211 protein-coding genes, 5 pseudogenes and 1 riboswitch (2 of these 217 cut by a window edge) are annotated in these 230686 nt (G+C 49.1%); of the genes and pseudogenes, 64 read left to right on the top strand and 152 right to left on the bottom strand.

Annotated elements, in window-relative coordinates; translation table 11 throughout:
• On the top strand, positions 1-616 hold the 3' end of the coding sequence (locus tag PDUR_RS03220; protein ID WP_042205074.1) for a glutamate-1-semialdehyde 2,1-aminomutase. It extends 701 nt beyond the left edge of the window; the window shows 616 of its 1317 coding nt (coding positions 702-1317); its start codon lies beyond the left edge, outside the window; the stop codon is at positions 614-616.
• Between the two features lie 325 nt (positions 617-941).
• Here PDUR_RS03220 and def read toward each other — a convergent pair whose 3' ends face one another.
• From def to PDUR_RS03175, 9 genes are all read right to left on the bottom strand, one after another.
• A complete protein-coding gene (gene def / locus PDUR_RS03215; RefSeq protein WP_042209011.1) occupies positions 942-1508 on the bottom strand; it encodes a peptide deformylase in 567 nt (188 codons plus the stop codon).
• 104 nt (positions 1509-1612) lie between these two features.
• Entirely contained in the window at positions 1613-2890 is a 1278-nt protein-coding gene (locus PDUR_RS03210) for a stalk domain-containing protein (RefSeq protein ID WP_042205073.1), read from the bottom strand.
• Positions 2891-3146: 256 nt separating this feature from the next.
• Positions 3147-3464, bottom strand: coding sequence for a hypothetical protein (locus PDUR_RS03205; protein WP_042205072.1), 318 nt, complete (start codon positions 3462-3464; stop codon positions 3147-3149).
• A gap of 27 nt (positions 3465-3491) precedes the next feature.
• Positions 3492-4370: an inositol monophosphatase family protein gene (locus tag PDUR_RS03200; RefSeq protein ID WP_042205071.1), complete on the bottom strand. Its 879-nt coding sequence runs from the start codon at positions 4368-4370 to the stop codon at positions 3492-3494.
• 83 nt (positions 4371-4453) lie between these two features.
• Complete coding sequence (gene fabI, locus PDUR_RS03195) at positions 4454-5224, bottom strand: enoyl-ACP reductase FabI (protein ID WP_042205070.1); 771 nt, start codon at positions 5222-5224, stop codon at positions 4454-4456.
• A gap of 98 nt (positions 5225-5322) precedes the next feature.
• The gene (gene uvsE / locus PDUR_RS03190; protein WP_042205069.1) at positions 5323-6330 is read right to left on the bottom strand and encodes a UV DNA damage repair endonuclease UvsE; all 1008 of its coding nucleotides are present in this window, start codon (positions 6328-6330) and stop codon (positions 5323-5325) included.
• A complete protein-coding gene (locus PDUR_RS03185) occupies positions 6327-6644 on the bottom strand; it encodes a hypothetical protein (protein ID WP_025688501.1) in 318 nt (105 codons plus the stop codon). The genes uvsE and PDUR_RS03185 overlap by 4 nt, the downstream gene beginning before the upstream one ends.
• Before the next feature lie 42 nt (positions 6645-6686).
• On the bottom strand, positions 6687-7778 hold the full coding sequence (locus PDUR_RS03180; RefSeq protein WP_042205067.1) for a D-alanine--D-alanine ligase: 1092 nt from the start codon (positions 7776-7778) through the stop codon (positions 6687-6689).
• A 19-nt stretch (positions 7779-7797) separates the two neighbouring features.
• Entirely contained in the window at positions 7798-8808 is a 1011-nt protein-coding gene (locus PDUR_RS03175; protein WP_042205066.1) for an amidase domain-containing protein, read from the bottom strand.
• A 361-nt stretch (positions 8809-9169) separates the two neighbouring features.
• Between PDUR_RS03175 and acnA the strand changes: the two genes are divergently transcribed.
• On the top strand, positions 9170-11908 hold the full coding sequence (gene acnA, locus PDUR_RS03170) for an aconitate hydratase AcnA (protein ID WP_042205065.1): 2739 nt from the start codon (positions 9170-9172) through the stop codon (positions 11906-11908).
• A 235-nt stretch (positions 11909-12143) separates the two neighbouring features.
• Here acnA and PDUR_RS03165 read toward each other — a convergent pair whose 3' ends face one another.
• The 8 genes from PDUR_RS03165 to PDUR_RS03130 form a co-directional block, all read right to left on the bottom strand.
• Positions 12144-13088 (bottom strand): serine O-acetyltransferase, encoded by a 945-nt coding sequence (locus PDUR_RS03165; protein ID WP_233277471.1) that lies wholly within the window; start codon positions 13086-13088, stop codon positions 12144-12146.
• A gap of 94 nt (positions 13089-13182) precedes the next feature.
• Positions 13183-14772, bottom strand: coding sequence for a family 2A encapsulin nanocompartment cargo protein cysteine desulfurase (locus tag PDUR_RS03160; protein WP_042205064.1), 1590 nt, complete (start codon positions 14770-14772; stop codon positions 13183-13185).
• A complete protein-coding gene (locus PDUR_RS03155; protein ID WP_042205063.1) occupies positions 14759-15712 on the bottom strand; it encodes a family 2A encapsulin nanocompartment shell protein in 954 nt (317 codons plus the stop codon). The genes PDUR_RS03160 and PDUR_RS03155 overlap by 14 nt, the downstream gene beginning before the upstream one ends.
• A 202-nt stretch (positions 15713-15914) precedes the next feature.
• Positions 15915-17375 carry a molybdopterin-synthase adenylyltransferase MoeB gene (gene moeB / locus PDUR_RS03150; protein ID WP_081949368.1) on the bottom strand — a complete coding sequence of 487 codons (1461 nt, stop codon included), beginning with the start codon at positions 17373-17375 and terminating at the stop codon, positions 15915-15917.
• Positions 17376-17379: 4 nt separating this feature from the next.
• Positions 17380-17808, bottom strand: a complete 429-nt coding sequence (locus PDUR_RS03145; RefSeq protein ID WP_156130257.1) for a M67 family metallopeptidase — start codon at positions 17806-17808, stop codon at positions 17380-17382.
• The gene (locus PDUR_RS03140; RefSeq protein WP_042205062.1) at positions 17805-18734 is read right to left on the bottom strand and encodes a PLP-dependent cysteine synthase family protein; all 930 of its coding nucleotides are present in this window, start codon (positions 18732-18734) and stop codon (positions 17805-17807) included. The genes PDUR_RS03145 and PDUR_RS03140 overlap by 4 nt, the downstream gene beginning before the upstream one ends.
• Before the next feature lie 314 nt (positions 18735-19048).
• Complete coding sequence (locus PDUR_RS03135) at positions 19049-19309, bottom strand: hypothetical protein (RefSeq protein WP_042205061.1); 261 nt, start codon at positions 19307-19309, stop codon at positions 19049-19051.
• 179 nt (positions 19310-19488) lie between these two features.
• Positions 19489-20235: an IclR family transcriptional regulator gene (locus tag PDUR_RS03130; protein ID WP_042205060.1), complete on the bottom strand. Its 747-nt coding sequence runs from the start codon at positions 20233-20235 to the stop codon at positions 19489-19491.
• A 250-nt stretch (positions 20236-20485) separates the two neighbouring features.
• On the opposite strand from PDUR_RS03130, the gene PDUR_RS03125 reads away from it, so the two are divergent.
• Positions 20486-21517, top strand: coding sequence for an alpha/beta hydrolase (locus PDUR_RS03125; RefSeq protein WP_042205059.1), 1032 nt, complete (start codon positions 20486-20488; stop codon positions 21515-21517).
• A 71-nt stretch (positions 21518-21588) separates the two neighbouring features.
• Positions 21589-22755 carry a Fe-Mn family superoxide dismutase gene (locus PDUR_RS03120; RefSeq protein WP_042205058.1) on the top strand — a complete coding sequence of 389 codons (1167 nt, stop codon included), beginning with the start codon at positions 21589-21591 and terminating at the stop codon, positions 22753-22755.
• A gap of 121 nt (positions 22756-22876) precedes the next feature.
• Here the strand turns inward: PDUR_RS03120 and folE are convergent, their stop codons facing one another.
• From folE to PDUR_RS03100, 4 genes are all read right to left on the bottom strand, one after another.
• Positions 22877-23470 carry a GTP cyclohydrolase I FolE gene (folE, locus tag PDUR_RS03115; protein ID WP_042205057.1) on the bottom strand — a complete coding sequence of 198 codons (594 nt, stop codon included), beginning with the start codon at positions 23468-23470 and terminating at the stop codon, positions 22877-22879.
• Between the two features lie 51 nt (positions 23471-23521).
• Positions 23522-23776, bottom strand: a complete 255-nt coding sequence (locus PDUR_RS03110) for a YneF family protein (RefSeq protein ID WP_042205056.1) — start codon at positions 23774-23776, stop codon at positions 23522-23524.
• A 117-nt stretch (positions 23777-23893) separates the two neighbouring features.
• Positions 23894-25078 (bottom strand): tRNA epoxyqueuosine(34) reductase QueG, encoded by a 1185-nt coding sequence (queG, locus tag PDUR_RS03105; protein ID WP_042205055.1) that lies wholly within the window; start codon positions 25076-25078, stop codon positions 23894-23896.
• A 225-nt stretch (positions 25079-25303) separates the two neighbouring features.
• Positions 25304-25723, bottom strand: a complete 420-nt coding sequence (locus PDUR_RS03100; protein ID WP_042205054.1) for a GNAT family N-acetyltransferase — start codon at positions 25721-25723, stop codon at positions 25304-25306.
• A 495-nt stretch (positions 25724-26218) separates the two neighbouring features.
• Between PDUR_RS03100 and PDUR_RS03095 the strand changes: the two genes are divergently transcribed.
• Positions 26219-26827, top strand: coding sequence for a superoxide dismutase (locus tag PDUR_RS03095; protein WP_042205053.1), 609 nt, complete (start codon positions 26219-26221; stop codon positions 26825-26827).
• Positions 26828-27055: 228 nt separating this feature from the next.
• On the opposite strand, the gene mutY is transcribed toward PDUR_RS03095, so the two are convergent.
• The gene (mutY, locus tag PDUR_RS03090) at positions 27056-28333 is read right to left on the bottom strand and encodes an A/G-specific adenine glycosylase (protein ID WP_407944277.1); all 1278 of its coding nucleotides are present in this window, start codon (positions 28331-28333) and stop codon (positions 27056-27058) included.
• Positions 28334-28367: 34 nt separating this feature from the next.
• Complete coding sequence (gene acpS / locus PDUR_RS03085; protein WP_042205051.1) at positions 28368-28766, bottom strand: holo-ACP synthase; 399 nt, start codon at positions 28764-28766, stop codon at positions 28368-28370.
• A gap of 233 nt (positions 28767-28999) precedes the next feature.
• Between acpS and PDUR_RS03080 the strand changes: the two genes are divergently transcribed.
• Complete coding sequence (locus tag PDUR_RS03080; RefSeq protein ID WP_042205049.1) at positions 29000-29824, top strand: alpha/beta hydrolase family protein; 825 nt, start codon at positions 29000-29002, stop codon at positions 29822-29824.
• A gap of 98 nt (positions 29825-29922) precedes the next feature.
• On the opposite strand, the gene nadE is transcribed toward PDUR_RS03080, so the two are convergent.
• The 4 genes from nadE to PDUR_RS27035 all read right to left on the bottom strand — a co-directional run bounded on the left by nadE (position 29923) and on the right by PDUR_RS27035 (position 34999).
• The gene (nadE, locus tag PDUR_RS03075) at positions 29923-30732 is read right to left on the bottom strand and encodes an NAD(+) synthase (RefSeq protein ID WP_042205048.1); all 810 of its coding nucleotides are present in this window, start codon (positions 30730-30732) and stop codon (positions 29923-29925) included.
• 107 nt (positions 30733-30839) lie between these two features.
• Positions 30840-31274 (bottom strand): BrxA/BrxB family bacilliredoxin, encoded by a 435-nt coding sequence (locus PDUR_RS03070; RefSeq protein ID WP_042205047.1) that lies wholly within the window; start codon positions 31272-31274, stop codon positions 30840-30842.
• Positions 31275-31386: 112 nt separating this feature from the next.
• On the bottom strand, positions 31387-33108 hold the full coding sequence (locus tag PDUR_RS03065; RefSeq protein ID WP_233277470.1) for a two-component system sensor histidine kinase NtrB: 1722 nt from the start codon (positions 33106-33108) through the stop codon (positions 31387-31389).
• Between the two features lie 298 nt (positions 33109-33406).
• Positions 33407-34999 carry a DUF262 domain-containing protein gene (locus PDUR_RS27035; RefSeq protein WP_052409971.1) on the bottom strand — a complete coding sequence of 531 codons (1593 nt, stop codon included), beginning with the start codon at positions 34997-34999 and terminating at the stop codon, positions 33407-33409.
• A gap of 137 nt (positions 35000-35136) precedes the next feature.
• Between PDUR_RS27035 and PDUR_RS03055 the strand changes: the two genes are divergently transcribed.
• Positions 35137-36417: a BaiN/RdsA family NAD(P)/FAD-dependent oxidoreductase gene (locus tag PDUR_RS03055; protein WP_042205046.1), complete on the top strand. Its 1281-nt coding sequence runs from the start codon at positions 35137-35139 to the stop codon at positions 36415-36417.
• Positions 36418-36532: 115 nt separating this feature from the next.
• Here the strand turns inward: PDUR_RS03055 and PDUR_RS03050 are convergent, their stop codons facing one another.
• From PDUR_RS03050 to PDUR_RS03040, 3 genes are all read right to left on the bottom strand, one after another.
• Positions 36533-37795: an ABC transporter permease gene (locus PDUR_RS03050; RefSeq protein ID WP_042205045.1), complete on the bottom strand. Its 1263-nt coding sequence runs from the start codon at positions 37793-37795 to the stop codon at positions 36533-36535.
• 19 nt (positions 37796-37814) lie between these two features.
• Entirely contained in the window at positions 37815-38531 is a 717-nt protein-coding gene (locus PDUR_RS03045; protein WP_407944309.1) for an ABC transporter ATP-binding protein, read from the bottom strand.
• A 203-nt stretch (positions 38532-38734) separates the two neighbouring features.
• Complete coding sequence (locus PDUR_RS03040) at positions 38735-40042, bottom strand: MFS transporter (RefSeq protein ID WP_042205044.1); 1308 nt, start codon at positions 40040-40042, stop codon at positions 38735-38737.
• Positions 40043-40359: 317 nt separating this feature from the next.
• On the opposite strand from PDUR_RS03040, the gene PDUR_RS03035 reads away from it, so the two are divergent.
• The gene (locus tag PDUR_RS03035; RefSeq protein WP_025691115.1) at positions 40360-40827 is read left to right on the top strand and encodes a MarR family winged helix-turn-helix transcriptional regulator; all 468 of its coding nucleotides are present in this window, start codon (positions 40360-40362) and stop codon (positions 40825-40827) included.
• 222 nt (positions 40828-41049) lie between these two features.
• Here the strand turns inward: PDUR_RS03035 and PDUR_RS03030 are convergent, their stop codons facing one another.
• From PDUR_RS03030 to PDUR_RS03020, 3 genes are all read right to left on the bottom strand, one after another.
• Complete coding sequence (locus PDUR_RS03030; protein ID WP_042205043.1) at positions 41050-42561, bottom strand: MDR family MFS transporter; 1512 nt, start codon at positions 42559-42561, stop codon at positions 41050-41052.
• 26 nt (positions 42562-42587) lie between these two features.
• Positions 42588-43148 carry a GNAT family N-acetyltransferase gene (locus PDUR_RS03025; RefSeq protein ID WP_042205042.1) on the bottom strand — a complete coding sequence of 187 codons (561 nt, stop codon included), beginning with the start codon at positions 43146-43148 and terminating at the stop codon, positions 42588-42590.
• Between the two features lie 151 nt (positions 43149-43299).
• Positions 43300-43599 carry a hypothetical protein gene (locus PDUR_RS03020; RefSeq protein WP_042205041.1) on the bottom strand — a complete coding sequence of 100 codons (300 nt, stop codon included), beginning with the start codon at positions 43597-43599 and terminating at the stop codon, positions 43300-43302.
• Between the two features lie 224 nt (positions 43600-43823).
• Between PDUR_RS03020 and PDUR_RS03015 the strand changes: the two genes are divergently transcribed.
• On the top strand, positions 43824-44303 hold the full coding sequence (locus PDUR_RS03015) for a GAF domain-containing protein (RefSeq protein ID WP_042205040.1): 480 nt from the start codon (positions 43824-43826) through the stop codon (positions 44301-44303).
• A 135-nt stretch (positions 44304-44438) separates the two neighbouring features.
• On the opposite strand, the gene PDUR_RS03010 is transcribed toward PDUR_RS03015, so the two are convergent.
• Genes PDUR_RS03010 through PDUR_RS03000 form a run of 3 tightly spaced genes read right to left on the bottom strand, consistent with a single transcriptional unit; the run spans position 44439 to position 49207 of the window.
• Positions 44439-46871, bottom strand: coding sequence for a glycogen/starch/alpha-glucan phosphorylase (locus PDUR_RS03010; protein ID WP_042209003.1), 2433 nt, complete (start codon positions 46869-46871; stop codon positions 44439-44441).
• A 44-nt stretch (positions 46872-46915) separates the two neighbouring features.
• Positions 46916-48019 carry a glucose-1-phosphate adenylyltransferase subunit GlgD gene (gene glgD, locus PDUR_RS03005; protein WP_042205038.1) on the bottom strand — a complete coding sequence of 368 codons (1104 nt, stop codon included), beginning with the start codon at positions 48017-48019 and terminating at the stop codon, positions 46916-46918.
• 24 nt (positions 48020-48043) lie between these two features.
• Entirely contained in the window at positions 48044-49207 is a 1164-nt protein-coding gene (locus tag PDUR_RS03000; protein ID WP_042205036.1) for a glucose-1-phosphate adenylyltransferase, read from the bottom strand.
• 631 nt (positions 49208-49838) lie between these two features.
• Between PDUR_RS03000 and PDUR_RS02995 the strand changes: the two genes are divergently transcribed.
• From PDUR_RS02995 to PDUR_RS02985, 3 genes are all read left to right on the top strand, one after another.
• On the top strand, positions 49839-50525 hold the full coding sequence (locus PDUR_RS02995; RefSeq protein WP_042205035.1) for a response regulator transcription factor: 687 nt from the start codon (positions 49839-49841) through the stop codon (positions 50523-50525).
• Positions 50522-52186, top strand: coding sequence for a sensor histidine kinase (locus PDUR_RS02990; protein ID WP_042205034.1), 1665 nt, complete (start codon positions 50522-50524; stop codon positions 52184-52186). Before PDUR_RS02995 ends, PDUR_RS02990 begins: the two co-directional genes overlap by 4 nt.
• Before the next feature lie 167 nt (positions 52187-52353).
• On the top strand, positions 52354-52920 hold the full coding sequence (locus PDUR_RS02985) for an FAD-dependent oxidoreductase (protein ID WP_042205033.1): 567 nt from the start codon (positions 52354-52356) through the stop codon (positions 52918-52920).
• Between the two features lie 179 nt (positions 52921-53099).
• On the opposite strand, the gene PDUR_RS02980 is transcribed toward PDUR_RS02985, so the two are convergent.
• The 3 genes from PDUR_RS02980 to PDUR_RS02970 form a co-directional block, all read right to left on the bottom strand.
• Complete coding sequence (locus PDUR_RS02980; RefSeq protein WP_052409969.1) at positions 53100-53657, bottom strand: GerMN domain-containing protein; 558 nt, start codon at positions 53655-53657, stop codon at positions 53100-53102.
• A 13-nt stretch (positions 53658-53670) separates the two neighbouring features.
• A complete protein-coding gene (locus tag PDUR_RS02975; protein WP_407944308.1) occupies positions 53671-55212 on the bottom strand; it encodes an N-acetylmuramoyl-L-alanine amidase family protein in 1542 nt (513 codons plus the stop codon).
• Between the two features lie 197 nt (positions 55213-55409).
• Positions 55410-55844 carry an Lrp/AsnC family transcriptional regulator gene (locus PDUR_RS02970; RefSeq protein ID WP_042205031.1) on the bottom strand — a complete coding sequence of 145 codons (435 nt, stop codon included), beginning with the start codon at positions 55842-55844 and terminating at the stop codon, positions 55410-55412.
• A gap of 379 nt (positions 55845-56223) precedes the next feature.
• Here PDUR_RS02970 and PDUR_RS02965 point away from each other — a divergent pair, with 379 nt between their 5' ends.
• Positions 56224-56676, top strand: a complete 453-nt coding sequence (locus PDUR_RS02965) for a VOC family protein (RefSeq protein WP_042205030.1) — start codon at positions 56224-56226, stop codon at positions 56674-56676.
• A 4-nt stretch (positions 56677-56680) separates the two neighbouring features.
• Here PDUR_RS02965 and PDUR_RS02960 read toward each other — a convergent pair whose 3' ends face one another.
• On the bottom strand, positions 56681-57058 hold the full coding sequence (locus PDUR_RS02960; protein WP_042205029.1) for a winged helix-turn-helix transcriptional regulator: 378 nt from the start codon (positions 57056-57058) through the stop codon (positions 56681-56683).
• A gap of 122 nt (positions 57059-57180) precedes the next feature.
• Between PDUR_RS02960 and PDUR_RS02955 the strand changes: the two genes are divergently transcribed.
• Complete coding sequence (locus tag PDUR_RS02955; protein WP_042205028.1) at positions 57181-58224, top strand: zinc-binding alcohol dehydrogenase family protein; 1044 nt, start codon at positions 57181-57183, stop codon at positions 58222-58224.
• A gap of 90 nt (positions 58225-58314) precedes the next feature.
• Here PDUR_RS02955 and PDUR_RS02950 read toward each other — a convergent pair whose 3' ends face one another.
• Both PDUR_RS02950 and PDUR_RS02945 read right to left on the bottom strand, forming a co-directional pair.
• On the bottom strand, positions 58315-59055 hold the full coding sequence (locus tag PDUR_RS02950; RefSeq protein WP_052409967.1) for a DMT family transporter: 741 nt from the start codon (positions 59053-59055) through the stop codon (positions 58315-58317).
• A 372-nt stretch (positions 59056-59427) separates the two neighbouring features.
• On the bottom strand, positions 59428-60354 hold the full coding sequence (locus tag PDUR_RS02945; RefSeq protein ID WP_042205027.1) for a LysR family transcriptional regulator: 927 nt from the start codon (positions 60352-60354) through the stop codon (positions 59428-59430).
• 133 nt (positions 60355-60487) lie between these two features.
• Here PDUR_RS02945 and PDUR_RS02940 point away from each other — a divergent pair, with 133 nt between their 5' ends.
• A complete protein-coding gene (locus PDUR_RS02940; RefSeq protein WP_042205026.1) occupies positions 60488-60871 on the top strand; it encodes a tautomerase family protein in 384 nt (127 codons plus the stop codon).
• Positions 60872-60935: 64 nt separating this feature from the next.
• On the opposite strand, the gene PDUR_RS02935 is transcribed toward PDUR_RS02940, so the two are convergent.
• The 4 genes from PDUR_RS02935 to PDUR_RS02920 form a co-directional block, all read right to left on the bottom strand.
• Positions 60936-61535: a TetR/AcrR family transcriptional regulator gene (locus tag PDUR_RS02935; RefSeq protein WP_042205024.1), complete on the bottom strand. Its 600-nt coding sequence runs from the start codon at positions 61533-61535 to the stop codon at positions 60936-60938.
• Between the two features lie 61 nt (positions 61536-61596).
• Complete coding sequence (locus PDUR_RS02930; protein WP_042205023.1) at positions 61597-62649, bottom strand: alpha/beta fold hydrolase; 1053 nt, start codon at positions 62647-62649, stop codon at positions 61597-61599.
• Between the two features lie 200 nt (positions 62650-62849).
• Positions 62850-65453 (bottom strand): phosphoenolpyruvate synthase, encoded by a 2604-nt coding sequence (ppsA, locus tag PDUR_RS02925; protein WP_042205022.1) that lies wholly within the window; start codon positions 65451-65453, stop codon positions 62850-62852.
• A gap of 394 nt (positions 65454-65847) precedes the next feature.
• Complete coding sequence (locus PDUR_RS02920) at positions 65848-66834, bottom strand: phosphotransferase (RefSeq protein WP_042205021.1); 987 nt, start codon at positions 66832-66834, stop codon at positions 65848-65850.
• Positions 66835-67382: 548 nt separating this feature from the next.
• On the opposite strand from PDUR_RS02920, the gene PDUR_RS02915 reads away from it, so the two are divergent.
• From PDUR_RS02915 to PDUR_RS02905, 3 genes are all read left to right on the top strand, one after another.
• The gene (locus PDUR_RS02915) at positions 67383-68264 is read left to right on the top strand and encodes a GNAT family N-acetyltransferase (protein ID WP_156130255.1); all 882 of its coding nucleotides are present in this window, start codon (positions 67383-67385) and stop codon (positions 68262-68264) included.
• 208 nt (positions 68265-68472) lie between these two features.
• Complete coding sequence (locus tag PDUR_RS02910; protein WP_042205019.1) at positions 68473-69210, top strand: glycosyltransferase family 2 protein; 738 nt, start codon at positions 68473-68475, stop codon at positions 69208-69210.
• Entirely contained in the window at positions 69210-69929 is a 720-nt protein-coding gene (locus tag PDUR_RS02905) for a glycosyltransferase family 2 protein (protein ID WP_042205018.1), read from the top strand. The genes PDUR_RS02910 and PDUR_RS02905 overlap by 1 nt, the downstream gene beginning before the upstream one ends.
• 445 nt (positions 69930-70374) lie before the next feature.
• Here the strand turns inward: PDUR_RS02905 and PDUR_RS02900 are convergent, their stop codons facing one another.
• On the bottom strand, positions 70375-71157 hold the full coding sequence (locus PDUR_RS02900; RefSeq protein WP_052409966.1) for a nitrilase-related carbon-nitrogen hydrolase: 783 nt from the start codon (positions 71155-71157) through the stop codon (positions 70375-70377).
• A gap of 129 nt (positions 71158-71286) precedes the next feature.
• Here PDUR_RS02900 and tlp point away from each other — a divergent pair, with 129 nt between their 5' ends.
• Complete coding sequence (tlp, locus tag PDUR_RS02895; RefSeq protein WP_042205015.1) at positions 71287-71511, top strand: small acid-soluble spore protein Tlp; 225 nt, start codon at positions 71287-71289, stop codon at positions 71509-71511.
• Between the two features lie 114 nt (positions 71512-71625).
• Here tlp and PDUR_RS02890 read toward each other — a convergent pair whose 3' ends face one another.
• On the bottom strand, positions 71626-72105 hold the full coding sequence (locus PDUR_RS02890) for a DinB family protein (RefSeq protein ID WP_042205014.1): 480 nt from the start codon (positions 72103-72105) through the stop codon (positions 71626-71628).
• Positions 72106-72117: 12 nt separating this feature from the next.
• Positions 72118-72660 carry a hypothetical protein gene (locus tag PDUR_RS02885; protein WP_042205013.1) on the bottom strand — a complete coding sequence of 181 codons (543 nt, stop codon included), beginning with the start codon at positions 72658-72660 and terminating at the stop codon, positions 72118-72120.
• A 99-nt stretch (positions 72661-72759) separates the two neighbouring features.
• Here PDUR_RS02885 and PDUR_RS02880 point away from each other — a divergent pair, with 99 nt between their 5' ends.
• The 4 genes from PDUR_RS02880 (at position 72760) to PDUR_RS30255 (ending at position 75930) form a co-directional block, all read left to right on the top strand.
• Complete coding sequence (locus PDUR_RS02880; protein WP_042205012.1) at positions 72760-73674, top strand: phosphatidate cytidylyltransferase; 915 nt, start codon at positions 72760-72762, stop codon at positions 73672-73674.
• Positions 73675-74652: 978 nt separating this feature from the next.
• Entirely contained in the window at positions 74653-75228 is a 576-nt protein-coding gene (locus tag PDUR_RS02875; RefSeq protein WP_042205011.1) for a hypothetical protein, read from the top strand.
• An 8-nt stretch (positions 75229-75236) separates the two neighbouring features.
• A complete protein-coding gene (locus PDUR_RS02870) occupies positions 75237-75722 on the top strand; it encodes an AAA family ATPase (protein ID WP_042205010.1) in 486 nt (161 codons plus the stop codon).
• Positions 75709-75930, top strand: a complete 222-nt coding sequence (locus tag PDUR_RS30255; RefSeq protein WP_042205009.1) for a nuclease-related domain-containing protein — start codon at positions 75709-75711, stop codon at positions 75928-75930. The genes PDUR_RS02870 and PDUR_RS30255 overlap by 14 nt, the downstream gene beginning before the upstream one ends.
• A gap of 303 nt (positions 75931-76233) precedes the next feature.
• Here the strand turns inward: PDUR_RS30255 and PDUR_RS02860 are convergent, their stop codons facing one another.
• Positions 76234-76596: a MerR family transcriptional regulator gene (locus PDUR_RS02860; protein ID WP_407944276.1), complete on the bottom strand. Its 363-nt coding sequence runs from the start codon at positions 76594-76596 to the stop codon at positions 76234-76236.
• 117 nt (positions 76597-76713) lie between these two features.
• Here PDUR_RS02860 and PDUR_RS02855 point away from each other — a divergent pair, with 117 nt between their 5' ends.
• Complete coding sequence (locus tag PDUR_RS02855) at positions 76714-77352, top strand: nitroreductase family protein (RefSeq protein WP_042205008.1); 639 nt, start codon at positions 76714-76716, stop codon at positions 77350-77352.
• Positions 77353-77718: 366 nt separating this feature from the next.
• Here the strand turns inward: PDUR_RS02855 and PDUR_RS02850 are convergent, their stop codons facing one another.
• Together PDUR_RS02850 and PDUR_RS02845 are read right to left on the bottom strand one after the other, a co-directional pair.
• The gene (locus PDUR_RS02850) at positions 77719-79920 is read right to left on the bottom strand and encodes a CocE/NonD family hydrolase (protein WP_052409964.1); all 2202 of its coding nucleotides are present in this window, start codon (positions 79918-79920) and stop codon (positions 77719-77721) included.
• A gap of 23 nt (positions 79921-79943) precedes the next feature.
• Entirely contained in the window at positions 79944-80723 is a 780-nt protein-coding gene (locus PDUR_RS02845; protein WP_042205007.1) for a TetR/AcrR family transcriptional regulator, read from the bottom strand.
• Between the two features lie 268 nt (positions 80724-80991).
• Here PDUR_RS02845 and PDUR_RS30250 point away from each other — a divergent pair.
• A pseudogene (locus PDUR_RS30250) lies at positions 80992-81117 on the top strand (transposase); the annotation flags it as partial.
• A 578-nt stretch (positions 81118-81695) separates the two neighbouring features.
• On the opposite strand, the gene PDUR_RS02840 reads toward PDUR_RS30250, so the two are convergent.
• The 6 genes and pseudogenes from PDUR_RS02840 to PDUR_RS02815 form a co-directional block, all read right to left on the bottom strand.
• On the bottom strand, positions 81696-84230 hold the full coding sequence (locus tag PDUR_RS02840) for a glycoside hydrolase family 31 protein (protein ID WP_081949361.1): 2535 nt from the start codon (positions 84228-84230) through the stop codon (positions 81696-81698).
• A 93-nt stretch (positions 84231-84323) separates the two neighbouring features.
• Positions 84324-86960 carry a glycoside hydrolase family 31 protein gene (locus PDUR_RS02835; protein WP_042205006.1) on the bottom strand — a complete coding sequence of 879 codons (2637 nt, stop codon included), beginning with the start codon at positions 86958-86960 and terminating at the stop codon, positions 84324-84326.
• 400 nt (positions 86961-87360) lie between these two features.
• Positions 87361-88617, bottom strand: coding sequence for an ABC transporter substrate-binding protein (locus tag PDUR_RS02830; protein ID WP_042205005.1), 1257 nt, complete (start codon positions 88615-88617; stop codon positions 87361-87363).
• On the bottom strand, positions 88565-89821 hold the full coding sequence (locus PDUR_RS02825) for a response regulator (protein ID WP_081949360.1): 1257 nt from the start codon (positions 89819-89821) through the stop codon (positions 88565-88567). Before PDUR_RS02825 ends, PDUR_RS02830 begins: the two co-directional genes overlap by 53 nt.
• Entirely contained in the window at positions 89799-91589 is a 1791-nt protein-coding gene (locus PDUR_RS02820; protein ID WP_042205004.1) for a cache domain-containing sensor histidine kinase, read from the bottom strand. The genes PDUR_RS02825 and PDUR_RS02820 overlap by 23 nt, the downstream gene beginning before the upstream one ends.
• A gap of 217 nt (positions 91590-91806) precedes the next feature.
• Positions 91807-92085 (bottom strand): annotated as a pseudogene (locus PDUR_RS02815) (glycosyltransferase); the annotation flags it as partial.
• Between the two features lie 428 nt (positions 92086-92513).
• Between PDUR_RS02815 and PDUR_RS02810 the strand changes: the two are divergent.
• On the top strand, positions 92514-93656 hold the full coding sequence (locus tag PDUR_RS02810; RefSeq protein ID WP_042205002.1) for a Fic family protein: 1143 nt from the start codon (positions 92514-92516) through the stop codon (positions 93654-93656).
• Between the two features lie 134 nt (positions 93657-93790).
• On the opposite strand, the gene PDUR_RS02805 is transcribed toward PDUR_RS02810, so the two are convergent.
• The 3 genes from PDUR_RS02805 to PDUR_RS02795 all read right to left on the bottom strand — a co-directional run bounded on the left by PDUR_RS02805 (position 93791) and on the right by PDUR_RS02795 (position 98014).
• Positions 93791-94417: a hypothetical protein gene (locus PDUR_RS02805; RefSeq protein ID WP_042205001.1), complete on the bottom strand. Its 627-nt coding sequence runs from the start codon at positions 94415-94417 to the stop codon at positions 93791-93793.
• A 107-nt stretch (positions 94418-94524) separates the two neighbouring features.
• A complete protein-coding gene (locus tag PDUR_RS02800; RefSeq protein WP_042205000.1) occupies positions 94525-95511 on the bottom strand; it encodes a glycosyltransferase family 2 protein in 987 nt (328 codons plus the stop codon).
• Between the two features lie 91 nt (positions 95512-95602).
• The gene (locus PDUR_RS02795; protein WP_042204999.1) at positions 95603-98014 is read right to left on the bottom strand and encodes a glycosyltransferase family 39 protein; all 2412 of its coding nucleotides are present in this window, start codon (positions 98012-98014) and stop codon (positions 95603-95605) included.
• Positions 98015-98213: 199 nt separating this feature from the next.
• Between PDUR_RS02795 and PDUR_RS28500 the strand changes: the two genes are divergently transcribed.
• Entirely contained in the window at positions 98214-98441 is a 228-nt protein-coding gene (locus PDUR_RS28500) for a hypothetical protein (protein ID WP_042204998.1), read from the top strand.
• A gap of 451 nt (positions 98442-98892) precedes the next feature.
• On the opposite strand, the gene PDUR_RS02785 is transcribed toward PDUR_RS28500, so the two are convergent.
• From PDUR_RS02785 to PDUR_RS02775, 3 genes are all read right to left on the bottom strand, one after another.
• Positions 98893-99438, bottom strand: a complete 546-nt coding sequence (locus tag PDUR_RS02785) for a DUF1697 domain-containing protein (RefSeq protein WP_052409961.1) — start codon at positions 99436-99438, stop codon at positions 98893-98895.
• Between the two features lie 27 nt (positions 99439-99465).
• Positions 99466-99762, bottom strand: coding sequence for an antibiotic biosynthesis monooxygenase family protein (locus tag PDUR_RS02780; RefSeq protein ID WP_042204997.1), 297 nt, complete (start codon positions 99760-99762; stop codon positions 99466-99468).
• A gap of 130 nt (positions 99763-99892) precedes the next feature.
• Complete coding sequence (locus PDUR_RS02775; protein WP_052409959.1) at positions 99893-100522, bottom strand: hypothetical protein; 630 nt, start codon at positions 100520-100522, stop codon at positions 99893-99895.
• A gap of 280 nt (positions 100523-100802) precedes the next feature.
• On the opposite strand from PDUR_RS02775, the gene PDUR_RS02770 reads away from it, so the two are divergent.
• On the top strand, positions 100803-101120 hold the full coding sequence (locus PDUR_RS02770; protein WP_042204996.1) for an MGMT family protein: 318 nt from the start codon (positions 100803-100805) through the stop codon (positions 101118-101120).
• A 90-nt stretch (positions 101121-101210) separates the two neighbouring features.
• Here PDUR_RS02770 and PDUR_RS29640 read toward each other — a convergent pair whose 3' ends face one another.
• The 5 genes from PDUR_RS29640 to PDUR_RS02745 all read right to left on the bottom strand — a co-directional run bounded on the left by PDUR_RS29640 (position 101211) and on the right by PDUR_RS02745 (position 108311).
• Complete coding sequence (locus PDUR_RS29640; protein WP_233277467.1) at positions 101211-101540, bottom strand: hypothetical protein; 330 nt, start codon at positions 101538-101540, stop codon at positions 101211-101213.
• Positions 101541-101761: 221 nt separating this feature from the next.
• Positions 101762-103021: an extracellular solute-binding protein gene (locus PDUR_RS02760; RefSeq protein ID WP_042204994.1), complete on the bottom strand. Its 1260-nt coding sequence runs from the start codon at positions 103019-103021 to the stop codon at positions 101762-101764.
• A gap of 22 nt (positions 103022-103043) precedes the next feature.
• A complete protein-coding gene (locus PDUR_RS02755; protein WP_042204992.1) occupies positions 103044-104606 on the bottom strand; it encodes a response regulator in 1563 nt (520 codons plus the stop codon).
• A gap of 19 nt (positions 104607-104625) precedes the next feature.
• Positions 104626-106422, bottom strand: a complete 1797-nt coding sequence (locus PDUR_RS27030; protein WP_052409955.1) for a cache domain-containing sensor histidine kinase — start codon at positions 106420-106422, stop codon at positions 104626-104628.
• 86 nt (positions 106423-106508) lie between these two features.
• Positions 106509-108311 carry a glycoside hydrolase family 66 protein gene (locus tag PDUR_RS02745; RefSeq protein WP_052409953.1) on the bottom strand — a complete coding sequence of 601 codons (1803 nt, stop codon included), beginning with the start codon at positions 108309-108311 and terminating at the stop codon, positions 106509-106511.
• A gap of 648 nt (positions 108312-108959) precedes the next feature.
• On the opposite strand from PDUR_RS02745, the gene PDUR_RS02740 reads away from it, so the two are divergent.
• The 3 genes from PDUR_RS02740 (at position 108960) to PDUR_RS02730 (ending at position 114083) form a co-directional block, all read left to right on the top strand.
• The gene (locus PDUR_RS02740) at positions 108960-111509 is read left to right on the top strand and encodes a glycoside hydrolase family 31 protein (RefSeq protein WP_042204991.1); all 2550 of its coding nucleotides are present in this window, start codon (positions 108960-108962) and stop codon (positions 111507-111509) included.
• Between the two features lie 126 nt (positions 111510-111635).
• Positions 111636-112472, top strand: a complete 837-nt coding sequence (locus tag PDUR_RS02735) for a hypothetical protein (protein WP_156130252.1) — start codon at positions 111636-111638, stop codon at positions 112470-112472.
• 42 nt (positions 112473-112514) lie between these two features.
• Entirely contained in the window at positions 112515-114083 is a 1569-nt protein-coding gene (locus PDUR_RS02730) for an alpha-amylase family glycosyl hydrolase (RefSeq protein WP_042204989.1), read from the top strand.
• Positions 114084-114647: 564 nt separating this feature from the next.
• Here PDUR_RS02730 and PDUR_RS02720 read toward each other — a convergent pair.
• From PDUR_RS02720 to PDUR_RS02705, 4 genes are all read right to left on the bottom strand, one after another.
• Positions 114648-115364, bottom strand: coding sequence for a DUF1361 domain-containing protein (locus PDUR_RS02720; protein ID WP_042204987.1), 717 nt, complete (start codon positions 115362-115364; stop codon positions 114648-114650).
• A 220-nt stretch (positions 115365-115584) separates the two neighbouring features.
• Positions 115585-117345, bottom strand: a complete 1761-nt coding sequence (locus PDUR_RS02715) for a SulP family inorganic anion transporter (protein ID WP_052409951.1) — start codon at positions 117343-117345, stop codon at positions 115585-115587.
• 168 nt (positions 117346-117513) lie between these two features.
• On the bottom strand, positions 117514-117840 hold the full coding sequence (locus tag PDUR_RS02710) for an ArsR/SmtB family transcription factor (RefSeq protein ID WP_042204986.1): 327 nt from the start codon (positions 117838-117840) through the stop codon (positions 117514-117516).
• Between the two features lie 170 nt (positions 117841-118010).
• Positions 118011-118388: a hypothetical protein gene (locus tag PDUR_RS02705; protein WP_042204985.1), complete on the bottom strand. Its 378-nt coding sequence runs from the start codon at positions 118386-118388 to the stop codon at positions 118011-118013.
• A 154-nt stretch (positions 118389-118542) separates the two neighbouring features.
• Here PDUR_RS02705 and PDUR_RS02700 point away from each other — a divergent pair, with 154 nt between their 5' ends.
• Complete coding sequence (locus PDUR_RS02700; protein WP_042204983.1) at positions 118543-119322, top strand: carbon-nitrogen family hydrolase; 780 nt, start codon at positions 118543-118545, stop codon at positions 119320-119322.
• A gap of 112 nt (positions 119323-119434) precedes the next feature.
• Here the strand turns inward: PDUR_RS02700 and PDUR_RS02695 are convergent, their stop codons facing one another.
• Together PDUR_RS02695 and PDUR_RS02690 are read right to left on the bottom strand one after the other, a co-directional pair.
• Positions 119435-119725 (bottom strand): putative quinol monooxygenase, encoded by a 291-nt coding sequence (locus PDUR_RS02695; protein ID WP_042204982.1) that lies wholly within the window; start codon positions 119723-119725, stop codon positions 119435-119437.
• 54 nt (positions 119726-119779) lie between these two features.
• On the bottom strand, positions 119780-120418 hold the full coding sequence (locus PDUR_RS02690; protein ID WP_407944307.1) for a nitroreductase family protein: 639 nt from the start codon (positions 120416-120418) through the stop codon (positions 119780-119782).
• A gap of 209 nt (positions 120419-120627) precedes the next feature.
• Between PDUR_RS02690 and PDUR_RS02685 the strand changes: the two genes are divergently transcribed.
• Positions 120628-121176: a sigma-70 family RNA polymerase sigma factor gene (locus tag PDUR_RS02685; RefSeq protein WP_081949359.1), complete on the top strand. Its 549-nt coding sequence runs from the start codon at positions 120628-120630 to the stop codon at positions 121174-121176.
• Positions 121151-122212: a DUF4179 domain-containing protein gene (locus PDUR_RS02680; protein ID WP_042204979.1), complete on the top strand. Its 1062-nt coding sequence runs from the start codon at positions 121151-121153 to the stop codon at positions 122210-122212. Before PDUR_RS02685 ends, PDUR_RS02680 begins: the two co-directional genes overlap by 26 nt.
• A gap of 481 nt (positions 122213-122693) precedes the next feature.
• Here the strand turns inward: PDUR_RS02680 and PDUR_RS02675 are convergent, their stop codons facing one another.
• The 4 genes from PDUR_RS02675 to PDUR_RS02660 all read right to left on the bottom strand — a co-directional run bounded on the left by PDUR_RS02675 (position 122694) and on the right by PDUR_RS02660 (position 126791).
• Positions 122694-123251 (bottom strand): SRPBCC family protein, encoded by a 558-nt coding sequence (locus PDUR_RS02675; RefSeq protein WP_218918435.1) that lies wholly within the window; start codon positions 123249-123251, stop codon positions 122694-122696.
• 82 nt (positions 123252-123333) lie between these two features.
• Positions 123334-124302 (bottom strand): SDR family NAD(P)-dependent oxidoreductase, encoded by a 969-nt coding sequence (locus PDUR_RS02670; protein WP_179945178.1) that lies wholly within the window; start codon positions 124300-124302, stop codon positions 123334-123336.
• Between the two features lie 618 nt (positions 124303-124920).
• On the bottom strand, positions 124921-125829 hold the full coding sequence (locus PDUR_RS02665) for a lipoate--protein ligase family protein (protein WP_169744884.1): 909 nt from the start codon (positions 125827-125829) through the stop codon (positions 124921-124923).
• Positions 125826-126791, bottom strand: a complete 966-nt coding sequence (locus PDUR_RS02660; protein ID WP_042204977.1) for a copper amine oxidase N-terminal domain-containing protein — start codon at positions 126789-126791, stop codon at positions 125826-125828. The genes PDUR_RS02665 and PDUR_RS02660 overlap by 4 nt, the downstream gene beginning before the upstream one ends.
• Positions 126792-126954: 163 nt before the next feature.
• Between PDUR_RS02660 and PDUR_RS02655 the strand changes: the two genes are divergently transcribed.
• Positions 126955-127839, top strand: coding sequence for a CHAD domain-containing protein (locus PDUR_RS02655; protein ID WP_042204976.1), 885 nt, complete (start codon positions 126955-126957; stop codon positions 127837-127839).
• A gap of 60 nt (positions 127840-127899) precedes the next feature.
• Here the strand turns inward: PDUR_RS02655 and PDUR_RS02650 are convergent, their stop codons facing one another.
• The 4 genes from PDUR_RS02650 to PDUR_RS02635 form a co-directional block, all read right to left on the bottom strand.
• The gene (locus tag PDUR_RS02650; protein WP_169744883.1) at positions 127900-128583 is read right to left on the bottom strand and encodes a TetR/AcrR family transcriptional regulator; all 684 of its coding nucleotides are present in this window, start codon (positions 128581-128583) and stop codon (positions 127900-127902) included.
• A gap of 109 nt (positions 128584-128692) precedes the next feature.
• Positions 128693-129511: an SDR family oxidoreductase gene (locus PDUR_RS02645; RefSeq protein WP_042204974.1), complete on the bottom strand. Its 819-nt coding sequence runs from the start codon at positions 129509-129511 to the stop codon at positions 128693-128695.
• 297 nt (positions 129512-129808) lie between these two features.
• Positions 129809-130132 carry a thioredoxin family protein gene (locus PDUR_RS02640; protein WP_042204973.1) on the bottom strand — a complete coding sequence of 108 codons (324 nt, stop codon included), beginning with the start codon at positions 130130-130132 and terminating at the stop codon, positions 129809-129811.
• Positions 130133-130137: 5 nt separating this feature from the next.
• On the bottom strand, positions 130138-130530 hold the full coding sequence (locus PDUR_RS02635; RefSeq protein WP_042204972.1) for a MerR family transcriptional regulator: 393 nt from the start codon (positions 130528-130530) through the stop codon (positions 130138-130140).
• 566 nt (positions 130531-131096) lie between these two features.
• Between PDUR_RS02635 and PDUR_RS02630 the strand changes: the two genes are divergently transcribed.
• On the top strand, positions 131097-132314 hold the full coding sequence (locus tag PDUR_RS02630) for an MFS transporter (protein ID WP_042204971.1): 1218 nt from the start codon (positions 131097-131099) through the stop codon (positions 132312-132314).
• Between the two features lie 112 nt (positions 132315-132426).
• On the opposite strand, the gene PDUR_RS02625 is transcribed toward PDUR_RS02630, so the two are convergent.
• The 4 genes from PDUR_RS02625 to PDUR_RS02610 form a co-directional block, all read right to left on the bottom strand.
• Positions 132427-132615, bottom strand: a complete 189-nt coding sequence (locus PDUR_RS02625) for a hypothetical protein (protein ID WP_042204970.1) — start codon at positions 132613-132615, stop codon at positions 132427-132429.
• A gap of 11 nt (positions 132616-132626) precedes the next feature.
• Complete coding sequence (locus PDUR_RS02620) at positions 132627-133007, bottom strand: YidH family protein (protein ID WP_233277466.1); 381 nt, start codon at positions 133005-133007, stop codon at positions 132627-132629.
• Positions 133008-133080: 73 nt separating this feature from the next.
• A complete protein-coding gene (locus tag PDUR_RS02615; RefSeq protein WP_042204968.1) occupies positions 133081-133527 on the bottom strand; it encodes a MarR family winged helix-turn-helix transcriptional regulator in 447 nt (148 codons plus the stop codon).
• A 77-nt stretch (positions 133528-133604) separates the two neighbouring features.
• The gene (locus PDUR_RS02610; protein ID WP_042204967.1) at positions 133605-134948 is read right to left on the bottom strand and encodes a voltage-gated chloride channel family protein; all 1344 of its coding nucleotides are present in this window, start codon (positions 134946-134948) and stop codon (positions 133605-133607) included.
• 67 nt (positions 134949-135015) lie between these two features.
• A riboswitch (Fluoride riboswitch) is annotated at positions 135016-135075 on the bottom strand.
• Positions 135076-135211: 136 nt separating this feature from the next.
• Between PDUR_RS02610 and PDUR_RS27025 the strand changes: the two genes are divergently transcribed.
• On the top strand, positions 135212-136558 hold the full coding sequence (locus PDUR_RS27025) for a C40 family peptidase (protein WP_081949356.1): 1347 nt from the start codon (positions 135212-135214) through the stop codon (positions 136556-136558).
• Between the two features lie 391 nt (positions 136559-136949).
• Here PDUR_RS27025 and PDUR_RS27715 read toward each other — a convergent pair.
• Positions 136950-137339, bottom strand: a pseudogene (locus PDUR_RS27715) (RNA-guided endonuclease TnpB family protein); the annotation flags it as partial.
• An 82-nt stretch (positions 137340-137421) separates the two neighbouring features.
• Positions 137422-137931, bottom strand: a complete 510-nt coding sequence (locus PDUR_RS02595) for a MarR family winged helix-turn-helix transcriptional regulator (protein WP_042204965.1) — start codon at positions 137929-137931, stop codon at positions 137422-137424.
• 157 nt (positions 137932-138088) lie between these two features.
• Between PDUR_RS02595 and PDUR_RS27020 the strand changes: the two genes are divergently transcribed.
• The 4 genes from PDUR_RS27020 to PDUR_RS02575 all read left to right on the top strand — a co-directional run bounded on the left by PDUR_RS27020 (position 138089) and on the right by PDUR_RS02575 (position 141365).
• On the top strand, positions 138089-138847 hold the full coding sequence (locus PDUR_RS27020; protein WP_052409945.1) for a flavodoxin family protein: 759 nt from the start codon (positions 138089-138091) through the stop codon (positions 138845-138847).
• Between the two features lie 113 nt (positions 138848-138960).
• Positions 138961-139347 carry a helix-turn-helix domain-containing protein gene (locus tag PDUR_RS02585; RefSeq protein WP_042204964.1) on the top strand — a complete coding sequence of 129 codons (387 nt, stop codon included), beginning with the start codon at positions 138961-138963 and terminating at the stop codon, positions 139345-139347.
• An 81-nt stretch (positions 139348-139428) separates the two neighbouring features.
• A complete protein-coding gene (locus PDUR_RS02580) occupies positions 139429-140631 on the top strand; it encodes an MFS transporter (RefSeq protein WP_042204963.1) in 1203 nt (400 codons plus the stop codon).
• A gap of 17 nt (positions 140632-140648) precedes the next feature.
• Complete coding sequence (locus tag PDUR_RS02575) at positions 140649-141365, top strand: SDR family oxidoreductase (protein WP_042204962.1); 717 nt, start codon at positions 140649-140651, stop codon at positions 141363-141365.
• Between the two features lie 144 nt (positions 141366-141509).
• Here PDUR_RS02575 and PDUR_RS02570 read toward each other — a convergent pair whose 3' ends face one another.
• From PDUR_RS02570 to PDUR_RS02540, 7 genes are all read right to left on the bottom strand, one after another.
• The gene (locus tag PDUR_RS02570; protein WP_042204961.1) at positions 141510-143093 is read right to left on the bottom strand and encodes a response regulator; all 1584 of its coding nucleotides are present in this window, start codon (positions 143091-143093) and stop codon (positions 141510-141512) included.
• Between the two features lie 27 nt (positions 143094-143120).
• Positions 143121-144866 (bottom strand): cache domain-containing sensor histidine kinase, encoded by a 1746-nt coding sequence (locus PDUR_RS02565; protein ID WP_042204960.1) that lies wholly within the window; start codon positions 144864-144866, stop codon positions 143121-143123.
• A 76-nt stretch (positions 144867-144942) separates the two neighbouring features.
• Entirely contained in the window at positions 144943-145776 is an 834-nt protein-coding gene (locus PDUR_RS02560) for a carbohydrate ABC transporter permease (protein ID WP_042204958.1), read from the bottom strand.
• Between the two features lie 2 nt (positions 145777-145778).
• Entirely contained in the window at positions 145779-146660 is an 882-nt protein-coding gene (locus PDUR_RS02555; RefSeq protein WP_218918433.1) for a carbohydrate ABC transporter permease, read from the bottom strand.
• A gap of 82 nt (positions 146661-146742) precedes the next feature.
• On the bottom strand, positions 146743-148104 hold the full coding sequence (locus tag PDUR_RS02550; RefSeq protein WP_042204957.1) for an ABC transporter substrate-binding protein: 1362 nt from the start codon (positions 148102-148104) through the stop codon (positions 146743-146745).
• Positions 148105-149580 carry a glycoside hydrolase family 32 protein gene (locus PDUR_RS02545; RefSeq protein ID WP_042204956.1) on the bottom strand — a complete coding sequence of 492 codons (1476 nt, stop codon included), beginning with the start codon at positions 149578-149580 and terminating at the stop codon, positions 148105-148107. It lies immediately after the preceding gene.
• 194 nt (positions 149581-149774) lie between these two features.
• Positions 149775-150758 carry an aldo/keto reductase gene (locus PDUR_RS02540; RefSeq protein ID WP_042204955.1) on the bottom strand — a complete coding sequence of 328 codons (984 nt, stop codon included), beginning with the start codon at positions 150756-150758 and terminating at the stop codon, positions 149775-149777.
• 190 nt (positions 150759-150948) lie between these two features.
• Between PDUR_RS02540 and PDUR_RS02535 the strand changes: the two genes are divergently transcribed.
• A complete protein-coding gene (locus tag PDUR_RS02535; RefSeq protein ID WP_042204954.1) occupies positions 150949-151866 on the top strand; it encodes an AraC family transcriptional regulator in 918 nt (305 codons plus the stop codon).
• 118 nt (positions 151867-151984) lie between these two features.
• On the opposite strand, the gene PDUR_RS02530 is transcribed toward PDUR_RS02535, so the two are convergent.
• Genes PDUR_RS02530 through PDUR_RS02520 form a run of 3 tightly spaced genes read right to left on the bottom strand, consistent with a single transcriptional unit; the run spans position 151985 to position 154505 of the window.
• Positions 151985-153157 carry an MFS transporter gene (locus tag PDUR_RS02530; protein WP_042204953.1) on the bottom strand — a complete coding sequence of 391 codons (1173 nt, stop codon included), beginning with the start codon at positions 153155-153157 and terminating at the stop codon, positions 151985-151987.
• A gap of 22 nt (positions 153158-153179) precedes the next feature.
• Positions 153180-154163, bottom strand: a complete 984-nt coding sequence (locus tag PDUR_RS02525) for an aldo/keto reductase (RefSeq protein WP_042204952.1) — start codon at positions 154161-154163, stop codon at positions 153180-153182.
• Between the two features lie 12 nt (positions 154164-154175).
• Positions 154176-154505, bottom strand: coding sequence for a carboxymuconolactone decarboxylase family protein (locus tag PDUR_RS02520; RefSeq protein ID WP_042204951.1), 330 nt, complete (start codon positions 154503-154505; stop codon positions 154176-154178).
• Between the two features lie 183 nt (positions 154506-154688).
• On the opposite strand from PDUR_RS02520, the gene PDUR_RS02515 reads away from it, so the two are divergent.
• From PDUR_RS02515 to PDUR_RS02505, 3 genes are all read left to right on the top strand, one after another.
• Positions 154689-155234, top strand: coding sequence for a TetR/AcrR family transcriptional regulator (locus tag PDUR_RS02515; protein WP_042204950.1), 546 nt, complete (start codon positions 154689-154691; stop codon positions 155232-155234).
• A 132-nt stretch (positions 155235-155366) separates the two neighbouring features.
• Positions 155367-156407, top strand: a complete 1041-nt coding sequence (locus PDUR_RS02510) for an NAD(P)-dependent alcohol dehydrogenase (protein WP_042204949.1) — start codon at positions 155367-155369, stop codon at positions 156405-156407.
• 1051 nt (positions 156408-157458) lie between these two features.
• Complete coding sequence (locus PDUR_RS02505) at positions 157459-158904, top strand: radical SAM/SPASM domain-containing protein (protein WP_081949354.1); 1446 nt, start codon at positions 157459-157461, stop codon at positions 158902-158904.
• Between the two features lie 78 nt (positions 158905-158982).
• On the opposite strand, the gene PDUR_RS02500 is transcribed toward PDUR_RS02505, so the two are convergent.
• The 7 genes from PDUR_RS02500 to PDUR_RS02470 all read right to left on the bottom strand — a co-directional run bounded on the left by PDUR_RS02500 (position 158983) and on the right by PDUR_RS02470 (position 165595).
• Complete coding sequence (locus tag PDUR_RS02500; protein WP_042204946.1) at positions 158983-159738, bottom strand: MurR/RpiR family transcriptional regulator; 756 nt, start codon at positions 159736-159738, stop codon at positions 158983-158985.
• A 114-nt stretch (positions 159739-159852) separates the two neighbouring features.
• Positions 159853-161538: an alpha-glucosidase gene (locus tag PDUR_RS02495; RefSeq protein WP_042204945.1), complete on the bottom strand. Its 1686-nt coding sequence runs from the start codon at positions 161536-161538 to the stop codon at positions 159853-159855.
• 1 nt (position 161539) lies between these two features.
• A complete protein-coding gene (locus tag PDUR_RS02490) occupies positions 161540-161962 on the bottom strand; it encodes a PTS sugar transporter subunit IIA (protein ID WP_042204944.1) in 423 nt (140 codons plus the stop codon).
• A gap of 31 nt (positions 161963-161993) precedes the next feature.
• Positions 161994-162812 (bottom strand): PTS system mannose/fructose/sorbose family transporter subunit IID, encoded by an 819-nt coding sequence (locus PDUR_RS02485; RefSeq protein WP_042204943.1) that lies wholly within the window; start codon positions 162810-162812, stop codon positions 161994-161996.
• Positions 162805-163608 (bottom strand): PTS mannose/fructose/sorbose/N-acetylgalactosamine transporter subunit IIC, encoded by an 804-nt coding sequence (locus PDUR_RS02480; RefSeq protein WP_042204942.1) that lies wholly within the window; start codon positions 163606-163608, stop codon positions 162805-162807. The genes PDUR_RS02485 and PDUR_RS02480 overlap by 8 nt, the downstream gene beginning before the upstream one ends.
• A 22-nt stretch (positions 163609-163630) precedes the next feature.
• Positions 163631-164107 (bottom strand): PTS sugar transporter subunit IIB, encoded by a 477-nt coding sequence (locus PDUR_RS02475; protein ID WP_042204941.1) that lies wholly within the window; start codon positions 164105-164107, stop codon positions 163631-163633.
• A gap of 789 nt (positions 164108-164896) precedes the next feature.
• Complete coding sequence (locus tag PDUR_RS02470; RefSeq protein WP_042204940.1) at positions 164897-165595, bottom strand: DUF4386 domain-containing protein; 699 nt, start codon at positions 165593-165595, stop codon at positions 164897-164899.
• Between the two features lie 77 nt (positions 165596-165672).
• Between PDUR_RS02470 and PDUR_RS02465 the strand changes: the two genes are divergently transcribed.
• The gene (locus tag PDUR_RS02465) at positions 165673-166542 is read left to right on the top strand and encodes a helix-turn-helix transcriptional regulator (RefSeq protein WP_042204939.1); all 870 of its coding nucleotides are present in this window, start codon (positions 165673-165675) and stop codon (positions 166540-166542) included.
• A gap of 249 nt (positions 166543-166791) precedes the next feature.
• On the opposite strand, the pseudogene PDUR_RS29635 reads toward PDUR_RS02465, so the two are convergent.
• A pseudogene (locus tag PDUR_RS29635) lies at positions 166792-166980 on the bottom strand (MFS transporter); the annotation flags it as partial.
• Between the two features lie 179 nt (positions 166981-167159).
• Positions 167160-167954 carry an N-acyl homoserine lactonase family protein gene (locus PDUR_RS02455; RefSeq protein ID WP_042204937.1) on the bottom strand — a complete coding sequence of 265 codons (795 nt, stop codon included), beginning with the start codon at positions 167952-167954 and terminating at the stop codon, positions 167160-167162.
• A 218-nt stretch (positions 167955-168172) separates the two neighbouring features.
• Here PDUR_RS02455 and PDUR_RS02450 point away from each other — a divergent pair, with 218 nt between their 5' ends.
• Positions 168173-169360, top strand: a complete 1188-nt coding sequence (locus tag PDUR_RS02450; RefSeq protein ID WP_052409943.1) for an MFS transporter — start codon at positions 168173-168175, stop codon at positions 169358-169360.
• A 60-nt stretch (positions 169361-169420) separates the two neighbouring features.
• Positions 169421-169852 (top strand): SRPBCC family protein, encoded by a 432-nt coding sequence (locus PDUR_RS02445; protein WP_042204936.1) that lies wholly within the window; start codon positions 169421-169423, stop codon positions 169850-169852.
• 42 nt (positions 169853-169894) lie between these two features.
• On the opposite strand, the gene PDUR_RS02440 is transcribed toward PDUR_RS02445, so the two are convergent.
• Positions 169895-170440 carry a TetR-like C-terminal domain-containing protein gene (locus PDUR_RS02440; RefSeq protein WP_042204935.1) on the bottom strand — a complete coding sequence of 182 codons (546 nt, stop codon included), beginning with the start codon at positions 170438-170440 and terminating at the stop codon, positions 169895-169897.
• A 185-nt stretch (positions 170441-170625) separates the two neighbouring features.
• Between PDUR_RS02440 and PDUR_RS02435 the strand changes: the two genes are divergently transcribed.
• Both PDUR_RS02435 and PDUR_RS02430 read left to right on the top strand, forming a co-directional pair.
• Positions 170626-171570, top strand: coding sequence for an alpha/beta hydrolase (locus tag PDUR_RS02435; RefSeq protein WP_042204934.1), 945 nt, complete (start codon positions 170626-170628; stop codon positions 171568-171570).
• A gap of 73 nt (positions 171571-171643) precedes the next feature.
• Entirely contained in the window at positions 171644-172816 is a 1173-nt protein-coding gene (locus PDUR_RS02430) for an MFS transporter (protein WP_042204933.1), read from the top strand.
• Positions 172817-172991: 175 nt separating this feature from the next.
• Here PDUR_RS02430 and PDUR_RS30395 read toward each other — a convergent pair.
• A pseudogene (locus PDUR_RS30395) lies at positions 172992-173682 on the bottom strand (transposase); the annotation flags it as partial.
• Positions 173683-173931: 249 nt separating this feature from the next.
• Here PDUR_RS30395 and PDUR_RS02420 point away from each other — a divergent pair.
• The 3 genes from PDUR_RS02420 to PDUR_RS02415 all read left to right on the top strand — a co-directional run bounded on the left by PDUR_RS02420 (position 173932) and on the right by PDUR_RS02415 (position 176338).
• The gene (locus tag PDUR_RS02420; RefSeq protein ID WP_042204932.1) at positions 173932-174885 is read left to right on the top strand and encodes a V-type ATP synthase subunit E family protein; all 954 of its coding nucleotides are present in this window, start codon (positions 173932-173934) and stop codon (positions 174883-174885) included.
• A 539-nt stretch (positions 174886-175424) separates the two neighbouring features.
• A complete protein-coding gene (locus PDUR_RS29440) occupies positions 175425-175556 on the top strand; it encodes an IS110 family transposase (RefSeq protein ID WP_218918480.1) in 132 nt (43 codons plus the stop codon).
• A gap of 401 nt (positions 175557-175957) precedes the next feature.
• Positions 175958-176338 carry a transposase gene (locus tag PDUR_RS02415; protein WP_156130250.1) on the top strand — a complete coding sequence of 127 codons (381 nt, stop codon included), beginning with the start codon at positions 175958-175960 and terminating at the stop codon, positions 176336-176338.
• A 311-nt stretch (positions 176339-176649) separates the two neighbouring features.
• On the opposite strand, the gene PDUR_RS02410 is transcribed toward PDUR_RS02415, so the two are convergent.
• The 6 genes from PDUR_RS02410 to PDUR_RS27005 all read right to left on the bottom strand — a co-directional run bounded on the left by PDUR_RS02410 (position 176650) and on the right by PDUR_RS27005 (position 183314).
• On the bottom strand, positions 176650-177984 hold the full coding sequence (locus PDUR_RS02410; RefSeq protein ID WP_042204931.1) for a radical SAM/SPASM domain-containing protein: 1335 nt from the start codon (positions 177982-177984) through the stop codon (positions 176650-176652).
• Between the two features lie 15 nt (positions 177985-177999).
• On the bottom strand, positions 178000-179091 hold the full coding sequence (locus tag PDUR_RS02405; protein ID WP_042204930.1) for a radical SAM/SPASM domain-containing protein: 1092 nt from the start codon (positions 179089-179091) through the stop codon (positions 178000-178002).
• Between the two features lie 36 nt (positions 179092-179127).
• Complete coding sequence (locus PDUR_RS02400) at positions 179128-180243, bottom strand: S8 family serine peptidase (protein ID WP_042204929.1); 1116 nt, start codon at positions 180241-180243, stop codon at positions 179128-179130.
• 179 nt (positions 180244-180422) lie between these two features.
• A complete protein-coding gene (locus tag PDUR_RS28495) occupies positions 180423-180566 on the bottom strand; it encodes a hypothetical protein (protein ID WP_156130249.1) in 144 nt (47 codons plus the stop codon).
• Positions 180567-180606: 40 nt separating this feature from the next.
• Positions 180607-182172: a B12-binding domain-containing radical SAM protein gene (locus PDUR_RS02395; RefSeq protein ID WP_042204928.1), complete on the bottom strand. Its 1566-nt coding sequence runs from the start codon at positions 182170-182172 to the stop codon at positions 180607-180609.
• 11 nt (positions 182173-182183) lie between these two features.
• On the bottom strand, positions 182184-183314 hold the full coding sequence (locus PDUR_RS27005) for a radical SAM protein (protein ID WP_052409939.1): 1131 nt from the start codon (positions 183312-183314) through the stop codon (positions 182184-182186).
• A gap of 206 nt (positions 183315-183520) precedes the next feature.
• Here PDUR_RS27005 and PDUR_RS02385 point away from each other — a divergent pair, with 206 nt between their 5' ends.
• Positions 183521-185302, top strand: coding sequence for an ABC transporter ATP-binding protein (locus PDUR_RS02385; RefSeq protein ID WP_042204927.1), 1782 nt, complete (start codon positions 183521-183523; stop codon positions 185300-185302).
• Between the two features lie 408 nt (positions 185303-185710).
• On the opposite strand, the gene PDUR_RS02380 is transcribed toward PDUR_RS02385, so the two are convergent.
• Positions 185711-186484: a PhzF family phenazine biosynthesis protein gene (locus tag PDUR_RS02380; RefSeq protein ID WP_042204926.1), complete on the bottom strand. Its 774-nt coding sequence runs from the start codon at positions 186482-186484 to the stop codon at positions 185711-185713.
• A 109-nt stretch (positions 186485-186593) separates the two neighbouring features.
• On the opposite strand from PDUR_RS02380, the gene PDUR_RS02375 reads away from it, so the two are divergent.
• Complete coding sequence (locus PDUR_RS02375) at positions 186594-187988, top strand: aminotransferase-like domain-containing protein (protein WP_042204925.1); 1395 nt, start codon at positions 186594-186596, stop codon at positions 187986-187988.
• Between the two features lie 116 nt (positions 187989-188104).
• On the opposite strand, the gene PDUR_RS02370 is transcribed toward PDUR_RS02375, so the two are convergent.
• The 8 genes from PDUR_RS02370 to PDUR_RS02340 all read right to left on the bottom strand — a co-directional run bounded on the left by PDUR_RS02370 (position 188105) and on the right by PDUR_RS02340 (position 194076).
• A complete protein-coding gene (locus PDUR_RS02370) occupies positions 188105-189385 on the bottom strand; it encodes an ABC transporter permease (RefSeq protein ID WP_042204924.1) in 1281 nt (426 codons plus the stop codon).
• A complete protein-coding gene (locus PDUR_RS02365; RefSeq protein ID WP_042204923.1) occupies positions 189378-190280 on the bottom strand; it encodes an ABC transporter ATP-binding protein in 903 nt (300 codons plus the stop codon). Before PDUR_RS02365 ends, PDUR_RS02370 begins: the two co-directional genes overlap by 8 nt.
• 3 nt (positions 190281-190283) lie before the next feature.
• On the bottom strand, positions 190284-191204 hold the full coding sequence (locus PDUR_RS02360) for an ABC transporter ATP-binding protein (protein WP_042208983.1): 921 nt from the start codon (positions 191202-191204) through the stop codon (positions 190284-190286).
• A 13-nt stretch (positions 191205-191217) separates the two neighbouring features.
• The gene (locus PDUR_RS02355; RefSeq protein ID WP_042204922.1) at positions 191218-191625 is read right to left on the bottom strand and encodes a GntR family transcriptional regulator; all 408 of its coding nucleotides are present in this window, start codon (positions 191623-191625) and stop codon (positions 191218-191220) included.
• A gap of 35 nt (positions 191626-191660) precedes the next feature.
• Entirely contained in the window at positions 191661-192392 is a 732-nt protein-coding gene (locus PDUR_RS02350; protein WP_042204921.1) for a hypothetical protein, read from the bottom strand.
• A 203-nt stretch (positions 192393-192595) separates the two neighbouring features.
• Positions 192596-193105, bottom strand: coding sequence for a DUF4367 domain-containing protein (locus PDUR_RS29625; RefSeq protein WP_233277465.1), 510 nt, complete (start codon positions 193103-193105; stop codon positions 192596-192598).
• Positions 193106-193223: 118 nt separating this feature from the next.
• Positions 193224-193580, bottom strand: coding sequence for a hypothetical protein (locus PDUR_RS29620; protein WP_233277464.1), 357 nt, complete (start codon positions 193578-193580; stop codon positions 193224-193226).
• A gap of 4 nt (positions 193581-193584) precedes the next feature.
• Entirely contained in the window at positions 193585-194076 is a 492-nt protein-coding gene (locus PDUR_RS02340) for an RNA polymerase sigma factor (protein WP_233277463.1), read from the bottom strand.
• A 270-nt stretch (positions 194077-194346) separates the two neighbouring features.
• Between PDUR_RS02340 and PDUR_RS02335 the strand changes: the two genes are divergently transcribed.
• The 3 genes from PDUR_RS02335 (at position 194347) to PDUR_RS02325 (ending at position 198430) form a co-directional block, all read left to right on the top strand.
• A complete protein-coding gene (locus tag PDUR_RS02335) occupies positions 194347-195153 on the top strand; it encodes a class I SAM-dependent methyltransferase (protein WP_042204920.1) in 807 nt (268 codons plus the stop codon).
• 274 nt (positions 195154-195427) lie between these two features.
• Positions 195428-196720, top strand: a complete 1293-nt coding sequence (locus tag PDUR_RS02330; RefSeq protein WP_052409938.1) for an ABC transporter substrate-binding protein — start codon at positions 195428-195430, stop codon at positions 196718-196720.
• Positions 196721-196732: 12 nt separating this feature from the next.
• Positions 196733-198430 (top strand): methyl-accepting chemotaxis protein, encoded by a 1698-nt coding sequence (locus tag PDUR_RS02325; RefSeq protein ID WP_042204919.1) that lies wholly within the window; start codon positions 196733-196735, stop codon positions 198428-198430.
• 89 nt (positions 198431-198519) lie between these two features.
• On the opposite strand, the gene PDUR_RS02320 is transcribed toward PDUR_RS02325, so the two are convergent.
• From PDUR_RS02320 to PDUR_RS02280, 9 genes are all read right to left on the bottom strand, one after another.
• Positions 198520-198984 carry a DUF420 domain-containing protein gene (locus PDUR_RS02320; RefSeq protein ID WP_042204918.1) on the bottom strand — a complete coding sequence of 155 codons (465 nt, stop codon included), beginning with the start codon at positions 198982-198984 and terminating at the stop codon, positions 198520-198522.
• 36 nt (positions 198985-199020) lie between these two features.
• Positions 199021-199929 (bottom strand): cytochrome c oxidase assembly factor CtaG, encoded by a 909-nt coding sequence (gene ctaG, locus PDUR_RS02315; protein ID WP_042204917.1) that lies wholly within the window; start codon positions 199927-199929, stop codon positions 199021-199023.
• A gap of 82 nt (positions 199930-200011) precedes the next feature.
• Positions 200012-200266 (bottom strand): hypothetical protein, encoded by a 255-nt coding sequence (locus PDUR_RS02310; RefSeq protein WP_042204916.1) that lies wholly within the window; start codon positions 200264-200266, stop codon positions 200012-200014.
• Positions 200267-200372: 106 nt separating this feature from the next.
• Complete coding sequence (locus tag PDUR_RS02305; RefSeq protein WP_156130246.1) at positions 200373-200540, bottom strand: hypothetical protein; 168 nt, start codon at positions 200538-200540, stop codon at positions 200373-200375.
• Between the two features lie 495 nt (positions 200541-201035).
• Positions 201036-201359, bottom strand: a complete 324-nt coding sequence (locus PDUR_RS02300; protein WP_042204914.1) for a cytochrome C oxidase subunit IV family protein — start codon at positions 201357-201359, stop codon at positions 201036-201038.
• A gap of 3 nt (positions 201360-201362) precedes the next feature.
• Positions 201363-201989: a cytochrome (ubi)quinol oxidase subunit III gene (locus PDUR_RS02295; RefSeq protein WP_042204913.1), complete on the bottom strand. Its 627-nt coding sequence runs from the start codon at positions 201987-201989 to the stop codon at positions 201363-201365.
• A gap of 7 nt (positions 201990-201996) precedes the next feature.
• Positions 201997-203835, bottom strand: a complete 1839-nt coding sequence (gene ctaD / locus PDUR_RS02290; RefSeq protein WP_042208980.1) for a cytochrome c oxidase subunit I — start codon at positions 203833-203835, stop codon at positions 201997-201999.
• Positions 203836-203955: 120 nt separating this feature from the next.
• On the bottom strand, positions 203956-205002 hold the full coding sequence (coxB, locus tag PDUR_RS02285; protein ID WP_042204912.1) for a cytochrome c oxidase subunit II: 1047 nt from the start codon (positions 205000-205002) through the stop codon (positions 203956-203958).
• Between the two features lie 342 nt (positions 205003-205344).
• A complete protein-coding gene (locus PDUR_RS02280; protein ID WP_025691166.1) occupies positions 205345-205533 on the bottom strand; it encodes a hypothetical protein in 189 nt (62 codons plus the stop codon).
• A gap of 585 nt (positions 205534-206118) precedes the next feature.
• Between PDUR_RS02280 and PDUR_RS02275 the strand changes: the two genes are divergently transcribed.
• Both PDUR_RS02275 and PDUR_RS02270 read left to right on the top strand, forming a co-directional pair.
• Positions 206119-206457 (top strand): DUF4870 domain-containing protein, encoded by a 339-nt coding sequence (locus tag PDUR_RS02275; protein ID WP_042204911.1) that lies wholly within the window; start codon positions 206119-206121, stop codon positions 206455-206457.
• Positions 206458-206552: 95 nt separating this feature from the next.
• The gene (locus PDUR_RS02270) at positions 206553-207473 is read left to right on the top strand and encodes a diacylglycerol/lipid kinase family protein (RefSeq protein ID WP_042204910.1); all 921 of its coding nucleotides are present in this window, start codon (positions 206553-206555) and stop codon (positions 207471-207473) included.
• A gap of 213 nt (positions 207474-207686) precedes the next feature.
• Here PDUR_RS02270 and PDUR_RS02265 read toward each other — a convergent pair whose 3' ends face one another.
• From PDUR_RS02265 to PDUR_RS02250, 4 genes are all read right to left on the bottom strand, one after another.
• Positions 207687-208265, bottom strand: coding sequence for a xanthine phosphoribosyltransferase (locus PDUR_RS02265; protein WP_042204909.1), 579 nt, complete (start codon positions 208263-208265; stop codon positions 207687-207689).
• Positions 208266-208364: 99 nt separating this feature from the next.
• Positions 208365-208670, bottom strand: coding sequence for a hypothetical protein (locus tag PDUR_RS02260; RefSeq protein ID WP_042204908.1), 306 nt, complete (start codon positions 208668-208670; stop codon positions 208365-208367).
• 44 nt (positions 208671-208714) lie between these two features.
• The gene (locus PDUR_RS02255) at positions 208715-209557 is read right to left on the bottom strand and encodes a TrmB family transcriptional regulator (protein ID WP_042204907.1); all 843 of its coding nucleotides are present in this window, start codon (positions 209555-209557) and stop codon (positions 208715-208717) included.
• Between the two features lie 36 nt (positions 209558-209593).
• Entirely contained in the window at positions 209594-210331 is a 738-nt protein-coding gene (locus tag PDUR_RS02250) for a zinc ribbon domain-containing protein (protein ID WP_042204906.1), read from the bottom strand.
• Positions 210332-210874: 543 nt separating this feature from the next.
• Here PDUR_RS02250 and PDUR_RS02245 point away from each other — a divergent pair.
• Complete coding sequence (locus tag PDUR_RS02245; RefSeq protein WP_156130655.1) at positions 210875-211486, top strand: GTP pyrophosphokinase; 612 nt, start codon at positions 210875-210877, stop codon at positions 211484-211486.
• Between the two features lie 98 nt (positions 211487-211584).
• On the opposite strand, the gene PDUR_RS02240 is transcribed toward PDUR_RS02245, so the two are convergent.
• The 9 genes from PDUR_RS02240 to PDUR_RS02200 form a co-directional block, all read right to left on the bottom strand.
• On the bottom strand, positions 211585-212370 hold the full coding sequence (locus tag PDUR_RS02240; RefSeq protein ID WP_042204904.1) for a hypothetical protein: 786 nt from the start codon (positions 212368-212370) through the stop codon (positions 211585-211587).
• Positions 212371-212422: 52 nt separating this feature from the next.
• Entirely contained in the window at positions 212423-215509 is a 3087-nt protein-coding gene (locus tag PDUR_RS02235; protein WP_042204903.1) for a DEAD/DEAH box helicase, read from the bottom strand.
• A gap of 373 nt (positions 215510-215882) precedes the next feature.
• Entirely contained in the window at positions 215883-216692 is an 810-nt protein-coding gene (locus tag PDUR_RS02230; protein ID WP_042204902.1) for an alpha/beta hydrolase, read from the bottom strand.
• Between the two features lie 84 nt (positions 216693-216776).
• Positions 216777-217364 carry a TetR/AcrR family transcriptional regulator gene (locus PDUR_RS02225; protein ID WP_052409937.1) on the bottom strand — a complete coding sequence of 196 codons (588 nt, stop codon included), beginning with the start codon at positions 217362-217364 and terminating at the stop codon, positions 216777-216779.
• Between the two features lie 186 nt (positions 217365-217550).
• Positions 217551-217931: a RidA family protein gene (locus PDUR_RS02220; RefSeq protein WP_042204900.1), complete on the bottom strand. Its 381-nt coding sequence runs from the start codon at positions 217929-217931 to the stop codon at positions 217551-217553.
• Between the two features lie 56 nt (positions 217932-217987).
• Positions 217988-218698, bottom strand: a complete 711-nt coding sequence (locus PDUR_RS02215) for an NAD(P)H-binding protein (RefSeq protein ID WP_042204899.1) — start codon at positions 218696-218698, stop codon at positions 217988-217990.
• A 50-nt stretch (positions 218699-218748) separates the two neighbouring features.
• Positions 218749-220023 (bottom strand): MFS transporter, encoded by a 1275-nt coding sequence (locus PDUR_RS02210; protein ID WP_042204898.1) that lies wholly within the window; start codon positions 220021-220023, stop codon positions 218749-218751.
• Between the two features lie 97 nt (positions 220024-220120).
• Complete coding sequence (locus PDUR_RS02205) at positions 220121-221536, bottom strand: sensor histidine kinase (protein WP_042204897.1); 1416 nt, start codon at positions 221534-221536, stop codon at positions 220121-220123.
• A gap of 117 nt (positions 221537-221653) precedes the next feature.
• Positions 221654-221926 (bottom strand): hypothetical protein, encoded by a 273-nt coding sequence (locus tag PDUR_RS02200; protein WP_042204896.1) that lies wholly within the window; start codon positions 221924-221926, stop codon positions 221654-221656.
• Positions 221927-222524: 598 nt separating this feature from the next.
• Between PDUR_RS02200 and PDUR_RS02195 the strand changes: the two genes are divergently transcribed.
• From PDUR_RS02195 to PDUR_RS02185, 3 genes are all read left to right on the top strand, one after another.
• A complete protein-coding gene (locus PDUR_RS02195) occupies positions 222525-224408 on the top strand; it encodes an FAD-dependent oxidoreductase (protein WP_042204895.1) in 1884 nt (627 codons plus the stop codon).
• Positions 224409-224637: 229 nt separating this feature from the next.
• On the top strand, positions 224638-225084 hold the full coding sequence (locus PDUR_RS02190) for a hypothetical protein (RefSeq protein ID WP_042208979.1): 447 nt from the start codon (positions 224638-224640) through the stop codon (positions 225082-225084).
• A gap of 21 nt (positions 225085-225105) precedes the next feature.
• Entirely contained in the window at positions 225106-226086 is a 981-nt protein-coding gene (locus PDUR_RS02185; RefSeq protein WP_042204894.1) for a polyprenyl synthetase family protein, read from the top strand.
• 314 nt (positions 226087-226400) lie between these two features.
• On the opposite strand, the gene PDUR_RS02180 is transcribed toward PDUR_RS02185, so the two are convergent.
• The 5 genes in view from PDUR_RS02180 to PDUR_RS02160 are tightly spaced (at most 49 nt apart) and all read right to left on the bottom strand, a layout consistent with a single transcriptional unit that may run on beyond the window.
• Positions 226401-226898, bottom strand: a complete 498-nt coding sequence (locus tag PDUR_RS02180; RefSeq protein WP_042204893.1) for a PsbP-related protein — start codon at positions 226896-226898, stop codon at positions 226401-226403.
• A gap of 20 nt (positions 226899-226918) precedes the next feature.
• Positions 226919-227626, bottom strand: a complete 708-nt coding sequence (locus tag PDUR_RS02175; protein ID WP_042204892.1) for an ABC transporter permease — start codon at positions 227624-227626, stop codon at positions 226919-226921.
• A 49-nt stretch (positions 227627-227675) separates the two neighbouring features.
• Positions 227676-228590 (bottom strand): ABC transporter ATP-binding protein, encoded by a 915-nt coding sequence (locus PDUR_RS02170; protein ID WP_052409934.1) that lies wholly within the window; start codon positions 228588-228590, stop codon positions 227676-227678.
• Positions 228578-229873: a radical SAM protein gene (locus tag PDUR_RS02165; RefSeq protein ID WP_081949345.1), complete on the bottom strand. Its 1296-nt coding sequence runs from the start codon at positions 229871-229873 to the stop codon at positions 228578-228580. Before PDUR_RS02165 ends, PDUR_RS02170 begins: the two co-directional genes overlap by 13 nt.
• A gap of 7 nt (positions 229874-229880) precedes the next feature.
• A protein-coding gene (locus PDUR_RS02160; protein ID WP_042204890.1) for a radical SAM protein crosses the window boundary here: on the bottom strand, positions 229881-230686 show its 3' portion. The gene runs 697 nt beyond the window's last position; 806 of the gene's 1503 nt are visible here — the last part of the coding sequence; its start codon lies off the right edge, out of view; its stop codon occupies positions 229881-229883.

Below are 230686 nucleotides of genomic sequence, written 5' to 3'. Positions count from 1 at the left end.
CTCGCTCGTCATTTACGACGAGGTAATTACCAATTTCCGCTTCCATTACGGCGGCGCGCAGACCTACGCCGGACTTGCCAACCATGATCAGATCATCCCCGATCTGACGGCGATGGGCAAAATCTTCGGCGGCGGCCTGCCGATCGGCGCTTACGGGGGCCGCAAGGAAATTATGGATCAGGTCGCGCCGCTCGGACCGGCTTATCAGGCCGGCACGATGGCGGGCAATCCCGCATCCATTTCGGCAGGCATCGCCTGCCTGGAAGTTCTGCAGGGTGCAGGCGTATACGAGGAAATGGAGCGGCTGGCGATCCGCTTGACGGACGGACTGAAAGAATCGGCGGACCGTCACGACATTCCGCTGACAATCAACCGCATCCGTGGCGCCTTCTCCACCCATTTCTGCGATCATCCTGTCACCAACTACGACGAGGCTCAAGCTACCGACGGCGAAGCATTCGGCAGCTTCTTCCGCCATATGCTGAACCGCGGCATCAATCTGGCGCCTTCGAAGTTCGAAGCGTGGTTCCTGACCACGGCGCACACCGATGAAGACATCGATGCTACCCTGGAAGCGGCGGAAGCCTCCTTCCGTGCGATGAAGGAAGAAAGATAAGCTGACGCGAAGCTTATACAGTCTTATATTTCAAGAATATACGCCGTTCAAAGACAGACACTGTCGTCCTTGAACGGCTTTTTGGCGTGCGGTGGGGTAGTCAGTCCTAAGCCAGCGCACCGCTAACGGCTCACAAGGCCGGGGACAGTCTTGTTGAAGCGGATGATCCGATGGGGATATCCTTGCAAGCAGCCCTTTTTTTCCGCCGAAATAACGCAGAAGAAAAGCGGCCGACGCTTTCGGTTACGCAAGCTGCAGCCGCCTTGATTCATAATGTACGCTTGTTTGCAGAAAATCATTCATTTCCAGATCATTTGTTTCAGTGTTATTCCCCGTCCCGGTCATACAGACTACGGATCGGAACGCCCTGCGGCAGCTTGAACGGATTCTCTTTATCGATCCGGTCGTAGAACATGATTCCGTCCAGATGGTCCATCTCATGCTGAAAGACAATCGCCGTATAGCCCTTGAAGCGAAGCTGGACCTCTTTGCCCGCCGCAAAATCATAAGCTTTTACCTTGACCGATTCATATCTTGGAACAAAGCCCTGAACCGGACGGTCGACCGACAGGCAGCCTTCGCAGTCCGGCAAATAGACCATCGCCACAGAATGGCTGACGGTTTTGGGATTGACGAGGGCATGCTCGATCAGGGCGCCATGCTCATCCTGGGTAAACATGACGAACATCCGCTTACTCAGCCCAATCTGATTGGCAGAGAGCCCCACTCCTGAGCGCAGCTTATACTTGGCCGCCGCCTCCTCATCCTGGCTGTTCTTCAGGAACTGTAGCATGCACAGCAGCGTTTCGCGGTCTTCCTCTGTCAAAGGCAGCTTAATCGGCTCCGTGACAGTCCGAAGCGCCGGATGCCCCTCTCTTACAATATCATCCATCGTAATCACATAATCTTGCGTAAACTTTGCTTCGGACACCGTATTCTCCACCTTTGCTTCACTTGATGAAATTTTAATACGCGCTTGCTTAATTATTATTATATTTAAGGATTGATAAAAGCGGTACGCAGCTGCGCACTGTACTCCACATCGAAGCCCAGACCCGTGGCCAGCGCGGCCAGCGGCAAATACGTCTTGACTTCCTTGCCTGTCTTCTGTAAAAAGGCCGGGTTGTCTATCGCGATCTTTTGCCCGTTCACCTGTATCGTCTTGGAGCCGATCGTAATGACCACTGTCCGGTCTCCGTAAACAATCGTCGCGCTTGCGGTCTTGTTGTCCCATTTGCCGCTTGCTCCCATCGCCTTCAGCACATCCGCCAGCGCAAGGAAATTCTGGCTGCTGCGGACGATTGGCTTGTTGGGCGTATTCAGCTCCGTGCTGTTAACGACAATCGTCATCGGCCGCTGCGAGGCGGAGGGGGTCAGGAACGTGCTCGGCACACGGTAATCGCCCCATACCATTTCAGAGAACACCTTGGCAATTGTCTCGTAGCCAAGCTGGGTCGGATGGAAATCGGAGTCTGAGATAATATGCGTCAATGACCCCTCCTGGCCCGCAAACCGCGAGGCCGCATGAGCGACCAATACGGGGGCGTCTGCGCGCGTTACGTTAGCGGCCAAACTGTCGGTGGCCTGCGTAAAGCTTGCGGCAGCGCCCATCAGCTTCGCATAGCTCTGGCCGGCATAAAGCTGCGGAACGGGCTGATATTGGTCGGCAATGATAATCGTCGCGTTCGGATTCATCGCTCTTATGTTCTCCAGCGCAGCGGTGGCATTAGCTGTATAAGCGTCCAGCAGCTCTTGCACGCGGGCCTTTAGATCGGCATCCGACATATCCTTGGCCTGCTGCAGCAGACTGCTCACATCATTGCCGCCGATGGTGATCATAATCAGTTTCGCTGCGGCAATATCGGCCTTGGCCTGCTCGGCTTTGGCCGCAAACGAATCCAGGCGCGGATCGGCAATGCCGGGCTGGATGCTGTCAGCGGTAATGGATGTGCCGTCCTTGATCGCTGCCGTGTAATTTCGAAGTCCGGCAGTCGTCAGCCCTAAGATGCCATAGTTGCCCAGCGTGGCGCGCTTGCCGTGAAACCACGCCTGCTCCAGCAGGCGTTCCGCGTAACCGTAAGGCTGGGAACTCAGATTCATGCCCGGCTCATAGCCGGCTGTGATGGAGTCCCCCAGCGTCACGATGCTGACAACATCCGGCTGCGCCGCTTCCACAGCGGCTGCCGAAGCGTCTTGGACTCCCGAGCCAAGCAGCATGGTTACGAGCAGTAAGCAGATTACGGCGGCTGTCCATTTGTTCCGCAAATCAATCATTATATCCCTCCAAGTATGTATTGATTCTTCCATTTATTTCATTCTATCATTCATTCGGATACCCATAAAGGTATACTTGGCACCCCCGCTCCAAATATGCCGCAAGCGAGCTTCGGCTTCACAGGACGCTTCTACCAGAACTCTGTATGTTAAAAAGAGCCCGGGTCCGCTGCAACACGTCCCTGGACTCCTGTTATGTTATAAATGCACCGGCTAAGGTCCCGCATATCCGTTCACCGCCGTGGTTCCGGCCATTCTATCCGCCGCCTTCGGAAAGCTCCTTCCCGTCCGCCGGCGTATCGGAAGCCGTGCTGGAAATCGGATCGGAAGAGGCATCCTTCCGTTCTTTTGTCCGCGCCCGTTCCAGATATTTGTCATATCTGTCGTCCAGTTCCCGGGCCATTTCCCGATAACGGTAAGTCTCCTCCACAATCGGATCAAGCGCGGTCTGAATGCGTATTTCGTATTTCGGCGATATGGAATGGCGCTGTCCCGCTTCGCGGCTGCTTTGCTCTAGTTCGCCTTCGGTCAGCATTTCGCTTAAGCGACGTTCCAGGTCTTCCTTCCCGTTCATCCTAAGCCCTGCCTCCTTCTGTATATGCTAGAATCCGGTCGCTCCCGCTTCTTTCAGGGAAGATAGAATGTCTTCGTGAATATGCCCGTTGGAAGCCACAATGTGGCGTGTGCCGATATGATACGGCTCACCCCGCATATCGGTAACCACTCCGCCCGATTCCTTGACCAGCAGCACACCGGCGGCGCAGTCCCAAGGGCTTAGACCCGCTTCATAGTAAGCGCTGACCCTTCCTGCGGCCACATAAGCCAGATGCAGAGCGGCGGAGCCCCCGGCGCGGACGCCGCGTACTTTCGGCAGGATGTTCTGGAAGGCAGCCAGATTAGTCGGTTGGGCAAACTGCCGGTCCGGCGGAAAGCCAATAGCAATCAAACTATCGTCAAGCGCGGCTTCCGAAGAGACGGCAGTCTTGACGCCATGCACGTAAGCGCCTTTTCCTTTTTCAGCCACAAACATTTCATCGCGCACCGGATCGTAAATAACGCCAACCGTCAATTCGCCGCGTACGGCAAGTGCGATGGATACCGTGTAGAAGGGAAAACCGTGGACGAAGTTGGTTGTTCCGTCCACCGGGTCGACGATCCAGAGATACTCGTTGTCTTTCAGCTCCTCCAGTGCGGCGGTTACGGCATTGGCTCCCGGTTCGACTCCTTCCTCACCCAGAAAAGCATGATCGGGATAGTGCGTCATCACAAGTCTGCGGATCATCTGCTCTGCGCCTTTATCCACTTCCGTCACCAGATCACGCGCCGATGACTTCGTTCCCAGTTCCTTTACCGTCCCTTGTCTGCTCTTGATATATTCTCCGGCTTTGGCAGCCGCATTGATGGCTACCGCCGTATAACCTTTGCCGGATACGACATAAGGTTCCCGCTCTTTACTGCCATTAGGATTTAAAGAACTCATCTCTTCACTCCGCTTTCTTCAACTTGATAGCCGGGTCCAGCGATCCTTCGCAGCTCGCGGGGACCTGCCGTCCGGCCCGCTTGCTAACCTCCGATGATGTGATATCCACCGTCCACATAAATTACTTCTCCGGTAATCCCGCGTGACAGATGACTCATCAGGAACATCGCCGTATCGCCGACCTCGGCGGAATCCGTACTGCGCCGAAGCGGCGCCTTCTCTTCCACGATACGCAGAATCGAGTTGAAATCGCTGATGCCTTTGGCAGCCAAGGTGCGGATCGGTCCGGCCGAAACGGCGTTTACCCGGATGTTATCCGGACCCAGGTCACTCGCCAGATAGCGCACCGAAGCCTCAAGCGCCGCTTTTGCCACACCCATTACGTTATAATTGCGCATGACGCGCTCCGAGCCCATATACGTCATAGTGATAATGGAGCCGCCCTCGGTCATGAGCGGATGCAGCCGCTGGGCGACCGCAACCAGCGAGTAGGCGCTGATATCATGCGCCAGCGCAAAGCCCGAGCGTGAGGTGTCGGCAAAGCGGCCTTCGAGGTCCTCCCCTTTGGCGAAGGCGATGCTGTGAACAATGCCGTGCAGCACGCCAAAGCTCTCTTTCAGTTCCTCTGCCAGCTTGTCGATTTCCTCATCAACCGTAACGTTGCATGGCAGAATCACTGAACCGGGAATGGTCTCGGCCAGCTTGCGCACCCGTCCTTCCACACGTTCGCTCTCATATGTAAAGGCAAGGCGCGCTCCCTGTTCCGACAGGCTTTTGGCAATCGCCCAGGCGATGCTGCGATCGTTCGCCACACCCATCACAACAATGTTTTTTCCGGTCAGCAGTTCTCCCATTTTATATGCTCCTTTAATTGTTAAGTTTTGCGGGTAAACCAAAGTTTCCTTCAAAGTACCTCATTTGCGGCCACTTATCAAGTCAGACAGGCTATAATTTATGCCTCGATACCGATGCTCGCTCCGTCCAATACAGCGATTCCGCTTTCTGTGCCTTCCTGTCCTTTCAGCGTCTCCATCAGCTCAAACAGCGCCCCGTCCTTCGCCTTAGCTTCAATCATCACATCCACCGCCGGCGTACAAGGCGCGATCCGTTTCAGAAAAGCAAGCAGCGGCCCCGGCTCAACGCCATCGGCATGGCTCCGGGGATCGGAAGGGCTGCGGGGACTGGACACGTGGATCTTGGGCGGAAGCGGCTTATCTGTTGCAGCGTCCTTCTGGGCCAGCGGCGTCTGCCAGGTCCGGCTGACTTCCGGCCACAGCTCCCAGGGAGATTCCCCCTCGTTATTCACCCATTGATGATGGATATCCAGCACCATCGGCAGGCCGAGCGTCTTGCAGACCTGAAGCGTCTCCACTGCATTGAACGTCTTGTCGTCGTTCTCAAGCGTGATTCGTTCCTGCATTTCCGGCACGAGCTCCCGGAAGTGCTCCGCGAACCGCGCCGCCGCAGAAGATTTGTCCCCGTAGGCTCCTCCAATATGAATATTGTTCTTGGCCGTGGCCGGAAGATTCATTGCGAAGAGCATGTCCGTATGATGCCGCAGGTCTCGGACGGAACTGGCAAGCACCTCGGGACGAGGAGTACTCAGCACAGTAAAATGATCGGGATGGAAAGACACCCTTATCCCGTTCTCCTTGATATAACGGCCAACCTCGGCAAAATCATCGGCCAGCGCGGCAAACGGATTCCAGTCCCGCAGCTCCGGGTGGGTAGCCAGAGGGACCAGCTTCGAGGTCATCCGGTACACCTTTATGCCGGACGCCCGGTTATGTCTCAGCAGCCTGAGCGTATTATGCAAATTGCCTCTGGCAATCGACTCAAGGCGGCGAATCGCCGCCTCGCGGTCTTGCAGCTTGCTGAATGAAGCCATCGTCATCGTCTTGGATGGTGAACAATTTTTAATGACGGTGGACATCGCGACATAGCCGAAGCGGACGATCATTCCCGTTCCCCGAAGAACATCTCGTCAGCCAGCGCCGTCTGTACTCTGGATTCTTCGTCGTTCAGCTTGCGGACAAGCTCCATCTCGACCGCGGTGACTTCATGGCCCTGGAAGTTGATCTCCGCGATAGACGCCGAGATTTTCACGATAGCCACGGCAATGTTGTCCGGCGTATAGGCAATAACCTTCTGTCCGGTCGGAAAGATGCGGAACCCCTGCTTCAGCATTTTACAGCGTCCGTATTCCAGCAGTTCGTACAGCTCCTGCTCATTCTTGAATTTGCATACCGAATTAAACTCCGTTTGAAATCCCATAATCCCTTCTCCTTTCCGGCCGGATGATCCGCCTATTGTTTATTATTGCTCGTTATCGTATTTCAAGCCCTGCTTGAGCTGATAACGCTCGAAGGCAAGCGCGATCATGCGGTCCAGCAGCGCCTGGTAGGATAGGCCCGTCTCGCGCCACAAGAGCGGATACATGCTGAACGGCGTGAAGCCGGGCATCGTGTTGACCTCGTTGATCAAAATTCTGCCGTCGGATTTACGAAGGAAGAAGTCGACCCGCGCAATGCCGCTGCCCTGAATAGCCCGGTAAGCAGCCAGTGCCAGCTCCCGCAGACGGTCGGCCGTTTCGGGATCGACGGAAGCCGGAATCAGCATCTGCGATTTGCCGTCGATATACTTGGCCGCGTAATCGTAATATTCTCCGGAGGAGACGATTTCGCCGGGAACGGATGCTTCCGGCTCGTCGTTGCCAAGCACGCTGACCTCCAGTTCGCGCCCTTCAATGAATTCCTCGACAAGAACCTTGGTATCGTAACGGAAGGCGGTCTCAACCGCTTTGATCAGGCTCTCCTTATCTACGGCTTTGGAGATACCGACGCTGGAGCCCAGGTTGGCCGGCTTCACGAATACCGGATAGCCGAGCTTATCTTCAATTCCGACAATCAGATCATGGCTCTTGCTCTTCCAGATGGCGGCATTAAAATAACCGTACCGGCACTGCTCAAGCCTCATTTCCGCGAACAGCTTCTTCATGACGACTTTGTCCATGCCCACAGCCGAGGCCAGCACGCCCGCGCCGATATAAGGAATATTAGCCATCTCGAACAAGCCTTGAATCGTTCCGTCTTCACCATTCGTGCCGTGAAGCAGCGGGAACATCACGTCGACCACGCTTTCACCGCCGAGACCGCTGAATACGGCGTTCAGCGCCTTGCCCGTGTCTGCGGACACTCCTTCCAGCTTAAGCTGCTCCAGATGGCTGAACGGAGCTTCAAGCTTCTCACCGATCTTCCACAGCCCCTGTTTCGTAATATAAAAAGGGAGGATTTCATATTTATCGTAGTCGAAAGCGTTCATCACGGCAAAAGCAGTCTGCAGCGATATTTCATGTTCTCCCGATTTGCCGCCGTACACCAGACCCACTGTCAGTTTTGCATTGTCCATTCCTTAACCTCTTTCCGGATTATAGATAATCGTAAATGTGAAAAAAACGGTACGCCGTCCTGTCGGTCCAGGCATAGGAATCGCGATAATCCCAGTAGCGATGGCGGCTTGGCACCGTATGCGCATTGACAAGCGGCATGCCGCCTGCGTCAAAGGCCGTAACGATCGTGCTGTGCTGAAAGCGTCCGTCTCCGTCCCAGTCGTACTGGATGACGTCACCAAGCATCAGCTGTTCGGGCCGCTCCACGGTTTCCGCGCGAAGGCCGTAGCGGCGTTCCCCGTCCAGATAGCGGCGCAGACTGTCCGAGACAGCCCAACTGAAGCTCCACTCCTCCTGCTTGCCGACGTAGCCTTTATACCACCAGCCCGTTTCTCTTTTACCAGTATAGTTGATCGGTGCCCCCCCTGCAAAGAGACATTGGGAGACATAATTCGTGCAGTCCACGGCGAATGTTTCAAATTCCGGATTGTTCTCATTCCACCACCGGTCCGCGTACGCCGCCGCATCTTCCCGGCGGTACCGGACATCGCGGACGGAAGGGCCTATCACCCTGCGGCTTAGCAGCGGCCCCGGAAAAGGCGGCGCTTCAAGGCCGGAGAGTTCCGCCGGAGACACTCCGGCACCTTTCCGGGGAACCTTCTCCGCAATATCCCGCTCCACACCGGCGACAGCCCACCCGGCATTCCCGTTAGCATTCGCAAAGGTCAGGCGCTCCCGCTCCACTTTGTCTTCGCGGTGCGTGACCCCGCCTTTTTCATAATAAAATGCGCTGTGCAGGGCAACTTCCGCTACAACGTCCCCCGAATCTCGCTGCGCCGTCCGCAGCACCTTGACCCCCGTCTCGCAGCGCCGGGGCGTGATCCCTCTATCGCTGTACCATTTCGTAATCCTCCGGCCGTGCTGCTGCTGCCCGAGCCGGATGTCCGGTTCGCTCAAAGCGCCGGTGAAGACTTCCTCTTCGGGAACCACCCGGCTCTTGTTGCATGAATCGACATATACATACAGGCTTTGCTTCCATTTCTGATCCATTGCCCATTTTCGCCCCTTCCCGCACAGATACATGAATCTGCCGAACTTACGCGTTACCCGCAAGAAAATCGCCTAAAGCAAATTCCCGGGCCAAAGGCTGCGCTTCGCCAGGACAATATGCTGCTGTACTATGTATATGAGGCAGAGCGGGCGGCTATACGGACAATAACTCCGCAAAGTGCTGTGTTGGCCTTGAAGTTTAATTCAAATATTTGACTTGGGATTCAGGGCCGGAAGAGGAGCGGATTTTTCGAATAAAATGAAGGAAAAAACTTTACTCGACCTCCTGTAACCGTTATACTAAATAGACAGAGTTGAATATGAAATGGAGTTTCAACAGATGAAACAAGGAGGCACATTCATGCCAAGCAAGGATAATTTCAATCTGGTTCGCTCGTTCACATCGGGCGGCCAAACGTACCGTTATTACGATCTTCAATCCCTTGAACAGCAAGGACTCGGCAGCATCTCTTCCCTTCCTTTTTCCATTAAAGTGCTGCTTGAGGCCGCCGTCCGCCAGTTCGACGGAAGAGCTATTACGGAAGAGCATGTCAAACAGCTGGCCGGATGGGCCGGCGACATCGACCGCGGCAAGGAAATCCCATTCATTCCGGCGCGGATCGTGCTGCAGGATTTCACCGGCGTACCGGTGGTTGTAGACCTTGCGGCCATGCGGGATACCGTGAAAAAAGCCGGCGGCGATCCGAAGCAGATCAACCCGCTCGTGCCGGTCGACCTCGTTATCGACCACTCGGTTATGGTCGACGCCTTCGGCACCAAGGATGCGCTGGAATACAATATGAACGTTGAATTCGAACGCAACGAGGAACGCTACCGCTTCCTGCGCTGGGCGCAGACGGCATTCAACAATTTCCGCGCCGTTCCTCCGGCGACCGGCATCGTGCATCAGGTCAACCTGGAGTATCTCGCTTCGGTAGCAGCCACGAAGACGGCTGACGGAGAGACGACCGTGTATCCGGATTCGCTGGTAGGCACGGACTCCCATACGACGATGATCAACGGTCTAGGCGTCGTAGGCTGGGGCGTCGGCGGTATCGAAGCGGAAGCCGGCATGCTGGGGCAGCCGCTCTATTTTGTAACCCCTGACGTTATCGGCTTCAAGCTGACGGGCAGTCTGGTGGAAGGCGCTACGGCAACCGATCTGGCGCTGACCGTTACCCAATTGCTGCGTAAAAAAGGCGTGGTCGGCAAATTCGTCGAATTCTACGGCCCTGGCCTTGCCAATATCAGCCTGGCCGACCGGGCGACGGTCGCCAATATGGCGCCTGAATACGGCGCGACGATCGGCTTCTTCCCGGTCGACGACGAAACGCTTTCCTATCTGCGCAGCACGGGACGTCCCGATGAGCTGGTGGATCTGGTTGAGACGTATTACAAAGCCCAAGGCATGTTCCGTACGGCGGAAACGCCGGACCCGGTATTCAGCGATACGATCGAGCTGGATCTTGCCTCGGTTGTGCCGAGCTTAGCTGGACCGAAGCGTCCGCAGGACCGGATCGAGCTTACTCATATGAAAGAGAACTTTGAAGGCATTATCCGCACCCCTGTAGACAAGGGCGGCTACGGCCTCAGCGACGAGAAAATTGCGCAAAAGGTCGAGCTTGTTCACAAAGACGGCAGCAAAAGCGAGCTCAGCACGGGCGCAGTCGTCATCGCGGCGATCACAAGCTGTACGAACACTTCCAATCCAAGCGTTATGCTTGGCGCGGGCCTGCTCGCGAAGAAGGCTGTGGAACGCGGCCTGACCAAGCCGGGCTATGTCAAGAGCAGCCTGACGCCGGGTTCGCTGGTCGTCACGGAATATCTGGAGAAGGCGGACCTGCTGAAGCCGCTGGAAGCGCTCGGTTTCTACGTGGCCGGCTACGGCTGCGCCACTTGTATCGGCAACTCCGGCCCGCTGCCGGATGAGGTTGCCCAGGCGGTTGCCGTAAACGATATGACCGTTGCGTCCGTCATTTCCGGCAACCGGAACTTTGAAGGACGTGTGCACGCCCAGGTTAAGGCGAACTATCTCGCTTCCCCGCCGCTGGTTGTAGCTTATGCGATCGCCGGGACGGTCAATATCGACCTGCAAAACGATCCGCTCGGTTACGATCCTCAGGGAGAGCCTGTATACCTGAAAGACATCTGGCCGACCAGCGCCGAGATCAGCGAAGCGATTAAATTGTCCGTCAGCCCGGAAATGTTCCGCCGCAAATACGAGCATGTGTTTACGGCCAATGAGCGCTGGAACGCGATTCCCGTGCCGGAAGGCGAATTGTACGAATGGGACGAGAATTCGACGTATATCCAGAACCCGCCGTTCTTCGAGAATCTGGCGGACGGTCTAGGCGACATCGAGAATATCGACGGCGCGCGCGTACTTGCCCTGCTGGGCGATTCCGTAACCACCGACCATATCTCGCCTGCGGGCAATATTACGACATCCGGCCCCGCCGGCAAGTACCTGAGCGAACATGGCGTGGAGCGCAAGGACTTCAACTCTTACGGTTCCCGCCGCGGCAACCATGAAGTTATGATGCGCGGAACGTTCGCCAACATCCGGATCCGCAACGCGGTCGCTCCGGGAACGGAAGGCGGCGTCACCACCTACCTGCCGAGCAACGAAGTTATGCCGATCTATGACGCTTCCATGCGCTATCAGGCGGCTAAGCAGAATCTGGTCGTCATTGCAGGCAAGGAATACGGCACGGGCAGCTCGCGCGACTGGGCAGCCAAGGGCACGTTCCTGCTGGGCGTCAAAGCCGTCATCGCCGAAAGCTTCGAGCGGATTCATCGCAGCAATCTTGTCGGCATGGGCGTGCTGCCGCTTCAGTTCCAGGAAGGTCAGAGCTGGAGCAGCCTTGGACTGACGGGCCGCGAAATCTTCGACTTCACCGGCCTCAGCAATGACGTGCAGCCCGGCCAGGAGCTGACAGTTACTGCCACCCGCGAGGACGGCACCCAGTTCGAATTCCGGGTTACCGCACGGCTCGACAGCATGGTCGATGTCGATTACTATCGCAACGGCGGCATCCTGCAAACGGTGCTCCGCCAAATGCTGGCGGACGCGTCTCCTACTGCTACGACTGCGGAATAATATAAGGAACGGCGCGGGGCATATCCCGTGAGGCCATTCCGGGCATAACCCGCTTTAGCTGCTAAACAAGAAGAAACGGCTTCGCCGTCCTTTTAGGGACGGCACCGTTTCTCGTAGAAATATAAGACAAAATAATAAGCGCTCAACTTATAATTTCTAATATTTTAAGAAATGAACCCGTCCTTCCACCGATTATTAAGTGGAAGCCGGGTTCATTTTTTTGAGCAACAGGACTTCAAATCACCCAATCCCAGGTAAATTCCTGCGGGAACTCTTGCGGCGCTTGGCCTTTGATGATAAGTTCCGGGTTCTTTACAGTTACTTTCGCGCCGGCAGGCACGGACTTAAAGATGGAAACATTGCTGCCGATCACGACCCCTTTGCCGATAACGGTATCTCCGCCCAGAATGGATGCGCCGGAATACACCGTCACATCATCCTCAAGCGTCGGATGGCGCTTTTTCCCATACATCGAATGACCCTCCCTGAGCGATAAGGCTCCCAGCGTCACCCCGTGGTAAATCTTCACCCGATTCCCGATCTCCGTCGTTTCTCCGATCACCACCCCGGTACCATGGTCGATAAAAAAGGAACTGCCGATCTTCGCCCCGGGATGGATATCAATACCTGTGACGCTGTGCGCATATTCGGTCATAATTCTGGGAATGAGCGGCACAGACAGCACTTCCAGTTCATGGGCCATACGGTAGATCCCCACCGCGAATAAGCCGGGATAGGAGAAAATGATCTCGCTCAAATCATTGGCCGCCGGATCTCCGTCGAAAGCGATTTGGGCATCGGTGGCGAGCACGTTCCTTATCCGCGGAATTTCCGCCAAAAATTGATGAATGATTTCCTCCGCCTCCGGCTTTACCTCTTGGGAGGAATGGGAATCCTGCCCTCTTCGGTACAGCAAAGAGCGGCCAATCTGGTCGGACAGCTTCTCCTGAATCTGTATGAGAACAGAGCCAATATGATACTCCATCGTCTCGTCATTCAAGTCCTGCTTGCCGAAATAACCGGGAAACAGCAGTTCCCAAACCAAATGTATGCTCTCAATCACCCGCTTGCGGCTCGGAAGCAGCGAATAATCCAGCAAAGGATTAATCGGCCGTTCCCGGTAGCTGGCCGCAATCTCCGCAACGAGACGATTCATTCGGTTGTCATTAATGCTGCTCAAGACTCACCCTCCTTTACCCCTGCTTCAATGGCATCGTACTGCGCCGGAAATGATAGGGGTTTGACTCCGGTTGTCCCCCGTTTCCCGGTACGCTTCAGCTATGCTTCAGCTTCAAAAGCACTGACGTCAAGGCGTCAATTTCCCCGCAGGTGTTATAGAGTGCCAGCGATGGTCTTACCGCGCTCTCAAGCCCGAATCTGCGGAGAATTGGCTGGGCGCAATGATGGCCGGAACGAACGGCGATCCCTTCATGGCTAAGGGCCTTGCCGACCTCCTCCGTCGTAAACCCTGAGAGAATGAAGGACAGCACGCCCGCTTTTTCCTTTGCCGTACCGATGAGCCGAAGGCCAGGGACGCGTGAAAGCGATTCTATGCCGTACTCCAGCAGGAAATGCTCATAGCGGTTAATAACATCCAGACCGATCGAGGAAACGTAGTCCAGCGCCGCGCCAAGCCCGACCGCGTCCGCAATATTACCGGTTCCCGCTTCAAAACGGGCCGGGGCCGGGTGAACAATGGTCTTCTCGAATGTTACATCCACGATCATATTGCCTCCGCCCTGGTAGGGACGCATGGCTTCGAGCGCTTCAGGTTTGCCGTAAAGAACGCCGATTCCCGTGGGACCAAATACTTTATGACCCGAGAACACGTAAAAATCGGCATCCAGCGCCTGCACGTCCACTTTCAAGTGGGAGACGGCCTGCGCGCCGTCGACCAGCACTTTGGCGCCGTAACGGTGGGCCAGACTGACCATCTCCGCCACCGGAGTAACCGTACCAAGCGCGTTGGACACTTGGGTCAGGGAGACGAACTTCGTCCGGGAACTCAGCAGCTTCGCATATTCGTCCAGCAGGATTTGTCCGCTCTCATCGACAGGCGCGACACGGAGCTTCGCCCCGGTCTCCTCGCAGACCAACTGCCACGGTACGATGTTGGCGTGATGCTCCAGCCACGTAATGAGAATTTCATCATCTTTCTGCAAATGATGTCTGGCGTAGCTGCTTGCGACCAGATTGATTCCCTCGGTCGCTCCCCGGACGAACACGATTTCCTGCGCCGAAGGGGCGTTCAGGAACCGGGCTGCCTTCTCGCGGGCGCCCTCGTAAGCGTCCGTAGAGCGCGCAGCCAGCTCGTGAGCGGCGCGGTGCACATTGGAATTCTCATGCTCATAATAGTACTTGATCCGCTCGATAACCTGCCGGGGCTTGTGGGTCGTCGCGGCATTGTCCAGCCACACCAGATTTTTGCCGTTCACCTTCTCCGCCAAAATCGGAAAATCATTCCTAGCGGCGTTTACATCAAACGACCCGAAGGATAGCGAAGGTGCCGAAACGGCGGAAGGAACTTGGCTGCTGGGCAAGAACTCGACCGACGGTGCATAACTGCCCGGCAAAGAGCTTGTCCCTAGATTGTCTAATTCAAAAGCACCCGGAATCGCCCGCAGAAAGTCCGCCTCGGTCCATAATCCATTGTACGATTGCGCCGCCGGAGGAGTCTCCTGTAGTACGGACGGTGCAAAGGCTGGAGGCGAAGGAACCGTGTTCTGAACGGATGGTGCAAATTCCGGAACGGCGGAAGCGGCTTCAGCCGCTTCCCCAGATGAAAATTCCGGAAAATATGCACTCGCCAGCGCCGCCAAGACGGATGGGTCCGGAAGGGATGGATGGCTGCTATTCGTAGTCATAGTAGTTACCTACATCCACATCTTCCAGTACGCCTACCGCATCATCCGCAAGAATCGCCACGGAGCAGTACAGGGAGAGGAGATACGAGCCGATGCCCTGCTTGTCGATGCCCGTAAACCGGACCGAAAGCCCGCGTGACTGCTCGCCCGGAAGACCGGTTTGGTACAAACCGAGAACACCTTGCTTATTTTCTCCTGTGCGCACAAGCAGAATATTTGTTTTGCCCGCCTGGCCTTTCGGGTTCTTATGACCGTCGACGAACAGCTTGTCCGTAGGAATAATAGGGATGCCTCTCCAGGTTAAAAAGTGTGAACCAAAGATTTGCACCGTTTGCGGCGGAACGCCGCGTCTTGTGCACTCCCGGCCGATGGCAGCGATGGCCCGCGGATGAGCCAGGAAATAGGAAGGCTCTTTCCATACCTTGGAGATCAATTCATCCAGATCATCCGGCGTCGGCGCACCGTTGCGTGTCTGGATGCGTTGGGAAGGCGCCGCATTTTTCAAAAGACCGTAGTCATCGCTGTTGATGAGCTGGCTTTCCTGTCTTTCCTTGACACTCTCAATAGCAAGGCGCAATTGTTCTTGAATCTGGTTGAAGGGGCTGCTGTATATGTCCGATACGCGAGTATTGACGTTGATAATCGTCGAAATGGAGTTCAGCACGTATTCGCGCGGGCTTGTACTATAATCGACAAAGCCTTCGGTAATATTCGACGTATCGCCGGTGCTGCACAAAATATCAAGCGGCGTATCGCCTTCCTGTACTTTGTTAAGCCGGTAAATCCCGGTTTCAAGTCCCTTCCATTCGAACAGCCTTGTGATCCAGCGCGGTGTAAGTGAATCGAATTGCGGTGCAGATTTAGTAACATTTGCCAGTTGATAAGCTGCCGACGAACCGAGCGCCGGTACGGCCAGATTGCCATTGTCTTGTTCGGCCATAGTAAATCCCCCTTAAGTAATATAATGGTGAAAAATATATAATAAGGCCCATCGCCGGAACGATATGTACTTATCTTCATAAGCGATGCGGCAAAGTCCGCGCCAAACCACCCGGTCCGGTGACCTTCCATGCTCGCGTGCATCATGCGGTAGCGGTTCGGCAATGGGCCTACTATAATGAGGTTTATAAGTCAGACATGCATCAGTACTGCGCAATCCGGGGATCTATTTCCTGAGCCCATGCGTTCATGCCGTCTTTTAAATTCAGCAGTTTGCCGGTATAACCGGAATCCCGTAAAGTACGAATCGCCATTACGCTGCGCTGCCCGATTTTGCATATGACAACCGTATCGCGCCCTGGATCAAGCTCCGCTTTGCGGCGAACGATCTGGCCGAAAGGAATGGCTTTTGTTCCGGGCAGCTTCCCAATCGCAAGCTCATGAGGCTCCCGGATATCAAGGATTTGCACCTCTTCCCCGTTATCAAAGCGTCTTTTCAGCTCGGCAGCCGTAATCACCTCGATTGGCTCTTCTTCATCAGGCTTCTTCAAACCGCAAAATTCTTCATAGTCAATAGGGGATGTAATTGTAGGATGTGTTCCGCAAATGGGGCAGTTCGTGTCCTTGCTGAGCTTAAGCTCCCGAAACTTCATCTTCAACGCATCGAACAGCAGCAGCCGATTGACTAGAGGTTCACCTTTGCCAAGGAGCAGTTTGATCGTTTCATTCGCCTGAATGCAGCCGATGATACCGGGAAGAACGCCGAGTATCCCGCCTTCCGAGCAAGTGGGGACAAGTCCGGCTGGAGGCGGCTCCGGATACAGACAGCGGTAACAGGCCCCTTCCTGCGCATAGAACACGCTGACCTGCCCCTCAAACCGGAATACGGAGCCGTACACGTTCGGCTTGCCCAATAAAACGCAGGCGTCATTGACTAAATATCGTGTCGGGAAATTATCCGTGCCATCCACGACCACATCGTAATCCTTGATAATGTCGAGGGCGTTCTGACTAGTCAGTCTCTGTTCGATGGCAATGACGTTTACTTTCGGGTTAATGCTCTTGATCCGGTCCTTTGCGGACGCGATCTTCGGTCTGCCGATATCGCGCGTGCCGTGAATGATCTGGCGCTGCAAATTCGTCTCATCCACGAAGTCAAAATCGACAATGCCGAGCGTCCCGACACCGGCAGCGGCCAAATACATAGCGATCGGCGCGCCAAGTCCTCCGGTTCCGATCAGCAGAACCCGGCTCTTTTTGAGGATGCGCTGCCCTTCCACGCCGACCTCCGGCAAAATAAGGTGTCGGCTGTACCGGGTAATTTCGTCTTTGGTCAGTTCGGGAAGCCCGTTAAGGTCCGGGCTCTGGGCTCCTTCCGTTTCAGTCGGCGAGCCGCCGGCAATGGAAGGCACAAGCATTACGTCGTCTCCATCCGACAAGACCGTCTGCAGGCCGTTCTTTTGCCGGATATCCTCTTCATTCACATAGATGTTCACATAGCTGCGCAGCTGGCCCTGATCATTAAACAAATGCCTCCGAAGATCGACAAATTGTTCGGTTAGAGCAGCCAATGCCTCTTCAACCGTGGCCGCTTCCACACCAACTTCCGACAAACCGTCCGTAAAAGAGCGCAGGGCGGTAGGAATAAGTAAACTTACTGTCATACGGCTAATCCTCCCTATTAATGGTTTCAGAATGGAACGCGGAACGGTCACTGTTCAGCTCCCAGGAAGTCAATTCTCCCGCCCGCCTTTGTGCAACCGCGACAATCAGATAGGAGTAGGTCGGCCAGGCATGCTCCAAGTCGAACGCGGAAGGACGCGCGGGATGATCGGGATGAGAATGATAGAAGCCGAGAACATCCAGCTTATGCTTTCGGGCGTACAGCTCGCTTCTCATAATATCCTCCGAGGTGATCAGGAAGCGGTTATGCCTGGCCTGCTCTTCCCGCGAGTTGGAAATCGGAAGCAGTTCGCTCACTGCCTTCGACTGGTCCTCGCCCAATCTCCCGAACACAATCCCACAGCATTCATGCGGGTAATCCTCCTCGGCGTGTTTATTGATTTGGTCAATATGCTCCTGCTTCAGATGGATCATGTGGCATCTCCCCTTGTCCACAGCTCGTCGCTTAAATACCGAAGCCCGCTGTCGCATAAAATGGTAACGACGACAGATCCGGGAGGGACGGTCGCAGCCAGCTTCAGCGCGGCATGCACATTGGCCCCGGAGCTGATTCCGACCAGCAGCCCTTCTTCCCGCGCCAGCCTGCGCGTCATGGCGTACGCTTCCTCAGTTTCAACCTCAATCAGCCCGTCGGCTACCGTCTGGTCGTAAATCCCCGGCTTAAGCGTCGTTGCCAGATGCTTCATCCCCTCCAAGCCGTGCAGAGGCGAATCCGGCTGCATCGCAACGGTTTGGATCGCGGGATTCAATTCCTTCAATCTTCTGGAGGTTCCGATAAAGGTTCCCGACGTACCCATGCCGGCGATATAATGAGTGACCTTATGATCTGTCTGTTCCCAGATTTCCGGTGCGGTCGTCTTGTAGTGCGCTTTCCAGTTCGCATCATTGTTGTATTGATCGGGATAAAAATACCGGTCGGCCTCAAGCTCCGCTATCCGCTTGGCTTCAAGCTGCGCGCCATCCGAGCTTTGCAGCGGGTCTGTCTCGATAATTTCCGCATGATAAGCCCGTAGAATCCGCTTGCGTTCGATATTCGCGTTACCCGGAAGGCAAAGGGTCACTTTGTACCCTAGAGCCGCGCCGATCATTGCGTAGGCAATGCCGGTATTGCCGCTCGTCCCGTCGATGATGGATTTCTCCTTGGTCAACTGCCCCGACTGGATTCCCTGCAAAATCATGGCCTTTGCGGCGCGATCCTTGACCGAACCGCTCGGATTAAGCTGCTCGGCCTTCACATACACGCTCACGTCGGTTCGCCCCAAATCCTTCGTCACATTCACAAGACGTATAAGCGGTGTATTGCCGATAGAATCAATAATCCCGTATTGGTTATTTGCCAATGTGAAGTCCCCTAACCTGCTGGCACTTTCGCCAGTTTTTACACAACAACATCATGTCCAACTATTCCGAGCAATATTGTAGGAATAACTTGATTTCATTATAGCAGTTCGACATTTTTCTGTCTAGCCGCTTCTTTAAAAAAAGACATTTTCTCCTTGGAATAGACAAGCTGCACACCTCTCCTGTTGAATTGATCTGTCACGGCCGGAATCCTCCGCTGCTTGATGTCAAGGGCCAAGATAAAGCATCGCACACAAAAAGGCGCGGGATTCCGATGTTCGGACCCACGCCTTTCTTTTTTAAGTGACATATATTAATGAACCGGATAAGCAGCAATTGAGGCTTTGCCTGAGTGATATTCCAAAAAGTAGCTTATCCCCGCCGCCGCGTTATAACCTGCAAACTTGGAATCGCTATTGCCCGGCCAGGCTTGTTTCGTTACAATCGCCGCTCCATTTGCCGAATACAATGACCAGGTATGCTCCGCCAAGTCTCCTACAAATAACTGATTATTAATGAGATCCGTCCGCCACCCCGAGTGATCGCCCTTGTCGGCAAAAACTCCTTCCAGCACCTTGCTCTTGATTCCCTTATCCACATTAATGATTTGATAATACGACGCAAATGCACTATATAACGCTGCATATGTGAGAATATAGCTGATAAGAACTTGCTAGATTTTAAAAAAGCCGGCGGCATTCCAGGACTTTACATTCACGTCCATGACTGCCGCCGGCTTTTATATTAGATGAATCAGCTTACCATAAGTCCCATTTCCACTGCCGCTTCCTTCAGCACATCCGCGTATTCAACCAGCGTCTCGCGGGACAGCCTGCTGACCGGCCCGGACAGCGACAGGGCTGCGGCCACCTCGCCGCTTCGCCCGATGACGGGTACGGCGACAGCAGCCGCGCCTGGCTCGCGTTCCTCAAAGCTGGTCGCATAGCCGGCACGCAGCACTTCTCCCAATTGATCCGCGTACCGCTGGCGGTCAATCGCCTGCGGCCAGTCCTCCCCTTTCAGCAGTTCCTTTTGGACCTCTGGAGGAGCGTAGGCCGCCAGCACCTTACTGGAAGCTCCGACCGACAGCGGCAGCCTTGCGCCGATCTGCGCCACGCGCCGGATGGCCTGGTTGCTCTGCACCGCCTGAATCCGCACCCGCTCCAGTCCATCCCGGAGGTACAGGCTGACCGTCTCCCCGAGCCGGTCGCGCAGCCGCTCCATTGCCGGCAGCAGCAGCGTGCCCGGGTTCTCCGAGACCGGCAGATGGGTCGATAACTCCCAGACTCGAATGCCTAGCCTGTATTTTTCCGTAGCCGGGTTGCGGGTGATGAATCTTCTATCCTCAAGCGTAGTCAGCAGCCGATGCACCGTGCTCTTGTGCAGGCCAATGCCCGCGGCAATCTCAGTCAGGCTTAGATCACTGTCTCTTGTAAAGCACAACAGAATATCGAGCGCACGCTCCACGGCGCGCACCGTCAGTTTACGGTCGTCATCCACGGGTCTCTTCCTTTCATGTTTCACCAAATGAAACACGGTTACAATATTTTCAGTCATTTATATCTTAGCAAAAGTCTGTGAAAAGTCCAGCAGATTCACCCCGTCAGGCAGAGCTGGGCGGTACTTTACAGTTACATTACAAAAGGACCTGATTCGTTGACTTTGCGGTAACATCACCATACGATAGATTACAAGTGCAAACGAATTCACTTATCCAAAATGACTCACAAAACTTTGAGGAGGGGACCACATGGATCTTACACATCCACGCGCCGGCACGACGGTCTCCCCAAGGCCGCAAGACCGTCATCCTGGTACGACGACGCAGCTATCGCTGTGGAAGATTCGCATAAAGCATGTTATTGTGGCGCTGCTGCTGTCCGTTTTCTTTTTTCTCGTGTTCTGCTTTATCTCGCTGCATGCTTATATTACCTGGGTGCTGTCCAATCCGACGGTCGCCCCGCTGTTCTCCAATCCGGCATTGTCCAAAGGTCTGAAATACGAGGATGTGACCTTTCCGGCGAGCGACGGGAGCCGCAATATCCAGGGCTGGTACATTCCCTCCAAGAACTCGGCCAAGACGATCGTGTTCAGCCACGGCTATGGCGCCAACCGCGAGGAATCCTGGGTTCCGATGTACGATCTCGCCCATTTTGCGCACCGCCTGAATTTTAATGTCATAATGTTCGATTACGGCTTCGCTTCCCACAACAACAAAGACGTTGCGACAGGCGGCAAAAAAGAGTCCCGCGAGCTGCTCGGAGCCATCCAGCTTGCCAAGCAGCGCGGAGCGAAGGAGATCGTTGTGTGGGGCTTCTCCATGGGCGCGGGCACCGCTCTGCAGACAGGGCTCGTTACCAAAGATGTGGATGCGATAATTCTCGACAGCACCTTCCTGCTGGAGCCGGACACGCTGTACCACAACATCCGGCAGAACATTGATCTTCCGCGCCATCCTTCCCTTGAGATTATGGAAATGCTCTTTCCGGTTCTGAACGGCACAGGCCTGAATCAGATTCCTTATGCCAAAGTGCAGGCCGAAGATTATCCTTATCCGATTCTGTTTATGCATGGAACGCAGGATGACAAAGCGCCTTATCCGATCGCCGAGAAGCTGGCCGCCAATCAAACCAATCCGTATTCCGGCTCCTGGATTGTGGAAGGCGCCCATCATGAGCTGCTGTTCCGCGAGCACCCCCGCGAATACCTGCGCCGGGTTTCCGCTTTCCTAAGCAATGTTCCGCTGGCGAAAGCCGCTGAGAAGAAACGGCAGATCAACTAACACCTCACATAGTACAACCCTCTCCGCTCATACCCTATAGAGAAAGACATATTACGGGAGGGTTGTACGCCATGCTGTATCCATATGGGCCACCATCATCAGTACGAATATTGGAGGAAGTCAGGTTTTGGAAAAATCAGGAGAAAGAGAATACAACGCTTATCAAATTCGCCTTTCCTGAACTGGAAGCGCCTTATGTGAAGCTGATGGATGATTGGGCCGCCGTCTTCGCTGCGACCGGGAATGCTGCCCGGAGCCTGCTTGAGACACCGCCATCCACAGCTGTGCCGAGCGGCGCGGATCTGGCCGAGGTTGACCGTCTGGCGGCAGCTGCTTGCGAGCAATCCCGGGAATTTATCCGCCAGCTCAATGCCATTCATGAGCAGAACCCCGCTCTCAGAGGAGATGCGGAGGAAGCCTTCCTGCCCCATGTTATCCGCGAGACGGAATATTTCCTCGGTGTTCTTAACCGGCCGGGGTATTCCGGCGCGCTCTTCGGGACTGCCAGGGATGCTTCCGCAAGACTTGCTGAAGGAGCGTCCCCTGAGTTCCCCCCCTCTGATACGGGCGATCAAGAACTAGCGCCTCCCCCCGCCCACCGGGATCTGGCTCCCGTACCGATTGGAGGGCATAAGCTCCCGCCGCTGCCGTATCCCTACAACGCTCTTGAACCGTACATCGATGAGAAGACGATGCGGATTCATCACGACATACATCACAAGAGCTATGTGGACGGCTTGAACAAAGCGGAGAAAAAGCTGGCGGACGCCCGAAAGAGCGGAGATTTCGATCTGGTCAAGCACTGGGAACGGGAGCTAGCCTTTAACGGCGCCGGCCATTATCTGCACACGATATTCTGGGACGAAATGTCCCCGAGTGGCGGCGGACGCCCTACGGGAGCTCTCCTGGCGGCCATAGAGCGGGACTTCGGAAGCTACAACGCCTTCAAGAAGCAGTTCAGCGAAGCCGCCGAGAAAGTGGAGGGCGGCGGCTGGGCCATACTCGTCTGGAGCCCGCGCAGCCATAGGCTGGAAATCCTGACGGCGGAGAAGCATCAGAACCTGTCCCAATGGGATGTTGTCCCGCTCCTTGCTCTCGATGTGTGGGAGCATGCCTACTATTTGAAGCACCAGAACAAGCGCGGTGATTATATCCAGGACTGGTGGAAAGTCGTCAACTGGCCTTATGTATCCGAGAGATATGCTCAAGCAACCAAGCTCACCTGGAAACCTTTCTAGAAATCCCCCACAAATTGAAGCCTTAACTTCGAAGCTTATTCCAAGTACTTTGCGGGGACCCCGATACTTAAATAAACCGGCCCCCTGAATAGCTTCAGGGGGCCGGTTGGTCCAGGAACCGTTATTCCTTGATTAATGACAGAAATTCCGCCCGGGTGGCCGGGTTCTCACGGAAGATCCCCCTAACAGCCGAGGTAACCGTCTTGCTGCCAGGCTTCTTGACGCCCCGGGCGCACATGCACAGATGCTCTCCTTCAACAACCACCATTACACCATTCGGATCCAGCACTTCGGTCATGATATCGGCGATTTGCGAGGTGATGCGCTCCTGCACCTGCAGGCGGCGCGTCACGGCTTCCACCAGCCGCGCCAGCTTGCTTAGCCCCGCAATGCGTCCGCTTGGAATGTACCCGATATGCACCTTGCCGAAGAAAGGAGCCATATGGTGTTCGCACTGGCTGTAATAGACGATGTCCTTGACAATAACGAGCTCTTCATGGGACTCATCGAAGGTAACACCAAGAACTTCTCTAGGGTCGACGGAATATCCGGCGAAAATCTCCTCGTACATCCGCGTTACCCGGGCAGGCGTCTCCAGCAGCCCTTCCCTTCCGGTATCCTCGCCGATCAGCTCCAATATTTTCTGAACATGATACTCTATCTTCTCACGGTTGGCCGACACGCTGCCGTTCACATAATCTTTGACTCCGCCCATGAAACTTCCTCCTTCAGACCGTCCCCGCTAACAAGCGGAAGCCCGGTCCGGTTACTTGCTCTTTCTTTTGGGTCCTTTATTTCCGCCGGACGGACCACGTCCCGGCATGTTCTGGTTCTTCATCATTTGCTGGGCGCGCTGCATTTGCTTACTGTTCAAATTATATCCCATCTGCTTGGCAACCTTTTGCAGCATCTCCGGATCATTCTGCATGTTGGTCATTTGCCTGCGCAGATAATATACACCGATAAAAAAGCCGCCGAGCAGCCCCACAACCAGCGTAATAATAGGAAGTGCAATATTCATCCAAAAACCCACCTCTGAGTTGTAATATGGCGCGCAGCTTAACGCACGCGCATCTATCATAGCATTTCAAGAACTGGACAGCAATTGGAAATCCCAAACTGTCTGCCCTCTTCATTCTTATGACTCCTTAGGGTCTGCCAGCCTGGCCTTAGCCCGGCGCAAACGTCGGGTGACTTCCTCGTCCTGCTCACTTTCAAGCGCAAGCTCCACAGCCGCAAGCGCCGCTTCGCCGCCGATGGCGCCAAGCGCCCAGGCAGCCGCGCCGCGCAGCTCGGGACGCGGGTCCTTGAGCAGCACTTCGGTCAGCTTCGGCACGGCAGCCGCGTCTTTGAAATTGCCGAGCGCGATGACGGCGTTGCGCTGGATGGGCTTTTTCCCTCTCCAGGCGGCGGCGCTGCTCCCGAATTTCTCCTTGAACTCGCGGTTGCTAAGGTCAAGAATCGGCAGCAGCAGCGGTTTTGCCTGCTCGGGATCGGGCAGCAGCTCTTGACGGTGGTCCCAGTTCTTTCCCCGGTTGTGGGGGCAGACAATCTGGCAAGTATCGCAGCCGTACAGGCGATTGCCGATTTTGGCCATGTACGTCTCGTCCAAAAAGCCTTTGGTCTGCGTCAGGTAAGAGATACAAGCCTGGGCGTTAAGCTCTCCGGGCCCGACAAGCGCCCCCGTAGGGCAGGCGTCGATGCATTTCGTGCATGTGCCGCAGCCTTCAGTTACAGGCGTGTCGGGCGGAAAGGGAATATTCGTGACCATCTCGCCGAGGTAAATCCACGAGCCCCATTTCGGAGAAATGACCGAGCAGTTTTTGCCGCTGAAGCCGATACCCGCCCGCTCCGCTACCGCCCGGTCCACCAGAACGCCGGTATCCACCATACTCTCCATTACCGCATCCGGCACCCGCTGCCGGATAAACGCTTCCAGACGTTCCAGCGCCTCGCGGAGCACGAAATGATAATCCCGGCCCCAGGCGGATCTCGCCAGAATGCCCCTGCGCTCGCCCGGCTCGGACTTTGGAGGATTATCCATTTTGGACGGATAGGCCACCGCGATGGCGATGATTGACTTCGGCTGTCCTTCCCGCAGAGCGGGAATCGTCCGCTTGTCCAAATCGGGCTCCTCAAAGCCGGAATCATAACCCTTGTCCCGGTGCTCCTGCAGCAGATTTTTCAAAAAAAGAAACGGCTCCGCCGTCGCAAACCCGATATCGTCAATACCTAGCGCCTGCGCCGCCTCCTTGATTTCTTTCTTCAGGCTCTCCCACCTTGGGGACGGGGGTGCATAAGATGTGTATTCCGGGGTGTTCATTACCTCCGCCTCCTTTCAGGTCAGCGTGTACAGCCAATCTCATAGTTTACCCCTGATCCTGTGATCGGTTAACGCCCTGACAATAGAAAAGCATATCTCCCGGCCGTTTGCAGGCGATAGGGATGATATGCTGAAGTGGAAAAGGAACCGTCTGCCGGCTCCGGTGGTGCTGCTCTTATATGGTTAATGTTTCCGCTTTCGCAATGCCGGCTAACCTGTCCTTTATCACCCGACGATGCTCAGCTTTCGCACCGATTTAAAGATCTGGTTCTCGCCATAACCCATCGCTTCGTACAGCGGGAGGGCAGCCTCGTTATGCTCGTCGCCGACAACGTAAATTCCGTTGACCTTGCGCGCTTGAAATCTACTCTCCATAGCGGATACAAGACTTCTGCCGATTCCTCTGCGGCGATAACTGGGATGAACGGCAATACGGAAATAACAACCATAATTTCTCTCAATCGTGCCAATCAGCGCTCCGACAATTTCCCCTTCATCCTCCGCAACAACAATGAGATTGGAATCCCATGAAAGCTGTCTGGACAAGGGTTCGATGGTGTTCTCGAAACATTCTTCAGATAAGGCGGCTTGCAGCAGTTCAGTCACTGGACTTACGTCGCTTAATTGAAAGGAACGAACGTGCATTCTTTACAGTCTCCCTTTTCTTTAGCTTTGGATTTTACAAAAAGAAGGAGTTCCCTTTATAATCCGGAGGGCATAAAAAGCATCAACTAACGAGGAATGCCTGCTTTTATTTCTATTAAAGCACATATTTCGGGCGATATCATTACTTTTATCGTGTAAGCGCTTGTAAGTAAGCGGATACATCGCACTTTATGCAAATTGTTCATCTTTCAGGAAAAATTTAGTGTATAGGTTTCTTTTTTCAGGAAAAATTAACGTAGTTAACATCGGGTTTACACAAACTATGGCTATTTTAGGTCGGGAATTGCAACTGATTCACTTTATAAACTATTTAGTTTGTTTAGTGTTGCATTCGTATCATATACGGTTTAATATTAATGTGAGCTTGGAAGCAGGCCCTATAATTGACATTGACATAAAAGATTATGGCGCCACGTAAGCGGCAGAGTCTTTTATCTATACAAATTCCAATTACAATTCAGGAGGGATTTTTCCATGGCATTTGAATTACCGGCACTTCCTTATCCAAATGACGCTCTCGAACCGCACATCGATGCTACAACGATGGAGATTCATCATGACAGACACCACAACACATATGTGACCAACCTCAACGCCGCACTGGAAAAGGCACCCGAACTGCAAGGCAAAGGTCTTGAAGAACTGATTTCCAATCTGGATGCCGTACCGGAAGCGATCCGCACCGCAGTACGCAATAACGGCGGCGGCCACGCCAACCACTCCCTGTTCTGGGAAACGATTGGACCGAATGCCGGCGGCGCTCCAACCGGAGCATTGGCCAGCGCTATCGACAGCGAACTGGGCGGATTCGAGAAATTCAAGGAAGACTTCGCTGCGGCTGCAACAACCCGCTTCGGCAGCGGCTGGGCTTGGCTTTCGCTCAAGGACGGCAAACTGGTTGTAACCAGCACGCCTAACCAAGACAGCCCATTGATGGAAGGCGCGACTCCGCTGCTCGGACTTGACGTATGGGAGCATGCCTACTACCTGAAATATCAAAACAAACGCCCTGACTACATCAAAGCGTTCTGGAACGTTGTAAACTGGGAAGTTGTCGGCAAACTCTACGACAGCGCGAAGTAAACCGCTGAACAGCTTTGCCGATCCCGTGTAATGGCAGCGGCTTATATTCTTTGTACCGCATAATTGGAACCATATGGAAAAAGGGATTGCCCTGCGCGGGCAATCCCTTTTTTGTGCGTTCACTTTGCTCCCTCATTCTGCCGAAACGGCGCATATGCACCAGCGAACCGGGCCTTGGCAATCTCACTAAAGCCGCCCTGTGGCGGCAGAACATTCTGGCTAGGCATCCTACCGGCCGGATGCTTCGGCATCCCTTCCATCGAAATAAGCATTCAGCAGCTTAAGAAAGATGTTCGGAAAAGCGTACTGCGCCATGTCCCCGCGCCCGATCCAGCGCATTTCCGCCCGTTCCGCGGATTGCCCGCTCTCGTCGGCGAAGAGCTCAGGCGCCTCGTCCGCCGCGCCTGAGCCGGGCTCCGCTGCGGCTGTACGCTGCGCAGCGTACGGCGCCTGCGCTTCCGCCGCCACAGGCAGCGGAAGCGCCTCCTCCCTGCAGCGGTACACCTGCAGGGTCCAATGGATATGGCTGAACGTATGCTCGGCAGCCATAAAATGCTCCTCCGGCCGGGCGGCGATCCCGGCCTCGGTCAGGGACCGGCGCAGCCGGTCCAGCGCGGCCGCGTCTCCCGGCCGCGCGGCGCCGGCGCCGGGAGCCTCCGGCGCCGGCCAGTGCGGCAGCTCCCACATGCGGGCCAGAAGCCCGCTGGACGGCCGCTGCCGGATGAGCACCCGGCCCGCGTGCTCGCCGCGGCCCTCCACCAAGGCCGTGAGCCGCGTTTCCGGGCGCGGCGGCTTGGCCTTGGTCTTGACGGGCAGCGAGGTCTCGCGGCCCGCGAGCCGCCCGGCGCAGCGTTCCATCACCGGGCAGACGAGGCAGCGCGGCGATTTCGGCGTACAGACCAGCGCTCCGTGTTCCATCAGCGCCTGATTGAAATGGGACGCTTCGCCGCTAGGAATAAGCTCCTTCGCCAAAACTTCCATTTTGACCCGGGTCTTGGCCTTGGCGATATCGTCTTCGATCAGAAAGAAGCGGGACAGCACCCGCATGACATTCCCGTCCACCGCCGGCTCCGGCCGGTTAAAAGCGATGCTGAGAATCGCCCCCGCCGTATAAGGACCTACGCCCTTCAACCCGAATACCGCTTCGCGGTCGTCCGGGACCTTGCCGCCGTAGGATTCCTTCACCTGCCTTGCGGCATGCTGCAAATTCCGGGCTCTGGAGTAATAACCGAGTCCTTCCCAGCATTTCAGCACCTCTTCCTCCGGCGCATCGGCCAAAGCCTCAATCGTGGGAAACTTCCCGATAAAGCGGTTGAAATACGGGATGACCGTATCCACCCGGGTCTGCTGCAGCATAATTTCCGATACCCATATATGATACGGGTCGCGGGAGCGCCGCCACGGCAAATCGCGCTTCTGCCCGTGGTACCACTCCAGCAAATGGCGGCTGAAGAACACCATGTCCTCCCGCCTCTCCATGTCCCGCCGTTCTTCATCCTGTGCCATGTTTACGCTCCTTGCTGTCCAAATTCTGAATAGGCTAATGCGCCCGCTGTTCAACAACGGCAAAGGCCGATGCCAAATCCCGGGTATGCGTGATCGTAAGATGAATCATGTAATCGTATCCTTCCGGCAGATTCAGCCTCGCCCAGGCTTCGTCCGAAATGGCCGCTTCCGGCCTGCCCAGCTTCCCCGGGAGTATTTCAATATCCGTAAATCCCAGCGCCGCCCCGATTCCGCAGCCGAATGCCTTGACGATGGCCTCCTTGGCCGCAAACCTGCCGGCGGCATACTCCGCTGTGAGACCGCCCCGGCTTCCCGCCACGGAAAGCTCGCCTTCGGTCAGAATTCGGCGCGCAAACCTGCCGACGAGCCGCCCTTCCAGCAGAACGGTGATCCGGTTAATCTCCAGCACATCATGCCCGATTCCGTATATCAAGGGTACACGCTCCTCAATTCTTCTTTTCCCGCAAATTCATATGGGAAATGATATAGATGGTATAGTTTTGAGGCAGCCTTTCTGCTATCTTAAGAAGAAACAGCTTTTGCCGCGCTTATAAATTCTTATATTTTAAAAGAAAACAGCGCCGAAGTCCATGCGCTGTTCCCGCCAGCAGCTTCGGCACACGCAATGGACTTGCCACCTGGCATACAGAGAGGAGACATTTTCTGATGAGTCGAAGCATCAATTTTGAAATCCCCGCAGGGGATGACTCCGTTCTGCGCTGCACCCGCTTCCCTTCCCGGGGGGAGGCAGACAGCCTGATCGTAATCGCACACGGCTATAAAGGGTTCAAGGATTGGGGAATGTTTCCTTATGTCGCGGAATCGCTAAGCGGCAAGCATGAGGTCGTGACATTCAATTTCTCTCATGGCGGAATCGGCGCAGATCTTCAGAATTTCACCGAGCTTGAGAAGTTCGCCCGCAATACATACCACCGTGAGCTAAAAGACCTGAATGTTCTGCTCTCCTATCTCAGCCAGCATCCCAAGCTCGGCGGACTGCCGCTCTTCCTTCTGGGGCACAGCCGGGGCGGAGGCGTCTGTCTGCTGCATGCCCTTGATTCTCCTGGCGAAGTCGCCGGCGTCATTTCCTGGAACGGCGTCACCGATCTGGACCTGTTCACAGAGGATCAGAAACAGGACATGCGTGAAAAAGGCCGCGCCTATGTCCTGAACGGCCGGACCGGACAGCAAATGCCGCTGGACGCCGTCATTTTGGAGGACTTGGAGCGGCAGAAAGAGCGTTACAATATTATCGAACGGATGCGGACGGCCAAATTTCCGGTTACGCTCATTCAAGGAAGCAACGACGTCGCCCGCCTGCGGCAGGGATCGGAGAAGCTGACCGCCCTAAGGCCGGACATCGACTGGGTGCAGATTCCGGGGGGAGATCACACCTTCGGAACGGTCCATCCGTTCGCCGGGCCTACTCCGCAATCGGAGCAGGCAATCGCCGCGACCGAAGCCTTTATCGGCCAAGTGCTGCGCTCCTAGCGGCCTTGTGACCGATAGAGCTAATACCGCTGCGGGCCGCCCGCGCATCTAGCGCAGGGACGCCGCGGCGGTGCGGTTAACATCGCACGTGGGCCGATTCAGATTCCGGGAATGGCGCTCCGCTTATGCGACCCTTTGCGGTAGAAGCTCTCCAGCAGCTCCGCCGCTGCAGGCTCTACCTTTTTCCCTTCCAGGTAATCACTGATTGCTTCTTCTGTAATGCCCCGCTTGGCTTCATCTGTCTGTCCCGCCCCCTGGTCTGCTGCCTTCGCTGCTGTGATGATTCCGTCCGGCACGCCGAGATAAGAGGCCAGCTCGCGAATCTGCCGATGATTCAGGGAACGGAGCGGCTCAATATAGGCGGCTCCGCCTTCCCATTTGGTGCAGCTGCCGGTAATTGCTTCAGATGCATGGCCGGTACCGGCCACCAGCAGGTTGTTCTCCAAGGCGAGCGCATGCTGGAACACCATCCGTGCTCCCGCTTTAATCTCTCCCTTGCCCTGATGCGTCATATGGCGGTGCTGTCCGATAGCCTTCAATGCATACTCTGTTTCAAGCGCAATCTCGTCAACCGCATCCCCGATATTCGTCTCCACCGTATACTTAAGCCCGAACGCTTCGGCCGCCTCGTAGGTGTGCCCGATATCCTCCTGCTCCCCATAAGGCTGGAATACGCCGAGCGTGATATATTCCTTGCCTTGCTCAGTGCTCAGCTCATCCGTCGCGCGCTTGCACAGGCCCGCAGCCACCACGCTCTCCACACTCCCGCTTATAGCGATCAGCAGTCCCCTGGTTCCCGATTCCAAGATATACGCTTTCAGAAAATCGGCTCTCTGCCGCACTTCAGCTTCCGCCGCAATCGCCGGTTTTACGCCGAGGGCGGCAATGATCTCTTCCTGTATGCTCAATGCAGCTCACTCACTTTCATCGCTTTAGCATCTTTTATCAAAAATAATCCCGCAGCACCCAAAAGAACGGCACGGCGGGACGTAATCGCATATTAGATTATTTAGCCTTATTTACAGTAACGATCGAATATTTCCTTCAACTCGTCCGCGATTTCCCCAGCCGAACGGTTCTCCACGCCTTGGCGCTCGATAAAATGCACCAGTTCCCCGTCCTTCATCAGAGCAATCGAAGGCGAAGAGGGCGGGTAAGGAGCGAAATACTCGCGCGCTTTGGCAGTCGCTTCCTTTTCCTGGCCGGCAAAGACTGTGAATAACTGATCCGGCAGGACTTCGTTCTTAAGGGCCTGGGCAACACCGGGACGGCACTGGCCGGCGGCACACCCGCATACGGAGTTGACAACGACAAGCGTGGTTCCCTTGGCGTTAGGCAGCGCGGTCTCTACTTCCTCCGGAGTTTTCAGCTCCGTGAAGCCGATACTGGTCAGATCGTCGCGCATCGGTTGAATCGAATCCCTCATATACTGCTCAAAAGACATGGACATGGTTCAACACTCTCCTTTTCACCTAGGTGTTAGATAGCTTAATAGCGAAACTTACTAACTTTATTATACATTCCAACTCGATGAAAGCAAGCCGCCGCCAGCTTTGAAATCTTTAACAGACGGCCGTTTCTTTCTCCTCCTTCTCATATGGAAAGGAGACGGTGAACACTGTCCCCGCTCCCAGGCGGGAATCGACGGCAATCGATCCGCCGTGCCGTTCGGCGATGCTGAGACAGAGCGGAAGGCCCAGCCCGGTTCCCTGTTCTTTAGTGGTAAAGAATGGGATAAATAATTTTTCCAGCTCTATGTCCGACATTCCGCTTCCCGTATCCTTTACCAGCAGCTCTACCTTTTCGGGGACACAACGGGTCTCCAGCGTAAGCACTCCCTTCGGCTCCATCGCTTCCATGGCATTGCGTCCGAGGTTCAGCACAAGCTGCTTGATTTCTTTAATATTGAGCCGCAGTACGGGCAGCTTGTCGCACAGCCTGATCTCGACGCTTTGCCCGCGAAGATTCGCGTCGGCCCACAGCAGCGGAGCCAGATCTTCAATCACATCGTGGAGATTGCTGTCCTCCTTGCCGGAGAGCCCGCTCTGCGCAAGCGACAAAAAGTCGTTAATAATACTGTTGGCCCGATCCAGTTCATCCATGACAATCCGGTAGTAGGACTCCATGTCCGAAGGACTCTTTTCTCTCATCAGCTGCAGGAAGCCGCGCACCACCGCCATCGGATTGCGGATCTCATGGGTAATTCCCGCCGCCATCCGGCCTACCAGCGTCAACCGCTCGACATGGCCCAGCTCGCTTCGGATATTCTCTTCCTCCGTCATATCCTGGATGATGAGAACCATTCCCTGTTGCTGTCCCTGTTCTTTGTGAACCAGAGGGGCGGCCAGAACATACAGAACTTTCCCGAGGCAAGTTACTTTTCCCATAAACCTTTGCTTAAGGATAATGCTGTCCAGCAAGTGATCCAATTCCTGGTTATCGTTCAACTTCAGCCGATGCGCCAGGTCGAATAATGTACAGTTTAGAACATCGGTCCTCGTTATATGCGGAATTACAATTTCCAGCTTTTTCATCGACGTTTCGTTAATACTGGTAATCCTTCCGTTATCATCAATGGAAATAATGCTTAACGGCACCATATCGGTAATCTGCTGAAGATCGTCTATTTCCCGTTTGAATTTCTCCGACATATTAGCGATGCGCTCCTCAATCTCGCGCTTGTTCCAAGCTGATTCAAGCATATAAATCAATACGCCGCCAAGCAATGGGTTTAAGAACAGCATGCAGAGGATAAGCGCCATTTTGTCATCCTGCAATCGGGAGAAATCATTCCCGTCAAACAACGGTGTAAGCGCTATAAATAACATAGACGGCACCAGTACGATCCAGAGTATGGCGATCTTTTTCACGACCGTTCCAAGCTTGAACCTATTGGCCATGCCAAATACCAGCGGATACATGAATAGCCCGGAATCAAGCAGCACATGGCTTTGCGCCGCCGGATAGGAGAATACATAAGTGCATACCGGCAGCATTACGGCAAGCAAGGCGCGGGAGCGGAAGCTTCCATACAACATACCGATAAAGGCGGGCAGTATTCCCCAGTTTAAATAGATCATCCCGAACAGGCTGCAAGACAGCAAAGAGCAAAGAACAAGACTCAGCCCGCAGGCCATCACGAGAAAGGCATAATCATCCGAACACCGGAGATTCCTGCGCGGTATATGAATTTGATTCAGTCTCCACTGAAACAGCACTAAAAATGAGGAGGCAGCAGCCATTTGCAATAAAATTTCTTTCACCGCAGTTGTAATTGTGATCACCGTCCGACTCGTAAATTGCTCTGCAAACTTAGAATTAAGCATACTCCGTTTGCTGACAATAAGGAAGGATAAGAAGAAACAGCTTCACCGTCCTTAAATGCGGAAATTTAACGGCCGGGTTCAGTAAGCAACACTTGTACAAGTGGGTGGGAACTCACCTTCTATTACTTGACGCGCCTACGCGACCGTAGATACTCCCTCGACGCTGCGGGGTATACAATCTTGGCTTTGTGTATAATTTAACAGAATGCAGCAAAAAGAAGGAGACCTCTTTCTCGTCTCCAGTGTAAGTTTTTATTTATATTCCACAATTCAACTTGGCTTGTTCTATAATCTTTGCTGATCTTGATCTTATAAAAGTTTCATAGTCATTTCTTAAAGCAGCATTGTAAGCTTCCTCATCAATTAAATGAGTCTGTAAAACACTTTCTAACTTATCTCCAAGTCTTTCTGTTAGCTCAGAAAAATAAAGTGAAGGTTTAGTATCCGATATTTCTCTGTTGTTTCCAAGATTCAACAAACATATGTTTGAATGACTGTTTATTAAACTCGATTTTGTACCCATGACTCTTAAAAAAGCTTTAGGAAAAATATGATGGTACTCATGTCGATTTACTACAGATAAAGCCGACTCAATGTTTACAGGAGTTCCATCCAATAAACTTTTAGGTTTTTTATTAGCTAACAAGAGTCCCAATGTCTTACTACTCGCTTTATTTAATCTAAAATCATCGAATGCAAAGCCTTCAAAGTGTATACTTTTCTCAAATCTTGGTTCTATGAGTAGACCATTTGCAAAATCTCGAAAATCACTAAGATCGAGAGATAACTGAGCAGAATTGAATGATGCAAAGCTCTTTCCAATTGCAGTCCGCCAAAACCATTTCTTTAATTCATCTCTTTGATGAATATTTGGTTTAGGACATACGTTGAAAAAATCAACCAAAAAGGCAATCTGAAGTGAATACGGTAAGTAATTATAGGAACAAACAGGGAGTTCAGTCGTTATAAAATCGACCGCAAGTTCATACGCTTTTTTGCACTTTTCACTTGCCTCTATTAAGTCTGTTGGTACCTTCTTTCTTAGTTTGTCGATATCCTCTCGATTAATACCTACTCCAGAACAGGAGGATATATTTCTTAATATTTCAGTCTCTGAAACATCCTCAAATCTCTTGTTTGACAAAGAGTCTCTTACCGAATTAATCGTATCATTTAAATCGAATTCTCCACTCCAAGTTGCAGCTCTCATAAGATCAACCATAGTTAATCTTCTTCCGGTTGAATTGATACGTTCAAAAATTGGAGCAACCTCGTCTATACTCATGTCACCAATGCTAACTGCTGCGATTTTGTAATCTTTGATGGTTTGCAGTAACCTTCCTGCATTTGCCTCATACTTATCTTTGTTTTGATGATATTCAAATTTCTTGCATTGACCTATAAAATCAAACGTTCCTAATAGCTTATTCAAAGGAAAATAATGAGGTTTTTCTTCACCATTAGGATATATGAATTCCTCTCTTTCTAAATCAAAAGAAATATTCCACATGCTTTTTGGGTTATCCCCATTCCAATAAAGGGCACCGCACAAAGTAGATAATCTTTGTTGACCATCTAATAAGTAGTTCGTTGGATATTCCTCTGGTCGTTCATTTATATCTAAATCCCCAATTTTTCTCTCGCTTGCCAACTTTTCCTTGGTAAGCCATAAGAGAATGCTTCCTATTGGGTAACTATTATATATACTATCTAACAATGCAAGTATATCATCTTTTTTCCAGACAAATGGTCGTTGGAATTTCGGAAGCTTGATATCCCCTGTTTTAACTTTTAAAACCAATTCTTCAATGCGAAGTATGTCAGGCTTTGGATCATTTTTAACTTGCACAGTTTATACCCTCTTTCTATATGTATACTAAATTCCGGTTACTAATTATACCATATTATACCTATTCAAATGTGAATATTGTCATATTGGCTCGTATTTTGGGTTATAATAAAAAAAAAGTATGGGAGTTTTGACCTATGTTTGATGTAATCGTAATAGGCGGTGGTTCAGCAGGTCTAATGGCAAGCGTGGCGGCAAGCGAACATGGCGCAACTACTTTGCTGATTGACAAGGGAGACAAGCTTGGACGCAAGCTGGGCATCTCTGGTGGTGGACGCTGCAATGTGACCAACAATAAAGAAGTGGACGAACTTATCAGGCATATTCCTGGGAATGGTCGTTTTCTTTATAGTGCATTTGCGAACTTCAGCAACAAAGATATTATCGCCTTTTTTGAGAACCTTGGAATACATTTAAAGGAAGAGGACAACGGACGTATGTTTCCTGTCTCAGACAAAGCAAAAACGGTTGTTGATACTCTTGTAAAACAGGTTAGAAAACAAGGCGTTGAAGTAATGGTCAATAGCCCTGTCTCAGAGGTTCTCTACAGCGATGGGCATGTCACTGGGGTCAGGTTGAAAGCTGACAAGATTTTGCCATGTAAATCCGTTATTATAGCTTCTGGGGGTAAGTCTGTGCCTCAAACAGGCTCGACAGGGGATGGGTATCGATGGGCAGAACAGGCAGGACATTCAATTACACCTTTATTTCCTACCGAAGTGCCTTTAACTTCAGATGAACCATTAATTAGAAGTCGTGAGTTGCAAGGGTTGTCTTTACGGGATGTTTCGCTTTCTGTTTGGAACACCAAAGGAAAACGTATAATTTCGCATCAAGGAGATATGATATTTACACATATTGGAATATCTGGACCTATTGCTTTAAGATGTAGTCAGTTTGTTGTGAAAGAATTGTTAAAAAGCCCTACTCATCAAGTAAAAACAACCATAGACCTCTTCCCAGATAAGACAATAGATACTGTCTTTGAAGAAACCCTTTCTTTATGTAAGATAGAACCAAAGAAATCTATAAAAAATGTGTTGAAGGCATACTTTCCAGAACGTCTGATTACTATACTGCTTCAAAAATCGGAGTTAGATGAATATCTAACATATGATAATATTCCTAAACAAAATTGGATTGACTTGAGCAGAATTTCTAAAGAGTTCCCTATTCAGATAAGCGGAACACTATCCATTGAAGAAGCCTTTGTTACAGGAGGTGGAGTTAATTTAAAGGAAATTGACCCTAAGACAATGGAATCCAAATTGATGAGCGGCCTGTATTTCTGCGGTGAAATTCTGGATATACACGGATATACGGGCGGGTACAATATTACCGCAGCTTTCTCAACAGGGTATACGGCCGGAATGCATGCCGCGCAGCAGGAACCTGAAGGTGGTTCTCCCAATTTTTGAGAGCAATTCCACTTACCCCATCAAACGAAAAATGAAACAGCATTTTCCGTAAATCAAAACCAGCGCGAACGAAGAGCCCCTCGGCGTTCACGCTGGTTTTCGATTCTATGCGAATTTACCGGGCCAGCCGAAAGGCTGTAAACACTCTGGCAGCCATAATGCCGATCGCTGCGCCAGCGGGTATAAATACCGCAAGCCCCCACCAGCCGTACAGCGGCATCGAGACGACCGCCGCGCATAATATGGAGAAAGGAAGCAGCAGAATCGGAACCGCCAGACTCCCCGCGTCCGCTTTCCGGTCTTTGCTGAACGGGAGCAGCGCGATAAATTCATCGCCGGCGAATACTTTCCAGTAAGAGACCAGCCACGAGGCCATCAAAAAGACCAGCACAACACAGATAGCCCATTTCAGCATTCCCGGAACGATCAGAACGGCCACGGCACCCACTCCAGAAAACTGAAGATACAGCTTTAAATGTCCCGGATTACGTATAAACGCCTTAATGGAAGCTCCGGCCAGCCGGCTTTCCGGGGAACTGGGGCGCAGCAGCGGCCGGGATTTACGGAAGATCCAGGGCTTATGCCGGGTCGGACGCGGCTTATCGATGACGCCTCTCAGCAGCAGTCCGGCTATCTTCATCCGCTGCTTGAAATCCTCGCGCACGTCGCCAAGGAACGTGCCGCGCAAGGCCAGCCTTGACCGCAGCCCGGCAGCCGCCACCGCCGCATACACGGCAGCGGCAAGCAGCAGCAGCGCCGGATGGGCGCTCCAGGCGACGGCGGCGCGAATGTACAGCCCGCTGGGCAGCCATGCGGCGAGCAGCATCCATAGCCACCTGCGCCAGCCCTGCTTCTGTACCTTTACATTGTGCGCAAGCAGCTTGACGCATGTCCCGCAGCATAGACTCAGAACCAGCAGCGCTCCCGCGCCCATCCCGCTTAGCCCGTAGCCGCGAACGAGAAACGGCAGCAGAAGCAGAAAGCCTGCCGTAATTTTCAGCGCCGTCACCAACAGGCTGTACAAAATTCCGCCAAGCATAACCGTGCGTATCCAATTCTTGCGCTGCCGCAAAAATAGCAGGTCACCTTCATGCAGCAGCAGCAGAATGCCGCCCTGCATCAGAAAGGCCAACAGCGCCGGCAGGACGGCATAGGGAAGCAGCGTAACCCATGCCGGAAGCGGCTCATTCCAGAACCCGTAATAAAATCTTCCGCCAAGCAGCCCGCCCGGGATAAGGATGTATAAAAATACCGTCCAGTCCGCAGCGGTGCGGATGATGCCCCATTGTTCTTTCCAATGGTGGCCAAGCCGCCTTCTCAGCAGGCTGCCGGGAGTCCGGATGTCATAGCCCCGGCGGGTTTCGTCTAAGTTGCTCATGGCTAACGTCTCCCTCCCATCATGCCAGCGCATCGAAGCAGTCGAACAGCGAGGCTTCCGGCAGTCCCGCTGCCGCGCGTATATTTTCCAGCGTGCCGGAGGCCGCTACGCGACCGGAGGATATGAGTACAAACGAATCGCAGATCTTTTCCGCCGTATCCAGAACATGCGTTGACATCAGCACTCCCGCCCCCCGCCGCCGCTCCGTCTCCAGCAGACGCAGGAAGTCTTTGGTCGCACGGGGGTCGAGTCCGATAAACGGCTCGTCTACGATATAGACGTCGGGCTGTACAAGAAATCCAAGCATCAGCATCATTTTCTGCTTCATCCCTTTGGAGAAGCCCGCCGGCAGATCGTCGCGCACATGCTCCATGCCGAACTGGCGGAGCAGCCGCTCCGCCGCCTCCTTGAAGCTCCCGTAGTCCAGTCCGTAAGCGGCAGCCGACAGGTCAAGATGCTCCCACAGCGTCAGATCCTCATAAAAGACCGGCTGCTCCGGCACATAGGCGTAAGAACCGCCCCCCGAACCGCCGATCGCAACCTTAGCCTTCGCATGCTTCAGCAGCCCGAGCAGCGTCTTGATTGTCGTACTTTTACCGGCTCCGTTCGGACCGATCAGCCCAAGCAGCTGACCGCGCCGGACCTCAAACGAAATATCGGCGATGCGGACATCCCCTTCCTCATACCCCGCCTCGGCTATGGAAACATCCAGTACAATATCATCCCGCTCCGGCATTTCCCGTTCCTGCTCCTGCTCCATTTCCCGTTCCGGTAAATCTATTACCGCTTCCGGCTCTACCATTCGTTCCATCTCCCAAAAACATTATAGATAAGGTCTAATATCGGTTTCATATCTTCTACTCTATGATTACAATCCCGCTCCAGACACTAATACATATCTTACCATCCGATCACGGCTTTTGCAGCGATTCTTTAAGATTACACGGCAGCCGGCTCTTTGGAGCTTCCCGCTTCAGCCCCGTGATCCCTGCGTTCGATCAATCCCCGCAGCGCCAGCATCGCTGTGCCTAGCAGCAGGGTAAGCAAGCCGGAGACGATAAAGGCAACTACCGGACCTGACGCCGTAACCAGCGCTCCGCCGGCCACCGGTCCCAAAATGACGGACGTGCTGGTCAGACTGTTTACTGTTCCGAAGACCCGGCCGGTGTAGGCTTCAGGCGTCCGTTTCTGCAGCATCGACTGAAACGGAATGAAGACAAACCCGGCTCCGGCTCCCGCCACAAGAAAAGCGGAAAACAAAATAATATAAATCACTGCCCCCGGTCTGCCGTTAGCGGTCGCCACGGCCGCGCCGGCAAATACCGCTCCCATCAATACCGCGCCAAGGCCCATGAATAGAAGCGGATGCCGGGAGCTGCCCATCCGCCTTGCCAGCAGCGCAGCGATCAGCGTGCCGAGCCCGCTTGCCCCTACGCACCAGCCGAGCAGATCGCCGCTGACGCCGGGAATGATCCGGAACAGCGTCACGAGCTGCGAATCGGCGATATTCAGCACGAGCAGCACCAATATGAGCATGAGAATGCCACTGAGCACGGCGGGCATTCCGGCAATCATCCGCAGGCCTTCGGCCATTTCCCGGCGGAAAGACCGCCGATCTCCGGGGCGTCCTTCCGTCCGGGCCGAAGCCCCCGCTCTGCGGTCCCGCGGCAGAGCGATCAGAATCGCGGCCGATACCAGAAATGTTGCCGCGTCAATCAGATAACAGGCGGAGATGCCGAACAATGCCACAAGCAGACCGCCGAGGGCGGGGCCAAGAATCTTCGTGATCTGCTCTATGGAAGAACTCATCGCAACTGCGGCATCCATTTGGGAGACAGGAACCAGCTCCTTGAGCTTGCCGCTCTTGGCCGGTGAGAAGATCACATCCATCGTTCCCTTGAGCAGCAGCAGCACATAAACCTGAGTCAGCGATCCGGCGAATACGAGCAAGGCCACAATAACCGTACGGGCTATATCCGATCCGATCATCAGCGCCTTGCGGTTCAGCCTGTCGGCAGCCACGCCGGCGAAAGGTCCGCCGAGCAGCATCGGAGCAGCCATACAGAGCGAGATGGCGGTAATCTCCCAAGGCGTCGCGTTCCATTTCAATCCGACCATCGTCAGCAGCGCGAGCACATGGAGCCAATCGCCTATATTGGATATGAGCTGCGCCGAGAGCAGCAGCACCAGCGGGCGGCTCAGTGTCAGTTTGCTTTTTTCTTCATTGTCAGAATTCTGATTACTCATTGCTATACCACTCCCATCGTCCCTTTGCTTCATAAAGCCATATTAAGATAACAGGAAACTTTATCCATCCGTCCCGGGATGTAATCGCCGCTACCCGCCCAGGCTGATTTAGGTCTCGGTATAGGGACTGAAAGCATTTTGATTTTTAATAATTAAAAGTGTACTCATTGTGACAAATCACATGTTTTTCTGCCATTTATTCACGTATTGTAAGAATATATACAGGTTCGCTGCACAGGTCCCTTGCTTTCAGGATGAGATTGTTCAACCCTGCGGGCGGCCCGCAAGAAGAATTAATAACAAAGGGTGAGAGATGCATGATACAATCCTATGAACGCGATACCCAGTTGACGCTGCACTTGTACCGGGTGTTCGCCAAGTCTTTCAAGAGTATCAATGAACATGCCGTAATCGGAAGCAAGATCGAAGGGTTCAATCCGACGGCCTTTGCCGTCATGGAAGTGCTTTATTATAAAGGACCGCAGCCAATCCAGCAGATCGGCGCCAAGCTGCTGCTGCAGAGCGGGAATGTTACTTACGTCATCGACAAGCTCGAAGAGCGCGGTTACTTGCAGCGGAAGCCCTGCCCTACCGACCGCCGCGTTATTTTTGCGGAGCTGACTGCAGAGGGCGAGCGTCTGATGAACGATATGTATCCGAAATATTCGGAGCGTATCCACCTTGCATTCAGCGGACTGAATGACGAGGAGAAAGAACAGATGATCGTTCTGCTGAAAAAGATGGGGCTGCAGGCTGAGAAGCTGTCTCCCCTTCCTCGGAAATAGCTCCCTGCAGTTTAGGGACCACAGGCGATATTTAAAGGTAACCGGTTTTGCCTCACAGGCTTCTTTAATTTGGCGCGAAGCTAATAGAGCCTTATATTTCAACAAAAACGGCTGCACAGCCCATAGAGGGCGCGCAGCCGTTTTTTTGCAATTTCATTTCCCGCTCCAAGTTTCTCGCGCGCTGTCCGGCTGCATCCATCTCCGCCGTAACCGTACAGCCCCTTATTGCGCTTTCTTAAAAGCGATGCTCTCCTGTTCCGCCACCGGAACGCCGCTGCGGAGGCCCGCCGAAATCAGCAGGGACAGCGCGGCGATAACCGCCATAACGATAAAGAGCGAATGCAGCCCGCCTTCGAGCGCGGTCCGCAGAACGCCGCCAGCGGTACCGGATAGCTCAGCTCCGGCCTGGGGATCGAGCAGCTTATTAATATCCTCTCCTGTAATCCCGCCCGAAGATAAGCCCTTCAGCAGCTGGTCGATCCGCAGATTCAGCCATGAACCGAACACGGCTACCCCGACCGTCTGCCCCAGCGAGCGGGTGAACGTGTTCAGTGCCGTTGAAGCGCCGCGCATGCTATGTCCCACAGAAGACTGGGCGATAATCGTAAAGACGGTCGAGCAGTAGCCAAAGCCTATGCCGCAGAGCAGCATCAGGGCAAGCAAAGGTAAAGAGTGTGAGCCTCGGGACAGTAGCGCAAGGCCTAAGGCTCCGGCGAAGATCAGCGCAAGGCCCAGCATCGCTGTTCGGCGCGAGCCCGCGCGCAGGATTAGGCGTCCGCCAGCCACGGAGCCGAATATCCAGCCGACCGACAGCGGAGCAATCAGTAGGCCGGACAATGCCGCGCTGCCTCCGTTCACCCCCTGTACCCAGAGCGGCACATATGTAGACAGCCCGATAACCAGCGTGCTGATTAACAGGTTGGAGCCCGTCGAGAAGGCGATGTTGCGGACCCGGAACAGACCGAGCGGAAGCATCGGCTCCAGGACGCGCCGTTCCACTGCCCAAAAGGCGGCCAGCAGCAGTACAGATGCCGCAAGCGTGGCGATCAGCAGCGGCGAATTCCATGAAAAGTTCTGTCCGCCGGTGGACAAGCCGAACAGCAGCGCGCCCATTCCTGCCGCGAACAGCAGGACGCCGAATATATCGATCTCCGTCTTGCGGCGTATCCGGTCTTCCTTCAAGTACCGGGCGATAAAGACAATCGCCAGCAGGCCAAACGGCAGATTAAAGACAAAGACCCAGCGCCAGCTCAAATAATCGACCACATAACCGCCAAGCAGCGGGCCGACCAGCGAAGAAATTCCCCATACCGAACTCAGCATGCCTTGAGTCTTGGCCCGCTCTTCAATGCTGTATATATCCCCAATGATCGTAAATGTAACTGGAATCAGAGCTCCTGCACCCATCCCCTGCAGCGCGCGAAAGGCCACAAGCTGCTCCATACTCTGAGACACTGCGCACAGCAGCGAGCCGGCGAGAAATACGGCAGTCCCCCCTAAGAATACGGGCTTCCGGCCGAACAGATCGCTGATTTTGCCAAAAATCGGCGTAGTTACCGCCATTGCCAGCAAATAAGCGGTGAAGATCCAGCTGAGCCACTGCATGCCTTTAAAATCACCGGCTATGGCCGGCCCGGCAGGTCCGGTAACAGTGCCTTCAATCGCGGCCAGAAAGGTTGCCAGCAGCACCCCCGTCAAGATCAGCCCGCGTTCTGACGTTCCTCGCAGCATCATGAATGATTATCCTTCTCTCTCTAGGATTATAAATCGCGCCAATCCCGGCGCAGCAGCGCATATAAATCTACGTCCTGAAACCCGGACGGTGTATGGCGGTACTCGCGCAGCGTTCCCTCCCTGCGGAACCCGAGCGAGGCAAACATCCGGCCAGACCGGAGGTTGGCCGGAAGGCACTGCGCCTCCACCCGGTTCAGCTTCATCTCTTCGAAGCCATACCGAAGCGCCAGCGTCAGCGCTTCGCGCATATACCCCTGGCCCCAAAATGCCGGCGATAACTCGCAGCCCACCTCGCCGCGGAAGGCTCCCGTCAGCTGCCAGTTGTTATAACCGCAGCTGCCGATCACCTCCCCGCTGGTGAGCTCAATGCTCCAGCGCAGGCTCTCCTCTTCACGCTCCATTTCCAGGAGCAGCCGGATGAGTTCTTCCGCTTCCGCCTTGGAGACCAGCGGCTTGATTCCAAGCCAATAAGCCGCCTCCGGATGGGACCAGCAGTGAAGAAGCGCGCCGGAATCCTCCTGTCTTAAAGCCCGCAGCTTCAGTCTGCGGCCAGCCAGTTCGGGCGCTGTTTCGCTGTGCTCCTCCATCCCCTCGCCCCCTTGTAATCCGTCCATTATACCTTATTTTGAAGCCAACAAAAATAGCGCCCGTACAGGACGCGGAATGCATCCCTACTGGCGCCAAAATAATAATTCATTCCATTTGGGTATGGGCTCGGGCGAAGCCCGCTCCCTTGGTTCAGCCCGCCGTATCGGCAGTCTTAAATGGTTTCCTAGCCTCGCTAAGCAGCAGCTCCAGCTTGGCCAGAATTTCCTTGTACTCCTCGATTCCCGTACCCGTAATGCTGTACTCCTCGCCATGGGCGGTCAGGAAGTTATCCTGCGTCAAACGCTCCAGCTCTTGCTTGACTTCACGCTCACCTATCCTGTATCCGTAATTCTCAAGCTTAGTCTGCATATCGGTCACCGTCAGGTCCCGCTCGCGGGCATTATAAAGCATGTGGATTCCTATGAACATATTCTGTACATCGGCTCGCATGTTTCACTCCTTCCGGCCATTAAGCCTTCCTTGGTCTATAGAGTTATTACCCCCTAACCCTCGGGCGGAAACACGCATGGGTTCGGGGGAGGCAACAGCAACCGGTTGTATAAATTTGACAATACTGCGCCAAGGCTTGACGACTGCTTGGCGGCTGTACTATGTTGTTAGATACAACAGTTGCTCATTCAAGATTGACTTCATGTATAGGAAGGTGATGCTCCATGTTTCAGGCTATGCCCTATGACGGAACGCGCAGCGAGCGGTTTGAATCCGTTCTAATTCAGCTTGGGGCCTTGATGAAAGACGAACCGAATGCAATAGCGAATTTGGCCAATGCTGCGGCGCTGCTTAAGCTCTCTCTCACGGACACGAACTGGGTCGGATTCTATCTTTATGACGGCAAGGAGCTTGTGCTCGGCCCTTTCCAGGGTCTGCCCGCCTGCATCCGCATCCCGCTGGGCCGGGGCGTCTGCGGCACGGCGGCTAACGAACGCCGGACACTAGTCGTGGACGATGTGCATGCCTTTCCGGGACATATCGCCTGCGATCTCGCCTCCAACAGCGAAGTTGTCGTTCCGCTGATTAAGGACGAACGGCTTCTGGGCGTGCTTGATGTTGACAGCCCGCTCAAACACCGGTTCGACGACGAGGAACGACGGTTTCTGGAGCGCTTTGCAACCATGGTCTCCGAGGTTCTTTAACCATATTCAATTGTGCCTGCCGCATGGCGATATTCCGTATTCATACATGAGCAAAAGCGGCTGCGCTCCGAATCTTCGGGGCACAGCCGCTTGCCGTTATATTTCTTTTTCTGCTGCCGTTCGTTTCATATGGCTTCAGAGCGGTACAGACCGGATATTCCAAATTTCGGACGCGTAACGGCTAATCGTATTGTCGCTTGAGAACTTGCCGGAATGGCCGATATTGATAATGGACTTCTTCAGCCATTCGCTCCGGTTGCGGTAAGCGCGGTCGATTTCCACATGCGTCTCCACATAACTCGGAAAATCCTTAAGCACGAAGAATTCGTCGTTATTATCGAGCAGTGAATGGAAAATATTCTCGAAATCCTGATGGTAGCAGCAGATCGGCCCCGGTGTAATAAGCTGGTCCAGAACTTCTTTCAACCGGCTGTCGCTGTTGTACATATCGCGGGCATAATATCCGCCGTACTGGTAATAATCCATTACCTGCTCTGCGCGCAGTCCGAACAGGAACATATTATCGTTGCCGATCATTTCATTCATCTCGACATTGGCTCCGTCCATCGTTCCGATGGTCAGCGCGCCGTTCATCATAAACTTCATATTTCCGGTGCCGGAAGCTTCCTTGCTCGCCGTCGAGATCTGCTCGCTGACATCAGCCGCCGGGATAATCTTCTCTGCCAGGGATACTGAATAGTTCTCCAAGAAGAAGATACGGATTTTGCCCTTCACGTCAGGGTCTTTGGCCACGATATCGGCAACGGTATTGATGAGCTTGATAATCCGTTTCGCCAAATGATAGCTCGGAGCCGCTTTAGCGCCGAAAATAAACGTGCGGGGCACCATGTCGAGATTCGGACTCGCCTTAATCTGATTGTACAAATGCATAATGTGCAAAATATTAAGCAGTTGGCGCTTATAAGCATGCAGACGTTTGACCTGGACATCGAAAATGGAGTCCGGATCGATCATGACGTTATGCTTGCTCTTGATGTATTCCGCCAGACGCAGCTTGTTCTTCCGTTTGATATCGGATACCTTTTGCTGGAACGAAGCATCCTCGCAGTATTTGATCAGGCCGATCATTTCCTGCGGATGGGTTATCCAGCGCGGACCGATCGCCTCAGTGATTAGACCGGCCAAATCCCGGTTGGCATGCATCAGCCAGCGGCGATGAGTGATCCCGTTCGTCTTGTTGTTGAACCGGTTCGGGTACATCTCGTCGAACAATCTCATTTCCCGCTTCCGCAAAATTTCCGTATGCAGCGCGGCTACGCCGTTGACACTGTGGCTGCCCACAATCGCCAGATGCGCCATCCGGACCTGGTCGTCATAAATAATCGCCATTTGCGCGATCCGGTTATGGTCTTCGGGATACCGCTTCATTAGCTCGCCGCAGAACCTTGCGTTAATCTCTTCGATGATGAGATAGACCCGGGGCACCAAATCCCGCACCATATTCACCGGCCACTTCTCCAGCGCCTCGCTAAGAATCGTATGGTTGGTATAGGAAACCATGCGCGTGGTTAAGTCCCAAGCTTCATCCCATTCCAGACCTCTGTCATCCATGAGAATCCGCATCAGCTCCGGAATCACCAGCGTTGGATGCGTATCGTTAATATGCAGCGCCACCTTATTCGGAAGCTCCGACAGCGGAAGCCCGAGTTTCCAGTAAAAGCGCAGGATGCTCTGCAAGCCGGCGCTGCAGAGGAAATACTGCTGTTTCAGGCGGAGCAGCTTGCCCTCGTACTCGGAATCATCCGGGTAGAGGAATTCCGAGATGGATTCCACAGCCCGCTTGTACTCGAGAAATTTGTGATAATCGGTGCCCGTGTTCGGGCCAAAATCCCTGTTCGGCTGGAGAATCGACTCGGCGCTCCAATTGCGCAGCGTATTGACATGCCGCCGATCGGCGCCGATGATCGGCACATCGTACGGCACCGCACGGACCGTCTCGTAATCCTTGTGCCGGAACACGAGCTTTTCGCCTACAGTTTCAGTCTCGACGCGTCCCCAGAACCTTACCTCCACACTCTTGTCCTCACGGCGCACTTCCCACACGTTGTCTTTTTGCAGCCAGTAATCGGGCAGCTCCACCTGGTATCCGTCAACGATCTTCTGCTCGAACAAGCCATATTTGTAGCGTATGCCGCAGCCATGTCCCGCATATTGCAGGGAGGCCAGGGAATCGAGAAAGCAGGCCGCAAGCCGCCCTAATCCGCCGTTGCCGAGACCTGCGTCCGCCTCCTCCTCCTCGACCTCCTGAAGGGAGAAGCCCAGCTCATTAAGACCGTCCCGCACCATCTCCAGAACGCCCATATTCAGCAGATTATTGCCCAGAAGCCTGCCGATAAGGAACTCCATCGAGAAGTAGTAGACCTGCTTTTCCTTGCCGTCTTTGTATTTCAAGTTGGTATTCGCCCAGTTCTTACCGGCCTGTGCGCGGACCATACTGCCTAGAATGTGGTAAATGTCGGCATTAGAGGCTTCCTCCAGCGGCTTACCCAGCTTCCCGACCAAATCTTCGACAAATGCTTTTTTGAATGCTTCTTTATCGGTAAACAACAAACAGGTTCCTCCTGACAATAACGTTTTCGGTTAAAACCGTTTTACATTTTGCTGCTCTTGGCAATGACGAACGGCCGCTTGCTGTCGCCGACGAGAATCCGCTCCCGGCTGAGCTGTACGTCCTTATCCAATATAACATTCTCAATAACAGCATCTTCTTCAATGACGCACTTCTGCATGACGACGGAGTTCACAACCCTTGCTCCCTTACGGATCTGGACACCGCGGAATATGACGCTGTTCTCCACCGTGCCGGCGATGATGCAGCCGTTCGCCACCAGCGAATTGCTGACATTGGCGCTTTCCAGATAGCGGGTCGGGGCTTCGTACTTAATTTTGGTCTGAACCTGGTTGTCGTGGAACAGGTCGGTATACTCATCATGATTCAGAAGCTTCATGCTGCTCTTGTAATAGCTGGCCACAGAGTTAATGACGGCATGATAGCCCGTGTATTCAAAAGCGGCAATTTTGAGCTTGTCGCGTCTTTTTTGAATAGCGTCCCGGAAAAAGAAGCTCTCCCCATGGGCAATGCAGTATTCCACCTGTTCCAGAAACAGCTCTTTTTCCATAATAAACATTTCCATATAGATATTCGGATGGTTCTTCTCATGATGAATATTCAGCACATGGCCATCCTCATCCACTTCAAGGCGCAGGCAGGGATCATGCTCCGGCTCGAGATGGTCGATTTTTTTGTATACAAGGGTGACATCGGCCCCCTTTTCCAAGTGATAGCTGTACAGCTCTTGAAAATCGATCGTGTTGATATGCTGGCTTCCGGAATGGACGATGTATTTGGCGGATGACCGTTTGAAGAAATCCAGGTTATTGTGAAAATGCTGCAAATCCCCAAGAGACGTATCTGTCGGATCATTCCAATCGGGAGGCAGGATAAACAGTCCGCCATGCTTGCGGTTCATATCCCATGATTTCCCATCTCCAAGATGGTCCATCAGAGAACGGTATTTGCGGCGGACGAACAGACCCACGCTTTCAAGCTCCGCGCGCATCATATTGGACAGGACAAAATCGATCAGACGGTAGCGGCTGGCAAAAGGCACGGCCGCACCGCAGCGGAAATACGTTAGTTCATTTAAATGGTCCAATTCATGATCAAGATTGATTACTCCCATGAGCTGTTTCATCGAGTTACACCGTCCTCTTTAAGATTATATGGTTTTCGCCGGGACCGATTTCCGTTTTTTGCTGCGATTATCGATTAACAATATTTCGTCCTCGTTTTCCCGGTCCGTACCGATTTCCATATAATCCTCGATTACCGTATTCTCACTGATGATGGCTTTGTGGATACGGACATTTTTGCCGATTTTTACCTTGGGCATGATGACGGAATCCGTGATTACGCTGCCCTCGCCAATTTCGACTCCATAGAAGAGTACGGAATGCTTCACTTCCCCGCGAACGATGCAGCCCTCATTGATAAGGGAGCCCGATACTTTCGCACCCGGAGCCACATACTGTGCCGGCTGGTTCGGGTTGCGGGTAAAGATTCTCCACGAAGGATCATTAAGGTTAAGCGGCGGATTGTCGCTGAGAAGGTCCATATTGGCTTCCCACAAACTGGTCACCGTGCCGACGTCTCTCCAGTAGCCCTCGAACGGATAAGCATACAAGGATTTGCCCTTCGACAGCAGCGTCGGAATGATGTCTTTGCCGAAGTCATGGGAAGAATCCGATTCCTCTCCATCATCCAAAAGCGCACGACGAAGAACATCCCATTTGAAAATATAAACCCCCATGGAAGCTAAAGTGCTCTTAGGCTTTGCGGGTTTCTCCTCGAATTCATAAATTCTGAGATTTTCTTCCGTATTCAGTATGCCGAAACGGCTTGCTTCCTCAAGCGGAACGTCTATGACCGAAATGGTGCAGTCGGCCTTTCTTTCCAAATGATATTGAAGCATGGCGTTATAGTTCATTTTGTAAATATGATCGCCGGAAAGAATGAGCACATGCTCAGGATCGAATTGATCGACAAATTTAAGATTCCGGTAGATCGCATCAGCCGTTCCCCGGTACCAGTTGCTGCCGTCTTCGCGTTCATGAGGAGGGAGTACGAATACGCCCCCATTCTTGCGGTTGAGGTCCCAGTCGCTGCCAATGCCGATATAAGAACTCAGCACAAGTGGTTCGTATTGAGTTAACACACCAACAGTGTCTATTCCGGAGTTCGTGCAGTTGCTGAGCGGAAAATCAATGATCCGGTAGGTGCCCCCGAAATAGACAGCGGGCTTGGCAATCGATTTGGTCAGGCCCTTCAATCTTTTTCCTTGACCACCAGCCAAAAGCATGGCTACCATTTCTTTTTTCTTCATTGGAAAAGCCTCCTTGACATAGGGTAGTAAAGCTTCTTCCATAAATAAGATAAAATGATTGGTGCGTAGCAAAGACAGCGTGTAAAAACGCTCTAATGAATAATACGGGATGACAGGGCATTTTAAACCGGGTGTTACTGAACTTTTTGAATAGAGTTGGAAGCTTGAAAAAGTCTTGAAAACGGGGGAAGTCTTGAATGGATCTATGCAGCCGGAGCTAAACGGGGAACACTTCGGTTCCGGCTTTATATCCTTATTGTAAGTGTTCGGATACCCTTCGTCAAAACCCTTTCCTAAATAAAAAAACAGTTGGAACACCGCAGCTTTCCGCCATCCCTTCTCGTCGCCACCCCTTTTTTTGTAATCGTTTCCTTATCACCGTTCTGTCGGCATAAGGGATGGAAAACGAAAATGTCCTCCATACTTTAGATTAACCATTTTGAGGGCCTGTGAAAGATTTTTTCGGATTAAATATGTAAGGTAATTTTCAGCAAACGTTCAAGTTCCTATGGCATAATATAACGAGCCCCACAAAGTGAAGCCTTGCCTTCGCAGCTTATTCCAATTACTGTGCGGGGACCCCGAAATTCATAAAAAAAGCATGTTAAATATATGGCATGGAGGGATATCCATGAAAGCTCACCAAGGCGTCCGTCTGCTGCTGGTAGACGATGAGCCACACATCCTCCAGTTTCTTGAGCTTGGCCTCATTAACGAAGGATTTGACGTAAGAACGGCGCCGGACGGATTATCCGCTCTGGCGGTTGCCGACGAATTTAAACCTCATGTAGCCATCCTCGATATTATGATGCCCGGCATGAATGGCTTTGAAGTGTGCAGGCATTTCAGGAATGAGGAGGCGGAAGTCGCCGTGATTATGCTGACGGCCAAGGATGAAATCAACGACCGCGTCAAGGGCCTGTCTATCGGGGCCGACGATTATATGGTTAAGCCCTTCAGCTTCGACGAGCTGCTGGCGCGGATTCAGGCGCGTCTGCGCAACCAGTTCCCGGGGCTGCTCGGCGAGGTGCGCTGCGGTCCCTTCGTCATCGACAGCCGGCGCAAGGAAATCCGCTTCAAGGAAACGGTCCTTGAGCTGTCTCCAACCGAATACGAGCTGTTGCAGCACATGGTCATCAATCACGGGCTTGTGCTGAGCAAGCCCATGATCCTTGATAAAGTCTGGGGATACGACTTCGGGGGAGAAGAGAATATCGTGGAAGTATACATCCGTTCTCTGCGGGAGAAGCTGGGCGATAAAGAGCACCGCATCATACGCACGCTGCGCGGCGCGGGCTACCGGTTGGACCTGATATGACTCCCGGCTTGCCCTTCTTCCGGCGGCGGCTGCATCCTCCGCGCTCGCTCCGGGGGCGGCTGCTCGCCGTCTCGCTGCTGATTTTGTCAGGGCTGCTTCTGCTCATTGGCGTACTTCAATATGTGTTAATGCGGAACTTCCTCTATGCCAGCAGAGCGGAAGCCATGCATGCACAGATCATGTCGGTGCCGCGCGAGTTCTATTCCGAGCTTGCGGAAGACCGCGAAGGCAGCATTGCCCCTCCATTCCCGGGAGCCGCTGCGGAAGGCCCGCAGGACGGTAGCGGTCCGGGTGTGAGCGGCGCAGATCCCGAAGGCGGAAGTCTAGTGTCCCCTGGCGCCATTTCCGACAACGGCAGCGCTGCATCGGGCCAAGCCAGCGGCGGAGGCGGTCCGGGTGTCATACGGGGTGAAGGACGGCGCCCCCTGCTGCTGGATGCCCATACGATGATCGCCCTTTATAGGTCCGACGGTACCTTCACCGATCTGCAGGCGGAAACGGCGGACGAAGCATCTGCTCCCCGTATGACCGATGAAGAATACAATCAGCTGCTTGCGCATCCCGTGTATAGAGTGACTCGCGATTACAAGCTCCTGACCGCAGAGGACGGAACCGAGCATCTGGCCGTGTTCATGATTCTCGGCCGTCCTTTTCATCCGACAGGCGTCCTGCAAATGACGACGGATACGGCTTCGCTGCGCGACGTTATTATGCGTCAGCTGTTGATTTATGCCGCTCTGTCCGCGGCAGCTCTGCTGGGCGGCTCTCTCTTGTATCTGCCCGCGCTCCGCAAGACACTTGGGCCGCTGTCCAATATGGGCAGGACCGCCCAGGTGATCGACGCCGGAAATCTCGATGTCCGGTTCCTGGCCTCGCAGGGCCAGACCGAAATCGACCAGTTGTCCCATTCCTTCAATGCCATGCTGGAGCGGCTTGAGACATCGTTTAAGAACGAGCGGGAAGCCAAGGAGCAGATGCGCAGATTTGCGGCTGACGCCTCTCATGAGCTTCGGACGCCGCTGACCTCCATTCACGGTTTTCTGGAGGTGCTGCTGCGGGGAGCCGCGGAGAACAAGGAGCAGCTGTATCACGCGCTGCGCAGCATGCACGGCGAATCGAAGCGAATCAACAAGCTCGTGGAGGATCTGCTGCTGCTCGCCCGAATGGACGGCGCCCCGCAGCTTCAAGCCAAAGAGCTTCGATTGGACGAAGTGATTGGCGAGATGCATCCACAGCTAGAGATGCTTGCCGGAGACCGCGAGCTTGTCTTCGATATCTCCTGCGGCATAATCGGTATTTACGATCCTGACAAGATCAAGCAGGTGGTTCTTAATCTGTTCCAGAATGCGGTACAGTATACCGACCCCAAGACAGGCAGAGTGACTGTCTCCTTGCAGCCTATCGGCTCCCGCGCGGAGCTGACCGTGCGGGATAACGGAATCGGCATCCCTGCGGAGCATATCCCCCATGTGTTCGACCGATTTTACCGCAGCGACCCTTCCCGCGCCCGCAGGTACGGCGGTTCAGGGCTCGGACTGTCCATATCGAAATCGATAGCTGAGGCGCATGGCGGAGAAATCGGCGTTACTAGCACGCCGGGCATAGGCACGGCCTTCCGGGTGTTCCTGCCCTGCTTGCAGGCATTGGCAAAGGACCAGTAACTAACGATATAATAGATAGCAGCAATAGAATACAAATCAGCTTATGCTGCGCCGACATTTCAAGGAGCCTATGCTCCGCAAAACTTAGCCCACGCTTTCGATGCGAGTTTTGCTGCGTTGCCATTCAAGGAGCTTATGCTCCGCAAAACTTTTAGGAGGTAAATCATATGTACGATGTCGCTGTAATCGGAGCCGGCCCTGCCGGTGCAAGCGCTGCGCTGTTCACTGCCAAGGCGGGTAAGAAAACGCTGCTTATCGACAATGACAAAGGGATGACCCGCAGAGGCTGGTATGAGAATTATTACGGCATTTCCGAGATTGGCGGACCCGACCTCGTGGAGACCGGGCACAAGCAGGCGGTGAAGTTCGGAGCGGAGCTGATCGCGGGACAGGCCGTTTCCATCGCTAAAAGCGGCGAAGGCTTTACCATTGAAACCGAAAGCGGCGCGGCCTATGAAGCGAAGCATGTGATTCTGGCTACCGGTGTGCTGACGGATCTTGCCGCCAAAGCAGGCGTTGAAACGAAGGACGGCACGGAGCCGAGAATCAAGACCGTTGTCGCCGTGGACGCTTCCGGCAAGACCAACGTTGAAGGCATCTGGGCCGCAGGCACCGTTGCCGGAGTCAGCGTGCATGCCGTCATTACGGCAGGCGACGGCGCGAAGGTGGCGATTAACGTCATCAGCGAGCTGAACGGCGCGAGATATGTGGACCATGATGTACTGAAGGCCTGAGTGAAAAGCTCTCGGGACCAAGAGCCCCGCAGAATCAATAGATACATTAGGTTGACAAAAAGAACGTCCTCGGGCCTTTTTGCCATAGCGACGTTCTTTTGCGCTTTAATGGATTTCCCAGCGGTCCAAGTCTGCAAAATGAGTTCATTAGTCGTTTATTCCCATATTGCTCTCTTCTTTTAATTCTCGCTGCGTGTAAACGGAGAAGGCAAATCAAAATGCCCCATCAGTGATTCGACTTGATTTCCATCCACCAGCACTTCAAAGGTTTCGACCTCTTTAAATTGGAACAATGTATTACGTAAAGCTTCCAGCAACAATTCTTCTCCGGAAGCCCCCAGCCGATCCTCGTCCGGTAAATGCAAATCAACAGTCAAATTGCCGGAGTTCAGTCCGGCAGACAGGAAGGTAGTATTGGGGCATAACGAAACAATATTATCCTCCGGGCTTGTTTTAAGAGCATTCAAAGCAGCCAAATATTTATCCGTTTCCCTGGAATAACGAATAACCGACTCCTTTGGGACGAGACCAGTCGCATCGGCGTTCCCGTAATACGTTGCAATCGTTTCTTCCTTCTCAGCAGCTTCAGTAGGTGAAGCTGAAGGAGCCGCCGTAGCGGAAGAAGAAGCTGCCGGATCGTGAGAACCGCCGGTACCTGTTTTTCTATCCCCACAACCCGTTACGCTTAAGGTCAAACCAACGGCGAAGCACAGCAAAATGATTTTAATCATACGCATTGTGGACCCCTCCTCATGGAACCTGCAGATATTCTTTAATCCCGGCTGCTATAGCCTCAGCCACCCGCAATTGGAATTGTTCATCCCACATCGTCCGTTCTTCCTGCGGGTTGGACATAAATCCAATTTCACACAGCACCGCGGGCATAACTGTCTCCCTGGTCACCTGAAAGTTCGACTTGCGTACTTTTCGGTCAATGAAACCGGTAGCCGGTACAATATGCCGATGGAGCACATCAGCCAGTTCCTTGCTGTCGTCTCGCGTATAGTGAGTTTCCGTTCCGGAAGCAGACTGCTTCCTATAACTGTTACCGTGAATAGAGATGAATATATCCGCTTTAAGATTATTGGCAAAAGTTGCACGATCTGCCCGTTTCACAGCAGTGTCGTCTTGTCTGGTCAAAAAGACGGAAATGTTGGGGTCTTCCTCCAGAACCTTGGCCAGCTTCAAAACTATGGCGAGATTAAATTCCTTCTCGTAGCGTCCTCCCACCGACGTATTTCCTGGATCTGTTCCCCCGTGACCAGCATCAAGAACAACCTGATATTGCTTCGTATCTGTATACATTGGACCTAATTGTAATGTCCATTCTCCCGATTCTTGGCTTTCCAGCAAATTGTACTGTATCTTTTGCTTCAGGTCGACTATGATCCTGACGCCGGAAGAATTGCCCTGGAAGAGAGTGTACCGGATTTGGTTTATGTACGAATCGTTGACAGGAATTTCTCCGTTCTGTACCATGTTCTCTCCATTCATCATTAGACCCAGGGTTGCTCCGGGAACATCAATTACAAGCCGCTCAGGATCGGACAAGCCGCTAACCTCAGGTTTGATGCTGCCTCCCTCTGCCGCAATCTTCAGCCCGTCTTCGCTCCGTTCAATCCGGTTGACCACCGGAAGATTCCCGTTAGTGCCGTCATCTGCTGGCGATGCAGAAGGGCTTGAGGAAATTCCCGGCTTTGTTGTCTCCGAAGGCTGAGAGGAGAACATTCCAGCGCTTGGGCTTGGAGTCGGCTTGGGGGAACTGGGACTAGTGGAAGCTGCCGCAGAGCTTGACAGGCCGGGCGCCTGGGCTGCTCCGGCAGGAACCGGCGAAGACGTTTTATCAGGAAGGTTCCCCGAAACGGCGACTTCCCCTGTATTGATGAGACTGACAGAGCGAGTTGATTTATCCCAGATAACCTTCAGCCCCAGATTTTCAGTGACAAAACGAACCGGAATCAACGTACTTCCCTTTACCAGCAACGGAGCTGTCTCCAATAGATAAGAATCTCCGTTCACAAAGGCTTTGGTTTTATCAATGTAAAGCCGAAGCACCCGTTCATCCTTTTTCACGGTTATCCGCTTGTCAGCCTGATTCCAAGACACCTTTGCGCCAAGCTCTTCCGATACGATCCGCAATGGAACCATTGTAGTGTTCCCCACCAACCGGGGTGGAACTTCCGGCTGAAGTAATTTGTTGTCCAAGTAAAGGCGAATGGCAGTATCTGCATTGGCCTGTCCAACGCTCACACTTGCGAACAAAAACAAAAACGTTATACAGGCAAGAGCCATAACGAGCTTTTTCATAATTCACCTCTCAATGATTTGTGCGACAAATGTCGTTTGGGGTCCCCCTTTTATACTATTTATAGACGCAGATATTCGCTGTTTGTTATGGAATTTTCTAAATATTCACAAATATTTACATAGTATTCTTTAGTTTTATTCACAGTTGGGAAGTAAAGGACCTGTTACCAAACCTCGCAGATTTAGAGTAAAACCCTATTTTCCAATATATTTTTCATGCTGATATGCGACTTGGAAGGTCCGAGTTTAATAAGAGAGTCTTGGAATTCGGCAAGCTCTTCGATCGATGCAGTTTGCACTTTAAGCAGATAATTATATTCCCCGCTGATTCGATATAAATCGGTTACTTCCCTAGCCTTGCTGCAAAAATCAACGAGTTCCTGGCAATGTTCAGTTTTTAGCAGGATAAAAGTCGTCGTTCCCCGATTCAGATTGCTTAAATTAAGTTCTGTGGAATACCCGGTAATAATCTTTTTGTCTTCCAGCTTCAAAATCCTTTCTTTAACAGACGGCTGGGACATGCTGATTTCTTTACTGATTTGCGAAATGGTCATTCGCGCATTGTGCTGAAGCAGCTGCAAAATCTTCCTGTCAATATCATCGATCGGATGATCCATATCCGTAAGCCCCCTTGATTCAATTATGTAAATAAATTAAGCCATATCTATCGAATTAACTTATATTTCATAACTATTTTATCAATATACTCTTATTTATCATATGTATTTAACACATTTAAATTTCTATACTATATAAGATGAACTTGAAAAATGTAATCAGTGTAAGGAGTAACGAAGGGGAAGTTTGGAACTGTAGGAGCGATAGCGATCGCCTTTGTCTCCGGATTTCAACCGCGAAGAGTGGAATAAATCAAGAAATCTGGAGACAACAGCGGCCGGAAGTCCAAACGTTCCTCGTAGTTGCGACTGGTATCTGATGGGAAAATCTTTAGTTCAGCTTATATATGAACAACTTACAGATAAGGAGCGATATTGAATGAGCGTAAAAGGTCTTTCCCATGTGGCGATCCAGGCCAAAGATTATGAAGGGACTATTGCCTTTTATACTGAGGTTTTAGGATTTAAGGTAGGGCACTCTTGGAGTCTGCCTTCCTTTCATATCAAAGAAGCTTCCATGCTCGTTTCGCCCGATCGAAGAACCTGCATCGAAGTTTTTGATAATGAAGCCGTCATTCCAGCCCAAGGCAAAAAAGCCTCGTCTGAGGAGGATGTAGCTTACGGAGCGCTGCTGCATTTTGCTTTCTATGTGAGTGATGTAGACGATACATATCAAAAAGCCATTGCTCATGGAGCAAAGGCCTGTGTAGAACCGAGTCAGATGTCTCTTGGCGAACCGCCGCTTGTGGTGAAAAATGCCTTGGTTTACAGTCCCAACGGTGAAGTGATCGAGTTTATTGAGGATATTGATTTCGACAGGTCTTCCGTCTGAATACTCACTTATCTTCCTCTTGCCCTGCTCTAATATCGTTAAGCCTGATTTTGTAGGACTCCCCCCATGCTTTCATAGATACGATAATCGGCTCAAGCGTCCTGCCAAAATCGGTCAGAGAGTATTCCACTTTTGGCGGAACCTCTTTATACACTTCTCTGTGAACGATGCCGTCCCGCTCAAGCTCCCGGAGCTGCAAGGTAAGCATAAACTGCGTAATCCCCGGATTGAGACGCCGGAATTCATTAAATCTTCTTGTTCTGCCAATGAGCTGGTAGAGAATAATCCCTTTCCATTTGCCGCCGATGACATCGAGAGTGGTTTCCACAGGACAGCATTCCATGTTTGGCTTAGCCCCGTACTTGTTTCTCCGGTCTCCCATTAAGCATCTCCTCCAATGGTATGATTTTTAATACTATATAATAAAAATATGCGTACTTATTTAATGTAAGTATACAATATATAATTCGGATGTACGATAAACCATTTTGAAAGGAGAAAGAAATGAGCAATCTCCAAAAAATGAAAGCAGTCGGCTCTTACCGATATCTCCCTTTGACCGATCCGGAAAGCCTTGTTGATCTGTATATAGAAAAGCCGGTGCCTACAGGCCGCGATCTGCTTGTCAAAGTCAAAGCCATCTCTGTTAACCCTGCCGACCTGGATATTCGTGAGAAAAATAACTATGAGGCAGAATCACCCAAAATTTTGGGTTGGGATGTATCCGGGATCGTGGAGCAGGTTGGACCTGAGTGCCAATTGTTCAAGCCAGGAGACGAGGTGTTTTATGCGGGCAGTGTCACTCGTTCAGGTGGCAACAGTGAATTTCACCTGGTTGATGAACGAATTGCGGGATACAAGCCGAAGAGTTTGGATTTCGCCCAAGCCGCCGCCCTGCCGCTAACCTCGCTTACTGCTTGGGAGGGCTTATTTGATCGTTTGGGAATCAGTCATAGCTCAGAGGAAAACGAAAGCATACTCATTATCGGGGCCGCAGGAGGAGTAGGATCAATAGCTGTGCAGCTTGCCAAATTAGCAGGACTAACTGTAATTGGTACCGCTTCGCGTCCGGAATCCGTACAGTGGGCCAAAGATCACGGTGCGGATTTTACAATCAACCACAACAGCCCTTTTGCACCGCAGCTCAAGGAAATTGGGTTTGAGACCGTAGATTATATATTTTGCCTGAATGATACGGTACAGCATTTTGCGAATATGACGGAAGTTATCGCCCCCCAGGGCAAAATTTGCTCAATCGTTCCTGTAGCGAAGGCTTCCCAGGCGGGAAGTTTGGATATGGACCTGCTTTTTTATAAAAGTGTCACGTTTGTATGGGAGCTCATGTTCACCCGAGCCATGTTCCAAACCAAAGATATGAGCAAGCAGCACGATATCCTGAAACAACTCGCTGAACTAATCGATAATGGCAAGCTGAAGACGACTCTGGCCGAACGCTTGGAACCAATCAATGCGGTAAACCTGCGTCTAGCCCATGAAAAAATGGAGACCGGAAGATCGATAGGAAAGATTGTTCTGGAGAATTTCTAAGCTAATCCATCCACACATAAAAATGACCGAGCAAGTAGAAGCTTGTTCGGTCATTGTGTTGATTGCTCGCCTGCTAAGTATAGACATGACTTATACATTCAACTGAGGCGCCATACTCTTTTCGGGAGAAACTTGTTTCCGTTTTAATGAAGTTAATATCATACCGGCAATCGTAAGGAGTCCCCCGACAATTTGTGAAATCACCAGACCCTGACCCAAGATAACGGCAATTATAGCTGTAAAGACAGGCAGCAAATTCATGGTTATGCCAGCTTTACCCGCTCCCAGCATCTTAATGCCTTGATTCCAAAAGATAAACGAGCCGACTGCCGGGAACACACCCAAATAAACAATTCCTATAATACCGAAAGAAGTTACTTCCTTATACTGAAGAGGTTGCATGAATAAAAAAGGAATCAACAGAATAGTGCCAACAATCGCTATCATCGCTACCAATGTAATGGGTGGGATACCCTTTGCTTTTTTTACAACCAATGAATAGGCAGTCCAGCATAACACGGCCAAAAACATGAGTGCATCGCCCTTGTTATAATGGGTCAAAAACAATTGAAGCAGGTTTCCTTTAGTCAAAACAATCAGGACACCAATAAATGAAGTGATTAATCCCAAGAACTGAAAGGTACTTACTTTTTCTCTAAGGAATATCAACGAAAAGAGCATAATCAAGGCTGGGGTGAGCGTGTTAATTAGTGCACCGTTCGCTGCAGATGTGAACTGTAGTGAAGCATACATGAGATAGCTATAGACGACAATGGCTAAAACAGCTAACGAAATGATAATCCCCCGGTTTTTTTCCATATTTGTAACCACGAAGGTTTCTCCACAATTTGGGCAATGGGAATAAGGAGAATCAATGCAACAACCCATCTTAGAAAAGCTGTCCATACAGCAGGAAATTCAAGTTTAATTGGCTTTGCTTGATTGATCCGTTGCTTGCCATAATCAGATGATACAACAGGGTTTAACATAAGTAAAATGAATATATATAATGGTTGTCATAACAAAATTGTTATGTATAAAACATATACTCGCCAGCAGTAAGCCGTGCCGTCCGCGCTTGAGTCCGAGCCTGGGGTAACTCTTTTAACCCGCAATCGTCGTCAAGGAGTCATGCTTACGGATGATTTTAAGCCAATCAAAATAAAAATGACCGAACAAGTTGATACTTGTCCGGTCATTTTGTTAATTGCTGTCTGTATAGGCAACGTTCATATTCTCAGTATTTGCAAGCATCTCACGAGCAAGAGTCAAGAACGCTTCAAGAGATGGAGACAACCATTTATCTTTGTGCCAGACCAGATGCGTCTTAACCGTAAGATCAGGACCTCTCCAGGGCAGCTTTACGAGTTGTCCACGAGAGATTTCTGCGGAGACGGAAACAGCCGTCAGCAGTGTTACCCCTAATCCATTTATGACGCATTGCTTGACAGCCTCGATACTATTAAACTCGAGCACCGTCCTCGGGTAAACACCCTTCCGGTTTAATATCCGCTCAAAATGGCTGCGGTAGCAGCAGCCAGCCTCCGTTAAGAGCAGATCCATCTTCGAAATATCCGCCGGAACAACCGTCTGATTATTTGCCAGAAGATGATCAGGAGCAGCCACTACCCAAACGGGCTCATGTGCAAGCAGTTCATCCCCCGGCCCCCCACTATGATCTGCCTCATCGAATACAAAGGCCACATCAAGCTCACCTGAATGAACGAGACGCCGAAGTTCCGTTACGGGACTGGGACGAAAAACAACCTGAACCCCAGGATACATAGTCCGAAATCTACGTAATAGAGAAGGGAGACGATAAATGCAGAGCGTTTCCGTTGCTCCAATCCTCAGCGTTCCCTGCGGCTCTCCCTTCACTGAGACCGTTGCCTGTGCCTCTTCCGCAAGTAATAGCAATTGCTCTGCATATTGCAAAAGCCTGCATCCCGCGTCGGTCAAGACTACCTGTTTGCCCCCCAGACGGTCGAATAAGGGCACGCCCAGTTCCTTCTCCAGAGCATGAATCTGTGTTGTGACATTGGATTGGACATAGTTTAAGCTGGAGGCCGCCTTGGTAAAACTCAGATTTGCAGCTACCGCTCGAAATATAGTCAATTGTCGTAAATCCATTCGCAGCACCATCTCTATTAGTGATTATAATAATCAATTATATTCATTATTATTAATAATATCAGAACTATATAATTAATACAGCACATCATCATCGATTCAAAATACACTTTCATTGCAGGGAGGCATAATCATGGCGCTGACAAGAGTTTCTTTACTGAAAGGAAAATCCGCTGAGTACAAGCAAGCGATACTTAAAAATCTGTACACTGCCATGCGTGAGGTTTTTGACGTACCGGATGGCAACGACTTTATGGTCATTCACGAACATGAACCCGATGGATTTGTCTACGGAAAAAATTACTGGAACATTGAACGTACCGACGATTTGGTTATCATTCAAATTACAGCAAACGATACGCGTACAATGGAGCAAAAACGAACGCTTTATTCCCGGATTACCAAACTCCTGCAGTTGGAACCGGGAATTCGGCCAGAAGACGTCTTCATAAGTCTCATTGAGATCAAAAAAGAGAATTGGTCGCTTGGTTGCGGTCTGGCACAATATGTTGAATAAAATGGACAGGTGCCCCAGCCCCTTCCTTTTACTTTGAGGAGGGGGTTTAATTTGAAAGATTGAGCTAGCTTTTCCCGTTTGTCAATAATCGCATTAAGAAGTCCACATCCGGTAACCCGTACTCTTCCATCTCAACTTCCTCCAAAATAAGACAATTGATGATGTAAAAGTACCAGGCCAACAGCTTCCGTGGATCTCCCGAGGAGAATTCTCCAGCTTGCTGCCCTTGAACAAAGATTGGAATCAGCCTGTCGAGTACAACATCCACTGAATGTTGTTCCAGAATCCGTGCTGCAGCCTCTGGAATTTCACCCGTCTTACGTGCCCTTAGAATGAACATAAATGCATATTTACTGCTCTCGTCCAGCATGCCTTGGGTTAAAGTCTTGATTTGTTCATAGGGAGAGCCGGACAAATATTGAAGGTTCTCGGTTTCCTTCTCCGCTTCTTCCATTAACTCTTGAACGAGCGTAGTGAACAGCTCTTCTTTGGATTTGAAATACCGGAAAATAAGGCCTTCGCTGATACCAGCTTCCGCAGCGATCATACTCGTCTTCGTTCCCGGGTATCCGCGCCGGGCAAATAGTTTAAGCGCCGCTTGCTTAATCTGTTCTCTGCGCTCGTCGCGGATCAGATTCAGCTGGTGTTTATTTAATGGGGACAATGAGCCTCAATCTCCAATCTTATTAAGAAATTATCCTCATAGTACCACGAAATCTCTACATTTATACCATCTGCAATTCGTTCTCTGTTCCGGCCGCTAGAGGACGTACCCGCTTCATAAGTTCCTCTAAGAATTGCTCCGGCCGGGCAAAACAAGCAAGATGACCGGCATTCCGAATCCGAACATATTCTTTGAAAGGAGCTTCAATCTTGGCGAAGTATGCTTTTGCCGTTGCAGTTGGCGTTATGATATCTTGATCGCCATGCATAATAAAGAAAGGCAATTCAAAGCACAGTCCAACCTTGTCGAAGTCAAAAGCCACTAACTCGTCAAACAGGTGGCCAAGGGTGTAATTCATCCCTTTAAAAATATGGATGAGATCACTGAACTTGTGTTCCGGGGAAGAGAGCATAGACGGCAGTATGAGGTCCATAATCATATTTGGCACATCGTTGATCACTTTAACCAGATACTGATTCCTCCGTTCGAAATCTTTGCGGCTCCATTGCGTGGGATCCGGCCCCATTTTCTCGACCAAATGAACTCCCTTCGCATGGCCAGCATTGCGGAAAGCACCTAGCGTCACTTTGTACGTTTGATGCTGAGGATCCGGAGCATTTTGATCTGTACCGACATACGCGTAAAACAGGTCGGGACGCTGTTTAGCCATCATAATTCCAATCAGACTGCCTACTGAACTGCCGATGAGAATCACTTTCTGATGCCGGAGTTTGCTGCACAGATATTCCGCCAACTCGATGCCGTCCTGAGCAAGGCGGTCGAAGGTGATCGTACCGCTTCCGTCTTTTCCGTTCCTGGTGAAGGTTTTGCCAGCGCCTCGCTGATCCCATTGAACGATTGTGAAATGCTTCTCCCACGAACGCAATAACGGGCTGAAAATGGAATACGGGGAAGCTGGTCCGCCATGGATGAACAATAGAACGGGGTTATGGTAATCCTCTCCCCGTATAGTTACCCATTGGTCGATACCGCCGATTTTCACGTAACGACTTTCAACGATTCGATTCGGCGTATGAATCTGAAGCAGCCTGGTGTTCTTACGCCGATTGTGTTTTCGCAGTAATAAATCCGGCAGGATGTTCTTTTTACTCATCTTTTGCAACTCCTTCAGAGGCTGAATTTAATGAGTGAGTGAGTAACTCACTCATTATTAAAGTATAACTTTTCCCGCTTATTGTCAATCCCGTGAATTAGCAGCACTGTGTTTCCCGTTACGAAGAAGTCTGCGGCTTCCGTAACAGCAAGTTTTAGGGCCGCCCTTTGTAGGATGGCCCTTCTTCAACCTCATTTTGCTCAATGCCGTTCTAAAATTTCGATATACCCTTCTGTTCCATTCACGCGAATTCGTTGCCCGTCTTTGATCAGTTTGGTTGCATTCTCCACTCCGACAACTGCCGGCAAGCCATACTCACGCGCGATAACTGCTCCATGGGTCATCAGTCCGCCAACTTCGGTGACTAGACCTTTTATGGATACAAATAAGGGTGTCCAGCCCGGGTCAGTAAAGGAGGTGACTAATATATCTCCATCTTCCAGATCGGCATTTTCCATGTTTAAAATGACACGCGCTCTTCCTTCTATCACTCCGGAAGAAACAGGTAGACCTACAATCGCATTAGCCGGCAAATTTTCTCGATTGTACTCACCCGTAATGATTTCACCGTCAGACGTGATAATACGTGGAGGAGTTAGCTTTTCATACAATTTGTACTCGTCTATTCGTTTGGTGATGATCTGATAATCCACTTTATTGGTGCGTACGGCTTCGTGAAGTTCTTCAAAAGTGAGATAGTATATATCTTCTTTGTCATGGATAACGCCAGCTTGAACGAGTTGTTCGGCTTCTTTCAGTAAAGCCTGCTTATAAACGAAGTAGCGACTTACTTTGCCGTATTTTGGATATTCCCGGTAGCCGATGAAATTCCGGATGAGGTCGATCATTCGTTTGGTTTCTTTGGCTTTTTGTTCACCATCCGGTAATTGCTTCAATCGATCGATTAACTCTTGTTCTTTTTCTAAAGCAACGCGCCGCCCTTGCTCAAATTTCCGATTGCCGGCATTTGGCTCAAAGTTTTTGATGTTACCAAGAATCATGGGAACAAGTGTGATTGGTTTTTCACTCCAACGAGTTTTCGTAATATCGATTTCTCCGGCACATCGCATTCCGTATTTGCTGAGATAATCATAGATAGCGTCTTGGGCTTCACTTCCTCCATCAAACTTAACCAGTTCATCCAGAAAGTTATCTTCTTTTGCATGCTGCAAATAGTCAATGACTTCCGGGTATGGACGAATCACATCCGCGACCCCCAGTAGCGCCAGACCCATTTCTGAAGTAATATTGTTTGATACAGATTGAGAAAGCGTATCTGCTGCGTTTTTTTCGCCTAACCACTCGTTCATGTTTTCATTGATCCATGATGTAGCATTTATAGCAGCCATAAACACAGCCGTACTTTGCGGGTCAAATAAGATCTTCTTTAATTGCTGGATATCTTCCAGAATAAAATCAAATAAATCGGATCCCGATTTCGCTTGGATGTTTTGTTTTAACTCTTCTATCGATGCTTGACTACGCTTAATCAAATCAGAAACGATTGTCGGATCGTTCTCGAATTGTGCCAGCATATCTGTATTACTTCTGCCCAGAATCTGTGCTGTTTGATCATTTGGTAACAATTTTATAAAATCTCGCTCTATTATGGTCATGAGTGCGCCTTTTATGAGCGGATCGGATGCCAGGGTATTTAATAAAGCTTCCCGGCCGACAGATGTAGCCAGCCTAGGTGCAACATCAACAAACAACCTCCCACCGGCTTTACGCATAGGTGCAGGAGTAATTAACAGGTAAAAAGACAATCCCAATGGTTTTATGGGATCTGCCATCATTTGTTGATGACCAACAGAGATATAGACGTGATTTTCTTGATCATTCGCTTCAGGGATCGGGTATAAAGTAGTGATTGGCCGACTCTGGACAATATAAAAGGTATCATCAGCCAAACACCATTCGATATCTTGCGGGCAGCCAAAATAAGCTTCGATTTGTCTTCCGATGTGTGCCAGTTGTAAAATTTGCTGCTTAGAAAGGGTTTGAATCTTTTGCCGATCGGGATCGATCTGCCGGGTCTCGGTTCCGCCTTCCTTTAGTCCATAGATAGCCAATTTTTTGGTTGCGATCCTCTTCTCGACGATTTCCTCTTCCCGCACTTTATAACAATCGGCAGATACCAAGCCGGAGACCAGTGCTTCTCCAAGCCCAAAACTGGCATTGATGGACAGCAGCTTTCGGTTGGAGTTAATCGGATCAGCGGTATATAAAATCCCTGAGGCCTGCGGGAAAACCATCCTTTGAACGATAACGGATAAATAAACCTGGCTGTGGTCGAATCCATTCTGCATACGGTAGATTACCGCGCGCTCCGTGAACAGGGAAGCCCAACATTTACTGATATGCTGCATAATTGATTCTTTGCCGATGATATTTAAATAGGTGTCTTGTTGACCGGCAAAAGAGGCATGCGGCAGATCTTCGGCAGTCGCACTAGAACGCACCGCATAAGCATGTTCATCACCAAACCGGGAGAGATATTGAGTAACTGCTTCCACAACATCGGAAGGAATTGTTGCTTCCATAATGATTTGTCGGATTTCCCTGCTGATTTCGCCAATTTGATCTCGATCCTCCACTTTTAGCGGGGTTAGTCGATTGAGCAAAGCATAATAAGTTTCGTTATGTTCGATGGCTTCTTGATATGCCGCCGTTGTAACACAGAAGCCTTCTGGTACTTGTATTCCTTCCATTTTTGATAACTCCCCTAAATGCAGCCCTTTCCCGCCAATGAGCAAAAGCTGCGTTTCATCCATTTCCTGAAAATCAAGAACCAAACAACTCATTCAACATCTCTCCTAAAATTAAATTGAGAAAAGCATTTGACAAGAGTTTAGGGGCATGGTACAATTAAATTGTAAGATGAGTTAATTCTGAATATTTTTATCAAAAAAATTGCAATTTGATTATATCATTGTGTCTGTATATAGGCAATATAAAAGAACCTGATAAAGCAGGTTCTTTTTTTATGAGTCACGCTTAGTGACCAACCCCTTAATAAAGGGGTTATTTTCATTTCTGTCCGGCAAAGTGCTCATCAACATCCGGAACTTGCCGTTACTTATGATACGGTTCATCGCGCTGTCTGTAACGGCAAGTTTATTAGAGGCCATCCGGATGGATGGTCCTCTCTTTTCAAAATGAACGACAAGTTGGGCTTCACCAATGGCCTTGCTTCTCCTATAAATAATCTGTAAGAATCTGAAAGGCACTCTGCGTATTAAACTCCATGATTTGTTTAACTAATTCTGCGTCCGGATATCCTCTTTGAAGCAACCGGTGGGGACCGGCACTGTAGGAAATATGATGATACAGCTTATAGAAAGCCATTCTATGGGGGTCCAGCTGAGTATGCTTCAAGTAACGTCTGTAGTTGTCGAACCGGAACTCCATGAAGCTGTGTTCATATTCAGGATCGAAAAACAAGGCACCTTCGATATCGATCAGCCACGGACGCAACTGATCGTCCACGAGAACATGGTTCGGTCCCAGCTCAGCATGGATAAAGCTGTAACACGATCTTGTTACGATTTTTGCAGCTAAATCTTCTATTACTTGAACAAACTTGCCGTGATGATTCTGAAATTCCGAAATATTAGCGGACAAATATTCCAGCTGCCGGTAAGCATTTGTCAACATGGGTAAATGACACCCGGAAGGCGCTTCCGGTATCGGTTCATGTAGTTTCCCCCAATGTCCCCTAGTTTGTTGATGCATTCGGTTCAACATCCCGGAAAGAGGTTCGAATACTTGATCTTGAATTTCGGGATCAGCTTGAAAGAAATCCGAGGCTTCTTTTCCATCGATGTACTCGACAAATGCGAAATCCGCCTCGCCCTCAAGACCTCCCGGTGCAAAGTGATAGAGTTCCGGTGTACGAACCTGAAGGTTCCTCAGATAGGCGTTAACCGTTTGAAATTGTTTCCCCCCGTAACCGGATATGGGTTCCGATTGTTCCTCTTGCTCCAGCTCTTCCCGAAAGTAGTTCATCCGCAAATCCCAAACATACAGAATAAAACGAAAGCCGTTCGAACAACGAACCAAATAAACGACTTTCTGCGCTCCGCCGCGCAGCTGCACTACCTCTTCCGGATGATAACCCCTTCCAAAAATCCTTTTTACCCAAACCCCGAGTTTTCCCTGTAATAAATGACTCCATCCGTCCATATTCCACTCTCCTTCTATTGAATTATTGCATGATCAATATAGGTGATTTGGAAAAAAAAGTATAGACTGTTTCTTGGCGATTTGTTATGATGTTGAATAAGGTCTTTGCAAAAATAGCCATATGAAAAGCCCAAGGAATTTGATTCCCGGGGCTTTTTTGGATATTATTTCTATATAACCGCTGAGGGAGGTAATATAAGTTGATAATTACTACTTGCTAATCCATTGATATTCGTACATCAAAAAGGATACAAAGAAGGGTACCATGCCTATCTTGTTAGGTTGCTTGGTGTGCTCTTTTAGCAGGTAGAAGAGTCAGCTTATAGAACTGGAATTTCATACGGCCGATTTCGGATGACGGATAAACAACATTCGTTTTATTTGTACTGTCATGTCCGAGGCCAAGTTGAAATAAAGGACTGTAAGAAGGCACTGCCTTCTTGCAGTTTTTTTGTTCTTCAGGCAGCCCTAACGGGATAGGCATATCTGAAATGCCAAGGAAAGAAAGCTGAACCGGTCAACAATACGCGTATTGGGAGGATAACGAATTGAGCATCACATTTAGGAGATATAAATTGCTGTCGGATTTTGAGCGTGTCAATGAATTCATTCGGCGCAACTTTCAGCGATACCAACTGGGCGGCAATATCCCGCAACCGTTCTGGGAATATGCTCATACCCATCCTTACTTTAATCATAATCTGACACACCGATTTGGCATTTGGGAGGATAACGGGGAGATCGCTGCTGTCGCCTGTTATGAACTGGATCTAGGGGAATGTTACTTTCTAACCAAAACCGGATACGAGTATATGAAGCCGGGCATGATCGATTATGCGGAAAAAGAGCTGTCCAAAGTCGCCAATCATCAAAAAAGCCTTGATATTTATGTATTTGACTATGAAGATCAGCTAAAGAAAGCACTCTTACAAAAAGGATACGGCAAAGATTGGAGCGCGCCCATTACGGTCTTCAAATATGAAAATGGATTTCATGAAAGGGTATTGCCGGAGGGATTTTCAATCATAACCTTAGAGGATGAAAATGATTTTCGCAAAATCCATGATGTGTTATGGCGGGGTTTCGATCATGAGGATGAACCTGATGATGATTTGGATTGCAGAATGCTCATGCAGAGCGCACCCCATTTCCGAAAAGACCTCACCACCATTATTAAGGCGCCAAACGGAGAATATGCCTGTTTTGCAGGCATGTGGATGGACGAGGTTAATGATTTTGCTTATATCGAGCCGCTTGTGACTGATCCGCGGTACCGCAGAATGGGGCTTGCAACCATTGCAATAACCGAATCGATGAAGCACACACACAAATTTGGAGCCACATATTGTTTTGGCGGTGCTCCCGAGTTCTACACCAGTATTGGCTTCGAAACCGTTTGCTATCGCGAGAAATGGTCAAAAGTATGGTAGAACGCTGGCACGGGTAATGTGACAGGATAAGCGTCCGAACAGTAGGCATAGCCGAGCAGTTCGGCTTTAATATCGGCGCCTCGCAGCCGCTGCCTGTACCGTCTATTTTTGTGCTTATACGCCATGGTGGATATGCCGTTACCCTCGTCTAGCAATTACATATTGTATAGTGAGATATTCTAGTATCACGGATAAGGGGAGCGATGTGATGGAAGCCAGCCCAAGAAAATCTATCAAACAGCAGGGAGTTTCCATTATTACCTGCACGAATCGCCAAGGTTATATAGGAAACATTATTAATAATTACATTAGACAGCGTCATCCACGGAAAGAACTCATCATTATTGTCAACAACGATAAAATACCGCTTGCACCCTATCAGCGCTTAGCGAAAAAGCATAAAAACATACAAGTTTTCCGCGTTCCGGGACATCAATCTCTCGGTGCTTGTTTAAACTATGCCGTCCGGAAAGCGAAAAACAGCTACATTGCCAAGTTCGATGACGACGATTATTACGCCCCCTATTATTTGACCGACAGCTTGCAGGCATTTAAAAGAACTAAAGCGGATATCATAGGAAAGCGCGCACATTATATGTATCTGCGTGGATCAAAGACTCTTATTCTTCGGTTTCCCCAAGATGAAAATCGGCCCGCAACCAAGCTTCCAGGCGCGACGCTCGTTATTAAGCGGGACGTATTAAACAAGGTGAGGTTTCCCAATCAAAGCGTTGGTGAGGATGATCTGTTTTGCGTAAGAAGCAAGAGGAAAGGATACAAGGTGTATTCTGCAGGAAGATTTAACTTTGTGGCCATCCGCAGGAAAAATTCATCCAACCATACCTGGATCATCAGCGACAAAGAACTGATCGCCCACCATAGAACAATCCCTAATGTTAAGAATTACAAGCGATTTGCACAAAGAAAGCCAAAGGGCGTTCTCTAATGGCGGGACCCGATATCTCCCGTACTCAGAATGCGGTTTCCATCATTACTTGCACCAAACGGCGGCAATGCATGGACACCCTTTTTCATAACTACAGCAGACAGAATTATCGGAATAAAGAGCTTATCGTCATATTAAATCATAACAACCTGAAGATGAACGAGTATATAAATGCGGCAAAATCATATAAGAACGTAAGGATTTACAGCTTGCCGGAGCATGTATCGCTTGGTCAATGCCTGAATTACGGAGTTAAAATATCTAAATACAGCCTAATAGCCAAATTCGATGATGACGATTATTATGCTCCAGGCTATTTAACAGATAGTGTGCGAATCTTGTTAAAGACAAACGCCGATATTGCAGGCAAACGAGCCCACTATATGTATTTGAATGGTAAAAAAACTCTTCTGCTTCGTTACTTTAATATGGCTAATAAGCATGTTCCCCTTGTTCAAGGAGCGACCCTGCTCGTAAAACGGCATGTGTTCAGCAAGGTTCATTTTCCCAATCGAAATCGGGGCGAATGTGTAAAGTTTTGTTCCGACAGCCGGGCAAAAGGCTTTAAGATTTATTCAGGAAGTCCACACAACTTCTACGCGATCCGCAGAAGGAACTCTATAGATCATACCTGGATCGTAAGCGATAAATCTCTCTTAACAAGAAATGTTAAAGTGCTGAAAGTGAAAAACATTAGAAAATTTGTATCCCGAGGCTAAGCTTCTTTAGCTATTAAAAAGGCCGCAAGCTCCTCCCAATTGTCTCGCCAAGAGTGTACAATGAGCGGATTTTTCCCGCCCAGATTTTCTCAAAGCGACCCAATTCGAGGAGCTCGCCTTGTTCTAACAGCCCTATAAATCAATCGGCCCTTCCCAATGCTGCGGTCCGGTCCACATCACATTTACATAACCCTGATTTCCACGACGAACAGGTCGATCTGGTTCATCGTCTGGCGTTCAGCTGCTAAAGCACTGTCCCCAAGTTTAGAACAAAAAAACCTCCAGATCACCCAAATCTGGAGGAAAAGAAAAGGTTATGAAGAAAATTACAAAGATTATACTAACATAGTAAATAAAAATAATCCGCGAAATTACCATTATTCTGGAAGTGTAAGTAATGGATAAGCAGGAAATAAGTAAATACCAAAAATTGTCGGTTTATATATTAGTATGTATGCTTTTTAACTTCCGCAATCAAATCCTTACAGTCATCCAAATCTTTACGAATCGTATGTTCTTCATTTACTTCTACTGTGATTAGTTTCTCTTCTTGTCCTGCATTGACCAAAATATTTCCATCATAATCGATTACTCTGCTGTCTCCTCTAAAGGTGATGGCCTCCTTATTAAGATACTCGGTGCTTATACTATTGGCTAAAATCAAATACGCTTTGTTTTCAATCGCCCGGATTCTCATGATATCCAGTGTTCTTTCCTGACAGGTTAATGCGGAATGACAAATGATTTGTGCCCCTTTTAGCATTAATTCTCTTGAGCTTTCCGGGAACCACCCTTCGAAACATATTACAACTCCTATCTTACAACCATTGATATCAAAGACATTCGAGTCCTCTCCACAAGAGAAAAATTCTAATTCATGATCTGTAAGATGTCTCTTCCTTTGCTTTCCAATATAACCTGATGGGCCTACTACGATTGCAGTAATATAAAGATGACTCTTTTCTTTTTCTACAATAGCTCCAACGAAATGACAATTTGAACTTTTAGCAATTCCACTAAGCCTGTTTGTTGTATATCCGTTAGGAATTTCTTCTGCGATTTCCATCAATTCGCTTGCTGAGTCAAAAAAATAACCTGTTGAGAATAGCTCAGGCATGACAACCAAATCAACCGAATCTACCGAATGATTGATTAGCTTCTCAATTGTGTTTAAGTTTTTTATCTTATCCTTTTTTTCTACATTCATTTGTAATGAACCAATGATCATATCATTAACCTCCCCCACAATCTTCTTCTCTTATCTGGATACCTGTGATTTGCATAAAATCCTCCAATCGCGATCAAGCTACCTGTTAGTGCTCCAATAAGCACTTTAAACTCCAGGAGGCGATAACGAATGGCAAAACCGGATAATCGGGCGGATAATGTCGAGCATTTACAGCAAAGTATTCAGAATACACAGAGAAATCTTCATGAAGCTGAGGACTATTTAAATGAATTTGCCTCGGAAATCAGCAGCGAGGAACGTAAGCAAATCGAAGACAAGAATGAGCGCCGTAAAGAAAGCATTAAAGGCTTCCGGGAAGAAGTGAAGGACGAAGCGGCGCATTCGAAAGAGTAGTTAAAAACAGCAGATCCGGCCAGAAATTCAAGCGAGGCCGGATCTGCTTTTTCGTGAGCCCATAACCCGGTACGGATAACTAGGTTACACGGTCCGCAATCACTACCCCGCACCCTATTCCCTCATATTCGCCTTCCACAGCTTACGGATATAGACCATTTGCCCAATATGATAGGCATTGTGGGTTGCTGCATTGCTGATGATCTCCCACCATTTAGCCGGCGCTGGAAATCCTGTCACCCCGGTTTCGAGGCTTTCATCGGTCAGCAGCTCCTGCCACCCTAAAAGCACCTTCAGTAGCTCTGCACTCAAGTCGCGAAATGTAGTGTTCTCCGGTATGACAAAGCTGTCGTTGTTATCTCCAACAGCGGGCACAGCGTCCATCCGGCGCTGCTGGTACCTGATCTGCCACGTTTCATTCCAATACAGCAGATGCTGGGTAAGCTCAGCGATACTGCTGCTGTTTGGGTCAGGCTTCCAAAAGGCTTCTTCCTCCATAATGTCCCGAGCCGTCTGCATGAACGGGATATACCAGCTCGGGTCATTAGCATTGGCTAATAATTGATTGCTAAGGACATCCTTCGCATGAACCATTTTCTCCCCTCCTCAGAGCCCCGGCTCGTACTCGCTTAATTTCCCTTCGTAGATCAAATGCAGCCGGTCGTTTTGCCGAAAATCGTCCGGTGTAACGAGCGCAGGCAGCTTATTCCATAGCTTTATACCGGACCGTTCCAGAATTTCCGCGACGAATTGCGAACAAAAGTAGGAGTTGCTGAATTCGACCGGTTCTTTTAGCGCGATGCCGATCACGCCCAGAATGTTATAGAGGTACTTTTGGCGGCTTCGGATAAAGATTTGCAGAACCCGCTTCATTTTCTCAACTTCCCGGCTTGTTACTTGAAGCTCGTAGATAACGCACGTCGTATTCGGATACTTGCTGAATGTGCCTGTCTTGAGATCCTCCTTCACAAATCCGCCATTCAGGGGGTTGCTCGGATGCTTTCTCCCGAAGCTGTACAGCTCCGAAAGCTCCCGGTTGAAGGAAATCGAGGCGTGATTGTAGGGTGCTTTCGTGTAGCCTTGAATGAGTTTCGTAAAAAGTGTTCCGGTATTCGTTAGCAGGATATAAACCGATTGATCAGCTGCCATTTACAAATTTTCCCCTTATCAAGTGTGAACGTTTCCTTCATAATAGCATAAGATCCCTTTACTGGAATCCTACCCTGCAATATAAGTTGGTGATTGGCAATGAACAGTTCGCTATTAACGATGGTCCTTATTTTTGCAGTCTTATCCGTCATCCATCTCCTGTATTATGTAATGGGCAGAATACAGCCGGACAAAGACTATTCGGGCCTTGGCTTTCGCATCAAAACCTGGTGGGGCATGTTTCTCATTTTTTGCTTCGCCACCTTTTTCAATCCGGTCGTTTCGCTCCTTTCCCTTATGGTGCTTGCCTTCTTCGCGCTCAAAGAATACTTTTCCATGATCAAGTCGAAAAAAGCCGACCGCAGGCTGTTTCTATGGGCGTATTTGTCGATTCCCGTGCAGTTCTATTGGATTTATATCGGGTGGTACGGGATGTTTATTGTCTTCATTCCTATCTATGTATTCTTGTTCCTGCCGCTCCCGAGATTGATCAACAAAGGAACGGTCGGATTTCTGCGAAGCGTCAGCCGGGCCCAGTGGGGACTCATGCTGATGGTCTTCGGACTTAGCCACCTGGCCTATTTCCAAATTGCTTCGCCGCAGTACGGAGCCGGTCTTGTGCTTTTTCTGGTGGTGCTGACGCAGCTTGGCGATGCTGTACACTATCTCGCATCCATCTATTTCGGCAAGCGGAAGGTGGTCCCGACCGCCAACCCGAATTTAACCTGGGAAGGCTTCGCATCCGCATTTCTCGTAACGACAGGGGCATCGTATCTGATCTACCCCTACCTGACGCCGTTTGACCTGACATTTGGTATCTTTTCCGGTATGCTGATTAGCTTGAGCGGTTTCTTCGGCAGCTTAACCGTTTCTGTACTGAAGCGGGATTTGCTAATCGGCGATGGCGATAAGTTCGATGCGTTGAAAAAGAGCTACTTAAGCCGGGTCGATAGCCTGACCTACACCACGCCGGTCTTTTTCCACGTGATCCGTTATTTTTTTGATTTTATGTAGGTGGATGCCATCGAAACTAGATGCTTTCGGAGGGAGGCTTAGGTAGACCCCTTCCTCCGAAGCCTTTTCCACGATTTTTGCGAAGTTTCCCATCCAAAAACTTGCCACTGTTTGTGATACTGTTTAGCGCGCTGTCTGTAACGGCGAGTTTATATTGCACCTTATTGGATGCCCTAAATACTGAAATTCAGACCATAAGCTATATCGCTGTTAACGGTAAATAGCAATACAACTAATCCATGTTTCTCTGCATAAAGTTTACTCCACGTGATTCTTTTCGCATTTGATAGAGCTCCCCTCGAGGCTGCATTGCCAAGACGTCCGTTTTTCTTTACCCCAAGCATGGGTCACCAGAGGCCCCCTCTTAAGAGAAGAGAATGGGAGAGAAAAAAAAGTCTATTTTTTCTTTAGCAGTAGGGAAAATAGTATCGTGAAGGAGTATGTAACTTTTTGTGGAATATTATCAAAATAACTTCTAAAATAAACTTACCCATATAGAGAACGGAAGTTAATTATGGCCCGTCAAATGAGTTTAACCTTACCCTATCTCATATCTAAAGGATACTTTCCTGCGGAACTCTACCATTCACTCCTAAACCTAAACCAAAGTTAAAGCCAAACATAAATCCAGGTAGGAATATAGATATTGATGATATACCCAATTGGCTATCAGCCGTTTTGGGAAGCGGTGGGTACTAATATTTCCCCTTACATAATTAAGTAAGCTTGATAAATGATCGAGCAAATACGCCGTTTCTAAAAAACCTTGCTCTACTTGTGGTACGGTTCTCCGCGCTGTCTGAAACGGCAAGTTTTAATTCTACCCGTTCTAAGATAAGACATGCCCGACACGCCCCCTGAATGAATGCAAACTCTCATTCTGTGGTTTATAATAGAATTTATCTGAATCTTTTTGCTTAATCACAATTAAAGTTGGATACACTAGAGGTATACAATTAATTTAATGGGGGGCTTGATATGTCAGATAATCGAAGTATTACAGAAATTGAATTTACCGATTTCACATTGTTTTCAGATATCACAATTCCCTTTGCTAGACATATTAATATAATTAGCGGAGAAACTAGTGTTGGTAAAACCAACATTATGAAGGCACTCTACAGCTATGGAAAAACGATAAACGAAGTTAATGATTTGCACGACCCGATCTCAGTTGAAAGAATTAGCGAAATGATCGCTTCAAAATTCCTTGGTGTCTTTCGACCAGATGATAGAAAGATTGGTAGACTGGTAAAAAGAAATAGGGGAAGAGGAACAGCTATATGCAAAATCTCCTTTGATAAAGATCATGATATAAAATTATCATTTACAAATTTAGCCGTCAAAAACATTAAACTTGAGGGTTACCAAACTACAGAGAATTGGCCCCGATTTGTCTACATACCAGCTAAAGAAATAATCTCATCTACTGAAAATTTCTCTGCTTTGTACGAAAAATATCATATTGCTTTTGAAGAAACCTATTACGATCTCAGCAAGCTCTTGTTGCTTCCCACGAGAAAAGGCCCTTTAAATTCCAACCAAAAAAATTAATTAAAACCTTGGAAAAGATAATTGATGGGAAAGTTACTCTAGAAAGCCAAAAATTCTACTTGAAAACTAAAGAATTAGGTAATATTGAAATGGGTCTTCTTGCTGAGGGATACCGCAAGCTTTCCACTCTATTGCAGCTTATTTCTAATGAAACATTAAGCGAAACCACTATTCTTTTTTGGGATGAGCCTGAGTCGAATATTAATCCCAAAATGATTCCTGCTCTTAAAGAAATGTTAGTAGCTCTTGCTAAAATGGGTGTTCAGATATTTATTACGACTCACAGCTATTTTCTTCAACAAGAACTTTCTCTTTATGCCCAATATAATACTAACGATGATCTTGATATTCGCTTTATTACCTTGTATCAGGAGGAAGGCAACATTAATTTTGAATCGCAAAAACTCATTTCAGATTTACTACACAATCCAATACAACAAGAATTTATGGATTTATATAATAGGGAGCAGGAACTATTCTATGACCATACTTAGCCTAGATGAGAGCAATCTTCGTTTTCAATTTAAAGAGGGCCTCTTGCCAATTAAATTCGATGAAACCAGTTTTTATACGAATCGATTTAATACTCTCCAAGGTTCCAAAGGTGTGGATTTTATAGTATTCGATAATGAAACTTTATATTTCATTGAAGTTAAAAACTTCAGCGGATATGAAATTGAAAACAAAAACTGTAGACATTAAAGTCATATTATTTCTAGAAGGTAGATTCCATAATGAAGCAGTCGTTTTTAGGACGATAACTGATGAAATGAAATATCGGATGAAATGGCTGACAACGAAAGTTATTGTAGAAAATATTCGATTAGCAAAAGATCATATTTATTCCATTCATAGATTATCGAACGATTAGCAGCCCTTCTTTAACAATTCATGAAACCCTCATAAACGAACGTCTCCTTGTTATTTCGCTGTTTTCTTACAGCAATCATTAAAACTTGCCGCTACTTATGATAAGGCTCTCCGCGCTGTCTGTAACGGCAAGTATTAACACTTTGTTTGAAAATTTGCTTTTCCTTCCAAGATTGCATGCAAGAATTTCTTCGACTTTTTCAATCGCTTCTGGATATCTTCAATTTCTTTGATTTTTTGTTCAACTATTTTTTTCTTTACCTCGTATGATAAATTAAGTTGTTGATTTACTAATAAACTTAACTCTTCTACAGAAAAGCCTACGGATAAAAGTGCCTTCACATCTTCTAGAAATTCAACAATCTCTTCAGAGTAAATGCGATAATTATTTACATCTCTTTTAACAAATGTGTCCGGAATCAGGTGTTTACGTTCATAGAATCTCAATGTTGATATTGGCAGACCCGTTAATTTTGAAACATCATTTATTTTCATCATATAGCCTCTCTTTATTTATTTGCTATAAACCTCGGTTTATAGTTCATAATACGACTATGATAACGAACGACATACACAATGTCAAAAAAATCTTACGTTATCAAAAGGAGAGATTCTATGTTTAACCATATTCTAAATAACGATTTCGCCGGTATAGTCAAGGGACGACGTTCTGTGCGTAATTATGATGAGAACATTAAAATATCGAAAGAAGAGATAAGCGAAATCATTTCGGAAGCCAGTCTGGCTCCGTCCTCTGCAAATATGCAGCCTTGGCGCGTAATTGTGGTTGATACTCCGGAAGGAAAAGAGAAACTAAGACCTCTTGTGCGTTTCAATACATTACAGAACGATACTTCCTCTGCCATGTTATTAATTTTTGGTGATATCCAAAGCTATTTATATGTTGAAGAAATTTACAATACAGCCGTGGAACAAGGAAAAATGCCAGCTGAAGTACGAGATAGTCAACTCGAAACCATTCTATCAATGTATCCAACTCTACCAAAAGAAATGAAAGTTGAAGTTGCAAAGGTCGATAGCAGCCTTTTTGCAATGCAGTTAATGTTAGTAGCTCGTGCACACGGGTATGATACGAATCCAATGGCAGGCTTTGAAGTTGACCAGGTTGCACGAGCATTTGATCTAGATGAAGAACGCTATGCTCCAGTAATGATTATTTCAATAGGAAAAGCCAAGGAAGAAGGGTATGAGTCAGTTCGATTAAGTTCTGACAAGATTACATTTTGGAGATAACCATTTATCCGTAATGTATTAATTATTAACAGGAAGCAATAGTTCAATAAAAACAGCGGCAGCCTAGGACTTTATTTTCTCGTCCATGGCTGCCGCATTTTCTTTCATTGGGATTATTCTAATACTTATCATCCAAGTCTATTGTTATAGCCCATGCCTGGTAAAGCGCCTTTCCAAACCTGCTGCGTGATTTTCCGAAAAAACATGCCCCTACTTATGATACGGTTCAGCATATCATCTGTAGGGCAAAATTTAAGGGCGCCCTATTGGACGCCTTCTGTTATTGAGAAACCTTCATTTCTCTCTATGCGTTTATGGTTCTGGACCAAGCCTTCACGGTGCAGCATGACATACAGCCCGGGCATTTCACTTTGTGTGCCGTTTGGCAGTGACTTCTGCTTTCATCGGCATCGCTCCCACCTTGACTTTGCCTGTCATCGAGTCACCGTCAAGAATCATGTCGAATCGGGAGTTCGTACGGATGGGCTGGGTGACCGTTTGAGACCATGTTAGCCGATTGCCGTCGAGCTGAAGATCGACAAGCGGTGTCTCCTCTCCGTTTGCCGGATTACGGCTAATGCCCTTCAGCATACCTCCGACAGTGGAGAATTCGATTACAGGATGCTGTTTCCCAATAGGCGTCTTGATGGTGAAGTCCCATGTACCTTCAACCGATAACGCGGTTTGGGGGACAGGACGCGATGCATATTCGATAGTGGACTCTGCGGCAAGCCCAGGGCCCGCTGTGGAATCCGATGTCTCGGCTGCGTTATCCAAGCCCGACTGAACGCTGCCGGCCTTTGGAACGATGACACTTGGTGCGGTCATTAACGGCAGGATCAGCCTGGTTGGATATTCGCCGCCCGTGTGGATTACATGCCGACCCGTGTTGCGAAGAGTCAGCGGTGCCGCTCCTGGGAAGGCAAACGGCGTAAGATTGGTGCCGGATATGATCAGGCGCAGAGTCTCGCCAGGATGGACAAGCATTGCCGTTGCAGAGAAGGTGATGACGAGTTCAACCACCTCGCCCTTTGACAGCCGCTGCTCGGAAGCATAGACGGGCTGCTTCCGGGGATCGGTCGTCATGCTGCGGCGCGAGGCGCGCATGCGCCCCCACGGACCGTCATAGAGGAAGCCTGCGCGGCCAAAACCTTCGGCGAGTTCCACGATGTCATCCCATTCCTTTTCATATTCAGGTTCGTCCTTGGGAATCAACACGCGCCCCAAAACCTCTCCGTTACTATCAAGCTTGACCAGTTTGACGAAGATATCAGCGTCATCGGAACCATCAGCCTCGATCCAAAGATGCGCCTGAACGTAACCTGTCAATTCGGTCGTCTTATCGAAGGTGATCTCAAAAGCAGTCTGTCCGCTTTCGGCATCATAGGCTGCTTGTGCAGCGGCAGGCGCATGTTCCGCCATCCTCCCGGTCGCACCGTCAAGATGGAACACATAGTCTTTCGTCCGGGCCGGTGGAAATTCGTTCTCCGCCCGGTCGAAGAGGTCGCGGTTGCCGAAATCGCACACGGTCAGGCGCACACGGGGGGTATCGCGCCAACCATTATCCTCCCCACGCAGAAAGTAGTCGAAGAAGCGGCGAAGGTCTTCCTGGTAAACGTTATTGTAGAAATCAGGCCACTCAAGGCCATTGTTGAGCCGGAGCCAGCGATCCTCCACAGTTAGGCGGTGCCAGCCTTCCATCGTTCCCTTGTGATGGAGCTTGCCTCCCCAGCTCTGTACAACATAAGTTGGTATATTGATCTTCTCGACTGCAGCACGCTTAGCCGCCCAGTACGAATTGAATTCAGGATACTTGTCAAGCATTGTCGCGACGTCCTCGATGCCACCCTCCGATGGGGCGTTCCCCAACAGCCAGTTGATGAATCCGGCGTAAGGAATTCCTCCATCAAAGAAACAGAAGCGGTAAGCGTCGGCCATCCCCTCCCAGGGAGCGATTGCGGCAAGATGCGGCGGACGCTCGGCTGCAACGAACCACTGGGCGATGCCAAGCCACGAAGTGCCTGCCATTCCTACCTTGCCATTGCACCAGCTTTGCACTGCAACCCACTCCACCAAATCGGCCCCGTCCTTGCCTTCCTGCGCGTTCCAAATCTGTGTCTTGCCATCAGAGCGATACGCGCCGCGTGCATCTGGACTTACAACGACGTAGCCTTGTGGGCACCACCAATTGGGGTCTATACCCTCAAACTTGTCCAATCCCGATATGAGACGCTGGGGAACTCCTGAGCGGAAGGGGAAATTGTCGAAAGTGATGAAACCGTCGCGCTTGCCGTACGGGCTCCAGCCAATAATCGCCGGAAGCGGCCCCGCGGCGTCGGCCGGGCGGTACACATCAGTATAGATTATCGTGCCATCGCGAAGCTGCACCGCCACGTCACGATCGAGTAGGAGATCGTGAGTAATCGCAGGTGCGCCTTCCTTCACGACCGTCCCCGCCTTGATGACAGTTCGGCCCGGCTGAAAACCAGGATAGTGCACATCCGGATTGGAGACATCGAGGCCTTCACGATAGATCACGGGAATGTTGATTTCGTCTTCTCTTTTCACAAATATTCTCCTTTACATGTTGGTTATTCTTTGGAAAATGCTCCGTACCGAAAAATTCGGACGGCGTTCTTAACAACGTCCTGATAATCATACTTCTTGCTTTTCGCAGGAATCATTTCTTGCAACATGACGAAAGACCAGAGGGAACCAATGAACAATCTGACGACAAGGACAGGGTCCATTCCGCTTGGCACATGAAGTTTTAGCAGTTTGCCCAACCTTTCTGCCGCTTCTTCGACTACCCCATGTAAAAACAGTTCTCCTATTTCCGGAAAATTCGGCGATTCTCCAATGATGACCCTAACAAGTTTTATCTTCTGCGGATCTTTGAATATGGATAAGAACGTCATTCCGATTCCTGTCAACACGTCTTCGATCGTTGCCTGTTCAGTCCCATTTTCAGTCCGGTTAAAAATCGTCTGCATTTGGGCAGATTCCTTAATCATGGAGATAAAGAGCTTGTCCTTACTCTCAAAATATTGATATATCGAGCCTTTTGACATGCCTATTTCTCTTGCAATGTCCTCCATATTAGTGCGGGTGTAGCCCTTTGTTCCAAACACATCAAGAGCAGCCTCCATAATTTGCTTTCTCCGCCTATCTTGAGAATAAGAAACATCTTTCAAGTCCAATCTACCCATATCCGTAAGAATTTCATCCTTGCTTTTGTAATAACGATAAATCGTTCCCACAGCCACTTCCGCGCTTTTTGCAATGTCCTTTACGCTGGTATCCTTGTATCCCTTCCGGGTTATCAGTTCCTCAGCGGCGTTTTTAATTTTTTCTTTTGTATTATCGCTCATTGAATCACTCCTTGTGGCGTTTGATAATGAATTAATACCATCCAGTCATTATGTATTCATTATATCCCGATTTTTTCACCTGTCAATAGATCTGTTCTCTTCCTTCCTGTCGCGGTTAAATACATTTATCTCATGCCAATAACTACTTTAGGGTCAGTATGCCAACTACTAAAGTAAGATAACTCATGGTAAATTAAGTACATGAAGAGACTATACGAAACACGTGATGATCAATGGGATTAAATCAAAGACTTGTTGCGCGCCGGACCGCAAACCCCAGGGAGGGCGACCTCCTAAAGACCATTGTATTATGTTGAACGCCATGCTTTGGGTGGCTCGCACCGGGGCCCCTTGGCGGGATTTGCCGGAATATTACGGCTCGTGGTCCTCGGCCTAAAGCCGTTTCCGCCGTTGGCAATAAGCGTGAATCTGGGATCATAGGAGCCGGGGTAAAAGGGGGCAGCATTTTCAGGCCATCGGAAACGCAGGCATCCTAGCTACAGGAGGGCTTGACCCCTCCCGTGACCGGACTTTCACCGGCTAGAAGGGTGCGTGCTTCTGGGCACGCTAATGAAAAAAGCTCAAGCTACCTATTAGCTTAAGCTCCCCTTTGCCTCAAAATAATGCCTTTTCTCTATTTTAAGCACCTACCGCTTGCAAACTAAGCATAGTGGCATCGACTTTCAACTCAATTCTTTGCTTTACCACTATTTGTGATACGGTTCACCGCGTTGAATCTTAAACGCGCGGTACGTACGGAGACAGCCGTTCAAATACTTCTGGAAGGGTGTATCCAATTCTTTCAGTTCTGAAGCCGAAATTGATAACGCGATATCGAGAGAGTAATCTTTTCAGCTCTTTCGTTACCAAGTTAGGCTTAACATAAAAAACGGGTTGGAGCGACAATGTCTCCAACCCGTTTTTCATTTCATTCGATATCATGGTTTACTTCGCTTGAACGTTGATAGTCGATTAATCGATTTTTACTTTGTGGCTTTCGTTTGCAGGGATTTTAACATACAGAACTTTCGCTGACGCATCGAAGTAATAGCCGCTTGCTTGTTGGTTCAGTTCGTCAAGGCTGCTTGCTTTGCCGTATTTGTTCTCAGCCGCCTGCACTTTGTTCGGCTCTTTGGCATCATGCAGCTTTAGCGTATAGGACTGGATGTCGGATTCATAGCTTTCCGTCTTTTTGTCCTGCTCGAATTCGATGTGATTTCCTTTCTGCTCTACACGGAAGTCGGTAACATTGAATTCGCCTCTCGTGTAATCCTCTGTATTTGCATCGTCTTCATAGAAGCTGTAGGAAGCCTGGCCTGCAAGGTAAGTGTCTAGAATCAGATTTGTCAGCTTTTTCTCGCCGGTGTACTGCTGAACTTCGCGGCGAGGAATGATCGAGTCCTGTTTCACATAGATAGGAAGCGTGCCGAGATCGGCTTGTTTCGTGATGGTTTGGCCGCCCTCAAACTCTTCACCTGTCCAGTAATCGACCCATTTCACGCCAGCCGGCAAGTACACACTGCGGGACGTTGCTCCTTGATTCACTACAGGTGCGATCATTAGCGAATCGCCGAACATGTACTGATTGTCGTTGTTATAGGTATTTGAATCATACTGAAAATGATAGACGAGCGGCTGCTGTACAGGCTGACCGCTTTCCTGCGCACGCTTGAACTGGTTGTACAGGTAAGGCAGTAATTCGTAGCGCAAGGAAATATATTTCCGGCTGATGTCCTCTACTTCCTTACCGAATGCCCACGGCTCCTGCTCCTTATCCCAACTGTAATGGTCCCTGGAGAAAGGCACAAAGGCGCCGACTTCGATCCATCGGGCAAACAGTTCGGGCGTCGGCACGTCCTGCGAAGTCGGTTTGGCAAAGCCGCCGATGTCGTTGCCGACAAATGCTGCGCCTGATAATCCGAGATTCGAATTCATCGGGATTGTCATGCGGAGATGATCCCAGTTGCTCGTATTATCGCCGGTCCAGATGGCGGCGTAACGCTGGGTTCCCGCATACGCAGCACGAGTAAGCACGAACGGGCGAATGTTCGGCTTGTTCACTTTGAATCCTTCGTACGTCGCTTCATTTTCCAGATGGGCAAAGATATTATGAATCTCTTTGTTCTGTTTCTTACTTCCGTCGTCCGCCTCATAAACGGTATCGAGCGGCATGGACCAGCCCGGACCGCCAAACACGGCCGGTTCGTTCATGTCATTCCAAATGCCGGATACGCCTTTGTCAAACAGCGCTTTGTGTTTTTTCGCCCACCAGTCGCGGACATCGGTCTTCAGGAAGTTCGGGAAAACAGAGTTACCCGGCCATACATAACCGACATAGGGGCTGCCGTCGGCATTTTTAACCCAGAAGTTGTTCTTGGTTCCTTCCTGATAGGTATCGAAGCTTTCGTCAACTTTGACACCCGGATCGTTGATCGTAACATATCTGAAATTCAGGTTATCCATATCTGCCTTCAGCTTGTCCGGATCGGGATACTTCGGCCCCCAGGTAAATACACGGTAGTCATTCATATAATCGATGTCCGCGTACATCGCATCGGCGGGGATTTGCTTGTCGCGGAATGTTTTGGCCACCCTGACCAGATCATCCTGCCAATACCCCCATTTGCTTTGCTGGAAACCGAGAGACCATTCCGGCGGCAAATTGATCTTGCCGGTCAAATCGGTATACCGGTCAACGACGTCTTTAATTTCCGGACCATTGATAAAATAATAGGTCAGTTTTCCGCCATCGGCGTAGTAATAATAGTAATCGTCGCTTTCCTTAGCCATGTTGAAATGGGAACGGTACGTATTATCGAAGAAGAGACCGTAGGCCTTTTGATCCTTCAAACCGATAAAAAACGGAATGGTGGCATACACATATTTCGTGTCTTTCGTATAGGAGTATGCGTCCGTGTTCCACATACCGATATCATAGCCGCGTTTGTTCAAACCGCCGGTTTGCTCGCCGAAACCGTAAAAGTTCTCGGTCTTGTCCGTTTTTTTGAACACGTATGGCTTTCCGTCTTCATAACCGGAACCTTTAATGTCGTCTTCATTAATAACATTCCCGCTTTTATCCAGATATTTGATTCCAAACGGGCTTTTATTGATGTCTACCGTTAAGCTGTCGGTAGTGATGACGATTCTCTTGTCGTCTTCCTTCACTTTGAATTTGGGAGCTCCCCAATCCGTCTTAGCAATCCCAGGAGAGACAAACTCTTCCTCACCTTTGTTTAAGATCGACACCTTGGCCATATCGGAAGTGAGCAAACGGATATAAGCTTCCTCAACGCCCAAATCAAGCTTTACGCCATTGTCGAGCTGCCGGAAGCTTTGCACGGCCATCGGCTGCTGCAGTTTGTTTTTATCCAAAGGTGTATCGGGAGCCGGCTGCTGTACTTCCGCATAGGCGGTTTGGGGAGAATAAAGCTGGGAAAGAGCATTGCCTGAGAGAAGGACTGCACCTGCTAAAATTAATGGCACCCATTTCTTTTTCGGCTTCATTTGGTTTCTCTCCTTCATAATGACATTGTAAACACGGGTTGGAGACAAGAGTCTCCAACCCGGTAATTGATAGTTGCAATTCCAGCAGCGATATTATTTGCTTCCATCTATATCGTCTTGAGTTTGAATCTTCACTTTCTGTTTCTCGTCTACCGGGATTTTGACATACAGCACATGTTCATTCGCATCGAAGTAGTAAGCTCTTTCCTGCCCATTCAATTCTTCGATGCTGCCTGCTTCGGCATACTTGTTGTTAGCGGCTTGTACTTTCTTCGGTTCTACAGCGTCATGAAGCTTCAGCGTGTAGGACTGAATGTCGGAAGTGTAGTTCTGAACTTTTTTGTCCTGATCGAATTCGACGTGGTTTCCTTTGTTTTCCACATGGAAGTCGGTTACGTTGAATTCGCCTCTCGTGTAATCCTCTGTAGTCGCATCATCCTGATAGTAGCTGTAGGAAGCCTTGCCGTTAAGATAGGTGTCGAGAGTTAGATTCGTCAGCTTTTTCTCGCCGGCATACTGCTGGACTTCGCGGCGCGGAATGATCGAGTCTTGCTTCACGTAAAGCGGAAGCGTGCCAAGATCGGCTTGTTTTGTGATCGTTTGTCCGCCCTCAAACTCTTCGCCGGTCCAGTAGTCGATCCATTTTACCCCGGCTGGCAAATACACGCTGCGGGACGTTGCGCCCTTCTCCACAACCGGTGCAATCATCAGAGAATCGCCGAACATGAATTGATCTTCGTTGTTATAGGTATTCGGGTCATCCTGGAACTGGAACACGAGCGGCTGCTGAATCAGGTTTCCGGTTTCATGCGCTTGTTTGAACGCGTTCTGCAGGTAAGGCATCAGTTCGTAACGCATGGAAATGTACTTGCGGCTGATATCCTCAACTTCCTTGCCGAATTGCCACGGTTCTTGTCTATTAATGTTCTGTTTAACCGACGGGCTGTCACCGTCATTATTGTAGTGGTCCCGAGAGAACGGAAGGAAGGCGCCAAGCTCAACCCAGCGTGCGAACAGTTCCGGCGTGCAGATTTCGCCCAATTGTTTATTTTTGGTGAATCCGCCGATGTCATTGCCCACAAACGGGTGACCGGCCAATCCGACATTGGAATTCATAGGAATCGACATTCTGAGATGTTCCCAAGTGCTGTGGTTATCACCGGTCCAGGTTGCAGCGTAACGCTGAGTTCCCGTGTATCCGGCACGCGTCAACACGAACGGACGGACGTTCGGTTTGAGTTTTTTGAATGCGTTGTAAGACGCTTCTTCCTCCAAATGCGCATAAATGTTATGGACCTCTTCATGAGCATGTTTGACTCCGTTATCATCCTCATGCACAGCATCCAGCGGCAGCGTCCAGTGGTCTTTAGCTATAAAACTGACCGGTTCGTTCACGTCGTTCCAAATACCGTCTATGCCTGTGTCAAAGAACGGCTTGTACTGCATCGACCACCAATCACGGGTTTCCTTTTTCAGGAAATTGGGATAAACGGAAGAAGGCGGTGCCGAAGGGTTCCAAGGCCAAAGCTTGCCAAGGAAGTTGGTGCCATCGGGGTTTTTCACCCAGAGATCCTTCGCGGTCCCTTCATCATAAACACTGTAGCCTGGCAAGGCCCTGATCGCGGGATCGAAGATATTCACTTGATGGAAACCCTGCTCTTCCATACGTTTGCCCAGCCCTGCAGGATCGGGAACTTTTTTCCCCCACGTAAAGGCTTTATAGTCGTCCATATATTCGATATCAAAAAACAATCCGTCCGCCGGAATTTTCTTTTCGCGATACCCTGCGGCTACTTCTTCCATGTCGTTTTGGGAATACGCCCAGCTGGATTGATGGAAGCCCAAAGACCATTCAGGCGGCAGGGGGATTTTACCGGTCAAATCGGTATAACGGTCTACGACATCTTTGATCTGCGGCCCATTGAAGAAATAGTAGGTCAGTTTGCCGCCGTCGGCATAGAAGTAATAGTAATCATCGCTTTCCTTGGCGAAGTTGTAGTAAGTGCGGTACGTATTGTCGAATAAAATGCCGTACGCCTTTTTATCTTTCAAGCCGATAAAGAATGGAACCGATTGGTAAATATATTTCGACTCATACGGGAACGGGTCCTGATGCCATATGCCTTCTTCCTTGCCGCGTTTGTTCAGACCGTCGGTTTTCTCGCCTAATCCGTAGAAATTCTCGTTGTTATCGGTCTTTTTGAACACGTAAGGCTTCCCGTTTTCGTAACCTATCCCTTGATCCCCGTCCTCGTTAATGACGTTTCCGTCTTTATCCATATATTTGATTCCAAACGGGCTTTTCTTGATGTCTACGGTTAAGCTGTCGGTAGTAATGACGATTCTCTTGTCGTCTTCCTTCACTTTGAATTTAGGAGCGGACCAATCCGTCTTAGCGATCCCCACAGAGGTATATTCCTTGTCTCCTTTGTTCAAGAGCGACACTTTGGCCATATCGGATGTAAGCATCCGTATGTAAGCCTCCTGTGCGCCTAAATTAAGCTTTACGCCATTGTCCAACTGCTCGAAGCTTTGCACCGTCATAGGTTGTTGCAGATGGCTTTTATCAAGCGGCCTGTCATCGGTCGGTCTAAATGCTTCTACCGGGAAAACCAAATCGTCCGCAAATACAGGTTGAGCGAGATAGAACTGTGAAACGGCATTGCCTGAAAGTAGAACAGCAGTTGCTAATAGTGCGGTTACCGCTTTTTTCGTTCTTTTTCGTTTCATTAGGTTTCTCTCCTTGTTAATGAATTGGTCATGCTTTGCCCTTTCTTAAGCTCTCCCCCTCTCCGCTAAAGGCTAATCCTCTTCCGGATTTCATGTTTCATGTTAGGTTAACGAGCGGATTTCGAGCAATAGCGACAAGGACTCAAATCGTCAACGCATGTTACAGGAGCGGCGGGACGTATCTAAATTGATATTGTCCTCTATATGGACATCACAAATCATCCGGTAAAAGGGCCAACATGAACGCGAAATCAAGGCTTTTAACCTCCATGCGAACAAGTGAAGCTGCATCAATATAAATATAGGTCTTGGATAAGGGAATCCAACTTCATGCTTGAAATGGTGTTATTTTACAAATAAAAAAGGCTTAAGAATTTGTTAATTCTCAGCCCGTTTCAACTTATTTTTCTGAATATCTGTTCCACGATTTTTGGAATTCCTGCAGAAGTTCATCCCTGTTCATTTGTTTATTGATATAAGCTTGCATGGCAGGCCCAAACTCATCGCTCACTCCGGCAGGGTATTTGAACCAGTTCCATGATAATGTTTTGCCTTCCTTTACGTATTTGATAATATCAGCGGCAAGCGGACCCGAATTTTTGATCTCTATATTGGAAAAGGCGGGAACAAACTTGAATTGCTCGGTCATAAATCTTTGACCTTGTTCCGAAGAAACCATCCAGTTTAAGAACTTTTTAGCCTCCGCTTTCTTCACAGCGGTTGTTTTTTTGTTTACGACCCAATTGTTGGGAATGCCGATCGCGAGTGCATCGTTTTTCGCCGCATCGTCGCTAATCGGCATTGGGAAAAATCCTATATTCATGTTCGGTGAGATTTTGTCCAACATCGGCTGTACCCAGTTTCCTTGCAGGATCATCGCAGTTTTACCCTTTGCAAATCCGGTGACTGCCGCATTGTAATCTATGGTCAGCGAATTCTTGCTGCCATATTGTACGGTTAGATCAAGCAGTCGGAGCATTCCTATAAATGGTTCGTTTCCTTTAAACTTTTGCGTTCCGTCCGTCAATCCCTTAATAAAAGCATCTGGGTTGTCCTGATGCGCAAATGCGATGTTTAACATGAATACGCCAAGGAGCCATTTTTCCGCGTACCCGATCGAGAAAGGAGTAATATTCATGGCCTTAAGCTTTTCCGACATATCCTTTAATTCGCTCAGTGTTCTCGGTGCTTCCTTAATACCCGCTTTCGCTAACAATTCTTTATTGTAAATAAAGCCGTAGCCCTCCACATTCATCGGCATGCCGTAGATCTTACCGTCCATTTCCATCGGTTCTAATGCGTGTTTATACGCATGTCGGACCCAAGGCTGATCGGACAAATCCTCCAGGTAATCTTTCCACAGTCTGGCTTCCTCATATCCGCCGTTTGTATAAATATCCGGACCTTTCCCGGCAGCAAATTGGGTCATCAGCATTGCACGGTCATCAGCGCCCCCGCCAACCGTCCGAATGTGAATATCCACTTCAGGGTGTTCCCTCTCGTATTCTTTGACCAGCCGCTCAAACTGGGAGGCAATCTCCACCTTGGGATTGAATACGCTCAGAACGATCTTGTGAACTTTTTGTTGACCGGTTTGCCCTTCCTCATTCCTTTCCCCGCACGCTGCAAGCGATACTACCATCACCGCTATCAACATTATTTTCGTAACTTTGTTCACCAATTTCCCCTCCCTTCTTTTTATTTTGTTTTCCGTAAAGGCTGCGATATTGGGCCGGGGTCATGCCTACTTCTTTCTTAAATAATTTTGAAAAATACTTTTCATTCTGATACCCGAGGTTCACCGCAATCGAGTACATTCTTTCTTCCGTTTGACTAAGCCATCGTCTGGCTTGTTCAATTCTTAATTGGATTAAATAATTGGAAAGGTTGATCCCTTGCTCTTGTTTAAACCGGCGGCAAATATGCTCCCGGCTTAGAAAGAAACGATTGGCCAATTTATCCAAAGAAAGCTCCTCCGTGTAATGCTCCTCCAAATAGGTGACGATGTCATTCATTCGCCGCGCGTCATCCAAATCGCTTAGCCGATGAATGGTCCTGAAATTCTGCAGCTCCATCGCTTTTTTGGCCGATTGATACGCATTCGGAAGATCGTTTAAGGACGTTAGCGGATCGCCGCCGGCCAATCGTACGGGAATATCAAAATGGTTGGAAATCCACTGCTCTACCGGGAACTTGCTGCCTCGCGGACTGATCAACAGACCGGTGCAATCCTCATTTTGCAGAACAAACGCATTGCCCCACTCCTGTGCCGTCATCTCCTCGGCGAGCCGATTGATGTAAGTTTCGGCAGGGTGAGCATGGTAAAAATAGACTAGGGTCAGATCATAGGCATCCGCCTTCGGAAGGTACCCCGCCAGATCCTCCCTATTCCAAGGCGCTCCTTCACAAGCTGCCGTAATTAACCGGTTACTGTGCAGCCTTTCGGCTTCTCGGGCAACGACAGAGTCGCTTCGCCGTTCGGCTTCCTCACGGTTCCAGGCCAATATGGCGCCCTCCAAGACCGTATTTAAGGCATCTGCTTCAACAGGCTTCAATAAATAATCAAAGCTGGAGCATTGTATGGCTTTGCGCATATAAGAGTAGTCATCATATCCCGAGACAATAATCACTTTTCCCGGGTAATCTTGCTGGTTTAACCACTCCAAAAGCTGGATACCGGTAACTTTGGGCATTTTGATGTCGGCAAATATGATTTCGGGCCGCTCCCTTTCGATAATGGTTTGGGCCTCTTCCCCATTGCCGGCTTCCCATATTTCCGTCACGCCCAGTTGATCCCATTGTCCCAAATACCGGATCACATCGCGCACATTGAATTCATCATCCACAATAAGAGCTTTCATGATTATCGTCCTCCTTTGATTGGGTTGGAATCGTAATAAGGACGGTAAATCCTCCGCTGGGATTCGAATCCACCTCCAGGCCTCCGCGAGAACCGTAGTTCAAGATTAACCGATCATGTATATTTTTCAGACCGATCCGGTTATCGGGTGATGCTGCATCATGACCTACTGCGTTTAATTTCCTTCTCAGTTCATTCAACTCTTCGAGTGACAAGCCGGGGCCATCATTCGCCACAACCAGTTTCACATCTCCGTCATCAAGCCATCCCCGAATGCTGAGATGCGAACCGTAATGCCCTTCCTCAAAACAATGCTTGAAGAAGTTCTCAACGAGCGGCTGTAAAATCATGACCGGGACCGACATATCCATTATGGACTCTTCTATAGAGATGGAGTGGCGTAATTCCACCCGAAAACGTTCTTTTTGCAGATCCAAGTATGCTTTCACGTAATCCACTTCACTGCGTATCGAAGCCCAATTATCCATTCGGATCGTATACCGCATCATTTTCGACAAGGAAGTCACCAATTGATAAATTTGCGGAGTTTGAGAACGAAGGGCAACCGCACCGATGGATTGTAAAGCATTATGCAGAAAATGCGGGTTGATTTGCGATTGAATCGCCCGGTATTGGTTCGTTTTGTTCTCGAGTTCGAGCCGATATTCCCTATCAATATACAAATTGATTCGTTCCATCATTTCCTTAATGTGCCTCTCCAAATGACCGATTTCGTCACGGCCGTTATCATTAAACCATATATTCGTATGCCCTCCTTCAATCTTTCGGACTTTCTTACTTAATAATTGAATAGGTCGAGTGATCTTATTTGAAATAAAATGGACCATAATAAGCCCCAAAAAAACGACACCTACACCAAAAAAGGCGCTGATATACGCCGTTTGCCTCACATCGCGGTATAAGTTGCCGCTCGAAGTCACCTTGATCAAATGCCAATCCCCAAATTCACCCGGAAGCGGTTTGGACATCGTAATATCGCCTGATCTTCCACTCGTGAGAGACAATCCGGAACCAGGTCTCCACTTTTTACCTATCATCGTTTGATCGGTTGAATAGACGACAGCTCCATTCCCATCCGTAAGGATAACCAACTCACCTTCCTTCAGAAAACGGTTGGAAATGGTAGAAAGGCGGCTTAGGTCGATATCCATAGTGACAACACCTAAAAATTCGTTGGAGAGTATATTCTTGATTTTATGATGAATCGTCATCACCAGCGTCCGATCCGACATTGGCATCACGGCAGCTCCATTATAATTCCGGATCAAATGCGGCGGTTCAATCAAAAAATTGGAGCCGGATTGAATCAACTTCTGAATGGGAGGACTTTCTGATAGATCAGGCCGCTTCATACGGGCGCTCACCTTGGCATCGTAAACGGTAAAAGAATCCCCGTCTTTCACCATAAAAAACCGAACTTGATGAATTTCTCTGCGCATCAGATAAAAGGCTTGAAACCATTTATCAACTTCAAGCTGATTCGAGTAAATTTCTTTATCAAAGCCTCTTTCGAATATCCGGAATAAACCGGGATTAAGGTATAAAATATACGGCAAATTGACCATATCCTGAAAGTATTGCCCGAGCTCTTCACTGCCCTTTTGAAGCTGTACCTCGCTGATCCGATATTCGTGCTGCTCTACCTTTTGTTTAGTATGAAAATAGATGACCAGTACCGAAATGAAATAGGGCACGATAATAAATACGAGAAGCATGACCAATAAGCGGTTACGAATGCTGCTTTTCATGAGATGGATGTTCCTTTCCGTGGTTTCCGTCACGGTCTATTATAAAACAAGAGATACAAGGCAATGGGTGGATATAATTGGAAAATTACTGAATTGACTTGCAAGCGGGGTCTGTTACGGATGAACGGCAGTGCGTTTTATTTTTCAAAATAAAAAACCGCACCCTAAGGAACGGTTCAGACATTATAAGGAGTACCCACCCGAGCTGGCCAAAACGTTACTTCGACTCATATTTGGCCGTTTGCAGTCCGACCGGCTGCGGCTTCTTTTTCCCCTGATACACTTCCTGCACGATATACAGCGGACGTCCCTTGGACTCATCGTAGATGCGGCCGACGTATTCGCCCATGATTCCGAGCATCAGCAGCACGAAGCCGTTGAAGGTAAGCGTAATCCCGATGACGGAAGCCCAGCCCTTAACCGCCGAATCCGTAAAAATCGCGAGATACAGCACGTACAGCAGATACAGAAAGCCCGACGCCAACAGCAGCGCACCATATGTAAGCTAGTCCATAGTATTAATGAGGTTATTCTAAATAATGATACTGGAGCGGCATAACTTTGTAATGTTATAACCATATAAGTTTAACTGTTCATTTTGATATACAAACAGATATCGCCGATATTTCAGTCCGATGTCTGTTTAATTTTTATAACACAGTACTACACGTCAATTTATACGGTATCGTTAATTCAAACTTTTCCTTTACCATCACTTGTGATACAGTTCACCGTAACATCTGTAGAGCGAAATTTAAAGGGCACCCCAACGGATGCTTGGAGAAATTGTTTAGCCTCAATCATAATAATTAGGCAGTTTAATAGTTATAATTGTTGTACATAATAAGTGTAATTGAGTATACTAAAATCAGGACGAAAGCATTGATTTAATTGGATTTATACGTGTAAAAGGCGGTGTAATAATTGACGTATTTATTTAATTATGAGCATTTTGATACTGTGGAGAATAGATTGGTTTTCCATCCAAACTTGAATCTATTTGATTATGAGATAAATCAACTCATTCTTGAGGCAGAGAGAAATATTGGGGCACTAGCTCGACTTGGCTTAAAAAGTCACCCCTTAAAACCTACTATTTTACGTAACTCACTGGTTAGAACAGCACATTTCACCACCAAAATTGAACAGAATAAACTCGAGTTTAAAGAGGTAGAGAAATTATATCAAGATTACAAAAGAAACCCACTAACTATAAAACAAAAAGCGCAAATAGAAGTAAAAAATGTCTTTGAGACCTATGGGTTTATTTATAGTTTAGATCCAAACAAGGATTTTTCAGATATGGATGAACCTGTACTCAAGAAAATACAATATACTTTAATGAATGGCTTGACTAGCTATCCAGAAGGTTATAGGAATATACCAGTAGCTCTTCAAGATGGTGATGGGCATGTCAGTTACCAACCACCAGCATTTAACGAGGTTCCTAGCCTCATGCGAGCGTATTTCTCTTGGCTTTACACTAGTGTAACCGGATATATGAATCCATATGAGACAACAATCGTTAATCCTGAAAAAAAAGTGCACCCTCTGATCATTTCCGGGATCACTCATCATTTCATAGGTTATATCCATCCATTTCCTGATGGCAACGGAAGAACAGCTCGAGCATTTTCTACGTTAGTGGGCTTAATACACAACGACCTTGCCACGATTAAGGATGCATTTAGTGTAGAGGAATTCTTTGATAAAAGAATCGAGGATTATTATGATACGCTTATGGCCGCAACCAAAGGTAATCTAAAACCATTCATTGTTTTCTATCTTGAGTGTGTCAACGCATCGCTTACCAAAGTTCTCAAGGAATTGCAGCGTTACGATAGAATAAAACATATTCGTGAACTACTGGGTAGAGGGCATTCAAAAACAATGTTCGAACTAATCAGCAGAATGAACGATGGAGAGATATTTCACAGACAATTGTTTGATGATACCCTAGATGCTTCTTCCTCGAGTATTGCCAAAAATATTGCAAAACTTAAAGATTTAGGCGTTATAAAGTCGGGAGACAATCGCGGGGAATACATCGTCTGTATTGTGGATTAGCGTATCGCAAATAGTTGTACGGAATGGTTTAAGGATAGCGGCTTTTTAAGCTTCAGCAAAAAAGGGACGGTCCCTTCGGTCATCTTTCATGACTTATGGGACCGTCCCTTCGCTACATAATCAACTGTTGTTGGCTAGACGGTTTTCAGGGGCTCTTTCCCTTTTCTTTCGAGTACCCGGACAAGAACCCAGACCGCAAGGCTAGCGATGACCGCTACGATTGCCGATCCGCCTGCGTGCAGCAGCAGTATAGGAACCCAGAGCAGCCCAAGTGAACGATGCACCGTACGCATCCACTTGTTACGAACCTTATTAATGAAGAAGCCGTACCCGGCGATTGCGAGCAAAATGGCGAATCCCGCAAGACCGGTGTAAATTTTGTTCTCTTCCGGTTTGGCAAACAAAAAATAGATGCCATGAATTGCAATAACGGCCAAGGTCGCCCAGCCAAGCAGCTTGTGCACGGAACGCAGAAACTTCCCGGTTCTCCGTACCAGCATCGACGGCGATTTCAGCTTCCTTTTGAACCAGAACCAGGAAAAGCTGCAAGCTCCGAGGAACACGGAAATGGTGCCGAGCGTCTTAAAGATTTCCCCGCCGCCCTCAGGTCCTTCTCCTCCGAGAGGACGCATTACCCCAGCGCCGTCTGCCGGCCTTCCGCTTCCCTGGAAAGGAGACACATAAAAATAATAAGCGACTAGCAGTACGGCGGCTACAGCTGCCAAGATTGCCGGAATCCAGATGGTCTTTTTCGTTTTCATGGGATGCACCTCGATTAAATGGAGTTGCACTCATTGTACTTGGAAAAGATGAACAAACTATTAAAATTTAATAAAAAATTAAAATCACTCACCCAGGTTTGACCGTATCATTTAGACTCATAGCGGGCCGTTGTCATTCTGAGCGGTGGCTGCTGTTTTTTCCCCTGATACACTTCCTGCACGATATACAGCGGACGTCCCTTGGATTCATCGTAGATCCGCCCGATATATTCGCCCATAATTCCGAGCATCAGCAGCACGAAGCCGTTGAAGGTAAGGGTAATCCCGATGACGGAAGCCCAGCCCTTAACCACCGAATCCGTAAAAATCGCGAGATACAGCACGTACAGCAGATACAGAAAGCCCGACGCCGACAACAGCGCACCAAGGTAACCGGCCAGCTTCAGCGGCTTATACGAAAAAGAGGTGATGCCGTCCAGCGACAGCTTAACCATCCGCTTCAGCGGATATTTTGTTTCTCCCGCGAGCCGTTCGTCCCGTTCGTATTCGATCGCCTTTTGGCGAAAGCCCACCCAGCTGACTAGTCCGCGAACAAAACGGTTTTTCTCCGGCAGGCGCTTCAGCTCGTCGCATACCTTCCGGTCGATCAGGCGAAAATCCCCCGTATCTACCGGAATATTAATATCGGTTGAATACGCCAGCACCCGGTAAAACAGGCTTGCCGTCCATTTTTTGAACAGGGATTCGCCGTTTCGCTTCACGCGTTTGGCATACACGACCTCATAGCCGCTCTTCCACTCCTCGATCATCTGCAAAATCAGCTCCGGCGGGTCCTGCAAATCAGCGTCGATAATGATAATGGCATCGCCCTGGGCGTAGTCCATGCCTGCAGTTATCGCTACCTGATGCCCGAAGTTGCGGGAAAGGTCGATGAGCTTCACGCTCTCGTCCCAGCAGCTGTACTCCTCGACCATTTGAGCGCAGCTATCTGCGCTGCCGTCATTGACGAAAATCAGCTCATATGTCTCTCCCGTCGTTCCCATCACTTTTTTGATACGCCGGTAGGTCTCCTCAATAACCTCTTCCTCGTTGTACATCGGTATAATCACGGAATAGCGCACGTTCGAATCCATGAGCAGCTCCTCCTCATTAAAAATAGGGTGGCAGGCGCGCCGGTTATAGGCTATCAGTACGCCCGCTTGTTATAACCAAAGGCTCTTACGGTTAGTTCAACGTAACCTCGTACAATGTGCCTCCTGCACCGCCGCTTGCGCCCTGCCATTCCGAGGACGGAATTTCCGTGCCATGCTCAGTGATCCATGTCGTCAATTCCGAATTCCCCTCGCGTCCACCGCCCATGCCGCCGCCGGAAATATAGAAGTATTTAACCTTGCCGCTCTGGACCAGCGCCTGAAGGGTATCCTCCGTGTACACCACATCTGAACCGGAGAAGCCGTTAAGGATGACGACCTTATTGCCTTCGATGATATAAGGCCCGCCTGTGTTGTAATTCATAGTGGCGAATAAGTATTCCTGCCCCGTATTATGCTCTTTCAGATAAGCGACCAGCGATTCGTTAACATTCTCGCTCACGTTGCCGCCGAAACCGAATTGACCTTCGCCGGAACGGCTGTCCCGCGCGCTGTTATCGCTTGAGGCGTCCGTAACATTCTGGGCATTTGCACCGTTCTGGGTATTTGCGCCGTTCTGGGCGTTTGCGCTATTCGGGGCGCTGCCACCGTTCGGATTTGTACCGTTCTGGGAGCTTGCTCCGCTCTGGGCATCCGCTGCATCCGGCGTATTGCCGCCCGGCAGGCCCATCGTACCCCCATCTTCGGAGCCGCCGATGACTCTGTTCATCCTTTCGCCCATGCTGCTCCGGCTGTCAGGACCCGCGGCCGGAATCATGCTGTTCAAGCCGTAGGCAATCGGCGTAAGTGACCAGTAGAGCGGGCCGATCAGCAGCACGAACAGTCCGGCAATCGCCGTGATTCGAGGCAGCGGCTTCTTGCCGATTTTGAAAAGCGCCAGCAGCCCGGCAGCCGCAATGCCTCCGGCCAAAATGCCGATGGACCAGCCTACTCCGATCGTTTCTTGATAAGGATGCAGTATATACCACTGAAAGCCTGCTGTTATCAGAATAGCCACCGGAAGCAGCCAGGAGAGCCAGTCCGTACGCTCGCGGTACAAGCTCCACAGCTTGACGAAGCCCGCCCCGGCCAGCGCCGCGAGCGGCGGAGCCATCATAATGAGATAATATTGATGGAAAAAGCCCGCAATACTGAAGAACCCCGCGACCGGAATCAGCCACGCCAGCCAGAAGACGGCCTCCTTATGCTTCTGCGTAAAATGTCTTCTGCGCAGACCGGAGAAGATGCCAACGCAGCCCAAAAGGATGAAGGGAATCAGCCAGCTGGCCTGACCCGACAGCTCCGATTGGAACAGCCGCAGCGGACCCGCTGTGCCGGTATTGAACATGCCGCCCGCTCCGCCGTTCATGCCGCTGCGGCCTTCGCCCATTTGTCCGAATTCCCGCCAGCCGCCGTCATCCGCTCCGTTTCCGCGGAACTGCCCGAACGTTCCGTTCTGCCGTCTTTCGCCCGAGGCTGTTCCGTCCTGCGCACCGGATGCCGCATCGGCGCTCTGTGTGCCCGTGGCGTTCCCGTTCGGGTTCACCGAAGCCCCCGATGCTCCATCCGCGCCGCCCTGTCCGCCTCCGAAGCCACCGCTGTTCATTCCCGGCATTGCGCCGCCCATTCCGGGCATGCCCTGACCTTCACCGCCGTTCCATGACGGCATCTCTCCGTTCATACCCTGCGGGAAGGCGCCGCGCCCCGCATTGCCCCGGTCTCCGGTCAGACGCGATACGCCGTTATAGCCGAAGGCCAGCTTCATGACCGAGTTGGTCGTGCTGCTGCCGATAAATGGGCGCTGGCTGGCCGGGACGGAATCCACGATAACGGCCCAGGATACAGAGACGGCCAGCATGACGGCAGTGCATGCGGTCAGCACGCCCGCTTTTTTCTTCCAGTTCATCTTTAACGCCAGCCAATAAAAGAGATAGAAAGCCGGAACCACCATGTAAGCCTGCAGCATCTTCTCGTTGAACGCCACGCCGATTAACGCGAATGCGGCAATCAGGCTGCCGATCTTGCTGCTCTTGGTTCCCCTGAACAAGAACCACGCCGCCAGCAGCAACGTGAACACGAGCATGGCGTCGATATTATTCGTTCTGCTGACGGCCGCCGCCACCGGCGTAAGAGCCATTGCCAGCGCAGCGATACGGGCCGCCATTTTGCCAAAAGCCGGTTTCACCAGCAGATAGACCAGCAGCACCGACCCCACTCCGGCCAACGCCTGGGGCAGAATGACGCTCCAGCCCTTCAGCCCAAATATCCAGGCGAACAGTGTCTGTATCCAGAACACCACCGGCGGTTTATCCACCGTTACCGAACCCGCCGAGTCCAGCGAAGCATAGAAGAAATTATGCCAGTTCTGCAGCATGCTTCCTACCGCAGTTGTATAGTACAGATTGACATACTTGTCGTTCCAGATCCCGTAGCCGTACAGAAATGTCGCAAGCAGCAATATAGCCGCCAGAACGAGATCCGAACCCAGCTTCCTGATTAGTCTCATCTTAATCACTCTCCACCCGTTCATTGTTTCTCCGGCTGCCTGTAGACCGCCGCTTCCTCTTCCGTACTGTATTATTGCATCCGTACCTTAACTCATAATGAGTGCCCGCTGAATGTTTTCTGAAGGAGCAGATCGGCTGCTGGCAAGTCATATCGACCATCGTTGTGCAGAAAAGGGATAAGGGGAACAGCCCATCGCTTTGTTCGTTTGGTCCGTTTTGTTCGGTTTGTTCTCGTCTGTTCCGGCGGCACTGGCGGCGCAGGCAGCGCAGGCCGCACTGGCGGCGCAGGCAGCGCAGGCCGCACTGGCGGCACTGGCGGCACTGGCGGCGCCAGGCAGCACAGGCGGCATTTCCTGCAAATCTGCAGGCTTCGTGATGAATTTCGCCCAGGAAAAAAGAAATGGATGCGATTGTGCATCAATTTGATGCTTGAACGCCACTATGGGGAGATTGGATGCCAAGTACCTGCGCATTTGCAGGAATTGGTTTGAGGAGAGGGTTCTACGAGTAAAAAGATGTATCAACGTAGCAATTTTTCGAAAACTTCCGCCGCTGTAGGCCGTTCTTGGGGCGAAACGGCTGTCCCGCTTGTTGCCGCATCAAGGCATAAGCCTCATTATCAACTCGTACTGCAAAGCAAATAAGCTGCCGCCGGCAGAGTACCGGAAGCAGCTTATGGTTCAACCTGAACCAGGGGCATCCGGGGAGCGTTTCATGTTCCTGAATGCCGGTTCAATGCATGTTAATGCTTGAAATCATGTTCACCTGATCAATGGGCGCGCCAGTCATTCATGATTTTAACGCCCATTATTTTCTAAATCCAGGTACTCACGAACAAGATTTTTTTTCTTCATATTACTGTTCCCGCGCCATCGCGTTACTGTTCCCGCACCATCGCCGCAAGCTTGTTCACCGTGTTCCAGTTGCGGGATGTGGCGGACACGCCCATTATTTTTTCCAGAGGGACCTTGAACAGCGGGGAGTCACTTACTTTGGTCTTGTAGAGAATGTACATTTCCTTGCCAACGACGCGCAGCTTGTCCTCTCCGTCTTCATAAGGGCGCAGCCGCTCCAAGGCTTCATCCGTAAGCTCTCCGGCCAGAAAAGAAACATATAACCGCTTGAACTCCTCCGCCCCGGTCAGCTCGAACGGATTGTTCGCGATGGCCGCCTCCAGTTCTTTCGCGGTGCGGATGATTACAGATGCGTCAAAGCCGAAAGTCTCGCTAATGCCTTGTTCAATGGCTCCCCCAAGCGTCTCACCCCCGCCATCCCGGCCATCGAACACCACGTTTCCGCTCTGAATATAGGTCTTTACGTTCTGAAAGCCGAGGGATTGCAGCATCGTCCTCAGGTCCTGCATCTTGACGATCTTATTCCCTCCGACGTTGATGCCGCGAATCAGGGCGATAAATTTTTCCACGGGAAGGCCTCCTTTTCTGTCTTTCGCTTATATCAGCTTGATACGCGTAAAATGCTCGACCACCGGAAACGGGCTGTAGTAGTGATGAAGCAGCGCCTTCCATTCCAGATACTGGGTGGATTCCCTGAATCCGACCGTATGATCTTCAAGATTCCGCCAGCGCACCAGCAGCAGGTATTTGTGATCGTCTTCCAAGCCTTTTTGCAGTTCGTGGCCCAAATACCCTTCAATGGAGGAAATGAGTGGCGAAGCCTTCTTGAAGCTCTCTTCGAACGCCTCCGTCATTCCCTGCTTGATGTGCAGCATAGCCGCCTCCAGTATCATGGTTATCCGCCTTTCAACTATTCGTGATTTCCCGGCCTGCACCGCGTGCAGCTCTCAGCACGCGGTGGGGCGATACGTGGTGGCTGTCAACAATCCGTTCAATGTCCATCCGCATAGTCGCGTTCACCCCTCACTGACCCAGCGCTCCTCTGAAAAATTCATGCACTAAATTATTAACCACAATAAGAACGGCCAAAGACTCGTTGACGCTGCCGACTTCAAGCGAATGATTGGCTTCATCGATTGTGTACAGCGCTACGTTCGTTAGACCACTGATTCCCGCCGCGTCCTCTTCGCTGAACAAAGGGTCGCTTCCGCCGTATATCACGGTGCCCCCCGAACGTTTGATGTAAGGAACCGATTCCCGTAATGGCGTCAGATACAGACACTCCGCCTTCACAGAAGAAGTCGCTGCGAGACTGCCTGCGATGACCGTGCCGATGCTTTTGCCGATGAACAGCAGCCGCTTATAGCCCGGCACTGATGAGAGCGCCTGTGCGCATTCTTCCTCAATGATACCCATTTCCTCACGCTTCAGCTCGGTTCGCGCGCTTTGGTAACCATATTCCAGCACCAGCAGATCGCAGCTATGCTCCAGTGCGTTCTTGCCCGCATAATGCAGCAGGGGAAGCTCAGCCGGATAATTTTTTCCCGGAAAAATAACCGCCAGCGTATCTGATCCCTGTGAGTAGTGTTTATGTCTGACGTCCCGCCCCCAATGCGAGGGCATCGTTATGTATTTCATCACCTTATCCGCCATGTTCCCGGTCACCTCCCGAAACGAATGATCCTTTGATGAATCAGGCCTTTTGCCCTGATTGCTTCTCATTATACCTTTTATTAACAGGAGGTGGAAATCAAAAAGCCGGCCCCCGCTTCTCGCGAGTAACCGACTGTACGCAAATAATGGTTTAAGCTGCATCACCGTAAATGCCCATCAGCGTTCCTATCTTACCCTTCGACAAGGGAACATGGGTTTAGGCAGCTCTTTCGTTCTCTGCTATAATCAAAAGACACAGCTTAGGAAGGGAGCCCTAAAAGTGACGCCGTTTACGGAAAAAGCCATTCGCATCATACAATCCATCCCTGAAGGGAAGGTAATGACTTACGGGGGAGTCGCCGCCGCAGCCGGAAGCCCGCGTGGGGCTAGGCAAATTGTCCGGATTCTGCATTCCATGAGCCGGAGCCACAAGCTTCCCTGGCACCGGATCATCAATGCGCAGGGAAGAATCTCGCTGGCGGATGGGGAATCCGGCGAGATTCAGCGGCTGTACCTCATAGGGGAAGGCGTCGAGTTCGATGAGCAGGGAGCCATCGACCTGAAGCGGTTCGGTTATGATCCAGGTCCGCAGGACTGAAGCGGCCCGCCGCGTTACTCCCCCTTTTTCATGCGGATTAAACAAACGGGACATCGCGTGCATAAATGAATCGCTGACCCCGTTTGTATTTCACCGCCATTTCCTCAAGATTTTCCTTACATAGATCTCACCGGACATATGCTCCAAGAAGTCATATAACTGCTGGTCAAGCTCTAAATTCAAAGCTTCATTTAATTCGTTCCCATCGTCATCGTATAGCTCAAAGTTATTGCATTTCCAATCATTGAATCTTTGTTCCAGCAAGTTTTTGTAGCTAAGCCAATGTTTGCCGCAATTAGATTCATAAGTAGGGTACCATTGGTTGATGTAGATTGTGTCTAATAATTCTTCCAAGTCTGACGAGTAACACACTCTATTTCCAAGACCGGCAATGACAGCTTGAAACTCATCCTCCGTCATAAGCTTTACTTCACCTGAATAGTCGTAGCAAACCTTATCTTTGTATGGATGCAGGAATGGCTCTTTTGTCCTTACCCAGTGATAGGGGATTTGTTGATCAATGATCTCCATGAGCATATTGGAAACAGTTAGCGCAACTTCTCTATTTTCGATTACACTCCCCCCTGTTTTTGTTCTTAAACCTATTCCTCAGTTCTACATCCAGGAGAAATTTTCCTTCATTAATATTTAAGCAGCTTGTCAATTCCCTCGGCCGCTTGGTCCAATCCTTCCCTCGCGGAGAGATGGCCCAGAAAGATTTGATGCAGGTACACGGTATACAGCTCTTCGATCTTGCTCCAGTTCTTCACAGGCGGCCGCAGGAAAGAGTCATCAACCTCTTCAACGTAAGGATAGAGGTAGGAATGACTGCTAACGTTCAGCGCTTTAACCGCTTCCTTATTAGTCGGAATTAACCCGGCCTTGGCCATAATCAGCTGCCCTTCGAGGCCAGTCATCCATTTCATAAAAACCCATGCCTCCACCGGATGCCTGCTGCCTTTCATAATGACCAAATTCTCGCCGCCAATAATGGAGCCCGTTCCATTCCTCTTAGGAAACGGTACAGATAGAGTTTGTTTAAGAGCCAGTCTCTTGTCGGACTCTTTCAACAAGCTGAAGAACCACGGCGCTTCATCCGTTAACAACAGGTTTCCGTTCCGTACTCCCGCCCAGTTATCTCTGTTCTGGGTCACCGCCGAGAGATGAATGAGCTTGTCCTTATAGAGCTTCGCCAGCTTCTCCACCGCCCGGACGGTACGGTCACTATTCAAATATCCGGAAGCCCTCGTAAAGTCCCGGTCCATAAATGAGCCTCCCAGACTATACAGGTATGGAAGGGTATCCCAAGGTTCCAAGCCCCCTAGACCGATTACAAAATGCTGCTTACGGACCAGCTCCAAAATTTCGTCCATGGTGTGCGGAGGCTCCGAATATCCGGATCGCGCAAGTAACTCCCGGTTAAATATGGTCAGCTTCGTAAACAGGTTGAGCGGAAGGGAGTAATACTGGTCATTATAATGGCCTGCATTCATGACCTTTTGATGAAAAGCATCCCTCACATCGTTGAAGCCCGGAAAACCGTTTAACGGCTCAAGCAGCCCTTTATGCGAAAACTCGGGTACCCAGGCAATGTCCATCCTTACGACATCCGGACCGCGGCCCGAAGAAGCGCGCGCAATCAAATTGTATTTTAATTCGTTGTTGTTGGCTAAGTTTATGCACTTGATCCGGATGTCCGGATGATCCCGCTCAAAAGCAGGTATCAACTCCTGCATCAGCAGCCGGGTCTCCTTATCGTTATACGTATGCCAGAAAATAAGAACGGTTTTATCATTCCCTTGAAGGGTCTGTACGCTCTCCGGATTCGAGATCATGGAAGTACCTCCACATCCGGCCGTTAACAGCAGGATCAGAATAAAGGATATCCAGCGCGTGGCCAATCGAAGATTCCTCCTTTATTCGTTATACGATAGTTGACACCTTTGTGCTGTCCCTATATTCCATGGGAGTAGATCCCGTACTTTTTTTGAATACCTTGCTGAAATATTTCACGTCTTTAAACCCGGCGGCTTTGGCTACATCGGAAATCCGGCTTTCATTCTGCGTCAGCAGCCGCTTCGCTTCCCGAACCCGCAGCTCGATCAGATAGTCGATAAAGGTTCGGTCGGTTTGCTTTTTAAACAGCAGACTGAAATAACTTTTACTGAGATGAACGGTATCCGCTACGCTTTGCAGCGTCAAATTCTCGGTATAATGAGAGGTTATATATTCCAGCGCCTTTGTGATCAGTTGTCCGCCATACCCGTTATCGAGCAATTTGGGAATAAACGCTTTGCCGATTTCCTCCAGCTCATTAACCATGAATGCCGCGACCTGCTCCAATGTCTCTGTCTTGCGGAGCTGCTCATACCGTTCGGGAAACAAGGCGCCGTTATCGGCATGGAGCCGGCAGGCTTCGGTAAGAAGAGCAATCGCCTCCTGCTGCACCGTTTCCGGACTCAAAACCATGCTCTTCCAGCGTTCCACCGCAAGATCAACCGCGAATGAAACCGGTTCGCCGCTGCGGATCATCTCGAAGAAGGGTTCCCAATCATAGTCAAGCCCGGTGTCTTTTACTCTGGAGCTGGTTTCCGCCTCTCTTGCCGCATATAATCCGCCAACCCCTTCGAAGAACCGCCTTTGACAGGCCGAACGGCTGGCGAAATATCCAGACAGTATGCGGCTTGCTCCCCGCTTCACAGCAAAGCCGGCCGACGATGAAATTCCCCACTCCGCTTGAAGCCGCTCCTTCCACTGAAGAAGCCACTGCCGGGCCTCCTCCTCCGGGCCGGGAAAGATCAGGAACAGGCTGCTTTCAGCGGCGAGCAGCGCGCTTCCTTCCTCCGAACGCTCATAGAACGCTTCCTGCAGCTCCTCCAGCAGCAGCTGAACATATAAGTATCCGTGATTTTCTTTCCATTCCTCAGCCCCATCGAGCATAAGATACACACAGGCGTAGGAATGTTCCAGCCATGATGGAATCCAGACGGTTGAAGCGGATAGAGCCTGCTCTTGTACGATCAGTCTTTTGATTTCCTGCTCTGCGCGCTTTCGTTCCAGATACACGGCGCCTTGCTGATACGATTTCAGTTCAAAGACCTTTTTCCGTTCCTCCTCAAGCATGCTAATACTGCGGCGAAGAACGGCAAGCAGATCTTCCTGCTTGAGCGTTAGCTTGAGCAAATAATCGACGGCGCCAAGCTTCAAGCCTTCTTTTACGTAATTAAAATCACTGTAATTACTGATTAGAATTACCTTCAGCCAAGGGCAAAGCACCAAGGCTTGCTTCATCAGCTCGATGCCGTCCATTAGAGGCATTTTGATATCCGTGATCAGAATATCGTAGGCCCGGCTTTCTAATTGGGCCAATGCCTCTGCGCCATTCGCGTATTCTTCAACCGAAGCCCCTTCCTTTTCCCAGTCGATAAATGCGCTGATCCCGTTGCGGATGATAGGCTCGTCATCAACGATAAGTACTCTGTACATGGGTGTTTCCTCCGATCTATCAGTTCTTAGAGGATGTTTCGGAAAGTGCTTTTAACAAAATGTGTACCGTGGTTCCCTGTCCGGACGTGCTTGTAATCGAACAATTCCAATTTTGAGCGTAATAGAGCCGCAGTGTGTCGTAAATATGGCGCAGGCCGATACCGATCTCGCCATTTTCTACTGCCGTTTCCAGATTGTTCAGCACCTTCAGCTTATCCTCCCCGATGCCTAACCCGTCATCTTCCACTAGAAATTCCAGGTATTTGTCATACTTTCGAATTCGGATCGATATCCGCCCGTCTGTATTTTTCGGCACGATCCCATGAAAGATAGCGTTTTCCACCAGCGGCTGCAGCAGCATCCGGGGAATGATCACTTTCTCCGTACCCGGTTCGACATCCAGGTCCAGTTGAAAGACTTTTTCGTACCGAAGCGCCAAGATAATCAAATATTTTCGGATAATATCCAGTTCCTCTTCCACCGTAATCCGGCTGCCGCTTTTGCCCATGTTCGCCTCAAGCAGATGGTTCAGGGCCGACAACACCTCGGATGCGCGGTCATTCTGTTTAGAGTCAATTAGCCACCTGAGCGTGCTGAGCGTGTTATATAAGAAGTGGGGGTGAATCCGGTGCATGACCGCGCGGAGCTCAGCATGATATTTCTCGCTCTGCTCGTCCTCCACTTGCCGCATTAAATTTTCGATTTTGAGAAGCATCTTATTAAACTGTTTACTCAAAAAGCCGATTTCATCGGATGTTCGGACAGCCGCCCTGACCTGAAGGTCTCCGTTCTGAACGGAAAGCATGCTCTGGGTCAGCTGCTTTACAGGCTGGGTCACCCACCTGGCGATAAAAAGTCCGATACCGATAGCGACCAGGGAGAAAGCGGCCGAAGAGAGCAAAATCCAGGTCTGAAGACGCTCCAGCGGCCCGCTGATTTCCGCAACCGGAACGGTGCCGACAATCATCCAGCCGTTGCTGAGCAGCTGCTTAACCCCATAATAAGGGACTCCATTCATGTGAAACTCGAACTCCACGGCGTTATCACCGACAATCCGCTCATACAAATCAGGGTTCTCCACTCTCTTGTTGATCATATCGAGATTGGAGTCGATCATGATCCTCCCTCCGGAATCGACCACGAAGAACTTGCCCGTCTTCCCGAGCTGCAGCTGCCGGATCGTACCCACAACCGACTGCCCGTCCAAATTAATCTGCACCAGTCCGATATTGCGCATGGTATTAAAATCCTTAAGGACTCTTGCTACCGGCAGAACCAAATCCGTATTGACGCCGCCTCCGCTGAAATGATCATACTGTAGGCCCTGCCAAACCAGCTCTCCGTCTTTACGTTTGGCTTCTTTGACCCAGTCCTGGTCGGACAGCTGGATCTCCTTCAGCTTCTGGTCGGAAAAGGTGCCGCTCCCCCAGCCTCTCCCCTCCTCTTTCAGCAGATAGACGATTTTGACAAAGGAATTGGAATAGACATAATTGTTGAGCAGCGTATTTATATATTGAAAATTCCAGCTCTCTTCGTAAGATGGACTGTTGCCCAGCTCCATGGCCGCCCGCTGAATGTTCATATCACTGGAGACAAAATCGGAGGTGTCGATCCCAACATCGAGAATAAAAGAGAGCGACTCCGCCGTTTGTTTCGCGATTTGAATCGTTGACTCACGCACGTTCTTTTTCAAAATAGAGTCGGACAGCCAATAGTAGGACAAGCTGGTAAAGAGAGTTGGAATGATAATAACCAGCAGGAGGACCAGTATAATCTTGGCGGTAAAACGATTGGATATTCGCAATTTATGCAGCATACGGCCTCTCCTATTGTTATGTTCGTTAATAAAAGTGTACAGGATACAAAGCTGGATACCAATGGTATTTAGAGGAAAACAGTCCTTTACTCCTCATATTCAACTACCACCATGTCCCAATATTTCAGCTTGGGCAGCTTCCATTCAAGCCTGCCATCCTGCTGCGTGAACTCTAAAGCTTGGGGCGAGCCGCCCCTGACATCGGGAGAAGCGAACCATACTTTGGCCACTGGCCGGTCGGTTCTCACTGATACGGAAACATCTTGCCTCTCCACGGGTTCCCTTTGGCTTCCCTGGTCGTCATTCCAGTTCATCGTGGAAGCGTCCGTGAAATTAATGAAATGGAAAATATCTTTACAATCCTTCCGCTTGGAAAAAGACCACACTTTCCCCTGCGAAGCCTGGTCCGAAATCGCAAGCTCCCCTGTCCCTTCGGCCTTTAGCCCGGATTCTACCGTCCCGTCCCGAAGGAGATTCTGATAAGCAGCCAGAAAGTCGTAGTAGTTAATCAGCTGCGCTTCGAGCGCCGGGGAGATGCTCAGATTTTTATGGGGAAAGTACTCTTTGGACAGCATGTTTTCTCCCAGCTCCAGATGTGAACCGCCCGAGGCAAAGATCACCGCATCCGTCAGCAGGACCCCTGGCGTGTTGAACTCACCGGGAGAATCGGAATAATGATAATTCATATATGCCGCTAGGACCGTATTCAGCCGGTTCCCGCTGTATGCGGAGTTCTGGTCAATCACTTCCTTTAAATTCTCGTAGCCCGGATGGTTGCCCCATACCTCGGTATAGAGAAATTTCACGGGAGCCTCGCGGGCAATATGCTCCTGGCCGAACTGGCCCACCGCGTTCATGACATAATCGACGTTCAATTTCTCCTTGGCCGCCTTCAGGAAAGCCTGATAGGTCCAGGCCAGGTCAACCGGATTGCCTTCATAGGTCCAGAGCGGACCTCTGTCGCCCAATTGGTCCACATGCCAGCCGTCAAAGGGAAGCGTCTTAAACGTCTCGATTTCCTTCCCGGCCAGATAATTCTGCCATTCCGGATTGGCGGGATCATACATATAAATATCGCTCGCCCAATGATCCGGAAGAGGATGCTTATCCTGCTCGCCGTGGGCGGGGTCCTTGAACATTCCCCACTCTTTCTTCACACCGTCATTTTCCGCGCCCTCATAGGCTCCGAAGAGTAAGTTGTAATTCATGGCCTTCATGCCCCGGCTGTGAGCAAGGCCGATATAGCTTTTCACGGTGTCAAAGGATACCGGACGGCCCGCAATGTCGGTCCAATCCGCCGCGGGGTGGCCGTCTTCGAAACGGATCGGCTCCTGATGCTTGTACTGCCAATCGTAGAATTGTATGCCGTTGATGTGAAACCGGTTTAAGCGCTCGATCACCCGGGACCTCTCTTCATTACTCATTTGCGGAAAATCAGCCAGGTAGCCGTAACGGGGAAATTTCCCCCAGTCAGAGGAAACGTCGACGGCAATATTCATTTGATCGACCGGCTTGTTGTTCTTTATATAGAACACTTCGGCGAAGTAACCCCTGCCGTCTTCCTTCGGAGGGGTCCAGTTCCAGGTCATCTCCTCCCCTTGCGCCTTTAAGGTTTCTTCCTCTACGATCTGGTCCATATGCAAATAACGGATATGTATCGTCCCTCCGAACGCCGGACGCCTCAGCTTTAGATCAAATCGGACATTCTCTCCCGGCCGGTAAGCCGCCTTATCGGTAACCAGCTTCTCAAGCAGGATGCCACGCTCTATTCGGTCAACCTTTTGCGGATCAGAGACGATCTCAGAAGCATTCTCGCAAGCCGATATCAGCCAAACCGTCACCCAGAGCAGAGCAGCAGCGGCTATCCGTATCATCCTGACGTGTCTCATGTTGTCTCACTCCTATCCCTGGTTCAGTTCATTATCTGAGAAAAACCCCATATGATCAATTGGAACACGTACCTATTTTAGAGTCCCGTATCGCATAATTTCTATGGCCCAGAGACTCTTGTAACCGCTATCATATGGTAGAGTGTCTTATTTTTGCGGAAGAGAGAAAGATATTACACTTTTTTAATATTTACAATATTCGGGTTTAAATGACTAGTTTTTCTTCCAGAAACATAGATTTTCCAGAAATTTGCCGGAAAAAGTGTTCTATTTTTCGATACACAGTAAAATAAAAGGTTGACTTCGGCGCTCTCCATTTATGAATAAAGCGGTTTAATAGACCCCGGGAACTATTATTTCCCTCATATTCACAATTAAATGGTAATTACTTGTTAGAGTTCAGGATGCAAAAACAGATAAAGATTAAAAGATTGAATCCTAGGCGTGGCGCTGGTTTGGCGATGATTCACCCTATTTTTGCAAACGTTTTCCTTTCTGTTATTAGAGCCTGCTTATCCATCCCGTAGGAGGTTCTCCCCATTGTTGCAGCCCCCAGGTGCTTGCTAACTTGGTAGTGAGCGGGAAGCCGGATAAACGCCGGCTGACGGTTCGATTTACAAACTGAATCGGAGAAGGAGAGAGTAATGTATGCGTAAAAAGGGAAAGTCTTTAAGCCTTTCTAAAAAACTGGCGAGGGCTACCATCTGCCTAAGCTTGCTGACAGGAACGGCTGCGGGCGTGCTTCCGGCAACTGTAGCGTTTGCGGAAACCCAGCCTGAGGCGGATACCCCGTTAAACAAACAGAATCTTCAGCCGTTATCCGTACAATCGTTAGAATCTTTGGACAATGGAGTGAAATTGAACCTGGGCGACTACCAAGGCTTTATCCGGCTCTTCTCGGAGGACATGGCTAAAATCTCGGTCGTTAAAAACGGCGAAGACGAGTTTATCTCCCCTGGAATCGCCAAGAAGGATTGGAAGACACCTAAATTCACGTCCAAGGAAACGGATAAAGAATACATCCTTTCCACCAGCGAGCTTACTGTAAAAATTAACAAACAACCGTTCGGCGTTAAATTTTTGGACAAGCAAGGGAACGTCATCAACGAAGACGCGGCGCAAGGTGTCGGCTATGAGAACGGCAAGCCGTATGCGTTTAAAAAGACGGATTCCACTGAAAATTTCTACGGTTTCGGCGAGCAATCCGGCGGGCTGAACAAGCGCGGCAAAAGCCTTGGCATGTGGAATACCGACGCTTATTCCTATAACAAAAACACCAAATATCTGTATACGTCCATTCCATTCTTCATCGGGTTGAAGGACAAGAAAGCATATGGCATTTTCTTCGACAATACGTTCCGCTCTTATTATGAAATGGCCAGTGAAAAAGACGATTACTACTACTTCTACGCCAACGGCGGCACTCTGACTTACTACTTCATCAACGGTCCGGAAATCGGCGACGTTATCGACCGGTACACCGAGCTGACAGGCAAATCGGAGACGCCTCCAATGTGGTCCCTGGGCTTCCATCAAAGTAAATGGGGCTATACGCCGGAAGAACTCGTGGATGTGGCCAAAACCTACCGCGAGAAAAAAATCCCGCTCGATACGATGCATTTTGACATCGACTACATGGACGGATACCGCGTGTTCACCTGGAACGACCAGTACAAACAAGCGCTGAAGACGCTGAAGAATGAAGGCTTCCACGCCATCACGATCAACGATCCAGCCGTCAAGCAGGATGAGAACTACCGCATGTATCAGGAAGGAACCGCTAACGATTACTGGGCGAAAAATCCGGACGGCTCCACCTTCTTCGGCGATGTGTGGCCGGGCAGATCCGCCTTCCCGAACTTCCTGAAGTCGGATGTCCGCAATTGGTGGGCCGGCAATCTCGGAACCCTCTTGAATGAAGGCGTTGACGGCATCTGGAATGATATGAACGAACCTGCCGTATTTGACGGTCCTTTCCATACAGCGCCGCTGGATACCGTGTTTGAAAGCGACAACGGGGAGAAGAAGCTGCATACGGAAGTCCACAATCTTTATGGACATCTTGAAACCGAAGCGACATATAACGGCTTCCTGAAAAACAAACCGAACACCCGTCCATTTGTGTTAACCCGCGACATGTACGCAGGAACGCAGCGTTACGCGGCGCTCTGGACTGGTGACAACGTAAGTAACTGGGAGCATCTGCAAATGTCGATTCCGATGAACGCCAATGTTGGATTGTCCGGTGTTCCGTTTGTCGGCAATGATATCGGCGGCTTTGCGAAATCGCCGGGCAATGTTCCGACGCCTGAGCTGTTCGCAAGATGGATCGAAGTCGGCGCCTTCCTGCCATTTGCCCGCGACCACTACGATAACAGCGCGAAATCCGGACTGGCAGGCGGGCAAGAGCCTTGGAATTTCGGCAAAGAGGTTGAAGATATCAGCCGCAAATACATCTCCATGCGTTATGAGCTGCTGCCTTACCTGTACAACCAGTTCAAGGAATCCGCGGAGAACGGTCAACCGGTGCAACAACCGCTCGTTTACCAGTTCCAGGACGATGCGAAGACGTATAACATCGAAGACCAGTTTATGTTCGGTGATTCGGTAATGCTTGCGCCTGTTGTCAAAGAAGGCCAAACGAGCCGTGAAGTTTATCTGCCTGCCGGCGAGACATGGGTCGATTACTGGACAGGCAAATCGTACGAAGGCAACCAGACGATCACGGTTAAAGCTGATCTTGGAACACTGCCTATTTTCGTGAAAAACAATTCGATCATCCCTCGTCAGGAAGTGGAGCAATCCACCGATGAGAAGAAGCTGGAAAATCTGATTCTTGACACGTATCTGGACGATACAGCCAGCTACAGCTTCTACGAAGACGATGCCGCGACTATGGATTACAAGAATGGTGAATTCAATATCACGGAATTCAAGGTGGACAAGAAAGGCAACCACATCGAGTTCGAGCAGGACAAGAAAGCTCAAAATTACGCTTCCGACATCAAGTCCTACACGCTGAAGCTGCACGATGCCGAGCAGCCGAAGAAAATTCAGGCGGCTAAACACAAATATGACCAAGTGGACAGCTTGGAGCAATTGAACCAGCAGGAAAGTGGCTACTATTTCGATTCGGCTGAACACGTTCTGTATGTCAAGATCCCAGCCGATGAAGACCGCAGTGTAAAAATTCAATAATACGATTCACGGCTATTGCCGGAAGAACGGAAAACGGGTAAGCATCTTCGGCTTCACCCGTTTTCCTTTCCTTAAGGCGATCCCGTACCCATCTAACCAGAATCTGCAGAATTGAGCGTGTCCGATATGAAGCATACCAAAACCATCACTGCCACAGTTCTTTCCCTATCGTTATTGGCCCTTCCGCTTGTCCAACCTGTACATACTGCATTTGCTGAAAAAGTCACCAACGGACAGATGGAACGCCAAAAAAGCAACAAGAACCAGCCGGCTAAAGCGGCATGGGACAAGAGCTCTTTGCGCTTTACCGTGGTAGAAACGACCTACGCCGGAATTTCGGCAACCGTTATAAATGGCGGCTCCGGGATGCAGGGCGAAACGGTCTATGAGGTATTCCGCAGCGACACCGGCAATCCAAAGAACGGCGAAGTCGTAGCCTCAGGCGTAATCGGGACACTCGCTCCCGGTGAATCGCAGAAACTGACCTTCACGCCGGCTGTGCTGGAACAGGGAAATTATATGTTCAAAGCCTATCAGCGGCCGGGTCATCCGGGAACGGGTGTATTGTGGAGCGATTCCATTTCCGTTAAGGAAACCCATGAAGCTGACGGAACGAACCAGCCCGAGCGTCCGTTCGACCAGTATTTCAACTCGGATGTTCAAGGAGGAACGGCAACATTTACGGTTCCTGAAGGCATCGGGAAAGTAGAGATCAGCTTCTCCAGCTATGTCTATCCGGAAGGCGTCATTCCTCAGGAAGACGGCAAGCCTTACGAGAATCAGCATGTGTGCGATAATGTGACCCGAACCTATGGACCGGGAACGCATACCGTGCAAGTCAACCTGCCGGAATCCGGGTATTGGCAGTCCGATCTGTACTTGGGTCCGGTTGTCGAAACATTGACGGAAAGCGGACATTCCATGGATTCGATCATTGATGCCGATTACGGTTCCGTAAATTAAGATTCATAACCCCATTATTTTTAAGGAAGAGAGGTTTCAAAGATGAAAAAAGTTACATCCATGGCCTTAACCCTGCCCTTACTGTTCAGCTTCGCCAGCGGTGCTCTTGCTAAACCGCAGATTCAGAGCGACTCCAGCCTTGGCGTCTATTACGAGATTTATGTCAATTCCTTCTCTGATTCCAACAACGACGGAAAAGGCGACCTGAACGGCATCCTGCAAAAGCTGGACTATCTGAATGACGGAAACCCGCATACCAAGAAAGATTTGGGCGTCGATTCGCTGTGGTTAATGCCGATCGGTCCTTCTCCCAGCTACCATAAGTATGATACGACCGATTTCTACAGTGTAGATCCGGCGTACGGCAGTATGGAAGACTTCCGGAGCTTGACGCAGGAAGCGCATAAACGGGGAATGAAAGTAACGATCGACCTTGCGCTCAACCACACGAGCAACAAGCACCCGTGGTTCCTGGAAGCCGCCAAGGACAAGAACAGCCCGTACCGGGATTACTATATCTGGGCCGACGAGAACACCGATTTGAATGAAAAAGGACCGTGGGGACAGCAGCTCTGGTACGAGTCGTATCCGGGTTCCGGGGACTATTACTACGCTTTGTTCATAGATTTCATGCCGGATTTGAACTTTGACAATCCTAAAGTGCGCGAAGAGATGATCAATGTCGGCAAGCATTGGCTAAATCAGGGAGCCGACGGCTTCCGCCTCGATGCAGCCATGCACATCTACAGCAAGCCTGATGAAGCGGATAAGAATGTCGCATGGTGGGATGAATTCAAGCGGGGACTTGCCGAAGTGAAGCCGGATGTTTATCTGGTCGGCGAGGTGTGGGACCGCCCGCACAATATTGCGCCTTACTACAAAGCGCTGGATTCTTCGTTCAACTTCGACGTGTCCTCGAAGATTTTGGACGCCGTGCAGAACGGCTCGGATAACGGGCTGGCTTCTTTTGCTTCGAGTACCCTTGAATTGTACAGCCAATACGCCGATAACCCTATCGATGCCCCGTTCCTTACCAATCACGACCAGGTTCGTACGATGTCCTTACTGAACGGGGATGTGAATAAAGCTAAAACCGCTGCCTCCATCCTGCTCACCCTGCCGGGCAACCCGTTCATTTATTATGGAGAGGAAATCGGCATGCTCGGGGAGAAACCGGATGAGAATATCCGCGAGCCTTTCCGGTGGTACCCGGGAAACGGAGAAGGGCAAACCACTTGGGAGCCCTCCCGTGATAATTCAGGTCCGGACGCCGTCTCCGTAGAGGCGCAGGCGAAGGATAAGGACTCCCTCCTCTCCCATTACAAGGAGCTGATCCGCATCCGTCATGAGAGCCCAGCCTTAATGAAGGGCGACATCCAGGAGATGCCAACCGGAGACAGCCGCATTATGGGGTACACCCGAACCTTCGAGGATGATTCCGTACTCGTTCTGCATAATCTGAGCGGTGACACGGTAACCATCGAACTGTCCGGTGAACAATGGCAGGGGCGTAAGCTCGATTTCACTACTTCAAATAGCGTAAAAGTCAAGAAGTCCGGCGATCAACTGGAAATCACGATCCCGGGTTATACGACCTGCGGCTTGAAATAACCGTCAAATTAAACCTCAAATGAGGGTGTCCCATAATGGGATGCCCTTTTTTTAGGTGGGGTTTAGGTAGATAGACGGGGCCACCCGAATGGAAGCGGGGGATTCTTCTTCAATTTAGGGGGGGTGGAGTAAATAATGCAGAAAACCTGAAATTCTGCATCTTTTGCTCGCCTGAGAATAGCTATGTATAACACGCCTGCAAAAATGCAGGTTTGTTCCCATTCAGCCTCAAATTCAGTCAGAATAACCTCAAATCCCTGTATAATTGCAGGTTTTCTTTGAGAAAAAACGTTTTTGATCGAAAAAAGCTGCACTTTAGCTGTTTTGCAATGATGCTGAACTAAAATCATAACCAACCTGACCTGTTCCTTGATGTTAGAGCGATTGCCCAATAGAAAAGCAAAAGCCAGCAAGTATCCAATAACGGAAAGACTTGCTGGCTTCTTAACTTTTTTAGGAAGGCGGCCGTACCGCAGGTATATTCACTTATGGGACAGCTCCATTTCTCTAATCGCAGCATCGCAGCTTACAATTCACATTTTACGCCCTGCACCTCATACCCGCTTACCAAGACCCGCGTCTGGACTGGAATCCGCCAATCTCAGAACCTTGGCTTCCACTGCCGCGCGCATTCAGCAGACTGTACAGCGTCGCATAGATGACCAGCAGCACAAGGGCAATGAACAAGGTGAAAAAGACGGACTGGCGGTTCACGCTGTCCACCATAAGCTGATACAGCCGGTGCCTATCGGTCAGCACATCCCAGCTGTTGAGGCGGTATACCCGGCCCAGCAGTACCCCATACCCGCCCAGAATGCAAGCGGCGAGCACAAAGACCCAGGACAGCAGCAGATTCGATTTGCGCCAGATCACCGTCTGGAACTGGTACAGTGAGAAGAACCCGGTCAGCCAGGCGGTCCAGGTGAACAGCAGCAGCAAAGCCAGGTCATACCAGAACCGGCTCTGGACGACTCCGCCAATAATATAAATACCGCTGCGATTTGTTAAATGAAGCAGATCGGTCATGATATAAGGGGCATTGGGGAAAAAGACCAGCCAGGCCGCTCCCAGCGGAAGCAGCAGCAGACTATGCGCATCCCGTTTGTACAGCGCATGCGCCGCCAGCGAGAAAAGAAATGGCAGCCAGGCCAAAAACAGATTCCAGATCAAAAACTTGTAGAAATCATTGGTCCTCAGCGAAACGATGCCATATACGGCCAGCGTTGCCAGAGTGAGTCCGGCAAGCATCAGAAATACCTTCGGATAATTCAGCTCCTTCATCAGCAACCTTCTCCTTATCAGCAATATTTCCATATATTATCCCATTGTACAAAGAAGGAGAACCCGAGTCCACCCGGCATGACCTGCGTACTTGTCCGTTCGGCCTTCAACCCCTGCCTGCAGAGGAAGCGGCCTTTTCTCCTATTTCTGATAAATAAAAGCCCGGGCGCTGTCACCCGGGCTTTTATTCAGTTTCTCTTCACATACCTTCCGCGCTTCGTCAGCGGGCGATTTCCGGCTTGGAGCGTGCTTTGAAGCCAAGAAGGTTCTGTGCTTCTTCATAGCCGGACAGGGCGGCGCACTCCCGGAAGGCGGAGTGGCGGCAGCCGATGCACTGCTCCCTTGAGACGGTGCGGAGAGCTTCATTGATGGCTTCCCCGGTATGATCGTAGAACCGGGCAGCGCCGATCCGTTCATAGAGACCCGTCTTCCGGAGCAGCTCAAGCGGCTGGGGCTGTAAAGAGGAGATGAGCAGCTTCCCGCCCGAACTCTCCAAATGCTTGACGAGCCCCGCCAGGTTGCTCTCCCCCGTTGTATCCATGAACGGCACCTTGCCCATCCTTAGCAGAACCACCCTTGGCTGATCAGGCCCGGCTCCGGGCATTGTGTTCTCGAAGCGGTAGGCCGCCCCGAAGAACAGCGGGCCTTCCACGTTGTAAATGCCGATCTGCGGGCAATCATGCTCCTTCGAGACCATATGCGGTCCTACTTTAACCGATTCCGGATCGGGCAGCACCTTGGACACGAGATGAGCCTCGCCCATCCGCTTGACGAACAGGATGACGGCCAGCACGAGCCCCACTTCCACGGCCATCGTCAGATCGGCGAAGACCGTAAGCAGGAAGGTAATCAGCAGCACCAGCGAATCTCCCGTTCTCGTCTTGAGCAGATGAAGAAATGCTCTCCGTTCGCTCATATTCCAGGCGACCACCATCAGGATCGGTGACATCGCCGCCAGTGGAATACTTGAGGCATACGGTGCGAACAGCAGCAGAATCAGGAATACGACAACGCTGTGAATTACGCCGGAGAGCGGGGAAACCGCCCCGCTCTTAATATTGGCGGCGGTCCGGGCAATCGCGCCGGTCGCGGGAATTCCGCCAAGCAGCGGAGCCGCGATATTGGCGATGCCTTGTCCGATCAGCTCGCGGTTGCTGTCATGCCGGCTGCCGCTCATACCATCGGCTACGACGGCCGACAGCAGCGATTCGATCGCGCCCAGCATGGCGATCAGGAAGGCGGGCCGAATCAGCAGCCGGATGCGCTCCCAGGTAATGACCGGGAAGTGAAAGCTCGGCAGCGTGCTCGGAATGTCTCCGTAAGCCGAGCCGATTGTCGCCACCTTGCCGCTGAAGAACAGCGCCGCTATTATGCTGGCAGCGATCAGTCCGATCAAGGAGCCCGGCACCCGGGGAGCGAACCGGAGCGCCAGCAGCACGATCGCCAGGCAGACTGCCGCCGTCAGAATGCTGTATGGATTCATTGTTGAGATATGAATGCCGATCTCGCGCATGTTGTCCACGAACTTCTCATGCCGCTGGATACCCTTCAGGCCAAGGAAGCTGGCGATTTGCCCGGTAAAGATGATGACGGCGATTCCGGCGGTAAATCCGATCGTGACCGGCTTCGGAATGAATTGAATCAGCACGCCAAGCCGGAGCGCACCCATCAGGACAAGCATAATACCGGCCATCATGCCCGCGATGAGCAGATTCTCGTAGCCGTACTGCGCCCCGATAGCGAACAGAATCGGGATAAAAGCGCCGGTCGGGCCTCCGATCTGAAACCTCGAACCGCCGAACAGTGAGATCAGAATGCCTGCGACAATCGTCGTGTAAATGCCGTATTCAGGTTTGACACCCGAGGCAATAGCAAAAGCCATTCCCAGAGGAATGGCAATAACGCCGACAATTGTGCCGGAAACAAGATCCTTTCGCAGAGAGCTCATGCCATAACCCTGAAATCGGCCCCATCCTATCATACTATAACCTTCTTTTCTTTGAATATCTGATTATTTGAATATATATGACACATTACTCCTGTATTTTTCTAATGTCAATCCTAAAGTCAAAGCTCACTTAAGCCTGATCCCCCCAGCCTGCCCCCCCCTGAGAACGCCTTCAATCGAAACGCAACGGAGCCGCAGCCTTTATTCGCTGCGGATCTCCTCCAGCAGAGAGATGGCATTCACCAGATGGTTATCGAAAATTTGCTTGGCCACGGCCAGCAGATCCTTGATCAGCGGATCGCGAAGCGAATAGATAACAGAGGTGCCTTCCTTCACACTGTTCACCACGTTCTTCGCCCGCAGAACGGCGAGCTGCTGCGATACGGCAGAGCCTTCCGACCCTAGAATCGATTGCATCTCGTTAACGGTCTTCTCCCCTTCGCTGAGCAGCTCCAAAATACGGATGCGCATCGGATGAGCCAACGCCTTGAAAAATTCGCTTTTAAATTGCTGAATATCACTGTTCATTTCGCCCGTGCTCCTTACAGCTTCTTTCTATTCTTCACTTCAAACTTTCCGCTTGTTATTTTAAGCATACCCGCGAAATAAGCCGCGCACAACCCCGGTTCGCCATCGCCGCCTCCGGCTGCCGCGCTGACAAGCGCCGAATCGCTAAGAACGCGGGAACCCGCCCTGCGCTAATAAGCCGCCGGATAGATGCGGATGATTCCGGCTGTAAGCTCCACCGTGCCGCCAATCGCCATAGGCTCGCCTAGACATTCGAACATAATCAGCGACTCCCCGAGCCGCATATAAGCCGTTCCGTCCTCTTCAATATCTTCCAGTGTTCCGGTCAGAACATTCTTACCTGGCTTCATGGAGATCGCCGGCGGCTTCCCGGGAGCCGGAACGAGGTCTACCCATTTGATAAAAAGCTCGGGCAGCTCCAGTTCCGCCTCATATTCCTGTCCGGGTACCAGGGAGGAGCCGAGCCATTGCCCCTTGCCCTCGCCGTAAGCCGAGGAGAAATATACCTCGCCATGGCGCTCTCCGGCGCGGGTTATCGTGATTCTCATCTTTCGCTCCTCCTTCCGGTATATCCTACTTTTTTACTTCGGCCAGCCGGTTTTGTCAATAGGTGCTGTCGTCTTGAGAAGATCGCCGGACAGCCATATTGCCTTGAACGGCGGATAGCCGTATAGTGCTATACATAAGGAGGCGAACCGCTGAATGAAAGTTTCCCTGCTTCAACTCGACATCGCTTTCGGCAATCCGAAGGCCAATTACGCCGCGGCGGAGCGCGCCATCCGCCTTGCCGCGCAAGGACAGCCGGACTGCATCCTGCTGCCCGAGCTGTGGACGACCGGCTATGACTTGACGCGTCTTGACGAAATGGCCGACGCGAACGGCAAGGCCGCAGCAGCGTTTATCGGCGGCTTAGCCAAGGAATACGGTATTAACATTATCGCAGGCTCCACCGCCTGGCAGCGCGCGGAAGGTGTAACCAACACCATGTTCGCCGCGGACCGCGAAGGAGTTCCTGCCTTGGAATACAGCAAGCTGCATCTGTTCCGGCTCATGGATGAGCATCTGTATCTCCAGCCGGGGTCGTCCAAAGGGCTGTTCCGTCTGGACGGCACACCCTGCGCCGGCGTCATCTGCTATGATATCCGGTTTCCGGAATGGATACGCGCCCATATGGTCTCCGGAGCGGAGGTGCTGTTCGTCTCTGCGGAATGGCCGCTGCCGCGCCTCGCCCACTGGCGCGCGCTGCTCGTCAGCCGGGCGATAGAGAACCAGTGCTATGTTGCCGCCTGCAACCGGGCGGGGTCAGATCCCGCTAATGTTTTTGCGGGGCATTCCATGATTATCGATCCCTGGGGAGAAATCGTCTGTGAGGCGGGCGAAGGGGAGGAGATTGTATCCGGTGAGCTTGATCTGGTCAAAGTGCGGGAAGCGCGCGGGCAAATCCCGGTATTTACCGACCGGAGACCCGAGATGTACAAGTAAGCGCCAAGGCCCCCTTTTTTGTGCAAAAAAGAACCTCCCGCGTAACGATGACCGTGAGGCGGGAGGTTCGGATACATAACTGCTGGGAGTGAAAAGGTCTACGCCCTTCCCCTTATGCCTGTTCCGCGTTATACACCTTGATATCCAGTGGAGCGGCAAGGAATTCTTCCGCTTTGCCTACGAAACCGGTAAAGTGAGGAGTAGCGTTATGGGTATCGACGGCTGCGGAATCGCGCCAGGCTTCGACCATAATGAACACATTCTTTTTCTCCGTATGTTCGTATAGATCGTAGTACACGTTGCCCTCTTCCGCCTTGCTTCCCGCGAGCAGCGGCTTGATTTCGGTCAGAAAGGCATCTCTTTTTTCCGGATTCACATAAAACGTAGCATGGATAATAATCATGATTTCTCTTTCCCTCCTTATCTTATTCCTCTATATTTTACGCCCTAAATCTATTTATTTCCATTCAGCGATTTTATCAATAGGCAGACGGACCGAAGAGAAGCCTTCCTCCGCAGCTTTGCCGATCGAGAGCAGCATGACGGGCACGTACCGCTCCTTGTCCCAGCCGAAGGCTTCCGCGACCTTGTCCTTGTCATAACCGCCAATCGGATTCGTGTCGTAACCGTGGGCCCGGGCCACCAGCATAAGCTGCATCGAGACCAGTCCCGTGTCAATCAGCAGGATTTCCCGTTTAACCTCCGGCGGCAGAACGGCAATATGGTTATTTATACCCGCCAGTTGTTTTTCCTTCACTTCAGCCGGCATCCATCCGCGCTCAACGGCGGTGCTGTAAATTTCCTCGGCATAGTCGAAGCTGTTCATGTCCCCGAATACCGCAATCACCGCCGAAGAAGTCTCCACCTGCTGCTTGTTGTAGCGGGCCAGCGGCGCCAGAGCCGCCTTTCCTTCCGGGCTGTCAATCACAAGGAAACGCCAAGGCTGCATGTTGACCGTAGAAGGCGCAAACGTCGCTTCCGTAAGAATTTGCGTCATTTCCTCTTTGCTGATTTTTACAGAAGGGTCATATTTGCGAATGGAGCGCCGGCCGGTAAGGACCTCGGTAAAATCATTGTTCAGGGTCTTGTTCATCAGTAGATCTCTCCTCTTTATAAAAAAAATTTCAATTCACATTCGTTCAATCTGGGAAGCTCTTATTCTATATAAATTGTAAAAGATTAATTTTTATATGATTTATGTTACAAGCCGTTCATTCACCCATGGGCGATTATGCTAGAAAGAGGGAAGTTGAAACGTTTCTTGGGCCGGATATCTCTAATAGAGGAGAAAAGGAGGTTAGTTGAGTGAGTTCAACAACAGATTTGGTCCCTCGCGCCATGCGCGGCGATCCGGACGCTTTTCAATCGCTCATTCATGCAGAGAAAGAGAAGCTCTACAGGATGGCCTATGTGTACATGAAAAATGAGACGGATGCGCTGGAGGTTTTTCAGGAGACCGTGTATAAGGCGTTCAAATCGATATCCTTGCTGCAGGACAGCCGTTATTTTTCCACCTGGCTCACACGGATTCTAATTAATACGGCTATCGCCCACTTAAAAAAGAACCGCAAAGTTACCGCAATGAGTCCGGAGGTGCTTGAACATATCGGGGATTCTTATCAGTTTCAGCTGGAGGATCAGCTCGATCTTCTTCAGGCCATGGAGACGCTAGAGGAGAAGTATAGGACGGTGCTGCTGCTTCGCTACTACAAGGATTATTCGGTTAAGCAGATTTCCGAAATTCTCGACTACCCGGAAGGAACGGTCAAGACGAACATTCACCGGGGCCTAGCGATTCTGCGAAAAAAGCTGAAAGGAGCCGCTTGCGATGATTCAAGAAATTCATACCTTTAAAAAAGAAATCGACAGCATTCCCGTGCCCTATGACAAGCTGGACGCTATTATTATGAAGACGGTTCAGGAAACCGGTGTAGGCAAGAGGACGAAGATACTTAGAAAAATGGGGTATACGGCGGGGGCGGCGGCCGTTGCTTGCGGTCTGCTGATCGGTTCGGCGGCTTTGTCTCCGGCAATGGCAAGCATTGTGTCCAAAATTCCGGTCATTGGGTCAGTATTCATCCAGATCGGGGACAGCGGTTTGAAGAACGTCAGCGAACACGGATTAACTTCAGCGATAGGCATGACCAAGATTTCCGGGGGCGACTCGCTTACGATCAACGAGGTGTTCTACGACGGGACACGTTTAAGTATCGGATACTCGCTGGAAACGGAGAAGCCGATGGGAGAGGCCTTTACCATGTTAAGAACAGATTTTGCTGTCAACGGAACCGCAGCGGCGTTCTCAGGAAGCGATAAACAAACGGAAGTCACCCCGACCTATCGTACGGGCATTTTGGAAATTAACTCTTCGGTGGATTTGACGGATCAGTTCGAGCTTGGACTGGCCCTTAGCACCGAGGACAGACAAAAGAAATGGGACTTCGCCATACCTGTGAGCAAGCAGGCTGGTACCAAGCTCATCGCGATCGGCCATAAGCAGCAATCCGGCGGAGTTGACCTGACGGTATCCGACCTGGTTATTGGACCGGCGGGAATGCGGCTTACCTTTAGCGCCGTATCCGAAGACCAAGACTCCGTCGACTATCTATCAGTCAGAGCGGTGGATGAAGCGGGACATGAACTGGGTTCCCAATCGGGTGGAACCAGAAGTCAATTCCGGGATGGTAAATATTATTCCACCGGCACCCAGCTGTTTAATCCGCTTCCAGCCGGCACAAAAACCTTAACATTCACTCCTCATGTATCTTTGCCTAGCATGGGCGGCGGGGTTGCGATTGACCAAGACGGCACAGAGACACCGGTCGAATTCACTCCTCATCAAGCATCAGGAAAAACCAAATTTGACAGTTTCACAGTGACCCTGCCTTAAGGTTCGTACACATGACAATTAGGAGCTTACTGAGTTCAGGAGCATTCCTTTGTTTTTTAGCGGGAGTGTCCAATAAACCATGGAAATGGCTGCGGCGGCATCCTTTTTTTCGAGGTAGGATTAAGGCGGGTGTACGGGGCGGACGCTGCCGCTTCTCCGCAATCATTCCGTTCTCTCCGCTGCTTTCAGCGGGAATCGTTACTAAGATTTTTCTTACTCTTAAGCTTAGTTGATCTACTTGTTCCAATAATGCCGCAAGAGCTATTCGATATTTGGTCATACCGAAACACAAAAAGCAGGCCACCAGTTTTGGCCTGCTTTTTGTGATGCTTCACAATAATACATTGACTAACCCCCATATGTGCAAAGATGCTTCCATTCCCACTTCTTTAGTGGTTTTGGAGGTGTCATTATAATTGGGATTGACTCATCCGAAGGTACCGAGGGAGCGTAACAATCCCCGTCGCGTAAAGGCTGCTTTTCAGTTGGCCGCCTCAGCAGTTGCCTTGAGATCGGCAAGCCAGGCATTGAGCGAGGACGTTAGTGCCGCGCGCATGCCGTCGGGGTCAGCCGCCACTGGCGGACCGTCCCAGGACTCAGTGGTATGCACGACGACTCCTTTGGAGGTGGGAGTGATAGTCCACACGTGGACGCCCTCGATGCCTTGTGCTGGCCCCCCCCAAACGATACGCCGCATAGGGTCGACCTCGCGAATGGTGGAGACGATGGGTAGCCCGTGGGTCTCCCACTGAAAGGTGCTTCCCACCGCGAGTGGACCGGATAACCGGGCCTGGGAGACGTTTTTCTGCCAAGTTGGCCACTGGTCAATACCAGTCTGTATCCGCCATACGGTCTGCTGCGAAGCTTCGATTTCGATGGAAAGGTCGACTATGACCTGGGCGTTTCGGTCAACATCGACGTGGGTCCGTTGGGAATCATCGGAGTGCCTCGCACCATAAATCACCCCGCCAATCAGAATGAATATCAGTAAAAGAAAGCTCATCGTGAATGCTTTTGACTTAAACAATTTTTTCAACATATTTCATCTCTCCTCGTGATTAATTTCATAAACGGTCAAAGGCATGTTACAACTTCCCATTATTTAATTGATCAATCAATAACTATTGTGCAAAAGATGCCTTGCTCTTCAATGCCAAAACAGTCGAAGTAATACCTTCCTGGAATGGCGTCGCGGTGATCGGTCCGATTAGCCGTTTGTATTTGTCTCCGCTTAGTGTCAGCGGATCTTCGGTTAAATAAAGCATCTCAATGACTTCTTTCATGACGGGCACGCTCATACCCAGCATCGATAAACCTAATTTTTTCAGTGGAATGACCGGTTTAACTTGGCCACTTGCCGCTTGCGCAATCCGTACGATCTCCCGTCCCGATATGATTCCAGCCCCCGGTATATTCCAGTTCTGTCCATAAGCGAAGTCTTTGCCTGCCAGCTCGGCAACCATGGCAGCCGCATCCGGCAAATAGACGAATTCGCGGGGAACATGCATGTTGCCGACGAAAAAAGCCATTTTCCCAGCAGCGATCGCTTCAAGGGTTGAACCTAAATACGAGGCTTCATTAGCCGTAGGTCCATAATAATCGGGCAAGCGAACAATCATAACTTTGGCCTTGCTCCACCGCTTGCTGAACAGCATCCGTTCATAGTCCAGGCGGACTTTTCCTTTTTTCGTATGAGGCTGCTTGGGATGCTCTTCTGTGACAAGATCCATCTGTTTTCTCCCATAAGGATAGATCCCGTCAATCGCTACAACTTTAATCGCAAGCCGTTCTGCCGCCTCCATCACCGATTCGCCTAGCGGTATCAGCTTGTTCACCATCTCGTTATAGGGTACGTTCGCGCAATGGAACAATACGTCCGCGCCGCCTGCTTGAGCTACAATATCATCAGGGCGCATTGCGTCCCCTACGGCAAGCGTCAAATGTGCGGGATTTCCAAGCTTTCCTGCAAAGTGCTCCAATTTCTGACGCGAACGCCCAAAAGCAATGGTACGTATCCCCCGTTTGACCAGTTCTTCCGTGATCGCTGCTCCCGTTCCGCCCGTTGCTCCAATTACAATCGCTTTTTCCATTTTCATCGACCTCATTTCGTGATTAGTTATTGATCAATTACTAACTTAACTTCATGATATCATCTAGTTATTGATTGGTCAATCACTAAATTAGAAATTATTATTTGGAGAACATCCCGATGCATCCTCCCGAATGGAATTGGGACGTTCTTCGCCAATTTAGAGGGAAATGATGAAGCAAATAATGCAAAAACCTGAAATTGTGCATCTTTGGGTCACCTGAGAACGGCTACTGTATCACATGCCTGCGAAAATACAGGCATTTCCTCGCTCAGCCTCAAATTCAGTCCTCACAGCCTCAAATTCCTGTATGACAGCAGGATTTTCTGTTGAATAAGTGCTTTGGGCTAAAAAAACTGCATCTTAGCTGTTTTGCAGAACGCTGGGCTAAAATCACACGCAGCCTAACCTCGTTACCTGATGTTGGCGCGATTGCCCAAGTCAATTGGTGTTAGAGCGACTACTCTGACTTTCTAACCTGGTCCCATGTAGGAATTGACGCATCCAGCAACAGCAGCCAGCAGGTCTCGAATAACCGGAAGACCTGCTGGCTTCTTAACTTTTATTTGCGTGAACGGGACAGCCCGCATACCTATAGCGCCGTTCGCCGGTCGCCGTTCACTGGGCATACCGCTCGCGCAGCATCTTCGCCGCTTCCAGCACCCTTGGATCGCCGTATCCAAGGCGGTAGCCGGTCTCCGCCTCCAACTCGGAAGCCCTCACCAGCTCCGTGCCCCGGGCTGCCACCGCCTGCCGGACTCCGTCCGCGAACACGGCCGCCGAATCCGGGCCGCCCAGCTCACCGAGTCCGCCGATCGTCTCCGGCCGCACCTTCGGATAGTCCAGGCCCGCCCCGCCGCAGACCGCCTCCTCGTAGAAGCGGCGCACCAACTCGCCGCGCTCCCGTCCGGAGCCGCTCACCACGACGAAAGCATGCACAAAGTAGGCCTGGCTCTGCCGCCGCTGGGCGATTCCGCAAAACTTCCTGCCCCCGATGGACAGGTCGTAATCGCCGGGGCAGTAAGATCCGGCAACCTCTGCCGCAACGATCTGCGCAGCGGCAGCCGGGTGGGAGACGCCCGCCGCCTCCGCAATCAAGGCGGCAAGGAGACGGAAATCCCGGTGGAAATCGAGTGTTCCCCGGCTCTTGGGCAGGATTAGGGAGACGTTGACGACTCCCGCATCCAGGGGAACCGCCGCGCCGCCGGAATGTCTGACCGCCGTGCGTATGCCGCGCGCTTCCAGGCTCTGCATCGCCTGCCCGGCGCACGGCAGGCGGCTGTCCCTGAGCCCGAGAGCCACTCCGCCGGGGTGGCTCCACAAGTGCAGCGACGGCGGCACAAGCCCCGCGCCGACATCCCGGCACAGCGTCTCTTCAAAGGCGAAGGGGATCAGCATATCGCCGCCCCCTTCTCCTTCCGCCGCGCCCCCGGCCAAATGCTCAAAGAGCGCCATGCGCCCCGGCAGCGTTCCGGCCGGACCGGATTTCAGCCCGTTCATTCCGCTTGTTATATTGCTTTCGCTCATATGGTCCATTGATCATGTATGATGCCTACAAGCATCCACTGCCCGCCTTCCTTAACGAACACAAGCCGCAGGCTCTGCCAGTCCATGCCGGCATACTGCGGATCGAACCCGTCGTAATGGTATTCAACCACAATGGCATCCGGGTACACACCCCGCGCATTATTCAGCGAATTGCCGGTGCCGATGGTCTGATTGTAGCCCATTTCCGGTGCTTCCGCAAAATCGGCGCTGTATATGAATTTATCGTAATACTGCGCAAACGTCAGCTTGATCGGGTCACCCGTTCCATCGTAGGCGCCCCAGGTTCGGACGGTCCCGTCCGCGCCAATCGCCGCGATTTCGCCGCTGCTCAGTACGATGTCTTTTGCGGTGTCCACATAGCCATACGGCGAGAAGCGGACGCCCCGGGAGGAGTGAACCATGGAAGAAAGAGCGGCCCAATCCTTCGCCTTCAGCGCCTGTACCGCAGCAGCGGCCCGCTCCGCAATGACCTTCTCCGCGCTGGCCGGGTCAAGCGGCAGTATAATATGAGCCGTGCCTGTCTTCACGTTCCAGGATATGGTCGCGTCCACGCTTTCCACTACAAAACGCAGGGGAACATACACACGGCCGCTGCGGATTTCGGCAGGAACATCCAGAATGACGGTCCCTCCGTCCCTTAGCGCCCGGCTGCTGCCCGCCTTAATCTCCGCTTGATGCGAAGCTCTCTTGATGGTCGCCGTGCGGGAAGCCGCATCCCAATACAGCTGCGCACCCAGCCCTTTCGCCATGTCCCGGAGCGGAGCCATGACTCTTCCTTGCTTTACGTAAGCCTGAGATTCAAGCGTAAGCTTTACACCATTAACCGTCACGGAGGTCATCCTGGCCGGGGAAGCTGCCTGCGCGGAAGGCGTTCCGTCGGTACCTGTAATCGATACGGCTAATCCAAGGCAGACACAGACGGCTGTTATTTTTTTGAACATTCGTCTCACCCTTTCTGCAGCAGATAATTGTGATAGAATTAAAATATAGCTATTCAAAATTTAAGACGCTCTAAACACATAAATGGTTGCGCTATCACTACTGCTTGGGTTCAATTTCCACAGAACGGTCCCTGAGGCGATCATAAATTGGGAGTGATGACGAATGACAACCGATATGGCAGTTCATAGTTCCGAGACAAGCGGAGTGCAGCAATGGGAACAGGCAATGACGAAGCTGTACACAAGCTTTATCGATTACGGAACAGAGGCATTAAAGGAGTTTGACGATGAGGCCGTTCATCAGGCGAGGGTAAGCAGCCGCAAGCTGCTGACGCTTCTGTCGGTTCTGGACCCCAGACATTCCTCCGGCCTAACCGCCAATTTCAAGCAGGCCCAGAAGCGGCTGGGGAAGGTAAGGGACGCCGATGTGCTCATTCAGTCCTTCAAGGAAAGACGCAAAACGGCCAAGCTGAGCGGCGGCAAGAAGACCGCCAAGCTGCTGGGAGCAGTAATCCGGCATCAGAAAGCGCAGCGCAAACAGCAGCGCGCGAAGCTGGCGGATGCGCTGCCTGCGCTGATGAATGGCGAACTGCAGGGTAAATGGGATGAATTTATTAAGGAACGGCTGCCGGCTCTTGTTGCCGAAATCGACGTCAATATGTCGATGCGCGAGCTTGAGACCGCTTTCGAGCAGCAGAAAAAGCGGTGCAAGGAGATGTTCAAGCAAGAGCCCCCCGGTTCCCGAAAAGCTCTGGATGAACTGCATAAGCTGCGGATATCGGCCAAGCGTATCCGTTATACCGCAAACGCGGCAGCCTTCGCGCTGGACCAGAAGTTTCACGCGCATGAAGCGATATACAAAGAGATTCAGTCGGAGCTTGGGGACATCACCGATAAGCGGGTATGGCTGGATACCATGGAAGACATCGGACGCAAGGAGCTGGACGCGAGCCGCGCAACGTGGAACGCCTTTATGGAAAGTCTTCAAGCCGAGCTGGAGGATGCGCTTCGCCGGAACACGGTTGTAGACGTGCCGGCTACCCCATAGTAATAGTGGGGCTGAATCTAAAACACTATAATATAGGGGAGGTTATAACGTTAATAGCGATTATACTTCCCCCTTCTTTTGAACATATAATCCGTCGAGATAATACTCCATTGCAGCTAAAGCATTTTTCTTAAAATCCACTTTGAATCCTTCAAGCTCATTCTCATCTATGGCCTTACGGATGACATCAGGAACACTGGCCATATTTACATACCCTACGATAATTGCATTCTGTGCCATCAGCAAATCAATTGAAACTTCTGCGGTTAAATACTCAACTCTTTCCGCCAGCATCTCCCCTATTTTTTCTAACGAAGCGTACATATCTACCTTATCTTTGATGGCTGTTTCATAATCAATATTCTTTTCTAGAATGGTATTCTTTATGGCGTTCAATCGAATCAGAACCGAATCCGGATCAAGAATGCTTTCCATCCAGCTTAAAAAGAAATGTTTGAATTCCTCATGACTCATCGTTTCATACTGAGAGATTAAATTCATCAGATTATTCAAATGCTTCCCGTATTCGATATATAACATTTCCATAAAAAGGACTTCCTTAGTGCTGTAGTAATTAAACAACGTCCCTTTTGAAACATTCGCCGCTTTGGCAATATCCATCATTTTGATATCGTTAAATGTGCTTTTCTTAAACAGTTCATATGCTGTATCTAATATTAGCTTGGCTTTTTCTGCTTTAGCGCTTTCTGTCATGGCCCTTTTCATCCAAACACCCCAAATCATTGAACTAGCTTCATTATACGCTAAGTTTCTATTTCTCATAAGGCAGCAGTTCAATGATAAGACCCCTTGAATCATTCAACTCAAAGGGGTCTATTCCGTTTTTCTCCCGTTATTTACTGAATGAACGTTCCTTTACCATTTGGATATATGCTTCATCACCCATTTGTGCTCTGGCGCCAATGGCCTGGACTGCATCTTCTCCTGCTATATATCGTACTTGATCCTTACCATCCGTAGCCGCTTCATAAATAACTTTAGCAATGACAATGGGTTCACTTTCGATCATCATCGATCGGATGGCTTGTTGGAACGTATCAAAACCTTCATTATAATCTTCCACAGTTTCAGATGCAGTGATAACCAATGAACGGCCGCTAAAATCGGTGGCAACCCCGCCCGGTTCAACGAGCTTGGCCTTGATCCCTAATCGGCCCAATTCAAATCCTAGTGACTCGGTGAAGCCTTCAACCGCCCATTTCGTTGAATGGTACATACTCATATACGGAAAGGCCATCTTTCCGGCAACCGAAGAAATGTTGATAAACAGACCCTTTTTGTTTTCTCTGAAATGAGGCAAGAAAGCCTTGGTTACTGCAAATAGTCCAAAAACATTGACATCGTATTGATGTTTGATCTGCTCATAACTGGCGAACTCAAAAGCTCCCATCAATCCGTACCCTGCATTGTTCAACACGACATCGACTTTCCCGAAATCATTGATAATTGCGTTTTTTGCAGACTCTATACTCTCAAAATCCGTAACATCCAATGGATAGATTTTAACGTTTTCAATCTCAGTCAGTTCGGTTTCCTTATCTGGAGTACGCATAGTCGCCGCGACTGTCCATCCTTTTTCAGCAAAGTACTTAGCCGTCTCCTTGCCGATACCAGACGATGCGCCCGTTATTACAATTACATTGTTCGCCATAATCCATTTCCCCTATTCTGTTCGTAATTTTAAAAAAAGCTTAACCGCTAAACTTCGTTTAACTTTCTTGAAAGAATTCTTAAAACAGAATTGGAATTTAATTCATCCCCCCTCACGAAATGACCTTAGGTCAGTGACCTTGGGTCAATAATAAATGACCCTTAGTCAATTGTCAAGCGCGATGATTCCCGATAGAGGGAATATATCAAATGGGTGATCCCGGCTACCTTCCTAAGCATGAAAAAGACTCGCGGATGACCAACCGGCCATTAGTCCGCGAGCCTTCGCTTCGCCTAATTATGATAGATGTCTGCTCAGAACGCCCGTATATACCGATTTCGGGCTTAGGCCGATCAGCTTCTCCACCGGCTGTCCGCCCTTATAGACGATTACGGTCGGCATGCTCATGACGCCGGCTTCCGCAGCCAGTTCAGGCAGCTCGTCGCAGTCAACCTTCACGACGGATACCGCGTCTCCGTAATCCCGGTCCAGTTCATCCAGTATCGGCAGCAGATTCCTGCAAGGCGGGCACCATGCTGCTCCGTAATCGACAAGCACCAAACCGCCCCCTGCTACCTCTTCCCTCAGACCCTCAGGTGTTTCCGCATGTTTAATCGCCATTAGAATCATTCCTCTCCTGCTTTAGCTTGAGTTTCAGCGCCAGACCCTTCCCGCTCCCGGCGGATGGAAGCCATCCTTTCCTCCAAATTAAGCTTGATCTGAGTCAGCTGATGCAGCTGACGTTCAATCTCCTCCAGCTTGGATTCATACAGCGGCATCACCTCCGCGCAGAAAGCCTCCTTGTTCTTCAGCACGCAGTGTAGAAACCCCGCGATTTCCTCTGTCGTCAGTCCTAAGTTTAAGTACAGCTTGATCGTCTTCACTGTCTCCGCAGCAAGCGGAGAATATTCGCGGTAGCCGTTGGCCAGACGGACCGGCGAAATCAAACCTTGTGACTCGTAATATCGAAGCGACCGGACGCTAACGCCCGTCAGTTTGGCAAGCTCGCCTATTTTCATTGCATTTCTCTCCGGATTATGAGAATGTTTAGGTTCATTATAGACCCTGACACTGGTGTCAAGGTCAATACCTTTTTTCTACCGTTGATCTTTGGGCTAACCGGGTGAATCGATGCGCAGAAGCGGACGACTAATCCTTCGCGAATCAAGCCGCAAGTGTCCCGCCACGAAGTAAAGGGAAAAACTCCCCTTATCCTTCGGATTGGGGACTCATTCCGGGCATTAGACGGAAAAGCTCCCTCTCTTTTCTGACATAGGAGCATATTCCGATGATTTTCCTCCATTTAGCTGGAGCATTTCCCTCTGATCCGCTCTGCACCTCGGTTTTGGGATTAATTAGTTTCGCTTTTTCCCTCTAATTTCCCTTCGCTCTCCTCATCGCTACTCCGCACAGGCATAACGTTTAGCGAAAAAATCAGCCGTAGTTTTTTTGCTTGCCGTCCGCTCACGCTGCTGACATATTTAAACAGAGATTTTCATCCAAATAGATGTTTGTCAAATTGACAAAGCAGCAATACGCCCATATTGTTGTTATAACTATTATTTGCAGAAAGAAGAGATCGGATTTGGAGAATGAGGAACGTTTATGGAACCGTCATTTTTTGACTATCTGCTTTAGCAGTTTTTTTATTTTCATGACCTTCTATATTCTAATGGTGACGCTGCCCGCGTTCGTTCTGGAAGATCTGCACGGGAGCAAGCAAAATATCGGATTGGTAACCACCCTATTCGTCATTGCCGCCGTTATCATCCGGCCGCTCACAGGCAGATGGCTCGACGAGGTTAACCGAAAAGCGCTGATGGTCGGCTCGCTGCTGCTGTTTGCCGCCTGCTCCTTGCTGTATCTGTTCATTCAAGGCTATGCCGCTCTGCTACTGCTGCGCTGTATTCACGGATTTGCTTTCGGCGTTGCCGCCACGGCTACCTCGGCCATCGTGCTTGACGTCATACCGGAGCGCCGAAAAGGCGAGGGGATCGGCTATTTCACTCTGTTCATGAGCCTTGCGATGGTTATTGGCCCGTTCATCGGCCTTACGGTCACCGATCACGCCGGCTTCCGGATGCTGTTCATCATCGTTAGCGTCTTCGCCCTGCTCGCCTGCATCTTCGGCATTCTGACACCCGTTCCTTCCCATAAGCCGCAAGCCCAGACGCTTGGCAACTGGAATATCGAGCGTTATTTCGAGTTCAAAGCCCTGCCGGTGTCCCTGTCCGGGTTTGTTCTGGCCTTCGCTTACAGTTCGCTGTCGACATTCATCTCCGTCTATGCCAAATCGATCGGACTCGGGAACGCCGCCAGTTACTTCTTCATCGTATTCGCGGCTCTTGTACTGGTCTCCCGGCCCTTTACCGGCCGGCTGTTCGACCGCAGAGGAGCTCATGTCCTCGTCTATCCGGGCATCCTGTTGTTCATGGCGGGCATGCTCTGGCTCAGCTGGGTGTCCTCCGCTCCGGCGTTTCTGGCCACGGCGGGCCTGATCGGACTCGGCTACGGCGCCATACTCCCAAGCTTTCAGACATTAGCCATCCAAGCGGCCCCTAGCCACCGCCAGGCGCTTGCCACCAGCACCTATTACGTTCTGTTCGATCTCGGGTTCGGCCTTGGCTCTTATGTTCTGGGCTTTGTCGCCGCTCATACGGCTTACAATACGATGTATTTCTCCGCCGGAATGATTACAGCCCTGGCGCTGATCCTTTACTACTTCCTCCATCACCGGGCGCAGAAGGCGAGCCGGGAAGCAGCAGGAACGGAAGATGCCCATCCAAGCGCCCGAACAACCTAAAATGCGGAAGCGTCAGGCAGGACGGGCCCCCGAACGTAAAAAACGCGGAAATACAAAGGGCGCTGCTCCATACCGGAGAGCGCCCTCTGTAATCCGCGATTTTTTCATCAAGTCAGTTATTCTTTTTCTTGCCGCCGCTCTTCATAAATTTCCACATCGCTAGCAGGCAGCCAACCAGTCCAAGTCCGAGCAGGAGCTGCTGCAAGGCGCCGAGCGCTTTTGATTCATATGAAGGAATCTGGCTGCTGATAATTATGAGTATAATGGAGACGGCAACCATGATGCCGGTTCTGTTCTTCACTGTGACCCTCCTCAAAATGGGCTTCTGTAGAGCATTAACACGACCAGCACGATAAGCAGCAGTTCAATGGCAGTCAGGGAAAAGAACACCAGCCGGATGAGCAGAGAGGACGAGCGGAACTGCTCCTTGTTGATCCCGTCTCTTTTTCGCAAATAATCCCAGGTAGCCCCGGCTACCACGCCGCCGCCAAGCAGCACTGCGGAAATGCCCGCGATGGCCGCGACCATGTGGCCGACTCCGCTGTACCGGTTATCCCCGAACACGAGACCGGCCGCCAGAAATCCGAGACCCACCAAGGCGACTGCGGTGCGAATCCAGGCCAGATACGTCCGCTCGTTCGCCAGATGCTGCTGTGTGTATTTCGATTCCGATTCATTTTCCTGCGGCGTCACATTCTTCATCCCCTAAATTATTAAACCCCTTAATCCATCATTAGATTGATGAATCAAGGGTTTAAGTCACAGTCTAAGAATCCGCCGAGCTTCCTTTGGCCTCAAGAAGCTGATTCAGCAGGTTCTCAAGTTCCCGCCCCGGCAGAGCATCCAGAAGGACGGATTGAACGGTGGTGTACGCCCGGTCCACCTTCTCTTGGCCAATCGAAGTCAATGAAGTATAGACGCTTCTGCGGTCCTCCTCGCAAATATGTCTTTTCAGCGCCCCGCAGCCTTTGGCCTCGAACCGGCTGACTAACCGCGACATCGCGCTCTGGCTCAGGCCAACCATCGATTCGAGCTGCTGAAGACGCAGCTTTTTCCCGGGTGCTTCGGACAAAAACAACAGCAAATAAAATTCCTTCAGGGACATCCGATGCCTTTCTTGCAGCGCTTGCTCCAGCTTGCCCGCCGTATTCGACTGAATATGGGTCAGCGCCAGCCAGCCGGCCATAAGTCCGTTCGATTCCGCAAATTCCATATAGTAAATTCCCTTTCATCTAAGGCTAACTTTATTATATCATCCGCGCATTCTTTTCACACGGCGTATGCGGTTCTCTATCTTTTGACCGAATCGGGAGTTCCCTTGTCCTTCTGCTTCCTCAAATCTTTCACGCCCGCCAGGGTTGTCCCTTGAGGGATCGGCAGGAGATAGCTCTTGGATGTCCCGATTAACTGAGAGGTGTAAATGCCCGAATGGCCTGAGAACAGATAGCTAACCAGACAGGCAATAAACATGTAAATCGCCGCGTCCGACCCGAACAGCTCAATTCCCATCAGAAAGCATGCAATCGGAGTGTTGGCTGCGCCGCAAAATACAGAAATAAACCCGAGCCCCGCCAAAAAAGGACCATATAGATTTAAAAATCCGGACAGCGCGTTCCCCAGAGTGGCCCCGATTGCGAACAACGGAGTCACCTCGCCTCCCTGAAATCCGGCTCCCAAGGTAAGAGAAGTAAAGATCAGCTTGCCCAAAAAAGCGAACGGAGAAACACTCTCCGTAAAAGAGCTCTGAATGAGCGGAATGCCCAGACCCAAATAATCGCGGGTTCCCAGCAAATAGACCAGACCGATGATGACTACGCCGCCCGCCGCGCTTTTCAGCATAGGGTTCTTGAACAGTCTGGTGTACCCTTTTTTCAGCGCATGAGTCAATTCACTAAATACATGACTGGTCAACCCGAACAGGATCGCAGCGACTACGACCTTAAGGACGACGATCCACGTTAAACCGGGCACTTCGCCGATATGGTAATGAGTATGGGAAACGCCCCAGAACGATGTCGTAACCAGATTGCCCGTAAAAGCGGCCACAAAAGCCGGAATCAGCGCTTCATGACTGATCAAGCCGATCGCAAGCACCTCAAGGCCAAACACCGTACCCGCCAAAGGTGTCCCGAAAATTGAGCCGAACCCGCCGCTTATGCCGCAGATCAGCAGGATTTTACGGTCGAGGGACCGGACGCGGAGTATTCTGCCGAACCATTCGGCCAGGCTTCCGCCCATCTGCACGGCTGTACCCTCGCGGCCCGCAGACCCTCCGAACAAATGCGTGACCAAGGTTCCGAATAAGACGAGCGGCGCCATCCGCAGCGGAACGGTCTCATTGCCATTGTTGATTTGTTCAAGAATCAGGTTGTTTCCCTTCCCGCTATTCTTGCCGACCTTCAGATAAAGGAAGCTGACCAGCGCCCCGCCGAGCGGCAGCAGAAACAGCAGCCAGGGGTTAGCCATTCTCAGTTCGGTTACATGGTCCAGACTTTTTAGAAAAAACGCGGAGGCCGTGCCGGAAAGTATGCCCACACCGCTCCCGAGAACCACCCATTTCAGCAGCGTGCCCGCAAGAGCGGCAAACCTCCATTTTTCACTCCACAGCGCCCACTTTTGTCTTGCAGCATTCATCTTCTTCTTTCCTTTCTTATTTAAAGATAATCACAAAAAAACAGACTCCTACCAGGGAAATGAAAATCCTCTGGTAGGAGTCATCAGCCTCGCGGCGGTTACGGCGAACTCCATCGCCCCGTATTAGTTAGGTCGATTCTAATTCATTTTCGGGAGATCGTCAATGAGATAAGTTATAATAGAACTTATACGCACAGCAAAACCATTTCGCTTTTTCTCAGTCTAACTATACATAAAGAATCCATTTACAAGGTGATGAACTGATGACGATACGCAAGAAGAAACAGCTTCACCGTCCTTTTAGGGACGGTACCGTTTCTCGTAGAAATATAAGACAAAATGATAAGCACTCAGCTTATAAATTCTTATATTTTAGAAAAGCGCTTCTTTCCATCCTGGCCCTGTCCCTGCTATATTCATCCTCCGCCCACGCGGAGAATGCGGCCAAGCCGGGCAGCCAGCCGGCTGAAACAGTCTCTCGTCCGGCCGAAACCGATCAGGCTGCCGGGACCGTTCAGGCTGCTCCGGATGCCGAGACTGCCCTGCCGTCCCAGACGGCTCCCGGGCCGATATCCATCTATTTGGACGGCTCGCTGCTTCAGACCGAGGCAGAGCCAGTTAATGTGAATGGCACACTGCTCGTTCCCATGCGCCGCTTGTTTGAGGGGCAGGGGGCCAAGCTGTCCTGGAGCAATACAGACAAGACGGTTACGGCAACGAAGGACGGCACGACTCTGACCTACCGCATCGGGGATCTTACCGCTACAGTGAACGACCGGACAGTGCAGCTGAATGCGCCCGGGCAAATATCCGGGGGATATACGATGGTTCCGCTGCGCTTCGTCAGCGAAGCTCTTGGCAGCACCGTTGCCTGGGACCAGGCGGCCCGCTCCGTCCAAATCTCCACGATGACCTTCGAGACGACCATCCGGTGGGGCGTCAATCTGCGCAGCTCGCCGGGCTCAGGCAGCGGCTTGCCGGAAGCACCAGGCCCTTCGCTGAAGCTGGTTAGCCGTTCAGCGGTTGCGGGCGGCCGTTCACCAGCTTCAGCTGCCGGTTCGCCGGATGCGGGCGGCGGCGCAGACATCCTGGGGCTGCTGCCCACGGGATCAAAAGTCCATGTCGTGCGCGAAGTAGACGCCTTCTGGCTGGAGGTGCGGACCCCGGACAACCAGACGGGATACATATCCGCGAAACCGAAGTACACCGACTATACCAGCCCGTCCCTGACCGGCAAGCAGGCGGACGAGCTGATCGCCTACGGCGAGACCTTTCTCGGCACACCGTATGTATTCGGAGCTTCACCGGACCAGACAGCCAGCTTCGACTGCTCTTCCTTTGTGAAGCGCGTCTTCCAGGATACACTCGCGGTTGACCTTCCCCGCGTGTCCTACGACCAGGCCAAGGCAGGCACGGAGATCGGGCTGGACGAGCTGCGCAAGGGCGACCTGCTATTCTTCAGCGCGCGTGATTTGAACATCGGGCATGTTGCCATTTATGCGGGGGACAACCAGCTGCTGCATACCTATTCGGTGAAATACGGCGTCCGCACCGAAGCCTTCAGCGACTATTGGAAGAAACGGTTCGTGACGGCGCGGCGGGTGTTTTAGGATAGGCTTGCGGCCGTGAGCATAACTGAATTTTTAAAAAGGCACAATACCACCCTCTGAACAATTGGTATTGTGCCTTTAGCTTTTTTGTGATTTTTACTATCTAATTTATCTATTTCTTACTTCCGAAAAGCCAATACAATCTAACTCTACAACTTGTTAGAGGGCGATTTTGAACACTCCCACTTAGCTAACACTTGAAGTGGGGGATTCTTGGGTAATCCCTTCTACTGAGGGAAATTCATATCGATATTTTCTCAACGAAAAATCGTATACCAAGCGATCCCTGCGGTTCCCGCAGTTTTCCAAAGGAAAATCTGTACCGATCTTCCCACAGTTTTAAGATTTTTGCCTTGGCAAAATATCTAAAGGAAATGTACTCTTGACGTTTAATACCAAGGCTTTTGATGTTATGTGCGGCATTTTCATCTCGATCATGAAGAGTATGGCACGATGGACATTCCCATTGCCGCATAGACAATTTCTTTGCTTCGGAGTTGATATAGCCGCATACATGACACCTTTGGCTCGTTGGGGCGAACGTGTCAGCCACCTTCACCGTACGTCCATACCATTTCGCTTTATACGAAAGCTGACGTTCAAATTCACTCCAGGACGCATCGGCGATGGATTTGGCCAGCCGGTGATTTTTGAGCATGTTCGCCACTCTCAGATTTTCAATGCTGATCGTTTGGTTTTCACGAATCAGCTTCGTGGTGAGTTGATACAAAAAATCATGGCGGCCGTTGACGATCTTTTCATGGATTCGGGCAACCTTCTGTGTCTACGCCACTTTGGATACCGGTCAGTCCGGTCTTGGCCGAGAGACATAGAAAGATGACTCTTTGTCTATGATAAAAAAATTATTCTTTGATTCCAATTCTTATATGTTTTAAATTTTCTATAAAAGATTTTAAGCTTTCACTTTCCAAAGATCCCAGCAGTCTGCTTAATAAAGCGAAATGCTTTGGACATAGCTCATCCATAAGTTTTACACCCTTTTCAGTTATTTTAATGGTCAGCATTCTCCCATCAGAAGGATGTTTACATCTTTCTACAAGCATATCTTTTTCTAGACCATCTAAAAGTCCACTAATTGTTGCTCTTGTAACATTTAATTTACTGCTTAATTCAGATGGTATTAATTGATGATTCTCCTTGTTATACAAAGTCATAAGTATAGAAAATTTACCATCAGATACCCCATATTTTTGAAATTGACTATCCACTATCTTTAAAATTTCATCTGTAGTTTTAATTAAATATAAACATGCCTGAATAGCATTTATATTTAAAGGGTTGTTTTCATTTGAATATTTTAGCAAATCTTCTTTTTTAGGTATGTCTTTTAAATCGAAATTAAAGTTTCCCATAATATCCTCCACATAAGTATATTGACAAAATTAGTTAGCCGCCTTATTATAATAGTAAATTAATGGTATAATTTTGTCTACATTTTTTTAATCATTTAGTTAGGCGACTTATTATATATCTAAAGATTCTTAAATAGGTGAAAGGAATGATACGGTTATGAAAGTATTAGCAATAAATGCAAGTCATAGGGGAGAAAAAGGATTTACTCAGTTTTTAATCAATCAAATTAAAAGTGGAGTTATTGGTGCAGGATCTGAATTTGAAACAATAGTTCTTAATAAATATAAAATTAATCAATGTTTAGGTTGTGAATTGTGCCACACAGAAAAAAGTTACTTGAAGTGTATTTATGAAGATAAAGATGAGATGAAAGGTATTTTGGAGAAGATTTCTAAGTCAGATATTATTATATATGCCACACCTATTCATGTTTTCAATATGTCGGGATTAATGAAAAACTTTATTGACAGGTTTAACTCTACAGGGGATATAAGCAAGGTTACTGTATCTAAAAAGGGAATATTTTTTCATCATATAAATGCCGATATTTGCTCAAAACCGTTTGTCTTATTGACTAGTTGTGGAAATATTGAGAATGAAACATCCAAAAGTTTAATATCCTATTTTAAAACTTATTCTAGATTTATGGATGCACCACTGGTTGGTATCCTTGTAAGAAAGTCCAGCTTTTTACTAAGAAGTATGGATGAAAAATCCGTTCCTAAAAAGGCTATAATCCTCAATGCATTTCGTCAGGCTGGAAGAGATTTAGCTACAAAAGGCACGATCAGTAAAAAAAGCAAAAAGTATGCTGAATTAAATATTCTGCAAATCCCTGTTTTAATAAAAATTTTAATAAAGATAAGACCTCTAAAGTCAACACTTGTTAAAAGCGGATTGATTAAATTAAAGTGAGTACTCGGGGTGAAGGGAACATTAGTGTTATCAAGTAACGTAAATACGTTTGACATCTGCCGCCCTGTTCATTATACTTACCATAACGTTAACGTAATGGTTGGAGGGTGCAAATGGAATCCAAAATGTTGATCGGAGAACTGGCTCGAAGAGCCGGGGTGACGCCCCGGACCATTCGCCACTATCAAGAGCTCGGATTGCTGGGGAATGTCGAGCAGGAAAGCAACGGATATCACTATTACTCGGATGAATCGCTGCAGCGGCTGAACAAAATCGACGTTTTGAAAAAACTCGGTCTCAGTCTGGAGGAAATTCAATCCGTTATCGGTCTGTACTTTGAAGAGCCGTCCATGATTAAAGGCAAGCAGAAGGTTCTCGAGATTCTATCGAAGCATCTGGAGGAAACCGACAAAAAGATGGAGGCTCTGGATCAGTTCAGGCAAGAGATCCTGAGCAACATGGCCCAGATACAGCTTATGATTGACGAACTGTCAAATTAAGCGGCGTCCGATCCGTGTTTTTATCCCCAAACCATTACGTTAACGTAACTGTTATTGTTGGAAAAGGAGGTTTAATGTCTAATGATTGAAATGAGTAAATCTCGCCTCGCTTATACGGCGGCGCTGTTAACCGTGTCAGGGATTGCTATCGTTTCGCTGCTTTACGTGATGATTCCGCTGACGCCATACGTGATCTCGGAATTTTCCGTAAGCCCGATTCATGCGGTCTGGGCGAGCAGCATCTTCAGCATGGCTTTTGCCCTGGGGAATTTGTTCTTCGGCACTTTGTCCGACAGAGTGCCGAAGAAGCGATTGATTCTCACCGGTCTCATTCTGCTTGTCATATGCACTTTGTCCGTAGAGTTGGCCTCTTCCTTTACCCCGTTCCTCGTGCTGCGGGCGGCACAAGGCTTTCTTGCCGCTTCGTTTCCTCCGGTCGCGCTCGCTTATGTCAGTGAAGTCATCCCCCCGGCGCAGCGTCCCAGTGTGATTTCTTACCTGAGCTGCGGATTTTTGCTTGCCGGAGTAGCCGGGCAAATCTTCTCCGCCGAAGTGGCGGCAAGCTGGGGAATGAAAGCGGTGTTCGCCAGTTTAAGCGTCATCTACGTCATTTTGATCGTCATCTCCTTGCGGCTGCCGAAAGACCTCCCGAATGCCGAACGGCCCGCGAATGGCCCCGGCGTGTTCGAAGCATTCCGCGCTTTGGTCCGGATTCCGGCGCTGCTTGTCGCTTATGGGGCGGCAGTAACGATTTTAATGAGCTTTGTCGCCATGTTCTTCGGGTTGAACGAATTTGCGGTGCAGCAGCTGCATCTGTCTCCCGATCGTATTCTTTGGCTCAGACTAATCAGCATGATCGGAATGGTAGCCGCATTGTTTTGCGGTTCCTGGATTCGCCGCTTCGGGCCTGTTCGAGTCCTCGTGGCGGGCTTTCTTACCGCTGCGGCCGGATTGGCCGGGGAAGCGGCGCTGTCCGGCGTCAATATGGCGCTGTTTATCGCCGCGACGGTTGTCTTTGTCGCGGGAATCGCAGCGGCCGTTCCGTCGATCATTTCCCGGATCGGCCTGCTGGGCTCGGCCGCACGCGGCATGGCTCTGGCGCTCTACGGATTTTTCGTCTTCGTTGGCGCAAGTCTGGGACCCATCCTGGCCGCTGCGCTGATGCCCTTCGGATTCGCCGCTTTATGCGGGACGCTGTCCGTCATTATGCTTGCGGCGGCCGTTTCCGCGTGGAGCGCCAAACCATCGGCGAACGATGAACGTCTGAATGCAGTAAATTCTTAAGGAGGAGATGAATCGAAATGCAGGGACAACGCATGGTTGTAATCGGAGGCAGCTCCGGAATCGGTTTGGCGGCAGCGAAGCAAGCGGCGGAGCTTGGAGCGGAGGTTATCATGGCCAGTCGTTCCGAGGAACGGCTTAAGCACGCGGCCGCAAGCCTGGAGGGAAAGGTGTGGACAAGGGCGCTCGATATGCGGAGTGAGGACGATCTCCGCTCGTTTTTTGCGGAAATCGGGAATTTCGATCACCTGGTTATTACGGCCGGGGAAGTGAAGCACGGATTGGGTAAGGTTCTGGACATAGATGCGGCAAGCGCCAGAGAACAGTTTGAGAGCCGCTTTTGGGGACCCTACCTCGCCATTCGTTACGGCGCGCCCGCTATCCGGGAAACCGGATCGATTACACTGACGAGCGGAGTGTTTGGCGATAAGGCGGTTCCGGGAGCGGCGGTGCCGTCCGCCGTGCATGGCGCTCTGGAGAATTTGGGCCGGGTGCTGGCCACCGAGCTTGCTCCGGTAAGAGTGAACGTCGTCTCCCCCGGTTATGTCGATACGCCTATGCATGACGGAATGCCCCCGGAGCAAAAGAAAGCCTGGTTTGAACAAACCGCAGCCACCCTGCCGGTACGACGCATTGCTTCGGCGGACGACATTGCGGGCGCGATCCTGTTCTTGATGCAAAATACGTATACGACCGGGATTACGCTGACCGTGGACGGAGGAGCCAGATTCGTCTGAAAGCCGGAGCACTATTGCCGGCAGGGCTGGCCACCTTCAACCAATCAGAATACAAGCCTGCAGACCGCGTCCGCTTGATTAGCGAACGGAGGCCGCAGGCCTTTTTTCGGTCCTTAAGAAGCCTTCTTAAGTGTTGATATGAATTCATGACGAACAGCTTTCTTCAATTTTGATCATATGATCTTCTCTATATTGGCCGGGGCTTACGCCCACATGCTTCTTGAACACTTGGCAGAAATACCGCTGGTTATCATATCCGACGTTCTGCGAGATTTTGGAGATTTTGAAGCTGCTCTCCCTCAGCATCCGTTTCGCCTGCTGAATGCGCAGCAGCGTGACGTATTCGAGTATCGTCTGCCCGGTCGATTTGGAATACAGGTGGCTTACATAGGAAGCGTTAAGGTCGAACCGCTCCGCCAATTGGTCGAGCTGGATATTTTCATGATAGTGGGATTCCAGATAAGTCTTGATTTCTTGAACCACCTTTTCTTTTAAAGAAGTCTTCGTCACGTTCAAAAAAAACTGCACACCCTGCGCGCAATCGTGGCACTGCTTCTGCAACGACGCCCAATCCGGCGCTTCCAGCAGCCCTTCGATCAGCAGCGAACGGTCTTCGATCACGCTCCCGATCTTGATTCCATAATCCCGCTCAACCAGATCGAGCAGCCGATTCACCCACTGGATGCCGGTCTTCTTCAGGAAAACGGGAGCCATCCATCGCCTTCTCCCCCACTCCGTCCAGCATTCGAGCAGCTCTTCAAACGGTTTCTGTTCGTAACGGGTAAAAGATTCGATCCGCTCAGACCATTCGGAGAGCCATCTTTCGGAAGCGCGGGCGATCTCCGGCCAAGCGTTGCCGTCCGTTACCGGAACGCCAAAGAACAGCCCCATCTGACAGGCCTGATCCGCCGCCAAAAAAGAGCGATGCGCATCCATGATTCCGCTTACAACCGGGCCGATTCCAAACGACAAGGCCAGATTGTCCGAGGCCGGGGAGCCGTCATCCGAAAACGCCGCTGCCGCAGCCATCAGAATTTCCGATAATGACTCGGACTCTTCCATAGCCGCCATGCATAACAAGATGATTTTCTGCTGCTCATAGAGCAGTTCCACTTCGATTCCTTGATTCGCCAAAAAACCAAGAAGCGCATCCGTAACACCGCTGCTCTTCATCCGTTCGAGCCAGAGCGCCGCCGGGCTTCCGATCACGATGGCCGCAAACTGGCCATACCGTTCGTACGGCACCCTATCGAACGACGGACGTTTGGCATGAACGATAAGATCGGTAAACACCGCCCGGTCCAACGCTTTGGCAATCCGCAGCTCCGGGCGGTTTCCCGCCGGGTCCCTTTTACGTTCCAGACGCTCAATCGCTCTTAGGACGGTCCGGGACACTTCCTCAAGCTCGGCCGGCTTGATCAGATAATCCACCGCCTCCAGCTCAATCGCTTCTTTGGCGTATTCAAACTCGGAATATCCGCTCACGATAATGCATTCAGCTTGGCAGCCTTTCTCCTTCAAGGCGCGGATCAGCTCCAGCCCGCTCATCCCGGGCATACGAATATCCGTCAGGATAACGTCCGGGTCGGACTCCAGAATCCGCTCCAGCGCCTGCTTGCCGTTGTTGGCCGTTCCCGCAATCCGCACCCCGGATGCGTTCCAGTCGATCATGGTTGATAGCGTTTCCACCACAAGCTGTTCATCATCCACAATAAATAGCTTATACATGACCTGTTCCCCCTTCATAGCCAGATGTTAATCGATGATGCCGATCTCAAGGGTAACTTTGGTTCCCGTGCCCGGAACGCTGTCTATGCGAATCCCGCGGTCTTGGCCGTAATGCAGTTGGATTCTCTCCTGTATATTCCTTAAAGCATATCCCCTTGGCCGCGAACCCGCACCCGCGGCATCAAACCCGACTCCGTCATCCTCGACCTCGAATACCAGCGTTTCCCCTTCCCTCCGGCCCCGAATGGCGATGTTCCCTTTGTCCTCTTTTAGCTCGATGCCATGAAAGATCGCGTTCTCCACCAGCGGCTGGATCAGGAGCTTCAGCATGCGGATTCGCTCGATTCCCGGTTCGAGGTCGATAGCCACCTCAAATTTTCCGTTGTAGCGGACATTTTGAATCTCCAGATAATTTTTCACCTGATCGATTTCATTGCCGACAGTCGTAATATAATCCCCGTTGTTGAGGCTCAATTTAAAAAAATTGGAAAGAGACATCACCATTTTGGAAATGTTTTTGGCCCCGATTCGCTCCGCCATCAGATAGATGGAATTCAGCGTATTGTACAGGAAATGAGGGTTGATCTGACTCTGCAGCGCATGCAGCTCCGCCTCCTTCTCCTTCAGCTTGGCTTCGATCAGCTTATCCGACAATTCGCTGTTGGTGCGGAAGGTCCGCAGGAATTGGTTGCCGATCTTCCCGATTTCATCCTTCTCCTCAAAGAGGATGCCTTCGATTCCCTCCCGTTTGGCCGCCTTTCGGGCGACGGAAGAGAGTAGGGTCAGCTGCTTGGTGATCCGTTTGGAGATCAGATACGAACCATAGGCGGCGAGCAGAAAAGCCACGAGCGTCAAGGTGAGCGTAACATTGCGAATCAGGACGACTTCCGAATTGATGTTGGAATAGGGAATCATGCTGACCACCTTCCACCTTGTCCCCGGATTCGTATCGAAGGTAACGACATACCGTTCTCCATTGATTGTATCAATGCGGGTGCCCCGTTCAGGAAGATCATAGAGCAGGTTCAGTTCCTTTTGCGGAATCTGCTGTAAATCGGCGGTCCGGGAGTTGTAAAAGATCACTTGATTCTGATCCAAAATCATCAGCTGCCCGTTCTCCGCATTCGTAATGTCCTTGAACATTTCGTCGAAGACCCGTCTGTCGATCGAAATAATCAGTACGCCAATCGGTTCGAGCGTATCCAGGTTGTTTAACCGTTTGCCGTACAGCAGCAAATCCGGGCTATTTTTGACGAGACGGACCTCATCGCTGTTCAGCCACAACCCCCGGCCGCCCAAGTCGCCCACCTGCTGGTACCATTTTGACCGGGAGACCGCCTGGTAGATATGATCGTAAGTGAAGCGGTCCCACTGGTTCGTGATGATCAGTTCCCTTTGCTCACTGCCGACATACACGTAACGGATATACGATTTGTTGTTGGAAATATTGACGATCAGGTTCCGGGTGTCATTCTGGAGGTCGTAGATTTTTTTGAAATCGTGCTTGTCATAAGAAAGGAAGTTCTGAACATCGCGGGAAGACAGCATCAGCTTCGAAATGGTCTCAACGTCGTTGACGAAAGTCTGGATATTCCAGTTGATGGAGCCGAGCAAATTGGAGGTGGTGTCGGACACCTTGTTCTCAGCCACTTTGCTCAAATAGACAAAGGTCAAGGAGGCAATCAGGACAAGCGGCAGCAGGGAACAGCCTATGGACAAAATGATGATTTTGCTCCGAATGCTGATCGACAGGAACGGCCGGGTTATTTTCATGAAAAAGTCCCTCTGTCCGAAGAAAAGTATAATACCTGTACTTTCAGTATACCTTTGCCTGGGGGCAGACGGTAGATCAACCTTTGGTTGCTCCCGCGGTCATGCCGGAAATCACGCTTTTGTTAAAAATGAAGTAGACCAGCATGGTCGGGATGGTCGTGATGCTGATTGCCGCGTAAGTCGCTCCCCAATCCGTCAAGCCGTACTGGCCGATGTAATCCATCAGACCAACCGGAAGGGTCCGCGAGCTCAGGTCGTGAATGAACGTATTGGCGAAAATAAACTCATTCCAGATGAAAATCAGATTCATGACGACAACCGTGACGATCGTATTGCGCGACAGCGGGAAAATCATTCGCCAGAACACCTGGTAAATCCCGCAGCCGTCCATGACGGCGGCCTCCATAATCTCGTTCGAGATGTATTTGTAGAAGCTGACGAACAAATAGATCGAGATCGGCAGCGCAAATCCTACCTGGGGCAAAATGAGGGAAGTGAGCGTGTTGATAATCCCCGTTTTATTATACAGAATGAACAGCGGGATAAGCACGACCTGGATCGGGATCATGATGCCGCACAGGAACAGGAACAGCACGCTTTGAGTCCATTTAAAACGCATCTTCTCAATCACGAAAGCGGCCATGGCGCTGAACAGAATCACCAGAGCGATGGTCGTCACGGCGACGATGAGGCTGTTGGAAAAATAAGTGCCCAAATTCCCTTTGCGCCATACGCTGAGATAATTTTCGAAGGTGAACTTGCTGGGCAGGCTGAGCGGATTACTGCTTGAAAAATCGGTGGGCGCCTTGAAACTGGAGATGAACACCCATACGAGCGGATACACTTGAATGATAAGCAAAGCGAAAGAAATGATCGCAAGAATCGCCTTGGAATAGCGGGAATAGTTCATTGTCAGGTCTCCTTACTCTCCATCATCCGTCTGATAAAGGCGACGGCAATGAGGCTTTCTATGACGATAAATACGGCCATCGCGCTGCCGTAGCCGAAGTCCAGACTGGAGAAAGCAGTTTTGTACATATAAGTCGGCAGCAGCTCCGTCACCCGGCCCGGTCCCCCGTTCGTCATGAGATACGGGATATCGAACCCTTTTAGCGCGCCGGTAGTAGCCATAATGATCGAAACCGTCAGCACCGGCTTGATCAGCGGCATTTTAATCGACCAGAACAGGTCCCAGGAAGAAGCCCCGTCAATTCTCGCCGCCTCCTCGATATCGGAAGGGATGGACAGCAGCGCGGTATACAAAATGATCATATATAGGCCGATATAGCGCCAGCCTTCGGGTACCGATACGGCGCCAAGCGCCCACTTCAGGTCGGACAGCCAGGGCTTGCTCCACGCTCCCAAACCGAGCTGCTGCAGAATAAAGTTCAACATGCCGACCGGCTCGAATGAGTATACGCTTGTGAACAGCTGCGCTATGGCTACCGAAGTGATAATCGCGGGGGCGAAGTACAGCGTTTTAAATAATTCCCTGCCTTTGGTGATGCTGGTCAGCAGTATGGCAACCACCAAACCGAGAAACACCTGCATGGCCACAATAATGAAAACATAGATCAGGTTGTTGCCGAATGCCTTCCAGAATGTCTTGTCGCCGCCAAACATTTTGGTGTAATTATCGAGCCCGATATAGACCATGTCGGAAACCCCATCCCAGGAAAAAAAGCTGAAGTACATCGACCAAAGGATGGGAGCCAGAACGGTGAACACATACACCAGCAATGCCGGCAGCAGGAAGACGAGAACGGCTTTGCGATTGCGGAGGATTTTATCCATACCCTGCTCATTCCCCATTTATTATTTTTGTGCTGCATGCCCGGCCAACCGAAGGTACGGCTGGCCGGCTGCTTTAGCGCGGTTATTTAAAATATTTCGGTGCGTTCTCTTTAATCGCCTGATCCATGAGGTCGGCAAAATCATCCGGTGTATGCGCTCCGAGCGCCAAGGCATTCAGCTCGTTGCCGAGCAGTTCATTGGTGGCTGGGTCGAGGCGTGTATCCCACGGGACGGCGAAGACGCTTCCCGATTTTGCGATTTCATCCTGGATTTTATAGAACACCTCCGGCATTCCTTGCGCCTGATCCAGCGAATAGTTGAAAGGCGAGAACTGGCCTTTTTTCGTATAGGCTTCCGGGTATTTCTCCAGGAGGAATTTGACGAATTCCTTCATCGTATCGTCGAAGGTCTCCTGGTTGAACGCAACGCCGATACCCGAGTTGATGAAATAATCGTTCTCCGCTGTCTTGGCACCATCCATCATGGGAAGGCGGAAAAATCCGATATTGTCCTTCATATCCGCGCTTAATTTATCGTTGGCGAAATTCATCGTTTCCCATGAGCCCATGTAATAGATTCCGGTCTTGCCTGCGAGGAACAAGTCGCGCGCCGCCGTGTAATCCGTTGATGAGAAGCCCTGCTGGAAGTACCCTTTGGTGCCGAGCTCGTGAACGAGTTTAATGCCTGCCATGCCCGCCGGGTCCTTGAAGGAGGCCTTGCCCTGCTTGACGTTCTCGATAAAATCATTCCCGGTCATGCGGAAAGGCTCGAACGCCAGGTATCGGAGCACCGGCCATTTGTCCTTGCCGTCGACGGCAATCGGCGTAATCCCGTTTTGCTTGAGCGTCTCGGCAACCTTAAGGAACTCGTCAAACGTCTTCGGCGGTTCAAGGCCGAGATCCTTAAACATCTTGATGTTGTACCAAAATACTTCAATCCCGTATTCAATCGGGAGCGTGTACATGCTGCCGTCCGCGAACTGCTGATATTGCAGGGCAACCGGACGGAACGCGTCGTATTTTCCAAGGTCCTGCAGCAGCTTCTTCATATCCACGAGCTTGCCTTTCTCCACCAGCTTGGAAGCATAGGCGTCGGGATCGGTGTCGAACATGGCGGGCATCTCGTTGCTCGCGATCAATGTCCGCAGCTTCTGCAAATAGGACGGGCGATCGCCCGTACCTTCCAGAACCAGCTCGAATTCCGGATGTGTCTTGGAGAACTCGTCGGCAATTTCCTTCACGGTAACAGCCGGAGGGCTGTCTACGCCCCGGGCCACGAACCATTTGTAGGTTTTCTTTTCCGCTTTCTGCCCCGAGTTTGCGGAAGTTCCTGAACCATTTTCCGCAGTGCTGCCCGTATTGCTGCTGCCTCCGCAAGCGCTTACCAATGCTGTTACAACGACAAGCGATAACGTTAGAACCAGCCATTTGACGTATCGTTTCATCTATTTGACCTCCTGTTCGCTTGGAACGGATAAAGCTGCCTGTTCGAATTGCACCCGGCCTTCCTGGACAAAGCAGCCCCAGTCTCCAGTTTTCAGATTATAAAGGCGTGTCGTCATGGCGACCCGGTCGGCCAAGTACACGACGCATACGGAATTCTCCACCACGATCCGGATATCATAAACCGTATCCGCTTGCAATTCAATCGGCACTTCCAGTTCGACCGCGTGGGGGCGGTCACCGTCGATATGCCATTGCGCTTCGCCCTTCACCCGCCGGGGCCACATGTCGAAGACGAGCCGGTTATGAAGCGGTTCAAGGCGAACGTAGTAGGCTTCATCCAGGTCTTCGCTGGCCCGGAGCATGATGCCACAGCTTCTCGTCCCTTCGGAGAAGGATAGCCGGGCTGAAATCATGCACGTTTCTGGCATGGAGCCGGCCGCAATGCACGAGAAGGTTTCGTCAGCCGCCGCAGAGATGCTTTCCCCGGACACCTTCCACTCCCCGAGCCGTGAGCCCCACTCCGCAGCCTGCCTGTTTGCAAAATGCCGGGATACGGTCTCCGGTATGCGCACCGTTAACGTTCCGTCCGGTTCCTGAATGACCTCATGCACAACCAGATTGCCGGCCCACTGCCAATCCCCGTAATCGTCCTCGTTCTCCTTGCTGGGGTCCCAGCCAAACGCGTACCGCCGGTTTCCGTCGCTCCATGTCTTCGCGGCATAGAACGCTCTGGCGTCAAACGCGTCGTTCCTTGGCGCCGTCCAAGGCCCGCTGAGCGATTTGCTCATGCGGTAATGGGTGACGAACCGGTCCGAGAACGTGGAGTATACCAGATACCACCATTCCCCGATCCGGAACAAGTCCGGGCATTCGTGGGTCACGTACATTTTCGGGTCCCAGAACGGCTTGCGGATTTCCCATTGCTTAAGATCCTTGGAAGCGCACAATGCGATGCTCCCCCGGCGCCGGGACGGGCCTTCCTTATTCCTTGCGGCGAGCAGCATCCAGTATTCTTCCGCCTCTTCGTTCCAGAACACGAAGGGATCGCGCCAGTCATGCCTTTCATATTGAATCCCGTCCGAGTAGAAGGTATCCTCGGGAATTTTTCGCCACGATTCCATATCCCTGCTCACGGCGTGCATAACGCATTGGAGCGGCTCTCCGTCCTCCGTGAAGTCCGGGTACGGATTCAGGCCCGTGTAGAACAGATGAAATTCGCCTTCGGCTTCAATGATCGAGCCAGTGTAACAGTTCAAGTCTTGCTCGCTGACGCTTCCATGCTTCAGCATTTCGCCTTTTTCCTCGTAGTGCACGAAATCGCTTGTGCGGAGCTCGAACCAGGAGGTTCCCTCTCCGTGAATATTCTTGTTCTCCCTCCAATCATGGAGATAGAACAACCGGAATGTACCGTTTTTGTAAAAGGGAATGAGATCTCCCACCCAAGCCCCCTCCGGCTTGTAAAACAGGTTCGACATGGTATGCGGCCCCTTTCTTGTATCTTAACTTGATTATAGAAGGGTTTGAAAGCGCTTTAAATTCTAAGTTCTTTGTCAGATGTTCAATATTTTTGGGTTCCCGTTAAAAAAATAACCCCAAGATCAATAATGACCTTGGGGCGGCAAGCCTCTCTGAATTGAAATTAACTAAGGCAACGTAAATAGCGCTTGCCCTAGCTGAGATTCCCCGTCACCGGATGAGGCACATAAGGCTCCTCTAGGCTCGCCATTTCATCAGCATCCAGCTTCACCGAAAGCGCTGCAACGGCGTCCTCCAGATGATGGGGCTTAGTTGCGCCAATGATCGGGGCGGTTACCGGCTCCTTTTGTAGAACCCATGCAAGGGCAACCTGCGCGCGCGGAATGCCCCGTTTGGCGGCAATTTCAGCTACTTTCTCAACAATCTTGCGATCGGCATCGGCCATTTTCGAATAAAATGCTTGTCCGGCCGCGTCCTTCTCCGAACGGGCGGTCTGTTCCTCCCAATCCCGGGTTAGCTTGCCTCTGGCAAGCGGACTCCACGGAATAACGCCGATTCCCTCTTCAAGGCAAAGCGGCAGCATTTCCCGCTCTTCTTCCCGATACAATAAATTGTAGAAATTCTGCATGGAGACAAACTTGGTCCATCCGTTGCGTTCAGCAGTATGCTGGGCTTTCAGGAACTGCCAGGCGTACATGGAAGACGCTCCGATATATCTGGCCTTCCCTGCTTTCACGACGTCATGGAGCGCCTCCATTGTCTCTTCAATAGGCGTAGTGTTATCGAAGCGGTGAATTTGGTACAAATCGACGTAATCCGTACCCAGCCGTTTCAGGCTGTTATCGATTTCGGTCATGATCGCTTTACGGGAAAGTCCCGCGCCGTTGGGACCCGGACGCATGCGGAAAAATACCTTTGTCGCGATGACTACCTCATCCCGGCGGGTATATTCCTTCAGGGCGCGTCCGACAAATTCTTCGCTTGTTCCATCGGAGTACACATTCGCCGTATCGAAGAAGTTAATCCCGAGCTCCAGCGCCCTTTTAATGAAGGGTCGGCTCTCCTCTTCATTCAGCGACCAGGGAGCCATTCCGCGTTCGGGCACCCCATAACTCATGCAGCCAAGACAAATTTTCGAGACTTCCAGACCAGTACGGCCAAGTTTGACATAATCCATAAATGGCACAACTCCTTTGTTGGTATAGGCCTCATTCCGCCAAGGCAGGGCATACCCTTATTATCCAATAAATAAAAAAGGGCCGTTATCCCATTCGTCTCAAATGCTTGCCTAATCCTCTCATTCCCATTAACGCCACCGGCGCAGATGCTTTATAATTGAGCAAGAGAACACCAACAAGGAGGAGCCTATGTCTGAGGAAATGCGAGACCAGAGGGATGAACTCGTCAAACGGATCGAACGTCATACCGGCCGGGACGGAGCTCACAAGACCGCAATTCCCTCTTTATATTTTTTCCACAACTCTAATTTGACCAAGCCGGCCCACAGAGTGTACAACCCTTCCCTGTGCTTCATCGCTCAAGGTTTAAAAGAAGTACTGCTGGCACAGGAGCGGTTCGAATACGGTCCGGCAAACTACCTGATTTCATCCATGAATCTGCCGGTGACCAGCCAGGTCATCAAAGCTTCTCCCCTCATTCCGTATTTGAGCTTCAGGCTTGAATTTACGCAGAGTCAGATTCTGGAGGTTATCAATGACTCCGACATTCAAATCGCTTCGAAAGAAAATGCCAAGCGGGCATTGTTTGTCGGTAAGATAGAGCGTTCAATACTGGATGCGATACTCCGGTTAACCCGTCTGCTGGACGATCCGAAAGACATTCCGTTCCTTGCTCCCATTTACACCAAAGAAATTCTATACAGGCTTCTGCAAGGGCCGTATGGCGCGACGCTCGCCCAAATCGCCATGGAAGGAAGCAGCACGTACCGAATCCGGGACGCAATCGAGCAAATTATTAATAACTGTAACAAGCTTTTGCGCATTGAAAAGCTTGCCGAAACAGCCAATATGAGTACTTCTACGTTTCACCGGCACTTCAAAGAGGTCACCGCGATGAGCCCGATTCAGTTTCAAAAACAGCTGCGCTTGCAGAAAGCCCGGCGCCTTCTGCTATCCGAGTCGGCGGACGCCGCCGAGGTCGCCTTCCGGGTAGGCTACGAAAGCGCATCCCAATTCAGCCGGGAATATGCCCGTATGTTCGGCGCTCCTCCCAGAGCAGACATCAAGCGTCTGAAGGAAAAATATGACCACGTGCTAGACGCATGACCCTCCTACCAGTAAGGGCAAATTCGTCCTCCACAACATTTGGATATAAAAAAACTGCCCCAAATGAATGGAACTCATTTGGGGCAATAACCAGTAACAGCACGGGAAAATCCCCCCATCACTTCATCGCTATACTATTGCTGGACGAACGCGCAAAGCTAAACGAGACCGCCGCAATACAGACAGCAACCGCGACGGATGCAGCCCCGATCCAGCTGACCGCCGGCATCGATGCGCTTCTCACGGCAATTCCCCCGATTCCGGCGGCTGCGGCAATGCTGAGCTGCAAGATGGAACCGTACAAGCTGAGCATGATTCCCGATGCCTCCGGAGCGAGCAAGACCAGATTATACTGCATACCTGGGCCGGATGACCAAGCCGAGAAAGCCCACAGCATCAAGAGCGGAATGGCAACAGAGGCTGATCCGGCTATTGTAGACAGCAGCACAAGAGCGATGACATGGATAACCATGCCGCCCACAAGCGTCCGGGGGATACCGATCCGGTCCGTCAGGAATCCGCCGAACTTGGAGCCTATCAACGTAGCGATACCGAAGGCAAAGAGCGTAGCACTCACTTCTCGTTCGCTCATTCGTGGAACGGTTAACAGGAAGGGGGCGATATATGAAAAAAGCACGGCATATCCTAATTGCCAGAAGAATATTACACCAAGGCCAATTACGATTTTCGGATTCTTCATAAGAGCGAGCTGCTTGCCCAGAGGGACGGCCTCCTCGCCATTTGTGGCCGGGAGCATTCGAGCCACAGTGAAGATGGCCAGCAGGCTGAGAATACCGATCCCCCAGAAGATGACCTTCCAATCGTAAGCGGCGGCCACAACACGGCCAATGGGAACGCCAGCAATGAGGGCGGCACTGGCCCCCGTTATAACGGTGGCAATCGCCCCGGCCCGGCGTTCAGGCGGCGCCAGCTTTGACGCGAGCGTCTTGGCGATGGTGGCAAAAACCCCACTTCCTATAGCAAGCAGAACGCGAGAGAAGATGAGAAAACCGAAGCCGGGAAGGACGACTGTCAAAACGCTGCCGAGCGCAATGACGCCCAGAGAAAGCATTAATAGCTTACGCCGATCCATTTTCGCCATCGCCATCATCACAACAGGCGTGCCGATCGCGTTGGCAATCGCGAATACCGTGATCAGCTGTCCTGCCGACGATACCGAAATATGGGCGGAGGCCGCTACTTTGTCCAAAATGCCTGCAATGATGAACTCCGATGTAGCAGTCATGAAGGTAATGAAGGCCAGCAAGTAAATTTTCCAGGTGTTGTTCATATTTTGTTCTCCACTGTTGGGGTTAGGTCCAAATCGGCAGCAGTGTTTCACCGCGATCCGTCGCGGGTGCAGGAGTAACCGAAAGCGAAGAGATTTCATCGCGCCATTCCGGAGTCATGTCCACATCGGCCGCAGCGAGCGAATCCTCAAGCTGCTCCAGGTTCCTTGCTCCGATAATCGGCGCCGTTACCACAGGATGCGACAACGCCCAGGCGACGGCCAGCGTTGAGGGCTTTATACCACGCTCCGCAGCATAGGCATTAAACCGGTCGGCTATGGCAAAATTCATTTCATCCGCGTAGCGGTCCGTATATCTCTTCTCTTCAACGAGCCGCCCTTGCTCCGGCCGTTTGTTCACTCCATATTTGCCCGTAAGAAGCCCGGCTCCGAGCGGGCTGTAGGAAATCACGCCCAAATGTTCCGAAGCGGCGAGCGGCAAAATTTCGACCTCGGCTTGACGTTTGACCAGGTTATACATCGGCTGAATCAACTCAAAACGGGCAAGCTGCTCTTTTGCGGATATCCCCAGTGCCTTGGCAATTTGCCAAGCTGCCCAGTTGCTTACCGCCGGATAGAGAATTTTGCCCTGTGCCTGAAGGTCGTCAAGCGCGCGGAGCGTTTCTTCCATCGGAGTCTTCTCATCGAACATATGCACAAAGTAAAAATCGATGCGGTCCGTCTTCAACCGCCGCAGGCTATTTTCAACTTCAAGCAGGATATGACGGCGGGAGAGTCCACCTGCATTGATATCTTTTCCCATAGGATAGAACACTTTGGTGCTCAGTACAATTTCATCCCGGCAATCCGCGATACACTCTCCCAGGATTTCTTCAGAACGCCCCCCGCTATAAACGTTCGCCGTGTCAAAAAAGTTAATCCCGGCTTCCCGGCAGCGCTTGAACATGGCTTTGGACGTTTCTTCATCCGCGTTGCCGCCAAAAGACATTGTACCGAAACATAAATTCGAGACTTGAATCCCCGTTTTTCCTACTGTACGGTATTTCATGATAAAACCTCCCTACTTCCCTTTTGAGAACACTTCTTTGGCAACCATAATAGCTGACATGGCTTTTGGCCACCCCGCGTAAAAAGCAAGATGAATGATGACTTCTTTAAGCTCTTCTTCCGATAGCCCGTTCTCCCTGGCTTTGTTCAAATGAAATCCCAGTTGTTCCGTGTTCCCGCCAGCGATCAGGCTGGCTACGGTAATCAGGCTGCGGTCGCGCGGAGCCAGCTCCTTGCGTTCCCATACATCGCCAAACAGAACATTGTCGGTAAGCTCCACGAGTTTCGGGGCAAAATCTCCGATCGCTTTTTGTGCACCTGTAAGTTCTTTTTCTTTTGACATTTGCTATCCCTTCTTCTCATTAGTTTTCTGATATAATGATTATTGATACATTAATGGACACTCGTCTATAATTATAAATGGATACAGAATATCTTCAATTGTTAATCGAGCGCAATTTGTTCATTACTGAACAGATACTCGACAGGTGTAAATTATTTTTTAAGAAAGAATGGTGGCCCTCCAATGTCCAAAGTGGATCGAAGAATACTCAAAACGCAAGAAGCGTTAAAAAAGGCTGTAATTGAATTGATGTCCGAAAAGAATTTTGATGACATTACGATACAGGATCTTTCCGACAGGGCGAACGTGAGCCGCGGAACCATATATCTTCATTACATGGATAAATTTGATCTGCTGGATAAGCTGATTGAAGAACATATTGACGAGCTGCGGAAGCTGTGCGAATCGGCATGTCAATTGGATTTTATCGAGGCGACGCTGATCTTCTGCGAATACTTCGAAAGCCATTATTCATTCTTTTCGCTGATGTTGGCAAGCAAAGGGGCTCCTTATTTCCGCAATCGGTTCCTTAACTTTCTTATTGAGGAGTTCCGGAAAGAAGTGGACATAAACGGAGGAAAAAACCAGGGGTTAAATGAAGAGCTCATCGTCAGGTTCGTTGCGTCGGCTTACGTCGGGGTGGTGGAATGGTGGTTCATGAATGATAAACCTTTCCCGCATGATGTCTTGGCCAGACAACTGGGGGCTTTATTAGATAGAAATGTATAATCTGTTCATTAATGAACAAATACGGCGGATTTAACAATTGCATGCTGTATGGATACGTTTATAATACTAAACAGGTGTGCATTAAAGTATCCATGTTTTTTATCTTCAAGAGAAAAGGAGTAGAGAACAAACATGTGCCAAACTCGAGTTTTAAGTGTCTCCAGCGCCAAAGCGCCATTCGAAAAAACCACGATTGAGCGGAGAGCATTACGGCCGCATGACGTCCTGATCGATATTCAATTTAGTGGAATTTGCCACTCTGACATCCACAGCGCATTCGATGAATGGGGCGGCGGAATTTTTCCCATGGTTCCCGGTCACGAAATCGCCGGTATTGTATCGGCCGTAGGAACAGAAGTTACCAAATTTGTGGTTGGCGATCGCGTTGGCGTCGGCTGCTTTGTTGACTCCTGCGGAGAGTGCGAATACTGCCTTAAGGGTGAGGAGCAATATTGTACGAAAGGCTTTGTCGCCACCTACAACTCCCTGGACTATGACGGCAATCCGACATACGGCGGATACAGCCAAAAAATAGTAGTAACAGAACGATTCGTTGTCCGGATTCCGGACAGTCTGGAGCTAAATGTGGCAAGCCCGCTGCTGTGCGCAGGCATCACGACATACTCTCCTTTGAAGCATTGGAACGCCGGCCCAGGCAAAAAAGTTGCTATTGTGGGAGTGGGGGGCCTTGGCCACCTGGCGATCCAATATGCGCATGCCATGGGTGCTGAAGTCACCGTCCTGAGCCGGTCTATCGGTAAAAAAGAGGAAGCCCTGAGCTTTGGCGCCGATCATTATTTTGCAACCAGCGATCCCGCTACATTCACAACATTGGCCAGTCAATTCGATCTCATCTTAAATACCGTGTCTGCAAATCTTGACGTTGATGCGTATTTATCGCTGCTTCGCATCGATGGAACGCTTGTCAATGTCGGTGCGCCGGCCGAACCGGATAAGTACCAGGTCTTTTCCCTGATCATGGGCCGCCGCAGCATCGCAGGTTCACTCGTTGGCGGAATCCGGGAAACGCAAGAGATGCTCGATTTCTCCGCGGAGCACGGCATTGCCCCCAAAATCGAGGTGATTCGCGCGGACCAGGTAGACGAAGCGTATCAGCGCGTCCTCCGCAGCGATGTGCGTTATCGGTTTGTTATTGACGTGTCCACCTTGTAATTTTGCTCTGATGAAAGATGGGTTAGCCCGCTTAGGCGGGTTGACCCATCTTTTTTTCTGGAATCCTGCCCTCGGGTGGTACTTACAGCCACTATGCTTAACAACGAAACGACCCGTGATTACATTTCCTTGTTGCCCTTACCTTACAAATGAACGATTTGTTCAGCAGAGAAAAATATGCGCATTTGCCAAGGACTATTTAGAGGCCGGAGGAAGGCAAAAAACTTATGAAACCGGAGATCAGAAAACCTGAAATTCTGCATCTTTTGGTCGACTAAGAACACCTCTTGTATAATACGCCTGCGAAAATGCAGGTTTGTTCCCATTCAGCCTCAAATTCAGTCAGCACAGCCTCAAATCCCTGTATAATTGCAGGTTTTCTTTGAGAAAAAACGTTTTTGATCGAAAAAAGCTGCACTTTAGCTGTTTTGCAATGATGCTGAACTAAAATCATAATCAACCTGACCTGTCCCTTGATGTTAGAACGATTGCCCTAATTCCTAACTTGGTTTGATGGAGGAATGCCAAGGACTATTTCAGAGGGCAGCGGAATACCTGAGTTTTCTTTTTCCAGAAAAAGGGTATGAAAATCCCGCTTATGTGAAAAAATATACAATATAGCTAAAGACGAGGTGAAAGTGATGAGTGAATTACAGGAACTCAAGGCTCTTCTGTGCGAATGCGGTCTCTCCAAGCGTCAGTTTCTAAAAGAACTGGTTGATGCTGCCACGGACAATAGGGCAATGTGCGGACAGTGTGACGCAGGGTGTATCAATTGTCAAACGGGCTGCAATAATGGACCTACAGCACAGTGACGCGCTGGTTTAAGGACTTCAAATCATTGAGGATGAGGTGACACTAATGAATACGTTAAATGAAATCAGGGCTCTTCTTGCCGGAACAGGTCTCTCGAAGCGTGAGCTTTTAAGAGAGCTTATTATCGATGCTGTATCGGAGGATGAGGAGGATATCGCAAGATGTACAATGGGATGTTCCATGCGCTGTACGTCATGTTCCCCAGGATGCTCCAACGGAGGAGTAGCTAAATGAAATGGGGGTTATAGTTATGGGACTTCTTCTAAGCCCCGAGGTGAAGCTGCGGCCTGACGGGGGAAGGTCAATCTTGTTTACCGCGAATCCGGGGGATAGCTCGCAGGAAGTGTTTAAATTTCTCTACCCGCAGCAGGCTGTCATCCTCTCCTTATTCGACGGAAAACGGGACCTGACTGCCGTTCGTGAAGCCGTGGCCTATCTCTTCGATCTGGATATGGAAGCTGCCTCCCGGCAAGTGGATGCCCTGCTGGCCATTCAGGTAAATGACGAACAGACCATGGAATCCTTGATCATCGAAGCTTCAGATATCAACCCGGATCAGGCACGGATATACGATCCCAAGGCTTTTATCGTTCCCGAAGAGATGATTGATATGGATGATACCCGGTGCAAGATGCCCTACACCTTGCTGGTGCTTCCGACCATGCGTTGTGTAACCAATTGCAGGTATTGCTATGCTGATCGTGAGGGTTTTCAAGGAAAGCAGGAATTGGATTTAACCCTGTACCGCCGCCTGTTGAAAGAGGCCCGTGATTGCGGTATCGAAACCGTCGAGTTCTCGGGGGGAGATTTTTTTTGCCGGGAGGATGCTCTGGATTTCATTGAAAGCACTCTGTCTGCAGGTCTGTATCTCAATATCCCCACGAAATATCCTTTATCCAGAAGTATGGCCCAGCAGCTCAAGGCAACTGGACTATCCACCATCCAGGTTAGTATTGACGGTCTTGACCCGGCAATTATTGACCAGCTTATGGGTCGTACCGGCTATGGGGAGAAAATACTGCAAACCCTCGATTATCTGGGTGAAGTGGGAATCAAGGTCCGGACCAACACAGTGCTGACCCCGGTTAACATCAAGAATGCCGTATCCCTTGCGCGGTATTTGATGGACAAGCCTTATGTGCTGAGGAGCAATTTTACTTGCTACGGACGTTCCTTGTATCGCCATGACGACAGCCTGTTCTGTTCGCCGGAGGATATAGAGATTTTCGAGAAAAAATTCAGCAAGATTAAAGAGGAATTTCCGGACAGAGTAAATTTCAGCGGCGCCAATGATAATCCCTACGCCGGAGAGGAATCGGTAAGGAAGAACAACTTTTGGGAAAGAGCTTATTGTACGGCTAACCGGCGCGGTGTTGTTGTGCTGCCTGACGGGAAGGTAACCATCTGCGAAGAGCTGTACAATCACGAACATTTCATTATCGGCGATTTAACGAAACAGACGTTGCTGGAAGTGTGGAATTCGCCAAAAGCCCTGGAGCTTGCTTACCCGGATCAGTCAGCGGTTTCCAATGGACCTTGCCGAGATTGCTCTGATTTCCAGCAGTGTCATGAAGGTCTCGGAAGATGTGTCAGGGAAGCTCTTAAAGCTTATGGATTGGATCAGCACTATGCTCCAGATCCCCGTTGTCCCCGAGCGCCTGTGGGCAGCCGTTTGGCGTAAAATCTAAAAGCCCTTGATTCGTCACTCATGCAGGTGAATCAAGGGCCCCCTTCTGTCCTAACATGTTCTGCAAGATGATTATTCATCAAAGAGAATAAACTCACGATATTTTCGTGCAATGACATCCAGTATCACTTCTAACCCAATCAACGAATGAACCCCTTGCTTTTGATAACTCGGCAATGGGGTTGCTTCATAAAAGAACGAATAGTCAGCATGCCCGCTTAAAAAGTTACTGCCAAATTTCGTAATAGCTGCAATCGTTACATTTTTTATTTTTAACTCCCGAACGACATCCTTTATCATTTCGGTTTCGCCGCTGAACGAAGTAAGTATAACCAAATCCTCTTCCGTTATAATCGAGCTGTTAATTGCCAAATTTGTCTCGCCTGAAATCAATATATTTTGACGATTCGCAATCATTAAATCCTTGGAAAATTCCTTTGTGAAATTATTCTGTGAGAAACCGGTGGCGTATAAAAAGACCATTCGGGCAGCTTTCAGCTTCTCCAGAAAGGGCTGAAAATTCGTTTGCTCGATATATCGGAAAATCCGGTCCAAATCCTGTTTTAATAATAGAGTCAAATCACTGGGCTCTAGTGAGGATAGGGTCATGTCCGACCTGAGAGCATACTTTAATTCTGAAAATCCATGATATCCCAGCTTTTTGGCCAAGCGAAGCACCGAACTTTTCGAACTAAGCAATGCCTCGCCTAATTCGACAATATTCATGCTTATGACATCTTGGGGCCGATTGGTTATGAATCTTACCATTTCTTTTTCAGAGTCGGTCAAATCGTCATAATTTATCTTTACACGCAAGTCAAAATCCATATAGCTGCTCCCCGTTATGTAATATTACTAAGTAATCATTTATTCAAATAGTATACTGCAAAAAAAGACTAGTGAGAGGAGATGCTCTACTAGTCTAATCCTATTGTCAGTTCTTTATGCTTCAATATAATAAATTACCGCTTCATACGGGCGAAGCTCCAGATTGCCCAGCTCTTTCCGGGTATCCGGATAATTGGATAGCAACAGTCTGCCGGATGAGCGCTTCAGCTCCTCAGGCAATTTATAATTGACTTTGCTCTCGGAGAAGGAACAGATGACGACTAGCTTCTGCTCTGCCAGGGTACGCGTATACCCGTAGACAGCGGAATCGCCCGGATTGATCAGTTCATACACTCCGTCAACCACGACCGGCAGCTCTTTCCGAAGACGAATTAATTCTTTGTAATGGTAGTACACCGAGTTTGGATCTGCCAAACAATCCTCCACATTGATCCAATCATTATCCGGGCTGAAATCAATCCATGGTGTTCCGTTTGTAAATCCATACTTTTCCTTTCCATTCCACGGCATCGGTGTGCGCGCATTATCACGGGATTTCAAGAAAATGGACTCTTTAATGTACGCTTCCAGAAGTCCTCTTTCCTCAAATTCTTTCTTCACACCATAGGTCTCAATATCCTTATACTGATCTGAAGAAGCGAAGCGGACATTGCGCATTCCCAGCTCTTCTCCCTGATAAATATAAGGCGTGCCTTTCATCATATGAAGGAGGGTTCCTAGCATTTTTGCGGATTCTACCCGATAGTTCGTGTCGTTCCCAAAACGGGTAACCGCACGCGGCTGATCATGATTGCTCCAATAAAGGGAGTTCCACCCCCTGCCTTCCAGTTTGTCCTGCCACTCTGTCATGACGTCTCGCAAATCGCTCAGCTTAAAACGGATGTCCGAGAACTTTCCGTAAGGTCCGTAGTCCAGGTGCATGTGATCGAAATGGAAGACCATATTCAATTCTTCCCGTTCCGGGTCTGTGTATAAAATCGCTTGGTCACTATTGGTATTGGCTGTCTCGCCCACGGTCAAAATGTTATATTTGCTCAATACCTCTTGATTCATTTCATGGAGAAATTCGTGAACTCGCGGCCCGTTAGAGGCACCGATATAATAAGATTTGGTATAGATCGCGTCATCCGGTGCATCCGGCCAATCCTGACGTTTACTAATCAAACTGATTACATCCATCCGGAAACCGTCGATTCCCGTCTCGAACCAGAACTTCATCATATCATAAATCGTTTCACGAACTTTGGGATTCTCCCAGTTCAAATCCGGCTGTTCTTTAGCAAACAGATGCAGATAATATTGTCCGCGGCTTTTGGCATACTCCCAGGCCGGACCGCCAAAGGTCGAGCCCCAATTCGTGGGCGGGCTTCCATCTTCCTTGGGATCTTTCCAAATATAAAAGTCTGAAAACTCATTGTCCCGCGATTCACAGGACTTCTTAAACCATTCATGCTGATCGCTTGTATGATTAACTACCAGGTCCATAATAATCTTGATATCCAAGCGATGCGCTTGATCCAACAGTCGTTTAAAATCATCCATCGTTCCATATTCGGGATTGACGCTGTAATAATCGGAGATGTCATACCCATTATCCACCAGCGGTGATTGATAAATCGGATTCAACCAGATCACGCTGATGCCCAAATCCGCCAAATACGGGAGCTTTTCAATTATTCCGTTTAAATCGCCTATACCGCTTCCGGTTGTATCTTTAAAACTTTGCGGATAAACCTGGTAAACGACACCTTTTTTCCACCAATCTTTTTCGTTCGCCATATTATTCATCTTCTTCATCATCTTTCGGCATATTGGCAACGAAGTCATTCACATATACTAACTGCTGCCTTGCTTCATTCACGGCATTAAGAATTTGATCCGCTGTTAAATATTCATCCTCCGGCTGCACCAGTACCGCAATGATAACCGGCAAATTTATTCCTGCTATGATATGAAAATGCGGACGGCTTAAATACGCTGCAAATGCCTGATTCACCGATCCCCCGAGCAGGTCCGTGAACACCACTACTTCATCATCTTCTCCTACATCCTCCAGCAATCCCTTGACTTCCTCCTTAACCGGTGTGTTGGTCAGATATGCTGAAAGGGCATGAACATTACCGATACCTTTAGTGATATAATTCAAAGTTTCTTTTACGCCTTCCGCCATTCGATCGTGGCTGGCTATGATAATTTTTCGCATACGTTTCGTTTCCTTCCTCTTTCTTTATCAATTAAACACCCAAAATTCCAAAGTAAGAGCAGACTAACGCTAAACCAATGATCAAAAATATGATGCTTGTGAGGCTTAGCTTCTTCGATCCGATCAATTTATAGACGACAATGGTTAAAGCAGCCGGTAGCAAGGCAGGCATAATTTTGTCCAAGATCTCCGTTTGAATGGGTAGCGTGACTTCCCCCGCTTGATATTTAAGCTGAACATTCATTTTTACAACGGCTGGAATTAATGCGCCAACTACGGTTAACCCCATGATGGAGGCGGCTTCAGTAAAGACATTTAATCTGTCTCCAAGGGCCGTGATTAATTTCAATCCGGAGGTGTGGCCCACATCGAACAATTTAATCCGGAAAAAGAAAAAGACAATGTTGAGCAGCAGCCAAATAATCGCACCGGTCGGATTTCCCTGTAAGCCCATATATCCGGCAATTGACCCCATAATGGTCGGGTACAGTACCCAAACAAGCGTATCTCCAACACCGGCAAGCGGTCCCATCATCCCTGTTTTGAAGGCTTGAACCGCCTCTTTGGATTTGATGCCATCTTTCTGTTCCATCGCCACCGAGGCCCCCAACAGGAGATTGGCCATCCAGGTGGTAGTATTGAAGTAATTGAAATGATTATTTAAAGATGCTTTATAATCCTCATCATTTTTATGGATTTTGCGTAAAACCTTGTTCAGTCCAAACACAACCGCCGGAGCCTGCTGGTTCTCGTAATTAAAGGTGTTGCAGGCCATGAACATATACCGGATAGCCGCCGACCGAATGTCTCTTTTCGTTACCTGATTTGTTGCCGGCTCTGTATTACTCATCGAATTCGTCTCCTTCAACTGAGGTATTGCCGGTCCCTGCTCCAGCCGCTGCGGGTGTACCGCTCATTTTTTGTGTGAAGAAATAATAGGCAAAGGCGAAGCCTAAAATGGCAATTCCCAAGATCGGTAAGCCCAGATACGCGGAAATCACAAAGCCAATCAAGAGCATCGTCAGGTATTTCTTGACTGGCATATACTGAAGCAATAATGCAATCCCGACTACCGGCAGCATAGATCCGGCTATGGATAATCCGTCTGTAAACCATTTCGGTACAACATCGAGCAGCAACCTTACGATTTTATCCCCGAATATCACACAAAGTAAGGTTGGAATCGCTGTGGTTAAACCAAAAATAAGGGGGCCGATCCAAAAAATACGATTCATTTTGGCGAATTTTCCTTCGTTCAGCGCTTTTTGAGCCGCATGAGACACATAGGAATTGAGGATCTTGCCCAGAACATCCAATTGAATGCCAAGCATTCCGACAGGTACCCCGACCGCAAGGGCAATGGCTTTCGCATGTTCAATATCACTGGTTGTGCGGAGGGCTACATAAATCCCGACAAGTGTCGCAAGACCGTAATTGGGCACCGAGGATCCGCCTATATTGGCTACCCCCAGGGCCATCAATTGAAAGGTCCCGGCTATGACCATGGCCGTAGGGACATCGCCCATAATAAGTCCGGCAATCATTCCGATAATGGATGGGAACCAGGTAGTGATAACAAAACCCTGCTGGTCTAGAACCATCCAGAAAGCTAATGCAACAATGAGTATCGCTTGTATAATCTCCATGTTTTATCCTCTTCCTGCTTGGTTATTTGATATAGGTTTCCAGTGGTTCTTCGGCATCTCCCGGCACAAAGTGAAAGGTGACTGGAATTCCTTTTTCTTTTAAAGCTTTTAAATCGGCTACTTCCTTTTCATTTACCGAAACCATCTTCTTTACCGTTGTTTTACCTTCACCGTCAAAAATGATCCCGACATTGACTTTCGGAATGTGAACGCCGCCCGCAGTAAGCTTCAGCAGCGTTTCAGGTTCCCGGACAACCAGCAAAACATTATGATCGTCATATTTTCCGGCTCTGAAGTTGGTAATGGCCGTATCCGTATCAATGATCGACATCCCGGTTCCGGCAGGCTTGCTCATACGCATCGCTGTTTTTTGGACTTCATCTTTACTCGCAACATCATCCACTACCATCAACCGTTTGGCTCTTGTATGTCCTGCCCATTGAGTCACCACAATTCCATGAATCAAACGTTGATCAATTCGCGCCAGTACGATACCCATATCTCTAATCTCCTTTTGTAAGTGTTTTCTTTATGGCCATGAACAGAGGATATCACCATGAGAAAACGCTAACAATACGTTTGGAGGAAGTTAGGAAAGCGCTTGTCAAACCGGGAAAAGTATCAGATGTAAGGGAAAATTCCCGTGGTTCTCCAAGCGGGCAGGCGCAAAGATTAAATGGATAAGAAACACAAACCAAAATTACATAGAAAAACCCCTGATCCATCAGTATTTCTGACGAATCAGGGGCATGTAGTGTCGCAAACATGTACAATTAGTTTTTCCATGTACCTAAGGTCATTCCAGATGTGGAAACTGCTTGGACATCGCCTACATAGAGAAGGCTATCCAGGGCTTTTAGCCGAAAAGCTAAAAATTCACGTCATTTATGATACAGTTCACCGCGTTGTCTGTAACGGCAAGTTTTTCTTAACCCTGCTTTACTCCAAAATTAGTTAATAATTAACAAAATCAGAGCAGCCAAATTGACTCTCCTAGCTCAGACATAGCTTAATTTAAGCAGTCAAAGTTAGGCTAACGAAGACCTGCCGAACCTGAACCCAATGCAAACAAAAGCACCCTTTCCAGGTTTCGTGTGGGTGTTTACGAAAAACTTGCTTCTATTTATGATACGGTTCACCGTAATGTATCCAAGCACAAAGTACATTTTGACCATAAAATTTACATCAGTATATAAAGACAAAGCCACTCCTTTGACAATGGAGTGGTTTCTTCGGATATACTTCTCTTTTATTAATCTATCTCTATTTGTTTAATAGGGCAAACAATCTAAGATGCTTTTAGTTTTTCGAGGTTTTGCTTGTGAAATCCCTTCACAATCAACCAGACTGCCAAACTCAATTCATAAACGCCCACAGGTAGAGCAATAAGTCCTTTTGCTGCAGAGAGAGGTTCTATGATACCGAACATTTCTAATAGACCGGCTATGAATACGAGTACAGCTGTAATCATACCAAACAGCGCTAACGGTCTTGGCACTAAACCTGTTTTAAAAAGCAAATAGCTATACAATGTCGTATTGATACCCAGCATAAAATTGGGACCTAACATCGAAGTCCAACGGTGGAAAGCTTGCAGCATGTAACCGATCTCGTGAAGATTTTCTTCACTTGCTAAGCTGTTTGCTTCATAATGTATACTAAGCTGCAATAAACCTAATATACTCACCACACCTATTGCAATAAGAACAGCTTCCATAAATCGAAAGCATAGATATCCTAGTGCTAGTTGTTCATTCCAACGACGGAGATAAGGAAACAGCATAACCGCTGTACCTACTGCTGTCAGAACGAGCAAGAGATCGTTAATGACACCGAGCAAAACCTTTGTTTTAAATCCATTTGCCACGGACATATACCATTGTTCTGACAATACCGGCTCATATAAGATAACAGCGATGACTGATGTGACCGCAGCTACAATATAAAAAATGCCGATTATGATCCCATTTATTCTGTCTTGCGTCATTAACCTTACCTCCTTTGGCTGATCACCATTGTAATAATAATCATAGAATATTCTGAAAAAAATGATTGGGGGTTATTATGGACCATTATGAAGTCATAGAGAGTTCTTTAATCCATATTGAGAACAATTTAGACCAGTCTTTATCACTAGAGTCTGTGGCTAATACCTTTAACATGTCCAAATATTACTTTCACAGACTTTTTTCTGCCATGATGGGTTGTTCTTTAAACAACTACATACTATCCAGAAGATTGAACGCATCACTACCATTCATTCAAACCGATCATTTACCACTAACAGATATAGCCTACATGCTAAACTTTGGAACACAATCATCTTTCACCCGCGCTTTCAAACGCCAATACGGTATTGCTCCAAGCTCTCTAAGAGTAAAAAATTTGAACATACTTCAAAGTCCAGTGCCATCTGTCGTTAAAAGACCCATTAAAAACATCAATGGTGATATTGTCACCGATTTTACCCTAACGGAGCTTAAACCAATCCGGTTGAGCGGCATAGCCTTTGAAGTTGACTTGGCAACTGATGATTACAAGACGAAGATTCGGTCTCATTCAAACAAGCTGTTAAATGACATTGATGAAACAGTAACTGGCTCATGTTATGTCATTTATTCGAATTGCCAACCCAACTCAACCCGCTTTAAGGTCTTGTTCGGGATCCCAAATGATATTCAAATAGAGAAACCTTTTTATTTTTCCGTTGATTTACCGCAGCTCTTCTGTGCCAAGTTTAAATATTTTGGTGATCTCCTTGATATAGGTGATGTTTTCATAACTGATTATGCAAGATTTTTGAAGATTTCCAGGCAGGAAGCTGACGATTCTCACATCGAACTTATTCAATTTTTTGATGACATCCATAATCTTGATTCGGCCTACCACATCTACGCACCTATCAAAAAACTAACGATTGACTCAGATTATTAATATCGCCATATGGTAATCATAATCTTCTTTATGTGCCTCCATTCCGTTTCAGTAATTATTTGATGAACATAAGATAACATAATGGCGTAAAATGCACTTTCCAAATCTTGCTGTAATGAAAAAAACACCTCTACCTGAGATGCATATTCATCAACGATGTGACCTATTTTCTTTTAGTGAATAGCGGCACCACTCGACCTCGCTACTTATGGTACGGTTCACCGTATCATAAATAGAGCGAAATTATTGTAGGAATCCTGTCGTAAGTCCCCAGTGACGTCCGAATCGTTGAGAGAGTCGTCCAACAAGCAGTCGCCAGTAGCCGAACCAAGTGAATAAGGCGATGAGGATACCTGCCAGACTGTCTGTTCCGATCATTTCCTGAGCAAAGAGCTCCCCCCCAGTTATTCCGGCTGCAAGTGCTGCTCCACCGAAAACTCCTAAACTTGATATTTTACGATCGATTTGGCCATCGGGTTCATACGACATCGTTCAGAACCACCTTCGATTGGAACAACTGCAACGAAACGCAAAAAAAGAGGGGTGGCCCGCCCCTCATCAATGATTACTAAAAAAGCTTGTGTATAAGAGCAAAGATCAATTCAGCGGTTATGCATTTAATAGGAACCCGGCCGAACAGACGGATCATGATTCGCAATGGCGGCTACACAATCCGTTTTTTGCGCAAACTGCTGAACCCATTGTAATGATTTTAAAGCGTCTTGTTCATCAACTGTATTGCCAGGCAAAATGAGATCTTTCCATGATCTTTCAGCATAGCCGGCGTCGGACACGAGTAATAACCACCCGTTTTCCACACGCGCAAGAACCGATACATGTCCGGCGGTATGTCCTGGTGTAAATACGAGATAAACGAGTCCATCTCCAAATAAATCTTTTCCCAGCTTGTAGGGTCCGAAAGGAATGGATTCAAGTTCAAAAGCTTCGAACGAAATTCCTTTATACCATTTTTCTTTATAACCTGCCACATTCTTCCACTCGGGTTCGCTGACAAGAAATCTCTTAGCCCCGCTTAAAAGTTGAAGCCCACTGATATGATCTTCATCCAGATGTGTCATAACAACAGCTTCCAGATCTTGAGGAGATATATTTTTTGAAGCAAGCTGCTCTCTTACCGAACTTCCCTCAGGAAGTCTGTACTCAATAAACTGATACAAATCTTCGCCAAAATGTTCTTTGGGCTGAGTACGAATATCTTCATGCCATCCGGCATCGACGACAATTCGTCCGTTCGGGTGTTCAATTAAGTAACTGGATACGGGTACTAACTCTTGATACTCTTCACCCCTTTGATTAACGGGCGGAATCACATCAAGTTCCTTAAAAGCTAATGCCCGATCGTATTTTAGATCTCCGGTATGCATCACATGTACTTTTACAAACTTCTCCATACCTCTCTCCTCCCAAGCTATAGAGTTGTATTTCTGAACGGTTAAGAGCATTATGCAGGATTGTATAGGCCGAGGGAAGAGGGCACTTTTGGGTTTATTGGGCACCTTAAGGTTTCCATATTACATAAAAGTGCCCTCTGTTCGAGGAGGAGGAAATTATACATAATTCTGTTATAGCAGCTGCCGACAGCAAATTTATATGCATTGGAGAGATGATTTTGAAAGATCGCAGAGAATTTTACGATTTTTTCGGGATTGTGCTCACGCTGGGAACGGGATCTATCTTAGTAGTTTCATTGTTGTATGTCACCATTCCCTTGATGCCTGTACTGGGAAGTGAATTTCATGCGAGTCCCGGTCAAACAATATGGGCAGGAAGTGCTTATGGTTTTGCATATGCTGTGGGGAATCTCATCATCGGCATTTTTTCAGACCGTTTTCACAGAAAAACGATTTTAGGAATCGGTCTTGTTACCTTGGCACTCAGCACTGTAGCAGTCGGTTGGAGTCCAACTTTGGCATGGTTGATTATATTGCGGATCATACAAGGATTAATCGCTGCATCTTTTCCAACAGTCGCGCTTGCCTATATCGGGGATGTGCTTTCCTCCCGTTATCGTCCTATAGCCATTTCGATCTTAAGCAGCAGTTTTCTTTTGTCCGGAATTTTGGGTCAACTTTATGCACAAGCAATCGGAAATTGGCTGGGTTGGAGCGGTGTATTCGAAATTTTAGCTATTAGTTATCTAGTAATCGCATTCTTCATCAATCGGCTTCCTGCAGGCGAGCTCAGTCATGCTGAATTATCGCTTTCTCATGTGATTGGACGAACGATAAAGCTCGTAACCATCCCTTCCCTTTTAGTGTCTTTTGCCGTCTCAGCGACCGTATTATTCAGCTTTGTGACGATGTACTCAGGATTGGGCACTTATGTTTCGGAGCGATTCCACCTTCATGAACAGGGGTTAATGTGGATTCGTATTGGAGGTATACCCGGTATTGTGATGTCACTTTTTGCCGGGCCGTTATTGAAACGTTTCGAAGCAAAGCGGGTTTTTATCGCCGGATTGGCGACTGCTGGAATTGGCTTAGGAGTTGAAGCCTTATCCGGATCACTAATTCCATTGGTTATTGCGAGTATTATCTTTGTTACAGGTATTTCAATAGCAAATCCGAGTATCATTGTTGTAATTGGTCAGCTGGGAGGAGAATCTAGAGGGAGCGCTCTTGCCATAAATGCATTTTGCGCATTCGTTGGAGCTAGTCTCGGCCAACTGCTGGCTGAGTATACAAAATCATTTGCAGTCTTGTGTTTGATATTAATTATGATATTATTCCTTTCGGCTATAACCACTTGGTCATGTATCCCTGCTTTGCGCAGCAGATTTGTTCTTGACAATAGATGACACATCATCTATTCTAAACATATAAATGATGTATCATCTAATTTGGAGGAGAGAACAACAATGGATATTTCATTTAGCAATGAGTTAATCATTGACTGCACTGTGGCACGGGTTTATGAATTTTTAAGAAATGTGGAGAACTTTTCATCTTGGAATTATGCTGTCATGACCGTTGAGCCGACGGGAGATCGTAAAGATACCTATAGATTGACAAGAGATTTAGTCCACTCGCAAGAAATAGAAACCGTTACGGTCATTGAGGCTCGGACAGACCAATTCCTCCATTTGCAAGCAGCCGGCGGCAGATTTGATTACGACTCTAAATATGAGCTTAAAACATTTGAAAATAAAACCATACTTGCCAATCATATCATCATGAGACCTTCCGGTGTCAACGGTATTCTGCTTAAGCTGCTAAAAGGGAATATCCAACGCGAAGTAAACAATAACCTGCACGTATTAAAAACTCTGATGGAGGATTTTCCTCTATGAAATTTGCATTTTTATTGAAGAGAGAGCTTTTATGCGATAGATCTATATAATCCTCTCTAATAGATCCCCCACTTTTTCTGCCATTTCCTTCGCTGGATAAGGCATCTTATTTTTTAGCCACCATTCCACTACACCTACGTAAGCATTTGCTACAAATTCAACAACTACATCTTCGCTTTGACCTGAATTTTTGCCTTTTGTTATATCCACATCTTTTTTGAACTCTTCGATATTATGTTGAACAAACCGGCTCCGAAAATACGCAGCTCCTTCACTCGCCAACATTGTCGAAAAAAACAAATAGTTATTCTCCAGATATTCCATACAGTGCACAGTCGATTCGATCCAATCCATTTCAGCTTCTAACTCACAAAGATTACTCATGTTATTGATATGTTCTTCCATGATCTTATCCAACAGATCGAATTTATCCAAGTAATGAAGATAAACCGTTGCACGGTTAATATTTGCCCTGTCAGAAATATTCTGAATGGTAATGTGATCAAAATTTTTTTCTGCCATCAATTCAAGAAATGCTTTTTTTATTGATTTTTGAGTTTTAATAATTCTTCTATCCACTTTTGCCATTGTTTTAACCCATACCTTTCAAGAGATAGTCGACAATTTTTATTGATTTGTTGTTTAAACAATAAAACGGATAAAATCAACGATTTGCATGCCTTGTTTTCATTATTCTAATATTATAAATTATAGGCAGACGTCGAGAAAACATCAATTGTAGTTTAATTTTACATGAAAGGATGTTATTTAATATGCCAAATTATATCTTTGAACTAAGCGATAAGGTAACAAGAAGATCGGTTTCGTATAACAACAGATTTGGAATCAAAATTGCGGCAGATCTCTACTTGCCTAAAGACTTTGATGAGTCCAAGAAACACGCAGCCGTTATTATAGGTGCGCCATATGGTGGTGTGAAAGAACAGGGTTCGGGTATTTATGCTCAAAATATGGCAGAGCGTGGTTTTGTGGCTCTTGCATTTGACCCATCGTTCAACGGATACAGTGGCGGTGAGCCGCGGCACCTTTCTTCGCCTGATCTGTTCGTAGAAGATTTCAGCGCAGCCGTTGATTATGTAGGTACGCGTCCATTTGTAGATCGAAATCAAATTGGTGCAATCGGTATGTGTGGCAGCGGTGGTTTTGCGATTAGTGCAGCGCAGGTTGATAGACGCATCAAGGCCGTCGCCACGGTAAGCATGTACGATATATCCCGTGCGCAAGCGAGCGGCTTTAAAGACTCGTTCACCGAAGAAGATCGCAACAGAATACTCGATGCCATTGCCGAGCAACGGTACGTAGACTTTGAGGGCAACCCGCCAGCGCTGACCGATCGAGGAGCACCTATTGGATTCGACGAAAATACAGATCCTATTGGTCGCGAGTTTGGCGAGTTCTATTCTGCGCCTCGCGGGTATCACCCAAATTCAATTACTCAATTCACCGTGACAAGCAGCATGTCATTTATGAACTTCCCTCTCCTTACGTACATTAAATCGATTTCGCCGCGAACGATTTTATTCATCATTGGCGAGCACGCTCACTCACGATACTTTAGTGAAGATGCTTACCAATTGGCGGCAGAACCAAAAGAGCTGTACATCGTTCCAAATGCAGGACACGTTGATCTGTACGACAAGACGGATTTGATTCCTTTCGACAAGTTGGAAGCATTCTTTACCGGGAATTTAAAGTAACAATCGCTTCACGTTAATGTTAACGAATTTACAGAAAATTCAACCGATGAATGAAGATTAGGAGTTGTCTTTTTTGGCTAAACAAAATAATTTACTGATTTTCATATTGACCATAGGAGTGTTCGGCATTCTAAATACCGAAATGGGCGTTATTGGGATATTACCCTCCCTTGCTGAACACTATCATGTCAGTGTAACTCAAGCTGGGCTGCTGGTGAGTCTTTTTGCGCTTGGTATTGCCATATCTGGTCCAATCCTGCCGTTATTATTTTCAGGAATAAATCGCAAAAAGGTCATGCTACTTGTATTAGGAGTTTTCGTTCTGGGAAACATTGTATCCTTATATACATCTAACTTTACCATTCTATTAATTGCTCGTATCATTCCAGCCCTTTTTCATCCCATTTATTGCTCTTTGGCATTTACAGTAGCTGCTTCCTCAGTAAGTAAAGAAGAAGCTCCAAAAGCTGTTTCTAAAGTCTTTATAGGAGTATCTGCGGGTATGGTAGCCGGCGTACCGATCGCAAGTTTTATTGATAGTGCCGTTTCGTATGAAATGGCGATGGCATTCTTTGCTATTGTAAATGCCATTGTATTCATTGCTACTTTACTATTTGTACCCTCTATGCCTGTTGAAGAAAGACTTTCTTATGGCACACAATTTTCCGTATTAAAAAAACCTATTATATGGCTTTCCATCGTGACTGTCATTTTATTAAACTCAGCTGTATTTGGGGTTTATAGTTATATTACCGAATATCTAAAAACAGTAACAAATATGTCTCCGAATACCACAAGTTTAACGTTATTCATCTTCGGTGGAGCCAATATTATTGGAAACATTGTCGCAGGAAGGTTACTTACTCATAGTGCCACCAAATCTGTAGTATCTTTTCCTGTGTTATTGGGTGCTGTTTACCTCATTTTATTCTTCACAGGGCAGTTTACCGTACCTATGGAAATTATAACTTTTATTTGGGGAGTCTTGGCTGGAGGAATAATGGCAAATATTAATCAGTATTTGATTGCATCTTCCGCTCCAGAAGCCCCTGATTTTGCCAATGGATTATTTATATCATCCTGTAACGTAGGCACAACATTGGGTGCAGCTGTAGGCGGGTTATTTATATCAGAAATGGGTATACAATATGTCGTATTGGTGGGAATCCTATCATTGGTACTGAGTTCGGTAACCATTTTACTAAGAAACTATATGTATAGTCCTGCAAAACAACTTTCTGTATAAGGAATAGAATTGGATAACCTTCCTTTTTGGTGCATATACGTTGTCCTCAAGCTCCCATGTTTTAGAACCCCAATCCATCTCTCTACTCCTTTTACGGAAAATATCAATCGTTAATATAAACCATAAAGCTCCTACATGATTATATATTATCCCAAATATTTCTATTATCATAAACACATTCGCTGATCCACGTGTGGCCAGATCTATGACAACGGCTTTAGGCTTCAGCGTAAGAAAGTCGGGGTGCTGGCGAGCATAGGCACGCAGGTCTTCCAGCTTGCGTCCAGCCAGCAAATCCAGCATGGTTTCGCCCCGAAGATTGTGAATGCCCATATTGTACGTGTGTCCTTTTTTAATGGCAAAGTCGTCGATGCCCAGTACCAAACCTGTGGTGTCCTTGGCTTCGTTCCGGGCTTGTTTCGTGAGGCGTTCGTTCTCTGTTGGGATGGCTTCTTGATGCATCCGCTGTACCGTACTGACAGGTGTTTCTTGCATTCTCGCTCTATGCGCCGCCGTGGAGCCAAGGGCTTGCTCTACGGTCTGTAGGCGAAAGAGTCTGCTATACCGCTCTTTAGGACCCACAAATTCGTAGGTCCAAACAAAACCGACTCTGCAACGCGTACAAGCCAAACGAAGAGATGGAACATACAAATGGCTTTTTTTCCAAAGAGATTCAGATGCCGAATCCTACGCGGTTTATTGCGGCCGTCACGCTTCACATCTTGTTCCGACTGGCACACTGGACAGGGTTGCTTGTAGGTTACAGGCACCGCCTCCAGATGAACCTCTTTGGCATCTATGGAAATCATTTTATGAAGTTGTAGCTCTGGTAATCCGAGAATTTCGTTGATATACTGGAGTGGCATCTGTCATTTCCTTCTTTGTTGTTGGGTAGGACTTACAACAATACAGGATTTGCAGATGTTTTTTCCATTTTTATCCTTGTTTTATTTTCAACCGCTAATTTCGGTTTTGAGCCAGTATTAAAAGCAACTTATAAATTTGTTCCAATTCACTCCCCCCTATTTAGAAGATTAATATCACATTCCTTTACTCCTTATTGAGGTAGAATACACTTAGAAAAACCTTACTATTCTTACATATTGGAGAATTATATGAGAAATTTTACGAACGACATGGCAAAAAAAATATTGGTTAATAAAATAAGTGTGGAAGTTCTATTAACCGAGTATCCAGAATACCGAGAAGAAGTACTACAAGAAATCAATGCACTTAAAAATTCGAAAAAATCAAATTTAATCAAAGCCATTATTGATAAATATACAGTTAGTGCAAGAATTGCCGGAAATAAGATTTATAAAAGTGGGCTCAATGAAAAAACAATAGAGGTGTTTTTGCCAGATATAATTAAGGCGCGCTTTGCTATTTATTTATTGGAACAATTAAATCTTGCTGTATCTTCTAACTCTCCTACATTTAATGTACGGTTTAATTTTTGGGATGGGACTATATTACAAAAACTTCTGTTTAAAAAAGGGCTTGAAAGAAAGCCGGTGTCCATAAGTTTATTCAGATTTTTCTGGAGATTTATTATAAACAAAAAAATGTTGATGCCACTTGTTAATAAACACGGCATTTACTGTTTCTACTCTAAAGATTTAATAAAAGAACTTTCTATTTTAATTAGGGAAAATAATTGCCTTGAGATAGGTGCGGGAGATGGAACTTTAACTAAGTTTTTAAACGAACATAATAATAATTGTAAAGCAACAGATGACTACAGTTGGGAACACTATATTACCTACCCCGATTTTGTAGAAAAAGCTGATGCTAAAACTGCTCTAAACAAATACAATCCTAAAGTAGTCATTTGTTCTTGGCCTGTTCCAAAAAACTCATATGAAAAACATGTTTTCAAGACAAACTCGGTTGAACTATATATAGTAATTGGGACAAAAAGTGCAACTTATACTGGGGATTTTGATTCTTACTATAACGCTGATAAGTTTTCTATGGAAATAAATGAACGTTTATCATCTTTAGTTTTACCTCCTTCGGATGAGAATGCAGTCTATATTTTCAAACGAAAAGATAAAGTAATCAATTAAAATTAGCCTTTAGAGATGAACAACTTATTAGGTAACCCACCGCCACTAGAACTGTAGCTCATAACGTTTTTCATTTTCCACGTTACTGCAAGTCAAGCTTGTATCGTAGGCATAGCTGTATGCTGCCGATAAGTCAGTTCTTTACAGACCGTTATCAAGTGGTATTATATCAACGAACAAGGGCACCGTCAGTAGAGCACACCAAAAGACCCAGCCTTTTCTCAGCCGGTTAAACTCAATATAGGCAAAAGTTACATTATTAGAGCCCACCTACTTCTCCTTTCGTAGATTCTCAAGATGATACATATAGGCGTCTTCCAAATTAGAATCAACCTTTTGGCTCAAGTCGTCTATTTTGGATTCATTGCCGATAAAACGAACGACCGTACCTTTTTTGGGTTTGCTACATTGAGATCACCGCAAATTCCTGCTTTAACCGTATCAGCTCATCACAAGTATCTAGACATTTCTCAAAGACATGTCCGTCCACTTTACTGATAAAGTCTATGCGTAGGGCTGTTGCAGAACAGAGCGACCAAATGCCCATGGTTATTCTGGAAGCGACCGGGCACTATTACAAAGGGTTCGTAACCCTCTTGGTTCAGGAGGAGGGGATTCCGTACTACATCGTCAATCAATCCCTTGCTGTTCAAGAGAGCGAGAGGAACTAAACTGCGCAAAGTCAAGACGGACGCGGCGGATTCCTGGCATCTAGCTGAGATGTATTACCGGGGTGAAGTCCATCCCCACCAGATTTCGGAAGAAAGTCTACACCGAGCTTCAGCACGTCACCAGGCAGCATGAATTTGTATCCGGTTTATATATACGGACCAAGCCCGGGCTCTGCTGGATCAGGTGTTTTCTGGCTTCGAGGGAATCTTTCACGATCTGTATTCCGAAACGGCGCTGCGGGTACTGGCGTGTGGCTTATGGGGGAAGAAAATCGGATACGGGAGACTGTAGGGAAGACGGCCGGATGGTCACATGCCAAATCGTGGATAGAAGAAAAAATTCGGTGTTTTGTTGGAAGAGGCACTGCAAGAATGGCACCAGGTCCAAGTGAGTTTTGTCTATGGTCTACATTCTGGAGGGGATGCTCTCCTTGCTTCTTTCCTTTCAGGAACAGCTAAAGTGCTTGGAGAAGCGGATGCAGGAACTTTCGGCAGAGTTGCCGGAAGCGGAGTTGCTACGTACCATTCCCGGAGTTGGAGAGAAGCTGGCAGCTACGCTCGTGGCAGAACTTGGAGACATTCGGCAGTTTGAGAACCCGAAACAATTGGTGGTCTATACCCGACTGGACTCGGATGTGTTTAGTTCAGGGAAATTTACAGCATCCAGCAACCGAATTACCAAGCGGGGCTTAAAACGCCTGAAGAGAGCCTTGTTTTTAGCCGTACAATGCAGTCTCAGACAAGGTGATTGCTCCAAGCTAAAACCTTATTACGACAAGTAAAAGAAAGAAGGCAAGCCCTACAAGGTCGCGGTGATAGCTTGCGCCAACAAGCTGCTTCATCACATTTATGGATCCTAAAGAAAGGCCAGCCTTACAAAAGTCTAATTCCATATCACCCAACAACTCTCCACGCCAATGGAGGTTTCTTTGCTGTGCTTCAAAACAACTATACCAGCAAATTTAAAATATCCAAGACCGGTTTCGTAACAAACATTAGCTGATTTTATTTTTATAGGTATTCTATATATTGGAAATAGATATCTCTGTTGTTCCTCTGTCCATATGCCCTCCTGATTTTATAGAAAAAAGTTTTAGGTATATACTTCATTAGAGAACTTCTCAGTAGATTCAAAATAATTAATAAGCTGTCCTAGATTCTCCAAAAAACTCCTTCTTTGATCATAATGCCACAGATTAAAAAGAATAATTGCTTTCTTTATTTCACATTCAGGAGGTAACATATCTATTCTTTCTTCATTATCGTATATCTCCGCGAAACATGATCCTTGGCAGAAATATCTCGCTTGGCAATCACTACAAATATTTCTTTGATCCACATCAAAAGATTTTTGATATAGTGGTGTGCTAGCCATATCCGTACTAAATTTAAGTATATTTGACATACCTTCATCGCGGATATTTCCCACTACGAACTCGGGATACGGGAGTGAATGACAGGAGTATACATTCCCGTCTATGTTAATACTCAGTATTCTATTTTTTGCTGAACAGCTATAGGCAGGGATTAACTTTTGGAAAAAGTAGTCTTGAAATGCCCTTCCACTATAACCTTTTTGATGAATATAATTAAATAATTTGATATATATTTCAGTGAAGGAAATTTCGGAATTAAACAAGTCTTTATGTTTTCTGGCATTTCCTACAGGTCCTACTATTTTTAAAGACATACCCGTATCATTCTGATTTACAAAATCAAAAAAATTAAAAACATTTTTCCAGTTTCCTTTGGTAAGTACATAAGATAAGGAGAGATTAATCCCATTTTCACGAAGATGTTTAGTTATACTTTCTAACTTTTTAAACTCATTTTTCATGTTACTTGAAAAAATATTTTCTACGCTCATATCAATTCGTGATACTTTGCCTCTCATCTTCTGAATTTTCTCTGGTGTAAGTAGTAATCCATTAGAACAAACAATGATCTTACAAAAGAGTTTTTCATTTATATAATTTATTATTTCATGAATATCCTCTCTGACAAACGGTTCTCCACCTGTAATAACAATTCGGCCAACATTGTATGCTGTGAGCTTATCAATACTCTCCTTTAATTCCTCAGTACTCAATTGTTCGAACTTCTGCGGAAAGGAGCCCATTGAACAAAAATTGCATGATAGATTGCATGTTTTGGTTACAATTAGATATATCGATTTTATTCTGTCCTTACCGGGTAGAGATTCTTCAGATCGCTCAGAGCGAATCATTCCAGATTGTAAAAACGTATGAAACACTGTTTTTCTAACATTATCTGGTACATCATTTCGTTCAATACCGCCAACCATATCATCAAGCAATTGTTTTGTGTTTCTTTTAACTCTTAACCAACTTCCATAATCCGGATTTACAAATAAATACTGCTCATCTTGATACTGTACCTCTATTTTTTCATTCCATAAGTAATTCATTCTGTGAAGTTCCCCCTAATTTCTTACTTTTGCTTTCTCTAGAATCTCATTCCATTCGGTGTTGAGAAATAATTTATTTGTTAATTCATAGCGGAGCTTTGCTAGTTCGCAAAACATCATTGGAACAGTATAATAATCTCCCGAATGCTCCAGATTAACCATTAAGCAATCACAGGCCGCACAATAGGAATTTATTTCACACTGGGTGCATTGTCTATTTAGATTTCGCTTATATTTTTTAAATCGTTCTAACTTTTCTTCAAAGAAACCCATATCTAGAGAACCGATTAACGCTTCATTTTGAAAACATGCAAAACAAGGAAAAATCTCTCCAGCAGTATTAACAAAAATACTGGTTACCCCTGCTCCACAAAAATAGTTCTTTCTCTTTTTCATCTGAGGTATAATTCCGTTATCAATGAATGTCCAAGCAAACCCTTTCCCTATCTTGGCTCTCTCGAAATAATAATCCACTACTTTTCCAAGTTCTTTTTTCAACTCCGATAGTTCTGAAATAGTCCAATTATCCTCTGAATTTAAGGCAGTATCAAACATTCTGAATCCAAGTGTTAGCAGGTGCTTTATATTTAAAAAAAGATCTTTATAATTGTTTTGGGTGATTACCATACTAATTTGAACCGGCATTTTTAGTCTTTTTTGATATGAAATAATAGAATCAAAATTTCTTGCTATTAATTCATAGCTCCCTTTTCCGTCCGATGTCAGTCTGTTTAAATCATGATAATAAGGTGTACCATCTAAACTTATCTTTAAATAGAATTGATTATCCGCGAAAAAATCTAGAATATCTGATCTTAATAAAGTTCCATTTGTGGTTATCTCAAAAGAAAGATCTAAATCTTTGTTCGCTGCTAAAAGTTGTGCATACTTAGTTAATTCCAAGATTTCACTGAACCGCAATAGCGGTTCTCCACCAAAAAAGCTGATCAACACTTTATCCATTCTTAAAGAAATTGCGTTGCTTACTCCTATTTCAATTGCGTTTTTGGCTATCTTTATATCCATGTTTTCGCGTAAATGTGTTTGATAACAATATTCACATTGTAAATTGCAGTTTTTTGTAAGTTCCAATGCTATCTTATACATATACGGCCCCCAAATAGTAATCATAAAATTATTTCTCTAAATATACTTGGACTTAATAAATTTCCCTTTTTTTTTCGCCAATTCATATAGTTCCTTATGTTCGTCAGGATGAAAAGCATCTTTAACAAGTACATTTTTCCCCAATGTTATCGCCTTCTTTATTAAGTTCTGCAATAAATCTTTTTTTTGCTGATAGGATATAAAACTGACATCACCTATAAGTAACGTATCCGCTTTCTCCAGACCTTCTTCAAGACTGCTATATATTCTAACTTCCTTGTTACCATCGGGTGTTTTAACTTGATAGTAATCAAAGTAAAAAGTTCTATAATCATAAAAACCTATGATTTCAGGATCTCCTTTCTGGTGTAGGCGTATCCGTTCTATATTTTCTTCATTAATAGGAAATAATAGTCCCTTATTAATTTTTGGAAAATGGTTGTAATCTTCTTCATTCTCTAATTTTGTTAAATCTAATCTTGCCTTTATAAGCTGTTCTATAATAGAATCTCTTTTTTGGCATCCCATTGAATAGATGATATTTGCTAATATTCCCGTAAAATGAGCTGCAGCAAAACTATTACCAGAAACATATAAATGAGCCCCGTCTTTTGAACAAACTTTCTGTTGAAAACCGTTAGCGTACACATGAAGTCCATTAGGATTAAATACAAAACCATGTTTATAAATAATGTATTTACTTCTAACTCCAAAAACATTCGGAAAGTCTGCTGGATAACTGGAATTTGTATCGTTGTTAACCGCTGCTACAATGAATATTCCTTTTCTTTCGGCCTCATCACACAAAGATTTTAATACTTCCTTATACTTCTCCATAACAGTGCCTAAACTTAAATTAATAATCTGCACATCTGCGTTAATAGCAAATTGCAAAGCTGCTTTAAGATAGGTAAATTTGCATTTGAGATCTCCATCCAAAATGCCAATACTTAACAAATCTACTTCAGAACATTTTTCAAAAATAATTCCAGCAACAGCAGTTCCATGTCCATGTGAATCAATAATGCAATTTTTAAAAAGTATATTTCCATCCTCTTCAATAAGTTTTATTCCAGTTACCTCTCTATAAGACAAACAAGGATGATTCATATCAATTCCGCTATCGATTATAGCAACTTTAATTTTATTCATTATCTAACCTCTCAAGGCGTATATCCAAACTAATAAGTTTTTAAAGGGGATTAGGAATAGCGGAAATAGCGGGAATACAGTGGGTAATATTCAACGAGTTAGGTTTTTTAGATCAACTAAATAAAGATACCGCTCTTCTCTTAAATAGATCAGAACGGCACTTTTAACATTTTTGACAATTAGTCAGACTCAGACATCATTGGCGAAGAGAAAAGGCAATCATGATAACACATTGCAGCAGCTGAAGAACATGAGTAATAACCTTCAACTTCAAACTCTTCTTCCGTTTCTGCAGACGAGTTCTTTTGGATTTCGTTCTCCATTAAATTCACCTCCTTTACATAATCATCACAATTCGATCTGCTAATTCAAATGTTCTTTATTAAGACAACTTACTTTTTCGTCAGAATCCCAGGCTAATAGTTCCTCTTTAAATGCCTGAATATATACAGTTAAACTTTCATTAGAGAAATCGGTTTCTGCTAGTAGTCGCACAGCTAACGAATCAATCAATCGGTAAAGTTCATATGTCCAATTCGCTAATAAATTATCTTTATCCTCGGGCATGGTTTCTCTTTTTATTTTCAAATATTTTTTTGATGGAGATATGACGATTAAGCTTTTATTAAGCAGCTTATATAAAAAATCGACTCTTCTATCAACAAATTGGTAATTATAATAATCACCATACATGTTATCAAATGATAACTGTTCATCCATTTTGATTTTGGGAAGTAACTTTACATAAGCATCTGAGTTAGGATAAATGGCCATACGACTAATAGCTCTTTTTAATGTAAATTTTGTGTATTTGACACAAAAATAAAGATTCTCTCTAAATGACTCCAAATTAATCATAGGTTCAAACATCATATAGCCCACATTAATTCGTATCTTTAATCTGTCTAGAATAGTTATTGCATTTTTTATTTGGGGTATGGTAATCCCCTTTCGATAAAAATCGAGTGAACTCTGGACGCCAAACTCTACTCCAAGAAAGACGCTATTCAGTCCAGCTTTTTTCAAAGCTTGAAAGGTTTCTTCATCCACGCTGTCAGCTCTACAATATAAACTAAATCTAATGTTTAAATTGCGTTCCAATAGAAGCCTAGCAATTTGTTTTGCTCGTTCTCTCCCCCATCTACCAGGGCCGATAAATTCTTCATCAGAAAAATGTATGTATTTAATATTATATGTAGTAACCAAATCTTCAATTTCCTTCACTACATTCTCCGGACTTCTTCCTCTCCACTTCTTGCCCTTTTGATCCGCGTAAAAAGAGTGGACCGCGCAAAAGGAGCACTGACCAAAACATCCTCTACTAGAATTGACTTGAATTCTCCCTTTTTTCTTAATGATAATATCAATGTGATCTCTCGCTGGAAAAGGAAGCCGATCTAATTCCTCAGCAGACATAAATGGACGCTTTTCGTTAGTAATAATTTTTCCTGATTCCTTATATATCAAGCCTTTTATATCTTTGAGTTCCTGTTTTCTTTCCAATTTACTTACTAATTCACTTATGGTAATCTCGCCTTCCCCGACTACTAAAGAGTTAATCCGGGCTTCTTCTTTAAATAATTTTCCCCTTTGAAAAGTAGCATAGTATCCTCCAACCAGAATATGTATATGATCCAGCATGTTCACCGGAAGTTGATTTAAAATGTTTTTCATTCCATTAAAATGATCCGATGTCATGAGCGTGAATCCGAGCAAATCATAGCATCCATCTATCAGTTTTATTACTACATCCTCAAGTCTTAGACTCTCTACAAATGGATCAATTATTTCCACCATTATTCCATGTTTACGCAAATAAGATGCAATGTATCCAAATCCTAAATACTCAACGATCATATCATCAAATTCTTGCGTTTCATAAAATAATGGGACAACCAAGGCGACTTTATACCTTACTGTTTGGTCCATGTCTAATCCTCTCAAGATAAATATTGTTTAATATCTTTGTTAACTGTCAAATGAGGAAATGATTTCAATCGTTTTATCATCCAATTTATTTGTGAATCGTTTCGATGGTAGAGCCTATCAAAAACCTCAGTTGTCAGACTATATAAAAGTTGCTCCCGTTTACAAAGGAATGGATTGGGTTGATCTAGATACCCGTTACTTAGGTAATTTAGGAAACCACATTTGCGTGCTTGGCAAAAGCCTTGAATATTGCAATCACCGCAGCTATCTTCTCTTTTAAGACAACTCTCGATGCATTCTTTTCTCCTCAGTGAAGAAATTCCAGTGTTAACATCACCAATACAAAACTCCTCTAGATCAACCACATAAACACATGGATAAATCAATCCTGATGTGCTGATTGAAAAACTACCAAAGCCCGCATTACAAAACAGTGGGGGAGAATCAAGTATGTAAGAAGAGAATTTGCCGTCAAATAAATTAATCCGGACTTGCTTGTTATTCCTGGCGTCTATATATAGCTCCTTGATTTTCCAGAATGCTTGTCTAAGAAATTCAAATTTTTCATTCCAATTAGAAAAAGTGTCTGTCACAATATTTATTTTCAAAAAGTCATTATTAAGAAGCCATTCTACACTTTCAACAAGATAATATACATTCTCAGGTGTTACAGTCATTCTCGTTGTAAAATCAACCTTGGCCTCTTTAAGCAAAAAAGCACCAGAGAGCACCTTGTTAAAAGTACCTTTATTACCATAGGTTCTTCGATGTAAGTCATGCGCTTCGAGTTTTCCATCCAAACTTAGCCGAACATTGAAGTTATTCTGCTTAAAAAACTCTCCTATCTCTTTAGATATTAAAGTTCCATTCGTTGTCAGGGAAAAGTCGACGGTAAATTTAGGGGGATCATTTTGACATTTATCATTGACATGGCCAACTATTTTCTTTATCAAATCGAATTTCAGCAGTGGTTCTCCGCCATGAAAATTAATATTGAAAATACCATCTTTATCTTTATTCCAAAAGTGATCAATAGCCTTAATACCAGTTTCTTCTGACATTTGGAGACTGTTTTTATTCTTTTCATAACAATAAGTACAATTCAAATTACATGCATTTGTAGTAAAAAGATTTAGTTTCAAGTCAATGCACCCCGAATCCAGTAATCCAGTATATGTAAGCATGCACAATAGTAATATTTTACTTCGAATCTTGTCAATATCATTTTTCCTTTATTTTTATATTTTTTACTATAAAATAACATAGTATATTATCTATATTTTTTGGAAATGTTGATCAAATTTCAAAAAATATTTAATTGAATAAGATTTAGGGATGAGTCATCAGTATGAATATAAGGACAAATAAAGAGAGTAGAACTGGAACTAAAAAAGCGATATTCAAGCGGATATTTGAATGTATAAAACCTTATTGGAGACAAACACTGTTTACAATAATTATTTTATGTATTACCTCCTTGCTAGGTGTACTACCATCAATAATAGTGCAACAGATTATCGATCGGGCTCTCCCTGGGAAAGACTTTAATCTACTTGTTCTACTTGTTTCGTGTTCATTAATTTCAACCGTAATTTCAAGCTTATTAAGTGTATGGCAAAGTTATTTAAGCACCTCTATTTCTCAAAATATAATTTATAATTTAAAAAACAAAATGTATCGCCATTTACAAGAAATGCCCTATCATTTTTTTACTACAGTTAATCAAGGTGAGATAATCACCCGTATGAGTAGTGATTTATCGGGAATTCAAGGTGTATTTAATGGTACAATCGTTAATTTTGTTAGTAATACTCTTATATTAATGAGTACATTTATAACTTTAATGCTTATGGACTGGAAGCTTGCATTACTTGGAATGTTTGCCTTACCTTTATTTGTATTTCCCACTAAAAAAGTGGGGAATATTCGATTGAAATTAGCAAAACAGACGCAACAACAATTATCCTTGGAAAATCAAATTATTAACGAGACACTTAGCATTAGTGGATTTAAACTGATGAAAATATTTAATCAAGAAATAAAAGAATCAGAGGCACTCCAAACAGTATCCTTTAATACCTCAAGGTTACAGATCAAGGAATTTACAGCGGGTCGTTGGTTTGTAATGATTATGACTGTTTTCACTAGTTTCGGTCCTTTGCTTATCTATTTATATGGTGGCTTTTTATTTATTCAAGGTGAAATATCTATTGGAGCTATTGTTGCCTTTGTAACATTACTGGCAAGGCTTTATGCCCCTGTTGGGCAATTATCGAATTTATATGTGGACATTGTTCGTTCTGAGGCCTTATTTGAACGTATCTTTGAGTATTTTGACATGAAACCTCAAACTACGGCTTCTATCTCATTATCTCCCTGGAATGTTGCTACTCACGACATCGTATTTAATAACGTTAACTTTGCATATCAAATGAATAAACCTGTTTTAAAAAACATCTCATTTACTGCTTATTCAGGTAAAGTGACTGCATTAGTTGGTCCAAGTGGGTCAGGAAAGACAACAATTGTTAATCTAATTCCTCGCTTATATGAAATCAATTCAGGCAGTATTAACATAGGAGATGAAGATATCTGTTCATTAAATCTTCCATCACTTCGTTCAAAGATTGGACTCGTTACTCAAGAAACATATTTGTTTAACGGAACGATTAAAGAAAACCTATTATACGCAAAAAGTGAAGCTACTGATCAGGAAATAATTACAGCTTGTGAAGCTGCTTATATTCATCAGTTTATTATGAGTTTGCCAGAAGGCTATGAGACTTTGGTGGGAAATCGTGGAATTAAGTTGTCAGGGGGAGAAAAACAAAGAATCTCTATAGCTAGAGTCCTCTTGAAAAATCCACCGATCATAATTATGGATGAGGCCACTTCTTCTCTAGATACACTGTCGGAATACTATATTCAAAAAGCGATGAATTATCTACTTAAAGAAAAAACAAGTATAGTTATAGCACATCGCCTCTCAACCATTAAAAATGCTTCTAATATCCTTGTTATAAAGGAAGGGTCGATTATTGGGGAAGGGACACATGATGAACTTTTGAAAAAAAACGGCATTTACAAGGAATTATGCGAAAAGCAATTCGGGAAAGATTTTGCATACTGAAATCAGGTTAAATATTTGTACTTGAAAAGAACCAAACACTTCTGGAGATATGTTGTAATATCATTATATTTAGATCTTGGATAATCCCTAAGTGAATCGAAAGGCTTTACTTCTTCAGAGGGAGCAGCTTTTGAAGAGCTTGTAATACCGTTATTTTTCATCCTGGTTCATTTGGCCCTACTAAAATAATTTTGTCTTTTTTAATGTCAAACCAATCCGTATTCATAAAACTGCTTCGTCGCTATAGTGGATGCCTGATGTCTGCTTAGTAGAGAAATAGTCAATACTGCCAAGTAAGAACATTACTAGGGCGGGATGAATGATGTGGACCTAGCCCAAAAAAAAGTAGCTACAACTAATAAGAAAGTTCCTTTTTTCATTGTTTAAATCCTTTGTCATTATTAAAATTTAAATATATAGTTCTGCTATGGAATATAAAGCAGCCTTACCGCTTAATTTCGTACGTGGTCCTTCATAATCACAATATAGGACTCCTCCACGAGCTGATGCCTGATAAGCAACTATTGATTTTTGATTTAACCGGTCTGCCCAGAACGGAATGATATGACAGTGTCCACTACCGCATACAGGATCTTCAGGTACACTGCATTTAGGTGCAAATGATCTGGATACACAGTTATAATCTTTTCCTTCAGCTGTAACATGCAATAAAAGTCCATCCAGTTTTTTTACCTTATCTTGGTCAGGATTTACGTTACAGACTTGTTCTTCTGTTTCCAGAATACATACCAGGTCTCTTCCCATATATGCCTCTAGCGGTATTACACCTATGGCCTCTGCCATTTCATCGGTGACGTCTACCTTTTTCAAATCATATGACGGAAGGTCCATTTCAAATAAATCATCTTTTTTCACCACAACAAGCTCCCCGCTCATTGTCTGAAACGTGATTCTCTCCACATTTTTTTCATAATAGTTAGCAATAACATACGCTGTTGCCAATGTTGCATGGCCGCAAAGGTCAATTTCCCCGCCCGGTGTAAACCATCTAAGCCGGTATTCACCTCCTTCTTTCACTGCAAAAGCTGTTTCGGAAAGATTATTTTCAGCAGTGATTTTCAGCATCAGTTCTTCCGGAAGCCATTCATCCATAACGCATACCGCTGCCGGATTGCCTCCAAAAACTTTATCTGTGAACGCATCAACTACATACTGTTTCATTAGTTTATCCTCCTCCATACAATTTTAAATTTGTATTCATTATATAGTCATGTTATTATGCATACAATCATTCAATTGTATGTACGACAATGTTGTTGGAGGTAACGCTATGCCAATTAATTCATTCGACAATTTCCCGATGTCTTGGAAACCTAATAAATCCCTTATGAAACAACCTTATTTTACGTCTTTAGCAGATCAGTTGGAACATGATATAAAAAATGGCAGTCTGGCTCCTGGAACCAAACTACCGCCACAACGTGAACTTGCGGATTATCTTGACTTAAACTTTACGACCATTACCCGTGCATATAATCTCTGTAAAAAAAAGGGGTTGATATACGGTACAACCGGCAGGGGTACATTTGTTTCCCCTCACGTAAATGAATCCATAACCATTACCGGTGCTGACCTTTCTCCTAGTTGTATTGAAATGGGCATGGTAAGCGGTTTTGAACAATACAATGAACTGGTGGCGCAGGCAACAAAATCAGTCGTAGAAAAAGGTTACCTAAACAGTCTTTATGGATACTCCTATCCAACTGGCCATCCCCACCAACTGGCTGCGGCAATCCGCTGGCTGGAACAAATGGGTGTCCATGTTGACAGCAGCCACATTGCCATTTTCTCAGGTGCCCAAAACACTTTAACGGTTGCACTTATTTCCTTATTCGAACCAGGAGATAAAATTGCCACAGATGAATATACCTACTCCAATTTTGTTGAACTGGCTAAACTATTACACATTCAATTAGTTCCTATTCCCGGTGATCACAATGGTATGCGGGCTGATTTATTGGAACTACAGTGTAAACAGAAGAAAATTAACGGCATTTATTTAATGCCAAGCTGCGCAAATCCGACCACCATTAAAATTTCATTGTCCAGAAAAAGAGAACTGGCCGAGGTCATCAGACGCCACAAACTGATTTTGATTGAAGATGAAATTTTCGCATGCATGATTACTGGCCTAGATAAATTTGAAACAATACCCCTGTTCAGTTTGGTTCCTGAGCAGACTCTCTATATAAGCAGTACAAGCAAAACTCTTTGTAGTGGTATCCGTATCGCTTTCCTTGCATTCACCGAGAATTTCCGCGAGAAAATATTACATGGTCTATTCAATAGCAATATCAAGACTTCTTCTTTAGATGCCGAGATTATTACAGAATTAATTTTAAATGGAAATGCCTATGCTATTGTTGAAAAAAAACGTGAACTCGCTGCAAAAGCAGGTGCAATTTTTGAACGATATTTTCCAGAGTGTCCTCCGCCAGCAACACCATACTGTTTTTATCGCTGGCTGCCGATTCTAAACACTAAACCTTCCTCCCAAGTGGAAAAAGAATTAGAACATGCCGGTATCAGAGTCTACCACTCGGATCGATTTATTGTCAGAAATCCAACGGATAAACCATTCCTTCGGGTCTCTCTTTCTGATGCAGGCAGTATGAGCAAACTCGAAAAAGGATTGGCGATTTTAAAAGAATATCTGGAAACCTAAACAAAGCCGACGAAGAACTCGGCGCGCCGACATACTCTGTTCACCAATATATAAAACCCTTGATACATCAGTGTTTTTGACGTATCAAGGGTTCTTAATTGTATCAAACATGTATTTTAAATCTTATAAGCCTTCATCGCCTTGCGCAGCTCCTTGATGCTCGGCCGCTTGCCGTACATCAGCACGCCGGTGCGGTAGATCTTCGCGGCCAGCCAGCCCATGCCGAAGATTGTGGCCAGCAGAATCAGCAGCGACAGGATAATTTCCCAGACGGCGACGTCGCCGACACCGATTCGCAGAAGCATGCTAAGGGGCGAGGTGAACGGTACATAGCTCGTAACCTTGACCAGCATCGTGTTCGCGTTTGAGATGCTGAACAGGGGTACGTAGAAGTTCACGAAGCCGAGCATCATGATCGGCATTACGGCCTGCCCGAGATCCTCGGTGCGGCTGACGATGGAGCCGACGGCGGCGTACATCAGGGCGTACAGGAAGTAGCCGAGAATATAAAGAATGATTCCGAACACCAGCAGGCTGACGCTGAGCTGTCCCAGGTCGAGATTGAAATCCTGCAGAACGCCCGAATTATGCGGCAGCATCAGGTTAGCTGCGATGGCGGCCGCGATAATGGCGATCTGAAGCAGACCGACCAGGAAGATGCCGATCACCTTGCCGAACATTTGCGCCAGCGGCGAGGCGCTTGTAATCAGGATCTCCATGATGCGCGAGCTCTTCTCCGAAGTGACTTCGGCCGCGATCATATTGCCGGTCATCATAATCGACATAAAGAACAGAATAAGCAGAACGTAGACAATAACATAATTGATTAACGAATGGGATTTGCCTTCAGCCGATTCCCCGTCGGCGCTGATCTTCTCTGTGCCAAGCTGCACCGGCGCATTCATGGCCGCAATCTGCTGCGGCGTCAGCCGGTCGCCAGCGATCAGCTGCGCGTTAACCTGCTGGAGAGCGGACTGGAGAAAGCTCTGCTCCTCTGAACTGTCGTCCTTGGAATGGTAGACGACCGAACCGAGCCCCGTACCTTTCTGCTCCGTTAAGGTAAGATATCCATCCACCTTACCGTCCGACAAAGCCTGCTTCAGACTGGGGTCATTCTCCGAAGCGTACGGAACGACCGTCGCTCCCGTTCCCGACTGCTGCGCGTAAGTCTGCAGAAGCTGTGCCGCGCGGCTGCCATTCTCCGCGATGACCGCAATGTGAACGCCCGGGCTTTGAGCGCTGCCGCTTCCATCCTCGCCCTTGAACACTTTGATAAAATAAGGGATATTCATTCCGATGCTGAGCAGCAGAACCAAAATCAGCGTTGTTATAAGAAATGATTTCGTTCTTACCTTGTTCTTGAACGTAAATCCGATAATCGTTCCCATCTTATTCATGAGATTCACCCACCACTCTGATAAAGATTTGGTTTAACGTCGGTTCCTTAAGTTCAAAATGCTCCACTTCGCCCTGCTCCATCGCTTGCCGCAAAATGCGCTGAGCCGCGCCGATTTCGGATATCCGAACGAGATATCCTCTCTCCTGCTGCTCCACGGCGGTCACGCCGGAAATGCGGTCAAGCCCGGTCACTTCACCCGGGGTGCGCAGCAGCACCTCTTCCCGCGGATAGCCTTTCTTGATCTCGCGGATATCGCCTTGAACGACCGTATTGGAACGGTCCAAAATCGTAATATGGCGGCACAGCTCCTCAACATGCTCCATCCGGTGCGTAGAGAACAAGATGCTCGTTCCCTGGTCGCGAAGATCCCTGACCGTATCTTTAAGCAGCTCGACGTTGACCGGATCAAGGCCGCTGAAGGCTTCGTCAAGAATCAGAATCTGCGGCTTATGTACAACGGCTGCAATAAACCCCATTTTTTGCTGATTGCCTTTGGATAGCTCCTCAATTTTTTTGTTATAGTACTCCGGCACCTCGAAGCGGTCCAGCCAGTAACGCAGGCTCTTGTCGGCATCGCTAGCGGACATGCCGCGAAGTCGCGCAAGGTAGATAATCTGTTCGCTGACTTTCACTTTGGGATACAGTCCCCGCTCTTCGGGGAGGTAGCCCATGATGGACTGAAGCTCGCTGCTGAACGGCTTGCCGTTATACCGGATATTCCCTCCGTCAGGATAAATCAGGCCAAGCACCATGCGCATCGTCGTCGTCTTGCCCGCGCCGTTGGCCCCCAGCAAACCGTAGATCTCCCCCGGCTCGACACCTAGGGTAATTCCATTCACCGCCGTTTTGTCTCCGTACTGCTTCACAACACCTTCCAGCTTTAGTGCTTCCATTCTCTAGTCTCCTCTCCTTAGATCGACAAGATCGGGACGGTGTCCCATGGTCCACAAGCTCAAAATCTCCTCCAAATCCAGACTGCGGCTCTTGATCTTCTTTACGCCCAGATGTGCGAAGCGTTTCTCTAAATCCGGCAAACGGGAGGTAATCATCGACGCCATGCCGGGAGCCTGCATACTCAGTTCCAGCGCCTCCGGCAGCTCAGCCGCAAGCTCCGCCAGTTCTTCTTCGTCCTTCGCATCTACCCACACTTCGTTCCACATGCCAAGCAGGCTGTCTTTCTCCGCCATGCCGAGCAGCTTCCCATGATGCAGAAGGACGATATAATCGGCCAGCCGGCGCACTTCTTCAACAATATGCGTAGAAATGATGATCGTTGCCTGCCGTTCATCCATGTAGCGCTGGAACGTCTCAATCATTATTTTCCAGGCAAAAGGGTCCAGCCCCGATGAAGGCTCGTCGAGCAGCAGCAGCTTCGGCCCGGCGGCCAGCGCGGCCGCGATCTCGAACTTCCGGCGCTCGCCTTTGGACATTTTACCGAGCCTAGACCCTCGCGGTACCTCGAATTTATCCAGCATTTCCTGGAAAAAGCCGCCGTCCCACTCCGGATACCAGTGGCTGCGGAAAGAGGCGGCCTCTTCCGGCGTCCAGTGGTCCTCTTCGTGAGCCGGAGCTTCAGCCACATAGGCGATGGTCCGGCGGACTTCCAGCGGCAGGCCTCCATCAAAGCTACCGCCGAACCAGAGAATAGTCCCTTCGTCCGGATACGCAAGCTTCATCAGCATGTGCAGCAGCGTGCTTTTGCCGGAGCCATTCTGTCCCACCAGCGCGATAATATGTCCCTCTGGCAGCGTCAGATCAAGCGGACCTATCGTTTTGCTCTTCCGTTTTTTGCTGACATTCCGCAGTTCAACCACCATTTGCGCCACAGGCTTACTCCCCCTTTACGTCCTCTTCTCCGTATTTAAGCTTCACAATCTCCCGAAAAAGCGCACTCAGTTCCGCCTCGCCGAACTGTACCGAGCGCCCGGCATCCACCGCCGCTTCCAGCGCCTTGCGGACCGTCGCCCGCCTGTATTCTTCCCTCGCCCCGTCTCCGACATGGGAGACAAAGGTTCCCGTTCCCTGCTTCGTCCGCAGCAGCCCTTCTCCCTCCAGGTCCTGATACACCCGGCGAACCGTAATCACGCTGCATTTCAAATCCCCGGCGAATTCCCGGATGGAAGGCAGCAGCGTTCCTTCTATGAGATTGCCGCTGATAATCAGTGACCTGAGCTGCGTTTCAATCTGGTGGTACAGCGGCTCCGCGCTTTTTTCATCAATTTGAATCGGTATCCACACCGCTTACACCGCCTTCCGCCTGCAAGCCGCCCTTATCATGCAAGATCACGGCTCTTCAACTTGTGAATGGTCCATTTGGAGAACAGTTGTACGGAGAGCGTTCCCGCCAGCAGCGTGCCCCACATCAGGGGTGACAGCAGTCCCCATTCTTTCGAGCAGGCGAAGCTGTATAACAGCAGATTCCCGCCCGCCCACTTTACCAGCATGGCCGTCCCGAACGCGAGCAGCATCATCAGCATAATAAACCAGAAATACGTTCTGCCGCTGCACGAGAATTCAATGAAAATGTACAGCCCTGTCAGCAGAAACCCGAAACCAATCCAGGTTAAGGCAAAAACGATATAACCGAGCGGCGAAAGATCGTCCCTGAGATGATTGCTGATGGCGTACACCAGTCCGAAGAACAGCACTCCGTTCAATCCGAATGAAGTAAGGGACTGCAGCTTTCTTTTACATAGGATGACGCTCGCTGGAATCGGCAGGCTTGAGTGGTAAGCCAGCATTTTCGTATACGTATCTCCGCTCCAGTATTTCATCGCGTGCTGCCGGCAGTACGTGAATCCGAGCAACGGTGTCAAAGCAAGCAGCAAATAATCGGCGATCACCTTTCTTTCATGATTACCGATGGAGTCATTGATGACCATGCCCGTCAGCCCGCCGAGATAGCCCATGAAGACGATGGAGAACAGCAGCTGAAACAGAATCCTCAGCTTATCCCCTCGGTAATCCCCCCGTATCATAAACCACGAATCTTTGAGTGTTTGCATTAAGGTTAACCTCGCTTTAAATGTTGATTACGTGTGCTTACTGTATATATCTATATACACAGTATATGTCCTTATTTTTCCAACGTCAAGGGGATACGGTCAAAAAATACTGCCCACAAAAAAGAAGCCTTCCGAGGCTTCAATTTTGAAATATGTTCGGTTTGGTCCAAATTTGGTTCCTCGACCCGCTCATTCAGGCTGGATCAATGGGATGTGAGTACATCCTCAGCAATTTTTACCAGGTCCTGCTTGGACAGCTGACTATCCTGGTTATCATAAATTTCGTAGAGTAAATGATTGTTGTCATCTTTCCATCCAAGCCAGTTTTTGCGTGCATTTGTGGACTGGTTGGTCTCACTCGAGTTGATGTAAAATACTTCGGTTCCCTTAATCGTCAGCTTTTCAGCCGTACTTTGATCATTCTGGATGACAGTCGTCAGCTTGGAATCCGGGTTGACTGTTCTGACGGCAATATTCACATAGTCCTTCCCTTTTGCATATCGGGCTAAAGTGAAGTCCGCCTTCTTCCAGTTCAGCTTCTTCATAAACAGCTTTTCACTTGCTGGAGCGGATTCGGATTTCCGGATGAGTTCATCCGCTAAAGTACGGTACTCCGCATTTTTCAGAGGTCCAGGGAAAATGATGCCATAAGCAGGAGATACATATCCGTAATCAAAGTGGTAGCCATCCGGCAGATGAGAAGGATTATTCAAGAGCGGCGCCTGCGTTCGTTTGATTTCATCCTGCAGGCTGCTGAAGCTTGAGAATTCAACCCATTTGTATTCGAATTTGACCGGATGCCACTGATCTGCGTTATTAAAAAAATCATCCTTAACGTAATAGGCGGCATACTCCCGGCTGAAGCCGGTCTTTTACCTGCTGGCTGTACATCCAATACAATTGTGTATATTGTTTAGAGAAATCCGTTGGTTCCTCAGCTTTAGCCGTATTTAATACGACATCGCCCTTGCTGTTGCGGAATTCAAGGTATTTCGAAGCCGCGTATCCGGTCACAGAGGCACTCAAAACAAAGAACGTGATCATAACGGGGGCGGAGATACCTGGCCGCAGGCGCATCTTGGCAGTCAATCCTGCTTTTCGTTGTCCCTTCTGATAGACCTGGTCCATAACTTTGTCCGTGACATCAAAAGCTTGGATTCTTAACGCTTTTTCCGGAAGCAAATCCATTTTTTCAGGCTTTTGTCTTGAAGAGTGTGTTGTAACTCACGCATTTTTCTTCCTCCTTCATATGGTCCATTATTTTTTTGAGCTTTGTTTTCGTTCTGCCGTATTTTTTCTTGACTGCTTCCTGGCTTTTGTTCATTATTTCACCGATCTCATCAAAAGACTTTTCCTCAAAAATTCGCAGCACCAGCAGGGTCCGCTCCTCCGCTGTCAGTTTGTCCAGCGCCCGGCTGAGCGGTTCACTGAAAAGTTGACGCTCTATAACCTGTGCAGCGCTGTCAGTGGTCATGTTTGGGGTGAACAGACCGACCTTAAATTTTTGTTGCAATTTCTTTCGGTGGATCAAGTTCAGGCAGTGATGATAAGCCATTTTATACAGCCAAGAGGAGAAACTGACAGTCGGCTTGTACATGTTGATTTTCTCAAATGCCTTGACCAGAATGTCCTGAACGGCGTCTTCCGCCTCTTGTTCACAAACGAAGCGAGCCCAAAGGGACACCTTCTCTATAAATTCTCCAGAAGATAATTATCGGCACCTTTATTACGTTAACGGGCAGCATAGTTATAAAAGAACTTTCATTGATAATAAAATTTGTGCCATTTATAATCATAGTGAACAACTTTTTCTTGATTTTTAGTTATTTTCCAGCTCCATTAAATACTGATGAAAGGATGATGTCAGATGATAAATACAAAATTGTCCGCTCGCATAATTTCTTGGAGGGTGACTATACTTTAACTCTCCCAAAAAATGGAGGATTAGTTTACTATGTCATTTAACTGGATCAACGCAGAGGAGTTTTCTTTTAACAGCTTTTTATTAATGGACAGATGGATTGTTCGAATGATATGCAACAAGTATGTTGGATGGGATGAGTTTTGCGATAACTTGGGCATAGCTTTAGCATATAACCCCTCAGTAGCGTGGTACTTTGCTCATAAAAGTCCTGAAAGCAAGCCTTCGATTGAACAAATGATTGCAAAGGCGCCCAAAAATCTTACACCTCATGAAATTCGAAAAGCAGAGGTATTTGTAATTCACGCAATGGAAACTTCGGTCGTTTATGTTTATCCCGGCATTATGAACCAAAATTGCGATTATATTTACGACTGGGACAAACAGTTACTATTTGAACTTGCAGATTTTACGGACAAGGTAGTTCTCGATCTGGGAAGCGGTACAGGAAGGCTTGCTTTTGCCGCAGCAGAAAAGGCGAAGCGTGTTTATGCAAGCGAACCTACCGATATGCTGAGGGAGTACATGCGGGATAAAATCAAACGTGAGAATATTAATAATGTTGTAGTCGTAGATGGCACGATCGAGCAAATCCCTTATGAGGATAATTCCTTCGATATTGTTATGTCGGGGCATGTAGTGGGCGACAATTATGACCTTGAGATTGCTGAACTGTCAAGAGTTGTTAAGAACGGTGGTTACATTATTGATTGCATCGGGGAAGATAATAGGAAAAGAGAAGCCGATGAAGAATTAATAAAAAGAGGCTTTGAGCCGTTTTATCATGTTAGTAAATCTGGCGGCGATATATATAGGTACCGTAAGCTGGTTAGTAATTGAACACTCGGATTAACCTCATATGACATCATTCGGCGGCCTGCTCCCGGTGTTTAACCGGCGGCGGGCCGCCCTGCTTTTACCGCACTGAGCCCCTACTCTCTACGAGTAAAATCCGCCTGAACACTGAACCTCTCACTTCCCTTCACAGTGTACACGGCCATGCACGTCATGATATCCTCCATCGCCATTTTCCAAATTATGCTTGATACAATTTAGCCTGGCGGATTCCGATATATATAACAGTTTGTCATTTATCTTTTTGGGGGGTAAACGGGTGAAGAAGTATGCATGGACACGCATCTTCATAATGATTTTGGCTAGCCTGGCTTTAATTGTCGCAGGATGTTCCAACAAAACCGTTGAAGAACACAAGACGGAGGATACCAGCATCACACTGAAAGTCTTCTGGTGGGGGTCGGAAGATCGGCAGAAAAGAACAGAAGCGGTCATCAAGCTGTTCGAAGAGCAGCATCCCGAAATTAAAATCGAAGGCTCCACCGTACCGTTATCGGGGTATTGGGATCAATTGGCCATGAAAGCGGCAGACCAGGATTTTCCTGACGTGCTTCAGATGGACTACAGTATGATTGCCGATTATTCCATGCGCAAGCTGCTTGAACCACTGGATGCTTTTGTGAAGAAGGGTACGATCAATTTGAGCGATGTGGACAGCGTGTACGCCGATCCAGGCAAAATCAACAATGCGCTGTACGGTATTTCACTCGGCGTTAACGCACCTGCATTGATTTATGATCCCAAGGTATTCCAGCAGACGGGCATCAAAGGACCCGGGCAGGAAATCACCTATGATCAATTGATTGAGATAGGCAAACAGCTCAAAGCCGAGCTTGGCGAAGATTTCTATCCGCTGGATGCGGAGACGCTGGACTTCAGCTATTACATCCGGCAAAAAGGAGCGACGCTGTTCAGCACCGACGGCAAAGCGCTGGGATATGAGAACGACCAGGATCTGACTGATTTTTTCACACTGCAAAAGACACTGGTGAACGAAGGCATAATGGGTTTTTCCGGTACTAAGGAAGAGAAGGATTCGTTGATCGTTAAAGGCGATTCCGCTTTTAGCCCGATTACGAGCAACCGGATCATTCTTTATAACCAGCTTAAGGGAAGCACGATCCGCATGATGCCAATGCCGACCCTGCAAGGCGGAGAGGAAGGGAATTATCTGAAACCGTCGCAATTCTTCTCCATTTCGTCCTACAGCAAGCATAAGGAAGCCGCTGCCGAGTTCATCGATTTCTTCACCAATGACACTGCGGCAAACGAAATTCTGCAAGGAGAGCGTGGGGTGCCGATTGCCGGAAAAATTCGGAAGCTGTTATCGGAACAAGCGAACGAAAGCGGTAAAGAGCAGTACAACTATATCGAGTACGTCTCGAACCACAACAAGCCGATTGATCCTCCGCCTCCGCGCGGAGCCAGCAAGGTAAACAACCTGCTGCTTCGCCTCGGCAAACAAGTCAACGATGGACTGAAGACGCCGGAGGCAGCCTCGCAGCAGTTCCGCAAAGAGGCAACGGCAACGCTTGCAGAAATGAATTCCTAAGGAGGTGAAGCGATGACAATCCTGCATTCTATCAAATCAAAGCTGCTGGGCAGCTTTTCACTGATACTCATTTTTCTGGTGGTCGTAGGAACGATCAACTTTTTCCAGATGAACAGCATCGAGAGCACCTACAAACAATTAATAGACGGGCGTTCCACTGCCGTCAGCCTGATTAAAGACCTGAGTATTGCGATCAATGATGAGAAAATAGCGACGAACTCCTACTTGTTGTACGCGGACGAGGCATCTCTGGAACAATATACGGCCGCAATTGCCCGTTACAAGAAGCTTAGCCATCAGCTTGAGGCCATTATTAATGATCCCGATGAGTGGCTGCTGCTGCAAGGCCTAAACCTGCTGCAGATTCAGTACACCAACTACGCTGAGCAAATGCTTGATCTGAAAGCGCAGAACAAGACAGCCGATTATATGGCAATCGGCTCAACAAATATTGAGCCCATCTCCAAGAAATTCTATGAAGCAGCCCAGAAATTGACGGGTATTCAAGAGAGCCTGCTGAAGGAGGGAATTGCCAACGCAGAAACACAGACTGCGGCTACCCAGAAGCTTTCGCTGGCGATTTCTGTGCTGGCTATCATCATCGGGTTAACCGTAGCCCTCTGGATCAGCCGGTCGATTTCGAGACCGGTGCTATTGCTTTCCAACGCTGCAAAGGTCATCTCCGGCGGCGATCTGACGATGCAGCAGTTCAAGATTTCCAGAAAGGATGAAATCGGCACATTGGCGGCTTCCTTCAATATCATGGTCGACCATCTGCGCCGGCTCATTCAGGAAGTCGGCATTAATGCCGAGCAGGTAGCGGCAGCCTCCCAGGAGCTGACGGCCGGGGCCGAGCAGACCACCAAGGCGACAGAGCAAGTCGTGGAGATTACGGGAGATGTTACGACCGGGGCTGAACGACAGCTCAGCACGGTCAGGGACGGACTCAAGGCCATCCATTATATGTCGGAAGAAGCCGAGATGCTGTCCACCGAAGCCAAAGCCGTGTCTAAAGAGGCGGATAGCTCTTCACATCTCGCCCAGGAAGGAAGTCTGAGTATCCGCACTGCCATTGAAACCATGCGCAACATCGAAGAAACGGTGAGCGACATCTCTCGCGAGGTCACAGTTCTGGGTGAGCGCTCTCAGGATATCAACCAGTTGGTTAACGTAATCTCTGAAATTGCAGGCAAAACAAACCTGCTTGCCCTGAATGCCGCGATTGAAGCGGCCCGGGCCGGGGACGCTGGCCGCGGCTTCGCTGTGGTCGCGGCGGAAGTCCGCAAGCTTGCAGAGCAATCCGCCGCTTCTGCGCAGAATATTGCCGGTCTGGTTGAGAACATTCAAGAACACACCATGACCACCGTGCAGAAAGTGGCAGTCGGTACCCACGTTGTAAGTTCCGGCATGGATGCGGTGCTCGCGGCGGGCAATTCTTTTGACACGATCTATTCGTCCATCCAGGGTGTTGCGGTGCAGATGGCTAAAGTAACAGATACCTCACAGGATATTTCGAAGAGCACGCAGCAGCTGGTCTCCACCTTCGAGCATATCTCAGCTGTGGCCGACAACACTGCCGCAGGCACAGAAAGCGTCTCCGCCGCCAGCCAGGAGCAACTCGCCACGATGGAGGAAATCACCAGCTCCGCCTCGGCGCTCGCCAAGATGTCCGAAGAGCTCATTGGAATGGTCAACAAATTCAAGGTATAAGCCACCAATCAAAAGGGTGCCTTAGCTGCCATTCACACGGCTTCTAAGACACCCTCTTCTTCTTGGACAGCTTTCCCCGCGGGACGCCTTTACGCGCCCAAAATCACTTCCCACACCGGCTTCGTATGCCCGCCCGGGTACATCAAATACAGCAGCACATACACTGCCACGCCCGTTATGGCCGTGATGAACCAGATCACAGAGGTGACTCTTCCCCACCTGCGGTGCTTGGCGTATTTCTCCTTGAAGCCCAGCGTCAGCGTCGTAATGCCGAATACGGCAGCGACGGTTGCAAGCACAATGTGAAAAATAAGAAACACATGGTACAGCCCCGACAGGCTCTCCGGCCCGCCCCATGACGTATTGCCCACAAATACCGTTCTCGACGCATACACAAGAAAGAACAGCACCGCAAAAATCGCGGCGGCAATCATCGTCTTCTTATGCGCCTCGCGTTTGCCTTTAATGATGAGTCCCCAGCCGATTGCCACAAGCACCGCGCTGATGACGATGAACGATGTGCTGATCGTTGGAAACACTGTGAATATATCCATGTTCGTCCTCCTAGACCTCACCGGCAGATGCACAGGTCAGTTCGCCGCTTTCACCCCGGAAAACTCCGGAAGCTCCTCGTCGCCGTCCTGCCCGTTCTCTTTTTTATACCAGTGATAGAAGACAGAAGCAAGCATGGAGGCAAAAATAACTTCCTGAATGAACTTCATCCCGATACCGCCGACCTGCTGGTCCACTCTCGGGGACATCACTTCAAAGAAAGCCGGTCCGCCAAAAGAACGCAGCAGCTCCGCGCTTCCGCCCGAAACGCAGTAGCCCATCGCTCTGGCCCAGGCGCTCGGGTCGCTGTACGTGGCATAAAGCGGCTCGCCCGCAAAAATAATCAGCCCGCACGCGGGCGTCAGCAGCACCATATTAAGGAAGATAAATCCCACCTTGGCCAGGCCGCCCCAGCGGTCACGCTCCGGCAGCGGATGGATCAGCGTCCACCACATCAAGGCCGAAGCGGCGAACAAAATAAAGTAATACAGCCGGTGAACGGCAAAATGCAGCATCACATAGTCATGGACCGCCGGAATATGGTACAGAGAGAACAGGCCGTTGAACAGCACCGCCGCCGTGACCGGATGGGCCAGAAAGGACAGGCGGCGGAAGGGATTGATTCGCAGCGCCGCCCGCCACATCTCCGCCGGAATACCGAGCATAATGAGCGGGACGCTAACGTAATAGGAGAGCGCCATGCTGAGCATATGAAAAGAGAACATCAGATGGCCCAGCAGACTGACCGGCCCGCCCTGGGCCAAATAAAGCGCCGCCATCCCGGCGACGAAGAAGATCCGCTGCCTTATAGTCGCTGGGGCCGTCATCCCGAGTCGGCCAGCCAACGGTCCGATCAGCACAAAATAACCGGAGACCGCAACCAGCACCGCCGCCAGAAACAACGGGCTCCATACATCGGCCAAGCTGAACACGTTCAGTCCGAGCATCGTTCAAGCCTCCCCGCGTTAGGATGTACGTCAATGATTCGCCTGTCCCGGCGCTGGCGGATACCCGAAGCCAGTACATGGCTTAGTGGGCGCTCGCCGAATACGCAGCATATCCACTTACCTCGACGCTCCCTCTTATTCGCTTCATAATCGCCGCCTCTGCCGCCGCTCGCCGAATCCGCAGCACACCCATTCCCTCATCGACTGCATACCCGCTACCTCTACCACGACTCCCCGTATGCGCACCACACCAGCTTACCTCTGCCGCCCCCTCGTATGCGCAGCTATGCGCAGCGTCCTCACTTACCTCTGCCGCCGCTCGCCGAATCCGCAGCACACCCACTCCCTCATTGACTGCATACCCGCTACCTCTGCCACAACTCCCCGTATGCGCACCACACCAGCTTACCTCTACCGCCCCCTCGTATGCGCAGCGTCCTCACTTACCTCTGCCGCCGCTCGCCGAATCCGTAGCACACCCACTCCCTCATTGACTGCATACCCGCTACCTCTGCCGCCGCTCCCCATATACGCCCGCCTAACTCTACCGCCGTACGCCGTATTCGCAGCATACCCGCCACCTCTGCCACGACTCCCCGTATTCGCAGCATACCTGCTACCTCTGTCGTAGCTGCCGACCTCATTCCCCAAGCTACTTTCGAATATCAGGGAAAACCTCCTGCTTATTTCGCCTTCTCGAACGATTTCCGCTATTAAACGGGAATTCCTCCCTCTCATTCAAGCGAAAACGGCCAAACCTTCGATTTCCAGTGAAATAAACCGGAGGTTTTCCGCTATAATCCAAAATCCCAGCTCCGTCGACCTCAATTAAGACGGAGAATTTCCAGTTCAGCCGAACCGGGCAACAGTTTTCACGTATCGCGTCATCGTCATCGTCATCGCTCAGGCTTTCCCGAACTATGGCCCCTGCCGGCCACTGCCGGCTCCTGCGGACTCAGCAAAGCCTCTAAGCTCTGGTTACGAAATGCACTTTTCCGTGCCCCGCCTATTGTTTTCGCAAGCTTGTTTAACTCCTTTGACGGCAGAGCCCGGACAGAGCTGCACTCCGAAAAAAAGAGCCGGCTCCTTCGCCCGCCAATCCCCCTTCATTCCCACCAAACCCAGTACATAGCCATGATGATACAGGTTCCGGCGATCAGGAAACCGCCCAGAATGAAAATGATCGGCATCATATGCCCCTTATCCTTCAAATGCATCCAGTAGCCCAGCTGCACAAAGACCTGAATGACGGCCATGACCAGCAGCAAAATGACTGCAAAGGCCACATTGACCTCTCCGGCCGCCACCGCCGCAAAAGCGATAAGCGTCAGCACAGCCGAAAGGATGAATATCAAAATATGCTTCTGCGGGCCCTCCTGACGGTGGCGGCGCTTCACGCCATGGTCCCGGGTATGCTGTTCAGCGGCCATATCCTAGCCCACCTTTCCGAGCAGATAGACAACCGTAAAGATGAAGACCCATACCACGTCGATAAAATGCCAGTACATGGCGGATACATAAATCTTCGGCGCGGTTACTGCGGTCAGCCCTTTATAGGCCAGCTGTCCGATCAGCAATGAGATCCACAAAATGCCGAACGCGACATGCGCGCCGTGGAAGCCGACCAGCGTATAGAACGCCGAACTGAACGCGCTTGTCGTCATACCGAACTCTTCATGCCTTACATACTCGCTGAATTCATAAATTTCCAGTCCGAGAAAGCCCAGTCCCAGCACCACGGTAATAAGCAGCCAATTCCGGAGCAGCGCCGGGCGGTTCCGGTGCATCGCCTGAATGGCGAAGACGCTGGTCAGGCTGCTGACGAGCAGAAGGAAGGTCGCCGCCGCAACAAGCGGCAGATGAAACAGATCATTAGCTGCCGGACCTTCATTCGTCTGATTCCGCAGCGCCAGGAAGGTGGCGAACAAAGTGCCGAACAGCACGGCCTCGCCGCCGAGAAACAGCCAAAAGGCCAGCACTTTGTTTCGGCCTTCGGCGGTCGCTTTTTCCGGTTCATGGGGCAGCCCGCTGTGGACCGATTCTGCATGCGTCGTTGTCATTTCCGGTTCACCTTCCTTCCAGCTCTTCCGGCTCAATATGCCAACCATGATCGTCGTACAGCGAACGCACCAGCATGGCTCCGAAAGTAATGAGCAGACCGAGAGCGGTCACAATATAGTTGTTGAACAAAAAGCTGACGAACCCGCTGACGAATTGGTCCCGGCTGAACATAAACCCGAGACCGGCGATAAAGATCCCCACCGACATGATGAACGGCAGCGGCGTCGCCGAAGGCATATGAATCGATCCAATGGGCTCGGCCGGGGTCATCCCCTTGTTCCCCGCCATCTTTTCCTTCCAGAAAGCATCAAGGCCGCGCACAAGCGGCGTCTGCTTGAAATTGTATTCCGGCGGCGGCGACGGGATGCTCCATTCAAGCGTGCGGCCGTCTTCCCAGGGATCGCCGCCAGCGTCCATCGGCTTTCTTGAAGTAATCCAGACATTGGCCAGAAAGAGCAGCATGCCGGCACCCATCAGCCCGGCCCCGATCGTACTGACCAGATTGAGCAGATCGAAATGCTGATTCGGCAGATAGGTGAACACCCGGCGCTGCATGCCCATCAGCCCGAGGAAATGCTGAACGAAGAAGGTCAGGTGAAATCCGGTGATGAACGTCCAGAAGGTCCATTTGCCCAAAGTTTCACTCAGCATGCGGCCGAACATTTTGGGCCACCAGTAGTGCAGACCCGCGAACAGGCCCATCACCAGCCCCCCGACGATCACGTAGTGGAAATGCGCCACGACGAAGTACGTATCATGGAACTGGAAATCCGCGGGCGCGGATGCTAGCATTACGCCGGTTACGCCGCCCATGGTGAATGTCGGAATGAAGCCGGAGGCGAACAGGTTGGGCGTAGCAAAGCGCACCGAACCGCCCCATAATGTAAACAGCCAGTTGAAGATTTTGATTCCCGTCGGGACCGCGATCAGCATCGTCGATACAGCGAAGAGAGCGTTCGCAACAGGGCCGAGACCGGTCGTGAACATATGATGCGCCCAGACCATGAAGCCGAGGAACGCGATCAGGATGGTTGCGAACACCATGGAGCTGTAGCCGAACAGCCGCTTGCGCGCAAAGGTCGGAATAACCTCGGAGATGATGCCGAAGGCTGGCAGAATCAGAATATACACCTCGGGATGGCCGAAGATCCAGAAGATATGCTGCCAGAGCACGGGGCTTCCGCCCCCTCCAGGCACAAAGAAATTCGCGCCGAGAATCCGGTCGAAGGTCAGCAGCACAAGGCCGACGGTGATTGCGGGAAAAGCGAACAGAATAATGGCGGATGTGATAAACGTCGTCCAGGCGAACATCGGCATCCGCATAAATGACATGCCCGGCGCGCGCATCGTAATGATGGTCGCCAAGAAGTTAATGCCGCCGATCAGGGTGCCCAGGCCAGCGATTTGCAGGCCAATTGTGTAAAAATCGACGCCGTGCGTTCCACTGTAAGCGGTACCGGACAGAGGCGTGTATGACGTCCAGCCCGCGTCGGGCGCGCCGCCCATCATCCAGCTGAGGTTAAGCAGCAGGCCGCCGAACAGGAACGTCCAGAAGCCGAGCGCATTCAGAAAGGGGAAGGCAACGTCGCGCGCTCCGATCTGCAGCGGAATGACCGCGTTCATCAGCGCGAAGATAATCGGCATGACGCCGAGAAAGATCATCGTGGTGCCGTGCATCGTAATCAGTTCGTTGAAGGTCTGGGCGTCGACAAAATCATTCATGGGCTTAATGAGCTGCCACCGGATCAGGAGCGCTTCAATCCCGCCGATGCCAAAAAATAATCCTCCCGCCCACAGGTACAGAATGGCGATTTTTTTATGATCGACGGTCATAATCCAGTCCATCAGCCCGGTATACCGCTTGACGCCGTGCGCGGCAGGCTTCGGAGATTTCAAGGTATGCGCTGCTTGAGCCAAGGTTCGTACCCCCTTTTCAGTGATCCGCTTCCGTATGGGCTGCCGTAACTAGTTCAATTTATAGCCGGCCAGATATTCGGCGATCCGGTCGATTTCGTCGTCACTCAGGCCCATATCCTGTTTGGGGTCGGGCATTAGATTACCCGGCTTTACGCCTTGCGTGTCATGCAGCCACGTCTTCAAATTCTCCTCCACGGGAGCGCCGTCCTGGCGGGTATCATCATTGAGCAGAATACCGGCCACCGATTCACGGGAGCCGATGCCGGTCAGGTTCGGTCCCACCGACAGACCCTGATCGCCGACCGCGTGGCACTTCAGGCACTGCTCCTTAAAGGTCTTAGCAAGCGCCGGATCTTCGGGAAGCACCGCAGGTGCTTTTTGCGCCTCTATCCACTGATTAAATTCATCATTGCTAACCGCTTTCACTTTAAATTCCATGAATCCGTGAGAAGGTCCGCACAGCTCGGCGCATTTGCCACGGAACACGCCCTCCTTCGGCGCACTGAAGCTGAATCGGTTGGTCGCTCCGGTCGGGTTGGTGTCTATTTTGCCGGAAAGTGAAGGTACCCAGAAGGAGTGCAGCACATCATTTGTCGTCAGTTCAAAGGCAATGTCCTTGCCGGCGGGAATAATGAGATCCTGCGCCGTCTTGATGCCGTAATCAGGGTATTCAAATTCCCACCAGTATTGGTGGCCGGTCACTTTGACTTTGATCGCGTTCTTGTCGCCTGAATGATTGTCCCCCAGGGCGAACACCGTCCTCACCGTCGGAACCGCCAGCACGATAACGAGAATGAGCGGAATTACCGTCCAGAGCACTTCCAGCTTGAAGCTGCCATGGGTCTGCTCTGGAATTCCATTCTGTCCCGGCTTCCTTCGGAAGCGGATCATCACGTAAGCCGCGATGGAAAATACGATCAGCAGTACGACAATCATGATGGAAATCGCGAGCTTCATCAGTCCCAGCGAGCTTTCCGCAGCCGGACCCTGCGGCCTAAGCACCGACAGGTCTTCACGGCCGCAGCCGGCGAGAACCATTCCGAAAACCGCGATCAGGGGAAGAAGCCGCCTTGCAGACTGCCACGTTCTCATCATCGATCAACCCCGCTTTTTCCGATTTCATCGATTACATGCCCTGCGCTGTCAATTATAACAATCACTATTAATATAATTTTCAACCCCTGTTTTGTCAATCATTCACATTTATTTCACAAAGTCAAAAAAGCTTGTCAAATCAACGTTTGCAATCGCTTTCGTAAAGCGCTATTATAATTAATAAGCACATAAATCGCTTACAATGACATCCCCCCTCTATTATCCATTTGACAAATTTTCATCGTTTGAATCCATTACATGCAAGAATGCACAAAAAAACCGTTCTCTGCGGATATCGCAAATCACGGTTTATAAAATCCTTACGGATGAAAAGACAGACAGTTAAGAGACTGACGAATTTAACTTTACCAGCTCATGCTCTACGACCATGGTGAGTTCTTCCTCATAGCCTCCTGTAATCCGGTATTTACGGACATAATCTTTGACGAATTTCTTGGGATCCTTGGGTCGGAAAATACGTGTCATTTCCCGCAGACTTTCCTTGACTTCGTTGTGACCTTTACTTGCCATGATCAGTTCCCTCCCAAAACATTGAAATGAATGCTCCGTTGTAGAGAATGCATGATGAAAAGTCCGCCGTTACTTCGAAATGCAAGGGCTAGTTCTAGATGTTAAAAGCTCGAAAGCCGCTTGCATTTATCGATCCATTCGCTAATTAGCCGGGCGAAAAGCCAAGCCAGCGTATTTAGGGACCGGTGAAGCAGGTTCGTCGCGATTTGGGCTGAGAGCTTCCGGTGTCGATTAATTAACACCTTGACATTGTGATTACCCGAAAAGCCAAGTCTCTCTAAATCACTCCTTTCGGGCTTTATCGTTTTATTGTAGCATATTCCGGTCCAACTTACACCTTTCCTGTAAAATGTCCACATGAAAAACTTTATTGACAGAATATCCCGGAACACACGTTCTATTATACCATAGTTTTTAGACCATCGGTCAAGCCATTCATGAAAATTTTCAGAAACATTCCTTAATTAAGACAAGCCGGCAGAGCTCATACTTTGTCCAGACCGCTCATAATCTTGTTATAGAGAAGCGCCCGAAAACGGCCAAAGCCACAGGGTGCTTGGTTCATATGACAGGAGAGTGAAGCCCTTGTCCCCTTTTCGTTCATCCGTCGGCTTGCCAGATTATATTGCGGCTGCACTGTGCTATCTGTTCCCCTTTGCCGGAGGCATCGTCTTTCTCGCTCTTGAGAAGCGCAGCCGGTTCGTGCTCTTCCACTCTCTTCAATCGCTGTTAGCCTACGGCGCGCTTATGGTCGGCCATGTGCTGGCCACTCTGCTGCCATTCATCGGCCCGCTGCTGGCAGCGCTCATCTTCCTAATCAGCTTCGGCGTTTGGCTGCTGATGTCGTATCATGCGCTCAGAGGCAGCTGGTATAAACTGCCGTGGGCCGGCGATATCGCAGAGCGGCAGCTGCGGCGGCTGTGAGTCCCGCTGGTTCATGAAAGGGATTCCCTTTTGCCTCTGCTCTTCGGTACAATGATGGAGAACAACAGCATGATTTTGGACCTGGGGGAAAAAGAATGTACCTGTTTGTGATCAATCCGCGCTCCGGCGGCGGAGCCGGACGGCGCGCCTGGCTGCGGGCCGAGAAGCGGCTGAAGGAGCGGGCGGTCGAGTACGAGGCGCTGCACACAGAAAGCGCCTCCGGCGCTGGGCGCGATGTGATGCAGGCGCTGGCGCGCCGTGAGAAATGGAGCGCCTGCGTGGTGGTCGGCGGCGACGGAACGATTCACAGCGTTCTCTCGGCGCTCCTGGCAAGCGGCGTTCCGCTTGGCATCCTGCCCGCTGGCTCCGGCAATGACACCGCTCGCGGCTTCGGCATTCCGCTGGAGCCGGAGGCCGCGCTTGATGCCGTGCTTGACGGCGCCAGCGTCCCGGCCGATCTGCTGCTGGCCGGGGACAGTTATACGCTGACCGCCGTCGCCAGCGGATTCGACGCCCAGGTTGCGGAGAATGTCAACGCCAGCCGGTACAAACGGGTGTGCAATGCCCTGCACGCGGGGCCGCTGGCCTATCTCATCGGCGTTCTAGAGACGCTGATCACCTTTAAGCCGTGCCGGGCCAGCGTTGTCTTGGGCGGACAGGAGCAGCACTTCGAGGACGTCTGGCTGGCGTCAGTCTGCAACCTGCCAAGCTACGGCGGCGGGCTGCTCATCGCGCCGCAGGCGAGACCGGACGACGGCAGGCTCGACGTCTGCGTCGTCCACGGGTGCAGCCGCATGCAGCTGCTGCGGCTGTTCCCGACGGTGCTTACGGGCAGCCATGTCTCGCTGCCCTTCGTGACGATGCTGCGCGGGACAAGCGCAGCGATCCGCTTCGATCGCGAGCAGCCCGCGATCGGCGACGGCGAGAGCCTTGGCCGCGGCGCACTGGCCGTGCGCTGCGAGCCGGGGGCGCTGCGCGTGCTGGCGCCTCGGGGCGCAGACCCCGGGCCGGCCTGACGAGGCCGGCGCTGACATACGCCAAGGCCCCCAGAGGCTGCTCCGGAAGGCGGATTAGCCGCCCCTAAGCCCTCCATTCCCTTCCCGCAAGCGATAACAGAAAAGCAGCCGTTATGACCCGGGCCAGTTCACCCTCCATAACGGCTGCTTTTGTTCATTACTGGCCCCCGATCCACTCAAAGACGATTCGGCGGTCCTCACGGCAATAGCCGCCTACTCCTCTTCGACGAAGGTAACCTTCCCGTCCTCCAGCGATGCGATACGCACGAGCGACTCCACCCGGTAGCCCGCTTCCAGAAGCAGCTTCCGGCCGGGCTGAAATGATTTCTCAATCACGATGCCGATGCCGGCCACCGAAGCGCCCGCCTGCTCCACAATCCGCGTCAGGCCGAATGCGGCCTCGCCGTTGGCCAGGAAATCATCGATGATCAGCACACGCTCGCCCGGAGCGAAGAACTTTTTGGAGACGGTGATTTCATTGGTCTCTCTTTTGGTGAAAGAATAGACCTTCTCCACGAAAATATCCTCCGTCAAGGTCAGCGATTTCTGCTTGCGTGCGAAGATAAGCGGAACCCCGAACTCCAGCGCCGCCATAATACCCGGAGCAATGCCCGAGGATTCAATGGTCAGCACCTTCGTAATCCCTTCCTCAGCGAACAGCTCCTTGAACTCGCGTCCGATTTCACGCATCAGGAACGGGTCCATCTGGTGATTGAGAAAAGAGTCCACCTTCAGAACACCCTTGGCGAGCACAATGCCTTCGCTTATTACCTTTTGCTTCAACAATTCCATATGTAATCCTCCTTCTCCTATCCCGTAAAACTCAGCTGTAGGAAAGACCCATTCTTCCTCGAGGTTCCAGGAGGAGAGAACGGGTCTTTCGCAGCCGCATTAAAGACCTGACGGCTTCTGCGGCAGGAGGTTGCCAATGATGGATTTCAAATCATGATCCTCCCCGGACTTCCCGCCACCGGCGTCATACTCCGTAATCCGGATTTGGGAATAGCCGGCGCCCGGGTCCACTGGCTTGAATATCAACTTCTCCCGGTCGTCCAACCTTACGTCGAATTTCATCTCCTTGAACATGTCGATCAGCTGTTTCTCGTCCGGGACCGTTCCCTCTTCAATGAACAGCAGACCCCGCAGCGATTTCGGACCGCTTGAATGCAGCACCTCAAAATGGACGATACACTCCATTCTTCTTCACCCCCCTGGCATGGTTTGGGCTATTCCAGTATACGCTAGCTGTCATCCCGAGTGTTCCCCGGAGTTTGGACCTCCATAAGGTCCTCTTCGTCTTCTTCGTCACTTCCAATGTATTTACGGTATATGCTCCCGTAGCGGTGGCCGTAGCGCCGTTCCAATTCGGGCCCCATATCCTGTTCCAGCTCAAACAGTACCATTTCCTGAGTAAAATGGCCCAGCAGCAGCTCCACCAGCACCCGGTGCTCCGTAACGACGGCCTGAGCCGTTCCATCACCGCCACGCATACCGAGCATACACCACCGGCGGTCGACCACAAAGGAGAATTTCCGTCCCTCGGATTCCTCCTGCTCTTCTAGAGGCGGCCACTGAAGGTAAGGGCTTGCGGCATTGCCGCCATCGAACGCCCAGAGCAGCCGAACACCGCGGCGCTCGGCCTGTTCCAGCTCACTGCGCAGCAGCGAGGCTTCCTCCCGCCACACATCGACGATGATCTCGTGTTCCGCCTCGTTCAGCTGACGGATCAGCGCATCCATCACATTGCGTTCGCCTTCCACATTATAAAAGGTGGTGCTGACCGAGCCGCCGCGCGGCATTTCGTTCTCGACGAAGGCCAGCGACGCCTGAACCCGGCCGGAAATCATCTTTGCCAGCTCTTCCGGAGCCAGAACGCTGTACCGCGCGGGCTCTCCGTCGCCGCAGCGCACATAGCCCTGCTGGGTCAGGCGCTGGAGCGCGGCATACACATTCGACCTGGAGACGCCAAGCCGTTTCGCCACCTCGTATCCGGAAGATTGTCCGATCGCCGCCAGCTCCACCATGATTTTGGACTCCATTTCCGTAAAGCCCAGACTGCGCAGATGCAGCAGCAATTGTTCCATTCCTATCCTCCCCCCCAAGACCGGCTCAATGTTAGACTAAATCTGTTCCGATCCGCAGCGCGGGCACCACATGGAGCCTTTGGGCAGGTCCGCCCGGCAGATCTGGCATTTTACCATCTCGCGGGGGCCGGTATCGCCTTCCGTCTCTTCCCGTTCCTTCGACTGCCAATCCCGGATACGCCGGTCGAGCTCAAGCTGCCTTTCCCGCTCCCGCTCTAGTTCATCGGCAATCCGTCGTTCAGTCTTTGGGCCTTGCACGTTCCCGGCGTATTCTTCCAGCGGGATCGGCAGCTCCTCCTCCTCGCTCTCCATATACATATAGCCGTAGGGCTCCTCCGGTCTCTGTTCCGGGGCTGCCTCCGGTTCGTCCGGCAGGGCCGCTTCCGGCTCCTGGTGGTAAGCCTGGGCCGAAGTCTTCGCAGTCTGTTCCAGCTTTTGTCCGCAGTGCGGGCAGAAGTTCGCGTCCAGCCCTACAATATATCCGCATTTGCAGAGCCGTTCATTTCTAAGTTCGGCAATGCGCGAGCGCAGAGCGTCGATTTTATCCTGAAGTCTAAGGCAGGAACGGGAGTGCTCAATCATTTGACTTTCAGCCAGCGTTAAATCCCTGGAACGGTAGCCTTCATAAAAGAGCTTGCCCATCTTCATAAATTCCATTTCCATTTCACGTTCAATATCGGAAATCCCGCTGTTCAGCTTGCCGATCTCCACAGAGTTCTGCGCTTTTTCGCTAACCCGGTTGGCTCCGTCTTTAATGCGCTGCAACAGATTCATCGATAGTTCCTCCTTCTCATGGGTGAGCCAAAACACAAGCACCGCTTGTTAAGAAGAAACGCCTGACGGCGTCTTTTTAAGACGCAGGTACGTTTCTCGTAAAAATATAAGGCCAAACGATAGACGCGAAGCTTATAAAGTCTTACATTTCGCAGAAACGGCTTCACCGCCCATAAGGAGGGTATCCGTTTCCACTAAGACTTATGTCAAATTAGGTAGACGCATGCGGCGCCGCCTGAAACTATAACTCTATCATACCAAATGTGACGGTCAGATTCATTATTTGTCGCCTTATGTATAATAATGAAATAACTAGATTTATCCGGCAGCAGACCCATTGGATACAGATGGTATTTTTTGCTTCCAGCCCTTCACTTCGGTTAAAATGAAAGGGGATTATAAATACGTACATTCGGGAGAGTATCCGTGAAAGAGCAAAATAGCCGATCGCTGACACTAGAGCAACTGCAGGTTCATGTACAGGATTTGGGCCACTGGGAATTAACTGAAGACCTGTCCAGACAGCTTGGCGAATTCAAAAAAATGCCCGCCCTCTACCGTCTTGCCCTGAATGAGCTGGAGAATAAAATGGAAACACTGAAGACCGAATGGGAAATGCGGGACGGTTACAGTCCGATCGAACATATCAAGCGCCGGATCAAGGAGCCGAAGAGCATCCTGCAAAAATTGGAGCGCAAAGGCCACGCCTTCAGCTTCGAAAATATTGAAAAACATATTCACGATATCGCCGGTATGCGGATTGTATGCGCCTTTGTCAAAGATATATACCGGCTTGCCGATCATTTGAGCAGCCGGGAAGATATTCGCGTGCTGGAAATCAAGGATTACATCGCCCACCCGAAGCCAAACGGGTATCAGAGCCTGCATGTGATTGTCGCCGTGCCGCTCATTCTTTTGGAAGGAACCCGCTGGGTAAAAGCCGAGATCCAGCTGCGCACACTAGCGATGGATTTCTGGGCGAGCATGGAGCATATTCTCTACTACAAATTCGACCAGCAGCTTCCTCCCCATGTTGCGGAAGAGCTGAAGAACGCCGCACGCGCCGCCGACGAACTGGACAAGAAAATGCTGCGTCTGCGCAGGGAGATTCTGGAGCTGTCGGAAGGAGCGGAGAATACTAAAAAGCAGAAATAACGAAAGGCCCCTAGGCATCTTCACAATCCGCCACGGGGCCCTTCTTTTTCACCTATTCGCGCTTCAAATATAGTGCGCGGCATACTCCATAAAATAAATCATTTCGCCAAGCCTTTCGCCCGGCGGGCGGCAGCCTCCGCCGCCCGCTGCATAATAAGCTCAAGCCCTTCGTTCGCCCGGGGGACATTGGGCAGAAGCGGCCGCCAGCCCTCCCCAGGTGGCGGCAGGGAAGGAGAGACGGGAACAGGCCGGGACCGGACTTCCGAAAACAGGGGACCCGGCTGATGAAGCGAGCCCTCGGCGGCGGCGTCCGCCAGCCACTCCCCGGCGGAAATCGCCGTCCCCTTCTTCTCCAGCCTTGCCAGCTCCGCAGACAATGATGCTGACGCAGGCCCCGCCCCGGCTTCTTCCGCCGATGGGGAGCCGCCCCCAGCCCAGAGAGCGAAGACCGCATCCGTCAGCTCGCCCTTCGGCAGACCCCGCAGGGCGAGCGCCTCCAGCGGCTCCTTCGCAAGCCGTTCTCTCACCTTCGCCAATGCCGCCTTGTCTCCGTCCCCTTCGTCCGCATCCGGGTCCGCAGGGGCCGAAAGCTCCGAGTCGTCCGGCCACAGCCCAAGTTCGGCCAGCCAGGCGGGCAGGCATCCTTTGAGCAGTCCGTATAATTCTTGCGGACTCTCCGCCAGCCGTTCCACTACCTCCCTGCGCCGGGACGGCGTCCATACCTCCATCTTCAGCACATGCCGGAATTTCGGGGAAGCCTGCTGCGAGTCCATGGCCCCCTCTCCATCCGTATGACCCTTGGCGGCCGTGCCGGATACGGGTGTCCATACCGCCGTGAGTCTTCCCGGTGCGGCTTCGATCTGCATGTTCATCGTCTCCGTCATACCTTCCCTCCACCGCTTGCTTCCCTCGTTTTATTTACCCGGATCGAAATCGCTACATCCAATCCTGGTTTTGCAGCTCAATCAGTTCCTTCAGCTCGTGATCGGGCATTTCGGTGAGCCAATTCTCTCCGGAACCGACGACCTGCTCGGACAGATTCTTTTTCCGTTCGATAAGTTCGTCGATCCGCTCTTCCAGCGTTCCTTGGCAGATCAGCTTGTGGACCTGCACGTTCTTATGCTGTCCGATCCGGAACGCACGGTCTGTCGCCTGATTCTCCACTGCGGGGTTCCACCAGCGGTCGTAATGCACGACGTGATTGGCCCTTGTCAGGTTCAGCCCCACTCCGCCCGCTTTCAGCGAAAGGACGAAGAACGCCGTTCCCTCCCCTTCCTGGAAAGAGCGGACCATTTCGTCACGATCCCTTTTTGGAACGCCCCCGTGCAGAAACAGCGGCATCTTACCGTAGCGCTTGGCCAGTCTGTTCACCAGCAGCTCGCCCATCGACACATACTGGGTAAAAATGAGCGCCGATTCCCCAAGCTCCGCGATGCTGTCCAGCACCTCGAACATGGTCTCCATTTTGCCGGACTGATCATGTCGGCCCTGCCGGACTTCCTCCTTGCGGAAGAGCTGCGGATGATCGCAGATTTGCTTCAGCTTCGTCAGCGAAGACAGAACCAGCCCCCGCCGCGCCATGCCCGAGCTTCCTCCGAGAGTATCCAGCATATCGTTCACAACGCTCTGATACAGCAATGCCTGGTGCTCCGTCAGCGTGCAGTAGTTCTTCAGCTCCAGCTTCTCCGGAAGATCCTTGGAAATATCGGGGTCGCTCTTCAGTCTCCGCAGCAGAAAAGGCGACACGAGCCGGTGCAGCTCTCTTAGCCGATCCGCCCCTTCGCCGCTCCCGTAACGCTCGCGGAAGGAATGATAAGTTCCGAGATAGCCCGGGTTCAGAAAATGAAAAATCGACCAAAGCTCCCCAAGCCTGTTCTCCACCGGCGTTCCGGTCATGGCAACCCGGTGGGGAGAAGTGAGCCGCATGACGCTCTGCGCCTGCTTGGTCCGGTAATTTTTGATGTATTGAGCCTCGTCCAGCACAACGGACGACCATGACACCGAGGCAAGGTCCTCGCTGTCCCTGCCGGCCAAATGGTACGAGGTCAGCACGATATCATGCCCTGCGGCCTGCTCCCGGAAGTCTTCGCCCCGCAATCTGCGGCTTCCGTGATGAATATAGACGCTCAGTGAAGGCGAGAAGCGCAGCAGCTCCCGCTGCCAGTTGCCAAGCAGTGAGGTCGGACACAAGATGAGCGCTGGGTTCCGGCCGGCTGCGGCTTCACCATCGGCCGCCGTCTCACGGCCCAGCAGACAGGCAATCACCTGAACCGTCTTCCCGAGACCCATATCGTCGGCGAGACAGACTCCAAAGCCCAGCTCGCTCATAGCGCTCAGCCATTGATAGCCCCGCTCCTGATAAGGGCGCAGCGTCCCCTTCAGCTCCAGAGGAACAGGACGCGCGGGCAGACTCCGCGCGGCGTCTCCGCGCATGAGTGAGGCGAGCAGGCCGATGGTTTCCATGCCCGTAACGGGCATTCCCTTCCACAGCCGCTCTTCCCCTTCCTCCGCCTCAAGACGCATCCAGTCGGATGCGGACATTTCTCCGCTCTCATGGCGCTTCATGTACCGGAGCACCTGGCGGATTTCCTTCGGGTCCACTTCAATCCATTCTCCGCGGAACTTGATGAAAGGCACTCCGGCTACCAGCAGCGCGCTCAGTTCCTCCGCGCTGACGGAACTGTCGCCAAGCGAAGCCTCGATCCTGAAGGAAACGAGCGTCTCCATACCGAGCGCAAGCGGCTGGGAACCGCTTGGCATCTCCGGCAGCCGCATCTTGAGTCTCATGCCGATACGGCGGCGTCCCTCTTTGCTCCAGCGCGACGGAAGCTGGACGGTAATTCCCCGATTAGTCAGCTCCTGTACGGTCTCCTTAAGGAAATAATACAGCCGTTCCGGCCCAAGATCCACGCCGGTCGGAGCGGGGAATTCGAGCGCCCGTGAAATATCCGGCGACAATTCCGCCGCCCGCCCCAGCGCCGCAAGCAGCTGTTCCTGGATTCCCTTATAGCGTTTGCCCCAAAGCATAAATTCCCGTTCACCACTGCTCCAGACAGAGGCTGCGGGAAGCCAGAATCCGCTCTCTTCCCGCCCCTCTGCCCAGAAGGACAACCGCCATATCTCACCGTCTTCTCCCGGCGGCTCCAGCCTTAGTCCGAGGCCGAGCTGTCCGCTCTGTTCCTCCGCCGCTCCGAAGCGCGGAATATCGTTGTCCGCTGCGGAGTTCACCTCCGCCAGCAGCTCCGTTACCTCGGCGGGAGTGCCTTGAACGGGGATGTCGCGGCTGCCCGTAAGCAGGCTGTTCCACCACAGCTCGGTCAATGGCGACCGCCCCCGGCGGTAATTGGCCTTGAACGGGAGGAGCTCCTGCTCCATTCCGGCCACAACTCCTTTGACCTCCGCGCTGATTACAGCCTGAAGGAAGGAATACAGCACGGCTGCCCCGGCCTCCTCCCGGGAAGCCGGTTCGTCCCCCTGCATGACTGGCGAACCAAGCGCCAGCACCGGTATGGAGGCGGAGAACCGCAGGAAGGCTTCCCGCTGACCCGGCTCCCTGCAGACGGGAACCCAGCAGGTCTCCGCCGCCAGCTCTCCGCCGCGCCGCCGCGAGCCGGCCGTTCGCGGCGGCGCGGCGCCCGGAGCGATGCCTCCCGTAGCGATCAGCTCAAGCGCAAAGCGGGCCGCAGCCGCCCAGTAGCCCATCTCTCCCCCGGGCTCAATACCCTGCCGTTCGCAGAGCGCCTCGTCCCAGGACAGCAGCAGCTCAAACGCGTCTTTCGGAGAAAGGGCCAGTCCTTCAAGCATTCTCCCGGCAAGCGAACGCCGCGCCGTCCTGCCTTCATTTCTGGCTACGGGATATTTCACTTCCGCCAACCGAAGCGCCGCGCCCGCGAAAGGACGACGCCCGCCAAGCTCAAGCCGCTTGACCACGCGAGTCCATGCATCTACTTTGGGTTCCGAAGTCTCACCGGAGAAGCAAAATAAAACATCCCCTAACCACATTGCATACAGATGCTTAGTCATCGTGATCTCCTGTCTTTTTGAACAAGCCAAAACGAAGCAGCCCGCACCAAGGAATAAGCGGCAGCCGTTTCAGCGAGGAAAATCAAGCCGGTCTATCTCTGCCAGTGGCACAGCTCCTGAATTTCCAAAAAAGGTTTTATCTCCATCTTATACGAAAAAGCCGGGATTTAAAATTATTTCTGCACATTTACGATCTCGAATTTGCACCGCCTACCTAACTTTCGACAAATATGGACGCCGGCTGCTCTTCATTCCCGTGACTTATGGGTCAGACAGCCCGGCTGGATCAATGATCTTAAATCATATGTATGTAAAAAAAAGCCGGCGCTTAGGTGGATTCACCCTGTTCTTGGCGCCGACTTGCTTGAATATTTCATCCGATCTCAGCAGGCAGCTGTTCCTTCAGCCAATGTTCAATGAAGTCCGCCACCTCTTCCCAGCCCGGCTGCGCGATAATCCAGTGGCTGCGGCCGGGAAATTCCTTGTATTCCGTTACGGCTCCAGACCGCTGATTGTAGAGGCCGTAGTTTTTGTGGACCGCTTTGGCGGGAACGATCCGGTCAAGCTCTCCCGCTATCATCAGCAGCGGTCCGCGTTTGCCATTGTTAAAGTCCACTTTGAACGGGCTGTTCGAAGCGAACGGGGCGGCTGCTCCCTGAAAAAATATTCGCGTCGTCTCCGGCACCACATGTTCCCGAAAAGCCCGTTCCTGCTCGGCCTTGCCAAGCGTATGGACAAAGGCGTACTTAAAGTCCCTGAGGGACATCGTGAAGGTTTTACGCCAAGGCTTGGACAGAATGCGGGAGATTGATCGTATCGTGGTCGGATAAGCAGCCGCGACAACGCCTTTGGGGCTGGCGGAATTAATCGCGATTCCCGCCAGCCCCAGCCCGCGGTCCATCATCAGCTGCGTCAGCAGTCCGCCGAAGGAATGGCCGATAATAATCGGCTTCTCCGGCAGCGCCCGGATAATTCCGGCATAGTAATCGATTAGATTCTCAAGCCCCAGCTTGCCTAGTTTGGCTTCAGGACGGTCCCGCAGCTCGGGTACTGACTGACCGTGAAAAGGCCAGGCCGGCGCCAATACATCAAAACCTCTGTCCTTGAAATACCCCATCAGCGGCTCAAAGCTTGCCGGTGTGACAAAGGCTCCGTGAATAAATACGATCGTCGGTTTTTTCATTGTACTCTTCTCCTTTGATTTGTTTATTAGTTACCTACTAGTAGGTAGGTCAACCGAAAAAAAATTTGTCTCTCTACTTGCGGATCATTTCGCTACAGTTGTCTTACCATTAATCAGTGACATCAGGCGATTCTTCACCATACTGAACTGCCGCGCATCGTTAAATGCCCTTGAAGCCAGCAGCCCCCCGTGTATACTAGCCAGAATGGAATGAGCCATTTCATTAATGGGAGCTTCCCCGCCGGCGAATCGGTTCTCCGCAGCCGCGTCTCGCAGCAGCCGTACCAGCCAATCCGTTATATCCCGGAAATGACCCCGAATCTCGCGGGTAACCTCTTCAGGCAGAATCGGAATCTCGGAGGCAAGCTGCGCACAAAGGCAAATATCTGTAGCCTTGCTTTGCAAAGACGCCTCCCAATAAGACAAGTACTGTTCAAGCTTCTCCCGCGGATCATTGGTCAGAGAATCGAGCTTCGACAGATTTGCCCGAACTTCCTGCCGGTATCTGCCCACCACATTTTGCACCAGATTGGCTTTGGAGGGGAAGTGGTAATGAATGCTCGCCTTCTGGATACCGATCTCAGCAGCTACATCCGCATAGCTGAAAGCACTGTACCCTTTCTCCAGTATCAGGCGGTTTGCCACGTTTATTATATGATCGGATCGGTTCATGTCCTTCACCTCTTGAACTCAGTATACCTACTAGTAGGTAGAATGTCAACAGCCGAAATTCTTTTTTTAAAAAAACCCTTTCCCGCTATCCTGCACATTGTCTGCAGTCCTGCCGGGAAAGGGTTTATGCGAATCCGGTCACCCTATAAGGCTGGATTCCGGATTTCAATACATAGAGTGCCGCAGTTATTTTCTGCGCGCCACCACTTCGATCTCCACGAGTCCGTCTTTGGGCAGACGGGCGACCTCGACCGCGCTGCGCGCCGGATACGGCTCTTTAAAGAAAGAGCTGTACACCTCGTTCACGGCCGCAAAATCATTCATATCCTTCAGGAATACCGTCGTCTTCACTACGAGGTCCAGGGAAGTTCCCGCCTCTTCCAGAATGGCCTGTACGTTCGCCAGCGACTGGCGCGCCTGAGCCTGTACATCTCCCGCCAGCTCGCCCGTGGCTGGGTCAAGTCCCAGTTGGCCGGAGGTGTATACCCAATTCCCGGCGGTAATGGCCTGGCTGTACGGACCGATGGCCCCCGGTGCTTTAGACGTGGCTACCTGTTTTTTGCTCATATCTTAATTTCCTCCCATCATCTATTTACGTCCCCATTGTAAAGCCTTCTCTCTCTTTATTGCAAACATTCCGTATCGCCCCGGACCTGTTCGGAATCCGCAGCAAAGTCCCTTCCAAGCACTTGAATAACATCATTCGGGTAGATATGCATCCCCTTCGGATCAGCCGCCGCAATATGGACCATGGCCCGTGCGACGGCCTCTCCCTTGATGGCGCGGTATTTTGCGGCTTTACCGGCCAGCAAGAACTCCAGCTTCGTCATGAGCCAGGAGGCGATGCGCTCTCCCCGCCTGTACTCCTCCCTCTCTCCCAGCAGGAGAGACGGGCGGAACAGATGCAGCCCCGGAAAGCCCGCGCGGCTTAAGCCCTCTTCCATCCGGCCTTTGGTCCGGCTGTAAAAATTGCGCGAATGCGGATTGGCCCCCATGGAGGATACCGCTAAGAATTGCCCCGCTCCGGCTTCCCTGGCAAGCTTTGCGGCCTGCATAGGATATTCCAGATCGACGCGCTCGAAATTTTTCTGCGATCCGGCCTGTTTAATTGTCGTCCCGAGGCAGCAGAACACGGCGTCCGCTCCTTCGAACAACCCTCCGTACCGCTCCAGCTGCTCCCAATCGATCACATGCTGCTTCAGCCTATCATGACGGATATCAAGCGGTCTGCGCACAAGCGTCCTCACTTCCTTCCAAGCTCCGTGCAGAAGCTCCTCCGTCACCGCCTTTCCTACAAGCCCGGTGGCGCCAAGCACCACTGCCTTTTTGTCCATGGATATTCTCCTTCGATAAATTTTAGACCGGGAATTCCCCCGCGCAAGGTCTAGACATCCTTCAATATTCGGTGCCCCAGCAGCATGATCAGAACGATCATCAGCCCCCCAATGATAAGCTGCATCCCGTATACCTGAACTGCGTGCGGCCAATTTTCGATCCACTCATATACTTTACCGCCGACCAGCGGACCGAAGAACGACGCGAGTCCCGTAAGCGCCGCATACATCGCCATATACATCGGGCGCTCTTTTTTCGGCGTATCCCCGATGATGAAATTGAACGCCAGCTGGTTAAATCCGCCCACTCCCACTCCGAACACAATATGCACGGCCACCAGCACCAGAAGCACCGGAAAGACAGACAGCAGCCCCCACAGCAGCGATGAGGCAGCGATGATGGGCAGTGTCCAGAAGAGAAGGCGCTTGTTGCTGTACTTCGCGTTCAGATTGCCCCAGAAATAGAAGCTCACCATCATGAATACGGTCTGGAACACGGTAAGAAGTGATAACGTTTGGTAATTGATGTGCAGCAGCTGCAGCATCACATAGGAATACAGCGGCACGGTCACATTTTGCAGCAGCAGCCAGAGCGAAAGAAACAGCGTCGATTTCATAAACAGTCCGTCGTGAAGCGGTTTCTTCAACATCGGCATAAACTTTCTTTCGTCTGATTTCTCAAAAGGCACATCGGGATAGAAGAAAAATACGACAACATTGGCCGTGGAAAATATCCATACCACAATATACAAGATCAGAAATCCCTGCCCGCCCGGGTAGTGATCCAGAACAACGCCGCCTCCATACAGGACAAGACTTCCCAAAGCGTTCAGCAGCGTGTTGCGGATACCAAAATAACGCCCCCGCACACGCGGAGGGACCAGATCGCTGATGACCGAACTCCACAGCACCGCTCCAGCGGTATTCACAATAAAAGCAAGGGCGTACAGTATAATGAAAGCGGTCACCCAAAATGGACGTGGAAAAAGGAACGGGACAAGTCCGGTCGATGACCACAGCAGCCGGTGAAGACCGACAAAGGTAACGAGCGCCCACTTGCGGCTCGGCAGCCTCTGAATCAGAAAGGCCACGCCGACCTGCGCGACATTCACCAATGTAGTAAGCGCTATCACAAGGCCGATTTGTCCGGATGAGGCGCCCAGATACAGCAGAAATCCGGTCAGAAACGGCCCCTGAAGCAGCACCTGAAAAATGGTCGCAGGCACGCCTTCCCATGTGGCCATATGCAGGTTCCTGCGGGATGTCGAAAATTTGCGACCTCTTTTTCGGGAATAGGCTCCGGGGCGGCTTCTCATGATCTGCATGGCAGTATAAACACTCCTTTGGCGCGGCTTTGTGCTTCATTTTACTCCGCGCCGCCCCAGCGTCAATACGTCAGAGTTACAAATATAATTGGAGTTTTTATGCCTTCTCCTCTCCGGCTGCCGGCAGGTAAAGAGAGAACGTGCTGCCTTGGCCCTCCTGGCTCTGCAGCGTAATCATCCCGCCGAGAAGCCGGGCCAGATCCCGGCTGATGGACAAGCCCAGGCCGGTCCCTCCGTACTGCCGGCTGATCGTCCCGTCCGCCTGCTGAAACGCCTCGAAGATCGTTAGCTGCTTGTCCTTCGGGATGCCGATGCCGCTGTCCGACACCGCCCACTCGATCCAGGAGGTTTCACGCGCCCCCTGCCGCCGCTTCTCCTGCTGGACCGTCAGCGAAACGCCGCCCTGATGGGTGAACTTGAACGCGTTCGAGAGAAGATTGCGCAGAATCTGCTGCACCCGCTGCGGATCGGTGACCAGCGTCTCCGGCAGGCCTTCTTCCAGCTTAACAGTGAAATCCAGTCCTCTCTGCTTGGCGATCACCTCAAACTGCTGGTAGAGCAGCATGGAAATCTCGCTGATGTTGACCTCTTCATGGACGATTTCCAGCTTGCCGGCCTCCACCTTGGACAAATCCAGGACATCGTTGATCAATAGAAGCAAATCCTCGCCAGAACGGTGAATAAGGTTTCCGTAAGCCTGAATCTCCTCTCTGGCGGTCGAATCGTCAATCTCCGCAATAAGCTCGGACAGATTGAGAATGCCGTTTAGGGGAGTGCGCAGCTCATGCGACATATTGGCCAAAAATTCCGACTTATATTGCGATGCCAGCAGAAGCTGCTTCGCCCGTTCTTCCAGAACGATTCTATTCTTATAAAGTTCCTCCGTCTGTTTGGAGAGCAGCGCATTGGCCCCTTCAATCTGCCGAATTCGCTCACGCTCCAGATGAAAATCGCGGGCAATCAGCGCAAACAGAACGCTAAGTGCTATACCCGCCGGGAAGGTGATCGGCATAATCTTCGATATATATTCATAGAAGGAGATGACTCCGAATAGACTGATGTTGACCGCATTGAAGAAGTTGACCGCCAGAATAATAATCAGGCCCTTAGAAGTCATAGACATGGATGAACGGCGAATCCAGGGGGAAATGGCAGCGCAAATGAAACCCAGAATGGAGAGATTGAGCACACCCGCAGCCGCAGCCAAATTAATGCCGAACGTAAATCGCATCAGGCCGGTCCCCACCCCGATCAAAATCAGCAGTAAGGGCTCCGGGAAAGCTATGGCGGAGATAATTAGCGGAACATAGCGCAGATCGAAAATAACCTGCTCATCGAGCCTGTAACCGAAGAAAGAACTGAGCCAGCCAGCAAAAATAGCCATAATAACCCATATTACCTGCTTGAGCTGTTCAGGAACACGGGTAATAGTATGCTTGAACAGCAGATTGGCCAGATAAGCCAAAGTTATCAGCAGCGCCGTATTAACGAAAAATATTTTTATGTACTCCATGCATTCACTCCCAAAAAACGCCAAATGATCTATCAATATTATACTATCACATAAAATAATTAATTTTAATCATTTTGGCGCTTTCAGGCCTAAGCGGAAAAAGAGCGCAAATCAGATTCAATTTGCGCTCTTCTTCATATGGAAAAAACGGGGCCAGGCTAAATGCCAGTGTCTGCCAAGCCCCAAGAAGCGATGCTGCTTGGAACTAGCAGGCTCCTGTGGCGTTTCGGGTGCGTCCCTGGAAATATTCGGCGTTTCTGTCCATGTCTCTTCATCCGGCAGCATGTAATACCTAAAGTGATAAGTGCAGGTGGTGTCTCCCTGCTGGGTAAGCACGCGGTCATTGCGGATCTCGATAATCCTCCCGGCAATCACATGGGAATTATACATAGACATCGCCTTCCTTTAATAAACAGTGATTTCATACTGGTTACTGGATAAAATGCAGGGGCCATGGCTTTTCTACAGTAGAATTACCCTTCCATATTTAGGATGAATCTTCTAAATTATTTAGGATGAATTCCTCATCATTCTTCGCTGAAACGAATCGGGTCGGATTTTGTCACATTTTTTGGTTGATTAATCTATTAATCTATTCAAAACTTCGATATAATCGACCTATAAAATAGAGCGTTATTCTATAAAGTGATTGTTTTCACAAATGTATTGGAAAAATTATGCTAAGATTCTTTCGCTAATTAAGCAAATATATAAAATTTTATCTATTAATTTCAATCGTTCATACACTGATGGGATTAAGAAGTCTAAAGTCCTAGCTCCTCAGTGACATAGATCAATTACATAGTGATATTCATCACATTTTTTTGTTGTTTCAATGTTTTACATTTTAATATATATATTTTAAACTTTCTGGGGGTTATACCATCATGAGAAAGGCAGCAGCAGTAGTATCCAGCGCCCTGCTCCCCGGCTTGCTTGCCGCATGCAGCTTTCTTACAGTTAATCAGATGAACGAGGTGAATGTCTTTTGAAAAGAATCGTGATACTTGGCGGTGGCTACGGCGGCGTACTCACAGCCAAAAAACTCGCAAAGAAATTAAAAAACAATAAAGACGTAGAGATCAAGCTGATCGACCGGAACCCCTACCATACGCTGCTGACTGAGCTGCATGAGGTTTCGGCAAACCGCGCTCCCGAGGATTCGATCAAGATCGACCTGAAGAAAATTTTTGCCGGCCTCAAGGTAGACGTTGTTCTCGACGAGATCAGCGATATTGACTTCAAAGGCAAGAAGCTGACATCCGAAAAAGCCGTCTATGAGTATGATTATCTCGTTATCGGCACAGGCAGCAAGCCGACCTTCTTCGGTATTCCCGGCGCTGAAGAGAACACCTTCTCTTTCTGGTCCTATGACGACGCTGTGGCGCTGAAGCGCCAAATCCGCGACATGTTCACGCAGGCAGCTAAAGAGAAGAAACCGGAAGTCCGCCGTTCCATGCTGACCTTTGTCATTGTCGGCGCCGGCTTTACCGGTGTTGAGCTGGTAGGCGAAATGGCGGAATACCGCGAAGAGCTGTGCAAAGAATTCTTTATCGATCCAAAAGAAGTACGGCTGATCGTTGCCGACATGGCTCCGAAGATCCTGCCGATCCTGCCGGATAAGCTGATCCGTAAAGCCGAGGCGCATTTGCGCAAGCTGAACGTAGAGATCGTCACCGGCGCTAAGATTACCGAAGTGGGCAAAGGCAGCGTCTCTCTCGGCGAGAACAACGTGGTGAGCGCGCATACTATCGTCTGGACGGCAGGCGTCGAAGGCTCCGAGCTTGTGGGCAAGCTTGATGTCCAGCAGCAAGGCCGCAAACGCATCGTAACCAACGAGCATCTGGAAAGCGTCGACCACAAGAACGTATATATTGTCGGCGACAACATCTTCTACATTGTCGAAGGAGAGCAGCGTCCGGTTCCGCAGATGGTTGAGAATGCCGAGCTTGCCGCTCCGCTGATTGCCGGCAACATTGTAGCCGATATTAACGGAACCGCGAAAAAAGGATACAAACCGGCCTTCCACGGTACGATGGTATCGATCGGAAGCCGCTACGGCGTAGCCAATGTCGGCCTTCCGAACAAAATGTTCATGCTCACCGGATTTTTGGCCATGTTCGCTAAGCATATGATCAATATCTACTATTTGTCCGGTGTCGCCGGCTTCAACAAAGTATGGACTTACATGATGCACGAGTTCTTCCACGTGGAGAACCGCAGAAGCTTCGTCGGCGGATATTTCTCCAAGCGTTCGCCTAACTTCTGGCTCGTTCCGCTCCGCATGCTGCTCGGCGGCATGTGGCTGTATGAAGGCATTGACAAGCTGCAGAAGATTATCGACCAAGGCTGGAGCAAGATCTTCCTGATCCCGGTAGCCCCTTATCTTAAAGATGCGACATCAGCGGCCAGCGAAGCGGTAAGTAACGTCAAGGAAACGGTCGACGCTCAATCGGCGGCATCGGCGGTCGATACCGCCAAAGAAGCGGTTTCCGCCCTTCCGGTTCCAAAGTTCATCTACAACATTTCGAACTGGTTCATGGACCTCTTGTTCTATCAACCGGACGGCAACTATACGTTCCTTGCCAAGTGGTTCCAGCTCGGTATGGTATGCGCCGAAATCATCTTTGGTATCATGCTCATCGTCGGCCTGTTCACTGCGATCGCTTCAATAGCGACGATAGGCATGGCCGTCATGATCTGGACAACCAAGATGGCAGCCACAGAAATGCTGTGGTATGTTGCGGCGGCAATCGCCTGCATCGGCGGTTCCGGCAGCGTCTTCGGTCTCGATTACTATGTTCTCCCTTGGCTTAAGAAGCAATGGAAGAAAGTTCCGTTTGTAAGGCGCTGGTATTTGTATACCGACTGAACGCTCTGAATTCATCGGTTCATCTGCCCGTCATCATAAAATAGCCATTCGTTACAAACATTATATAAGTGATTTATGTGTTTTCTGTGTAATCATACAAGCTTAATAACCAAACTTTATGGAGTAATGTGTCCTTCAGGCACATTACTCTCCTTATTTAAGAGTGGTTTTGCAGGAGGATTCGGCTTTGACCGCTTCTCAGCAAAACCGAAACGAAGGAGAGAATCCCGTGAACAGGCAACTCATTGGGGATACCATTCGGCTGCTCCAGGCTGAATTGTCGCCCATCGCCGGAATTCAGCTTTCTCTCTCTCCCGGGGAAGGCGAAGATCTTCTCTCGGTAATGGAAGGCTTCAATCTGGAATACAGCCGCAAACTGCATCTGATGGGTATTTATATCATTCTTTCCGAGGCTGCCCGGTATCATATGGAATGCACTGCAAATCATCCGGGCTTGATCCGCAATGTGCTGGATGGAGATTATTTATACAGCTTCTACCTTCAATTCGCCATAAAGTATCGTGAACTGGATCTCGTAGTCCATCTGGCGCCTTTTATTAAGCAGCAGCAGATCAGGAGGTCGAACGGGGACTATGCCGAGCTGAACCTCACGGCCCAAATCGGACAGTTCCTGAACGCCGAATCAAAGAACACGGCAAATCGGAAAAAGTGTTAGAACAGGTGGGATCGCACCAACATGAAACTTCACGAAGCCTTGAATATCGATATTGCAGAAGTTAACCGTGAAATTGAACGTCTCGTAACGAGCGACAAGGATGTCCCCGTAGGCTCACCGCTGGCGACAAGCATCTTGGAGCTCATCGCCTCCGGCGGTAAACGGCTTCGGCCGCTTATGGTGATTGTCGGAAGCCGGTTCGGCCGGAAGAGAACCAGCCGCCGAACGTTACAACTGGCCGCTGCGGCCGAGTTCATCCATGCCGCCTCGCTCGTCCATGATGATATCATCGACGACGCCAAGCTGCGGCGCGGCAGTCCCGCCCTGCATACCAAGACGGGCGTCCTCTCCGCCGTCCATATCGGCAATTACATGTCGGCACGGGTGATCGAACTGTTAAGCAAGCAGGCAAAGGATAAAAACCGTTATGTGCATGATCTGTCAGCTGTCGCCACCACCCAGTTGTGCATCGGGGAATATCAGCAGATGGAGCACGCCTACGATTACGATATTACCATGGACGAATATCTGGAGAAATCACTCAACAAGACGGCTCTGCTAATGGCCACCTGCCTTCGTGTGGGAGCGCTGTCGGCCGCAAGCACGAAAGAGACGGCCGAGGCTCTGTACGCATTCGGCGAGGCGCTTGGCATCGCCTTTCAGATTCAGGACGATCTGCTGGACTTCACCCAATCGTCAGAGACCCTCGGGAAGCCTGCCGGCAGCGATCTCCGCCACGGTCAGGTCACCCTGCCCGTAATTTACGCGCTGCAGGACCCTGAGCTTGCAGCCCGCATCCGCCGCATCGGCCCCGGCTCTTCGGATGCCGATGTCAAGGATGCTCTGGCGGCAATCTCCGGCAGCGATGCGCTCGCCCGCACGGAAGAAACGAGCCGCCGTTACCTGGAACAGGCGGCGGCCATTGCTAAGCGGCTGTCCTCCTATCCTGCGCATGCGGATCTGGAGACGCTGATTGCATTCTTTGCGTCCAGGAACCACTGATATTGAACAAAAGAACGATTTCGGTCAATCCAACCAGAAATCGTTCTTTTGTCCACCCTAATTTTCGCTTATTTTCTCAAACGACTATATATAAAAATAATCAAAAGAACTCCACATAATATTAAAGAAACCATTGGTTTAATAAGCGCAGAGAACATCACGAAAAATGCGCAAATTATTGCGAAATTCCTTTCTTTCTTACTCATTTCAAAATAATCCTTTCCAAACTAATGCGAACAATATACTGAGAAGACATGCACTAAATCCTAATATTATTTTTGATGTTAGGCTAAGTTTCTTTTTTCCCATTATAATCACTCCTCGTTCATTATTCTAAAGCTCTCTTTTACTTTATTGAAATCATTTACAACATATGAGTATGAGCTTTCTTCACTTGTACATGTTATGGAATATACTTTATTATTTTTAAAATATATATATTGTTTAAAAATCAGAGTGATATCGTTATTCACCAACCCGGAATATATCAGTTCCACCATAGTCATATCATTATTTGCTTCAACAATTTTCTTGCTTTTGATTTTTGGTTTACTCAGATATTTACTAAGATCATCTATTGTCTTATTCATTATCTTTTGAATATGATTTCTGGAATTCTGTACAGAATATATCATTAAATTGATATTTGGAAAAAAACCAAATTGGTTGGGATCAGATTCTTTTAATATGGCTTGTTTTGCTTGAATAGTAACTACTGTATTATATTGATTTTCATTCACAATCCATTCTTGGGGATAGTCAAAGGTTATATTGTAAAATTCATTCTTAAATTTACTATATGCCGAATTCAATATAATTCCTCCTGTCAGTCTCACTTTCCTATGATTCGCTCTTTGGGTATACGATTTACCACGATAGATGCCGTAAATATTGCGAGTATGCCTATTGCTGTTGAAATTAAACAAACGATCAACGAGGGAAAATTATATATCAGTTTAATTGACAAATTCCATATTCCTAGGTACGAAATCAAAGGAAACAGAAAGCTTATAATATCCACTTTATTAAAATACCAATATACAATCGATAATAAGGCTAAGGTCCCAAATCCAAGCATTGGCATACTAACAAATGTAAGAAAAAATGTAAGTAATGTGTATTTAAAGTCTACGTTAAAAGCAATTTTCATAAATAAAATATGCAATAAAACGGTAAAAATTAGTGCGATAAACGTATATAGGACTGTAATTGTCATCTTTCCAAACCACAATGATCTCTTATCTATACCATTAGCCAATAAAATTTGTATCGTTTTGTCTTTTCTTTCATCATTAAGAAATCGGTTTATAAATGTATGACCTAGGAAAAGAACTACAAGAACCGATAAATACATTGTTAAAGCTCCAAATTGTGTCGCTTTCATCTCGCCGCTAATATCAGTTCTATTAAGGAGAGGTGAAACGGTAATATACTGAAGCACGTTGGTAGTTACAATAGTTAAGAGAAATACTCCTTTCATGGATCGTAAAATCTCTTTATTTTCCTTCCAAATCACTGCTTTAAGATCGGTAATATTCATATTGCTCCTCTCCTGATTCAATCCTTTGATTAACAGTTAATAGGCTTGTTTATTTAATATAGTTGAGATATGTCTCTGTTAAATTCTGTTTATTATTATATATCTCAACGAATTTTATATTATTTTCAAATAATAGCCCTGGAATGTCCAGGTCTGCATCTTCTTCATTTAGCTTTATAATGATCTCATTCGGAAATACAGAAAAATATTGAGGATCAATAAATTTCGCCAAAATTTCCGATAGGTACTTTTCTTCATATGCTTTTGCCAGCCTAACATGGACACATTGTATCTTTGGTTCTCTCAATAAATTATCTCTCAAGTCATTTTTTATAATCCTTCCCCCGTTGATAATAATGATTTTATCTGCCAGTTCTTCTATATCAGCCATTACATGAGACGTAAGAAAAACTGCGATTTGGCTCTCCTTTGAAATTTTTTTGATTAATTTTATGATTTTATCTCTGCTTTCTATATCTATTCCATCAAAGGGTTCATCAAGTAGCAAGAGTTCCGGTTTAAAAAGCAAAGCCCTCGCAATGGCCAACTTTCTTTGCATTCCTTTTGACAAGGATTTCACAATAGAATTTCTTCTTGACTCCAATTGAAATTCAGATAAAAAATAATCTATTAATTCATTTCCTTTTTTTTTACCAACTCCTTTTAAACGTGTGAAGAATTCCAGATTTTCTTGGACCGTTAACCGTGGGTATAACCCATTTGCATCAAAAACAGCACTTATATTTTTTTCTTTATTACTTGCTATATTTTTTTGATTGATATACACATTTCCTTCATCAATGGATATAAGATCTGTTATAGCCTGAAGTGTAGTTGTTTTACCGGAACCATTTGGCCCTAAGTATCCTACAATTTCTCCTCTTTTAATCTCAAATGATACATTATCTAAAGCGGTTAGGTTTCCGTAGTTTTTTGTCAATGATTCAATTCTTACAAGTTCCAAGCAAAATCACTTCTTTCCTTTTCATTTATCCAACGGGAAAGCTCGGGATCATATGTACACATATACTCTTTTAAATCTTCATTTTCCTCAATCTTCAATTCCAGATTTACACAATCGATACAACCATATCTATTTTCGCAATTTGCACACAAAGAAGCAGACGATTTGGTTCGTTCCCAATATTCTTTATGCAGGTTATTCTTCACAACCCCATTAATGCCTTCATCATCATATATATTTCCTAATTTTTTGTTAATGAACGGGCAAGGCAAAATATCACCATTAAATGCAATAGCTAATTTCTTATTTAAACAGGAATTAAAATTGTCTCTATAGAAATATTCAAAATGGCTTATATCTTCTACCCGGTCTTGCCCTGTGATCGAACTGATGAGTTTGGGTAACTTTTGACCATAGTTAATCATTTCGGTATTGTGAATTTTTGAAGCATTAAATTTGTTCATTAAATCCAATTTACTCTCATAATCTTTAACATCTGGGGATGTAATAAATAAATTAAATTGATAATTTATGTTATACTTTTCGGAAATAGAGACAGCTTTTTGCAGAGCTTCATTACTCTCTTCTTTTCCGGAATTGGAATCAAAAACATTGAATATTAGTGTAATATTATATTTGAGTAACGATTCAAGCTTTTTCTCATCTATTGTAGTTGGAGGACAATGAATAAAGATATTGGAGCCGTTAAACTTGTGGATTCGTTCAATCGCGGATAACAGATGATTCCATTCTTGAAAAGGATTTCCTCCGGAGAATATTATATTTTTTATTTTAAAATTCGAAAATTGATCCAGTCCATCAATTAAATCTGTTATGTTATGATCATTGCTATTATTAGCATTCCAGACTGCACAAGAATTACATCCTTGAAATTCAATTCTATCTTCTTTACCACAAAATCCACAATTCATTGAACATTGATTAGTTAATTGAATATATAAATTATCAATTTCAAAAGGAGGCTCAAAATACCCACTTAAATTAAAATTAGCATTCTGACTATATCCTTCAACATAAACGTTATTTTTATATAAAATTCCAATAGAATTTAATAATAAGTAGTTTAATATCTCCTTCGTTTGCTGTTCTCCGAGCTTCTCTTGTACTTCTTCTATGCTTTTTGTTAAAAACACCTCCAGAATTTCTGTCTCAGTTTTTGTTAAATGAATGGTTCTTCCATGGCCCAACAAATATAGGGTTGATCTTAATTTCCCCTTGCTATATTTTACGTCCGGATACAATTTAAAATAACCCACTGCCATTCACTCCTCACCCTCTAAATTCGAATGATTTTTCAACTTGTTTCCAAAATCTATCGTAGGCCTGATTATTTTTTTCAAGAACTGTATATATGACGGATAATGCATCCTTGCATTCTTTTTTCCATCTGGAGCAGAAATCTTTCTCTGGATAATTAAAGCCGGAGTCCTCGTTACAAGAAGCAAAGCATAAAGGGCAAGTTTTTTCCACACTGCAGCTCTCGCATTTACTACATATTTCCTTATTGTATTGTGTTATTATCTTTTCAATATTTTTATAGTTGAAGCCCTTATCAATATGACCAACTGGAAAAGTTTCATTAATTCTTTCACACATGTCTATAGTACCATCTACCCTAACAAACATTCTGATTCCCGGAATACAACTATTGGTAAATGGCATTATTGATGGTCTGATATCTTGTATCCTGCGTCTCATTAAAAATGGACCCAACTGCATATCAAAAAGCATCTCTAAATAGTTGGAGATCTTTTCGTTATTTTGTTTCTTTTTTATGTAAGTCTTTCTTAAAGTATTTATTTGACTGTTATAAGCTTCAAAGTCCTCTTTTGAAAATTGATTGTAATAATCGGTATTTTTACTCGCCACTCTATTAAGCATTAATATGTGAGGCAAAGACTCTTCTTCAAAATAATCTGTATTTTCAATTAAATCGGTAGCAATATCATAAACCCCCATTATACCTAATTTAGTATAATTAGGATACTTTTTCATAAATAGTTTCAAATTTTCATACACTTTGTTATATGTAGAATCATGCCTCAAGGTGACTCTATTCTTGTCATGATTTTTAC

This window comes from Paenibacillus durus (genome assembly GCF_000756615.1).
Lineage (GTDB): Bacteria > Bacillota > Bacilli > Paenibacillales > Paenibacillaceae > Paenibacillus_AQ > Paenibacillus_AQ durus.
Note: the sequence above shows the minus strand (reverse complement) of the source record. Positions and strands in the feature narration are given on the sequence as shown.

Bases quoted from the DNA above. Each gene is read 5' to 3' on its own strand.
- PDUR_RS02395 (WP_042204928.1), bottom strand. From the start codon at position 182,172: ATGGACCAAACAGTAAGGTATAAAGTCGCCTTGGTTGTCCCATTATTT.
- PDUR_RS02475 (WP_042204941.1), bottom strand. From the start codon at position 164,107: ATGGGTATCGTACTGGCGCGAATTGATCAACGTTTGATTCATGGAATT.
- PDUR_RS02820 (WP_042205004.1), bottom strand. From the start codon at position 91,589: ATGAAAAGCAGCATTCGTAACCGCTTATTGGTCATGCTTCTCGTATTT.
- PDUR_RS02670 (WP_179945178.1), bottom strand. From the start codon at position 124,302: ATGGAAAAAGCGATTGTAATTGGAGCAACGGGCGGAACGGGAGCAGCG.
- PDUR_RS02695 (WP_042204982.1), bottom strand. From the start codon at position 119,725: ATGATTATTATCCATGCTACGTTTTATGTGAATCCGGAAAAAAGAGAT.
- PDUR_RS03175 (WP_042205066.1), bottom strand. From the start codon at position 8,808: ATGGATCAGAAATGGAAGCAAAGCCTGTATGTATATGTCGATTCATGC.
- PDUR_RS02955 (WP_042205028.1), top strand. From the start codon at position 57,181: ATGAGCAATCTCCAAAAAATGAAAGCAGTCGGCTCTTACCGATATCTC.
- PDUR_RS02405 (WP_042204930.1), bottom strand. From the start codon at position 179,091: ATGTATAAGATAGCATTGGAACTTACAAAAAACTGCAATTTACAATGT.
- PDUR_RS03160 (WP_042205064.1), bottom strand. From the start codon at position 14,772: ATGACTACGAATAGCAGCCATCCATCCCTTCCGGACCCATCCGTCTTG.
- PDUR_RS02420 (WP_042204932.1), top strand. From the start codon at position 173,932: ATGAGAAATTTTACGAACGACATGGCAAAAAAAATATTGGTTAATAAA.
- PDUR_RS02225 (WP_052409937.1), bottom strand. From the start codon at position 217,364: ATGAACCGATCCGATCATATAATAAACGTGGCAAACCGCCTGATACTG.
- PDUR_RS02705 (WP_042204985.1), bottom strand. From the start codon at position 118,388: ATGAGAATCACGATAACCCGCGCCGGAGAGCGCCATGGCGAGGTATAT.
- PDUR_RS03070 (WP_042205047.1), bottom strand. From the start codon at position 31,274: ATGTCCATGTCTTTTGAGCAGTATATGAGGGATTCGATTCAACCGATG.
- PDUR_RS27030 (WP_052409955.1), bottom strand. From the start codon at position 106,422: ATGCTGCATAAATTGCGAATATCCAATCGTTTTACCGCCAAGATTATA.
- PDUR_RS02485 (WP_042204943.1), bottom strand. From the start codon at position 162,812: ATGAGTAATACAGAGCCGGCAACAAATCAGGTAACGAAAAGAGACATT.
- PDUR_RS02370 (WP_042204924.1), bottom strand. From the start codon at position 189,385: ATGAATAAGATGGGAACGATTATCGGATTTACGTTCAAGAACAAGGTA.
- PDUR_RS02720 (WP_042204987.1), bottom strand. From the start codon at position 115,364: ATGAAGGAGCTGAATTATCCGAAGGTATTTCTGATGCTTGCCGGACTC.
- PDUR_RS02440 (WP_042204935.1), bottom strand. From the start codon at position 170,440: ATGGCAAAAGTGGATAGAAGAATTATTAAAACTCAAAAATCAATAAAA.
- PDUR_RS03095 (WP_042205053.1), top strand. From the start codon at position 26,219: ATGGCATTTGAATTACCGGCACTTCCTTATCCAAATGACGCTCTCGAA.
- PDUR_RS02375 (WP_042204925.1), top strand. From the start codon at position 186,594: ATGCCAATTAATTCATTCGACAATTTCCCGATGTCTTGGAAACCTAAT.
- PDUR_RS02540 (WP_042204955.1), bottom strand. From the start codon at position 150,758: ATGGATTATGTCAAACTTGGCCGTACTGGTCTGGAAGTCTCGAAAATT.
- PDUR_RS02325 (WP_042204919.1), top strand. From the start codon at position 196,733: ATGACAATCCTGCATTCTATCAAATCAAAGCTGCTGGGCAGCTTTTCA.
- PDUR_RS02385 (WP_042204927.1), top strand. From the start codon at position 183,521: ATGAATATAAGGACAAATAAAGAGAGTAGAACTGGAACTAAAAAAGCG.
- PDUR_RS03040 (WP_042205044.1), bottom strand. From the start codon at position 40,042: ATGAGTAATCAGAATTCTGACAATGAAGAAAAAAGCAAACTGACACTG.
- PDUR_RS02260 (WP_042204908.1), bottom strand. From the start codon at position 208,670: ATGGAGTGTATCGTCCATTTTGAGGTGCTGCATTCAAGCGGTCCGAAA.
- PDUR_RS02480 (WP_042204942.1), bottom strand. From the start codon at position 163,608: ATGGAGATTATACAAGCGATACTCATTGTTGCATTAGCTTTCTGGATG.
- PDUR_RS02240 (WP_042204904.1), bottom strand. From the start codon at position 212,370: ATGACGGAGACGATGAACATGCAGATCGAAGCCGCACCGGGAAGACTC.
- PDUR_RS02515 (WP_042204950.1), top strand. From the start codon at position 154,689: ATGTCCAAAGTGGATCGAAGAATACTCAAAACGCAAGAAGCGTTAAAA.
- PDUR_RS02635 (WP_042204972.1), bottom strand. From the start codon at position 130,530: ATGAAAATAGGCGAGCTTGCCAAACTGACGGGCGTTAGCGTCCGGTCG.
- PDUR_RS02875 (WP_042205011.1), top strand. From the start codon at position 74,653: ATGTCAGATAATCGAAGTATTACAGAAATTGAATTTACCGATTTCACA.
- PDUR_RS02740 (WP_042204991.1), top strand. From the start codon at position 108,960: ATGCGTAAAAAGGGAAAGTCTTTAAGCCTTTCTAAAAAACTGGCGAGG.
- PDUR_RS02410 (WP_042204931.1), bottom strand. From the start codon at position 177,984: ATGAATTACTTATGGAATGAAAAAATAGAGGTACAGTATCAAGATGAG.
- PDUR_RS02230 (WP_042204902.1), bottom strand. From the start codon at position 216,692: ATGAAAAAACCGACGATCGTATTTATTCACGGAGCCTTTGTCACACCG.
- PDUR_RS02780 (WP_042204997.1), bottom strand. From the start codon at position 99,762: ATGATACTGGAGGCGGCTATGCTGCACATCAAGCAGGGAATGACGGAG.
- acnA (WP_042205065.1), top strand. From the start codon at position 9,170: ATGCCAAGCAAGGATAATTTCAATCTGGTTCGCTCGTTCACATCGGGC.
- PDUR_RS02610 (WP_042204967.1), bottom strand. From the start codon at position 134,948: ATGAATGCTGCAAGACAAAAGTGGGCGCTGTGGAGTGAAAAATGGAGG.
- PDUR_RS02975 (WP_407944308.1), bottom strand. From the start codon at position 55,212: ATGGCTCTTGCCTGTATAACGTTTTTGTTTTTGTTCGCAAGTGTGAGC.
- PDUR_RS02550 (WP_042204957.1), bottom strand. From the start codon at position 148,104: ATGAAACGATACGTCAAATGGCTGGTTCTAACGTTATCGCTTGTCGTT.
- PDUR_RS03015 (WP_042205040.1), top strand. From the start codon at position 43,824: ATGTTTCAGGCTATGCCCTATGACGGAACGCGCAGCGAGCGGTTTGAA.
- PDUR_RS02795 (WP_042204999.1), bottom strand. From the start codon at position 98,014: ATGAGACTAATCAGGAAGCTGGGTTCGGATCTCGTTCTGGCGGCTATA.
- PDUR_RS27025 (WP_081949356.1), top strand. From the start codon at position 135,212: ATGACGATACGCAAGAAGAAACAGCTTCACCGTCCTTTTAGGGACGGT.
- PDUR_RS02910 (WP_042205019.1), top strand. From the start codon at position 68,473: ATGGAAGCCAGCCCAAGAAAATCTATCAAACAGCAGGGAGTTTCCATT.
- PDUR_RS02545 (WP_042204956.1), bottom strand. From the start codon at position 149,580: ATGTCGAACCTGTTTTACAAGCCGGAGGGGGCTTGGGTGGGAGATCTC.
- PDUR_RS02335 (WP_042204920.1), top strand. From the start codon at position 194,347: ATGTCATTTAACTGGATCAACGCAGAGGAGTTTTCTTTTAACAGCTTT.
- PDUR_RS02520 (WP_042204951.1), bottom strand. From the start codon at position 154,505: ATGTCAAAAGAAAAAGAACTTACAGGTGCACAAAAAGCGATCGGAGAT.
- PDUR_RS03120 (WP_042205058.1), top strand. From the start codon at position 21,589: ATGCTGTATCCATATGGGCCACCATCATCAGTACGAATATTGGAGGAA.
- PDUR_RS02985 (WP_042205033.1), top strand. From the start codon at position 52,354: ATGTACGATGTCGCTGTAATCGGAGCCGGCCCTGCCGGTGCAAGCGCT.
- PDUR_RS03030 (WP_042205043.1), bottom strand. From the start codon at position 42,561: ATGATGCTGCGAGGAACGTCAGAACGCGGGCTGATCTTGACGGGGGTG.
- PDUR_RS02360 (WP_042208983.1), bottom strand. From the start codon at position 191,204: ATGGTGGTTGAACTGCGGAATGTCAGCAAAAAACGGAAGAGCAAAACG.
- PDUR_RS03035 (WP_025691115.1), top strand. From the start codon at position 40,360: ATGATACAATCCTATGAACGCGATACCCAGTTGACGCTGCACTTGTAC.
- PDUR_RS02305 (WP_156130246.1), bottom strand. From the start codon at position 200,540: ATGCTGCGAATACGGGGAGTCGTGGCAGAGGTGGCGGGTATGCTGCGA.
- coxB (WP_042204912.1), bottom strand. From the start codon at position 205,002: ATGATGAGAACGTGGCAGTCTGCAAGGCGGCTTCTTCCCCTGATCGCG.
- uvsE (WP_042205069.1), bottom strand. From the start codon at position 6,330: ATGATCGTCCGCTTCGGCTATGTCGCGATGTCCACCGTCATTAAAAAT.
- PDUR_RS03205 (WP_042205072.1), bottom strand. From the start codon at position 3,464: ATGAACGGGAAGGAAGACCTGGAACGTCGCTTAAGCGAAATGCTGACC.
- PDUR_RS02235 (WP_042204903.1), bottom strand. From the start codon at position 215,509: ATGACTAAGCATCTGTATGCAATGTGGTTAGGGGATGTTTTATTTTGC.
- PDUR_RS02220 (WP_042204900.1), bottom strand. From the start codon at position 217,931: ATGAGCAAAAAACAGGTAGCCACGTCTAAAGCACCGGGGGCCATCGGT.
- PDUR_RS02775 (WP_052409959.1), bottom strand. From the start codon at position 100,522: ATGGCGGATAAGGTGATGAAATACATAACGATGCCCTCGCATTGGGGG.
- PDUR_RS02525 (WP_042204952.1), bottom strand. From the start codon at position 154,163: ATGAAATACCGTACAGTAGGAAAAACGGGGATTCAAGTCTCGAATTTA.
- PDUR_RS27020 (WP_052409945.1), top strand. From the start codon at position 138,089: ATGAAAGTATTAGCAATAAATGCAAGTCATAGGGGAGAAAAAGGATTT.
- PDUR_RS02280 (WP_025691166.1), bottom strand. From the start codon at position 205,533: ATGGCAAGTAAAGGTCACAACGAAGTCAAGGAAAGTCTGCGGGAAATG.
- PDUR_RS02555 (WP_218918433.1), bottom strand. From the start codon at position 146,660: ATGGATAAAATCCTCCGCAATCGCAAAGCCGTTCTCGTCTTCCTGCTG.
- PDUR_RS02680 (WP_042204979.1), top strand. From the start codon at position 121,151: ATGATTCAAGAAATTCATACCTTTAAAAAAGAAATCGACAGCATTCCC.
- tlp (WP_042205015.1), top strand. From the start codon at position 71,287: ATGGCAAAACCGGATAATCGGGCGGATAATGTCGAGCATTTACAGCAA.
- PDUR_RS02250 (WP_042204906.1), bottom strand. From the start codon at position 210,331: ATGAATCTGTTGCAGCGCATTAAAGACGGAGCCAACCGGGTTAGCGAA.
- PDUR_RS02700 (WP_042204983.1), top strand. From the start codon at position 118,543: ATGAAAGTTTCCCTGCTTCAACTCGACATCGCTTTCGGCAATCCGAAG.
- queG (WP_042205055.1), bottom strand. From the start codon at position 25,078: ATGAACACCCCGGAATACACATCTTATGCACCCCCGTCCCCAAGGTGG.
- PDUR_RS02825 (WP_081949360.1), bottom strand. From the start codon at position 89,821: ATGAAAGCTCTTATTGTGGATGATGAATTCAATGTGCGCGATGTGATC.
- PDUR_RS02255 (WP_042204907.1), bottom strand. From the start codon at position 209,557: ATGGAACAATTGCTGCTGCATCTGCGCAGTCTGGGCTTTACGGAAATG.
- moeB (WP_081949368.1), bottom strand. From the start codon at position 17,375: ATGACAGTAAGTTTACTTATTCCTACCGCCCTGCGCTCTTTTACGGAC.
- ppsA (WP_042205022.1), bottom strand. From the start codon at position 65,453: ATGAGTTGTTTGGTTCTTGATTTTCAGGAAATGGATGAAACGCAGCTT.
- PDUR_RS02965 (WP_042205030.1), top strand. From the start codon at position 56,224: ATGAGCGTAAAAGGTCTTTCCCATGTGGCGATCCAGGCCAAAGATTAT.
- PDUR_RS02840 (WP_081949361.1), bottom strand. From the start codon at position 84,230: ATGAAGCCGAAAAAGAAATGGGTGCCATTAATTTTAGCAGGTGCAGTC.
- PDUR_RS02200 (WP_042204896.1), bottom strand. From the start codon at position 221,926: ATGTATAATTCCCATGTGATTGCCGGGAGGATTATCGAGATCCGCAAT.
- PDUR_RS03055 (WP_042205046.1), top strand. From the start codon at position 35,137: ATGTTTGATGTAATCGTAATAGGCGGTGGTTCAGCAGGTCTAATGGCA.
- PDUR_RS02560 (WP_042204958.1), bottom strand. From the start codon at position 145,776: ATGAACTATTCCCGCTATTCCAAGGCGATTCTTGCGATCATTTCTTTC.
- PDUR_RS02175 (WP_042204892.1), bottom strand. From the start codon at position 227,626: ATGAATATTACCGATCTTAAAGCAGTGATTTGGAAGGAAAATAAAGAG.
- PDUR_RS02665 (WP_169744884.1), bottom strand. From the start codon at position 125,829: ATGAGCGAAAGCAATATAACAAGCGGAATGAACGGGCTGAAATCCGGT.
- PDUR_RS02980 (WP_052409969.1), bottom strand. From the start codon at position 53,657: ATGCGTATGATTAAAATCATTTTGCTGTGCTTCGCCGTTGGTTTGACC.
- PDUR_RS02880 (WP_042205012.1), top strand. From the start codon at position 72,760: ATGAACAGTTCGCTATTAACGATGGTCCTTATTTTTGCAGTCTTATCC.
- PDUR_RS02660 (WP_042204977.1), bottom strand. From the start codon at position 126,791: ATGTTCAAAAAAATAACAGCCGTCTGTGTCTGCCTTGGATTAGCCGTA.
- PDUR_RS02890 (WP_042205014.1), bottom strand. From the start codon at position 72,105: ATGGTTCATGCGAAGGATGTCCTTAGCAATCAATTATTAGCCAATGCT.
- PDUR_RS02500 (WP_042204946.1), bottom strand. From the start codon at position 159,738: ATGGATTTTGACTTGCGTGTAAAGATAAATTATGACGATTTGACCGAC.
- PDUR_RS02205 (WP_042204897.1), bottom strand. From the start codon at position 221,536: ATGGAGTACATAAAAATATTTTTCGTTAATACGGCGCTGCTGATAACT.
- PDUR_RS02990 (WP_042205034.1), top strand. From the start codon at position 50,522: ATGACTCCCGGCTTGCCCTTCTTCCGGCGGCGGCTGCATCCTCCGCGC.
- PDUR_RS03185 (WP_025688501.1), bottom strand. From the start codon at position 6,644: ATGGGATTTCAAACGGAGTTTAATTCGGTATGCAAATTCAAGAATGAG.
- PDUR_RS02535 (WP_042204954.1), top strand. From the start codon at position 150,949: ATGTCTGAGGAAATGCGAGACCAGAGGGATGAACTCGTCAAACGGATC.
- PDUR_RS30255 (WP_042205009.1), top strand. From the start codon at position 75,709: ATGACCATACTTAGCCTAGATGAGAGCAATCTTCGTTTTCAATTTAAA.
- PDUR_RS02575 (WP_042204962.1), top strand. From the start codon at position 140,649: ATGCAGGGACAACGCATGGTTGTAATCGGAGGCAGCTCCGGAATCGGT.
- PDUR_RS02940 (WP_042205026.1), top strand. From the start codon at position 60,488: ATGGCGCTGACAAGAGTTTCTTTACTGAAAGGAAAATCCGCTGAGTAC.
- PDUR_RS02885 (WP_042205013.1), bottom strand. From the start codon at position 72,660: ATGGCAGCTGATCAATCGGTTTATATCCTGCTAACGAATACCGGAACA.
- PDUR_RS02715 (WP_052409951.1), bottom strand. From the start codon at position 117,345: ATGATAGGATGGGGCCGATTTCAGGGTTATGGCATGAGCTCTCTGCGA.
- PDUR_RS03155 (WP_042205063.1), bottom strand. From the start codon at position 15,712: ATGGCCGAACAAGACAATGGCAATCTGGCCGTACCGGCGCTCGGTTCG.
- PDUR_RS02495 (WP_042204945.1), bottom strand. From the start codon at position 161,538: ATGGCGAACGAAAAAGATTGGTGGAAAAAAGGTGTCGTTTACCAGGTT.
- def (WP_042209011.1), bottom strand. From the start codon at position 1,508: ATGGATGATATTGTAAGAGAGGGGCATCCGGCGCTTCGGACTGTCACG.
- PDUR_RS02350 (WP_042204921.1), bottom strand. From the start codon at position 192,392: ATGCAAACACTCAAAGATTCGTGGTTTATGATACGGGGGGATTACCGA.
- PDUR_RS02455 (WP_042204937.1), bottom strand. From the start codon at position 167,954: ATGGAGAAGTTTGTAAAAGTACATGTGATGCATACCGGAGATCTAAAA.
- PDUR_RS02300 (WP_042204914.1), bottom strand. From the start codon at position 201,359: ATGGCCGCTGAACAGCATACCCGGGACCATGGCGTGAAGCGCCGCCAC.
- PDUR_RS02445 (WP_042204936.1), top strand. From the start codon at position 169,421: ATGGATATTTCATTTAGCAATGAGTTAATCATTGACTGCACTGTGGCA.
- PDUR_RS02490 (WP_042204944.1), bottom strand. From the start codon at position 161,962: ATGCGAAAAATTATCATAGCCAGCCACGATCGAATGGCGGAAGGCGTA.
- PDUR_RS03100 (WP_042205054.1), bottom strand. From the start codon at position 25,723: ATGCACGTTCGTTCCTTTCAATTAAGCGACGTAAGTCCAGTGACTGAA.
- PDUR_RS02270 (WP_042204910.1), top strand. From the start codon at position 206,553: ATGTACCTGTTTGTGATCAATCCGCGCTCCGGCGGCGGAGCCGGACGG.
- PDUR_RS02215 (WP_042204899.1), bottom strand. From the start codon at position 218,698: ATGGACAAAAAGGCAGTGGTGCTTGGCGCCACCGGGCTTGTAGGAAAG.
- PDUR_RS02640 (WP_042204973.1), bottom strand. From the start codon at position 130,132: ATGGCGATTAAACATGCGGAAACACCTGAGGGTCTGAGGGAAGAGGTA.
- PDUR_RS02615 (WP_042204968.1), bottom strand. From the start codon at position 133,527: ATGGAATTTGCGGAATCGAACGGACTTATGGCCGGCTGGCTGGCGCTG.
- PDUR_RS02655 (WP_042204976.1), top strand. From the start codon at position 126,955: ATGACAACCGATATGGCAGTTCATAGTTCCGAGACAAGCGGAGTGCAG.
- PDUR_RS02245 (WP_156130655.1), top strand. From the start codon at position 210,875: ATGCCCGCCCTCTACCGTCTTGCCCTGAATGAGCTGGAGAATAAAATG.
- PDUR_RS02470 (WP_042204940.1), bottom strand. From the start codon at position 165,595: ATGACGCAAGACAGAATAAATGGGATCATAATCGGCATTTTTTATATT.
- PDUR_RS03145 (WP_156130257.1), bottom strand. From the start codon at position 17,808: ATGATCCATCTGAAGCAGGAGCATATTGACCAAATCAATAAACACGCC.
- PDUR_RS03210 (WP_042205073.1), bottom strand. From the start codon at position 2,890: ATGATTGATTTGCGGAACAAATGGACAGCCGCCGTAATCTGCTTACTG.
- PDUR_RS02595 (WP_042204965.1), bottom strand. From the start codon at position 137,931: ATGGGAAACTTTAATTTCGATTTAAAAGACATACCTAAAAAAGAAGAT.
- PDUR_RS02400 (WP_042204929.1), bottom strand. From the start codon at position 180,243: ATGAATAAAATTAAAGTTGCTATAATCGATAGCGGAATTGATATGAAT.
- PDUR_RS02960 (WP_042205029.1), bottom strand. From the start codon at position 57,058: ATGGGAGACCGGAGAAACAAGTACGGGGCTAAGCCAAACATGGAATGC.
- mutY (WP_407944277.1), bottom strand. From the start codon at position 28,333: ATGGCACAGGATGAAGAACGGCGGGACATGGAGAGGCGGGAGGACATG.
- PDUR_RS02730 (WP_042204989.1), top strand. From the start codon at position 112,515: ATGAAAAAAGTTACATCCATGGCCTTAACCCTGCCCTTACTGTTCAGC.
- PDUR_RS02565 (WP_042204960.1), bottom strand. From the start codon at position 144,866: ATGAAAATAACCCGGCCGTTCCTGTCGATCAGCATTCGGAGCAAAATC.
- PDUR_RS02830 (WP_042205005.1), bottom strand. From the start codon at position 88,617: ATGTTGATAGCGGTGATGGTAGTATCGCTTGCAGCGTGCGGGGAAAGG.
- PDUR_RS02530 (WP_042204953.1), bottom strand. From the start codon at position 153,157: ATGAACAACACCTGGAAAATTTACTTGCTGGCCTTCATTACCTTCATG.
- PDUR_RS02860 (WP_407944276.1), bottom strand. From the start codon at position 76,596: ATGATGAAAATAAATGATGTTTCAAAATTAACGGGTCTGCCAATATCA.
- PDUR_RS02165 (WP_081949345.1), bottom strand. From the start codon at position 229,873: ATGGCAGTGGGTTATTTTAAATTGTATCCGGACGTAAAATATAGCAAG.
- PDUR_RS03020 (WP_042205041.1), bottom strand. From the start codon at position 43,599: ATGCGAGCCGATGTACAGAATATGTTCATAGGAATCCACATGCTTTAT.
- PDUR_RS02465 (WP_042204939.1), top strand. From the start codon at position 165,673: ATGGACCATTATGAAGTCATAGAGAGTTCTTTAATCCATATTGAGAAC.
- PDUR_RS02650 (WP_169744883.1), bottom strand. From the start codon at position 128,583: ATGATTTGGGGTGTTTGGATGAAAAGGGCCATGACAGAAAGCGCTAAA.
- PDUR_RS02580 (WP_042204963.1), top strand. From the start codon at position 139,429: ATGATTGAAATGAGTAAATCTCGCCTCGCTTATACGGCGGCGCTGTTA.
- PDUR_RS02185 (WP_042204894.1), top strand. From the start codon at position 225,106: ATGAAACTTCACGAAGCCTTGAATATCGATATTGCAGAAGTTAACCGT.
- PDUR_RS02265 (WP_042204909.1), bottom strand. From the start codon at position 208,265: ATGGAATTGTTGAAGCAAAAGGTAATAAGCGAAGGCATTGTGCTCGCC.
- PDUR_RS28495 (WP_156130249.1), bottom strand. From the start codon at position 180,566: ATGGAGAACGAAATCCAAAAGAACTCGTCTGCAGAAACGGAAGAAGAG.
- ctaG (WP_042204917.1), bottom strand. From the start codon at position 199,929: ATGCTCGGACTGAACGTGTTCAGCTTGGCCGATGTATGGAGCCCGTTG.
- PDUR_RS02905 (WP_042205018.1), top strand. From the start codon at position 69,210: ATGGCGGGACCCGATATCTCCCGTACTCAGAATGCGGTTTCCATCATT.
- PDUR_RS02675 (WP_218918435.1), bottom strand. From the start codon at position 123,251: ATGTTGAAAAAATTGTTTAAGTCAAAAGCATTCACGATGAGCTTTCTT.
- PDUR_RS03025 (WP_042205042.1), bottom strand. From the start codon at position 43,148: ATGGAGGAGCACAGCGAAACAGCGCCCGAACTGGCTGGCCGCAGACTG.
- PDUR_RS03200 (WP_042205071.1), bottom strand. From the start codon at position 4,370: ATGAGTTCTTTAAATCCTAATGGCAGTAAAGAGCGGGAACCTTATGTC.
- fabI (WP_042205070.1), bottom strand. From the start codon at position 5,224: ATGGGAGAACTGCTGACCGGAAAAAACATTGTTGTGATGGGTGTGGCG.
- PDUR_RS02320 (WP_042204918.1), bottom strand. From the start codon at position 198,984: ATGGATATATTCACAGTGTTTCCAACGATCAGCACATCGTTCATCGTC.
- PDUR_RS02365 (WP_042204923.1), bottom strand. From the start codon at position 190,280: ATGGAAGCACTAAAGCTGGAAGGTGTTGTGAAGCAGTACGGAGACAAA.
- PDUR_RS02505 (WP_081949354.1), top strand. From the start codon at position 157,459: ATGGGGGTTATAGTTATGGGACTTCTTCTAAGCCCCGAGGTGAAGCTG.
- PDUR_RS02970 (WP_042205031.1), bottom strand. From the start codon at position 55,844: ATGGATCATCCGATCGATGATATTGACAGGAAGATTTTGCAGCTGCTT.
- PDUR_RS02855 (WP_042205008.1), top strand. From the start codon at position 76,714: ATGTTTAACCATATTCTAAATAACGATTTCGCCGGTATAGTCAAGGGA.
- PDUR_RS02735 (WP_156130252.1), top strand. From the start codon at position 111,636: ATGAAGCATACCAAAACCATCACTGCCACAGTTCTTTCCCTATCGTTA.
- PDUR_RS29620 (WP_233277464.1), bottom strand. From the start codon at position 193,580: ATGGATTTGCTTCCGGAAAAAGCGTTAAGAATCCAAGCTTTTGATGTC.
- PDUR_RS03000 (WP_042205036.1), bottom strand. From the start codon at position 49,207: ATGAAGAAAAAAGAAATGGTAGCCATGCTTTTGGCTGGTGGTCAAGGA.
- PDUR_RS02585 (WP_042204964.1), top strand. From the start codon at position 138,961: ATGGAATCCAAAATGTTGATCGGAGAACTGGCTCGAAGAGCCGGGGTG.
- PDUR_RS02805 (WP_042205001.1), bottom strand. From the start codon at position 94,417: ATGAAAACGAAAAAGACCATCTGGATTCCGGCAATCTTGGCAGCTGTA.
- PDUR_RS02745 (WP_052409953.1), bottom strand. From the start codon at position 108,311: ATGAGACACGTCAGGATGATACGGATAGCCGCTGCTGCTCTGCTCTGG.
- PDUR_RS29440 (WP_218918480.1), top strand. From the start codon at position 175,425: ATGCCCATGGTTATTCTGGAAGCGACCGGGCACTATTACAAAGGGTTC.
- PDUR_RS03110 (WP_042205056.1), bottom strand. From the start codon at position 23,776: ATGAATATTGCACTTCCTATTATTACGCTGGTTGTGGGGCTGCTCGGC.
- PDUR_RS03080 (WP_042205049.1), top strand. From the start codon at position 29,000: ATGAGTCGAAGCATCAATTTTGAAATCCCCGCAGGGGATGACTCCGTT.
- PDUR_RS02510 (WP_042204949.1), top strand. From the start codon at position 155,367: ATGTGCCAAACTCGAGTTTTAAGTGTCTCCAGCGCCAAAGCGCCATTC.
- PDUR_RS02900 (WP_052409966.1), bottom strand. From the start codon at position 71,157: ATGATCATTGGTTCATTACAAATGAATGTAGAAAAAAAGGATAAGATA.
- PDUR_RS02210 (WP_042204898.1), bottom strand. From the start codon at position 220,023: ATGCAGATCATGAGAAGCCGCCCCGGAGCCTATTCCCGAAAAAGAGGT.
- PDUR_RS02995 (WP_042205035.1), top strand. From the start codon at position 49,839: ATGAAAGCTCACCAAGGCGTCCGTCTGCTGCTGGTAGACGATGAGCCA.
- PDUR_RS02415 (WP_156130250.1), top strand. From the start codon at position 175,958: ATGGTCTACATTCTGGAGGGGATGCTCTCCTTGCTTCTTTCCTTTCAG.
- PDUR_RS02710 (WP_042204986.1), bottom strand. From the start codon at position 117,840: ATGAACAGTGATATTCAGCAATTTAAAAGCGAATTTTTCAAGGCGTTG.
- PDUR_RS02800 (WP_042205000.1), bottom strand. From the start codon at position 95,511: ATGGATTCGAACGTGCGCTATTCCGTGATTATACCGATGTACAACGAG.
- PDUR_RS03125 (WP_042205059.1), top strand. From the start codon at position 20,486: ATGGATCTTACACATCCACGCGCCGGCACGACGGTCTCCCCAAGGCCG.
- PDUR_RS02380 (WP_042204926.1), bottom strand. From the start codon at position 186,484: ATGAAACAGTATGTAGTTGATGCGTTCACAGATAAAGTTTTTGGAGGC.
- PDUR_RS03180 (WP_042205067.1), bottom strand. From the start codon at position 7,778: ATGGACAATGCAAAACTGACAGTGGGTCTGGTGTACGGCGGCAAATCG.
- PDUR_RS02930 (WP_042205023.1), bottom strand. From the start codon at position 62,649: ATGAGTAAAAAGAACATCCTGCCGGATTTATTACTGCGAAAACACAAT.
- glgD (WP_042205038.1), bottom strand. From the start codon at position 48,019: ATGAAACAGCTCATGGGAGTAATCAATCTTGATCATGAATTGGACCAT.
- PDUR_RS02755 (WP_042204992.1), bottom strand. From the start codon at position 104,606: ATGTACAGAGTACTTATCGTTGATGACGAGCCTATCATCCGCAACGGG.
- PDUR_RS02945 (WP_042205027.1), bottom strand. From the start codon at position 60,354: ATGGATTTACGACAATTGACTATATTTCGAGCGGTAGCTGCAAATCTG.
- PDUR_RS03050 (WP_042205045.1), bottom strand. From the start codon at position 37,795: ATGAGCAACTTAGACGAAACCCGCCGGGGCTATGACATCCGGACTCCC.
- PDUR_RS02835 (WP_042205006.1), bottom strand. From the start codon at position 86,960: ATGAAACGAAAAAGAACGAAAAAAGCGGTAACCGCACTATTAGCAACT.
- PDUR_RS02845 (WP_042205007.1), bottom strand. From the start codon at position 80,723: ATGAGCGATAATACAAAAGAAAAAATTAAAAACGCCGCTGAGGAACTG.
- PDUR_RS02295 (WP_042204913.1), bottom strand. From the start codon at position 201,989: ATGACAACGACGCATGCAGAATCGGTCCACAGCGGGCTGCCCCATGAA.
- PDUR_RS03045 (WP_407944309.1), bottom strand. From the start codon at position 38,531: ATGCCGGAGCGGGATGATATTGTACTGGATGTTTCCATAGCCGAGGCG.
- PDUR_RS29640 (WP_233277467.1), bottom strand. From the start codon at position 101,540: ATGACGGAGGATGAGTTTCAAGCTGTCATTGCCGGTCTTGGAAATAGA.
- PDUR_RS02435 (WP_042204934.1), top strand. From the start codon at position 170,626: ATGCCAAATTATATCTTTGAACTAAGCGATAAGGTAACAAGAAGATCG.
- PDUR_RS02920 (WP_042205021.1), bottom strand. From the start codon at position 66,834: ATGGACGGATGGAGTCATTTATTACAGGGAAAACTCGGGGTTTGGGTA.
- ctaD (WP_042208980.1), bottom strand. From the start codon at position 203,835: ATGGACTGGATTATGACCGTCGATCATAAAAAAATCGCCATTCTGTAC.
- folE (WP_042205057.1), bottom strand. From the start codon at position 23,470: ATGGGCGGAGTCAAAGATTATGTGAACGGCAGCGTGTCGGCCAACCGT.
- PDUR_RS02645 (WP_042204974.1), bottom strand. From the start codon at position 129,511: ATGGCGAACAATGTAATTGTAATAACGGGCGCATCGTCTGGTATCGGC.
- PDUR_RS02570 (WP_042204961.1), bottom strand. From the start codon at position 143,093: ATGTATAAGCTATTTATTGTGGATGATGAACAGCTTGTGGTGGAAACG.